Raw genomic sequence first — 230,212 nt, 5'->3', positions numbered from 1 at the left:
GCAGCTCCGTCTTCCGTAACTCGTACTCTAAGAGAAGAGCAATCGATTTAATGCATGGATACATGAAAGGAGCCGATATGTGCTGAAATGCTGTCAAAACTAAGTAGCCTATACTTTGATTATCAGCCGTATGGATCGGTACGCACATGGTCACCCAATTGTGCATCGTATCCAAATAGTGATCTTCACCGCTGATCCACACCGGTCGCCCAAGATCAATCGCCGCCGATACGGCATTCGTCCCTGCACTAGAGAGCGATAAGGAAGATCCAATACCAATATTATTTAGATTTGCAGCTTGCAGAATCGATCGTTCATCCCCGTTAATTGTTAAAATGACCCCATGATTATCCGTAACCATCAACAAATTAGGAAAATAGAAGGTGTTCGTCTTCAGGTGCGCTTGCCGAAGGATGACATCCATGAGTACTTGGTTTTTAGCTAGCAGTCGTTCCATCATCTTGCCTTGCACACGAAACCTCACGCGCGTCGAATCTCTTTGAACGCCATTAAGAAATGATTTCTCGTGTAACTTGGCAATCTCCGCTTGTGAGATGCCGATTCTCTCTGTGAATTCATGCATTTGCGTCTCTTCAGCTAATCCTGTCATCAATCCCACTCCCTTTCCCTATGTAGCTTTGAAATGAATTGGCATTTATGCTCTGAGTCAAATAGAAAACGATGTCGCATGCGGTTGTTTCGATCATCACCTTTACAAAATTATGGTTATTTCGCGCATGTGACACTAACTATAAGGCTCAAATCAAATGCTTGAAATAGTGCAAAGGTAGTAATTCTAAGAAGATAGTATACTTGTACTACAAAAAGACAGCGTTTGCATGAAAATCACCGTGACTAAGGATTTCTGGCACGTGCCATTCGTAGGATAAAACGTGATCACATGTCCCAACTTAGGAACGATCTAAGAAAATCGTCTCATATGTTTACGTTTCGGTTACAATAATGAAAGCTAATCTCACATGATTATTCACTATTAATTCCAATTAAAGATTCCATTAGGAAAAGAGGACAGGTAAAATGGAAAAAACTACATCGCATGGTCGCTTTGGTGACAGGCGCTAGTCGGTAGAGCTGTCGTCGCTCTAACCTTAGATTCACAAGTAAGCCAAAAAGCCGGACAACTACTCGAGGTTGGTACGCTTGCAGCGGAATATGGCTTCACTGACATTGATGGCAGACGAATACCGCCATTTCGAGATTAACTTGTTCGTGAATCGACTCTTTCAACTCATACCGCTAGAGTAGGAACAAATCCAAATCCCCGTCCGCAGACTGATTCCCACTTAAAAAGTGTTGCAATTCCCCCTAACATTTTGAAACTCAGAGGCATATTATATAAAAAAATCTTATCCTTTCCCAAATTAATTTTGATAAAGAGATAAGAATGCCTTGGAGGCGGAAGCCGATGACGCTCATCAAAGCAATTGAACAGACGTTCTGTAAGTTGCAAAGCCCAACACTAGATCAATTGAAAGAGGCTCTTCAATCGATAGAGCGAAACCTGGTCTTCGTCCCTGATTTTAAAACCGAGCCTAAACAGCTGCCATATGGTAGAAATGTCGTGTATAACACACCCGATCTGGAAGTTATCGTCATTCACATCCCAGCTTCCTGTGCGACAGCTATCCATAACCACGGCTTGTCCATTGGCGCAGCATGCTTAATCACAGGAGCCTTAGTGAATTCAACCTTCAACTTAGATGCTAATGGATATCCAGTTGCTCAGAAAGACGACTTTATTCAAGCTGGCGAATATTTCACGGCACCTGTAGAGCAAATTCACCAACTTAGCAATCCCTTTCATGAGCCAGCCATTTCCATCCATGTATATACACCGCCGCTACGTGAAGTTAGACGCTATTTACCTTACAGTGAAGTCTTAGACTATGTTATCTAGAGAAAAACCCCTTGTAGGCTTGCGTCTTTCGACGTGCTTACAAGGGGTTTGCTATTTGCTATTTAAACTATACATCTCCAATTAGAATAGAAGAGAATTCTCGATAAAGGCTTTCAATTCGGAAATCGGCATACGTGTTTGTTCCATCGTATCACGATCACGTACCGTCACTTGACCATCCGTCTCGGATTCGAAATCGTATGTGATACAGAACGGCGTACCGATCTCATCATGACGACGGTAACGTTTACCAATCGAACCTGTATCATCGTAATCCACCATGAAATGCTTCGCAAGATCTGCGAATACAGCTTGCGCACCTTCGCTCAATTTCTTGGAAAGCGGGAAAATCGCTGCTTTCATTGGTGCTAATGCTGGGTGGAAATGAAGCACTGTACGGCTGTCGTCACCTTCGAGCTTTTGCTCTTCGAACGCATCAATCAGAAGCGCCAGAGTTACACGGTCAGCTCCAAGTGAAGGCTCGATACAATAAGGAACATAGCGCTCATTCGTTTCTTGATCGATGTAGTTGAAATCTTCGCCAGAATGCGTCATATGCTGCTTCAAATCGTAATCCGTACGATCCGCGATGCCCCAAAGCTCGCCCCAACCAAACGGGAATTTGTACTCGATATCTGTTGTCGCATTGCTATAATGGGACAACTCATCTTCATTATGATCACGAAGGCGAAGGTTATCCGCTTTGGCACCAAGGGAAAGCAACCAATTGTGGCAGAAGCTTCTCCAGTACTCGAACCATTTCAAATCTTCACCTGGCTTGCAGAAGAACTCAAGTTCCATTTGTTCGAATTCCCGTGTACGGAACGTAAAGTTACCTGGCGTGATTTCGTTACGGAAGCTTTTTCCGATTTGACCGATACCAAATGGCAGCTTTTTACGCATCGTGCGTTGCGCGTTTTTGAAGTTAACGAAGATTCCTTGCGCTGTTTCAGGACGTAGGTAAACAACGTTTGAGCTTGCTTCTGTTACGCCTTGGAACGTTTTGAACATCAAGTTAAACTGACGAATATCTGTGAAATCTTTGCTTCCGCAATCTGGACACACAATGTTGTGCTCCACGATCAGCTTCATCATATCATCAAATGTCATACCATCAACGATGATTTCGATATCTTTCTCAGCCAGCTTGTTTTCGATCAATTTATCCGCACGGTGACGAGCTTTACAGCTTTTGCAATCGATCATTGGATCGTTGAAGTTCCCGACGTGACCGGATGCCACCCATGCTTGCGGGTTCATCAAGATTGCCGCGTCTAACCCTACGTTATATGGGGATTCTTGAATAAATTTTTTCCACCATGCACGTTTAATGTTGTTCTTCAATTCAACACCAAGCGGGCCGTAATCCCACGTATTTGCCAAACCGCCATAAATTTCAGAACCTGGGAAAACAAATCCTCTGTGCTTCGCTAATGCGACAACTTGCTCCATTGTTACACTCATTGTTCAATCGCTCCTTAAGCTTCTAGTTAGTGGGACTTCGCCCGATGACGACCGTTTGGACATGAGCAGACATCAAAAAAGCTCAACATCCAAAGGCATCAAATAATGCCTAGGGACGAGAGCTTGAGCACCCGCGGTTCCACCCTAGTTGATACATCTGAAAAAGCATGCATCCCCTTTATCGTATTGGCTCCGGATAGCCGTTTCCTTGAGCTTCATGCTGGGCTTACACCATTCCCCAACTCGCTGAATATGAAGTAATTCAAGTACTATTCATCCTTCACAGCCACAATTGATCATTCAATTGGTTTTAGTTTACAGAATATCGTTACAAAAATCAACTTCCCTAATACAAATGGGGCCGACGATCTTCAAAAACGGGTATTTTACCACGTACACGGACAACTTCTTCTAAATCAATCGTCGTTCGTAGAATCGCTTCGCTCTCATCACCTTCGACCACGATCTCGCCCCAAGGGTCGATGACCATCGAATGACCGAAGAAATCCGTCGTACCGCTCGTCCCTACACGATTACAGGAGACCACATACATTTGGTTCTCAATGGCACGTGCCGTAAGCAGTGTACGCCAATGATGCAAGCGTGGATGCGGCCATTCCGCAGGTACGAATAGAATTCGCGCGCCCTCCAGCGCCAATTTGCGGGAAAGCTCGGGGAAACGGATATCGTAGCAGATCATCGCACCAGCAGGTACGCCTTCGAGTTCAAACAACCCAAGTTGATCCCCGCTGTGCAGGAATTTCTCTTCATCCATAAGGCGGAACAAATGGATTTTGGAATACTCCGCAATCTCGCGACCTTCGCGATCCCACGCATAAATCGTGTTGAGCACACGATCTTCTTTTTTATCAGCTATCGAGCCGCCAATAATATTCACGCTATGTGTACGAGCAAAGCTGCTCAAAAACGCCTTCGTTCTCTCCCCATTCACATCAGCAAGTTGATGAATTTCATTTAGGGCATAGCCCGTATTCCACATTTCAGGAAAAATAAGCACATCTGGCTTCTGAGCCGCATTCACTGCTTCGAGGAGCAGTTTCTCTAAGTGTGCAAAATTCGCATCGGGATCACCAATGGTAATATCCATTTGAATGAGAGCAAGATTAAGTAGTTGTGATTGAGACATTCTGAAGACTCCTTCCGGCTAAAAGAAAATGCTTTTATGTGTACATATTAGTCGAAATGATCGCCTAACTCAACAAGAACTCTCACTAAATCGTAGGTTTGAAGAGTTTGGACTGACCTCTAGCAATACTGAGCGTTTGCCATTCCTGAGACGACCAATGCTTACAGAGCAATACTATTTGTCCGACATGGTACCCGTAATGGGATACTTGACGTTGAATGGCTTGCAGCACAGTGTGTCTCTCACCACGAATACGCACATGCGACAGCACATCCGCAGATGTCAAGGATTGAAGCGTTGTCAATAGCACTTGCCAGCCTTCTTCCCAAAGGGCGATCAAATCTTCACGGGAAATGCTGTCCCCCGCAAATTCGCCATCGCGATCTCGCGTCTCTTTTTCCCCATCTGAGGTTAAAAAGTCAGTCCAACGGGACAACATATTCCCATGCATGTGCTTGATAAGTACCTCTAGCGAATTCGACTCTTCATCTATAGTCTGATAAAAAGAAGAATCCTCTGTTTGGGCAAAAGCTTTGTCTGCCAACTTCTTCATACTCTGAAAAGCCCGAATCGATTCCTGCAGAAAAACGTCAGCCACTTGGGTGTTATCCGTCATCCTCAATCATCTCCTTAGTCCTTGGTTGCCTTCATTGTATGTCATGACCAAAATGAAGTACAATCGAATATCTTCATCGACTATGAAAAAAAGTTTAATCATGTTACATTTAGGGTATATATTAAAATCCCGACCTCCGGAGTGTGAATTAAACCGTGACAAACGTATCTTCAACATCCTCTCGTTTTACCATACAACCTGCTGAACGAATGAAAGGTCTACCAACCCAGTTCTTCGCTACGCTCGTTAGTAAAGCTAATGCACAAATCGCCGCTGGGCACGACGTCATTAATTTGGGACAAGGAAATCCAGACCGCCCAACGCCTCCACATATTGTGACATCCATTCAAGAAGCTTCGGCGAATCCGTTGTATCACAAATATCCGCCTTTCAGCGGTTTCCCATTCTTGAAGCAGGCTATCGCACAGCGTTATAAGGAAGATCATCATGTTGATCTGGATCCTGATACGGAAGTCGCGATCCTTTTCGGCGGTAAAACTGGCTTAATCGAGATTGCCCAATGCCTATTGAATCCAGGCGATGTCTGCCTTGTTCCAGACCCTGGCTATCCGGATTATTGGTCTGGTGTTGCTCTAGCAGGAGCTGAGATGGCATTCATGCCGCTTCGCGAAGAAAATAATTTCTTGCCTGACTATTCGCGACTGAAACAATCTGACCTCGACCGCGCGAAGTTGATGTTCATCAATTACCCGAACAACCCGACAGGTGCGACGGCTCCCGCTTCTTTCTATGAAGAAACCGTTGCATTCGCTGAACGGAATGGTGTCGTTGTTGCGAGTGATTTCGCTTATGGCGCAATCGGTTTTGATGGTCAGAAGCCAATCTCCTTCTTACAAACACCAGGTGCGAAAGAAGTAGGTATCGAGTTCTATACGCTTTCCAAAACCTACAACATGGCCGGCTGGCGTGTAGGCTTTGCCCTTGGTAACAAAGAAGTCATTCGCCTTATCAACTTGATGCAGGATCACTATTACTGCTCATTGTTCGGCGGTATTCAAGTAGCGGCTGCCACAGCATTGACAGCTTCCCAAGACTGTGTGACAGAGCTTCGCGATGTATACGAAAGCCGTCGCAATGCGCTGTATACGGCACTTGCAGGCATTGGCTGGAACGCAAAGCCATCGCAAGGTTCATTCTTCTCGTGGCTCCCTGTACCGAAAGGTCACTCGTCACAAAGCCTTGCCGATTTACTTTTGGAAGAAGCCAAAGTCGTGGTTGCACCAGGTGTTGGCTTCGGAACGCATGGTGAAGGCTACGTCCGACTAGGCCTCTTATCTTCGGAGGAACGATTGGCTGAGGCTGTGCAACGGATTGGGAAGTTGAATCTGTTTTAGTTAATACCATATGAGACCTAGCCTTTTGCTCCTTTACAAAGTCTCGCGTACCATGCTATTCTAGATAGAATTAAAATTCCAAACAGCAACGTTATGATGGGAATAGTACGAATCGTGCCGCACGTAACCAGGGAGTAAGCTCCATTGACTGAGAGAGCTTGCCGTGAACCGAATCCGAACCCGCCCCTGAACCGTCAACGATGAGTTGAACAGTGCCCTACTGTTATGCAGGGATCTAGAGTTGAGTGCATGTCGCCATCGGTATGTGCTAATCTAAGGTGGTACCGCGGAAGCAACAGACTTTCGTCCTTATGTTATAAGGACGGGAGTCTTTTTTGTTTATACATAGCAAACCAAAGGATGGGATTAGTTATGACTCAGCGAATCGTCGTCAAAATCGGCAGCTCCTCGTTAACTTCAGATACGGGCGGCCTCAATCCGGATAAAATACGTTTTTTCGCGTCGGAGCTGGCGCAGTTGCAGCGGGACGGCAACCAAGTGCTGCTCGTGACCTCAGGCGCAGTAGCCGCAGGCTTCACGTCCCTTGGCTACCGCACACGGCCCAAGGTGCTGCACGAAAAGCAGGCCGCAGCAGCCGTCGGCCAAGCGCTCTTAATGCAGGCGTACCATGAAGCCTTTGCATCCCACGGCGTGAGCGTGGCGCAAATTCTGCTGACCCGGTACGACTTCTCGAACCGCAAGCGCGTGCAGAACGCGATGATGACAATTGACGAGCTGCTGCAGCGCGGCGTCGTCCCGATTATTAACGAGAATGACACCGTCTCGGTCGATGAACTGAAATTTGGCGACAATGACACGTTGTCGGCACTCGTAGGCAATTTGGTCAAGGCGAACAAATTGATCATCATTACAGATATGGACGGCCTGTACACGGACGATCCCCGCAAAAACGCGAACGCTCAGCGGATCGATCGCGTAGACGCCATCAGCGATGAGCTGTTCAGCTTCGCTGGAGGCTCTGGGAGCGCGGTCGGCACCGGCGGCATGCGCTCCAAGGTCGAGGCCGCCCGCATCGCGATGCGGGGGGGCGTGCCGGTCTTTATCGGGCGCGTGTTGGAGCCCGATGATCTGAACCTTGCCGTGAACGGCACCGGCAAGGGAACGTACTTTGACACGGCGCTGAACAATCTGCCGGTCAAGAAGCAGTGGGTCGGCTTCCACTCGCTGCCCCAAGGGCAAATCATCGTTGATCAAGGGGCCAAGGCGGCCCTGATCAACGGCGGCAAGAGCCTGCTTCCCGCTGGCATCACAGCAGCGGTTGGTGACTTCCACCCCGGCGACGTCGTCGAGGTGATATGCAGTGAAGGCACGCTGCTTGGCCGCGGCGTCGTCAATTATGCGGCTTGGCAAGTGCAAGCCGCGGCAGGCCTTTCGACCGATGAAGTCCAGAAACGTGTCGAAGTGTCACGCATCGAAGTCATCCACCGTGATGAATGGGTGCCTTTGACTTAAACTTAGAAAGCGAGGATCTCCCAACGATGAGACAACAACGATTACTCAATCCTACCTTACGAGATGTACCGGGAGATGCAGAAGCTGCTAGTCACAGACTCATGCTGCGTGCTGGATTAATTCGTCAGCTCTCCAGCGGTATTTATTCCTACTTACCCATGGGTCTTAAAGCCCTCCAACATATCCAATCGATTGTACGGGAAGAAATGGATCGAGCAGGCGCGCAAGAAATGCTCATGCCCGCTCTCCATCCTGCCGAATTATGGAAAGCCTCTGGCCGCTGGGATGTCTATGGTCCCGAATTGATGAGACTGGAAGACCGAAATGGCCGTGAATTCGCGCTTGGCGCCACACATGAGGAAGTTATTACGACGTTAGTCAAAGATGAAATTCATTCTTATAAGAAACTACCTGTGACGTTATATCAAATTCAAACGAAATATCGCGATGAGCGCAGACCACGTTTCGGCCTGTTACGCGGACGAGAGTTTCTAATGAAGGATGCCTACTCCTTCGATCGCTCGGCGAGCGGTCTCGATGCCAGCTATCAAGCGATGTTCGATGCGTATGTCAACATTTTCACACGCTGCGGTTTGCAATTCCGTGCCGTTGAAGCTGATTCAGGCGCGATTGGCGGAACGGATACGCACGAATTCATGGCTTTGGCGGAGGTTGGCGAGGATACAATTGTTCATTGTCCCTCCTGTCAGTATGCGGCCAACTTGGAGAAAGCGGCTGGAAATATCTCTAATGTCTCGGCATCATCATCTAGCGATATTCCTAGCTCACTTCCAACGAGAGTTCATACGCCAAGCATCACAAGTATTAAGCAATTGAGTCAATTCCTGAGCATTGAACCACAACAAATCATCAAATCCATCGCGGTTCAAGCGGACGGCTCGCCAGTGATTGTACTTGTACGAGGCGATCTCGAAATCAATGAAATCAAGCTTAAGCACGTTCTTGGTGTTCAAGAAATCACGATGCTTTCGGAAGCTGAAATCTCTGCGCTAGGTTCGATAGCCGGATTTATTGGACCGATTGGTCTTACAACCGTCAAACTGATCGCAGACACGTCAATTCAAGGCTTGACGAACGCTGTCGTTGGCGCCAACGAAGCCGATTACCATCTTCAGCACGTAGACGTTCAACGTGATTTAGGTGAACTAACCTACGCAGATGTACGCAATGTCGGTCATGGCGAAAGCTGTATCCACTGCGGCCATGAGCTCGCTTTTGCCAAAGGTATCGAAGTCGGGCACGTTTTTAAGCTCGGCACCAAATATAGTGAATCGCTTGGTGCTACCTTCAGCGACGAAAACGGGCTTTCCGCGCCTATGATTATGGGCTGCTATGGTATCGGCGTATCGCGCGTCTTGGCGGCTGTCATTGAGCAGCATCAGGATGAGAAGGGAATTATTTGGCCAAACGCAATCGCCCCCTATTCGATTCATCTTTTAACCGTTCAAGTTGCTGATGAAGCCCAAATAGCCTTATCTGAAGAGATTTATCAAACCTTAACTCGTGCTGGTTACTCCGTCCTCTGGGATGATCGGGAGGAACGCCCTGGCGTGAAATTTAATGATGCCGATTTACTTGGCTTCCCATTGCGACTGACCGTTGGTAAGAAAACAAGCGAACGCATCGTCGAATGTAAAGAACGGCGTAACGGCACTGTCTTTAAACTTAGCGTGGATCAATTATTATCGCATTGCCAAACCTTTTTCAACTAGGAGGTCTTCCCATGAGTGAAGTTATTCAAAAATCCAAACTTGCCAAGCATGCAGCCCAATTGATGGGTAATCTTACAACGGAACAGAAAAATGCCGCTCTGCTTCTTATGGCAGATGCTTTAATTACAGAGCAGCATGCGATTATAGAAGCGAATGCCAAGGATTTGCAGCGTGGCAGAGAATTGGGTACCAGCGCGTCACTGCTCGACCGATTAGCTTTGAATGAATCACGTATTGCAGCTATGGCCGAAGGCTTACGCCAAATTGCTGAGCTTCCAGATCCAATTGGGGATATGCTCGAGTCTTTTGACCGTCCTAATGGTTTGCGGATTCGCAAAATCCGTGTGCCACTAGGTGTCATCGGCATTATTTATGAGGCAAGACCGAATGTTACGGTCGATGCCGCAGGCTTATGTCTCAAAACCGGTAACGCTGTTGTGCTGCGTGGTGGTTCTTCAGCCCTATTTTCCAATGAGAAAATTGTTGAGGTTCTACATACAGCACTAGAGCGTTCGGCCCTCCCGGCAGATGCCCTGCAGTTAATCCTTAGTGCTGATCGCAGCTCTGTAGATGAAATGCTCAAGCTGAACGGACTTATTGATGTGCTGATCCCACGTGGCGGACACTCACTTATTCAAAATGTTGTCAATAACGCCTCTGTCCCAGTCATTGAAACAGGCGCAGGGGTATGTCATACTTTTATAGATCAAAGCGCACAGCTCGATATGGCTGTTCGCATCGGGATTAATGCCAAAGCGCAACGCCCATCTGTCTGTAATAGTATGGAAACCTTACTCGTACATGAAGCAATCGCCGAAAAACATTTGGCTGCTATTGCAGAAGCGTTCCAAGGTGCACATGTAGAGCTGCGAGGCGACGAACGTTCCCGAGAACTCGTTCCAAGCATGCTGGTTGCTGAACAAGCGGATTGGGGTACGGAATATGGGGATTATATTTTATCTATTAAAGTCGTCAAAGATTTAGATGAAGCGCTAGCTCACATTCGTGACTATGGCACCATGCATTCTGAATGTATCGTTACAGAAAATGCTTCCAATGCCGAGAAATTCCTACAGGAAGTAGATGCTGCAGCGGTGTACCATAACGCGTCGACGCGCTTTACTGATGGCTTTGAGTTTGGATTCGGAGCGGAGATCGGCATCTCCACCCAGAAGCTTCACGCGCGTGGCCCTATGGGTCTACCTGCTCTAACTTCGACGAAATACCGCATCTACGGAAGCGGACAAATACGCGAATAGCTCATCTATTTTAAGGAGGAATGCCCGATGTCCACACTTTTATCTCAAGCGAAAATTGCCTTTGTAGGCGCCGGTTCTATGGCGGAAGCCATCGTTCGCGGATTAATTCAGACAGAAGTCGCTAATCCACAGCATATATATATGATGAATCGCTCCAATCAAGACAGACTGGCCTTTCTTCGTTCGGAATATGGGTTGCAAGCCACTTCTGATCCGGCAACGAAAGATACGTATATTCGAGAAGCAGATGTTGTCGTTCTCTGTATGAAGCCAAAGGATGTGGAGTCATCTTTCGCAGAACTTCAGCCCCTTCTTCATGAGGGTCAATTGCTCATTTCCGTGATTGCCGGCTTGTCCATCGCCAAAGCTGAAATGCTGCTCCAATCCAACATGCCAATTGTTCGCACAATGCCTAATACTTCCTCGACCATCGGATTAGGTGCAACAGGAATGAGCTTCTCATCAAAGGTTAATGATACATTCAAGCAGTTTGCTATCCAAATGTTTGAAGCTGTTGGAACGGTTACAATCGTAGAAGAAGATAAGTTAGAAGTACTAACAGGCGTTTCCGGAAGTGGACCTGCTTATGTCTACTATTTCATGGAAGCGATAATTAAAGCGGGTATCGAAGGCGGGCTATCCGAAGAAGATGCAAAGCAGCTAACGCTTCAAACCTTTCTTGGCGCAGCTCATATGGTGCAGCATACGAAAGAAGATCCTGCGGAGCTACGCCGCAAGGTTACATCACCTAATGGTGCAACACAAGCTTCAATCGAGGCCTTGGATCGCTTCCAATTCAGCGAAGCCATTGCACAAGCTGTTTATCACTCCGCTGCACGAGCGAAGGAAATGGGCGAACAAATTGCCTCATCTAGTCCCGTAGGTAAATCTGTCTAAATCGTTTAATTCGTTATTTTGATTCTAGTTAAAGCAGGTGAATGTTCGTCATGAGTATGAGTTCCTATTGTTTAGCCACCTATCGGAGTTTCGATGAGAAAGCCGATTTCCATAAAAAAGCAACAAGCATCGCGGTCGGTCTGACCGTTGGCAGCTGGACGGAATTGCCTGAGGCACAGAAAGCTTCTATGGAGAAGCATCTAGGCAAAGTCGTTTCCGTTGAGGTACACGAATCCGCTCCAGGTGAGCCCGCTTCTGGCCGCTATGCGGATATCACGATCGCTTATCCTGAAGTCAACTACAGCCGGGATATTCCCGCTCTTTTAGTTACGGTATTCGGCAAATTATCGATGGATGGCAAAATTAAGCTAATCGACCTTGCCTTCTCATCCGATTTCCTCGCTGGCTTCCCTGGCCCGAAATTTGGGATGCAAGGTGTTCGAGACCTGTTAGGCGTGCATGACCGTCCGCTGCTCATGAGTATCTTCAAGTCCGTTGTCGGGTATGAGCTGCCAGCGCTTCGCGAGCAGTTCTACTTGCAAGCCGCTGGTGGTGTCGATCTCATCAAAGACGACGAGATTTTATTCGAGAATCCGTTGACGCCGATGGAGAAGCGTATCGCGATTTGTCTCGAAGCAGCCGAGCAAGCTACTCGTGAGACGGGTCAAAAGCTGCTCTATGCGGTCAACTTAACGGGACCTACGTCGAAGTTAGCATCACAGGCGAAGAAAGCCATCGCGGCTGGCGCAAATGCATTACTGTTCAATGTGCTGGCATACGGCTTTGATGTGCTGCACGAATTAAGCGCGGATCCGGACATTAACATTCCAATCATGGCTCATCCTGCGTTGGCTGGTGCCACATATCCATCGCCGCATTACGGCATCTCACCATCTGTCCTACTGGGCAAGCTTATGCGACTTGCTGGTGCCGACTTGGTGCTATTCCCTTCTCCATACGGCTCCGTTGTGATGCCGAAGGAAGAGAATTTGGCCATTAAGCATGTGCTTTTAACGCAGGATTTACGTAAAGATTACACCTATCAGGCGCCGTCTGATGTAGAATTGAAATTAGCTCCAAGCTTCCCTGTCCCGTCCGCAGGTATTCATCCTGGTATCGTTCCGCTTATCCTGCGTGATTTTGGACAAGATGTCATTGTTAACGCTGGCGGCGGTATTCATGGTCACCCGATGGGAACGATTGCTGGCGGACAAGCCTTCCGTCAAGCGATTGACGCGACTTTACAAGGAAAACTACTTCGCGATTACGCCCAAACACATCCAGAGCTTCAGTCAGCTATTGACACATGGGGGATTAAAGAATGAGTAAGGAACGTATTGTTTTTTGTGACTTTGACGGTACAATCACCGTTAACGATAACATTGTAGCGATTATGAAGCATTTCAATCCCGAAGGTTGGGAAGGCATCGTCGAGCAAATTGTGACACAACAAATCTCGATTCGTGAAGGGGTTGGAGCGATGTTCGCCCTGCTGCCAACGTCACGTAAGGCTGAAATTGTGGAATATGCCATCAACAATGCTGTCATTCGTGATGGGTTTACTGAGTTTGTTTCCTATTGCAAGGAGCAAGGGGTCACACTTTTGATTACGAGCGGTGGCATTGATTTCTTTATTTATCCGCTTCTTTCTGCTTTCCCAATTCCAGAGGATCATATTTATTGCAATGCTAGCTCGTTTGATGGGGAAACCATTGAAATCCTATGGCCAAACAAGTGTGATGCCCATTGTAAAACGGATTGCGGCATGTGCAAAACAAGCATCATTCGCTCATACGATCCTCAGCGATATGAGCGAATTATTATCGGAGACAGCATTACGGACTTTGAAGGAGCCAAGCTGGTTGATACGATTTTTGCTAGATCACATCTTATTGACCGTTGTGAACAACTCGGCTATGTGTATCACCCTTTCGAAACGTTCTTCGATATCATTAAGCAATTGGAGGCTGAACCGGTTCTATGAGTATTTTACTAGAAGAAAAACAACGTGCATTCGCTGATTTACGTGATATCAAAGCTAATCTTGCGGCGCGAGGTTGGTTCCCAGCAACAAGCGGCAACCTTTCTGTCCGTGTTGGCGGTTTTGAGCCAAGCGCGTTCACCTTCGCTATCACGTCTAGCGGTCGAGATAAATCCGTCCAAACTCCCGAAGATTTCCTACTCGTGAATGAAAAAGGCTTACCAACAGAAGCTACGAGCTTGAAGCCTTCCGCGGAAACTTTGATCCATAGTGAAATTTACCGTTTAACAGGCGCAGGTGCCATTTTCCACGTGCATACGATCTTCAATAACTTAGTTTCGGAGTTGTACGGGGAGCGTGGAAGCATTCCAGTTGATGGCGTTGAGCTGATCAAAGCCTTCAACATTTGGGACGAGGAAGCTCAAATTGAGATTCCGATCCTGCCGAACTATGCGGCAATTCCACGCATTGCTGAGCTTGTAGAAGGCGCGATTGTGCCCCGTATTCCGGGCATCGTTCTGCGTAAGCACGGGATCTACGCTTGGGGCGCCAATGCGTTTGAGGCGAAGCGTCATCTAGAGGCGTTCGAATTCTTATTCGAATATGTGTACCGTTCGCATTTACTTCAGAAGTAACTCTGATTCTCCTCCAGAACTATTTCTTCGTGCAATTCTATGCTGCAGCTGACCGCTGAGCACTTATCCATAATCTTAAGATATTCATAATTTCCTATATAACAAAAAAACGTCCAATCTCCCTCCCTTTTGGAGTGAAGAATGGGACGTTTTTTCTTATTATCTCGTCTGTCGGAAGCGCTGCGAGTATTCCTTGGCTTGATCTACCGTCGAAACGCGGTTGCGACTCCAATCCAGCAAAATCCGATCAATATAGCGGAAATGCACTTTCCCCGCAAAAACCGCTTCTTTTAAAGCTGTCATGATGAGCTCTTCCTTGTACATATCCTTGTCTAACCAATTGCTGATTGTTTCCAGCTCCATTGGTGTCAACGGTCTAGCGAATTCATTTTCAATCGTTGTATAAATGTTTTTCACACGATCATCTGCAGGCGCCTGCGTTTGAGCCGCCTCGGCTAATTCTTTGAGCTGCTGCTCCGCGACGCTTTTCGCTAATTTCTTATAGAGCGGCGTCAGATTGTACTGCTCGCTTCGAAATCCTGTTGTTTCGTGCGTTTCCTCATCGATCGCGATAAACTGCTCTCGAATCAGCTTCTGCACACTTGCGATGACCACATCAGGTGAAGCTGACATCCGATCCTGGATTTCATCCAGTGTCGGGAAGTTATTCCTCTCTTTTTCAACAAAAGAAATGAAATGGATGAGCGTCATGACGTCAACTTCACTCAAGAGCAGCGCGCGGTAATGCTTGAGCAAAAGACTCGGCACCGCGACACTCCCCTCCATAAAGCTATTCATCAGGATGGCTTCAATCTTCATCTGTGTATTCGTTTGAGTACTCATGCGTCGATCCCCTTTCTCCCCATGGACAATGCCACTACTTAAGGGTATAGACGGTATAACAGACGTGGGAACGGAATCGTTTCACGTACATGATCCAAGCCACAAATCCAAGCAACTGTACGCTCTAAGCCTAACCCGAAGCCGGAATGCGGCACAGTGCCGTATTTACGAAGGTCTAAGTACCATTGGTACGCCTCTTGGGAAAGCTCGTGCTCCTTGAACCGCTGCTCCATCAATTCGGGATCATCGATACGTTGACTTCCCCCAATAATTTCGCCATAGCCCTCTGGCGCGATCATATCGGCACAAAGCACAACTTCCGGACGGTTTGGATCTGGCTTCATGTAGAAGGCCTTAATTTCAGTAGGCCAGTGCGTGATGAATACCGGTGTTTCATATTGAGCAGCAATCGCCGTCTCATGCGGTGCTCCGAAATCCTCGCCCCATGCGAATTCATGCCCGTTCTTTTGCAAATAGTCAACAGCCTCATCATACGTAATACGCGGGAAGCTGCCTTTGATTTTCTCCAGCTTCGATGTATCTCGTTCCAATGTCTCCAGCTCTGCCTGACAGTTCTGAAGCACCGTTTGCACGATATGCGATACGAACTGCTCTTGCACCTCAAGGTTTTCCGTGTGATCCACGAATGCCATTTCCGGCTCGATCATCCAGAACTCGATCAGATGTCGACGTGTCTTCGATTTCTCTGCACGGAAGGTTGGTCCGAAGGAATATACGCGGCCTAACGCCATTGCTGCTGCTTCCATGTAAAGCTGTCCACTTTGTGTTAGGAATGCATCTTCATCGAAATATTTGGTGTGGAACAAATTGGTGGTGCCTTCACAGGAGGATGGCGTCAAGATCGGCGGGTCCACCAAATGAAAGCCGCGGTCATTAAAAAATCCTTGAACGGCTTTAATAATTTCAGCGCGAATGACGAGAACCGCACGCTGACGCGGGCTCCGAATCCATAGATGACGATTGTCCATCAGGAAATCGACACCATGCTCCTTCGGTGTAATTGGATAATCTTCAGTAACTTGAATGATTTCAACACCGGTTACGTCTAACTCGAACCCGCCTTTACTGCGCGTGTCTTCTTTGACTTTTCCTGTTATGTACAGTGAGCTTTCTTGGGTTAGCTTGGAAGCTGCTTCCCATACTTCTTCACTCACTTCGCTTTTAACCACAACACCTTGTATATATCCCGAACCGTCTCGAAGCTGCAAAAATTGAATTTTACCACTCGAACGCTTCTTGTTAAGCCAACAGCCAATGGTGACTGACTCGCCGACATGATGTTTAACTTCACCTATTGCGCTTTTCATATATATCCTTCCTCCCTGAAACTGTAGATCACTTCTATTGTACACTACTTGACTATTTCCACGAAAGATTCGATAGAACTCAATCGGCCAGCGATTGAACGAGACCATACGTATCCTGAGCGATGACCCATTCCTCATTCGTTGGAATCACAAGCGCCTCAACCCTTGAGCCTGGCTTTGTAATCCGTTTCTCCGTTCCTCTTCCCTGCAAATTCGCTTCCCCATCAAAATCCACACCAAGAAAGCTCAACCCTTCGCAGACCGCTTGGCGCATATGCGCTGAATTCTCGCCTACGCCTGCTGTAAACACAATCGCATCGACGCCGTTCATCGCTGCAGCATAAGCCCCGATGTATTTGCGTATCCGATACACATACATCTCAAAAGCCAAGATCGCGTTCTTATCGCCCGCTCCCATCGCCTCCACGATCTCCCGCATATCGCTCGAGATGCCAGAGATCGCCTGCAGACCGCTATGCTTATTCAGCATGGAGTTCACCTCACCGATCGTCAAATCCTCCTTGCCCATCACATAGGGCACGATGGCCGGATCCAGATCGCCGCTGCGCGTGCCCATCATCAGCCCTTCGAGCGGGGTCATTCCCATGCTCGTGTCAACCGACTGACCGCCCCATACAGCGGCGCAGGAAGCTCCGTTACCAATGTGACAGGTAACGAGCTTCAGCTGCTCTAGCGGGCGTCCTAGGAAGGCAGCGGCACGCTCGCTCACATACTTGTGCGACGTTCCGTGGAAACCGTAGCGGCGCACCTTGTGCTTCCGGTAGAGAGCCATGGGCACCGGATACAGGTAGGCCTTCGCCGGCATCGACTGATGGAAGGCGGTGTCGAAGACGACAGCCTGAGGTACGCCAGGCATGTTGGCCTCCACCGCGGAGATGCCGAGCATATGCGCGGGGTTGTGCAGCGGCGCCAAATCGAAGAGGCGCCGGATCTCTTTCTTCACCTCGTCTGTGACGAGGACGGAGCTCTTGAAGGATTCACCGCCGTGCACGACACGGTGGCCGACGGCGTCGATCTGCGAGATGGCGGTCAGCACGCCATGCTCAGGATGTACAAGCACATCTAGCACCTTGCGGATAGCCGTGGTGTGCTCAAGGATTTCATCCACCTTATGATAATCTGGTTTGTCTGTTGGTTCATGCATTAGGATGGCTGAATCCATCCCAATCCGTTCCACTCTTCCTTTAGCTAGCACAGTCGCGTGTTCCATATTGTAAAGCTGATACTTCACCGACGAACTGCCTGCATTTATCACAAGAATATTTATAGTCGGTCACCATCCTTATCGTAGCGGAAGAAGCCTTCACCAGTCTTCGCCCCAAGATGCCCCGCACGAACCATTTGTTTCAACAGGTATGACGGACGATATTTAATATCTCCGTATTCACGAAACATACCTTCCAATGCCGCTAATACAGCATCGAGTCCAAAACGGTCGCACATTTCCAACGGACCATGCTTAAAGTCATAGCCGATCCGCATCGCTTGATCAATATCTTCTGCGGAAGCAACGCCTTCAGATAAAGTGTGAAGAGCCTCATTGATCAGTGTACAAATCAATCGCGTCGTAATATAACCAGGCGATTCATTTACTTTAATGCTTTTTTTCAGGAGCAAATCATCAACAAACTGACGGGTATGGTTATACGTCTCATCGGACGTTTTCATGGCGCGAACAATTTCAACAAGATTCACCTTCGCAACCGGATGTAGAAAATGTAAGCCTATCACACGCTCTGGATGTGTTGTAATCGCAGCAATCTCCGTAACGCTAAGTGTGGACGTATTGGTTGCTAGAATGATATGAGGTGTACATATTTGATTGAGTTGAAAGAAGACATGCTTTTTCGCATTCAAATCTTCGGAAATTGTTTCAATGACAAGCTCACAGGAAGCCATATCCTGAATGGAGTCTGCTCGCTTGATTTTCGAAAGGATGGATTTCTTCTCCGCTTCCGTCAAAGCCCATCGCTCAATTTGCTTATCTAAACTAACCGTGATTTGCTCGATCGCACGGTCTAACTTTTCAATTGTTTTTTCAGCAAGGATCACGTCAAGTCCCCGGGCTGCAAGCATTTCCGAGATACCCTGACCCATTGTTCCTCCGCCGATTACACCAATTGTTCTGAATATCATAGCTTGTTTCTCCTTCTTCCATACAGCTTCCCAATCGAATCAAAAAAGGTTTCCCCATAAGTATATGTATGCTTGTGTACAGTGTAAAGACAAGAACCGTTGACCTAATTGGCCAACGGTCATTATTATGCACTTTGTGTCACAGAAGCGTCAAATAAGGTACGGAATGTATCTCCTGAAAGGACTTCTTCCTTCATCAGAATAGCAAACGCATGGTTAAAAACACTGCGTTGCTCCTCTAACATCGCTTTTGTCTTCAGCATTAAACTATCTAAAATCATTGCGTTTTCTTTCATCAACTGATCTTTTGTGACCATCTCACGATCAATGATACCTAAGCTGGTAAGACCAGAGTCCATCATATTGCGTACCATGGATAGTGATTGTTCAAAATCGTTACGAGAGCCCGTACTGCGACCTCCGTAGATCATTTCTTCTGCTGCCGCACCGCCCAGAGCAATCATAATCTGCTCCTCGATATAATCCTTCGTGTATAAGTAATGATCCTGAGGCGGGTTATGACGCACATACCCTAAGGCTTTCCCGCGCGGGCTCACTGTAACTTGGGATACGGAGCCAGGACGAACAAGCTCTGCAATAATAGCATGGCCCAATTCGTGGTAGGCCACACGTTCTTTCTCGTCATTGGCTGTCTCTTTATCTGTTCGTTCACCCATCATAACCTTATCGATCGCGGAGGCCAAATGAGGCTGCTCAATCGCTAGCTTATCTTCACGTAAGGCATAAATCGCCGCCTCGTTAAGCACACCTTCAAGCTGAGCACCTGAGAAGCCAAAGGTTTGCTCAGCCGTCATATCTAACGAAACACCTTTAGCGAGCGGTTTGTTCTTAGCATGAATATGAAGAATGGCTAATCGCCCCTTCTTGTCTGGCAGATCGACCTCGATATGACGATCAAATCGACCTGGGCGCAATAATGCGCTATCCAACATTTCCTTACGGTTCGTTGCGGCAATAATAAGAATGCGCGGCGCATCATTCGTATGAATGCCATCCATTTCGGTTAACAGTTGATTCAACGTTTGGTCATACTCACGCTGTTGTCCGCCTTCCCTTTTACCGCCGATCACATCAATCTCATCAATAAAAATAATCGCGTTATCCTTGCCCTCTTTAACAGCACGAGCTCTAGCTTCTTTAAACAAATCGCGGACACGACTTGCTCCGACACCTACGTACATCTCAACAAACTCACTACCTGATGCAGCCATATAAACAGAGTTCGTATAATGCGCGGATGCTTTCGCCATCAAGGTTTTCCCTGTCCCAGGAGGACCTGTTAGTAACAATCCTTTTAGCGGACGAATGCCTAGCTTTTTAATTTCCTCATGTTTAATCAAAAAATCGAGAGCTTCCATCAATTCTTTCTTCGCACGATCTTGCCCGCCAATTTCATCAAAAGTCAAAAAGGACGGCGTCCGATTCTTGCTCTTTCGATCGCCACCACCTGCCGCGGCACCAATGCCACCGCGACTTTTCATCATATAGAATAGCGATACTCCGAGTGCACTTACGAATAAAATTGGAATCACGTTCACACCTTGAAAAGCTAAAAAGACGAGAAGAACAGGAATAAATCCGATACCAATTTCTTTATATATTTTACTCATTCGGCCACACTCCGATCTGGGAGATTCTAGGCAGCATGATAAATTTCGTCGCATCACCATCTGTTAGGCGAATGTACACGTTATGCTCATCCATTTCACTATCGACTTTCATGTTGGGTACACCATCTGCGTATTTTTGTAACGTTGTTGGAATATCGGCATAATGCTTCGTTTCCATAGCCTGTGCCACCTCAAATAACGCTTTGGACCACCACTGATCTAGCTGTGCAGATGAATTATTTTTCACTGATATATTCACAGTACGCTTGCCAATAATGGAAGCACCGTCTTCTTTAATCTGTTCAACGACATTTCGTAAATTAGCATCTGGTTTTAAAGTCAATTCAATATCTACTTGGTTCGAAGACAACTTCATCGTTGAGCTGGTAACACCAGTAACCGCACTAATTTTATTGGATAATGGATTTTCCATCGCAAAGCTTGTATAAGCGAACCAGCCTCCAAAAAGTACTCCGGCCGAAATAATCACGCTCAAGATAACAGGTAAAAGGCGCAGCTTCATCTTCATGGATTGGCGTCCACCTTTCTGTATAGATATATTTTTATGCCTCAAAAGCTATACGATGAGTATATCACTTGTCATATACATCTTACCTTATGTAATCAGTGGAAACACCGTGTAATACTTCCTCAAACAAAAAAGCTCAACCTTCTTAATGAAGGCTGAGCCGATACGTATCGAGATAAGAACCATCTTTGAAGGTATAATAATCATAGAAATAACGAGTACCTCTAGCATCATTCGTCTTGTAAAATACTTCCCACACATAGTCATTGCCAAGCTTGCCAGGCATAACACGTTCAATTTGACTGCCAGGCGCCTTTTTCAAAACGGCCTCTTTGGCTTGCGCTTCCGTGAAAGCTTCCTCCGTCATTTCCGTATGAACCACTTTCTCTGAAACCCAAGCAATTAACTTTTGTCCTAACTTATTTTCCCCATATACAATCTGAAATGCCTCATCGCCATAGAAAAAATCTACCTTCGTGGCCTTCGTCATCATACTGCCCTCATAGGCTTTCTCGACAGCTACTCGCTTCTCATCCCAGTGTTCATTCTGTACATTGAGGTAGAATCGGCTAAGCACAACACCTAGCGTTGCTACAATAAAAACGCCAAGTGTAATTGTTCGCTTTGCATTCATGAACGCCGCGCACCTCCCCAAAACACCTTACTTAGCCAAAGCATTAGCCTTTCAGTTTATCAAAGCATTGTTCGAATTCACGTTTAATTTTTTCTTCATCTAGTGTTAGACATTCACCTTTACGTACGATCCAATTGCCATCTACGCAGACATCAACGACATCCTTCGCACAAGCGGAGTAAACGATGTGAGAGACGAAATCCGTCTTCGGCAAGAAATGGGGTTGATCGATATCTAGTGCAATGAAGTCTGCTTTCATACCCGGCTCCAGTAACCCGACATCCTCTAACCAGATGGATTCTGCTCCCATTCGCGTACCAAGCAATAAAGCTTCTTTCGCAGGAACAGCTAGCGGATCGCCTGTTACTCCTTTATGAATAAGGGCAGCCAGTCTCATTTCCTCAAACATGTCTAAATTATTGTTGGATGCCGCACCGTCTGTACCTAAGGAAACTTTGACTCCAGCACGTAATAATTCTGGTAAACGCGCAACACCGCTGGCAAGCTTCAGATTACTACCTGGGTTATGTGACACACGTACATCATATTTTTTGAGAATTGAAATTTCTTCATCATTCAAATGAACACCATGCGCGACAAGCGTCGGACGGGTAAACACGCCTAGCTTCTCTAAATGAGCCACAGGTCTAGTTCCATACTGCTCGACATTTCCTTCAACTTCACGTCTAGTTTCTGACATATGTGTATGAATCGGAAGATTAAGATCATGCGCAGCTTGTACAATGCGTTCGATATAATCAGGAGGACATGTATATGGGGCATGGGGTGACATCATCGTTGTAATCCGTCCACTTGCTTTACCATGCCAATTCTTTGCGAATTCAGTTGCTTCTCTAAGCTTAGCTGTTTGTACATCCGGAGGACAAAGCCCAATCACGCCGCGGGTCAAGACGCCGCGCAAACCGGAATCCTCAACAGCCAATGCAACTTCATTCATATGGTCATACATATCAACGAAAGTTGTTGTGCCGCCTTTGACCATTTCAAGAATCGACAAACGTGTTCCCCATTTCACGTCCTGCGAGGTGAATTTCGCTTCCATTGGCCACATTTTCTCTTCTAACCAAATTTGCAGAGCCAAGTCATCACCATACCCACGTAGGAGGGACATTGCGGCATGACCGTGCGTATTCACAAGCCCGGGCATATACAACTTATTGGTGCCGTCGATCACTTCATCATAGTTTTCTAAGGGCTCTGGGATTTCTTCCCCAATATATGTAATCTGACTGCCCTCGATAACCATGCAGCCCTTAATGGATGATTTAGCTTCCTTAATTGAAATAAAAAGACCGTTCGAAATTAATGTTTTTTTCATACTAAAAAACCCTCTCTATGCTCATTCTATAAACAGTTACTGCTCCATAAACTTTACATCTTGTAGCTTGTAAAATCAAGGAAGCTAAACACTATTGAAAAGATGTAAAGAAAATGTAAAATGTCACGGAATTTTCGTTGCTTTAGCCCTAATGAGTATGATATTTTAAACATTGTGAGTTTTTTCTACAATTTGGTCATAGTCGGTTAACAAATTCGTTCAAAAACTTGTACATATAGTAAAAATTAGGAGGATTCTATGACAACGTTATTCACCAAAAAGAACGAAGTCGATTTCTTGCAACTTCTTATTCGTGCTGCAGAGAACGCTTTGCAAACAGCTCAACTGTTTCGCACGGCCATGATGGGTGACAAACCCCCAATTGAATATGTCAAAGCGATTCATGATCTGGAGCATGCAGGCGACTCCATTACACATGACATCTTCAGAGGTTTGAATAAAGTATTTATCACTCCGATTGATCGGGAAGATATTATGGTTCTGGCTTCCAAGGTGGATGATGTCACTGACGGAATTGAAGCAACGATTGCTCGTTTCGACTATTTGAGCGTTTCCCACACGGACTCCTATATGAAAGAATTCTCTGCTGTAATTGTAGATTCCTGTCAGCATATGCTTGATGCCTTCAAGCTGTTAGCTAAGAAAAAATATATGCAAATCCCGGAACACACCGTTGCTATAAACGCATTAGAAAATGATGGTGATCGCTTGATGCGTGAAGGAATTCGTCAAATTTTCATTACGCGTAAAGATATCTACGAAGATTTTAAACTTAAAGAGATCTATGAGCGCCTTGAAGAAACGACAGATGCTTGCGAAGATGTTGCCAATATTCTAGACAGTGTAGTACTTCGTTACTCCTAAGACACAAAATGTCTCTGTGTACGAAGAAAGTTTTCCAACTGGAAAACGCTAGGAGGAATTCATGTTAATTTATTTGATCGTTATCGTTGTATTAGCCCTGCTATTCGACTTCATCAACGGATTTCACGATACAGCCAATGCGATTGCGACTTCGATTTCTACACGTGCATTAAGCCCGCGAGTCGCAATTATCATGGCGGCTACACTTAATTTTGTGGGAGCTATGGTATCCTCTAAGGTTGCCAAGACCGTGGGAGGCAGTATTGCAAATCCAGCCAAGATCGAAAATGGTGTAGAGGTTGTCATCGCAGCACTTCTTGCGGCTATCATTTGGAACCTGCTGACATGGTATCTATCCATTCCCTCCTCTTCCTCACATACACTGCTTGGTTCATTGGCAGGTGCAGTTATCGCGGGATCTGGCTTGGGAGCCGTGAATTGGAATGGTTTTACACAAATCATCATTATCCTGATCTTATCGCCTATTGTTGCATTCGTTCTAGGCTATCTGATAATGACTTTGATCAAATATATTGTTATTTGGTCAGGAAATACATCACGATCTAAGCTTAATCGGATGTTTCGCTCGCTTCAAATTTTATCTGCTGCCCTGCTTTCCTACTCCCATGGTGGTAACGATGCCCAAAAAGCGATGGGAATCATCGTCTTCGGTCTTGTGGCTGCGGGTGTACAAGATGATTTGAATGTACCAATCTGGGTTAAAATTGCTGCAGCACTCGCTATGGGACTTGGAACCTCCATCGGTGGATGGCGAATCATCAAAACAGTTTCAGGCAAAATCGTAAAAATTGAGCCGATAAATGGTTTCGCTGCTGATTTAACGTCATCCATCGTTATTCAATTCTCAACGTTCGTCGGTAAACCATTATCCACAACACATGTTATTTCCTCTGCGATTATTGGAACAGGAAGCGTTATGCGTTTCCATGAAGTCCAGTGGGGCACAGTGGGACGCATGCTTGTCACCTGGATAATTACGATACCGATTAGCATTGCACTTGCGTTCTCGATCTACTTTGTACTATTCAGACTTATTTTCTAAAAACAAAGGCACGACCCGCTGAAGCTGCGCGGGTCGTGCCTTTTTCTTACTAATCCAGATAATAAGCTAAGCTCTGAAGCTCTGTCGTAAAATCAGCATAATGCACACGTACCTCTGCGGGAACCTTAATAATGACTGGCGCAAAATTTAAAATGGCTTCTATTCCGCAAGCTACGAATTCATTTGCAACATTTTGAGCTTCCGTCGCGGGCACAGTGATGATACCAATCCGTACGCCCAGCTCGGACAATACGGACTTCATTTTATCCATAGGAAGCACAACTAAGTTATTAATAACTTCTCCTGTTTTGGACGGCATTGCATCGAAAAGAGCCACAATTTTCATATCATTTCGTAAGTACGTATTATAATTGCATAGGGCTCTTCCTAAATTCCCCGCACCAACGAGCGCAACTTGGATATGGCGATCTAATTTAAGAATCTGTCGAATCTTCTCAATCAAATAATTGATATCATAGCCGATTCCTTTTTTACCAAACTCTCCGAAATAAGCTAAATCCTTGCGAATCTGAGCAGGATTCAGATCCAACTTCTGACCTAAATCCTGAGAAGAAACGGTGGATACATTATTCATTTGCAACTCGTTTAAATAACGTAAATAAATCGGTAATCTACGGACAACAGCTTCCGAAATTTTTTGTGTTTTCACGAATCTAGGCTCCCCCCATCCATTGCTCAATCCTCGGTAACATTTGTTCGCACGTCATGTGCTCGATCTTAGGACCAGGCAACGAATAGAGGAAGTGCTTCCCGTAATAGGTTTCAATAACACGCGTATCATAGATGATCACGATGCCTTTATCAGACGCTCTCCGAACAAGTCTGCCGAAGCCTTGCTTAAACCGAATAACCGCCTGTGGTACGGAGAATTTCATAAATGGATTCTCATTACGCTTCTTGATATTCTCGCATTTGGCTTCCACAAGAGGATGATTTGGCGGCTGGAATGGTAGCCGTATGATCGCGAGACAGCTTAGCGCATCACCTGGAATATCTACTCCCTCCCAGAACGAACTGGTGCCCAGTAGGACGCACATCTTGTTATCTTGGAACATTCGGGTCAGCTTACTGCGATTGCCGCTGTCAACGCCCTGTCCAAGCACTGTGATTCCATGAGGACTCAGTCTCTCCTTCATACCTGCATGAACAAGCTTCAGCATCCGATTCGATGTGCAGAGGACTAGCATTCGGCCCTTCGTTACCTGCGCTACATCACTAAGCGATGCGATGAGTGCTTCAATAAAAACGGGATCACCCGCTCCTTTAATCGTTGGGAAATCTCGCGGAATCACAACCAACGCCTGCTCACGATAATTAAAGGGAGATGGTAATTGAACAGTTTTCAGCTTCCCAGACTCTTCATCTTCCGGAATTGCTAATCCTAATTGCTCTGCCGAATATTGGAACGATTTATTCACAGACAGTGTTGCTGAGGTCAGGATGATACTATCTTTCGTTTCAAAGAAGTGCTGCTGCAGCAACCCGCTTACATCCGTTGGTACCGAATTAAGCTGGACTGACTTGGCCTTCGCATATGTGCCGGCTTCGATCCAGTACACATAGCCCTCATCTGCCATTTTCATAAAGAAATGCAAGGCATCTCGATGCGCATACAGCTCTTTCACTGTGCCGTTCAGATCGGTGACTAACCCTTGAACCCCGAGTCCATCCTGCTGTTCCTTTAGCTCATTCAGCAATTTATCCAATGTTCGCAGGAGCTCATTCGCATTCAGATAAATGTTATCCTCCATGATCAGCAACTCTCGCCAATTTGAAGGTAAAGTTTCTGACTTCAAGCGCAGCACATATTGCGAAGTTTCCGACTGGGACGGATCACTTCCGGAAGAAACTAACTCGTACATGGCTTCGCTTAAACGTTCCCAGTCCTCTTTGATTGAAATAATTTTCGGGTATAAACCATCAATTGTTTGACTCCAACCCGCTACACGCTCTTGCGCTTCATCCGATTTCTGTAATCGGAAACGAAGCATTGGAAGCTGGCCGCTGCGATTATCCTTGTACAACCATAATAAGGAATGATAAAAAGCCGAAGCGTGAAGTTCAATTCCAAGATGTTTACTCGCCACTTCTTCAAAGTGATGTGCCTCGTCAATCACAAGGTGCTTGTAAGCAGGTAGAAGGCGGTTCTCCGCTTTCATATCCGTAAAAAGGAGGGAATGGTTCGTGATGATCACATCGGCCGTGTTGGCATCATTACGCGCGCGGTGATAGAAGCACTTCTTATACCACGGGCACATGCGATTTAAGCATGAATCTGTATCACTCGCAACGGTATACCAGAATTGGGCCCCTTTGTTACCAAAGTGTAATTCTTCTTCGTCCCCATGCTCCGTTTCACTCAGCCAGACAACCATTTGCGCCGCGGTAATCGGGTCTTCTCTGCCATTCTCGTAATCCCGCGTTGTCAGCTTCGTCTCGAATTTACGCAAGCACAGGTAGTGACTTCTCCCCTTGAGGACTGCCGCTTTGAAAGGCACAGGAAAGATTTCTTTTAATAAAGGAATATCTCGCTCACGAAGCTGCTCCTGCAAATTAATCGTATGCGTGGAAACGACCACTTTCTTCTCATACTTCAGGCCATAATAAATCGATGGGATCAAGTATCCTAGTGATTTCCCTGTACCCGTTCCTGCTTCGATCATCAAATGCTGATCGGACTCAAGGGACTTTTCCACTTCCAGAATCATTTGATCCTGAGATTCCCGATCCTCGTACACCTCAAAACGCTGCTGCAGAGCGGACTTCAATCCCTGCTGAAACGCTTGAAAAGATGATCCGAGCGCCCCAGTCACTTCGAATTCTGAGCGCAGCTCCTCATCCTCGCCCCAATCCGCCACATTCAAGGTAAATTGGCGGAAGTAACGATTCGTATCCATATCAACACTTGTCACTGACTCTTTATATACACAAATCTCGTCGAGGAACCACCCTAGGTCTGTGTTAACGTTTTCGAAAATGTTGTTCAGTCTTTGCACCGTTAAGAGAGGAAGACCCAATAAGCGATCCAAGCAATGGATCCAAATCAAGGCCGTGACTTCTGCATCACTGTCTGCTTGGTGTGGTCTCTCATGGTCAATGCCGAACAATGCGGCTACCATGCTCAGCTGGAGACTGGATATGGACGGAAATAAGATCCGCAGCATATCCATCGTGTCTAATACGCGTCCTGAGAATGGCGGATATCCCGTTCTCGTAAGGCCCCGTTGTAGAAAAGACAAGTCAAAAGCAGCTTGATGCGCGACGAGCACACAGTCAAACAACAGCGGGAACATGTCTGACATCACCTGATCAAGTGACGGCGCATCAGCAACCATCTCATTCGTGATTCCCGTTAAGGTTATAATCGAAGAAGGTATACTTATCCCTGGGTTCACCAGAGAAGTATACCTGTCTGTTATTTCAAATTGATCTATAATGACGAGTCCAACCTGTATAATTTCGTCCCCAGGCTGACTTCCTGTCGTTTCAAAATCCAAGACTGCAAATTTCATAATGTCTATCTTCAATCCCTTCGTCCTGCACTTCTCCTAGCATACCAAATCTGATTAGGAAAAGGGAATACCTTGTTTTGCCGTTCCGGGTCAGGATTCATCAAGATTGATGAGTGGCTCCATACAAGTAGGGTCGGTATGATACGCTTTTTGAAAATATTCGAAAGCCTTCTCCAGGTTCTGATTTTGCACTTGAATACAGCCCATTGCGTTATAGGAGATAGCTTTCATCTTCGTATTCTCCGTCAATGGGAGGAGGAATTTGAAATGTTGATAGGCATCGCCAAACTCCCCTTTCCGCAAATGACCCATCGCTAAGTAAACCCGAGCTAACAAGAAATCCGGCTGCCTTTGAATCAGCACCTCAAATTCTTTGATCGCCTGATCATACATGTATAGCTTATAATACCCTTGTCCACGCATGAATTCTTCCGTTTGCTTGCCGGACACATCGAGCTCCATTAGTTCCTCATGTAAAGTTTTGGTACTGAGGACCGGCACCGCCCCATAAAACTTTCCCAGCTTCTCCTCAAAAAGCAGCCAAGCCTCGATGAATTCATCACTCATCGTTTTCAGTACTTGTAGTTGTTCATCGAGCTCCGCTTTTTTCTCTACATCACTGTTCGGATATTCCTTCTGGATTTCTTCTAAAACCTCATTCATTGTGGAAAATAAATGCTTAAACATTTGGCATCCCCACCTTTGCTTCGAAAGCTTACCCTCATTCTTTGTAAACAAAGCCGATTTCATGCATGACATGTTGAGTCTTCGCGCTTACAGAACAGTCGAATGTTCCTCTTCTTTCAAGAGCTGGGCTACTTTATTGTTCGCACCCATAAAGGCAATCGTTGGATGATGTTTTTTGGCTTCTTCGTCACTCATCATGGTATAAGAAACGATGATAATCGTATCACCAGTTTGGACAAGCCTAGCTGCCGCACCGTTCAAACAAACAACACCAGAGCCCCGCGGCCCTGGAATAATGTACGTTTCAAGACGTGCACCATTGTTGTTGTTTAAGATTTGTACTTTCTCATTGGGCAGCATATCGACGAGATCAATCAAATCCTCATCAATGGTGATACTGCCGATATAGTTTAAATTCGCCTCCGTTACTGTGGCGCGGTGAATCTTGGCTTTCATCATTGTGCGAAACATAAGACGTCACTTCCTGACTTGTAGAATAAGATTATCAATTAAACGTGTTTTCCCGAACTTAACAGCCAAGGCAATAATAAGAGAAGATGTAGTATGGCTATGGTCAAAAGGCTCTAAAGTTGGGTAAGTCAATACTTCAACATAATCGATAACAGCTAAGGGCGCCGTTTGAATATGCAAGCTGACAAGACTTTGCAGTTCTTGTGCAGTAAAAGATGTTGCTGACTTGCTTAGGACGAACTCTTTCGCTTTCTCTAACGACTGCGACAGCACTAACGCTTGCTTACGCTCTTCTGCCGAAAGATAAACGTTCCTTGAGCTCATCGCAAGTCCATCTGCTTCTCTTAAGGTAGGACATGGAACGATCTCTACGGCAAGATTTAAATCCTGCACCATCTGCTCAATGACTGCAACCTGCTGGGCATCCTTCAAGCCAAAAAAGGCTTGATCCGGCTGAACAATATGAAACAGCTTGCTCACAACGGTCGCAACGCCATCAAAATGACCAGGTCTGGAAGCCCCACATAGTCTAGTCGTCACTTCTGAAACACTGACTGTTGTCCTATTAGATGATGGGTACATTTCACTAACCGATGGCATGAATACGAGATCCACGCCCGCGGCTTCTGCTACCGCTAAGTCCCGCTCCGTATTGCGCGGATAACGTTCAAAATCCTCACCAGGACCGAACTGCAAAGGATTTACAAAAATACTCAACACTACCAAACCGCTCTGGGATCGTGCTTTTTTGAGCAAGCTAGCGTGACCTTCATGTAAAAAGCCCATCGTAGGCACAAAACCTACGGATTGCTCACTTTTACGACGGTACGCTCCAATCCGCGAACGCAAATCAGCAATTGTATGAACCACTTCCATTGTGTGGATCGCTTCCATGGCAATCACTCCTTATCGCCGTAGAGATATTGAACAACATCGTTGTCCATATGAAATGTATTTTTTTGCGCCGGGAATGTCCGCGCCTTCACTTCTTTTACATACTCGCCAATACCTACACGGATAGTTTCCCCGATATTTGCATAGGCTTTAACAAACTTTCTGGGAGCACTGTCAGAACCATACTGCAACAGATCATGATACACGAGTACTTGCCCATCACAATGTACGCCAGACCCTATACCTATCGTAGGAATCGAAAGCTGCTTCGTGATCCAAGCCGCCAATTCATCGGTTACGAGCTCCAGTACAACCGCAAAAGCGCCAGCCTCTTCAATGGCTTTAGCATCACTTAATAACTTCTTAGCTTGATCCGAACTGCGTCCTTGCACGCGAAAGCCACCCAATTGGTGAACCGACTGCGGCGTTAAACCCAAATGACCAACGACAGGCACGCCTGCATCCGTAATCGCTTTGACAGTAGCTGCGATCTCTGCTCCACCTTCTAATTTAACCGCTTTAGCCCCGCCCTCACGCATCAAACGTCCTACGCCTTGCAAAGTAGCATCCAAGCTGCCGTGGTAGGTTAAGAATGGCATATCAGCGACGACAAATGTATTCGCGGCCCCGCGCACTGCAGCACGTGTGTGATACACCATATCATCCAAAGTTACAGGCAACGTCGAATCATAACCGAGCACAACATTCCCAAGTGAATCTCCAACTAGAATGACATCAATGCCGGCTTCCTCCGACAAACGTGCTGAGGGATAATCGTAGGCCGTCACCATCGTAATCGGTACGCCATCTTGTTTCATTTTTCTCATCTTTGCTGTCGTTAGCGCCTTACGTTGTTCCACAGTAATCCCAGCTTCCTCATATAAAATAAAAAACCTTTTAGCTAAGAGCTAAAAGGAACGCACGCAGAAAGAATCAATGATCCCTCTGTCTCGGTCCTATAAGGCTCAGAGCAGAATCCAACATCTTGTTCAGGGGTTATTCCTTTGTCGTAGGTAGAACCGACAGTGCATGAATGAATTCATGCAACACAACGATTTACAAGATCAACTTACAAGTGCAGTTCCTATAAGGATACCGCCTTATGCTTCTATTATACCAAAACTTGCTTCTGGAGGATACCCTTTATCTCCCATTACTTAAGCTCGATATCCCCAGAGTATATTTTAATCCGCTCACCTGTTGGTGTAATCACCGTCAACGCCCCTGTATCATCTAAAGAATCTGCGATTCCCTCTATCAATCCTGATGGAGATTGTGTACGGATCGGCCGTTTCAACGTCACACTCAAAGCTTCCCAAAGTAAGCGAATCGGGGCAAAGCCCTTCTCCAAGTAGAGGGCATACATGTTCTCAAATTCCATAAGAAATGCTTGTACCAAACCTTCTCGAGATACCTCACCGCCAGACTCAATAGCTAGGGAAGTTGCAATGGAACGGAGCTCCTCCGGATAGTCCTCCACCTGCAAATTCACGCTAATGCCAATCCCAGCAATGACATATTTAAGGCGTTCATCCTCGCCGCTGCTCTCCAGCAAAATGCCGCTTACCTTCTTCCCATGAATCAATAAATCATTCGGCCACTTAATGCCAACATCGACCTGACAAACTTTCTGGATCGATCGGCATAGTGCAACCGCGCACAGCAGCGTAAGTTGTGGCATGAAATAAACCGGAATCCGTGGCATCAGGATGAGACTCATCCATATCCCTTTACCCGCTGGAGAATACCAGTTGCGGCCCATTCGGCCCCTCCCTGCCGTCTGCCTCTCAGCAAGCACGATCGTCCCTTCAGTCGCCCCTGAGGCAATTAGCTTATGCGCAATGGTCTGAGTGGAGTCCACTTCGTCATAAATATGTACCTTTTGGCCAAGCACCTTCGTATTCATGTCTTTCATGAGCTCGCTAACTTGCCATTTCGCTGGCTTGCTAAGCAAACGATAACCCTTGCGCGGGGCAGCCTCGAATTCATAACCCTCCGCTCGCAGTTCCTCGATGTGCTTCCATATCGCCGTGCGGCTCACGTTAAGACGACGACTGATCTCAGCACCCGACACATACGTTTCCGCAGCTTCCTCAAACAATTCTAAAATTCGTTCATTCATACGAATTCACTCACAATCTTTTAATTTGATCTATAGGGCGAACTAAAACTATCAACCCGCGCGAGGTTAAAAGAAAAGCCGCACAGCGCTGCTACTTCGCAGCCTGCGCGGCGTTGATAAGAGCCTCGCGCTCATTCGAGATTTCCCCGAGCGCGGCCCGCTCGAGCAGCTCCTGCAGCAGCCCTCCCATCCATGGGCCCGGCTGCCGGTCCAGTGCCTCTGCCATATCATTGCCGGATATGGCGAGTTCCTTCAGGCTGAAGCAGGGAACCTCCTTCAGCCACGACTCACCGCGCCGCAGCAGCTCCGGCGCAGTGGAAACCAAGAAGCGCGCCAACTCGCCGCGCTTCCCTGTGGCCATCGGCAGCTCGCGCAGCAGCCGCAATAACGCGCGGGCTGCGGCTTCGCCGCGGCGCACCGCGCCAAGCTTCCAGACCCGCTCCAGCGGAGCCGGGTCTGCCGTACTTACCTGCGCGGCGATAGCGTCGCGCAGGGCTAGCACTTCCGCGACCGCTGCGCAATCAGCGCGGGAGAAGGTCAGCTCCTGGAGCGCCGCGCGGACTGTGTCCGCTGGCACCTCCAGGAGCATCAACAGCATGGCCCAGCGGTCATGCTGCTCGTCCAGCGCGCTCACCGCGTCTAGCGCGTCGTCCCAGGCGAGCCAAGCCTCAAAAGGCAGCGGAAGCTGCTTTTTGAGGTAGGCCAGGAGGCCGCTCGCCAGCAGTAGCCGCACAGCCCGCGCAGGGGCTGGGCCTTCAACCATACGCTGCAGCTCGCTGCGCACGCGCTCCATCGCGATGTGGCGCAGCAATGGCGCATTCGCCAGCAGCGCTTGCCAAGTGCTAGCCTCGATCTCGAGACCGTAGGTCGAGGCGAAACGAATACAGCGAAGCATACGCAAGGCATCTTCGCCGAACCGTTCCTCCGCTACGCCAACACAGCGGAGGATTCCCGCGGCCAGATCCTGCTGCCCACCAAAAGGATCCTGCAGCACGCCTGCCCCATCCAAGGCCATAGCATTCATGGTGAAGTCGCGCCGTTTCAAATCCTCGGTCAAATCCGAGATATATTCAACAGAGGCAGGTCGGCGGAAACCCTCATACGCTGCCTCCTTGCGAAAGGTTGTCACCTCATAGGTTCCCTGAGCCATCAGAACGGTCACTGTGCCATGTTGAAGACCCGTTGGCACTGTACGTTGGAAATTCTGAATAACTTGCTCAGGGAGCGCTGAAGTCGCGATGTCAATATCTTTAATGGGCCGACTGAGTACAGCATCTCGCACACAGCCGCCGACCAGATAAGCTTCATACCCAGCCTCTGATAGCTTCGCAAGTACTGCAGAAGCGCCGGCATCATCTATGTTCATATTACTTGCATTCGGCATAATTCTCCTAGCCAGCTCGTATCCTTACTGACAGGACGAGGCTGAAATCCGATGTGATTCAGGGAGTTCTCTCCCTAACACGCGATAGTAAATTTCTTCATATTGAACCGTCGTAATATCGTTACAGAACGTATATCGCGCACGATTCAAACAATTTTGCGCCATTTGCTCGTACAGCACCTGATTTTTCAGCAAATTGATAGCATGCGCGGCCATTTGGTCCGTATCTCCTACTTCGGCCAAAAACCCAGTTTCACCATGAGTAATTAACTCTGGAATCCCACCGGCATTCGATCCAATTGTCGGTACGCCACAAGCCATCGCCTCAAGCGCGACAAGGCCGAAGCTTTCTTTCTCGGAAGGAAGCAGCATGACATCTGCAAGGGAAATCACTTGAGCCACATCATCCTGCTTCCCGCAGAACGTTACTTTATCCGAAAGCCCTAGCTCCTTCACCTTCGAAATCATTTTCGACAGATCCGGACCTTCTCCAACGAATAAGAGTCGCGAAGGAACTTCTTTGCTAACTTTTGCGAAAATATCCACAACATCCTGCACCCGCTTCACTGGTCGGAAATTGGAAATATGAATGAGAATTTTCTCATCCGGTCGCGCGAATTCGCCTCGCAGCTTCGATATATCTCGCGGGTAATACACCCGTTTATCAACAAAGTTATAGGTTAGATCAATATCACGGTCAATCGCCAACAGTTCCCTTGTTTCTTTAATCAGATCCTTGGAAACAGCTGTAACGGCATCACTTTCATTTATAGCATAACGGATGAGATCCGAAATCGATTGATCCTGCCCCAGTACTGTAATATCCGTTCCGTGCAAAGTCGTGACAACCTTCAAGTTCGAACCTACCATTTGTTTCGCAAGTAAAGCGCAGACAGCATGAGGAATCGCATAGTGAACATGCAGCAAATCAAGTTCTTCCATTTTGGCAACCTGAGCTAGTTTACTGGCCAGTGAAAGATCATACGGCGGATAACGGAAGACATAATATTGACTGACTTCGACTTCATGATAATAAATGTTTTTATGAAATTTGCCCAAACGAAACGGCATGCTATGTGTAATAAAATGAACCTCGTGACCTTTTTCAGCAAGCAGCTTCCCAAGCTCTGTCGCAACAACGCCTGAGCCGCCTAGCGTCGGATAACACGTAATACCAATCTTTAATTTGTCTTTCATCTCACACCTCTTTCAGATCAATCAAATCAATCAAAATGTTCTATCACCAAAGGGAGTTTGGAAACGAACCCTTCGGCGTACGTAAATTGACGCTTTTGACCCATGAGTCGATCACGAGCTTCTACACGTTCAACATAACCTTGATTGAGTGGGGTCGCAACCGTGTTCGTACCTGTTACAAATTGTGACCGGTACGCACGCAGGGCTGCCATTTTAATATCGTAAGTATTTGTTACATCTACAATTGCATTCGCTTCATACACATCATTGATAAAATAAAATAATAGTTGCTCAACGTTCACAGCTTCTGTTTCCGGTAAATATTTGCGCAGCTTCGCATTGAAAACCGCCTCCTGAACAAGCGTTGAACACGCAATATGATCAGGATGACGATCTTGCCAATATGGGGCGAATACGATTCTCGGGCGAAACTTCCTGATCTCTTGCGTAATCCGTTCGATGTTCGCTGCTGTGACAAATAACCCTCGATCGGGTAATCCTAGATTCGTGCGAGCTGAAACCCCTAAAATCTTCGCAGCCTCATCTGCTTCTTCAAGTCTGGTTTCAACTGTCCCATTCGAGGACATCTCCGCATACGTCAGCTCACAGAGTCCAACTCGCAGTCCACGCTTTGTATGCTTGGCAATGGTAGCTCCCATCCCAATCTCAGCGTCGTCTGCATGGGCACCAAATATGAGAATATCCAGTTGTTCACTCATCTTACTCTATACCTGGCTTATATTTATGTACGAGTTCTCTCCACGCAAAATCTCCACGATCAAGCGCCCTTACAAGCAACTCTGCTGTTGCAATATTCGTGGCACACGGAATCCCCTGAACGTCACATAAGCGAAGCAATGCTATAATGTCAGGCTCATGTGGTTGAGCCATCAATGGATCACGTAAGAAGATGATAAAATCCATTTCATTTTCTGCCACCATCGCACCAATCTGCTGATCTCCGCCAAGTGGCCCAGACATAAACCGATGAATACTTAATTGCGTATTTTCCATTATTCGCGTACCTGTCGTACCAGTTGCATATAGTTTGTGACCTTCGAAAACATGCTCATAGGCCGTAACGAAATTCACCATTTCATCTTTTTTCCGATCATGGGCAATAAGTGCGATGTTTAACATCTGACTTCCACTCTCCTAGGGGTCTTTAATCTATAAAATGCTCAAATCCATAAATCATTCCGGTATACGTCATAACTTTACGAACGGCAATCGCCACACCTGGCATATATGCGGCGCGGTCATAAGAGTCATGTCGAATTTTAAGCGCTTGGCCTTGCTCTGCCATAATGACTTCTTGTTGTGCAAATACACCTGGGAGACGCACACTATGTATTCTGAATCCATTGTAATACCCGCCGCGGGAACCTTCAATTGTTTCTTCTTCTTTCGGATTACCTTGACGAATTTCCTCACGCACTTCAGAAATGAGTTCAGCGGTTTTGACAGCTGTACCTGAAGGTGCGTCTAGCTTTTGATCCCCGTGGTACTCAATAATTTCTAGATGTGGGAAATATTTTGAAGCTTGGGCAGCAAATCTCATCATCAGAATCGCGCCAATGGAGAAATTCGGTGCAATTAATCCGCCAATATGGTTATCTCGGCATAACATGTCCAATTCAGCAATAGCCTGAGGGGTGAAACCTGTCGTCCCCATCACGGGCCTAATCCCTAGGCGAATCGCAAGATTTGTATGTGAAACCGCCGTTTGCGGCCCTGTAAAATCAACTAATACATCTGGTTTGGATTCTGTCAGCACCTGCTCGATATCGTTACCCATCAGGATACCGCATTCTTCCATACCAACCATTTTTCCCAGATCAATTGGGCCGGAGGTACGGCTAACCCCTGCAACTAATTCCATGTCGGATTCTCGCAGAACGGTTTTCACGACCTCCCGCCCCATTCTTCCACTTGCACCGATAACTGCTACTCGTATTTTTCGCTCCATATTGTGTGGATCTCCTTTATCTTTGTTTCGGGCCCATTTCTGATTTCATCTTGTGTTGATAGATCGTAGCATGCTGCTTAGCAAGTTCGTGATGCGGCTCTAAACGAATAGCCTCCATGACAGTTTGATAAGCTCTCGTATAGTCTTTTCTCAATGCGAAGGCTTCCCCTAAAATAAGATACGCTTCAATCGCGAGCGGATCAAGGACAATCGCTTCTTTAAGTAGAAAAATAGCGCGTTCCGCATGCGTCGATGGATTCGTAAGCTGTCTTCTAGCTTGTTCAACGAGCTCTCGTGCATTCAACACTTGTAAATGGAAGCGAAATGCTTCATTTGTTGGTTCTAGTTCAATGGCTTTTGACGCATGTTCCACCGCTTTAATGAGTTTATTGCTTCTCGCGAATGTGATCGATAGTTTGTGGTGATAGGCAGCATTGTTTGGTTCTTCAGCAATTGCTTTTTCAAACCATTCAATGGCCTTTTCAAAATCATGCCCAAGTATGGATTCGTATGCTTTCTGTATTTGATTTTCTCCATTCATCTGCCCATCCTCCTTTGCCTTTAGCGGTTTTCCCGATAAGTGGGGATGGTTTAGTTTATGAAGGTCAATTCGTTTCGGTGTTAATTTTAGTCCAACGCCCCGCGTCTCGTGTATTGAATTTGTGCATGATTTTGTCATGCGCTTCCGTCAAATCAATGCCAAGTGAGTTGGCAAAACAGATCGTAATGAACAAAATATCGCCTAACTCCAGCTCGATTGAGTTGTCCGCTTCCGTACTTTTTTTCGGCTTTTCACCGTAAGAATGGTTCACCTCACGCGCCAATTCACCAACTTCTTCCGACATTCTCGCCAGCATGGACAGGGGACTGAAATATCCTTCCTTAAACTGGGAAATATAAGTATCAACCTCTTGTTGCAGGTCTTTGAGTGTGCGTTCTGACATCGGCATCCTTCTTTCCATCTTCTTCACAAAGGTTATCCTCCTTATGTTAAACTAAACGAGAAAAGTTGACAAATTTTTTGTTAGATTTAGAAAGTATCTTAGGCATGGAGGAATAAGCATGATTTTCAAAGAAAGGTTCGCTGATCAATTTCTGAATGTACTGGGTATTGGGATCGGAACCGCGATTTATGCGTTTGGCTTGCATTACTTTGTCATTTCCAATGAACTGATGGAAGGCGGTTTGACGGGTATCTCCTTATTACTCAAATATGTACTCAATGTACCGCCATCCCTCTCCACACTGATCTTTAATATCCCCTTATTTTACTTGGGATGGCGGAATTTCGGTAAAGGTCCCATGCTATATACGATCTTCGGTGTTGTTTGTCTTTCACTTTTTCTATGGGTGATGGAATGGCTGATTCACATGGGTTGGATCATCCCTTTCCACACAACACAAGACTATTTTCTGGCTACTCTTTATGCGGGGATTACACTCGGAACAGGACTTGGGCTTGTATTCCGGTTCGGCGGAACGACCGGGGGTTCTGATATCTTAGCTCGCATTGGACATAAAAAAAGAGGTTGGAGTGTCGGACAAGTCATTCTCATCATTGATGTCGTCGTTATTGGTTCTTCACTTATTTACCTGCCGAAAGAAAAAGTGCTATATTCCCTTGTTGCCGTCTTTGTAACTTCAAGGATAATTGATTACATATCGGAAGGCGCTTATGCCGCGAAAGCTTTTACCATTATCAGTGAACAGCCGAGTGTTTTAGCCGAGTCCATCACCAAAGTCCTAGACCGAGGAGTGACGCTATTCCCCGCTAGAGGTGCCTACTCAGGCAATTCTAAAGAAGTTGTATATTGTGTCGTTTATCGGCATGAAACCAGACGACTGCGGGAGTTAATCCATGCGGTTGATCCACGCGCTTTCATCATTGTTGGAGATGTACATGAGGTCATAGGCGAAGGATTCAAAACGCATTAAGAACTCTCCCATCGATGACAAACCTAAAAAAGTGGGTTAAGCAGCTCTTTGAGCTAACTTAACCCACTTTTTTGTTATCTATTTTCACTTTCCTTTGTTTGCTTAATGGGTACGATATGTTGCCCCGATTGATACATACGCCAACCAACATAAGATAAGACACCTACAATGATGAATCCCATACTGAGCGACCAGATAATCGGCTGATTTGGATCCGTAAAGGGTACGTAGGCAAGAGCATCTTTGTGTTTCATAAAAAGGTCGTCCAGCACCATGTTTAGGTTCACCAATCCAGCTTCTAGCTGCCTAATAGGCATTGGTTTGGTGTTCACATTCGTGCGGATAAAGACTAATAAGGAATCCAGCTTTTCGATGGATGAAGCATCTCGGCTAATAATTAATGAAGGATGAATAATAGCAATATGCTGTGACAACTTTCCAAATTCCTCAATGGCTTCCTGCTGCTTATTTGCCTTTACTTGTTGACTGAGCATTTGACTATCATTTTGCAATACCTTATAGTACTGCAGCCACATCGGCTGGTTCTTGTGTGAGAGTGCATCTGTGGCTAGACGAATTTTGGCAACAGCAAGTTGTCCTTCTGCTGGCGAATAGTTGGCCGCATTATATACTCGCATTGCCCCAGTAACGGTTTCTGTCAAAGCATTCAAGCCCTCAACGGACGTAATTCCTTCAAAAGAAATTTTCGGAATTTGATCTGAAATTTGAATCAACTTGTTTCTCGCTTCAGCTACTTGACCAGACATGGTCATGGTGTACATGTCTTCCGCGATTTGATTCAAAAAGTTGATCCGCTCTAATTGCGCTGGGTCTATTGGCTTATTGGCTTGTCCAACCGTACTTTGGCTTGCACCGCAAGCCGCAAGTAAACTAAGGACAACGCCGAATACAAGCGTTAACGCCAGCCCTCTAGTGGTTCTAGCGAAAAACATGGGACATCCCTCCTTCACCATCATCATATGGAGGTTCGTCCCACTTTAGACCATCAAGAGGCTGCTTTCAACATTCTTTTCTCTCTCAGCAATAGACATGTAACGGCGATCCATATTCCAATGATACTCAAGCAAATCGTAAAGAATTGAATCGTACCCAAATAGGGGTGAAGTTCTTGCTGTAACCTAGGAAAGACGCCTTTTTCATAGTCCATATAGTCATTCCAGAACGTCCAGATCGCTACAAGTACGATGGCAGGCAAGCGGTAAGAATACCAACGAACAAATAACAGCGCTTCCACAGCCATAGCTAAATGAGAAGCAGTCAGCATCCAGCCGTCCCATCCTACGGATGCCCCTTGTGCGGCTCCTGCCCAAATCATCGTAACCGCCCAAACCCCATACTTAAACGATGTTATTAGTGCAAAGGCTTCAATAAAGCCGCGTATTGCTCTGTATAGCTTACTCGCAGGCCTGGAAGTGGAGGAATCCAAGATTAAGTAGCCTATTGATAGTGTGAAAAACAGGCTGGCCGTCGGGCTGTCTGGAACAAAATACACATACCACACTGGACTCTCTGCAATCGTATCGACCATCTGTGCCCAGTACCATTCATAGCCATAAACTGTCCCGAGCAAATTGCTTATAAAAAGCAACCATAGCATCTTCTTACTAAGTAAGAAGTCTCTGCTCCAAAAATAGGAAACGGACATACAGGCTCCTCCTTCTCCTTAAGAATCAAGTTCGAAACATAGAACGTCTTATATTTTCAAAAAAAACCTGATCACTTTCGCGACCAGGTTCTGTTCTTATTGAGTTTTTTGTTTGGATAACCACTCAGCCAATTTATCGATATCGGCATCTGTTAAGCCTTTATCAATATTAGGCTTATACATGGCAGGCATGTTGCCTTTGCCATTTTTGATGATACCCATAATGTCATCCTTCGTATGTGTATCGCCTACACCTAACAAAGCAGGTACACCAGAAGCTGGCATTCCTTTTAACCCCGCGCCATGACAAGCTAAGCAAGTAGCTTTAGCGAAGATCGCAGCACCTGGATCATCTGCAGCAACGATCGCAGCAGCTTTTTTCGTTTCTTTCTTCGCGCCTGTACCAGCTGCAGCACCTTTGTTCGCGTGCATTTCTTCTTCACGCTTAATGTGCTCTGGAATAATATTTTTCTCTTTAAGCTCGACTTGGTAATGTGACCAAGACGTGTACGTTAGGTATGTACAAGCAATCAAAGATAAAATCATTAGGCTTGATGCGATTGGTCTTCTATAGAAGCGACGCTCTTTACCTGTATCCAGGAACGGAGCCAGAAGTAAGCCACCAAAGAGTAAACCTGGTACAACAACCGCTCCAAGAACAACGTAGCTACCCGATGTGTATGGATACTTCAGCAATTGATACATGAACAAGAAGTACCAGTCAGGCATCGGAATAAATGCTGTGTTCTTCGGATCCGCAGGATAACCTAACGGAGCTGGGTCGGACATAACTAGTACTAGCATCCCGACCAAGACAACGACACCAACCATCCACTCTTTCAACAAGAAGTTTGGAATGAAGGCTTCAGATTTACCTGGGTAAGCAGAGTAATCTTTAGGAATGAGTCGTTGTTCTTGCGTTTTCTTTATTACGCGGGAATCCCCTACGTAAACGATTTTTTCATCAGACTTATGACCATGCGCCACGCTATTCGCCCCTCCCTAAATTATAGCGGTCCGGAAATACCTTGTTTGCGAATCATGAAGAAGTGTCCGGCAAGCAAAGCGAGCAGAACGCCAGGCAGGAAGAACACATGAATAGCAAAGAACCGTGTTAGTGTTTGTGCACCAACAATGCTTCCGCCTTGCAGCAATGTTTCGATGTACGGACCAGCGAATGGTACCGATGCTGCAATTTTCATACCTACTTGTGTTGCAAAGTAAGCTTTGTTATCCCATGGAAGCAGGTATCCCGTAAAACCAAGACCTAACATAACGAAGAAAATGAGCATGCCTACTACCCAGTTCATTTCACGTGGAGCTTTATACGATCCTGTGAAGAACACGCGCAGGGTATGTAAGAACATCATTACGATAACTAAACTAGCTCCCCAGTGGTGCATACCTCTGACGATAACACCGAAAGCTACTTTATGTTGTAAGTAATCAACACTTGCATAAGCATTGATAATATCAGGTGTGTAATACATCGTTAGGAACATACCTGACAGAATTTGAATGACTGTGATGAAAAACGTCAATCCGCCAAAACAGTAGACGAATGCGGAAAAATGATGAGCAGGGTTAACGTGTTCTGGTACCTCGTGATCCGCTACATCCCTCCACATAGGCGTAATATCAAGACGTTCGTCAATCCAGTTGTATACGTTTTTAAACATCTGATCGTGACGCCCCCTTATACTCTAGTGTTAGCATGCAGTTGTCCAACATACACGAAACCATTCTCTACTTTTGTTGTGTATTCGTCTAGCGGTTTAGGTGCTACTGCAAGGTTCTTGCCGTCTTGCGTATAATGCGCACCATGACATGGACAGAAATACTGATCTTTGTAAGCAGGGTTATCGTTCCAGTTAACGGTACAACCAAGATGCTTACAAGTTGGATTTAACGCAAAAAGAGCACCTTTGCTGTCTTTGGAAATCCATGCTACTAGCTCAGCATCACTTTCGTACCAGCCATCTACTTGATGGACTTGGAACGTAAACGCTTGTGGAACATTCGTAATTTTACTTTCTTCGACAACTTTAACCCAGTCCGATGCTGCTTTTGGCTGAAGGACTGGATCAATAGCAAACCGAATCATCGGTATGATAATTCCGGCTCCCATGAATCCACCAGCGCCACCAAGGGTATAAGAAAGAAATTGTCGACGAGACATTTCGCGTTTGGTCCCGGGTTTCTTCCCATGCTGTTCTTCCTTGTGATTGTTATGATCACTCATTCTCAGGTCTACCCTCCTACATTGGCTAAAGTCCGAACCCTCTCGAACATCAGCTACCTCTATCACGTGTCGTTCGACATTACACTACATAACTAGGACATTTCTAATAATAGCCTACGACTACTAGGTCGTCAAGAATTCATAACTCCTTTTATTGGATTGAAATCTTCGCTTTCGGACAAATTTTAACGAAATTGTCACAACTTTTTGGAAGCCACATTCATCCATTACTACCCTTATCTTGCACATTTTTTTTCCAATAATACACGACATCACCAAAGTTAATCTCCAGGGTACCAAAGTTGCTGTACTTGTTTGGAAATACCTGATTTAATGAGGTCGGATTGACCTGCCCATTGTTCTTTATCGACAACAATCAACAAATCCGTTTCTCTTGATTTCCAAGCAACAGCTTCCGCATGTAAGGTAATCACGATTATGTAACGAAACCCTGATTTCTTTAATTGATGAGCGATTCCTTCCAATTGTTCACATGGTTCTGCACCCGCTATGTAGTGAAGAGCTGGATAGGTAACAACTCTGCCTTTGTATGGCATCTCAATAACATCCATGACATCTCGCAGATACTCCAATGCCGTGGTCACTTGCATCGGATCCTCGAATCCTGTCAACCCCGTTATAGGCAGTAGACAAGTATCCAAATAGGGTTTCAATTCTGTCCATTCATTTGCAACAATATCATTAAACTTCAAGGTTTCACGCCTCCCTAGCATTTACCAAAACAGCATGGGCTATGTAGCACAAGCTCAACTTGTACTTTAATCCGTCCTCTCTAACCTGTCAATCACGAATGGACGCATCAAAAAGACATGGGAATGAATTCCACATGTCTTCGTTTGATACGATGTAATGCGCAGCTTATGGTTACCCTAGTGATTGTAAAATCCTTAGTTCAGAAGTTAGCGCTAGAAAGGATGTTTGATCTCCCTTAGCCAATGCGCTGTCAATTTCCTTATAAAGACTTTCTTCTCTATATTTGCGTAAGGCATTATCCCAAATCATTTCCGCGAAAAGTGCCAGCAGCGCATCGTTAGATACATTCATTTTTCCCATGAGACCTACCTCCAAATGTTGTCCGCGGTTTGTCAGGAGCTTCTTTTTCGCAAAAATATGTGTCTGCATTTTGGTGTGTGCCAACCCGTTGTTATGCTCCTACTACATCATATTCACTCACTAATTCAACGCTTCATTCAAAAGCCCGATTGAACGGGAATGTGTTAGTACCCAGTTTTTTAAAAGAGCACTACTTTGTCTTCCTCTGCAATACTGATGCCTCGAATGACTTTGGAGCCAAGCTTAGTGACTTGGACGACAGCACCATATGTATGATCTTCCCCGATCCGAATCAACCCCAAGTGCAACATCATTTGAAGGATACGCTGTTCGACAATGGATTCCGAGCTATCATAATAAAACGGTTTTACGAGTTTACTAAACAGCTCTACCAGAGAAGCCATCGTGACCCATTGATCGCAAAGCCGTTCTAACCAGCTTGATAGACTTTGCAAATTGGGGATTGGATTTTTGTAAAGCCTTAACCAAAATGTGTACACATCCGTAATTGACTCCTTCTTCCCCTCCATTAATCGTGCCTTACCTTTTTCGGTAATTCGAAGTGCCAGGTCATGATCACTAATTAATTGGTGGTAATAGCAATAGTCATAAATAAATGAAAATCGATTCGGATATTCTTTAAACATACGTCCGTAGCCGAATCGCCATGTTCCTTTTGGGACCATCGCTTCTTGTACGGATAAAGTACTTAGGAGTTGCCCAAGTTGTCTTTTGTACATAAAGCCTTCTGCTGTTAATGGACTTTCCTGCCCCGCAACTGCCCTTAAGAAATGAAAGATGTCGTCAACTAGAAGTAATTGCTCATCACGATAAACCGTTGGTTCCTCTGTTTTTACCAAAGCTTGCTTGAATTGATTCGCCAGAACATCACTAAATCTCCGCTTTAAATCTGATGGGACATGAAACAAGAATTTGGTTTGCTGTGAATACCCGTTAAATAACCAACCTAATTTCTTGAATTTAAGGATCATATCCCGAGGATTCCATGCTTCTGAGTCTTCCTTCTGAAAGCGTGACTGTTGGACTCTAGCGATGAGCTCCTCCAAACTGAAAGCATTACGAGGATCGGAGAGTAACGAATTGAGGAATCGAATGTTTTCCAAATTAAGACTTTTAATGTGCTTTTCGAATACTTCTTTGCGCATGGCCGTGCTCAGGATCGATTGGATTAATTCATTCTTAGAATGACCATTACACTCACACTCGTAGGTATGTGCAATTCGGCCTAATTCATGGATATCGGCATAACTGAGCATATCCGCTAGGTTCATTTCCATCCTACATCTCCCATCTGGCGGAGCTATTGGCCCCGATGTTTCTAGTAACCATTATGGGATTTTTTTCCGAAAATATTCCATGAACAACAAAAAAAGCATGACTCTGATCGAGTCATGCTTTCTTTTAAATCATCGTTTCCGATGACGTTTGCAAATGAGTTAAGCAATTATATAACTGGAGTTCCCATTGATCAGCTTGTCGCAATAATAGGGTCAATGACGTATTTTGCAGAAACTCCTCTTGATTTAACTTCAGTTCACGAAGCACTTGAACGATAAAGCCACCATGAGAGATTAATAGCACCTTCTTATTCGGATAAGAATTCAAAATCTCAGTCTCTAGCTCTAACCATCGTGCCCATAGCTGGCTATCAGACTCTTGACCCAGATCCTGAAGCTTCCAGTCGGCTCCCCAGCGTTCTTCGCGTTCTGTGACTGTAGTCCCTTCGACCAGCCCGTATTTACGCTCTCTCAAGCGTTTATCTGTGCGTAGAAGCGGAATACCAGATAGATCAGCAATGATGTGCGCGGTTTCACTTGCTCGCTTCAAATCACTGGAGATGATTCCGTCCCAATGTTCTTGCGCTAATCGATACCCCAGCAATCTTGCTTGTTCTCTGCCTTCATCTGTTAAGTCAGTATCTAACTGACCTTGCAGCTTGCCTAGGCGATTCCATTCTGTACTTCCGTGGCGAATGAATCCAATAGTTGTCATTACTTTACCTCCAGCGCTTAAATGCGAAAATGCTCCTTTAGGAGCATTATGTTTTCGTACGTGATAACCAGTTCATGATGATAATAGTTGCTACTAGTCCTAGTAAGGATACGACTAATAAATAATGAGGATACGAGTGAATGGGTCCAACATGAAATCGTAAAGGTTCCATAAAGCTGGGATTCAAACTCGCAACCGCATCACCCAGCTTGTGACCATTCATAGATTCTGTACCGCTTGACTTCAATGCTTGCGGTGCCTCTAAATCATATAGTGAGTTATCCGCGGAAGCCATCGTCGACTGAGGGGAACCATCATAAACAATGGCAAACAAAAAGCTAAATACAAAAAGAGCTAAGCAAAATGCAATTACTGCAGTTAAATTACGTCTTAATTTATAAGAAATCGTGTACATCCGTTCTGAAACTGGAATACGCCAGGATTCATCCTCGTAAATACGACTCATTACTTTCGAAGAAACCACAGGCTCAAAGTCTGTAAACTCTTCGTCTGTCGCTGCTGTCCGAATGAGAATCATGCTTTCTTCCCATATTTGAAATTCCTCTCCACAGGAGTCGCAAGTTTCTAAATGCTTATCAACTGCTGTACGACGCAGGTCATCATCCGGTAAATCCCAGTAGACTCCAAATAATTCCTGGATCTCACTACACTTCATCGCTTGTCATCCCTTCGATTCTTCGAATATTGGTTCACTGAAATAAGGATCCAGGTGCAGCTTGACAGATGCCCTCGCTCTAAATAGGAGAGATTTCACCGAGCTAACGGTTTGGCCTAAAATGTTGGCAATTTCCTGATAATCCATCTGATCATATTCACGTAAAATCAAGGCAGACCTCTGCTTTTCAGGTAAGCTATTGATCGCATCGCGAACCATGGATACCTTCTCATTCCTCAACATCGCCTGCTCTGGCATCGCATCAAAAGAAGCGTGTGGCGTAAGACCACTTTGCTCCAACGACACCTGGACACTTTTATTTTTGCGCAGCTCACTCAATACGGTATTACGGGCAATCGTATATAACCACGTAGAAAAAGATGCCTCGATCTCACGGAAAGAATGCAAACTGCGGTACGCTTTATAGAAAGTTTCGTTACACAAATCTTCTGCAATTGCTTCCATCTGTGTACTCTTGAGCATGTGATAAATAAATGCAAGGATTTTACGCTCGTAACGACGCATAAGCTCGTTATAAAGCTGAACATTTCCATCCTTGATTTCTCTAATCAATTGGGAATCGGTCATTACGTGGCGACCCTCCTCGCGATTCCGGGTACCACTCCAACTGTTCCTACTTGTTTTACTTGCGTTGGAGTGAAAAGTTGCGATTATTTGTAAAAAATTTATGAATACCAAATAGAGCAAAGAATTAGCCTATTACTTATTCTTGATTGGGCACGAGATTCCTGCTAGATTCGACAAATTGTTGGATAAAGTTCATATTTATAGCACTAATATACCATCGACATGCTAAGGCTTTCGTTTTATATGTATTTTAAAATGCAAAATAGACAAAAAAAAACCGCCGAATCGGCGGTTGCACTTATGGTGCGATTATCGGATAGGAGTGGAGAGAAACCATACTGTACTTTTATTATATGTATACGGTTTCATTCTGTCAACACTTTTTTGAAAACGTTTACTAAAGATCACTTCGCACTTGCGAATTGAGATTGCTCTCTCTTCGCTTTCTTAATCAAATTGCTTATGGAATGCGGCCGAACAAAGGGACTTCCACCGTTGATTCGCGGAATTTGCATCGGATCCGTCCATTCAGAAGCCATTCCAGCTTTCGTCGTAAAAGCGTATTGGATTCCTGCTTCTTGTAAATACGAAATTGTCGTATCATCGTAGCTGCCAAATGGGTAAGCATAGGAATCCACATCTTTTGAAGCATTTAACTCCCTAAGCTTAGAAATACAAATACGTGTGTCTTCTACAACCCTAAATTTAAATTCAGCATCCGTTTCTAGCTTTCCATTTTGAATAATTTTGTTGGAAAGCATTGGTTTACCATCTTTCATCGCATGTAGCTCATCCGAGTGGCCTTGGAATTCAATATCGGCATCTTCTTTACGCATATTTCTAATCTCATCCTTGGATAAAGACGCCAACTTTGGCCTCTTGGGATCGTCCAGATCTTTGGTGATGACGAAATTCACTGCAGGGATATGAAGTTTTTGGAGAATAGGATATGCATTGGTATAAAAGCTTTCATAGCCATCATCAAATGTAACGAGCAGTGCATTATCCGGAATGGCCTTACCTTTGCTTTTAAAATCCTTAAATTGATCTAAAGTAATGAACTGAAAGCCTTTACGTTGCAACGATACGAGTTGCCTTTCAAACAACCTAGGAGTGATTGTAACCGAGCTCTGATCATGTTCGTCAATATGATGATAGACAAGAACAGCAACCTCATTGGAGTAATACACATCTTTGGCACTTGCTAAAATGGGAGAAAAATTAAGAAGAACAATCATGACTGTTAACAAGCTGACTATCAGCATTCGGTATTTCAGATCAACCGCCCCATAACAATAAATAGTTTATAATTAAATAATAAGACCCATTATAGCATGAGGCTTTAGACCTGTGAATCCGTTTACAGAAATAAAAAAAGACTCCTTTCGCTTTGGCAGGATACCAAATCACAAGGGAGTCCAAGGCTTATTAAGAGTAAGAATTTAAACATGCACCGCATATTCTTTGCCTAGCAGCTCAGAAGCTCGATCCGCTTCCTCTTGACTACGGAAAGACAATCTAAGAATGCCAGGAACATCTTCACGACTTTCAATAATTTGAATATTGCTCAAGTTGATTCGTTCATTTCCAAGTAACGATGTGATTGAGCCTATGATACCTGGGTGATCTGGAACATCAACATAAATATCAAATAAGGATGTGAGGACACCTTTTCGACGTTCTGGTAATTTGCTGCGAAATTCACCTGCAATACGGAACTGCTCCGCAATACCTTCTCCATCGCTTTGCTCGATCAGGTTAACGAATCGGGAAATCTCCACATTCCAATCCTTCAACAGCTTGAGTAAAACATCACGATTATTAACTAGGATATCCCGCCAAATCGTCGGTTCACTTGAGGCAATCCGAGTAATATCTCGGAAGCCTCCAGCAGCCAAATTTTGATACAACGGATTACTCTCGTTATACCCTCTTACTTGATTAACAAGTGCCACCGCGATGATATGCGGTAAATGGCTGATTGCGCCAACAATATCATCATGCTCACGAGCATCGACTTGAACGATTTGAGCCTTAGTTTGACTAAGCAAACTTGAAAGACGATCAACTTCAGCTTGAGGTGTGCCCTTAGCAGGTGTCAACACATAAAACGCATTCTCATACAAATGTGAGGAAGCCGCCTCCACTCCATGCCGCTCAGAGCCTGCCATCGGATGACCGCCAATAAAAAAGTAGCCTTCCTTCAAGTGTGTTGCTGCGCTTTCTGTGATTGAAGCTTTGGTACTGCCCACATCCGTGATGATGCAGCCTTGTTTCAATGGCAGCTTCATGAGCTTCTGCACATACTCTTCTAGATTACCTACAGGTACACATAGAAAAATATAGTCAGCCCCATCTACAGCTTCGGCCATATCTGTTGTTGCATAATCAACAACATTCCGTTTCAGTAGTTTCTGAACAGAATTCGGATTAGGTGAATGACCAACAACAGTATAGTCAGGTTTTCCTTTGAAGCATAAGGCGAGTGATCCACCAATCAGCCCTACTCCGAATATCGCGATTTTCGTCATGAGATGAATCAACCTTTATCCTCTGAATTAGGCTTGAACAGGAACCTCAGCAAGAACTTCCGTTAAAGCCGCAATGAATTTAGCATTTTGCTCGCTTGAACCAATCGTGACTCGCAGCGATGTCGGGAATCCGAGCATGTGTCCACCACGAACGATAATACCGCGACGCATTAAGCCATTGAACACGTCTCCAGCAGGGCGAGATACGTCCACCATGATGAAGTTACCATGTGCGGGGAATGATTGCAGGCCAAGGGATTCGAACTGATCTTTCAAATACTTCAAACCAGCCGTATTCGCTTCGCGGCAGCTCGCGATGAAATCTTGATCCTTGATCGCTGCAAGGGCAGCGGCTTGTGCGAAACGCGTAGTGTTGAATGGCTCACGCACTTGATTAATGGAACGAATGACATCGGGATGTCCAATTCCGTATCCAATGCGAAGTGAAGCCAGCCCATAGATTTTGGAGAAGGTGCGCAAGGAAATGACATTCTTGTATTGACCAATAAGTTCAATACTATCTGGGAACTCACCCGTTGTGTTGTACTCACAATAGGCTTCATCCAGAACTACAATCGTATGTGGAGGGACTTTGGCTAGAAATGCTTTGATTTCAGCATCCGTATTCATCGTTCCCGTCGGATTGTTCGGATTACAAATCCAAATAATTTTCGTGCGATCGGTAATCGCAGCTGCCATTGCATCCAAATCATGTGTTCCATCTTTCAATGGCACCTCAATGGAGATCGCACCTTCGATTTCACAATTGTGTTTGTACTGAGGGAATGTGTGTGAGGCCATAACAGACTCATCACCAGGCACTAAGAAAGCACGAGCCAGCATAAGAATGACTTCATCTGAGCCTGCGCCAAAAATAAGTTGATTCGTCTCAACACCCAAGGATGCTGCTACAGCTTCCGTTAGTTGTACAGCCCCTCCATCCGGATATAGACTAATATTGGCTATTTCCGCTTCAATGGCCGCCTTGACATGCGGTGAAGAACCAAATGGGTTCTCATTAGAAGCAAGCTTAATGACTTCGGTTAGCCCCAGCTCACGCTTCACTTCCTCAATTGGTTTACCTGGTTGGTACACGGGTAGATGTATAATCGTTTGTTTCGGTTTCATGAAGTCACCTCATCAATTAGTTGTTCGAACGTTTCAATTGACCTACAAAGTTGCGTATTTGCGAAAGACCTTCCGGATGAGCTGCATCTGCTTCGAAATGTGGCAATGCACTTTCAATCGTGCGTACAATCGCACTCCCCACAACAACACCATCACACAGCTTCTCAAAGCGTTCAACCTGCTCACGCGACGAAATGCCGAACCCTACAACAATGGGTACAGATGCAGCATTACGAACGGTAGTAAGGAAGTCCTCAATCCCACCAAAAAATTCAGCACGCTCGCCCGTTACACCTAGAGAAGACACACAATAAACGAAGCCGCGAGCCCCCGAAGCAATACGTTGAACCCGCTCATTCGATGTTGGAGCGACTAGCGGGATCAAATGAACACCATATTTCTCCGCAATCGCTTTAGTCTCACTATCTTCTTCTAACGGAAGATCAGGAATAATAATGCCGCTGATTTCATTCTCCTGCATCACTTTGAAAATACGTTCCAGACCAATTTGCAGTACCGGATTATAATACGTAAAAAGGATGAAAGGCAGCTCGGAACCTCGGCTTCTCGCTTGTCGAGCCACATCAATAACATCAAAGATGGAAATCTTACGTTTTAAGGCGCGCTCGGAGGATCTTTGAATAACAGGACCATCTGCAAGCGGATCCGAATAAGGTACACCAAGCTCGATTAAGTCAGCGCCTGCTCGTTCCATTTCTAGAATAAGCTCTAACGAGGCCTCAATCGATGGGTCACCGATCGTTAGAAAGGGAATCATTGCGGTTTCACCGCGCGCTTTGAGTTCTGCAAAACGACTATCAATACGGTTCATCGCCTATACCCCCTCGCCTAGATAACTAATAATGGATTCCACATCTTTATCGCCGCGTCCGGACAAGCTTACGATAATGATTTGATCCTTCGACATCGTTGGCGCTAATTTCATCGTATGGGCAATCGCATGTGCGCTCTCTAGTGCTGGTATGATGCCTTCCGTGCGGCTAAGCAACTGAAGTGCTTCCAATGCTTCCTGATCCGTAATCGGATAATAGGACGCACGCTCCGAATCTTTGAGGTAAGCATGCTCAGGACCAATTCCCGGATAGTCCAAACCTGCTGAGATGGAGTGAGCTGGCAATACTTGGCCATACTCATCCTGAAGCAAGTAACTGAGAGAACCTTGGAATACGCCTGGCGTTCCCTTGGTCATGGTTGCTGCATGCTCCTCTGTATTCACGCCACGGCCTGCAGCTTCAACACCAATCAATTTGACTGAAGCATCTTGGACGAAAGGATAGAAGATCCCCATCGCATTACTGCCTCCGCCTACGCAAGCGACAACCGCATCTGGTAATCTACCTTCGGTTTCCAAAATTTGCTCTCGGGATTCATCCCCGATCACACGTTGGAAATCACGAACCATCATCGGATAAGGATGTGGGCCTGTTACTGATCCAAGGATATAGTAGGTATCTTGCACGTTACTTACCCAGTAGCGAAGTGTTTCGTTACAGGCATCTTTCAACGTACGAGTTCCTGAAGTAACTGGAATCACTTCGGAGCCTAGCAATTTCATACGGAAAACATTTAATTGTTGACGCTTCGTATCTTCCTCACCCATGAATACCTTGCATTCAAAGCCCATCAACGCCGCTACGGTAGCAGAGGCAACACCATGTTGACCAGCGCCAGTTTCTGCGATAATTTTCTTCTTTCCCATACGTTTTGCAAGCACGGCTTGTCCAATGGTGTTGTTAATTTTGTGTGCACCTGTATGATTTAAATCTTCACGTTTTAAATAAATTTTTGCTCCGCCTAGAAGCTCAGTCAAGCGCTCTGCATAGTACAGCGGCGTAGGTCTCCCTGAATACTGTTTTTGCAGATAACGAACCTCAGCAATAAATTCAGGATCATCTTTATATCGCGCATAAGCTTCTTCAAGCTCATGTAGGGCATTCATCAAAGTCTCAGGCACATAGCGGCCTCCGAACTTGCCAAATCTACCATGCTGATCAGGTACTTGTGTCACTTACGGGTCACCCTTTCCACAAACGCGGTTATTTTCGCAATATCTTTCACACCATCTGTCTCCACGCCGCTCGATACATCAACGCCGTCTGGACCATAGGCACTCACTAATTGATCTACATTATCATGTCGAAGTCCGCCAGCAACTAGCAATTGTACACCAGCGGCACGCGCCCATTCTTGATACACGGGAATACAATCCCAGGCAAAAGTTGTTCCTGAACCGCCCCCATAAATAGGGTCGAAGGTATCTAATAAAACGGCGTCCACAGTTCCGATATATGAATCGAGCTGTGCAGCCACCTCTGCCAATGAGGGGACCCGATCTTCTGTTTTCGAAATGGAAACAGATTTAAATACGCTTACTCCGAAATGTTCACGGACCCACCCACAAAATTCCGGCGTTTCCTGACTATGAAGTTGGACGATATCTAAAGGAGCAACCGCTAAAATCTCGATCAACTGCTCCTTCGTTGGATTGACAAAAACACCGACTGTACGCGGAATTGTCTGTCCATTTGCCTCTTCTGATTTCAAGTATGCAATCAGCTCTGCAGCCTTCTCAGGCGTAACCTGGCGCTTGCTTGGTGCAAAAACAAAGCCGATATGAGCTATCGGCAAATGTACGATTGATTTTAACACTTCAACGCTTTGAAGTCCACAAATTTTTACCGTTGGAATCGTTCCCACAGCCATCAAATTCGCCTCTTTCTTCCCTGTTCCTAAGCCTTTTTGACAAGCTCACCCATCAAATCATGAACGGCTTGCTCAACGACCGGCTGTCGCATGAAATGCTCCCCGATTAACACGGCTTGTGCGCCAACTTGCCCTACATAAGCCATATCTGCAACGGAGGAGATCCCGCTTTCACTTACGACCGTTTTACCCTTAGGCATTAACTTAATCAACTCTTCCGTTGTTCCTAGATCCGTTACAAATGTTTTCAAATTCCGGTTATTCACACCGATCAGTTGGGTATCCAGTTCCAGTGCGCGCTCCAGCTCTTCACGATCATGTACCTCGACTAGTGCATCCAAGCCAAGATCCTTCGCTAGTGCTAGATACGATTTCATTTGGTCAGTAGTTAAAATCGCAGCAATGAGCAGAATAGCATCCGCACCGAGAAGCCTTGCTTCATAAATTTGCTTAGGATCAATCGTGAAATCCTTACGCAATAGTGGAACATTCACCGCTTTACGCACAGCTTGCAGATAGTCATTGCTCCCTTGGAAATACGAAACATCGGTCAAAACCGAGATGCAATCTGCGCCTGCACGCTCATAAGCTTGAGCCAAACTGACCGGTTCAAAATCCTCACGGATTAACCCTTTGGACGGTGATGCTTTCTTCACCTCGGCAATTAGCCCCATTGCGCGGTTTTTCCTAGTCGTCAGCGCTTGCTCAAAGCCTAAGCAAGGCGGAAGCAGCGAGATCAGCTTCTCCGCCTCTGCAATTGAAAAGCTGCTCATAGCTTCGACTTCTACACGCTTAGTAGCAACAATTTTATCAAGAAACATGGCATAATTCTCCTGTGTATTGGATTAAATCGTTCAATTTCTGCTCCGCGCGTCCCGAATCAATAACTTCCGCTGCATATTTAACTCCCTGTTGAAGAGTGCCTACATGACCGGTTACATAGAAACACGCTGCTGCATTCGCAAGCACGATGTCACGGTATGGTCCTTTTTCACCGGCAAAAATATGGCGAATAATTTCAGCGTTTAGTGAAGCATCTCCACCTGCTACATCTTTGATACTATGTGCACGAAGACCTAAATCATCCGGCGTTACGGTATAGGTGCTTATGTTCTCCGATTTCAATTCTGTCACCTTGGTAGGTGCCGAGATACTGAATTCGTCTAAGCCATCCTCGCTAGCCACAACCAGCGCTCGTTTTAGGCCTAGTGCTTGAAGCGATTGTGCTAGCATCTCTGTTTTGTTTCTGTCAAAGACGCCTAGAACTTGACGATCAGCACCCGCAGGATTGGTTAGCGGCCCAAGTAAATTGAAAACCGTTCTAAAACCGAGCTCCTTACGAGGCGCAGCGACATGCTTCATCGATTGATGATAGGCTTGCGCAAACATGAAGCAAATCCCCGTCCGTTCCAGACACTTCGCTGCTTGTTCACCACTCAGTGTAATCTTTACGCCAAGAGCTTCTAAGACATCAGCGCTCCCGCTTTTACTCGACATCGCTCTATTACCGTGTTTGGCCACACGAATACCACCTGCTGATGCGACAATGGCAGCAGAAGTTGAGATGTTAAACGTATCTGCACCATCTCCACCCGTTCCACACGTATCAAGGAGATCGCTCTGGTGTACATTCACCTGCAGCGCTTTACTCCGCATCGTCTCGGCAAAACCGGTAATTTCTTCAAAAGTTTCCCCTTTGATGCGCAGCGCCGTCAATAAACTCCCAATTTGCGCAGGTGAAGCCGCTCCATCCATAATCTCAGACATGACGCTTCTCGCTTCTTCCCGGGACAAATGACTACCGCTGATTACTTTTCCAAGTGCTTGCTGTATCGAACTCAATCCGCTCATGTTCTTTATTCCCCTTCCTTCTAAGAGTTAACAAAATAATCTTTGTTAATATCACTAACAGGTCTAGGCTCAGGACTGAACATGGCTTCTGCCATTCGAATTGATTTCAGCAAAGCCGTCGCTTTGTTCACGGTTTCTTGATATTCGTTCTCTGGAACGGAATCCCATACAATGCCTGCTCCAGCTTGCACATATGCTTTACCTTTTTTGAAAACAATCGTACGAATCGTAATACAGGTATCCAAATTCCCTGAAAACCCAAGATAACCGATCGCTCCTGCGTACGAACCTCGAGATTCGGGTTCAAGTTCTGCAATGATTCCCATTGCTCTGAGCTTCGGCGCTCCAGACACCGTACCTGCAGGCATGCATGAAAGGAAAGCATCGAAGAAATCTTTATCTTTCGCTATTTTACCAGATACATTCGAAACGATATGCATCACGTGCGAATACCGTTCAATATCCATGAAGGTATCGCATTTGACAGTACCAAATTCCGAAACACGTCCGATATCATTACGCCCTAGATCAACCAACATCAAATGCTCGGCACGTTCTTTCTCATCGGCTAGCAATTCTAGCTCTAGTGCGTGATCTTCCTCTGGCGTTTTGCCACGAGGTCTTGTTCCAGCAATAGGCCGCGTTTCAACCTTCTCTTCTTCCACACGCACAAGAAGCTCAGGAGACGTTCCAACGATCACCTCATCATCCATTTTCAACACATACATATATGGAGAAGGATTCATTGTACGAAGCACACGGTACACCTGTAACGGTGAAACTGTTGTTTCCATCTCAAAACGCTGCGAAAGTACGACTTGGAAAATGTCGCCGGCACGAATGTATTCCTTCGCTTTGTTGACGTTGGCGATATATTTTTCTTTCGTAATATTGGAGCGGATCTCGCCTAACTCAGGCTCTGACACGATTGGATTGTGTGTCATCGTATCTGACCCCAAAGGACGTTTGATTTTCTCGATTGTCCCATCAATTTTCTCGCAGGTTGCTTGATAGGCTTTAACGATGTCGGCATCCGTTGCATATGGAGGAACATGGATGTTTGCAATCACTTTAATCTGCTGTTTGAAATGATCAAACACGATAACCTGATCACAGAACATGAATTGAATATCGTTCATTTGTAAATCATCAATCTGATGAGCGGGTAGTTTCTCATAGTATTGCAATAAGTCATATCCGAAGAATCCAACAGCACCGCCTGTAAATCGCGGAAGATCCGCAAGCTGAGGGCTGGAGTAGGAACGAAGATAAGCTTTCAACACTTCGATCGGTTTCTCATCCGTGATTTTTTTCTCGGATTGGGTTTCTACCGTTGTTTTTCCATGCTTCGCCGTAATCATCAAGAAAGGATCGCTGCCGATGAAGGAATAACGGGCCCATTTCACTCCTCCCTCTACGCTTTCTAATAGAAAAGCACGGGGCTCTTGATATAAATGCTGAAAAACACGTATAGGCGTCTCAGTATCTGCTAGTAAATGACGCACGACTGGGATTAGATTATAATCTTTGGACAAACGAATGACTTCTTGCAATTCTGGTGTATACATGGAAACATCCCCTCTCAGCTTGTGAGCTACTCGCAGGCAGCGGCGCTCAAAACTCTATTCGAATACAAAAAAACCTCTACCTAGGGTAGAGGTTGACTTTAGTTTAGTAGACGATCAGGATGAATGTGAAAAAAGAAAATGATGGCAAGGTATGAACAAATAAACGATCCCCTATGGGAACGATCCTATTGATCACACAACAGCTACTTTACTTTTTCTCATCTCAACTGGGCTCTGCTCTACTCGACTAAACTCTGCTCTACTAACCTAAACTCATCTAATTTCACTATACTACCGGGTAGCTTCATTTGTCAATTTAACAATATCAGGTCGAAGCGCTTTCGCTTCTTTTAAGTACACATGGTTAATCTCCGCTTGGGTTTTGGTCGTGTTGACCTGCACCATCAAACGAATACATTTCGGCAAAGCATTTTCAACTGGCACTTCCAAGGAACACATCAAAGGAACAAGCTCCCAGCCAATAAGCGTACGAATGGCTCTTGCTGGAAACGTAGCCGTAATATCTTCGGTTACCGTGATGAATACCGATCCGATATCTTCGGGACGGAAATCATTCGCCTCTACAATTGCTTGAAGAAGCTCACTCGTAGCAGAAAGAATTTCTTCTGCATCATTCTTTTGAACTGTTGTCGCGCCACGAATTCCCCTTAAGTACATCGGTTATTTCTCCCCTTTTAGAAGGTCAACAATCTCTCTGACTTGCTGTTCTGTAACATCCTTGCGGATCTCGACTTTACCAATTTCGGTAGGGATGATATAAACCATCGTACCTTCTTTGAACTTCTTGTCATGCATCATGGCACTCATAATGCGATCCGTATCCAAATGCGACGGTACGCTAACTGGCAGTCCATATTTAAGGAATAAACCTTGGGTCACGGTATGAATGTCCTCACTATAACCAAACTGCTGAGCAAGCTTTGCAGCGCCGACCATGCCAATGGCAATGGCCTCACCATGCAGGAGCTCACCATAGCCAGCTACGGCTTCTAGCGCATGTCCAATCGTGTGCCCCAGGTTTAGAATCGCGCGGAGATCATTCTCGCGCTCATCTTGTGACACTACGATAGCCTTCACCTGACAACCTATGTAAAGCGCATAGCTTAACGCTTCTGGATCTAAAGCTAACAGCTTGTCTGCGTTCTCATCACACCATTGCGTAAAGGCTGCATCCCAGATCAAGCCATGCTTAATCACTTCGGACAGGCCTGCCTTCACTTCGCGATCAGGCAACGTCAATAGCAAGTCGATGTCGAAGAGGACTAGCTCCGGTTGGTGAAACGCCCCGATGATGTTCTTCGCCATCGGGTGATTGACCGCTACCTTGCCGCCGACAGAACTGTCGTGGGCAAGAATGGTCGTCGGGATCTGCACGAAGCGGATCCCTCGCATGAAGCTCGCCGCAGCGAAGCCGGCGAGATCGCCGACCACGCCTCCTCCGAGGGCAACGATCGCAGAATTGCGATCAAGGCCTGCCTGGAGGGCAGCGGTTACGATTCCCTCGAGCTGCGCGAGGGATTTGGAGGTTTCGCCTGCAGGCACGATGCAGGCCGTCGCGGCGAAGCCGCCATCACGGAGCAGCGTCAGGACGCGCTCCAAGTGCAGTGCCGCCACCGACTCATCGGTGACGAGGAGCAGAGGCGACTTGCGGCTGAGCTTCGCACGATCGAACAGTGCCGCGATATTGGTAACAATGCCTTGGCCAATATAAATGGGATAAGACCGTTCTCCAAGCTCTACGGTAAGTTCTCTCATCTTAGTAGTTCTCCACTTGCTTGAGGAAATTCGCTAGGTTTGCACGGATTTCTTCGATGGAGTCTCCGCCGAATTTATCTAAGAAAGCATTTGCCACTTCCCAAGCGATCACGTTCTCCATGATCACGCCTGCTGCTGGCACCGCACAGGTGTCAGAACGCTCAACCTGCGCAGTAAATACTTCCTTAGTATCAATATCAACACTTTGCAGCGGTTTGTACAAGGTCGAGATTGGCTTCATCACACCGCGAACGATGATCTGCTCGCCTGTAGTCATGCCGCCTTCAAATCCACCAGCACGATTCGTTCTACGTCTAAAGCCAGTTTCTTGCGTATATAAGATTTCATCGTGAACATTAGAGCCTCTGCGCTCTGCTGCTTCGAAGCCGATTCCGAATTCAACACCTTTGAACGCTTGAATGGAAAGTACGGCTTGAGCGATTTTGCCATCCAATTTGCGATCCCATTGCACGTGACTACCTAGACCAACCGGCACGCCTTCGATAATAACTTCAACAATACCACCCAAGGTATCTCCATCTTCTTTGGCAGCGTCGATTGCAGCGATCATTTTCGCTTCTGCTTCTTTATCAACTACGCGCACTGGTGATTCTTCTGTAATGCGAATAAGTTCATCGACAGGAAGCTCTTGACGCTCTACTTCGACATCGCCAATACGGATAACTTGTCCTGCTACTTTGATCCCGAACTCAGCAAGCAATTGACGCGCAACCGCACCTGTCGCTACACGCATCGTTGTTTCACGAGCACTTGATCTCTCCAAAATGTTACGCAGATCTTTTTGATTATATTTAAGGCCACCGTTCAAATCAGCATGTCCAGGACGCGGACGATTGACACGACGTTTGCCTTCATTATCTTCTTCAACGGGTTCAATGCCCATAACCGAAGTCCAGTGCTTCCAGTCATTGTTCACGACAACTAGTGCAATTGGAGCACCTGTTGTTTTGCCGTGACGTACACCGCCTGCAATGGTCGCTGTATCTTTCTCAATTTGCATCCGACGACCACGACCGTAGCCTTTTTGACGTCTATGTAATTGATGGTTTAAATCTTCAAAGTTGAGGGTTACATTACTTGGGAACCCTTCAATAATCGCAGTGAGCTGCGGGCCATGCGTTTCACCAGCTGTTAAATATCTCACAATCCGTTACCCCCTAAGAATTTTACGAAGAAAATCGAACTCCGTATATAAACATAATAGTATGGAAAAACCGAGCATACTTGCTTCGTGAGCCACGATAAAAGCAGCACCACCAAGCACTTTAGCGCTTTGACGCGCGATTATCTGTTGTCATTATAGTATAGCTAATCTGGTTTGGCAACAACACAAATGCAAAAACACGCTTCACACGTCAGGGTCAAACCCTTCCGCGTAAGCGTGTCATCATCTAGATAGGAGCTGGCATTACCCGTGCATAGGCTGCTTGTGGACGACCCTCAGAGGCTCACAAAGCTGAGGATCATTCATTAGACCCGTAATTTGTGAGGAATCGACTCCTAAAATTTGAGCACATTCTTGAATGGAGATCATTCCCCTGCGATAAGCGGTAATCACCTTGCGTTTGTCCATGATAGCCCCCTAAGCGTGTATGCATTGTTCAAAGATTGGCGTTAACCTAACTTTGCTTTGCTACATCTTAGTATTGGAAGATATGGAAGTTCTTATACCCCCTTCTTCCGATAAAAGAAAGTATCCGCCGCCTCCAGGTCATATTGACCAGGTGAGAAAATTTGCTCAGTAGAGCCTACGAACAGTAAACCACCTGGCTTTAAGGCTTTGGCGAATTTCTGATAGAGCACGTGTTTCGCTTCTTCCGTGAAATAGATGATTACATTACGACAAACGATAAGATCGTAACCGCTATCAAATGTATCTACAAGCAAGTTCTGCTTTTGAAATTTAATCGTTTTTTTGAGCTCATCAGCAATGTGATACATGACACCATCTTGTTTAAAATACTTTTTCACGTAAGCAGGCGGCACATCACGCACTGAACGATCCAGATACATGCCTTTACGCGCTTTCTCCAAGGCACCATCATCAATATCCGTGGCGTGCAAGTTCGTCTCATGCAACGCTCCTTGATCGGCCAAAATCATCGCTAAGGTATACGGCTCTTCGCCGGTAGAACATGCTGCACTCCAAATTTTCAGCCTGCGATTGCGTTTCAGCATCTCAGGGATAAATTTCTGCTCCACGAGTTCCCAACGGTTCGGATTTCGCCAGAACTCGGAAACATTAATCGTCATTCGATCCAAAAACTCATAAAATAATTCTTTATCTTTCATCATAGCCTCGAAAAAAGCTACAAACGTATTGTAACCCCGCTTCATCCGCAAGGTAGTTAAGCGTCTCTTCATTTGCGCTTCCTTGTATAGCGCAAGATCAATGGACGTATGTTCCTTTATTTTTTTAATAAATAACAAAAAATCTTGATCCTCCATGCTGTCCACCCACCTTGATCATTTTCTACCCTGATACATTCTGTGTGGATTTACCAAATTCCTTCATAAAGCAACAAAAAAAGAACCTGTATCCGTTCAGATACCAGATTCTCCGTTTAACAAGAATTAGATCCAATCTTGTATGTTTTTCGAATACATAAATATTTCGTCAGACCGAAAGAAATTACTAATTTCACGTTCAGCGCTTTCAGGTGAGTCAGAACCATGAATGAGGTTCAGATGCGTATGTACGGCATAGTCACCGCGAATGGTGCCAGGTGCTGCCTCGAGCGAATTGGTTTTCCCAATCATGGTACGGGATAAAGCAATGACTTGATCGCCATGCCATACCATCGCAAAGACAGGGCCTGATGTAATGAAATTCACGAGTCTCTCGAAAAAATCTTTTCCTTTATGCTCTGCATAATGAATCTCCGCTTGCTCGCGAGAAATAACCGTCAGCTTGCTGCCAATCAATTGGAAACCTTTCTGTTCAAACCGTTTAACAATTTCGCCGACAAGCCCCCGTTGTACGCCATCTGGTTTTACCATTAGAAATGTTTTTTCCATTGAACGACTACCCCCCTAAAAGTTTGTGGAACAAACTTACTTCGTAAGCATAATCTCTGAGTTTTCGTTAATACGATCGATTCCCGATAAAATGAGCGATTTCGATGAGATCCTTCTTCGCTTGAATAGCAGGCAGTTTGTCCAATGACGCTATCGCTTTATCGATATAGGCTTGAGAAAGACGATCAGCCTCCTTGATGCCTGCACTGCCGCGTATCATATCTAGGAATCGACTAACATCCGTTTGTCCATCCAGTTTATGTATTCGATCAAGTTCTGTCAATATCATTGGCTTTAAAGCAGGGTCTTGCATGGTAAGCAACACAGGCAATGTGATATTCCCTTGCTTGACATCACTCCCCGGCGGTTTACCAATTTGCTTTTCGGTCCCAATTAAATCCAGAATATCATCTCTAATTTGGAAGGCCATACCTACATTATAGCCAAAATTATACAATTTAGTGCTGACCCAATCAGGGGCATCCGATGCCATCGCGCCTAATTGGCAGGAAATTGCAATTAATAGTGCGGTTTTGCGCCGAATTCGCAGCAAATACTCGCGAATGGTTTGTTCCGAGTGAAAAAAGAAACGAATTTGTTCCATCTCGCCAATGGACATTTCAACAATCGCTTTAGACATGATCTGATGGACAGCAGGTTTAGGTATCTGAGTAATAACACCTAACGCTTTGGCAAAAATATAATCGCCCGTGAACATCGCAATGCGATTATCCCATTTGGATCGAACCGTTAGTTGACCGCGGCGCGTATTCGCATCATCAATAACATCATCATGCACCAGCGATGCCATATGAATAAGTTCCAGAGGAACAGCTACGTTCTTCATCGTTTGAAGCTCATAGCTGCCAAATTCCCCTGAAAGCAGAACAAAAACGGGTCTAATGCGTTTCCCTCCTGCTTTAAGGAGATGTATGGAGGTATCTCTAAGTACGGAATAATCGCTATTCACGCTCTCTTCAAGCTCTTTTTCAATGGCTGCGATATCTTTTCTCTTCCTTGAATAAATGTCCAATAAGTTTTTCATTCGGTCACCCGTGCCACTTTTTTCTCGTCCCATATCTCAATTTGAACTGGTTTCGGCAGGAAACCTAGCTCGTAACAGTACTTATAATACGTAGTAAGCCCTTCCCACTGTTCAGCTGCAAAATCATAACACAAGGTATGAAAATAATGATTCCAAAATTCAGGTGTGCCCCCTACGGTAGCCTGCGCTTCCTGAATCATGTTCTGCGGTTCTTGATGAGCCTTCTCTTTACTTGCTTTAAATGCTTCGTAAATCGAAGAAACGAGTTCTGGATATATACGAATGGTTTCCTTACGAATGGCCCATACGGCAAATGACATCCATTGCCCTGTCCATTTTGCCCACTCTTGCCCGAGATCCGTTATCATATATGTTTGATTCCGCCAGCTTTCTTTGATTGCATCGTCCCCAATGAGAAGAGCAGCATCTGCTCCCTTCATCATTTGGTCTAAGCTGGGTTTCGCATATTCATACGTTGGTTTACCATCATAAAATTTCTCTAGAATGATTTTAAGCAAATTTACGGACGTTGCTGAAGTCGTTGGCAAAATAATCTTCCCATTGACGATTTCACGCAGCGGCTTGTCATGGAAAAGCAAGATCGAATTGACTTCGCCATAAGAGCTAACCGAAAGATCTGGGAAAAGCATATAATCCTCAAAATATTGTCCATATGAAAAAGATGAAATGGGACCCATATCGATCTCGCCTGCTGCCATAGCTTGATTCAGCGATGTGGGTACTTGCTCAATAATATCGACATCAGAACTTTTCATCAGCTCTGGGAAATAATAATAAATCGGCCACACATTTGTATAATTGATCCGACCTATTCGGATTTTAGGGTCTAGGTTGCTCATCGATATCTCCCCATCTACGGTACAAGGAATGTTCAATCTCCATGCTATCCATTACTTTACCTACCAAAAAATCAACCATCTCATCGATTGAGCGCGGACGATTATAGAAGGCTGGCATAGCCGGTATCATTCGCACTCCCATTCTTGTTAGGGTAAGCATATTTTCTAAATGTATGGCATGTAATGGCGTTTCCCTTGGCACCATAATTAGTTTTCTTCCTTCTTTCAGCATGACATCCGCGGTACGCTCTAATAAGTTATCTGAGGAACCATGAGCGATGCCTGATAACGTGCCCATTGAGCATGGAATTACCACCATCCCTTTGGTACGGAAAGAACCGCTTGCGACAGTTGCTCCTATATTCGCAACAGGGTGGTATTCAAAGGAACCTGTCCGTCCCCCAAATTGCTTCTCAAGCATGTCTTGACGTTTGGTGACACTCCAGTCCAGTTCATCTTGCAGGACACGCCAGCCAGCATCCGTAATGATAAGATGCACATCTAAACCAAGATCCAACAACACTTCGCATAATCGCACACCGTATTGAGCTCCACTAGCGCCTGTTATTCCAATGACCCAATTCCCGCTGCTCATGAGTGCTGACTCACAAGTACATCAAGAAGTGTGAAAGAGAACATGACTAAGCTTAATACGCCATTCATCGTGAAGAAAGCCGTGTTTAACTTGGACAAATCTTGAGGAGTAACGAGTCTATGTTCTTTAAACAATAAGATATAAGCGATAATGAGACCAATCAGATACAACCAACTCAAATGCGTAATAAAGAATAGCGAAACTAAACCGATTGCTGTTAATACATGTAGTACCCGCGCAGTAATTAACGACGCTTTAATGCCAAATCGACTTGGAAAGGAGTGTAACCCTTCCTGGCGATCAAAATCGGCATCTTGACAAGCATAAATGAGATCAAAGCCTGCACTCCAGCAAGCTACAGTGAGGAAAAAAATAATAGACGACCATGTGAATTGACCTGTGACGGCAATCCAGCCGCCGAGTGGGGCAAGTCCAAGTGTCAAACCGAGCACGAAATGGCAAGCCCAAGTAAATCTTTTGGTATACGAATAGATCACCAGAAAAAATACGGCAATCGGCAGCAGCTTCATAGACAAGGTGCTTAAATGAGATGTTGCCCAAAAAAGCACAGCAAACGAGATAATGATATAGATAATGACTTGTGGTATTGATATGAGCCCCGCAGGGATTGCTCGATTCACTGTACGTGGATTTCGTTTATCAATCGCTTGATCAATAACACGATTTAAAGCCATCGCTGCGGTTCTTGCCCCTACCATTGCCAGTGTAATCCACCCAATCTGCGCCCAGCTTGGCAAATGACCTTGCAAAACAACAGAGCCGAGAATGGCCCCCATAAAAGCAAATGGCAGTGCGAACACACTATGTTCAAATTTAATCATTTCCAGAAAAATCTTTAGTTTAGTAAACATATGCTAGTTACACTCCTGATTTCGATTTCCCTTTGGTCCCTACATGCAACGCCGCCACGCCACCAAAGAGTGGATAGGCTTGTACCTGATCTAGACCATTTTTAGCGAAAATAGCTGCTAATTGCTTATGATCTGGAAACGTAATTAATGATTCCGGCAACCATTTATATTGTTCATATTTTTTCACAATTAACTTACCGAGAAACGGCATGACATGTCGGAAATATACATAGTAAATGGATTTGAATGGCTGCCACGTTGGTTTCGATAACTCCAAAGACACAACTAGTCCTCCGGGCTTAACGACGCGTTGCATTTCTCGTATGACCTGCTCTAGATCGGGAACATTACGTAGGGCAAACCCGATTGTGGCAAAGTCAAAAGAATTGTCGTCAAACGGAAGACTCATCGCATTTCCTTGAATAAGCTGGATCTGCTGATCTAATTGCAATTGATTAATTTTCACTGCACCAAAATCTAGCATATTCTGACTAAAATCCAGTCCCACCATTTTGCCAGTCCCACTAGCTTGAGCTAAGCTAATCGTCCAGTCGCAGGTACCGCAGCACAAGTCAATCGCCGTATCCCCTGGTTGTACATTCATCTTCTTCATTGCAAATTTACGCCATGTTTTGTGCCTATTAAAGCTAATGATATTATTCATTAAGTCATATTTGGGAGCAATGCTTTCGAACACGCCATGTACGAATTCTTCCTTGCTTTTCCCTTTTTTGTTCTCACTATTTGTTTTACTTAAACTCATCGCCACGGTCCCCTTAAATTTCTTCCAACACTTTGGGCTGCACGCCAGCAATCCGTAAAAAGTGCTCTCCCATGTGAAAGAGTTCACTTTGTAGCTTATCGGATTCAAGCCTCTTTACACTGTCCTGCAATTGCTTCGTTTGCGCATTGAGCAACTGATATAGTTGAGAAGAGATGTTATATTTATGTAAAAGCGTACGAACTTTCGTCGTATCGGCTTCTTCACCTTGTAACTGCTTCCGCTCATCTCTTGTCCCATGCTGGTTAATATGCCAATATCCCCAACTGCCTCTGAACTGAGCGATTGACTCCATGCTGAAGATTTCATCGAATAGGAGTTCACATCTCACAAAGCCTCTCAGAATATCAGGCCACACCTGTTTGTAGGTTTCTGACATGGCATCAGAGAAAGACAAAAACAGCTGAGATTTAATTTCCACCGTGTGGTGAATGTAATCTTCTGCCGTCAGTTTCAGTTGTTTCATTTTCATATAGCTGCTCATCTTCAAACGATTCACTTCACAAATGGCATTCGATAGCTGCTTGATCATATCAATTTGTCCAGTTTGGGCAAGGAGATGATAAAATCTGGCACTAAAATAGTCCCCTGCAAGCACTTTAAGCTGTCGTGATCTTGATGCCTTTTTCTCTTTGAGGTCATTCGACGCTGTCACAAGATCATGGGTATCAAGTCCTAACTGCACAAGCGCAGTTGCTAACGTAAACAATTCACTTAATGAACTCCCTTTATTATCTCCATTCAAGAATGCAAACAACAGACGAGTGCGCAACTCGGGAAAATCAGGCAAGTCTGTGTGAATTTGGATCATATCATACTCAGTGTACTGCTTAGCGATCTCAGGGATCCGATAAGAATTCATGCAAAAGCCTCCGTAACCGTATGCCACATCTCTATTTATGAACTTCAATGTCTCAATCCAAATTATTATAGCATAACCCGTTAATAGAAGCACAATTAATTATAGTGGATATTTTTGCTGCCATTTGGAGGTGTAAGTGATGCGAAATCGGTTCTGCAACTCCTGTTCCAACTGAATCAAGCTAAGGTCAGATGGTTTCTTCTCCATATCTTTGCCAAACTCACGCTGGGCAACCATCGCGAGGACGAGCTGGGTTGAGGTAGTTTCTGCCCCACCCGAATAATCAATGATACGTATCCAAACTTGGTCGACGTTTTTTGTTTTAACTAGCATTGTCTGCGCAATTGTATACAAATCGCGATACACTGCTATCGTTTCCGCGTTTTTGGGCAAACTTAAATCGAGTGATAGGCGCGATGAGCTTAATTCCACTTTTCGTATTCGCAGCTGCAGTGGAATTTGTACGAGAAGATCTGCTAAGTTATTTTCCGTAAGTTGTCCACCGTGATTATTGGACCACGTATAGTCAGAACCGATCCCCGAGGAAAGATCCATTTTCGGCAGCATAGATAGACTGATGGCTACAACGACCGAAACTCCTAGCGTGATTACAATGCGCATTGACCATTTCACATTCAACACCTCCTAAGCATATGCAGGAGCCAAATAACCCAAAGGTTATCCAATGTAACAAGTCCTATACACCATTGTACAAATAAAAAAAGCAGGCTATGCCTGCTTTCGTCAATTATCTATTCTTCTTCTGTATCGATTGTGCCAAACTTGGTCATAATCAAAGCCTTGCCTCTGACCTTAACCGCGGACGTATGCTCCGTGAACTGTGCAATCATCACTTCACCTTTGTCCAGTTTCTCTGTATGATGAAATCGTGTATCTTGCCCACGTGTTAAACCAATCACATGAACGCCATTATCTTTCGCTTTAATCACGAAATACTCATTACCGTTCGAGCTCGATTGATTAGACTGATTCGTTTTATTCGATTGTTCCATATCCATCCTCCGTTCTTCCCAATCCTCATCCCATAATCTAATGATGCCAAAAAAAGTAACCGGAAGTCAACATATGCTAGATGGAAAATTCACCAGAAGCTGATTTAGAGCGTTTCCGATAAAATTGTTTGAATTTCGCTGGCAAGGCATGTGTAGAGCCTAAGCGGATGATGAGATCCGTTAGTTTTACTGTACCATAAGCAAATAGCATACCCGCGAAAACATCAATCAGCCAATGAATTTGCAAATATAAGGTTGAGAAAATAATCGCAGAACAGTACGTGACCATCATATATTTGAAGATTTGATCCTTTTCTCTCAAAGCGAGAAGCAGCATCGCAAATGAAATGGAGGTGTGCATACTAGGAAAGCAATTCATAACCGCCACTAGTAAGGAATTCTCATCCGCAAAGACACGATGCAATAAATCAGGTTGTTTATTTACATACCAAACTTCATGAAGCAGGATGATATTATAAAAAGGCAGGATCAGCGGGAATTGCAGCATATGACCAGATAGCGCATAGGATAACATTTTTTTGATACTGCGCGTCCAGAAACTTCGAACAATACAAATCCAAAGTGATAGTACAAAGCCATAATTGTAAACCCACACCATCACTCTATCCAGAAATGGGGTCGCGATCCATCTCGCCCATCCTCCCGTGTTTAGCGGTATGGCGTTCATATAGCTATCCCAATGCCACGGATGTCGATTGTTTTCAAACATCCAGTTCGCAATTTTCCACCAAATTCCGTTCCCCGTCCCATAAAAATAATAAAAAATACCCAAAAGCGGAATACCTATCAAAAAAAAGCGCTTCCAATCCACATCTATCTGATCCTTGCGAACCCCTAATAAACAGATAAGCAGCAGAATCCAACATTCTTTACTCCAGTTCCCTACCGTACCAATTCGCCAGATTAAGTAGATCGATGCGATAATTCCGAACATTGTCCAATCCTGTGACTTCACAAGCTCTTTCAGTTTCAACTTATTCAAATCTGTTCCCCCTACGCCTTCCAAAAAAAAAAGTTCTGTCTAATCTGGAAAATTAAATACTTCAATTTCTTCAATAGAAAAAGACATCGAGCACCGATGTCTTCTTCGTAATCGGAGTAACACGATTCGAACGTGCGACCTCACCCACCCCAAGGGTGCGCGCTACCAGGCTGCGCCATACCCCGTCATTCCCCGTTTACAGCCAAAAAAATTACGCATACACTTTTGTAATTATATTAGGAGAATTTCAAATTGTAAAGCCATTTTCAGGCAAAACAAATAAAGCCGTTACCCGCAATTAGCGGCCACGGCTTTATAATTATGTAACGTTCAATCCTATGTATAAATACAAATTATTGAATGCCATCTTTAAGTGCTTTACCAGGTTTGAAAGCTGGGATTTTGCTTGCTGGGATATCAATTTCTCCACCAGTCTGTGGATTGCGTCCTTTACGAGCAGAACGTTCACGAACTTCGAAGTTACCAAATCCAACCAATTGCACTTTATCTCCACCTTGCAATGCTTCAGAAATTGCATCAAAAACAGCATCTACTGCTTTCGTTGCATCTTTCTTGGAAAGCTCAGAGGTTTCCGCAACTTTGTTGATCAGTTCAGATTTATTCATGCCATTCACCTCCCCCCAAGATTTCTCACTTCCGTTACTTCCTGTTTTCACCGTTTTCCCAGAAATTATACATAAACAGCTGAAAAATCGTTGATTTTCTAAGCAAAATGAACTTTGAAAGCAGACGAATAAATTCATAGTAATACACTCGGGGAGCAATTTCAAGTATCTATTTCCATTTTATGTGGGACTTTCTGCTATAAATCGACAAAAACCACTCTTTGGAGTGGTTTTTGTCCTCATATTATTACAAAATGATGGCGATTAAGCCGCCTGAGCCTTCATTAATAATCCGACCAAGCGTTTCTTGGAGTTTGTATCTTGCATTATCAGGCATTTGAGCCAGCTTGCCTTGAATGCCTTCTCGAACAATCGAGTGCAGCGATCTGCCGAAAATATCTGACTCCCAAATCTTCAGTGGATTATCTTCGAAATCCTGCATTAAATAGCGGACAAGCTCTTCGCTTTGCTTCTCAGTGCCAATGATCGGCGAGAATTCCGATTCGACATCTACACGGATCATATGGATGGAAGGCGCTGTAGCCCTTAAGCGAACACCGAATCTGGAGCCTTGACGGATTAACTCTGGCTCATCTAACGCCATCTCCGCTAACGTTGGAGGCGCTATACCGTAGCCCGTTGTTTTGACCATCTCAAGCGCTTCAGCGAATTGATCATATTCCCGCTTCGCATGCGTGAAATCCTGCATGAGTTGGAGGAGATGATCCTTCCCACGAATTTCTACGCCCACGACCTCGACGAGAATCCGGTCATAGAGCTCATCAGGTGCAAACAGATCAATTTCCGCCACACCCTGCCCCATATTCAACCCTGCTAATGCAGCCTTGTCAATAAACTCATATTCAGCAAATTGACTGACAACACGATCAACATCACGTAAGCGCCTGATATCCTGTACTGTATCGCGAACGGATGCTTCAAACTGTGTACGCAGCCAATGATTCTCATCCAGAACCATAACCCAGCTAGGCAAGTTCACATTCACTTCATGAACAGGGAACTCATACAGGACTTCACGAAGCACGGAGACCATTTCTTCTTCCCCTGCACTAGCTACACTCATTGTTACAACAGGTACATCATAGCGGCTTTGCAGCTCGCTACGCAGCTCGAGTGCTGGCTCACTGTTCGGTTTCTGAGAGTTAATGATTACAATGAACGGTTTCCCGACTTCTTTGAGTTCATTTATGACTCTTTCTTCTGCTAACACATAGGAAGACCGCGGGATATCCGAAATCGTGCCATCCGTTGTAACAACGACACCCAATGTGGAATGCTCCTGAATGACTTTCCGAGTTCCGATTTCAGCCGCTTCTTGGAAAGGAATCGGCTCATCAAACCATGGAGTATTGATCATCCGAGGTCCGTTCTCGTCTTCATAGCCTTTGGCGCCATCGACTGCGTATCCTACACAATCAACAAGGCGAACGTTCACGTTCAGCCCTTCGGCCACAGAAATTTGAACCGCCGTATTCGGTACGAATTTCGGCTCCGTTGTCATAATCGTGCGGCCAGCAGCGCTCTGCGGGAGTTCATCGGTAGCCCGGATCCTATCCGCTTCGCTTTGAATGTTCGGAAGCACTACAGATTCCACAAAACGCTTAATAAAGGTTGATTTCCCTGTCCGGACTGCGCCGACAACCCCCAGGTAAATGTCCCCTCCCGTTCGTTCTGCAATGTCCTTAAAGATATCCACTTTCTCCAAGAGAATCCCTCCTACAGTTTGGTCGTCAACTGACGCTAGTGACGGTAACAATTGACTACTCGTACATTCATTTGGACTAGTAAAAATATATGTACTTTCGATAGAAATATGATAGATGCGTTCCAACTTTTTTTCGCTCATATTTTATGAAGCACATACGGCTTTCGAAAGAATATATGATGAGTCGGTTCCGCTTATTCTATAAAGACAAAAAAACCTCTTACACGTATGTAAGAGGTTTGCTTTATGGCTAATTTTGAGGCAAGGGTTGATTATCTTTCCACGTATATGAAACGCTGCGAATCGGCACGAAATAGGATTTATCTACGAGAATCTGCCTTAAATCTTGATCTGGCTTTAACGAGTTTCCTAAAGCGTTGTTCTGAATAAACGTGTTGATATCCATGGCATAATCAATGGCTACTTCTCCCGTTTGCTTATTCAGTATATACGTGATCGCATTTTTTCGATTATAGACAGATTTGATATCGGGTTCTTTCATCCCTAGCAGCTTGAAATCAACATAAGCAAAAGCTTCATTCTGCGAAATCCCCTGTGGCATGTTCCCTCCATGCTTCGCAATGTAATCATTCACTTTCTTCTGAACATCTTCCACACTTTGATAGGCGGATAAGTCCATCAGTTTCACGACTGGCTTCGTTTCTGCATCCACAAGTACATAGATGAACACCCCGCCGCTCTCGAAAGCATTTGCAGGCACAGCGCTAAGCAGATTCGTTTTTTTCAGTTTAGGAAAATCGATCACATACTTCTCATAGAGAGGCGTTGTCATTTCGCTATTTTTGATGGGGAGCACGCCTGTTTTCTCGTGAAAGGTATCTACAGCCTGTTGAACGACTGTAATAAATTCAGCAGGATTGATTTGATTCTCTTTCCTTAGTTCTTGCGGGTAGGCACAGCCTGTAAGCAAAATAACCAAGATGAGCGCCAGAAGCATGCTTCTACCTTGGGTTCGTCTTCGTTTTATTTTCACAATCCAATCATCCTATCCTGTCTAAAATGAAAAATCGTCGTCTTCCTCTTGTCTAGCAAGTTGAGCACGAATAGCTGCCTTTAAGGGATCTTCGGGAATCGATACCAGCACAGCACCAGTTACACGCGCTTGACAAGCTAATCGAATTCCCTCATCCGCTTGGGATCCTAGCTTTAAACGTTCATTAATAGTCATAGGCGCGAGACCACTTTGATCGTTGACCTTTACTTTGCACATTAAACAGGCTGCCTTCGCACCACAACGTGTCCGGATATGGACCTTGGCTCTGTTTCCTGCATCCAATAAAGTGGTGCCAGGTCTTACTTTAATTTTTTTATCATCTGGCAAAAAATGCACGTCAAAAACACTCATTATCGTCACCTTCTTATTGGGCTTTTTATCTGATTATCGGCTCCAATCTAGCAATTCCTTCATTTTCGCATGAAATTCATGACCCCAATAATTTCGGTTCATCAAATCTGTCAACGCGGGCATATGTCTGTCAGGCTGAGCTTGCATCTTACTGAGAATCGGTTCATAGCGATCCGGGCGATTTCGAAGGACATTAAAGAGGAACTCATGTGCCAGCGGCATCAGAGGAATCTCATGATCTTCAATCGTTGCAGGAGAATGGTAGTTTTCCCACAGGTATTCAACCTCCACTTGATACAACGATGAAAGAGCCTTAACTTTAAAATCGCCTACAACTTCAACCGCTTGACCGTCAATTCGATAATGACTCAGCATGGAAGCATAGATCGGCGTCTCACTTAATTCAGGCGTATCAATCGCGAAAGGCTGTAACAACGTATGTACCGTTTGGACATCCTTATGATCTATATAAATATCCAAATCTCTTGGACTTCTACCTATATCAACATTGTGCATCAGAAGTCCACAGCTTCCACCAATCAGCCATCGAACATTATGAGCTTGCTGCTGTAACCGTGTATGAATAATCGAAATCGACGGGAGTAGAGGCTCCAACAGTTTCATCATGCCCACACCTTTCCCACCGAAAATTTAGAAATAAGGCTTATGCGTAACGGAAATCGTTCCAACTTGTTTTACCGCACACTGACAAGCTAAACGATACCCTTGCTCGAGTTCTTCAGGCTCCAGACGATCTTCTTCAGCCTCTGACGGCTCGGATAACAAGGCTCGCCCTTCAGCCACGTAACAACGGCATCTTGCACAAGTCCCTCTAGTACAAGAAAATCCCCAATCAACATCCGCCTTCAATGCATGATCCAGAAGGGTTAATCCCGTTTCCGGTGTAAGTTGTACTTGTGTTTTGCGTGTTTTCATTTCTAACATGATGATTTCCCCTCCGGTCTGTTAAAACAAAGAAGATAACATAAATAGTAAAATTGGAATAAACATTAAAAAGGCAATAAAAGATAACACGCCTCGCCATAAACCGGTCGTTCTTGTTCGTGCATATGAGATTAAAAATGATGCAACAACCATTAGTCCCATAGCTACAAATGAGGCCCACATTTTGTCTAAAGGTGACATTTGATAAACTCCTTATGTAAAATCATTGAAATGAAACACATGTAAGTATAGCACAGAATGTGAAAAAAGCATAAAGGGGAAGAGCTCCCCTTCATGCTTCTTATTTCTTCCCCATCATCATGCTCATTAACTGCTGCATGTTGTTCGTGTCAAGTTTGCTACTTTTTACGGCTTGAACGATATCATTAATAGTTTCTTCCGATACCTTGATGTTAACTAAACCAGAAACTTGTTTAATGAGAGCTCTTAATTGCACTTCGCTCTGCATCGTAGAAGGTTTCACACCACTTGCAATTTTTTCGATATCTTTAGATGTAACAGATTTACCCGTCTTCTTCTTGACCACACTCAATACGTCCTTCGACATATCTTTATTCGCCAATTGTGCCGCCTCCTATACCCTAATCTGATGAGAAATGCTGATAGGGTATAATATGAATGCGGAGAAGATCTGGTGTAGGCTATCTCCATACTTTTGTTATCAGGTCAGTGGCAATTCTTCCATTTCGTGTGTTCGGACACGTCCCATTAGATCCCGCGCTGCAAGCTGCGGTGATTTTCCTTCGAATAATACATTATGTAATTCATTTGTAATCGGCATGGTGACGTCGAATCGACGTGCCAAGTCATATGCTGCTTTCGTCGTTTTCACGCCTTCTACAACCATGCCCATCTCTTTAAGTACTTCGTCTAATGGAATACCCTTGGCCAATTTATTACCTGCTCGCCAATTACGACTATGTTTACTTGTACATGTGGCAATTAAATCACCAATTCCGGCTAGCCCAGCAAAGGTTAGCGGGTTTGCCCCCATTGCCGTACCTAGACGTGTAATTTCCGCTAGACCGCGCGTAACCAGCGCTGCTTTGGCATTATCACCAAAATCCAGCCCATCCGTAAGTCCAGCGCCAAGCCCAATGATATTCTTCAGCGCTCCGCCAACCTCAACGCCTGTGACATCTGGATTCGTATACACACGGAAATAATTAGTTATGAGTAAATCCTGCGCAGCCTCCGCAGCTTTCAAGTCCTGTGCAGCTACAACGACCGTAGTAGGCATTTTACGAATGACTTCTTCCGCGTGACTTGGGCCTGATAAGACGACAAATCGCTTTGCATCATGCTCTGGCAGCTCGTCAGCAAGCACTTCGGTCATTCGCTTCAGCGTCCCCGTTTCAAAACCTTTGGTCGCATGGATAACAAGCGCATCCTTCTTCAAAAAAGGGCGTATACGTGAAGCAACGTCACGCATGCCTGAAGATGGAACCACCATGATGATCGCATCAGCTTCTTGCACCGCATCCTGCAAAGAATTAGTTGCGACGATCGAAGAAGAAAGCAATTCATCCCCCAGAAAGCGACTATTCGTATGCTTTTCGTTAATTTCCAATACCTGTTCTTCATTCCGGGACCATAGAAGTACATCTTTCCCATTATCCGCCAATACCGAGGCGAGTGCCGTCCCCCAACTTCCAGCTACAAGGACCGATACTTTTTGTGTCACGGTTTCCCCTCCTATGCATAGATGTGTTTAGAGCACTTTCGTTAGGCTCTTTTCTGGCCTAGCTTGTTTTCTTTCCCTTGAATAAGCTTCACAATGTTCGTTCGGTGACGTAAAAAGGCAAATGCACATAGCAAGATACTTATCCACAAAATAGGTAAAGGCCGGTCCAACCCCCAAATAAGAAAAGGTAAGAGTACTGTAAGAATAAGGGAGCCGAGCGAAACGAATCGTGTGATGGCTATGATGACGATTGCTGTTAAGCCAGCGATTAACGTGGGAAGAAAGCAAAGTGTGGCCATAACGCCAATGGTCGTTGCAATTCCTTTTCCACCCCGGAAGCCAAAATATACAGGCCAATTATGCCCTACAATGGCGGCTAAGCCACACAAAACACGGATCCATATATCATCAGATCCTGGTGCAGCCCAAACCCCCAGTAAGACTGCTGCGACACCTTTCAAGGCATCCAGCAGCAGGACGAGGATTGCGGGCCCCTTCCCCAGGACGCGGAGCGTATTCGTTGCCCCAGCGTTCCCACTGCCGTGCTTGCGGATATCAATTCCCTTAAACCATTTTCCGAATAAATAACTAAAGCTTATGGATCCTAGTAAATAGCCCACTACAATTGTTATTATCGAAAGCAATGTGCAACATCTCCTATTCTTTGTCCGAAGTTTTTCTACGGCTCAAGATGCGAATGGGCGTTCCTTCAAAACCAAAGGCAGCACGGATTTTGTTATCCAAATAACGTTCATACGAGAAATGCATGAGCTCAGGCTCATTGACGAAAAGTACAAAAACTGGAGGCTTAACGGCCACCTGCGTGACATAGTTAATTCGCAGACGTTTACCTTTATCTGTTGGCGGCGGATTATATGCAACAGCATCCGAGACAACGTCGTTAAGAAGATGTGTTTGAACACGCAGTGCATGATTTTCTGCCACTTGAACGATGACAGGCAGCAATTTATGAAGGCGCTGCGTCGTTTTGGCAGATACAAACACAATCGGCGCATAGCTCAAGAACAAGAAATGATCTCGGATTGTGGTCGTGAAATGCTGCATCGTTTTATCATCTTTCTCCACGATATCCCATTTATTTACGACAATCACAATGGCTTTCCCTGCTTCATGTGCATAACCTGCGATGTGTTTATCTTGATCAATAATGCCTTCTTGACCGTCAATTACGACGAGAACGACGTCTGCACGTTCAATGGCCTTCATAGCACGCATGACACTATACTTCTCTGTGTTCTCGTAGACTTTGCCACGTTTACGCATTCCCGCGGTATCGATAATAACGAACTTCTGTCCATCTCGTTCAAAAGGTGTATCGATCGCATCCCGGGTTGTTCCAGCAACGTCACTCACGATAACTCGCTCTTCGCCAAGAATCGCGTTCGTCATGGAGGATTTCCCTACGTTCGGACGGCCAATCAGCGCGAATTTCACAACCTCATCGCCATACTCATCATCTGTTTTATCCGGAAACAAATTACAAACAACTTCAAGTAGATCACCAATTCCAATCCCGTGCGAACCGGAAATCCCAACTGGATCACCAAAACCAAGGGAATAGAACTCATAAATGTCATCTTGCCGCGCTAAATTGTCCACTTTGTTTACAGCCAAAACCACCGGTTTCTTGGAACGGAACAATAACTGCGCTACTTCTTCATCCGACGGTGTAACACCCGCCTTCGCATCAACCATGAACACGATGACATCCGCTTCTTCGATCGCAAGTTCAGCTTGTACACGAACAGATTTGAGGATCGCGTCTTCACCATCAATTTCAATACCGCCGGTATCAATTACGCTGAAAGACGTATTCAGCCATTCACCTACACCATATAAACGATCCCGTGTGACACCTGGTTTATCTTCTACAATCGCCATGCGATCGCCTACGATTCGATTAAAAATGGTGGACTTGCCGACATTCGGTCGGCCTACAATTGCAAGTACGGGTCTAGCCAATTTACATCACTCCTTCGAATTCCATGATCAGACATGGAAAATTACGCAACTTACATCATAACAAAAAAGACACGCCTTGGCTAATCTCTTTTGAGACTTCACCAATTTAAGCGCTCTTCTAGGGGAAATTCAGGAATGTTTAACCAGAATCATTGTGCCATTTTTCAAATCATGTGCATTCGCATCTAATATTTTCTCCAATGAGAATGCAGTTCTCTGCAATTCATTTTCGCCATCAACCACAAAGATTGGGGCACCGCCGGCAATACGATCTTTCGACAATGTCACGATAGCAAGAATTTGCGACATTAGGGCATTACCCCTCCTTCTTTTTATTCACACCAGCTTCAGAAGGCATACGTACCGCACTTTCGAGGACAGGCACACGATGAAGCGCTGTGAAAGTTTTCTCTTTTTCATTTTCCTGCAAAAGAAGGAGCAGTCCAATCGTACCCGAATCCATGTCCAATTTAGCCATAGGGCGCAAGGAAGGCTCTCCCTCATCTCGGTACACACCAAATAAAGTAGACATATCATACATGATCGCTTGTCGCTGACCTACATGGGAAATCGTTACTCGTGCATTGCGATTTTTAGGTTTAATCAGAAAACCTTGACCGTACTTCATTATTTTTTCACGTGTATCAACAAGCCCAACATTCATGATATAAATAGAGCCAACGGAGACATCTGGTCCGTCCATACGAATTTCCACCGGTTCAATATCAGCGATATCACCTAATTGATTGCCCGATTTGAAAAAGTTTGCTAGCCAAATTGATATTGTACCCGCAGCTATTCCCCAGTACCAAGCGAATAAGATGCTAAATAAGGAGGCCACAAATGCCGTCATAATGACCAAATAATTACGACCCTCGAAAACCATCGCAATCCCTTCAATATAAGCAGCGCCTCGGGGTACTAATTCTAATTCATCTACTTTGGTTAAGCTCTGTCTCTCCATATTGCGCACATCTCTAAATTGCTGAGCGGCTAGCGAAAGAAACGTAACCGCTGTATAGTTTTTCTCCAAGAGCGCAGGAACGGCTACAGCCCCAAGCCCGGCTGCGATAACGCCAAGCGAGATATGAATGATTTTACCATGCGGATATGTCGGATATTGCCGATAATCTGTTCGCAGCATATTAATCCGCGACAATATACCAAAAATTACACCAACGACAATCCCAATCGTATACCTATGCGAATGAAACCAATCCATAGCCATAGCTTTCATCTGCCCCCCTTACGGTCTAACCAACTTCTCAGGATTGTACGACACCCACTATACGCAGCTTGTATCATGATCGTTACTGTTCTCGCAGTGAAGACGGACAGCCACCATTGATCTTGAAAAGAGGCCATGCCGAGTTGATGAAATCCATCCACCTCATGAATACCAGCTTGATACATATCACCGAGCAGGTATCCGATCGAAAGCGCTGCAATTTGCTCCCATGCATTACGCTGTAGAACTACCGCTACGATAGCAAGCAACAAAGCCGTCTGCCATTCAGAGTTTCGAATAATCAGAATAGGGTCCATCTCGAGAAGTTGCTGAAATAAAAAGTGGAGCGAGCCAATTAAAAGACCGATGGAAAGCAGATGAAGCTTATGTATAAAGCCCTTTGTAACATAAAGAATACAAAATGAAAGCGTAAGTACAACCACATAGACAAGCTGGATATGCACGTTTTGTATGGTTACGGAAATTCTCGTTCCGACAAGCCATGAGACAAAAAAAAGAAGCATGCCCTTATGCGATATACTTCTGACGTACAGTTCCTTCCAACCGCTAGCGAGTAAGATTAACGTGATGCAAAGGAGAATAAGCGACAAATAACCGGCATTCATAATCAAACCACCCTAGCCTGCGTAGCCTTCGATAACTTCCTCACATCATCGGTCGGTTAGCGGATCTTCAGGCCCCCCTCCATATAATCATAAGGGAGATCTGCCTGATCCTTAGTATGGCAATATTTTGATTATTTACTCCAAGTGCTTCTCGCTGCGTATGAAGTTATGTCAATGTCTCTTGCACGGCACCATTCTGCGGTATCCCCAACGATGACCAGTGGGCATTGTGTTAAGCCTTGAATGGAATTGGCGCCTAGTGCGGTCATGATTAAAATGAGTCCTTGATGAAGCTCTTCCGCATAAGCGTGTAGGGCTTCTACGCCGTCCGTACGCAATACTTTGAGAAACGCTCCCGCCATACCGACCGCAGAAGCTCCTAAGGTTAACGCTTTAGCAGCCTCCAAAGCGTTGGTAATACCACCTGACGCGATGACAGAACCCCATGGATACACTGAAAGCGCCTCTAACAAAGTGATGCTCGTAGGCGTACCCCAATCGTTCAGCCAATCAAGTGAAGCCGAACGCCTTGCATTCTCAATCGCTGCGAAATTCGTGCCTCCTGAGCCTCCTACATCAATGACTTGAACGCCAATATCCTGCAATTGCTTAGCGTTATCACGTAAAATGCCAAAGCCGACCTCTTTTACGATCACAGGTACAGGCACATGACGAACAATACTTTCAATGCGTCCTAGCATTCCTATGAAACTGCGATCGCCTTCCGGCATGATGAGCTCTTGCATCACATTCAAATGAATTTGAAGCGCATTCGCTTCGATCATATCTATCGCGCGAAGCGCTTGATCTGTTGTTGCCTCGCTCCCCAAATTAGCGAATATGATGCCATTTGGATTTTCGTGTCGTACGATTTGGTAGCTTGATGCCACTTCGCTATTTTTAATAGCAGACATCTGGGAGCCAACAGCCATTGGCAAGCCTTTCTCCCTGGCGAGAATGGCCAATTCGCGATTAATGCTCGCTGTCTCATGAGCGCCGCCGGTCATTGCATTAATTAAAATCGGCGAACTCATAATGAGATCGCCGATTGTTGTGGTTAAAGCAATATGATCCGTCGATGTCTCAGGAAGACAGTTATGCACAAGCTTGACGTCCCCCAGCCCTTGCTGACGGGTTTGACCAAGCTCCAGCGCGTAATGGACATGCTCCATCTTGCGTGAGATGCGCATTCCTATACCCTCCTAGAAGTTGGATCTATTCTTATTTTTTGAATTTAGCTAGTTTATCTCCAAAACGCTCACCAAGTGTCATGGACAAACCTTGGTTGCTAAGGGAAACATTTTCGTTGCCAGCAATTTCTTTTTGATGACTTGCACTGTTCCCACGGTCACGATCGCCACGTGGTTGTCTTTCTCTATCTGGTTTACCAGCCGCAGGAGCCGCTGCACCTGCAGGCGCTTCAGGAGCATCTTCTGTATCTTTAATGCTCAAGCTAACGCGTTTCTCAGCCAAGTTGATTTCCAAGATTTTCACTTGTACTTCTTGACCTTCTTTCAATACTTCATGCGGAGTACCGATGTGACGGTGTGCGATTTGTGAAATATGCACAAGGCCTTCAACACCAGGAGCCACTTCAACGAACGCACCGAAAGCTGCAAGACGCTTAACTGTTCCAGTTACGATATCACCAGCTTTGAAATCACGCTCAACATTTGACCAAGGGCCATCTTGTGTAGCTTTGATACTCAAGCTGATTTTGTCATTAGACGGATCCAATTTAAGGATTTGCACCTTAACTTTGTCTCCTTCTTTAACTACATCAGAAGCTTGTTCTACATGGTGCCAAGCAAGCTCGGAAATGTGAACGAGCCCGTCAATACCACCGATATCAATGAATGCACCGAATTGTGTCAAGCGTTGAACTGTACCATCCAGTACTTGACCAACTTGAAGTCCTCCGATGATATTCTTTTTGTTTGCTTCGAACTCTTCATCCAAAACATCTTTTTGAGAAAGGATAACTTTGTTTTTCTCGCGATCGATTTCTTTCACACGAAGACGCAATGTACGACCTTTATACGCGGAGAAATCTTCAACGAATTGACGCTCAACCATGGATGCAGGTACGAAACCACGAACACCGATATCCACTACAAGTCCGCCTTTAACAACTTCAGCTACTGCAGCTTCGATAATTTCTTTGCTTTCCAGTTGACCTTGAAGTGTTTCCCAAGCTTTCTCATTGTCCACGACACGTTTAGACAATACCAACGTTTCTTTCGCATCGTTAATGGAAACGATCTTTAATTCAACTTCTTGACCAAGTTCAACCGCTTGCGCAGCATCATTCAAGCTTACGGATGAAAGCTCACGAACCGGGATGACACCATCGTATTTGTAACCGATATCCACGAAAGCTTGATCAGCGTCTACTTTAACGATTTTGCCTTTAACTGTAGCGCCTTTCTTCAGCACAGCAACATTATTAAGCGCATGCTCTGCTTCTGCTTGTGAAACGGCTGTTTCTTGAGCTTCCTGTGATTGATCTTCAACTTTTACTTCATCTGACATGAGATTAGCCTCCTCTATTTACAACCAACAAAAATAATTTATAAGTCACAAAGCAGCAGACAAGCTCCTGCTCTGTTTCAAACACAACAATAAGTTCAAATCGCTTTAAGGTTAGTATAATTCCAAGCTTTCGATTCCATACATTTCTTAATTAGGCTTTGCTAGTTACCGTATGTAGTCGGCGAATTTCTTTCATGATCGCTTCCGTCGCTTGTTCAAGATCTTCTGAGCTAGCGCCTGCATATGCACTCATATCAAGTGGAGCCCCATAAACAATCGTCATACGGCGGAAAAGTGAATACGTGCCCACAATGGCTACTGGAACAACTGCTGCACCGGATTTCAATGCAAGACTGGCTGCGCCTTTCTTGCCCATCCCCCCCGCATTACTTCTAGATCCTTCTGGGAAAACACCAAGCATATTGCCGTCACGAAGCAGCTGTACAGCGAGTCGAATCGACTCTCTGCTTACACCTCCGCGTTTAACTGGAAATGCCCCTACTTTGGAAATGATAGAACCTAGCACCGGGATGTCAAACAGCTCCGCTTTTGCCATAAAATGAACTTTCCTCCGCAGAGGAGTTCCTAAGAATGGGGGATCCAAGAAACTAGTATGATTACCACACAGAACAACAGCTCCCTGTGTTGGAACATTCTCCATTCCTATAGCACGCATACGGAAAAATACGGTGAAAATAAATCGAAATAAGGCTCTTCCGATGCGATATAGCATCTTTATTTGCCACCTCCGACTTTGTCCTTGCAAAGTCCAAGGATTTCGTCCACAACTTCTTCAATCGTCATTGACGTACTGTCCATTAACACGGCATCATGTGCCCTGCGAAGCGGCGAAATTTCCCTCTGCTCATCGAACTGGTCACGACGCGCAATATCCTGCTCTAATTCGGAAAGAGTCAGTGTATTCGTACCACTGTTTTGTAACTCTTTGAATCGGCGCTCAGCACGTTCCTTCACACTCGCAGTTAAGAACACCTTGATTTCCGCATCTGGCATGACATGTGTTCCAATGTCACGGCCGTCCATAACTACGCCTTTGGAAACGGTCATTTGCTTCTGCAAAGCAACTAACAGATGACGCACAGCACCATAGCTGGCAATTTGCGATACATGTGTCGTAACGTCCGCTGAACGAATCGCTTTTGTCACATCAACACCATCTACGATTACCTGTTGTCCTTCGTCTCCAGGAATGAGCTCAATCTGCATACGATTGGAGAGCGCAGCCACTTCTGTTTCTTGCTCAGGTAGCAGCCCTTCTTGCTGTACTTTCCACGTTACTGCTCGATACATGGCTCCTGTATCCACGTAAATAAAACCAAGTGCACCAGCTACTAGCCGTGCAATGGTGCTTTTACCGGCTCCAGCAGGACCATCTATGGCAATATTGAACTTATCCAAGCTACTGTTCCTCCTAACAATACTTCACAGTACCTTACGTACAAAAAAGCAGGCACTTGCCCGCTAATTAATTGAAATTATACCACACTACATGGTCATATGCAAAACTTGGGTTCCGTTGCACCTTGATTTCATGCGCTTATGAGCGTTCTTTTAGTGAACGTTCTGGCATGATATATGGCTGTCCTTCTAAAGGTTCCGCACGGGTGAAATGCTTACGGATATACGCATTTTGAAGCAAAGCTTGTACACAAACGAGCATAATAATCACGACTAACACAGCTCTTATGATAACTTTCTCAACTTTAGCAGAGAATCGAATAAATAACTGCTCATATGACTCGCTCTCTTGATCCTTCGACATGAGATCACACTCCTGCATGCATACAATATGCATAGCAGTATACCCTTAGCGTCGCTCTCTCAATCCTTAGCGTTTACGGAAATCCATTTGTCTCTCAAAGCAAAAACGAATCAATTTCTGTCTCTCTCTGTCTGCAATTTCTGCAAACCTGATCATAACAAGTTGCTTGCCGGTTTCTGTTGATTTCACGCGTACAACTTCACCAGTGAATGGAATATGTTCAATTGTGCCATTCTTGAAAGGCGCAAGCACCCAGCAGGAAATGATGGCATTTAGACCAATTGGGATATGACCATCGCAGATAAATGATATGCCGCCACCGCCAACATCGTCAGTTAGACCAATAAATTGAATCTGGTCATTCACTTTAACGGCGATTTCTAACTCTGCCAACACGCGCAGGAAATTTCTTCGCTGAACTTGTGTAATCGCACTGAGTTCAGGTAATCGCAGTTCAACTAAGCGAATAACATCCTCTTTAAAAGCAACAACCTCCGTTGTGAAATAGTGTTTCACACCGCCTTGACCTAAGAAATGAGCGCTAATTTCATCTCCCTGGTACAGCTTTTTCAGACGTCCCGTCTTCTCATTAAGCGGAACTTCGATGATGATCGCGTTCTCCGTCACATCAGCAATTCTCGACTTATATTCGATTTTGGACTCTTCTTCATCAATACTATTCATTTGCATATGTAAAATCTGGTTGACCTTAGGAAGCAATTTCCCGCACCTCCGCGAAGTAATATGTATTAATTATACCATGTCATCACCAATTAGATAGAAAAAAAAGAAGCAGGATCATATCCCGCTTCTAACCTACTAAGATTTCCCTTTTGCAGCTTCAACTTGTTCCTGACGGATGGTTTCAATTTTTTCTTCCATACCAACATCCGCATTCACATAGATCCGATAGATGTTGTTATTTAAGGTACCAATAAATTCATGGCATAGCACTTCTTCATCCAGATCATTCTTGATGATCGCTAGCGATTCACCAGTTACTTTCATCTTAGAATTCAGCTGCTTACGCGCTTGTTCCACACTAATTTTCGGTTGACCAATGACACGTTGCTTCTGAGAATAAATATAGTTAGTGGCCTGAAGGCCTGTCACTTCAAGCGTATCTAACGCAACTTTGACTGTAACTTGTTCAGGATAAATGGTGACATTCTTCTCTTTTTTGGCGAATTGAATCGTCGCCACGTTCTGATATTGGTCATAACTGATCGCACTCAAATCTTTGTATTCATGCTGATCTAGAAATTCATTCGCGATATCACGCGCTTGACGAAGATTAAATTTGGACGATGGCACATCACGCGACTTCATAAAATAGATCAAGTGACCGCCCTTTTTGGTAAAGTCCATTTGTGTATCATTTTTGGAGGCATCGCTGCTCGACACAACAACACTATAACTTTGAAACTCGGGAGCACTTCCGCCATTTTCGACAACTTTAATCCCATCTGAATCTTTAATACCAAGAAATTCTACGGCTTTCTTTTTAATTTGATCGGCCGTCATATCATTGCCTGTAAGCATTTTGACATCATTTTTGGAGAACACATTTAAGCTGCCTGTCCCCCAATTCAATTCATCATATCCGCCAACTTTCTTATCGACAATCGTAAAGCCATCGATAATGGCATTGTCGTGCATTTCATTCTCAGAAGCCAGTGCAGACTCGACATCCATCCACCTTAAATTATTCGCAATTACTTTATCTTGTACGCCGCGAATTTCTTTCGTAATGTCGGCAGAATGTGTGTAAAGTGTATTCAATGTATTCATTTCGGCCTCAGTCAGAGGCTGTTTCGTCATGTCTCGAACCGACATTCTGTAGGAGAAATTAGCCATATTCGCCAAGAAATCCTCTGTTTTATTGAATGGCAGCAGCATCAAGGGCAATTGCGTAATGTCGCTTTGCGCTTGACTTGTTAGACGCCAAACATTCACCAAGCCTTTTCGATAAGACGGCTCTGAGGTTTCATTTACAGCCAGTGTATTCCCGAGCTCCGTATGTAACTTATCCATGTGAAAGGACAGATCATGAAACGCGCGTTGGTATTGATTCTCTGCTTTAATTAGAATCGTGTTTTTCTCCTGATGCTCCAAATACCCCCACACAGAAGCTCCGATTAATGCTAGCAAAAGAAATGGAAACATGACGATGCTTAATCTTTTATACACAGAACTGCTCCTTTCATACCCAATCTTGCGCTTAGTTTTTACGTGAGGAGACAGGTTTATACAGGATTGACAACAAAACAAAAAGAGGCCCATTCGAAAGAATGGCCTCTTGCTAACTTTCAGTCTCTATTTCAAAATCATGCTCATTGCTACATATACATTGACGAAAACCTGTTTCAATTTTGTCTTTTTCCTTTTTGCCTCTCAGCACAAACTTCTCACCGCATAATCGACATCGGATCTTCACTTTCACACGCATCGTTGCTGACATCTATACCCTCCCGGTCGTCCCCATACTTGACTATGAGTTCGCCTTTTATACTGTCAGTATGACCCAATTCAACCCATTTTAATCTTTTCATCAACGGTCACAACGCGTAAAGGAGAGTGTGCATTGGCACGATCAACGCGCCAGATAGAACGAATCCACAAGAAAGTCATAAGTGGAATCATGATCCAAATCCAGCCGGTTTTGAAAATAAGCAAAATATAATCAAATGCGCCGTGCCAACCAATAGGAAGTAGCAGCGATATCCATAAGTACCTCATTTGCTTGTGGGGAACGAATTTGGCCTTCCCCATGTAATAGCCCATCATGACACCAAACAACGCGTGTCCCGAAACTGGCAAGAGCGCCCGAAGCATTAATGCTGAGAACGAAGATGCGTGAAGAAAGGCATAGATAATATTCTCTAGAGTAGCAAAACCTAGACTTACAGCCACCGCATAAACAATCCCATCATAGGGTTCATCGAAAGCTTCGTGCCTGAAAATCAAATGATATAACAATAGCCATTTCAGAAATTCTTCGATTCCTCCAGATAGAAAAAAGGAAGACATAATTGTGCCGTTTCCAAACTCCTGTATAAACGCATTCTGGAGAACCATCGTCGGATACACAAGGAGAACGCCGAAAAGAAACATCCGTATCACTAAGTGAATAGGTTCCGTTTCGTAACGATCCTTCAGATAAAAGTAAGCGAGCAATGAGAGACCTGGGGCTACGGCTGCCAGTAATATAGGCACGATATGCATGTTCCAGCTCCCCTCTTTTTTTGAAATACATACCTTTATTATAGTCGTTCTCTCATGACATATCTACGTCTAACGTCAGATGCCCCTTATGCGTATTATGGAAAACAAAACAAGCATCCTCAAAAACGGTTGTTTTTGGAGATGCTTGTTTCATTCTAGTGCAGAGGGCGCGAGTCATTGTTTATTTGAAATGGCGGCAGAGCACCTTCACGGCATCATCTGCAATGATCGTCTTCCCGTATTCTTCAAGCACAGCTTGAGTTATGGAAGAGGCTTCACCGAATTCAGACAAAACAGCGATTAACGCCTGATACTTGGTTTCTTCTAGTTCAACAGGTTCTAGCTGTAAAATATATTTCCCTTTATACGAATAAAGGGTACCGCCTTCCATAAGAAGGGGATTAATTACTTTGGACACACGCAGCAGATCTTCAAAATCACGGAAAGCATAGGAGATTAAATCGCTTTGTTCAAGCGTAACTTCCATTTCGTACACTTCTTCAGCTTCGTGATCGTCATATGCATCAGAATTCGCATACAAATCAAGCTTACCTCTGGTCACAATTACAACCATACCTTGCGCTGGGAGTGCGAATACCTCAACAGCAAGCGGGCCGGACGGGTCAAATCCGAGCTCTGAATATGCTTGATCCATCATTTCGCTAAACAACTCGTGTACTTTCGGAATTTCTCTCCACATGTCGTCTTTTTGAATTCCACGTTCAGTTAAGTCATCGAATGTTAGGAAAATCCGTATCTTATCCTGACTTAAGCGTTCTATTTTCATGATAGGATCCTCCTTTGAGCTCTCCAATCGGAAAGCTTGCATCGAAAGCATGGTCACCTTATTTCAATCAGAATATGTTAGAAAAATGAAAAGGTGAACCCTTGATAAATAAATGGACATGCATCCATCTATTGTTTTCACCTATCATGTTAACACTAAATCTGATCAATTGCACGCGATAGTTATGTATAAAAAGAAAAAGCACAGCCGGCCCCGTGGGTATGCCAGACTGCGCTAAGAGCTTATTATTATTGAATTGTTGCGGTGTTTATTTTATTATCCTGCAAAATTTCATTCACCGTTGCCTTCAAATGCGGGTCTTCTTTCACAATTTTCTCCACTTGATTTAGACCGTTTGTGCTCGTGGACGAGAAATTCCGGGCCATTGAATCTCCAAAAGACTTAGTGACGAAGCTGTCTTTGGCCTTATCAACAACCTTCCCCATCGACTCACTCGATGAGCTAAACGCCGAGAAAAGCATGGATTTACTTTTACGATTGAGATAAATAACAGCAGCCGCTCCTGCAATACCACCGAGCATAAATGTACCTAATTTCATTGGATCTCCCTCCATGATAAGTAGTAATGAATCCTTCCTAGGTTGTGCGAGTTTAGAAGTGGACATACGCGGCATCAGAAGGAAAACATAGGAGAATGGACATCTACGAAATGTAATGGTAAATGTGTTACTATAAGTGTTGACCACAACGCAAGGATCTGAGGAGAAGACGAACCATGAAAACAAAAGCAAGCACATTATTAGTGACAGTCATGCTTTTATTGGCTGCCTGCAGTGCAAATCAAACCGAAACAAGTCCTGCTGCTACAACTAGTTCTGCCCCAGTAACGCAAGCGACAGCAAGTCCAAGTCCATCACCAACGCCCACCGCGGCTCCGACGCCTTCACCCTCTCCAACGCCGACGGTACCTGTTCAAGAAACCGTACAGAAGAACTATCATATGAACAAAAACTATGACATCGTTCCGAATGACCCAAATGGCAATAAAAAAGTCATCCTCTTAACCTTTGATGATGGGCCGAAAGAACAAGCAATGAATCAATCTCTCATTGATATTTTGAACAAACATAAGGCCAAAGCGATCTTCTTTATGAATGGCTATCGCATTAAGCAGAAGCCTGAGCTCGTAAAGCTCGTGCACGACAGCGGGAACATCATTGGTAATCACGCTTGGGATCATGACAATCTAAAAGACATGCCGGGTGAGAAGATCGATAAACAAGTGGATGATGTCCAACAAATCGTGAAAGATATAACGGGGCAGGCCCCGCAGTTTTTCCGCCCTCCATATGGCTCGGGCAATGATTATTTGAAAGCAAAAGTTAAAAACAACAAAATGCTTTACATGACATGGTCAAATGGTTCCTTAGATTGGGAAATGACGAATAAAAATAACGATTCCAATAAAGTGATTGAGAACGTTATGCAGCAGCTCCATAGTGGCAGCAATATTCTTATGCATGAACTTCCATGGACTGTGAACGCTCTTGATACGTTGCTTACCAAATTGGAAGAAAAAGGATATTCCTTTGTAGATCCCAATGCAATCGAACTTGAAATGAGATGAAAAAATAAGAGCCTTACGGATACCACGTTATTTCGTGGATGCGTATGGCTCATTTTTTTATCACAGCGAAGAGTACTTAATTCCCCAAACAGTTAAACTCACGACCAACGCAATAAACAACCAAAGTAACGTTATATAAAAAAGATTCGTCCATTTACCCTGTTCAGATGGATGAACGGCTCTGCGCGGCGGTAAATAGGTATCATCTTCCTGCTTCTCCTCCGCTAACGGGTTCGACCGCGAAGTTAATCTTTCTCCTACACTCATGAACCTAGATCTTCCTCCTTACTAAACCGAAGTATGCATCCCATCACCATATCAATCATAAAGTGAGCCATTATCGGTGTCCATAGGCTTCCCGTACGAAGGTAAATCCAACCTAAGCCATAGCTAATACAGAAAACCATCCCTGTCATGAGCCAATGTTGCAGATAGCGAACATGAATCGCAGCAAACAAAATACTAGTCCAATAAGGCCCCCATGCATGCTGAATCGCTCCACGGAATAGGACCTCCTCACAGACTGAAACAATAAAAGAAATAAGTGCAATATGCCAAAGGGCCCTATTTCCAAAAATCTTTTGGTTAATACCGCCATCATCCGACACTTCTTTGGGTACCCAACGTGAGATAAGTAGGTCTACACCAAGAACAACAAGGGCAAATATACAGCCCCAAATGAGGATTCGCCAACCGCCTTGAAACGAGAACATAGAAAGAATCTTTGAATTGCTCTGAAAAAACAAGATGATAATTCCGATAATAAGCGTAAGCAGTTGTGTAATGTAAAGGTTCAGCAATAACGTCCTATCATTTAGTTCATTAATGTCGACTTTCCCAATACGAAGGTTTTTAAAATCGAATTTTTTCAAAGGAGTAACCTCATTTCCTCATATTATTCCTTTTTAAAGATGTATGACCTATACTAAAACAAATAAAAGAGACAACAAGGAGCTTGAATTATGGAGAAGCGTCTTACCCGCACAGATTATTTATTTGCCCTCATGTTTATCTTTATGTTGGTCTGTATCCTCGGAGCATTTTTCTATGGCTTGCGATTAGGACAAACGAAATCAGATTTAAAATACAATAAAAGTTTACACGCTGAACAAGCAACTTCCCCTGAAATAGGAGCCTATGACCAACAAGTGCTAGTGTCATATTACCATACCATCTTTTTACCCTTTAGGGAATTTCAGAATAAATGGTTTGAATTATTGAGTCAAATTGAGATGGACAACTCGGCTGTGGATGCTTCCGCTGTTCTTAAAGAACTAAGCAAGATCGCGTCTGAGAAATATACAACTCTTCAAAGTAAAAACATGCCAGCTTCTTCTCCGCTTTTGGTGCAATCACACCAAGGCTATCTCAAAAGCTTAAAGCTTTTCGCAGATGCTTTGAGTAATTACCAATCCAAAGCCAATGCGCAAAGCCATGCACAACTACTTGAGGCCATTCAGAAGGATGCGTATTTCGTAGAAGCCAAAACACAAGCCTTAATCGCTCAGAAGAACTATTTCGATTCTATACTTGTTTGGAATGGGACGATGGATCCTGACATCGAATATTTCGATCCGAACAACAATGCTACTCTGGATCAATGGCGATCCATGAATTTCAACGTGAAGAATGTGTATATCACAGCTAAATTGCTGAAAAACAAAGCATTCTCGCCTTTTTATCCGCAGGATTTAACCATAAGAATTGATGAGTTCATTGCTTCTGGACAAGCAAAGAAACTTAACGTGAACGATGTGAATCAAACGATGGAATTATTGCTAAGCACGAATGCCGTACGCACGGGCGACTTTGTCAAAGGTAAATCCAAATGGTACGCCAATGATATGTTACCTCAGTTACCTTTTTTCTCGGATGTCAATTAAAAAAAGCTGAGGATTCGGTTTGACAACCAAGTCCTCAGCTTTTTCTACTAATCGTACTGAACGCCGCGGAACATCGCGATCGCCGCCATGCCGCCGTCTACATTAATCACTCGTTCGAAACCATTCTCTTTCAAGAACTCAGCAACGCGTAGACTGCGCACGCCATGTGCACAAACCAGATAAATATCTTCATTTTCGGGAAGTTCACCCATGCGATGCGGGATCTGACCCATCGGAATCAATTTCGCTTCCTCCATGTGATAGTAATCCCATTCATGAGGTTCTCTAACATCGATTATGACGCTATTTCCCAGTGTTTTCTGATTGACACCTTGAAGAAAAATTTGCGGATAAATGCGATCGATTTCCATTTTCGTACACGCTCCTACTTCCTTGAGTTGAGATCTTACATTCACTGTACCATACCCGAAAAAGGGGCTCAAATACAAGCAAAATGTCATTGCTTTCTGAACATTCTTGCATTAAAATAAACGAAAAGCTTCTGAAACATTTTAACTTGAAGCAATTATGACTTTCATGCGAAAATGATTCGACATGTATTGACACGATTTCGAACGCATGGTAATCTATTAAAAATTCTATATCACAGTACAGCGTTGACGGAGCCAAGCAAGTAAAGTAGCTTTCAGAGAACCGATGGTAGGTGAGAATCGGTAGCGAACATTTTGCGGAGCACTCCAGAGTTATTGCATTGAAAAGTAAGTAGATGCAATCGGGTTAGGAACACGTTACAGTTCCAGGTCGCAAGACCAATTGAGGCTACCCATGCGAATGGGCAGCGAACTAGGGTGGTACCACGAAAGCAATCTCTCGTCCCTTTGGCTACAGGCTAACTGTCTGTGTCCGAGGGCTGGGAGTTTTTTTATGTTCAAATCTAAGGAGGAACCGAATTATGTACAAAGTTCTAGTATCCGATCCAATTAGTGACATGGGAATTCAAATGCTTTATGATGCAGCCGACGTTGAAGTGGTTAAGCAATCTGGTCTATCCGAGGACGAACTCATCGCCATTATTGGTGAGTACGATGCCCTTCTAGTTCGTAGTCAAACCAAAGTAACAGAGAAAATCATGAATGCCGGCACAAAGCTTAAAGTGATTGGCCGCGCTGGTGTTGGTGTCGACAACATTGATTTGGAAGCAGCAACAAAACGCGGTATTATCGTGATCAACGCTCCTGATGGGAATACAATCGCAACTTGCGAGCTTACCTTTGCTATGATGATGGCAACGGCTCGTATGATTCCACAAGCGTACAAGAAAACAGTTGGCGGCGAATGGGATCGTAAATTCATTGGCGTCGAGTTGCGTAACAAAACACTCGGTATTCTCGGTATGGGACGTATCGGAAGTGAAGTTGCTAAACGCGCGAAAGTATTCGGGATGGACGTTATCGGGTATGACCCGTTCCTAACGGAAGAGCGTGCTGAGAAAATGGGAGTTAAGCTTGGTACTGTTAACGAAATCGCAGCACAAGCGGACTTCATTACCGTTCATACACCACTTACGCCTGAAACACGTCACCTGATCTCCAGAACGCAATTCGAATTAATGAAACCAGGCATTCGCATCATTAACTGTGCTCGCGGCGGTATTATCGACGAACTAGCACTTGTTGAAGCGATTGACCAAGGCATCGTTGCAGGAGCTGCTTTCGACGTATTCGAAGTAGAGCCACCAGCGAAAGATCACCCATTCTTAACAAATCCGAAAGTAATTGTAACACCTCATCTTGGTGCATCAACCATTGAAGCACAAGAAAACGTGGCTATCGATGTATCCGAGGAAGTTCTTCATATTCTTCGTAACGAGCCGTTCAAGAACGCAGTTAACATGCCACCTGTACCTGCTGATGTACTAAACAAACTACAACCTTACTTCGGTCTTGGTGAAAAAATCGGTTCTGTGCTAGGTCAGATTGCCCAAGGCGCTGTATCTGAAATCGTAGTTAACTATGCAGGTGACTTAATGGATGTGGATACAAGTCCTTTGACGCGTTATATCGTAAAAGGAATTTTCCAAAATCAATTAGAATCCATCAATATTATCAATGCGATGCATCTTGCTAAATCACGCGGGGTAAACATCGTGGTACAGAAATCGAACGCATCCAATAGCTTTACAAACCTTGTAACAGTTACAGTTAAAACGAAACAAGAGGAAAAAACTCTTGCTGGTACATTGCTTGCTGGCTTTGGCGAACGAATCGTTCGTATTGATCAATATCCAGTTGACTTCGCTGCTGAAGGTAATTTGTTGTTAATCTCTCACAACGACAAACCAGGTATTATCGGACGCGTTGGTACGCTTCTAGGTAGCAATCAAGTCAATATCGCAACTATGCAGGTTGGTCGTAAAGTGATTGGCGGTTCAGCAATCATGGTACTGACGATTGATAAAACAGCTCCAGCAGAAGTTTTGGCTGAGCTTACAAAACAAGACGAAATCGTGAATGTTCGTGCGCTTACGCTGTAATAAGCACAAATTGTTTCACGAACAACAAGATTTTGTCTGAATATTCTACAAAATAAAGGCGTTTGCCGAGTGACAACTCAGCAAACGCCTCTTCTTTATGTCGAAATTGGCACAATTTTCAGCTTATTTGTGCTCACGGGGCAAGCAAATGGTAAATGTGCTTCCCTGCCCCCATGTACTTTGTACAGTTACACTGCCATGGTGTGAATCGATAATGTTTTTGACAATTGCGAGGCCGAGTCCAGTCCCTCCCGAGGATCCACGTGTACGCGCTTTGTCTGCTTTGTAGAAGCGTTCAAAGATGAACGGCAGATCCTCGGCAGGGATCCCCTGCCCCTCGTCGGCGATCTCAATGCGGATTGCTGGCCGATCCTTATAGAGGCTCGGCTCCGCCTTCAAGGCGATACGCGCCCCTGCGGACGTATGCCTGAACGCATTGTCGAGCAGGTTCGTCAGCACCTGCTCCAAGCGATCCTCATCCGCACGTTGCAGGATGAGAGGCTCTTCCGGCAGCACCACGCTTAGCGAGATGCCGCGCTCTTTGGCCAGCACCGCGAACTTGCGGTGCATGCGCTTCACCAGGGAGTCGATTTCGACCTCCCTGAAGACAAGCTCGAGATGGCCGGCTTCCATTCGCGCCAGATCGAGCAGGTCACGAACGAGGCGCCCCATCCGGAGCGACTCGTCGTGGATAACCTGCACCAGTTCCACGCGTTCTTCCGGCGTGGAGGGAATATCGTCCAGCAGGGCTTCACTGTAGCCCTGCAGCATCGAGATCGGCGTACGCAACTCGTGTGAGACGTTTGCCACGAAATCTTTGCGCAGCTTATCAAGACGTTCCTCCTCCGTGACATCACGGAGAACAGCCACAGCGCCGCGCACATGATCTCGGGAGTAGAGAGGCGTCATCGCCACCGACCATACGCCATTCTGTACATGAAGCTTTGTAGCTGCTTCTGCTGACTCATCGACAACCGCTTCAAAGAGAGGAATCAACGGCACGGGAATGGGACTGGCGGAGGACGGGTTGCTAAAGCTCATGAGTCCCCAATCCCCCAGAGAGGTATCCGGTTGAGGGAACCGTCTAGGCTCCCCCTCATCTTCCGACCACTCAATCGTCCCCCACTCTTGAATGATCTTCTCTCCTTGCGGGTTGGTCAGCATAACTGATCCACTCACATCTAAGGTAATAACGGCATCCGTCATACTGCCAAGGATGCTAGACAAATGTTCTTTCTCCTGGCTAAGAGCATGAATGCTTTCCTGCATCTTCTCACCCATATGATTAAACGTTTTCGCCAGCTCACCAATTTCATCCTTGGACAGAATCGGAACTCGCGTGCCATATTCCCCTAGTGTGATGAAATCAGCCGCTTTTTTCAGTTGCTGCAGAGGTCTTGTAATTTTCGAGAACAAGAAGAAGGCGAAGAACGTTGTCATGAGAAATCCAACGATCGAAACATAAACAAACAATCTTAACATATAGGATTGTGTGGCTTCTAAAGACTGCAATGACTGGTAGAGCAAGGTGGCACCAACGATTCCACCCTCCAAATTGGATAGAGGAACCGCCACCACAATATATTCAGTCCCCGATTTAAATCGGCCTGTGCCTGGTTTATTCACTATCTTATCGATCGTTTGTCCTTCAAAGACTGGTTTAAGCTCCTCAGGCTTGTAAAAATCCGATACATGGAAGTTTACTAAATCACTGCCTTGCGTTGTGGGAATCACCATTTCTTTCAAATCCGTAGAAATGACGAGCATACGAGAATCCTGAAAACTAAGCAGTTCATTACTTAACCTATAAAACTGCTCATTGTACATATGTTGCGAAGCTTCTTCGGAAAATTTGGCAGCCATCGTCTTCATGTTTTTCGTTTGATCTGTTGCCTGTGCGAAATAAGTATCCATATATTTGACAAGAAAAAAGCCTAGTATGAGCAAGACAACCCCAACTAGGCCAATAATCGTTAACCAAAGTTTACCTACGACACTTCTGAAAATAAACACTTATTTAGGCACCTCTAGCTTGTAGCCTACACCCCATACAGTCGTAATCATTGCTGCAGCATCCGGGGATACTTTGTTTAATTTTTCACGGAGTCTCTTCACATGCGTATCAACGGTACGTAAATCACCGAAAAATTCGTAGTTCCAAACATCCTTCAGAAGCTCCTCACGCGAAAAAACCTTATCGGGAGAAACCGCCAAGTAATGAAGCAACTCATATTCCTTCGGCGTTAGAGCGACTTCCTGACCGCCAGCCGTTACACGATGTGCGTCATGCTCAATAATCAAGTTCGGGAATACAATGTTATTGCTGGAGCTTGCATCCTTGGACAAGTAAGCTGTCGCCGAAGAGCGACGAAGAATAGCTTTTACCCGGTAGATCACTTCACGAGGCGAGAACGGTTTGACGACATAGTCGTCCGCTCCCACTTCAAATCCACTAACACGGTTCGTCTCTTCACCTTTCGCAGTCAGCATAATGACCGGCGTGGATTTCACTTGACGCAGGCGAGCACATACTTCGATGCCATCGATGCCAGGCAGCATAACATCAAGCAAGATCAGATCAAAGTCCGTTTCTGTTGCCATCCGCAAGGCAGATTCGCCATCTTCTGCTTCTTCAATGAGATAGCCTTCTTTCTCCAAATACATGCGGAGCAATCGGCGAATACGTTCTTCATCATCTACAACGAGTATACTAGGCTTCAATTCCATTGAGCGTCACATCCCTCTCATAATGTAAGTACTTGTATTAAACACCTGCATAAGAATGCAGTCCTGCAATCACTAAGTTCACACCTACTAATGTAAACATAACTACGATAAAACCAATAACCGTTAACCAAGCGGATTTCTTACCTTGCCAGCCTTTGGAAAGACGAAGATGGAGGAATACCGCGTAGAACAACCAAGTGATCAGAGCCCATACTTCCTTCGGATCCCATCCCCAGAAACGTCCCCAAGCCTCTTGTGCCCAGATCATCGCGAATATGAGTGCTCCTAGTGTAAAGATCGGATAGCCTATCGCAATCGCGCGATAACTGATTTCATCCAGGTCTTCAGGATCCATTCCCTTCACAATCGGACCAATCGCTGCTCCTAATGGTTTACGAGCCACCAGACGTGCTAGCACATAAAGGATAAGACCACCAAGAATAGACCAAATCACTGTGTTTAATTTGCGACCTGCGCTTGCCCCTTCCATCCAAGATGGAGCAGTGAATAACGGTTCAGTCATACCTAGGAACGACTTCATGTCTACCACTTTCGTATCATACGGTTGAACAATCGGAGGCAATACATAGGTTTCCGTTGTATGATTCGTTTCCTGTACACCCTGAGCATTCGTGACAATCAGATCTTTGGAGAATACAGCTTTGTACCCTGATCCATTAAATGTAAAAATCGACGCGATAAATGCGACAAGCATTAAGATGAAGAAGAGGGTAAGCTCAACACCTTTTTGCTCTTTTTTATCGTTCTTCGTCGTCCCTTTATAGTCAACTGCACGAAGGAGATACATCAAGCCACCGGCAAAACCTACGGCGAAGAAGGCTTCCCCTGTTGCTGCGGTTGTAACGTGAATTTTAAGCCAATAGCTCTGCAAGGCAGGAATCAATGGCTGTACTTCACTTGGGAACACAGAGGCATAAGCGATAATGATAAAACCGATCGGTAAAGCAAAGACTCCTAATACAGGTGTACGATAAATGAGATACACGATCAAGAAGGCGCACATGATCATCATCCCTAAGAAGGTCATGAATTCATACATATTGGACGTTGGGATATGATCCCCCTCTGCCCATCTAGTAAAGAAGAACGTCACATGACACGCAAAGCCGATGACGGATGTTAGAAAAGCAACAAATCCCCACTGCTTCGTGTGATCTTCCGGCTTCCGGTTGCTCCACTTTTTACCGGTAATCGAAAGGACGAACAGAAAGAATGCGAGCAGATAGATGAAAAATGCGATAAGTAAAAAGGTACTGCTGACAGAGTTTACATTCACCCCTGGTTTCCTCCATTTGCTAATGTTTTCGGTGAAACTTCAAAACCATTCTTATTCAATGCTGCTGCAACTTCATTTCGTAAGCCAAACCAGTTCTTGTTCGTGTGACCACCGAGTGTAAGCTTGCCATCATCAATTCGAATCCAAATGCGGCGGTGCTGCCAGTAGAAGCCCATGATGACCCCGATCATAAAGATAGCGGCTCCTACCCAGATATACGGCATAGCCTTATCAACGCGAATGTTCAAGTAAGTTGTATAATTTGCAAACTGAACACCTTCCATGGAACCAACTGCGATTTTCAACTTCTGGCTAATCGCACCGTTAATGGTATCTTGCGAGAAGGTTTCTTTATCAATTTGCCGAGGGAAATACAGATAGGGTTCACCTTTTTCGGCAAGGCCTGGTCCTGTGATACTAAAGATAAAGGCAGGTGCTTTCGGCTCATTCGACTTGGAAATCGGTTGACCATTCTCGAGTCCGAACTCCGGGAAAAACCCTTTCAATGTAAGCTTATAAGGCCCAACTTGATAGGAATCCTTGGGATTATTCATCGGTAAATCGAAGCTGCCATAACTCTCACCTGTTGTCGGATTACTAAGCGTTGGCTTCACAGAGATCAGCAGCGGTGTCGCTTTGTAATCAAACTGATAGGCTTGAAGCCCTTTATAATCCATCGGATGATTCACTGTGATATTGGATTTATCGACTTCTTCCAAGACGGGTGCACCCGAATTCACATCACAGTTCGCCGTACAATGATATAAGACGGCTTGCGTTTCATACGTCTTAGGAACAACCTGCCCTTTCGCTTTGATGCTTGCAGGAAGATCCTGCTCATCATAAAGCGTAAGTGTAAACTTCTCATTTTTGATGTAATACGAGGTATATGGGATTGGCTTCGTTTCGCCTTCCAGGATGCCCATGTATTGATCCATATGCCAGCCAGGAATACTCCGCATTAGCACACCAATTAGGAAAATGATGAGTCCAATATGATTGATATAGGGACCCCAGCGGCTAAAACGATATTTCTCAGCTAGAAGTGCAGATCCATCGGTATGTACGCGGTAATATTTTTTGCGCAAAAGTGCGCCTAACTTGTTCGTCCACTCAACCTCATCCGTATCAGCAGGCAAGTCAGCTACGAGTGTAACATTTTGCCTAACTAGAAAATTGATGTGCTTGCGAATTTGCTGCTTTGACAATGCCCGGTACAATGGGAGTACACGATCCAGACTGCAAATCACGAGTGAAGTCCCAATCATGAATAATAACGTAATAAACCACCACGAGCTGAAAGTATGGGAGAAGCCGAGATAGTGATAAATGCTTCCTAGTTTGCCATAATTTTCGGTGTAATATTGGGAAGGATCCATGTCCAGAAACGTATTTTCTTGTGGAAAAATCGTACCTACCGCCGAAGCCAGCGTTGTAATGAAAATGATCCATACTGCTATTTTGACCGAGGAGAAGAAATTCCAGACTTTATCGAGCAGGGATGGATTCGATTTCTGAGAGCGGCGAGCCATGCCATCATAGCGCATTTCCAGAATGTCTCTGCCATCGACATCGATCAGTGGATTGCCACACGATTCGCACAGCGTAGTGCCTGTGGGGTTCTGATGCCCGCAATCGCATTTGGTATTGTAGAACATGATGACCTCCTAAAAACGTTGAGCATGCATATGAATTACGATTTACTAACCAAACTAGACAACGTCTCATCAATAAAAGACTCTTCCATCTGGCCTATTTTTTTCACAGCAATCTTGCCATCTGCCCCTACGAAAAAGGTAGTTGGATAATCCATGACACCATACAATTTACGTACAACCTCATTGGCATCCAGCAGCACTGGCATGTTTAAGTTGTACTGTTCCATGAAGCTCTGAACCGTAACTTTGTTCTTGTCCACGTTGACCTCTAAGAAAACAACACCTTGACTCTTATACTTGTCATACATCTTCTGAAGATCAGGCATTTCTTCTTTACATGGTGGACAAAACGTGCCCCAGAAATTCACCAGCACGATTTTACCCTTATAGTCGGAGAGCTCGTGCGTTTGACCATCTAACCCAATCAAGGAAAAGTTTGTAGCTTTATCTCCCTGCTGTGGGTACTTCTTGCTGGCTGAAGCAGACAAATTAGTAATAATCGTAAACACACCAATAATGAGCACGATTGCAAAGATCCCAATCTGTACCCACTTCTTATTTCGACCCACTGATAATCACCTTCGCTTTTTCGACAATGTTAGTTTTTGCATATCGAATTATACCCTTATTATAACGAAAAGAAGGCCAATTCTTATTGGCCTTTTTGAACGTTATGTGTCCTTAGAGCTTCGTTCCTAAGCTCTTCAACCTCTTTGGGTGTCAAGTGGCGATACTTCGCTCTTGGCAGGCCTGTTAAGAAGATGGGACCAAATTTAATCCGCTTTAATTTGATAACCGGAAACGAAATCGCCTCAAACATCCGTCTGACTTGGCGGTTTCTTCCTTCATAAATCGTGATCTGAATGATCGACTCATTCTTCTCCATATTCACATCGGCATACTCGACCTCTGCAGGCGCAGTCATGCCGTCTTCTAACTGTATGCCCATTTTGAGCTTATCTAATAACGTGCCGTGCGGCACCCCTTTTACCGTCGCTTGATACGTCTTCGGTACGTGGTGCTTCGGATGGGTGAGCAAATGTGCAAATTCACCATCATTCGTTAGAATAAGCAGGCCTTCTGTATCATAATCCAAACGACCGACAGGATAAACACGTTCTCTAATCCCTGGCAAGAAGTCTGTGACAACTTTACGTCCTTCTGGATCAGTTGCACTTGTAATTACACCTTTGGGCTTATTTAAAATGACATAGATCTTCTTCTGTTGACCTATTGCACGTCCATCGACCCTAATTTCATCTTCAGCTGTATTCACTTTCACACCCAGCGTCGTGACGACTTCACCGTTCACTTGCACGCGTCCCGCTGTAATGATTTCTTCACATTTCCGGCGGGATGCGATCCCAGCTTCGGCTAATACCTTTTGCAGTCTTTCCATTATCCGCTTTCACCTCAAGTTAATGATAACGGACTTAACCGCAAATCTCAAGCGGCAACCCACAATAACTGACAGAAGGTGACAGAATGATGGCATACACGATTTATGAAAATACCAAATAACAAATAAAAAGGGAAGCAATGAAGCCAACTGCATCTGAAATCAAGCCAACTTTGAGGGCGTAACCTGCTTTCCGAATGCCGATCGCGCCAAAATAGACCGTAATCACATATAAAGTCGTATCCGTGCTCCCTTGTACCGTTGACGCGATGCGTCCAATCATGGAATCAGGGCCAAATTGTTCAATCAAATCCGTTGTAAAAGCTAAAGAGCCCGCTCCGGTAATTGGCCTCAAGATAGCTAACGGCAGCACCTCTGTTGGCACACCGATGCTTTCGAAAAAAGGCCGCATCCAGCCAATCAACATGTCCATCGCGCCGGATGCACGAAACACCGAGATGGCAACCATCATGCCAACAAGGTGGGGTATAATTTTGATCGCCGTATCGAACCCATCCTTGGCTCCCTCTACAAACGACTCATAGACAGGAACCTTGCGATAGGCTGCGTAAAGGGGGATGAAAACAATCATGATCGGGATTGCCCATGCCGATATGAGCGAAACGAGTGCGTACATGCAGGATCATCCTTTCAGCGGAGGGATAGGTGAGCGCGATCTGCGATACCATCGATCCACGAAAATGGCCGCTGTTGTTGAGATAATGGTCGCAATGAGTGTTGTGCCTACGATTTCTGCTGGGTTCATCGAATTGAAATTCATCCGAATGGCGATAAGCGTTGTCGGAATCAACGTAATACTTGATGTGTTGAGCGCAAGAAGCGTACACATCGCCGCACTCGCCTCATCCTTATTCGGATTCAGCTTCTGAAGCTCCTGCATCGCTTTAATGCCCATCGGCGTGGCTGCATTTCCTAAGCCAAGGATGTTTGCACTCATGTTCGACATGATATAGCCAAGTGCTGGGTGATTCTTAGGAATGCTTGGAAAAAGGAAGCGTACTGCGGGCTGAAGAAGTTTGGCCAGCTTGATTAAAATACCCGCATCTTCCGCTATACGCATCATCCCCATCCAGAATACCAACACACTAATTAATCCAAAACACACTGTAACGCCATTCTTTGCACCGTCAAAAGCCGCTTGCGTTACGGATTCTACATCTCCATTGATGGCCGCGACGATGAAACCAACGACAATAAAAAACAGCCATATCCAATTCACCATAGGTTAACACTCCTTACCCCTTTTGCTCGAATCGCGTTCCCCACTTAATCCGCCCATATGGATCCCGATATGTTGAAAAGACCCTGTACAAGCATCCTGCAGATGTAACCATACCGTGTCACCATCGTTTCCTGATAAGGCTTGCTGGACTGAAAAGAAAACGTCGCTTTCTCAGGTACTTGCAGCAGCGGATTGGTCTTATCATAAATCGGAATAGTCTGAACGAGCTTATTTTTCAAAGAAATCTGTAGCGATCCACGCTCAGCTAACCTATATTCAGTCGACATCGGATCTACCAAGGTCACTTGTTTTGTTAAGCTAGCATACTCCCCTTCTGCTAATGGATAATTGAAAGTTCTGCTGGCTACCCATGGCGTACCTTCGATTGCATCTCCCTTTTTCACAAGGGTTTGCAACGGGAAATTCTTAAAGCCGTACTGGAGCAGTCTCGCGTGGTCCGCCCAGTCATCCCCATCATTCAAAGTAACTACAACAAGCTGCTGTCCGTCACGCGTTGCAGAAGACACTAAACAGCGCTTAGCCAGCTTGGTGTAGCCTGTTTTCACACCATCAGCACCTTCAAACATGGAGAGCATTTTGTTTTTATTCAGCCAGGAGTAGTCCCAAGGCTCATTCGGATTGGGAACTTTCTTCAGCTTCGTAGATACGATATCTGCAAATACACTATTTTTCATCGCATAAGCCGTCAGCTTGGCCATATCATTAGGACTAGAACGATGACCCTCACCCTCGTCTAGTCCGGAAGGATTCGTGAAATGAGAATGATCCATGCCCAGACTCATTGCTTTCTCATTCATCAGGTAGACAAAGCCCTCTACGCTGCCTCCAATATGCTCAGCGATTGCAGTCGCGGCGTCATTGCCCGAGCGCATCATGAGTCCGTAGAGCATGTCATGGAGTCGCATTTCTTCTCCCAGCTTTAAGTAAATCGAAGAACCTTCTTTCCCGAAAGCATTTTTACTAACTTTGACCATGCTATTCAGGTCCCCTTGCTCAATCGCAATAATGGCCGTCATAATTTTGGTCAAACTGGCTATACGCATAGGCGTGTCCCCTTTTTCGCTATAAAGGACACGCCCTGACTCCACATCAATAAGGGAAGCTCCAACCGCATTGGTATGAATGGCTGGCGGCGCGGCTTGTACATTGGTCCATGGTGCAACAAGCAAACCAAGTATGGCACAGCAAATGAAAATGAACATGACTTTAGTTTTCATCGGTTTCGATTTCCCCCTACACCTACGAACTTGTACACGTTTGGCACACTTTCAACTGACAAAACTTTGTACAAGTATATGCAGGTGGACGGGGGATATGTCCGAGAATTGGTTGCATATTCTAGAATAAGAGAATGCAGGCATGACACAAAAAATAGCCTGTTGAATGAATCAACAGGCTAAACAAGATAACAGGCGTCTCCGCCTTTTGTATCGAATTTGATTTTTTCTTAGTAAGCCGTCCAGCCCGCATCAGCCGTAACAACAGTACCGTTAACAAAGCTTGAGTCATCTGAAGCCAAAAATAGAGCAACCTTTGCAATTTCTTCTGGCTCACCGTTACGTGGGTTTAACCCCATCCCAGTCATCGCTCTTTCCATACCAAATGGATTTGGTGCAGTAAGCGTTGTTCCAATGTTCGTACTCACGCCGCCAGGGGCGATTGCATTACAGCGGATACCGAGATTGGCATATTGAAAACCGACATTCTTCGTAAAACCAACTACCGCATGTTTAGATGCAGTATAAGCTGCACCCGCTCTGGACCCTTGTAATCCTCCTGCCGAAGCAATGTTTACGATCACACCGCTTTTTCTCTCTGTAAAGATCGGAAGAACTTTACGTGTTGTTCGCATTACACCTGTTGTATTAATCGCAAAAATCCGCTCCCAAAGCTCGTCCGTCAAGTCTCCAGCAGGAACAAAGTTGTCCATAATGCCAGCGTTATTAATCAAAATGTCCACAGTGCCGTATTCCTTAACAGCCGTATCTATTAATTGCCCAACATCCTCTTCTTTCGCTACGTTAGCTGCAATGGCGATTGCTGTTCCGCCGTTAGATTCAATCCCCATGACAACTGTTTGAGCCGTCTCTACGCGAAGATCAGAAACGACAACTTTAGCTCCCTCTGCTGCAAACAACTCCGCGATTGCTTTTCCCATGCCTGATGCTGCACCTGTAACGATCGCAACTTTTCCAGAAAGTTTCATGTGTAATTCCTCCAAATGTTAGATATTTTGAGTACGAATTAATCACTGAATGTGCATATAGAACTTCTTTCACTTGGAGTATAATAGAGTATCAAGAGTGAAACAATCAATAAAAAATGAGCATTTGTTAGCTAACGAACAAAATTATTGTTTTTGTTCAATAAAGCCAAGAAGGAATGAATCGACATGTCTGAAAATAGTAAAAAACCGGATCGTCGTATCCTTAGAAGTAAAATCGCTTTAAGAGAAGCTCTACTCTCTTTAATGTCGCATAAGACCTTTGCTTCTATTTCCATAACCGAAATCGTAGAAATTGCGAACTATAATCGGGGAACATTTTATGCCAACTATGAAAGTAAAGAGGACTTACTGGACGAAATTATTACAAATTTAACTGGGCAATTTCTCCAATCCTTTCGTGCACCTTATGAAAAAGTTGAAGTGTTTCGCATTAATGAGCTGCCTGCCAAATCTGTCATGATCTTTGAACATTTTTTCCAAAACGCTTCCATTTATACCGTGTTAATGAAAAGTGATGTGTTACCTAAATTGAAAGAAAAAATGTTTACTGGCCTAAAAAAAATAACCCAAGAAGAATTAATCTATTCAGAAAAAGACAACGATATGGATCAAGAGCTTCTTAGCATCTACTCGATTAGCTCTTTACTAGGTCTCATTTTCCACTGGGTTGAAAGTGAATTTAATTATTCACCCTCTTATATGCAAGATCAGCTTATTAAAATCATTAACTGGCGGCCTACGGTCGCTAAAACGATTTTGAAAAGCTCACCCGATTAAAAGGTTTGCATAGAAAAAGCTGTCCTCAAAGGACAGCTCATAATGACCAGTTGCTACACGATAAAATTCTGATTCTCGATATTGGTGACATTGTTCCCTGCGGTCGTCGCCACTGGAGGCTTCGATGACATGCCTCTGATCATACTTTGGATCCTATCGACAACTTGCGGTGCAGAATCGATCAGACGCTCCAAGATATGCGTTTGGTTGTCCAGCGGCACGACTTTGACCCCATTTTTGCCAACGACAAGGAATGCAATTGGCGTAATGGACACCCCACCGCCGCTACCGCCACCAAAAGGTAGCGCAACTTTGGCATTGAGCGCATCGCCTCGGTTCATAGAACCGCCTTCGATTTCGATTTCGGAGTCTGTCACAAACTCACTACCGCCTGCAGCGAAGCCAAAACCGACTTTCGAAATCGGCATGATCACACTGCCATCTGGCGTTTCGACCGGGTCACCGACGATCGTGTTTACGTCGACCATTTCTTTTATATTTTCCATGGCGACTTTCATGAGGCCTTGAATCGGGTGTTCGGACATCTTCTTATTCCTCCTTAACGGTTTTCGCCATACGATCTGGCATCGAAATCTCAAGCAACAAAAGAACAATTATTGGTTCATTTCTAGAGTGCCCTTAGAGGCATGGGGTTATGTACAACTCACGAAGCAGGTTTAAATCTGGCTCTTGCCTTCAGTACAAATTGGATCCAACTGCGAATTCCTCCTTTGACTTTCGCTGCACGGTACAGTAAACGCACGCCAGAAACAACTGCAAACCATACGCGTATGCGCCCAGCGAAGCGGAATTCTGTTGCAAATTGTTTCTGATTATATTGTGGAATCACATCAATGCGCGGCTTCGCAGTTAGCTTCACATACCGGATCGAGAATCCGAGTAAAGACGACTTGATTCCCCAAATTGCCCCGGTCGTAATGGCCGTCTCAGGAGCATCGCCAAGTCCAACCCGCGTAATCCATTTGAGCTCCGTACATTCTACTTTAGCTAATGTTTGTTTCATCCAGCCATATAAATTCAGTGTATGCACGAGAACATCCTTCGATTGTTTATAAAAGGTGATGACTTTATCTTTCGTAATATGATCTTTCGTCTCATCTTTCAACTTGGCGTTATGTTGGGTTACCGTTTCTGACTTAATTAATATCCCCTGCGTAAACCCTTTAAACTGAATGATAGGGATGACATAACGGTATCGTACCAGTCCAAACAAACCCCGCATCTCCACTGAAAGCGTATCGTTATCCTTCACTCGAGAGAAATTAAATTCCCCGCGTAAATAGCTGCATAGCACGACGATAACAGCGATGATGACAATTACAATGGCCAATCCAACCCACAGCACCACTTACGCCTCCTTAACCAAAATAAACGACTATACCGTCCTTCTTGGACGGATACGTTTATCCAGAAATATAGCCGACTAAAAACTCCACCTGCAAGAATAAGTCTTCTCGCAGGTGGAGTTAGTATGACCTCTAAAAGGAAATGAAATGCATGTTTGGATAAGCTTTATGCTGTCACGATCTACTCCGATTGATCATCACTTAAATCACTTACATCTTCAAGCGTCAGTTGTTTCTGGTCTCCGCCTAAGCGATCGAAGAGCATCCGAGTTTCTTCTTCCAAGTCGAAGTTACCCTGAAAGCTTGCAGAGTCAGGCAACTCCTGAATCGAACTGAGACCGAAATATTCTAAGAACTGCTTGGAAGTTCCGTACAAAATCGGTCTCCCCACCGCATCCGCACGTCCAACCTCCGTAATCAAGTCTTTACCAGTTAATGTTGCCAGTGCGCGGTCAGACTTCACGCCGCGGATCTCTTCGATCTCGACTCGCGTGATAGGCTGCTTATAAGCAACAATCGATAGCGTCTCTAGGGCTGCTTGGGACAACGAAGATCGTGAAGGCGTATAGGCGAGTCGCTCAAAATAAGGTGCATGCTCGGCTAAAGTTGTGAGCTGATAGGCTCCAGCTACCTCAACGATTTGGACACCGCGTCCTTTACGTTTGAAATCCGTGCGCATATCTTTAAGCAAATCTTTAATCACATAGGAATCAATCTCCATCACTTCAGCAAGTTGCTTGAGATCTAGACCTTCGTCGCCAGAGGCAAAGAGAAGTCCTTCAATAATTGATTTCATCTGTTGGAAGTTGAGTGTCAAGGTCAGTCCCCTCCTCTTTGGCTTGAATGACGATATCATCGAACAGCTGATTCTGGTAGCACATAATTTTCTTCATTTTCATCAACTCAAGGATTGCTAGAAAGGTGACAACAATCTCTTCACGCGTCATCTCATAATCAAACAGCTTGGAGAATAACAGCTTACCGCCTTTTATTTTAAGCAAATCAACAACCTCACGAATTCGATCTTTCACCGAGATCTCATCACGTCGAATTCGCGCAACAACGTTACGATTGGCTAATTTACGCAGCGTTCGTTGAAAAGCAAAAAGCAAATCAGCGACATCGAGACCTTCCACAGGGTTCTCTTGTGTTTCAGGCAAATAAGGTGTTAAATCCTCCGGTTCCCGTGTATAAACGAGACTGCGCTCTACCTCTTTATCACGAAGCATATCGGCAATGGATTTGTATTTCCGGTATTCGATCAGCTTCGCAACAAGCTCGGCGCGTGGGTCTAACGAATCATCCATATCATCAAAATATTCGTCAAATTCAATGACAGGCGGCTTAGGTAGGAGCATTTTGCTTTTGATGGAGAGCAGTGTGGCTGCCATGACCAGAAACTCGCTCGTTATATCCAACTCCAACTCCTGCATAGCTTGTACATACCCAAGGTATTGATCTGTAATTTCTTTGATCGGAATATTGTAAATGTCGAGTTCATTTTTATCAATCAGATGGAGCAATAGATCAAGGGGACCTTCAAATGCTTCTAACTTATACGTAACCTTCATGTCGTTCTTCCCCTTGTCATAGTGAATAAAGATGCATGATTAGCTGTACGGCGTATGGATAAATGTGACTGAGAACCCATTGACCAATGGGGGTGACCATTAAAACGATTACAAGAATAAGTGCTTTGATTTCGTGCCTTGCCAACCATCGCTGTTTCGGAGGAGAGACAAGACCTTTCCAAATAAACCAACCATCTAATGGATAGAGCGGCAATAAATGAATGAGGCCGATCATTAAGTTAACGATGACACAATACTGCAAATAAACGCGCCATTGTTCCACGACAATCGATTCGGTTGCAGCACCGAGCAGGGTGGGTAAGAAGAAGTATAACCACCAAAAAAACAGAACAAGCACGAAATTCGTGAAAGGTCCCGCAAGATATACAAGCGTATGTGATAGTCTTTTATACTTGGGAAAACGGTCAGGATCGACCGGCATTTTCTTCGACCAGCCGTAAGGCCCGAAGACGATCATCGCCAACCCCAAGACATCTAAATGTGCCAAGGGGTTCAGCGACAAACGTCTGCCGTCACGAGCCGTTCGGTCTCCAAGCAGCCAAGCAACCCCAGCATGCGCTGTATCATGCAGGGTCATGGCGATTAGAAACGCGAACAGCCGTGGCAGCAGTGTTTCCAAATGATAATAAGACAGCATTAGGAAGTGAATTGCTTCGTCAAATTCGCCATTTCAATCGCAGTTACGGCAGCTTCCCAGCCTTTATTGCCTGCTTTCGTTCCCGCGCGTTCTACTGCTTGCTCAATGGAATCTGTTGTTAGCACACCGAAGATGGTAGGTACGCCTGTTTTCAAGTTAATCGCCGATACACCTTTTGCCACTTCGCTGCACACAAAGTCAAAATGAGGCGTTGATCCACGTATCACCGCACCAAGCGTAATAACAGCGTCATACTTGCCGCTTTCCGCCATCTTTTGAGCAATTAGGGGAAGTTCGAATGCACCTGGAACCCAAGCGATGTCGATTTCATTTTCATCCACACCGTGACGTTTAAGCGCGTCTTGTGCGCCTCCAAGCAATTTGGAAGTAATAAACTCATTGAAACGTCCTACGACGATCCCGTATTTTAAATTTTGCGAAATTAAATGTCCTTCATAAATCGTTGCCATGGTAAGAAACTCCCTTTCTGTTGAAAGCGTATTGGATTGAATGCTATTACAATTAAATGCCTTTGCCTACGTCTTTAAAACTCAGCATGTGGCCTAGCTTCAGTTGTTTGGTTTGCAAATAATTCAGGTTATCTTTTTTACTCTCCATTTGAATCGGAACACGCTCATCCACTTCAAGACCATAGCCTTCTAAGCCTTTAATTTTGCGCGGATTATTCGTCAAAAGACGGAGCTTTGTGATGCCAAGATCTTTCAGAATTTGAGCACCAATGCCATAATCACGAAGATCCGGAGCAAATCCAAGCTTAATATTCGCTTCTACCGTATCTAATCCCTCCTCTTGAAGGACATAAGCCTTCAATTTATTGATTAAACCGATGCCGCGACCTTCCTGTCGCATATATAATAATACACCATTGCCTTCTTCATCAATCTGTTTTAGTGCCGCCTCAAGCTGCGGACCGCAATCGCAACGATGAGAATGGAAGACGTCTCCCGTCAAACACTCGGAATGCACACGTACCAAAGTTGGTTTGGAAGGATCAATTATCCCCTTTACCAAAGCTACATGTTCTTTGTCATCCAGCTGATTCGTATAAGCAATCGCTTTGAATGTACCGAAATCCGTTGGTAGATCCACTTCGACTTCTCGCTTGACCAATTTCTCTTGTTGATTCCGATATTGGATTAAGTCCTGAATCGTGATAATGCAAAGATCATGCTTCGCGGCAATTTCCATCAGATCAGGAACTCGAGCCATGGTGCCATCTTCTTTGATAACTTCACAAATGACACCTGCCGGATACGAATCACAAAGAATCGCTAGATCGATTGTTGCTTCTGTATGACCCGCTCTGCGGAGAACACCGCCTTTTTTGGCGATCAAAGGGAAAATGTGACCAGGTCTACGGAAATCTTGCGGTTTCGTCATTGGATCAATTAAGCCTTGGATCGTTCTGGAACGCTCATGGGCAGAAATCCCCGTACTTGTATCGGTATGATCGACAGAAACCGTGAAGGCTGTGCCATGATAATCTGTATTGCGCGCCACCATCGGAGGCAATTCAAGCTCTTTGGCTCTGTCTTCGGTGATTGGTGCACAGACGAGACCGCGGCCTTCTTTGATCATGAAGTTGATTACTTCAGGTGTTGTTTTATCGGCTAGGGCGATAAAATCGCCTTCGTTTTCTCTATCCTCATCGTCTACGGCAATAATTACTTTACCTAATTTCAGATCCGTGAGGGCCTCTTCAATCGTATTAAATCGAATGGTTTGTGTCATATACACCTCTCCTAACTACTCCAAAATAAACGGCTACACTGTCCTTCTGGGACAGGAGCGTTTAGCAAGAAATTTAGCCAACTTATCATGTGAAACATATATATTCTATATTTTACATAAAGCCGTTATCTGCTAAAAAGCTTGCAGTCAGCGTGCTTTTCTTAGGTTCCCTGCTATGGGAAGTCTCTGAAGGACCGAATTTGAGCAGTCGCTCCATATATTTACCAAGAACGTCGCATTCGATATTGACCGTGTCTCCAGCTTTCTTGTCATGGAGAATGGTTTGCGCAAGGGTATGCGGGATAATCGAAACGGAGACATCCTGATCTGTGACATCTACAACAGTTAAACTAATGCCGTCAATCGTGATCGAACCACCAGCTATGATGTAGCGGAAAATATGCGGATTCTCCGGCGCAAACCGGTAAACAATAGCATTCTCTTCCGATATGCGGGAAAGGATCGTCGCCGTTGCATCCACATGACCTTGCACGATGTGCCCGCCAAATCGACCATTTGCTGCCATTGCCCGCTCCAAATTCACGCGTGTGCCGGATTGCAACTTACGAAGATTGGTCTTTCGATACGTCTCAGGCATCACGTCAACAGAAAACGAATCACTATCATAAGAAATAACCGTGAGGCAAACGCCATTTACAGCTATACTATCCCCCAGATGGACATCTTCAAGAATTTTTTTGGCGCCAATGGTTAGTACCATGGCTTGCCCTCCACTATGAATGCGGCGCATGTGGCCGATTTCTTCAACAATGCCGGTAAACATGCCACTCCTCCATTCTCTAGCTTTTATACATCGGATAGCCGGTCATACAGACGTCCGGCCCGAATTGCTCGACACGCAATCGGTCGAGTGTAATGGCGTCATCCATCTTCGCGAAGCCGTCGAAGTGGATGTTCACAGGTGCTGCTGAACCTCCGCCGATAATTTTCGGCGCAAACATCAGCACCAGCTTATCAATCAGGCGCCGCTCCAGCATGGCGCCGTTCAAGCGGCCTCCACCCTCGAGGAGGATGGAGCCGATCTCGCGCTCGCCCAGCTGCTGCATGGCGAGCGTCAGGTCCACCTGCGGGCCGTCCCCGCAGGTGAGGACCGTGATGCCGCGCGCTTCCAGCGCGGCAAGCCGCTCCGCGGGCGCCTGTGCGCTCGCGAGCAGGATCGTCGGCTGACGATCCTGCTCCGTGAGCACGCGGGCGCCGAGCGGGACTCGCAGCTGCGAGTCCGCGATGATGCGTACCGGCTGCACAGCCGGTACGTCACCGCGCGTGCTCAGCTGCGGGTCGTCGGCGATGACGGTGTCCACGCCGACAAGGATCCCCTGATGCCGATGGCGCAGGGTATGAACAAAATCACGCGACGCTGGGGATGTAATCCACTTGCTGTCGCCGGTTTTGGAAGCGATGCGACCGTCCAGCGTGCTCGCGGTCTTCATCGTCACGAACGGCATGCGTGTGACGATAAACTTGTTGAAAGCCTCGTTCAGCTGCGCAGATTGTTCGCCTAGTAAGCCTTCAACGACTTCCAAGCCATGAGCGCGCAGCTTCGCAATACCTGTGCCAGCCACTAAAGGATTCGGATCCTTGGTAGCGACTACGACACGTGTAACTCCTGCCTCAATGAGTCGATCGCTGCAGGGCGGTGTTTTACCGTAATGACTACAGGGCTCCAAGGTCACATAAGCCGTACTCCCCTTGGCTTCCTCTCCAGCCATTTGCAGCGCCAGAACCTCCGCGTGACCATGACCACGCTTCAGATGTGCGCCCATACCGACAATTCGGCCCTCTTTGACGAGAACACAACCTACGACAGGATTAATGCCTGTTTGTCCGAGCGCGCTTTCTGCCATCTGAAGCGCAAGTCGCATATAGGCTTCGTCGTTCAACACCTGCATGGATAATCACTGCCTTCCTAGTCCAGTCCTTGAATCTAATGCAAAAAAGCCCCTTCCGATTTCGGATGGGGGCCAGAGATTGTTTAGATAACACGAATAAGCTTCAGCTAATACACCTGCCGCATTTTTAATCAAATCAAACAATACCGACGTGGTTGCCTACGAAGGCAGACCTGCCGAATTTTTGGTTAATGTGAAAAAATGAACAAGCATGCTAGCGAATTGGCATTCGCATTTTCCTTCTCCCATCCAGACTATACTGTCGGTCCCGGAGTTACACCAGGTCAACCGTAGCGAAGCTGTTGTCAGGTACCGCTAGCTTCACAACGGGTCACGGACTGATCGCAACCATGTACACGTACATGCTTACGAATCACCGCCGGTGTGGAATTTCACCACGCCCCGAAGGTTTTGCATACTAGTAAAGAGAGTAGTAACTAAACCTTAGTTACTAATTTCTTTATTAAACAAAAATTTATCACTCACGCATGAAAATTGCAAGGCCTTTTTTCAATTTTTCTGATAAAACTTGTCGGAATTATTGGTTTTTAGCATTTTTACAGAGTGTACTGAAAAATTTCAACAACAAAAACTGCCCAGACATTCACATCTGAGCAGAGTTGTTCCTTTAAACAGAAATTATACTTCTACAACTTCTACTTTTTCCATCTTGTCTTTGCCTTTGAACGCATCAACAAGCTCCATACCTTTAGTTACTTTACCGAAAACCGTATGTCCACCATCCAAATGCGGTTGTGGTTGGTAAGCGATGTAGAATTGGCTTCCACCTGTGTTACGACCCGCATGTGCCATCGCTAAGGAGCCGCGCTCATGTTTGTTCGGGTTGATTTCACAGTTGATTTGGTAGCCAGGGCCACCAGTTCCTGTTCCTGTTGGGCAACCACCTTGTGCTACGAATCCTGGAATTACGCGGTGAAAAACAAGTCCGTTGTAGAAACCGGAGTTTGCTAGTTTTTCAAAGTTAGCGACAGTGTTCGGTGCATCTTTCTCAAAAAGATCGATAAGCACCTCTCCGCCACCTGCTAGTTGAATTTTTGCTTGTTTTGCCATATGTGGTTCACTCCTTTAGGAAATAATATCTTATTCTACTATGAATAACTCCATTACACAAACAACAGGAGGATCCCTAAGCGAATAGGGGCCTCCTGCTTATACGTAAAGGCATTATACCGTCTTGCTAACTTGTTTCATTCTCGCTGGAATGACGTCATTGCCAACGATTTGATCAAAGGTTTCACGATTTACGACAAGGTCACTTTGACCATCTTGGACGAAAACAACACCAGGTCTGCGAATACGGTTGTAATTACTCGCCATCGAGTAATTGTAAGCCCCTGTACTCGAAACGGCCAGAATATCACCTGCTGCTACTTTCGGCAGGTTCACATCCCAGATCAGCATATCGCCGCTTTCACAGCATTTCCCGGCAATAGACACAATCTCAGCCGGTTGTTCCGTCGCTCGATTAGCAAGCCCCGCTTCATATACGGCTTCGTACAACGCAGGACGCGGATTGTCCGTCATTCCGCCATCTACCGCGACATACTTACGCACGCCTGGAATATCTTTGGTTGTCCCTACAGTGTAAAGCGTAGTCCCAGCATCGCCGACGATGCTGCGACCGGGTTCAACCCAGATCTCTGGAAGCGGATAGCCATTACTTCCAAAATTCGTTTTGATCGCATCCGTGATAGCTTTCACGTAAACAGTGACTGGAAGCGGTGTATCTTCACTTACATATCGAATCCCGAAACCGCCGCCAAGGTTGATTACCTTGAACGTGACATCCAATTCTGTCCTTACTTGAATTGCGAATTCAGCCATTTTCTCAGCCGCTATGCGGAAGCCTTCGACTTCGAAAATTTGTGAGCCAATATGAGAATGAATACCTAACAGTTCTACATTCGAAAGCTGTGAAGACTCTTGAATGGCACGGAATGCCGAACCATTCCCCAAATCGAAGCCGAATTTCGAATCCGTTTGTCCTGTTGAAATATATTCATGCGTATGCGCCTCAACACCTGGCGTAATCCGCAATAAAATTTTCACTTTTTGACGTTTCTCTGCTGCAATCGCATTTAACATCTGCAACTCGATAAAGTTATCCACAACGAAGCAGCCAATTTTGGCGTCAATCGCCATTTCTATTTCAGAAATCGTTTTGTTATTGCCGTGGAAGTGAATACGTTCAGCCGGAAAGCCCGCTTGAAGCGCTGTATACAGCTCGCCATCGGAGACAACATCTAGAGACATGCCTTCTTCTTCTACAATTCGGCACATCGCCATCACGCAAAATGCTTTGCTTGCATACGCCACTTGAAACTTCAGACCTGAGGCTTCGAAAGCTTCAACGAACTCACGACAACGCTGACGTACAAGCGCCTCATCAAACACATAGAGAGGTGTGCCATATTCGGCAACTAACTTTGTTGTATCAACACCGCCAATTTCGAGGTGGCCTTGGTCATTTATTCTACTGGTACCATGTAAGTACATAGCTATATTTCCCCTCTCTACTCCAACCTTCCCTTTGCCAAATTCCGCTAAAGAGGTCGCACACATACTAATAAAAGTACCATAGTGCACGCGTATTTGACAATACATGCGCCTAGAACAAACAAAAAAGGGCAGGAAGAATCCAGCCCATTTTCACACTATGATTTAGGTTGACGTGTACCATCAATCGGCTTCGTAATACTAAGCCTTGTTTTGCTAGCTAACAAAGGTCGGCGAAGAAGGATAGAGAAGAAGCTCTTGGCATTAAAAGGGATGAACGGCCACATATAAGGAGCATCATATGATTTCTTCGCAGTTAGAAGAATCAGCCATAATGTTGAGCCTATCACAAATCCAGGTACGCCAAAAATGGATACTGTGATTAGTAAGGCTAGTCTAACAATTCGATTCGCCAAACCTAGTTCATAGCTCGGCGTAGCGAACATCCCAATCGAAGCAAGGGCTAGGTAGAGAATAACTTCATTGATGAAGAGCCCTGTTTTTACGGCAATGTCTCCAACCATAATGGCAGCCACCAAGCCCATTGCAGTTGCAAGTGGTGTTGGGGTATGCACCGCTGCCATTCGCATCAGATCAATCCCAATATCTGCAATCAGGAACTGGAGGAGGAGCGGTAATGTGCCTTCTTTCTGTGGTCCTAGAAATTCTAATCCTGCCGGCTTTAGCGAAGGCTCCATCACCATCAGATACCAGAGTGGCAGCAAGAAGATCGACATGATAATGCCAGCAAAGCGCACCCACCTTAAATAGGTACCAATAAACGGTGTATTTCGATATTCCTCCGCGTGCTGCACATGATGGAAAAAGGTCGTGGGCAAGATCATGACACTCGGAGAGGTATCTACAAAAACGCAAACGTGCCCTTCCAATAAATGAGCGGAGACAACATCCGGCCGCTCCGAGTATCGGACCATGGGATACGGATTCCAGCCCTTATTTACGATCATTTCCTCCAATTGTTTCTCACCAAGCGGCAAACCATCAATTTCTACTTTTTTCGTGCGGTCTTTGATTTCTTGGACGAGAGCGGCATCCGCAATATCGTTGATATAGGCAATACAGACATCCGTCTTCGTTCGCTTCCCAATTTGCATGATTTCAAGTTTGAGCCGTTCATCACGAATTCGGCGTCTGACGAGAGTAACATTCATTAAAAGCGTTTCTACAAAACCATCGCGCGAACCTCTAACGACACGTTCCAAATCTGGTTCAGCAATAGATCGGATAGGGAAACTCTTCGCATCAACGGAGATGGCCGTTGTTTCTCCTTCGATAAAGAAGGCCGTCCCGCCCATTAATACTTGTCCCACGATTTCAGACATTTTCTTATAGTGTTTCACTTGGATGTGAGGGATGAGTTTATCAATGAACGCTTCCAAGGTGTGATGCGCCACATCTTCTTTATCTGCATATGAAAGCCGAGTGATAATATCTGTCAACACAGTGTCTTTCGCAAACCCGTTGCAGTAAAAGATGGCTACGCGTTTAGAGCCGAATACCATTTCTCTAAGAACCAGATCAAAGCTTCGATGCAGGCCGACCCGTTCTTCCAGTACTCTCTGTACTTCTCGAAGACTTTTCGGAATATCTTCTTGAATCTTCAGTGCCTTCTCCTGCGGCGTCATATTTGTAATCGGATTGTATGCCGATAGATTACCTTCCTCATCGACAGCTAGCTTTTCATCTTGATTGCCTTGCTTCTCATCTTCCTGCGATTCTTGTGCCTTCCCCTCTTCGCTGTGTTGACCCTTTCTAACAATAAATTTCACTGGTGCGCCTCCTTCATCCACCCGCTAATAAAATAACCATTCAAACAAAGAGCCAAAAACCTTCCCGAATATCATGGCCATTAATAATCCAATCCGATAGGAATCCATCCCCACCCGTTTAGCCAATATCGGCAGCACATTTACAATTTCAGTCAGTGCCGCGGCAAGCAAGCCTACAAAACAGCCAGCAAACAAGCCAATAAGCGCTGCTCCCATTGGAAATAAATGCATATGCAGATCACTGAAATCTACCCAAGTAAACATAAGCGAACCCAGTACTACGGCCGCTTCATAGGCATGAATTTTGGAAAATGATCGTGTGATTTGCGCTAATCTAGGAATGATATCCAGAACAACCAAAAAGGCTACCATGCCGCTGCCAACCGCAATCCCTCCAGCTAATCCAATAAATGCAGCTAGGAGTCCCTCTCCAAGCAGCGTAATCACTTCGCGTCGCCTTCTTCATGGATTTTCGAATATTCTTCGGTAATCACGTAATGATTAATATTTTCTTGATACATAAACATCTCAACTTCAAGTGGACTCGGCTCTTCATTGAATTTCTTTTTGAACAAGTGATTAAAGAAAAGCACCATCCCAGCTCCGATCCCAATGGAATAAGGAATTTGCAAAATGAGCGGATGATCCACCTTTTTCCCCGTCATTAATTCATAAATTCTCTGATGTACAGCCAGCATGGAGACGTCAGCATGGAAATTCATTATAGCTAGCCCTGAGCCGATGAATAAAAGCAACCAAACAATGCCGATAAGTAATGGATTTACTTTCTTATTATCGGTGTATATTTCCAGAAGCACATGCGGTTCTCCGAAATGTTCAACCTGCAGCTCTGGAAACAATTTCTTCACTTTACGAATGATCAATAACATATCAATGAGCACACGATTACCATCCTCTTGTTGGGGCTGGTGAATAACCAATTCGTTCAGGGCTTGTTCATATTCGGGTTCTACAAATAGTTGTGCAATATGATGCAGTCTCACGATGTGCCCTTTACGCACACGAGCTTTGCGGCGAAGTCGAATGTACAAATACTTGCTAAGTACCTGGACCATGGTTCACTCCTCTCAGAGCTTGGGCGATGTCAATTTTGCATGTAATCATCCATGTATAGGAATAGTATGCAAAATCTTTCCTTGCCATAAACAATACGAGCATTGGTAAATTCTCCATGCATAAAGTCTGTTTTGACAAGGCATGTTAAATAAGGAATACGAATCACTTATTCCATATAAAGAAGGTGATAACATGGCAAAATTCGCGTTAACACTGGTGATCATCGGTGCGCTGAATTGGCTTCTAGTTGGGCTTTTCGAATGGGATTTAGTTTCTGCTTTGCTCGGGGGAGATTCTCACCGTGAATCTTCAGGTTTAAGTCGTATCGTCTATTCCGTTGTAGGCTTATGCGGGATCTACTGCGTGAGATTTTATTCCGTCGACCGATACTCGACTAGGTAACGTTCGGTAAGGAATGGCACGATCATGTGTATGATGAGTCAAGCCGCATTTAATCCATAAGCCCCTTTCGGGAAATTCGCGGCTCCATGTGTATACATGCAAACAAACCGTCCTCCTTTAGGGAGCACGGCTTGTTCACGTTAAGCTGTTATTGGGCAATCTGATCTTTAATAGATTGCAGTATTTTCTTCTCCAACCGTGACACCTGGACTTGGGATATGCCAAGTCTGCTCGCGACCTCAGACTGTGTCTGATCACGGAAGTATCGAAGATACACAATGAGTCGTTCACGCTCGGAGAGCGTCCCTATGGCCTCATTCAAGGCCAGCTTCTCGAACCATTTCTCACCGGATTCATCCGAAATTTGGTCCATTAGTGTAATCGGATCTCCATCGTTCTCGAACACCGTCTCATGAATCGACGAAAGTGGTTTATTCGCTTCTTGCGCGAAGACAACCTCCTCCGGTGTAATCAATAGCTCCTCGGCAACCTCTTTAATCGTAGGGAGCCTGCCCAAACGCTTCGACAGTTCGTCCTTCGTCTTGCGAATTTTGTTCGCCAGCTCCTTCAAAGAGCGGCTCACTTTCAATGTCCCATCATCCCGCAGGAACCGTTGGATTTCTCCGATAATCATCGGCACCGCATAGGTTGAGAACTTCACATCATACGAGAGATCGAATTTGTCAACGGACTTAAGCAGTCCGATGCATCCGATCTGGAACAAGTCTTCGGCTTCGTATCCTCGGTTCAAAAAGCGCTGAACCACTGACCAGACCAAACGGATATTGCAGCTGACAAGTGTTTCTCTGGCGAGTCCATCTCCGGATTGGCTGAGGGCGATTAACCGTTTGACTTCCGAATCGTCTAAATAACTATGAGAAGCATGCTTCAGATCGACATCCATAGATCCTACCCCTAATTGTATAAAGCTTTTTTAGATTCAATTCGCTTCAACATGTTTATTTTGGTTCCGATTCCGACGGCCGTCACAACTTCCACTTCGTCCATGAAATTTTCCATAATTGTAAAGCCCATACCTGAGCGCTCTAGCTCGGGTTTAGACGTATACAGCGGCTCCTTTGCTTGCTCTAAATCAGCAATTCCTTCGCCCTTATCCTCAATCGTTAAACGAATCGTGTCATCATCAATTTCAGCTGAAATGGTAATGACACCATCCGTTTTATTGTTATAGCCATGTATAATCGAATTGGTAACGGCTTCTGAAACAACTGTCTTGATATCCGTCAACTCATCTAAGGTTGGATCCAATTGTGAAACAAATGCAGCCACAGCTACACGAGCAAAAGCTTCATTCTCCGAACGACTGGCAAATTGCAGCGACATAAAGTTACGTTCACTCATAAAGCAACCTCCAGACTGGACATTGCATTACGTTCGTTATCCTGAATCGATACGATCTTGAACATACCCGAAAGCTCGAACAAACGATAAACAGCCGGTGACACGTCACAGACGACCATCTTGCCGCCTTTACTCGTAATTTGCTTATAACGACCGAGAATGACGCCAAGCCCCGAGCTATCCATGAAGGAGAGGTCCTTCAAACTAAGAATCAAGTGTTGCGTCTGCTCCTTCGCAATCGCTTCCTCCATCCTCGCCTTCACACTATCCGCTGCATGATGGTCCAGTTCGCCTTTCAATCTAACAATCAGCGCTCTTCTGCCTTGCTCAAACTCAATTTGCAGGCCCAATATGTTCACTCCCTTCAGGTCATGAACACTAGTTTCTACAACTCATCTGGTATTTCCTGCCACCCGACAAAACTAGAAGAAAACCGCTAAAAGTAGGCAAAATAATCGGCTCCACCGTTCTTTTACGACGGTGCGATTGTCTAGAAATATATCTAATTTATCGAGTGAAACATATAACTCCCAATATTTTGAAATCCGTGTTTATTCGCAAATTCTCGCCATTAGTCCGTGTGAAACAAATTGGACGTTGTCCGCTTAAATAGCTTCCACCAGGAGGCTTTATCAACGGCTAGAGGAGACTCTAAAGGGTACTCTGCTAGGACATTATCCCCATTATAGACCATGATTTTTCCTATCGGCTGACCTAAGCTAACAGGAGCTCTTAAGTTGGGATCGAGTTGCAGTTCATGTCGGATATTTGCTGTGTCTGTCCCTTTTTTCATTAAAATACTATAATTTTGCTTCGCAACTAATGGCACTGTCGATACTTGGCCTTTATTTATCGTAAAATTACCCAAGCTATCCCCTGTTTTGAACAATGGATAATTCGTGTATTGAGCAAAAGCGTAATCAAACAGCTTCGTCACTTCAGCGTTACGCGTTTTGGTATTCGGTTCCCCTAGAACGACGGCCACGACACGTAAATTGTCCCGTTTGGCAGTTGCCGATAAACAGAACTTAGCATCACTTGTATAGCCGGTTTTCAATCCATCTGCTCCGCTATAGAAACGAACCAGCTTATTCGTATTCACCAACCAAAATGGCTTAGGTGAGTCTTTGCGTAAATAATCCTGGTAGGCACCTGTAAAATTCGTTATACCTTCGTGCTTCAGCAGCTCTCGTGACATAATAGCGATATCATTTGCTGTTGTATAGTGATTGGCTACAGGCAGACCATTACAGTTGGAGAAATGAGTGTTTTTCATCCCTAGCTGCCCTGCGCGTTCATTCATCATAGCAACAAAATTTTCTTCCGAGCCTGCAATTTTCTCGGCCATAGCCACAGAGGCATCATTACCAGAAGCCATCGCGATTCCCTTCAGCATTTCTTGGACCGTCATTTGCTCACCAGGCTCAAGGAAAATTTGCGATCCTCCCATTGAGGCAGCATACTCACTGACGCTGACTTTTTCATCCATTTTGATCGTGCCCTTGTCGATCGCTTCCATGATGAGCAGCATCGTCATGATTTTCGTAATACTCGCTGGCGGAAGCTTCGCATCCTTATTCTTCTCCGCAATCAATGTGCCTGTATCGGCATCCATTAGAACTGCAGATTGCGCATTCGGTGTTAGATCCACAGGTTGTAACTTGGTTTCCGCCGCATAAATCGCTGGCAGGAACAGCTTCACACTAAGTTGTAAACAAATAAAACTGATTAGCCCTTTTTTTCGCATAGCAATTGTACCCCTCCTGAGATGTATAAAGTGAAAGTTTGGCATTTTGCAGCATGAATGACTGCTAATCAGTGTTGACGAATTCCCTGTAAATTATTCCATCCGGGTGAAAATAAGCTTAAACGAAAAAGAACACCTCCCCTTGGGAAAGTGCTCTCTCAAATCATTTATCCTCTATACAATAACGTCATAGATTAATTGCTTCGGTGCTGGCTGCTCCGCTGTGATCTTGTACGCATCTAGAATCATCGCTTCTACCCCAGAAACATCTACGCGATTCGCATGGATAGTGCAAATGGATTCTCCCACTTGTATCGCATCACCGATTTTCTTATTTAACGTCAGTCCGACCGCATAATCGATCCTATCTTCCTTCTTCGCTCGTCCTGCTCCAAGCACCATAGCTGCAATACCGATGTTTTCAGCTTGAATCTCATTAATGAAACCTGCTTGTGTTGCTTTCACCTCGACATGATAGGCAGCTGTTGGCAGCAACTCTGGTTGGTCAACAACACGCGCGTCACCGCCTTGGCTGGCTATAAAGCGTTTCAACGTATCCAAAGCCTTCCCACTCATTATGATGTCACGAACAGCTTCCTGTGCCTCCTCAAAGGTGTTAAACACCTTGCCCAGCAATGACATATACGCCGCGACTGAAATGGCAACTTCCGTTAGATCACTGTCCCCTGTCCCCCGCAGCACGTCAATCGATTCTCGAATTTCATTCGCATTCCCGATTTCGCGGCCAAGAGGCTGATCCATATCGGTAATCATCGCAATTGTTTTCCGATTCAATCGCGTTCCGATATCCACCATCGTACGAGCGAGAACCCTAGCATCCTCAACTGTTTTCATGAATGCACCTGAGCCGATTTTCACGTCTAATACAATCGCTTCTGCACCTGAGGCAATTTTCTTACTCATGATAGAGCTAGCAATCAAGGGGATGGAATCCACTGTTGCTGTTACATCGCGTAAGGCATAGATTTTCTTATCGGCAGGGGCCAAGTTACCGCTTTGTCCCACAATCGCTATTTTATTCGTGTTCACGGCTTCAATAAAGGCTTCCTTCGATAATTCAATTTGAAAGCCTGGAATGGACTCCAGCTTATCCAAGGTGCCGCCTGTATGCCCCAAGCCTCTTCCCGACATTTTGGCGACAGGAATACCAAGAGACGCCACCACAGGTCCTACGATCAAACTTACTTTATCGCCTACGCCGCCTGTTGAATGTTTATCCACTTTAACACCATCAATCTCGGATAAATCAATCATTTCACCAGATCCTGCCATCGCTAATGTAAGGAACGAAGTTTCTTCATCCGTCATCCCGTTTAGGAACGTTGCCATTAAGAAGGCAGACATTTGATAATCAGGCACATTTCCAGCGGTATATTCATTGATAATAAACGTAATTTCTTGTTCAGTTAACGCATCACCGACACGTTTCTTATGAATTAAATCAACCATCCTCATGAGAATACCTCCTTTAAATTGCATTTTACATCACAAATGGGAAAATGGAAAAAAGGGAGCTTTATAAGCCCCCTCTTTATCTTACCCTATCATTATTCAACTACTAACTTGGCTTTCATTTTAGCATGTCCTTCGCCGCAAGGAAGAACACAATCAATTTCATATGTACCCGGCTTGTCAAAGGTTACTTCTTTCGAAGGGTTATCTTTATCAAGTTTAACACCAAGCCCAACGATTTCAATCGCATGGACGCCTTCTTTTAATGACAAGGAGACTTTGGTTGGTTGTCCACTTTTCACTTTGTAATCCGTTGAATCAAACTGCCAGTTAGATGCAGTTACTTTTAACTGTGGCAGCTTACTCGCGGCAGCCGCTGCTGCTTGTGCATCTTGGCGATCAGAAATATCTTGAAAGAGGACTCCCAGCCCCAATGCGCCCGCAAGTATAAATAGTACAAAGAAAATCCACTTTTGCATGCATATCCCCCTCATCGTGTGTTCACTTCATCTATTCTACCTAACATCAGAGAATAATCCCATATCTAGTACGTGGCAAAACTTTGACTATTTCGTGACAGAATTGTGAACTGAACTCCATCTTACTATTGCCCATTCACCTGCAAATTACACCCGATTCCATCGATCTCCAATTTGGAAGCCTCGTGACGATCCTTGCTGTTTCGTTTCAAGCTGCATAGCGATACGACCTGCTCCGCTCTCATTAAGCTGTCTAATATCACGGCTTAAACGAGTGCTACAAGAAACACATAACTTATGTTCACGAATCGGCTCCGCACAGAACGCACATGGATAGTTCAAATTGGGATAATCGGATAGTTGAAGCTTTCCTTCTTTCATCCAAACTTGCAATTGGAGATTCGATACACCTGTCGCTTCACAAACCTGTTCGTTCGATGAACGATAGTTTCTACGAAGAAAATCAAGGCTATTCTTCAATTGATCATTTATGCTTGTACTACACTCCATGCATTGATTGCGTAAATTTCTTTGGAATACTTTCCCGCATCGCGGGCAATTAGCCACCATGAGCCCAGGGACTGACATGCTCCAACACATCCTTGTATGGAATAGGTCATCTCTCTTAGAAGATTACCTTCGAATATAGTTCTAATTAACTACATTCTACCATGTGTCCCTCATGAAGGATAGGTCTTTAGACACTTAACATCATTAAAATTCAAGTTAATTTATCCCAGTTGAACCTCGCGAACAAATGCTTTGACCAAAGCAATAAATTTAGGCTTAGTCCGATTCGCTACAGCCACAACTTGCTCATGGGTCAATGGCTCCAGCTCTTCGCCAATGGCCATATCGGTAATACATGAAATGCCGAGCACCTTAAGCCCCGCATGGCGCGCTGCAATAACTTCACCCACCGTAGACATGCCAATAGCATCTCCACCAATACGTGCAAGCATGGTAAGCTCTGCTGGTGTGCAGTAAGTAGGTCCTGTGATACCAGCGTACACGCCTTCCTGCAGCTTGAGGGGAACGCCGTCCTCTCCAACCACCGTAGACGCTAACTCACGAGCAAGCGTGCGATAGTCACGGTTATAAGCTTCTGACATATCCGGGAAACGAACACCGAGTTCTGCATGGTTCGGCCCAATCAACGGGTTATCTCCCGTCATATTGAGGTGATCACTAATCAACATCAGATCGCCAGCCTGGAAGGAGCGATTCATCCCTCCCGCTGCGTTCGTCATCACGACCGCCTCAACGCCAATTGCCTTCATCACATAGACAGGGAAAACGACTTTTTTCATATCGTAGCCTTCATAGTAGTGAAAACGACCCTGCATGACGATAACTTGTTTACCTTCCAATGTACCTACAACAAAGCGGCCTTCATGACCTTCAACTGTGGATACGGGAAAGTGAGGAACCTCGCTATAATCGATCGCAATGGGCTGTTCAACCTGATTCGCCATATCGCCAAGTCCTGAACCTAAGACAAGTCCAATAGAAGGAGATACCCCGCCCAAGCGGGATTGGATGAAGCTTGCAGCCTCATTGATTTTTTGTATGTAAGACAATGTCATGTTGATCTCCTTTTCTGCTTAGAGCGCTTCGATAATTCCTAGTACAAGTTTCAAAAACTTAGGTTTAACCTTCTCTGTCGTTTCCATAACTTCGGCATGCGATAACGGTTGATCAAGAATACCCGACGCCATATTGGAGATACAAGAGAAGCCCAGCACCTCAATGCCTGCATGACGAGCGACGATGACCTCAGGAACAGTTGACATCCCTACCGAGTCTCCACCCAACGTGCGGAACATACGAATTTCAGCTGGCGTTTCATAGTTAGGCCCAAGTAGACCCACGTATACACCTTCTTGCAGTTTAAAATCTTGCGTAGCCGCTACATCGTGCGCCAATTTACGCAGACGTTTACTATAAGCTTCAGACATATCTGGGAATCGAACGCCTAGAGCAGAATCATTCGGTCCAATTAACGGATTACGGAACGTCATATTCAAATGGTCGCTGATGACCATAAGATCGCCAACCTGGAAGGACTCGTTAATTCCGCCTGCAGCATTGGTTACAATTAAGGTTTCAACGCCAAGTTCTTTCATAACACGCACGGGGAAAGAAACAGTTTCAGCCCCATAGCCTTCATAAGCATGGAAACGCCCTTTCATCATCAGGACTTGCTTGCCTTGAATGGATCCAACTACCAACTCTCCAGCATGACCTTCAACGGTAGATACCGGAAAATGAGGGATACGGGAATAGTCAATTACGATAGGCTGTTCGATCAAATCCGCTAGTACCCCAAGCCCTGAACCGAGAATAAGACCTATTTGCGGTGTAACATTTGTTTCTTTCTTAATAAAAGCTGCTGCTTCTTGAATTTCTTGCATCATCAATGTTCCTGACATGGTTCCATGCCTCCTCTATTATAAAATGAATTATTTCAACAGGTGCAGAAAGCTCTCACCATTCTTGGTTGGTTCTACACCGAAGTTCTCAGCGATTGTTGCGCCCAAATCGGCAAAGGTTCCCCGTATTCCCAAGGAAACTGGCGATTGGAAGCTTGGGCTATACAGCAATACAGGTACGTACTCGCGCGTATGATCTGTCCCTGCATGTACAGGGTCATTCCCATGATCCGCCGTTAAAATAAGCAGATCCTTCGGTCCAAGTCCCGCTTTCAGCTGTGGCACATACGCATCAAATTCCTCCAGTGCTCGCCCATAGCCTTCCGGGTCACGTCGATGTCCATACAAGGAATCGAAATCAACTAGATTTGTAAAAGCAAGCCCTTTGAACGATGTTCCAAGCACATCTATCGTCTTCTGAATGCCGTCCAAATTACTTTTCGTCGAAGTTGCTTGCGTAACCCCTTCACCGTCAAAGATATCATTAATTTTGCCAATTGCAATGACATCCCATCCTGCATCCCTCAGCTGATTCATCACAGTTGGCTCAGGTGGTTTGACCGCATAGTCATGTCGATTCGGCGTTCGTTTGAAAGCACCTGGTGTACCCAGATAAGGTCTTGCAATCACACGTCCCACCGCGAATTCATCCTGCATGGTTAATCTTCTAGCAATTTCACAAGCACGGTAAAGCTCATCTAACGGGATGATGTCTTCATGTGCGGCCAATTGAAATACGCTATCGGCAGACGTATAGACAATCCATGCGCCTGTCTTCATCTGTTCTTCGCCTAGCTCATCTAATATCTCCGTACCTGAAGCCGGTTTATTTCCGATGACCTTACGCCCTGTCTCTTCCTCGAATTGAGAAATCAACGCTTCGGGGAAACCATCAGGGAACACTTTAAATGGGGTAGAAATACGAAGTCCCATTAGCTCCCAATGCCCCGTCATCGTATCTTTTCCAACAGAAACTTCTGCCATTTTGCCATGGTAACCTTCCGGTGACGTCACAGGCGGAATTCCTTGAATGTCCGCAATGTTTCCTAAGCCCATTTGCTGCAAATGGGGCAAAGCGAAGCCGCTCACCTTTTCTGCAATGTGACCCAGTGTATGTGCACCAAGGTCGCCAAACTGTTCAGCATCCGGTAATTCTCCGATGCCTACGCTATCCAATACGATTAAACTAATTCGTTCAAAGCGCACCGATGTCCCTCCAAATCAATCCCTAATGTTAATGATATCCACCCTTCATTATCCCACTTTCACCCCATGAATGCAAAACAGCAGCAATTCCTGAAGGAATTGCCGCTGTCTTCTCACAAATGAGCCCTAGGGTGTGCTCGATTATACACATCTTTCATTTTAACCTTCGTAACTTGCACATATAGCTGCGTTGAGGAAATATCGGAATGCCCTAGCATTTCTTGGACTGATCGCAAATCGGCACCGTTTTCAATAAGATGAGCAGCGAACGAGTGCCTCAGCGTATGTGGGGTAATCTCATTCGTAATTTCTGTCTCAGACGCGTATCGTTTCATGATTTTCCAGAAGCCCTGCCTCGTCATACGAGTACCCAGATGACTAATGAAAAGAGCATCTTCATCCATCGATCTTTTCAACAGTTTCATTCGATACTTCTGAATATATGACTCCATAATCCTTATCGCAATCCCACTAAGGGGAATCATTCTTTCCTTCTCCGCTTTGCCGATACAACGAATGAAGCCCATCTCTAAATTGACATCTGTCACATTTAAAGACACAAGCTCTGACACTCGGATGCCTGTTGCATAGAGCAATTCAAGCATGGCCTTATCGCGCGCGCCATTCACCTGTTCAGACTGAGGTGCCTCAAGAAGCTTCTCAACCTCAAGAATACTCAGTACTTTAGGCACTCTTTTCTCCAGTTTAGGAACTTCCACGAAAACAGACGGATCCGAATCTAGGAGTCGTTCTTTCACCATATATTGATAAAAGGAGCGTAATGAAACGCGAATTCGCGAAAGGGTTGCTGAGGCTCGTCCAAGCGCTTTTAACTGAGATAGATAACCTGCAAGATGCGTTTTCCCTGAGTCTCGCCAGCTGGTAATGCCTTGCAACTCGAGATAGGCAACAAATTGAAGGAGATCCCTTTCGTAGGATTCGAGTGTATTCCGTGAAAGTCCTCGTTCAGTCGTCAGATATCGGATGAAGGATTGTAGCTCACTCGTCATTATGTCAGTCTCTCCCTCGTTTACCTGCTATTACTTCCGACATATAGCATTCCACGATGGGGGCAGATTCTCCTCTATTTTTCGCTTTATTCGCCATACCAGTAAAACAATCGCAAACGCTCGCTCATTGAATTCGAATCAAAGGAGACATGCTCTCCTTGTCCAAAAACCTTGACGGATTTACCCGTCGGCGCTTTGTACTTGTTCACAGGTTGAATCCAACCGGATACAGCCATCATGACTTGATATAAAATAACAGTCAGAGCCACAAAAATTAAAATATATTGCAAGCGAACAATTAATTTTCGATACGAAAAAATCATAGCCCGTCCTCATTTCTATCCCGTTCTTAGGAACAGAATATGAGGCTCGGCCCACGATTATGACAGGTTACTCAATTTGGTATAAGGCATCCCAAGGGCTTCAGCGACAGCTGGGTGGGTGACATTGCCTTTGTACGTATTCACACCAAGTTGCAGCGTGTAGTTCTCTGCTAAGGCCTGTGTAAAGCCTTTATTGGCAAGCTCCAGTGCATACGGTAAAGTAACATTTGTTAAGGCAAGCGTTGAGGTTCGAGGTACGGCTCCTGGCATATTGGCAACTGCATAATGCAGCACACCAAATTTCTCATAGGTTGGATCACTATGCGTCGTTACGCGATCGATCGTTTCGATGGATCCACCTTGATCGACCGCGACGTCAACAATAACGGCTCCTGGCTTCATACTTTGGACCATCGCAGCCGTCACTAACCGAGGAGCTCTCGCCCCTGGTATGAGCACCGCGCCAATGAGCAAGTCTGCCTTCTGGACTGCGCTCGCAATATTATACGGGTTGGACATCAAGGTACGAAGATGTCCTCCGAAAATGTCATCCAACGCGCGCATCCGATCCGCACTCCGCTCGATGATCACGACATTTGCACCAAGACCAAGTGCCATTTTAGCCGCATTCGTGCCTACAATACCGCCGCCAAGAATGATAACATCCGCCGGTGGCACACCGGGAACCCCGCCTAGCAGAATGCCGCGCCCACCATAAAATTTCTCCAAATAATGCGCACCAATTTGCACAGACATTCGCCCAGCTACTTCACTCATTGGAGTCAATAATGGCAATGAACCATTCGGCAGCTGGATCGTCTCATATGCAATGCCTGTCACTTTTTTCTCTAACAAATGATTAGCCAAATCACCTGCTGCAGCTAAATGTAAATAAGTAAACAGAATCTGCCCTTCTTTGAAATAGCCATACTCTGCTGGCAAAGGCTCTTTCACCTTCATAATCATATCGCTCTGTGCCCATACATCCTCTGCACGCGGGATTATTGTGGCACCTTCTTGCTTATAATCCTCATCGGAAAAACCACTGCCAATGCCCGCTCCCGCTTCTACAAGCACGCGATGGCCAGACATTTGCAGCATCCCTGCACCACCTGGGGTTAAAGCGACCCGATTTTCATTGTTTTTAATTTCTTTAGGAACACCAACGACTAGGCATGGTTTCGACACATTCGCCACCTTCTTCCTTTGGTCCATTCGTCTATAATGTACCCAGACTCCCTTGCCAATTATGTGAAGGAAATTAATCATCTTCCTACTTGCTATCATATGTGAAAAACAGAAAAATGCCTGTATACACTTCGTGTGCATACAGGCATTTTCATCATATACACAGCGTCCTTACGGATACTGTTAGTGGGATTTGTCCAATGAGTCCGGTTTCCCTCGTTCGGTACAGCGATAACATATACCTTGAAAATCAAGTCGATGATCGAGTACTTGGAAATGAAATTCAGTCTCTAACCGTTCTTCGAAAGGTCCGAGCCAATCTTCCATGATTTCATCTACGGCTCCGCATTGCACGCAGATTAAGTGATGGTGATGATGACGTGAATTGTCGTCACGCAAATCGTAACGGGCAACACCGTCGCCAAAATTCATTTTCTCTAAGACATGCAGCTCGCTCAGAAGCTCTAAAGTTCGGTAAACAGTAGCTAGTCCGATCTCTGGCGCTTTATCTTTTACAAGCATAAACACATCTTCTGCACTGAGATGATCTTGTTCATTCTCCAATAAGACGCGAACTGTCGCTTCTCGTTGAGGCGTAAGCTTGTACCCTTGGGATTGCAATTGTTGTTTAATTTTCTCGATCCTTGCTTCCATATGCCTCCCCCTCAGAAAGGTGGGCATCCTAGCCCATTTTTAGCCACTCTTTTCATTATAGGGGGAGCGAACTTACAAAGTCAAACAGAATCATCATTCATTTCGTTACCCATAAACGCCCACCAGCATTGGGGTTACCCATTTCATCATGTATTGGGAGAAGTAACCTTCTAATAACGCCGCCGCGAGTAGAAAGCCGCCCATGGCTAAAGTGATCGTTGTATATCTCATGAAAGGTTGGTAAATGTTACCACCACGACTCATGATTCTGTGTTTGATCATATAAATCGAGAATGACATCGCGGCCACGCTGCAGAATAAGATCGCGGGAATCACGATTAAATTTTGCGGAACAACAGCCACAAGAGCAAATAGCATACCTTTCCATGACATCTGACCGACAAGGTAACCGACTGTAAAGCCAATCAGTACTCCTTTTAGAAAATCCAGCACCAAGATCAGCGGCAAGCCAATAATCGACAAACCAAATAGCCATATCAATAAGATCCACTTCATATGCATGCCAAAAGCTTGCGTGAACGATTGCTGACTATTCATTTCCACGCCATCGTTAATTTCATGAAAAAAACTGCCTAAATGACGAGTCATTTCCGTCCGTTGTTCCAAGGAAAGGGCATTAACCATGACAGCTCCGAAAACAACGCCAATAACAAAGAGCACAGAGACGAATATAAATAACGGCAAATTATCCTTCATATATTGTTTCATCGTTAAGTTCCTATTCACACTCGCCGCTCCCTTCTTTGTATACCACCTCTACAAAGACAAGCTTATGAACGAAACTTGCAAACTATGAATGATTTTTCACTTTGCCGTACTTTCCTCCGCCTCCAACCTCAAGTTGCAGCGTCCCTTCTCGTGCCTTCACAATGTAGGTTGCAATTTCTTCGCCAATGACCGAGACCAGTTCTTCGTAAGTTGCACGATGCAACACATTCATCTCCGTTCCAAACTGGCTAAGTAGCTGCTCTAGCTTCTTCGGCCCTAAACCAGGGATATACTCTAATGGGATCTGAAAATGGTAAGGAGGACGATGAGCCGGTTGATAGGACTGCTCACGATCCGCGATAGCCATGATTCGATCCATCACACCGCGAACAATTTTGGGACTGCCGCAATTCACGCAGCGCTCTACAGCGGTATCCCCATCATCTAGAACAGCCTCACAAACACTGCAATAGGTACGATGGTACTTGCCTAATCGTGAATTCAGGCCATAGTTGGCTGTGACACAACGTCCTTCATGGCGCTGAAGCGCTTTGACCATCTCCTCGAAGGTCGGAGCAGCAAGCCGCATTTGGTTGTATTCACGCCCTATTTTCGCTAAAGAATGTGCGTCTGAATTCGTCACGTAGGTGAAGTCATCCAGCTCCGATATGTATCCAGCCATCTCTGAATCGGCACTTAAACCGAGTTCAACCGCAGGGATTTTGTTCACATCGAGCAAATCGTTCATACTGCTAGCAGCACTGCCGTAAACGCTTTTGTGCGGTGTGAAAATATGCGCAGGGATGAGGATCCCTCCCCTACCCAGCACCTCTTCCTGAAGCGTACGTGCTGGCACATAGATACGCTGAGAGCTTAGCTCCACATTCTTCATATGTTTACTCATCCATGATGTAAACTCCTGCATAACCTGTAGCGTAGGCATATAAGCGAGTAAGTGGGCAGGCCCCATCCCAGGGTCTCTCACTTCAATTTCGCTGCCTAGAATGATGGATGTATCCCCATAACGAATTCCGCCGCCTTCTAGTTCCTCCATGTCTCCCTGATCCAAATACATCATAATCTCCTCTTGGACGGAGGGAGAATGGGTATCGATGATGGAGATCATCTCCATCCCTTTGCGGTTCGCAGCTTCATGCGCAATATTTAAGAATGTGAGGTTGTTGGCGGCGCTGATTTTGACCGCTTGGCCTTTCTCCGTTCGACCAATATGAATATGAAAATCAGCATAATAATCTTTCAGCATTTAAATTTTCCCTGTTAATTGGTATAGCTGCCAGGCATAAACGGCCATGATCGTCTTGGCATCACTGATGCGCCCTTCACGCATATACTGCTGCGCTTGCTCCAACGTAATTGTTTCTATATCTAGGAATTCGTCCTCATCCGGATTCGCGGTCCCCTTCACCAGATCCTCCGCGATATACATGTGGATAATCTCATCAGCGAATCCCGGTGATGTATAAAAGGAACTAACCAAACGGATGTTATCCGTCCGATAGCCAGTCTCTTCTTCAAGCTCGCGTAAAGCCGCTTTCAAAGGCTCCTCACCGCTGTCGAGCTTACCCGCAGGGATTTCTACCTGACTCTTCTCCAGCGGCTTACGGTACTGCTCAACGACGATCATCTTGTCACCTAAGAGCGGGATAACCGCAACAGCACCAGGATGCTTGACGATCTCGCGTGAAGCTGTTCCTCCATTCGGTAACGTAACCTGATCCACTTGCAGAGAGATGATTTTCCCCTTGAATATCATTTCACTGCTTATCGTCACTTCTTCAAATTTCTTATGGTCTGTCATCTAAGCACCTCTCCTCGTTAAGTTGGTCTAACTTGTCCACTTCTTGCATATCGTTCATTATATCAAATATTTTCCTGAAAAGAGGGACTCCGATATGAAGAGCTACGTGAGCGATAAGCAAATCCGACTTGTGGGCAAAGCCTGGGAGATCAAACATCAGCTTCTGCAAATGCTTCTGCAAGCCGGTCCTTCGGCCAATGTAGCTGATTATCTAGCTGGCTTGTATACATCTCAGACGTCTAAATCGCAGGAAACTCCACTTAGGTCTGATGTGATCCCTTTTCCAATAGCACATACATAGGCGTTCTGACAGTATCATCAGCACAAATGCACCCTATTAAAGCGAAAACCGATTAGCCGCGCCAGGAGGCGGACGAATCGGTTTTTTATTGTTCTACGGCTTAACCCTTCGCAGCTTCCTTAACAAGGGCCACCACGAGCTCAGCTGTTTTGACAAGATCACTAATCGCGATACGCTCTTTGACCGTATGTATCTCTAAATAACCAACGGCCAAATTCACTGTAGGGATGCCCATACCGTTGAAAATATTCGCGTCACTTCCACCACCGGAGTGGAAGGTATTCGCTGTTAGACCTATCGTGCTCATCGCACGAGATGTCAATTGAACGATCGGTGCCGAATCATCGTGCATGTACGATGCGTACACGATGTCCGCATGAAACTCACATGTAGTACCAGCTTCGGCTGCTGCAGATTCACAGGCATTTTTCATCGCCTCAATCTGCGCTTCTAGCTTGTGCTGAACAATACTGCGCGCTTCAGCTTCCATCTTCACTTTATCGCATACGACGTTTAGCGGTCCTACGCCAGAAAAGCTTCCAATATTTGCGGTTGTTTCATTATCGATTCTACCCAATGACATACGCGAAACGGCTTTGCTTGCCACTTGGATGGCAGAGATGCCATCTTCCGGATTCACACCAGCATGCGCTGATTTGCCATGGAAAATGATTTCAATTTCCGCACGTCCAGGTGCTGCTGTTGCAATAGCGCCAAGGTTACCGTTCGAATCTAACGCGAAACCATATTCCGCTTCCATGCTGCTGCGCTCCATCGCGCGTGCCCCTTTTAAGCCACTTTCTTCGCCAGCTGTAATGACGAATTGAATGCGACCATGCGGGATGTTTTGCTCTTTCAAAACTTGAATCCCTTCAAGCATCGCAGCGATTCCTGCTTTATCATCGCTACCTAGGATCGTTGTCCCATCGGATCGAATATACCCATCTGCGCCGATTTGCGGCTTGATGCCATTACCAGGAGCAACTGTGTCCATATGAGATGTGAAGAATATAGTTGGGATCGCGGGGTTACTGTCCGTCGCTTCAAGCGTACAAATCAAGTTCCCTGCCCCATGGCCGCTTTTGGCCATCGACTGATCTTCTACAACCTTTAAACCAAGCCCACTGAATTTTTGTTTGAGAACGACGCAGATGTCTTGCTCGAATCGAGTCTCACTATCCACCTTCACAAGGGATATGAACTCTTGAACCAAACGATCTTGTTGAATCATGTACTTTCCTCCGATACACACTTTGAGTTACAATAAAATAATACAAGCTGTTGAAAAAGGAGTGAATCCTGTGCTACAGAACAAGAAAATTTTCAAAGTTGTTATTTACATTATGCTCATCGTTATGTTGTTATCCAGCCTATTATTTACAGCCGGATTATTTTTCAGTTCGTAAGAGTCTTTAGTAAATTTTAGTATCCGCGTTGTAGCTTTCTAAATTTTCTTTCACTCTTTGTAGAAACCTTCCACAGATCACACCATCAAGAATCCGGTGATCGAGCGATAAGCAAAGGTTGACCATAGAGCGCACCGCTATCATATCTTGAATAACGACAGGCTTCTTCACGATCGATTCGAACGTCACAATCGCCGCTTGCGGGTAGTTAATGATTGGGTACGAGAGAATCGAACCGAAGGAGCCTGTATTATTAACAGTAAACGTACCACCAACCATATCATTCAGTGATAATTTCCCCGCACGTGTCTTCTTCGTTAACTCATCAATTTCCCTTGCTAAACCAGCGATATTTTTTTGATCGGCTTTTTTGATAACCGGTGTCATCACAGAATCTTCCGTACCTACAGACAAGGAAATGTTAATATCGCGTTTCACGATAATTTTATCTACAGCCCAAACGGAGTTAATGATCGGATAGTCTTTGATCGCGTTGACAACAGCCTTCAACATAAATGCCAGGTAAGTTAGGTTAATGCCCTCGCGGCGCATGAACTCGTCCTTCACTTTGTTACGCAGAACAACTAGATTCGTCACATCGACTTCAATCATGGTCCAAGCATGCGGAATTTCCGTGACGCTTTGGCGCATCTTCGTGGCAATCGAATTACGCATTGGCGTTACATCAATGAAATGCTCATTACGTGCGTCGAGGTTGTGACCTTCTGCTTCGATCAGCGGTGTTTGTGGGCTCGCTGACAAATGGATACCAGAGCTGCGAACAGGTTGGCTTGCAGGTTCTTCAGCAACGACTGGTGCTGCTACAGATGCAGCAGGTGCCGCCGCTTGAACGGCTGCAGGAGCTGCATTTGCGCCGCCAGAAGCGATGAAGGTCTCCACATCCTTGCGGGTGATTCGCCCACCAAGGCCGGTCCCTGCAACGCGTGACAAATCCACACGGTTATCTTGGGCAAGTTTGTGGACCGCTGGTGAGAAGCGGCCACGCATGCTTTGATCCGTGTCATCGGAGACAGCCGACGCGGTTGGTGCACCTGCTGGCGTCGCCGCAGTGTTACCTGAATAGCCAGTTGGCTCTTCAATGACACAAATCGCTTCGCCAACTGCAGCTGTTTCACCGTCGCCGACAATAATTTTGATTAGCTTACCCTCAATGGGGCTAGGCATTTCTGTATTTACTTTCTCTGTGAATAGCTCACAAAGAACTTCATATTGTTCAATATAATCGCCTGGCTTTTTCAGCCATTTGCCGATTGTAGCCGATACGAGACTTTCCGCCAAATGCGGAACAGTCACCTCGGTGAGGCGGCCGGTTTGGTTCATACAAGTACCTCCTAATTTCGGAAAAGATCAACGGATGACACAATAAACGGCTACATTGTCCAACTTGGACGTATGCGTTTATCCTGAAATATAGCCGAATTATCACGTAAAACTATAAGTTCTCATATTTGAACAGATATTTAGAACAAAGCAAGCTGACGCATAGCATCCTTCAGCTTATCTGCATTCAGTAGGAAAAACTTCTCCATCGGTGGATTGCTGCCTACAGCAGGTACGTCAGGTCCGCATAGTCTTGCGATCGGCGCATCCAGCTCAAACAGCATCTCTTCCGCGATGATCGCTGATACTTCCGCACCGACGCCGCCTGTCTTGTTATCCTCATGCGTAATGAGTACTTTGCCTGTTTTTCTGGCAGCTTCTAGAATGGCATCGCGATCCAGCGGCTGTAAGGTACGCAAATCAAGGACGTGCGCTGAAATACCTTCCTTCGCCAATTCCTCTGCGGCTTGAAGCACATAATTCACAACCATGCCATAGGCGATAACCGTAATATCCGTACCTTGACGTTTCACATCCGCTTTCCCAATTGGCACGATATAGTCTTCTTCCGGAACTTCGGCGGATAGGGCTAGGTAACACTTCTTATGTTCAAAATAAAGCACGGGATCCCCGTCACGTATTGCGGCCTTTAACAATCCCTTGGCATCATAAGGATTCGATGGTGCTACGATTTTCAGACCTGGCGTGCCAAAGAACACCGATTCTGGACATTGTGAATGGTACAACGCACCAGCGCCAGTTGCGCCGTACGGCGCACGAATGACAATCGGGCAGTTCCAGTCATTATTCGAACGATATCGAATTTTTGCTGCTTCGCTTAGGATTTGATTCGTTGCTGGAAAAATGAAGTCAGCAAATTGAATTTCAGCAATCGGCTTCATGCCATACATCGCCGCGCCGATGGCAACACCCACGATCGCTGATTCAGCCAAAGGCGTGTCCAACACGCGATCTTCGCCAAATATGTCGCGAAGCCCTTTGGTCGTGTTGAGAACGCCGCCTTTCCCTACGTCCTCACCAAGCACGAATACGTTCTCGTCCTGCTGCATTTCCTCCTGCATCGCAGAACGGATAGCTTCCAAATACGTAATAACTGCCATCGTTATTTGCCATCTCCTTCCGCATAAACATGAAGAAGCGTATCTTCCGGCTTCGGATAAGGGGCAAGATCAGCATACTTCGTTGCTTCATTGATTTCTTGCTTTTGGCTTTCTTGCAGCGCTATATCTTGTTCTTCGCTCCAGAGTTCACAAGCGATTAGGTATTCTTTGAATTTAAAAATACCATCTTTCTGACGGTTCTCTTCAACTTCTTCTTTCGTCCGATAGAGCATGTCATCATCGGAAGTGGAATGCGGCATGAGTCGATAGGACATCATCTCGATCAATGTCGGACCTTCACCTCGAACAGCTCTTTCTCTCGCTTCTTTGGTGACACGATACATTTCCAAGACATCACTGCCATCGACTTGAACACCTGGGAACCCGTATCCAATCGCACGGTCAGCAATCTTACCTGCCACTTGCTTGTGAAGGGGAACAGAAATCGCGTATTGATTATTTTCACAGACGAAAATAACAGGCAGCTTATGTACACCTGCAAAATTACAGCCTTCATGGAAATCCCCTTGATTACTGGAGCCTTCCCCAAAGGAGACAAACGTTACGAAATCTTGTTTCTTCATCTTCGCGGCTAGCGCAAAGCCTGTTGCATGCGGAACTTGCGTAGTAACCGGGGAAGATCCCGTTACGATATGATTTTTACGGTCACCGAAATGACCCGCCATTTGTCTGCCGCCACTATTAACATCTTCTGCTTTACAGAAAACCGCAAGCATGAGATCTCTAACCGTCATGCCAACGGAAAGAACGAAAGCATAATCACGATAATAGGGTAAAAAATAATCCTTCTGTGCTTGCATAGCGAAAGCCATACCAACTTGCCCCGCATATTGACCCATCCCAGAAACGTGGAACGGAATTTTACCTGCACGTTGAAGCATGAATGCTCGCTCATCATATTTGGCAGTAAGACTCATAACCGTATACATACGTATAGCTTCATCATCAGATAATCCTAAACTTCTGTGCTTATATAGCTGACCAATGGACATGGAGTTTGCCTCCTTAGTGAGATGTATTGACGACTAAAACTTAATACCTGGTCCTAGTACTTGACTCTATAAGCATATTATAAACGTAAACGTTTATGATTACAATTTTTATCCGCTAATTGCTATCCCATCAACGGCTAGCATAGCCTCACCCAATGCTTCAGAAAGTGTTGGATGTGGATGGATCGTTTGTCCAACTTCCCATGGTGACGCATTAAGCACTTGAGCCAGAGCAGCCTCCGTGATACTGTTCGTAACTTGAGGACCAATCATATGAACCCCTAGAATATCATTCGTATCCTTATCTGCAATGACCTTCACGAAGCCGTCAGAATCCCCATAAACTAAAGCTTTCCCTATTCCTTTGAAACTAAATTTACCAACTTTCACTTGGTGACCTTGATCAATCGCCTGCTGCTGGGTCCAACCAACACTGGCAATCTCAGGTCTCGTATAAGTACATCTGGATACAAGGTGCGTTTGAAGCTCATCTGGTTGATGACCAGCAATGTGTTCGGCTGCTACAATTCCTTCATGACCTGCCATATGCGCCAGCATCAACCCACCTATGACATCACCAACTGCATAGATATGCGACTCCGTCGTTTGCATGAAGCGATTAACGCGAATTACGCCTTTATCAATTTTGATATCTGTATTCTCCAATCCCATTGCTTCAATATTCGCCACGCGGCCAACCGAAACAAGAACCCGCTCCGCGGATAGCTCCTGCAGCTCACCCTGCTTGTCCACTTGTAAAGTAACCATGCCATCTGACACTTTAACAGATTCCGGCAGCAGCTTCGCTCCTGTTTCCAGCTTAATCCCGCGTTTTTTGAATAGACGCTCTAGTTCTTTCGAAACATCTTGGTCTTCTAGGCTGACTAAACGTTTATCCACTTCAACTATCGTGACCTCTACGCCAAAATCACTCAACATCGATGCCCATTCTACGCCAATTACGCCACCGCCGACGATAATAATGGATTTAGGCAATGTTTCCATCCGCAGGGCATCTTCACTTGTGATGATTGACGTGCCATCGATTTCTAAGCCTGGTAAGCTGCGCGGTCTTGAGCCCGTTGCTATAATTAAATTGCTCGAAAGGAGCGTTTCAATATCACCGTCCTCTTTCTCAACAGATACAGCACCACTGCGCGGCGAGAAAATCGAAGGCCCGATAATTCGTCCATTCCCATGGTGTATCGTAATTTTATTTTTTTTCATCAGAAACTGAAGACCTTGATGTAATTGATCAACAATGCGTTGTTTACGACTGAGAACCGCATCAAAATTCAACGTAACCGATTCTGCCGAAATACCGTAATCCTCACTATGTTTCATAGCTGAATAAACTTCTGCACTGCGCAGTAAGGCTTTACTTGGAATACAGCCTTGATGTAAGCAGGTACCGCCCATCTTATCTCTTTCGACGATAGCCACCGTCTTACCTAATTGTGCAGCTCTGATCGCTGCGGTATAGCCACCGATTCCTCCGCCTAATACCACGACATCATATCTATGTTCACTCATGAATATTTCCTCCCTATAAAACAATTACTTGTTATATGTATACGTTCGTCTCTATTATATTACCCTTTTTTGGGATCGAAGTCATAGTCTTATTTGTGAATTAGACACGCTAGAAGATTCAGAGTATGATGTAGAATAAACGGCTACACCGTCCTTTAAGGACGACTGCGTTTATCCAGAAATATAGCCGTATTATTATGTGAAACATATAAAATCTTATATTTTTAGAAAAAACATGTTTCATGTCAGGTAAGGAGTCGCTATGAAAGCACCATTTTATCGTTTTATCGCTATTCTACTACTCGTTATTCCAGGTATTACCGCTACCTATGGTTTTCTCGCGATGAAAGATGCCTTTTTCGCTCAATTCGATACGGATTCCAATAGCGGTATGTTGTGGGGGAAATTCTTCTTAGGCTTGATTCTTTTTCTGGTCGGCGTTGCTTTTATTGGCGGATGGACCTTCTTCAGAGATCGTAAGCGGAACTATCTAGCTCCTAGATTCAAACCTAAACGCAACAAATAGACCGGACCTTGTGTCCGGCCTTTTTGTTGATGCCATCATTGTGCGTTAACAAGCTTCCACACAACATGTGCCGCACGTTTCAAGATCCAGTGAAGCTGGAACAGGCTGAGTCCAATAAATACACATGAAAGTAGGATAGTTGAAGCCGCTTCTCTAAGGCATTGATGAGGCTGATGATACAAGGCTTGCAAGCTTTTGATATCCACAAGTCGTGCACCGACCTTCATCCGCACAAGAAGCGCGCTTCCCATATCCTCACGCCCTTTTGCAAGAAAATCACTGATATGCGATTGTACGCCGACAGTAATGAGCCATTCGCCGCCTTTTTCATAGGCTAACAATAGTGCTGCATCTTCACTGTTACCCAAGCAAGGCAAAATATGTGAATAGGTACTTAACGATGTCAGTTCTTCAGACCTAAGTTGATCCTTGGGATAGGTATGGATAATTATTTCTGCTCCGCACTCCCAGACTCGATTCGAAATTTGATTGGAATCCGCTACAACGATATCCGGTCTATAGTCACTCGCCAATAGGGCATCCGCTCCCTCGCCAACTCCTAATAAAATCGGCTTAAAAGCAGTAATAAACCCTTTCGCTGTTTGCAAATCCTTCTTATACCCTGTACCTGTCGAAACCACCAAGATGTGTCTGCCTTCTAATTGCGTACGGAGTTCTAAGTAAGGTAAAGGCTCTCTGACAGCCTGCTTTTCTCGCATGGCATATGCGAATGTGTGTTCAATGAATGGCTCCCATCGTTCCGCTACCTGTTCATTTGCAGCCTGTTGGGCAAATAGCCAGTCCTCACGTGTAAAGGCTCTGCAAGGTACAGACTGCCCAGACACTTGGATGTAATCTGAATAAATAATCAATTCTACATCGGGTATGAGGAGTTCGACATGAACGGCATCCAATTCATAAATTTGGATTTGTTGTTGTAAAAGCAAGAGAGGACCTTGCGTTGGGTAAATACTACTCATCGTTTTTCCACAGTGAATGATTGCCTTTACTCTTCGATCTATAAGCTCCTGTGCCATTTCTTCATCCATATCGCTTTGCATGAGCACAACAATACGACTTAGCGGGAGTTGTTTAAACGTCTCATATGCACCTGTTATTAGTGCGATTTTTCCTTTGCAGAGCGGGTTAGGCTTCGCGGCAAATAAAGATAAGGAAGACCAATTCATGGTTAGACACCTGACTTTCCTAACGTCTCCTGGCCTACCTAATTTACCCGATCCCACAAAATTCTATGTATATTTTAAGCTGTGAATGGCAAGCATTGGGTTATATTCTTAAAGAAAGGAGTGGAATCATCCATGGAGCTAAACATGAGCGCAGATGAAGTGTTAGGCCAAATTGTGCAGCTTCACAGCACAGGGGAATCACTAGCCAAAAAAAATGTGAAGAAGCTGCACCCTGATCTTATGAAAAACGCCCTGTATTACTATCCAAGTTGGGAACATGCTTTACAGAAGACTGGAGTGGGCACCATTGTTCACTAATCATACATAGGTTGTACACTGATGCTCCGTAGGGTCGATCCCCTTCGGAGCCGTTTTATTACTATCTTCAGTTAACTAGTCGATAACTTCCCATTCAACCTGCACCATCCGATCAACCCACGTTCGGATTTTCACTTCAATCGCTTGTTCAATTTCGTCGTCCGTCATTTCACCCAGCTTATGCTCTGCAATTTCGAGCACATCCGTCTTCTTCATTTCGCCATCTATTGCTAATTGGATTTGTATGCGCAATGCGTTCACCCTTTTTTAATTAATAAAATCTTTCCATTGCCTCTTCCTCATCACCTGATAGAATAGAAGTATAAACTTATATTGAAAAGAGGGAATCAACATGTCACGATCTCAAGCTCAAAAGATGCGTCAACGTTGTTTACGTGAAGGGAAACTAGATCCCGTCATGAATCGATTACATTGGCACGGCACGAATCCAGTAACCAAGACAACACCTACACGAATAGAACTACAGACCAAAAAACACAATAAACACAAATCAAGGAATTTGAACCATGTACATGGCGATGATTCCTTTTCTCATTCTTGCCCCTCTCGAATGGTGATCCCCTGCTGGTCTGCATAATGAATCATTTCTTCCTTTTCCGATGGACGGAAATTGTACTTGCAATCGAACCCATTGAAAAACAACTGCCAACTTGCAACAACCCCTCTGTCATCTACCTCTAACTCTGCTACATATAAAGAATCAGGCTCATCTTCGAACTGAAGACCGATGTGTAAATACGTCTTCCCCTCGGTTATTTCCTGTTCACAATAGTCCATGATCATGTCTAGATGACCTCCTATTGAATAAAATCTTTTTTATTTATATAATATACTAATGCAACCGAGCTAACAAAGAGAAAAGCATGCTAATTTATGAATTTGCGATGTAGTATGTGATGCTGAGCAAACTCTTAGGAGGAAATACATATGGCCTACGATCCGCAGGTAGTTGATGCAACAATAGTGAGTGATAATAAAAAGAATGGTCTTTTCGAAGTTGTTGTTTCCTTGAAAGACCGAAACAAATGTCGTCTCTTCTTCGAAAGAGATGCAGAAACAGGAATTGGCCGCGTAACGGATTTGAATCGTTTGATGAAAGAACCTTGCCCAATTTGCCGCAAAGATTATCTTTGCAATTGCCTTGATCGCTACAAATACTCCATTGCTGATCAAGCATTAACGTTCATCAAGTAATTGGAATAAAAATGACGAAACCCCTTAGCCAACTAGGCTGAGGGGTTTCATTGTTATACAGACGGCCACCGCGCATGGGGTAACCAACTATTTTTATTCATAGATAGCTCGATAAAGCCCTTCTAGTAAGCTTTGATAATTCCGCGGATCATACGTAATTTCTGTAAAGGAGACATGAATGACCTTATTGCTTGTTCTGACGATAAAGAAACTATCTCCTGTATGTGCTGGATCAATATACGTATAGCACTCCAGCTGACTGCTGCCTGTTTGCTCTCGTAGAAATGCAGTCGCTTCCTCACTCACATTCGCGAACTTTGGCATCCGCCTACCTCCTAACTTCATTCACCTATAGGCAACGTGCTTAAACCAAGTCTATAGAGCGCATCAGGTATTCCTACCTAGGATGTCTTTTTCTTCTTGAGTGCAACATATCCGCCCAATAACGCTACTGGTACAATGGCAATAAATCCGGTCAACTCATACCATAATGGAATGACATCCTGCGTTAGCATCGAATCAAATCCAATCCCCGCTCCAATGACCCCAATGATCGCTGCATTGAAAAGTTCGGCCCGCTTTGCAAACTTAGCAGTCAGATAACTGCCTAGAAACGTCCAAAACAAGCCAACTACCAGAAATAAAAGCAGAAGAGCTACGTTGGAATAAATCACACTTACATCCTGATCTCCCGTAGGACGATTTGCAAAATACAAACTGCCAATTAAACCAGATGATAATAAGGTTCCGATATTATCAACGGCGACTCCCAGCACAACGGCTAGAAAATGAAATTTACGCACACTTTTTTGTTCTGACATAGACTCTTCTTCTCTCCTGATCACTTCTGTCTCTTAACCTCATTCATAATACCATGTGAATACCCTTGTAGCCAGTTTAGTGCGAACTAACCCTGTGCCCACCAATTCGAGTTCGGGTAGTTCAGAACGTCAGATCCCTTCAAGATAACGGTTTGACCAATTGGCGGCGTCACCAACTTCACCCCTTTTGCTTGAGCAGCCTTCGCGGCGCGAGCAACGGGATCATTCCAATCATGGATGGCCAACGTGAACGCTCCCCAATGAATAGGCATCATTACCTTTCCTTTTACGTCAAGATGCGCTTGCACCGTTTCTTCTGGCATCAAATGAATATCTGCCCATCGCTCGTCATATTGGCCGCATTCCATCAACGTGAGATCGAAAGGTCCATATTTGTCACCAATTATCTTAAAATGAGGCGTATAACCACTGTCACCGCTGAAAAAGACGCTGGACTGCTTTCCTTTTATGACCCAAGAACACCATAAGGTAGCTCCGCGATCATTCACGCTGCGCCCCGAGAAATGGTTGGCAGGCGTACATGCCAGCTCCAATCCTTCAAACGCAAGCTCATCCCACCAATCATGTTCCTCAATCTGGGAGGTTGGAACTCCCCATCGGATTAAATGGGCGCCAACACCAAGAGGGACGATGAATCTATTCACTTTGTGCTTAATTTTCATAATCGAACCGTAGTCCAAATGATCATAATGATCGTGGGATAAAATAACGGCATCTATCCTCGGAAGCTGCTCAAGCTCAAAAGGCAGTCCGCCGCTGTATCTGTTTTTTCCTAACCATGGGAAGGGAGACGGCGTTCTTCCAAACATCGGATCAAGCAGCAGAGCTTTCCCATCGATCGTAAGCAAGCTTGCAGAGTGCCCAAACCATGTGACACTTGTGTCTGCATTCACTTGAAATTGGGGTGTTTCCATCGGTATTGGGGATGCCGGACGTCGCTTAGGACTTCCCTTGATCATATCTCGTAAGATCCCTAACGTCGTGGAGAAACTCATATTCATCATCGTTGGGACTGGATTTTCAAATTTTCCTAATGCATATTGTTGCGACTTCGTGTAATTTCTCGCATTCTCCTTCGAAGGCTTTTGCCCAAATACGGGGTACACCCTCATGAATATGAGAAATACAATAATCAAAACCACAATTATTTCTATCGTTACTACCATCTTCTGGCCTCCATGCCTCATGTATAAATTCAATTACTATCGGTCAACTCACTGTAAAATGAATAGACTACGTTGTAATAACGTAAGAACCTCTCCATTGGTTCCAAGTTTTCAAGAAGCTCCTTACAACTCATAAAATTATTTAAGCGGACAGGGACAATAGCACAATCAGTCGATTTGCCCAAACATTCCACGAAAATAGTCATAAGCTATCTCGAAACACAAACCAAATATCCATTGGAGGTTGATTCGAATGAGTTGTGGAATTGGCGTAGGTACTTCTTCAGCAGCTATCTTGGTACTTTTCATCTTATTGGTTATTATCACTAGCGCTTTTGTTTGGTAATTTAAAACAAATACGGAGGGACTACCTAGACCGTCTAGGTAGTTTTTCTGCTTTCTAGGCAGCTCATACAAGCTGTTTAAAATAGAGAAAGAACGCTCATCGCTGAGCGTTCTCGTTTTAATAATTTTATAAAGCTTCTAACCGTCTCAAGAAACCTTATGCTCGATGCGCAATTTGTCAGCAACCATCGCGATGAATTCGCTATTTGTCGGCTTTGACTTAGAGATGTTAATCGTGTATCCGAAGATGAAGGAGATGCTGTCGATATTGCCACGTGTCCAAGCGACTTCAATCGCATGGCGAATTGCGCGTTCAACACGGCTTGGTGTTGTTTTGTACTTTTCAGCGATGGCAGGGTAGAGCGTTTTGGTGATCGCACCTAGAATTTCGATATTGTTGTAGACCATCGTAATGGCCTCGCGCAAATATTGATATCCCTTAATATGTGCAGGAACACCGATTTCATGAATGATGCTAGTAATATTAGCATCCAAATTTTTACCCTTTGGCATGTGAACAACATTCGCACGCGGCGTTGATGTAGTAGTAGTAGTCGTTGACGCATTGCCAGCAAGCTGACGAATGCGATTCGTAAGGGTTTCCATATCAAATGGTTTCAATATGTAGTAGGAAGCACCCAATTGCACCGCTTTTTGCGTAATATTCTCTTGACCAAAGGCCGTAAGCATAATGATCTTCGGCTGTGAAGGAAGATTCATTTCACGCATTTTCTCTAGAACACCCAGCCCATCAAGGTGAGGCATAATAATATCTAAAATGAGAACATCGGGCAGCTCACGTTGCTGTTCCAGAAAACGAAGGACCTCGTTACCATTGTACGCAACGCCCATAATTTCCATATCCTCTTGCTCACCAATGAACTCTGATAATAAATGGGTAAATTCGCGATTATCGTCTGCAAGCAACACCTGAATTTTTTGCAACTGAATATCCTCCTTTAGCTACTGAAACAAGTTGGTATTTTCTCTCTTAAGTAAAGCTATTCGACAGCTCTATTTAAAATCCTTCTGTCGAATATTATTTTTCTTTCCATTTGTTTAACTTTCTTATATAATATAATATTTATCTTCTGTTTCCAACATTTTTCGACATTAAGTCACGAAAGTCGCTAAGCCCCTGTAGAAAGAGGTTAAAATGAAATAAAGAACCAAAGGCAGCTAACTCGCCTTTAGTTCTTTGTAAGTGTCTCCTGAAGTTGGACGAAGGATAATGCCGGAGTCTTGCAGCATCCATTCAATGAAGCAGCCATATCCGCTTGTTGGATCATTCACGAATACATGCGTAACAGCACCGATCAATTTACCATTTTGGATAATAGGACTGCCGCTCATCCCCTGAACAATCCCACCCGTTTTATCTAACAACCGCGGATCCGTAATTTTGATAACCATACCTTTCGTACCAGGCACGTCTTGTTTGGATACATGAACGACCTCAATATCGAATTTCTCTACCTTCTGTCCTTCGAGTACCGTATAGATTTGGGCCGGACCTTCCTTCACTTCTTCTGCGAAGGCAACAGGGATAGCCTCTTTTTCTAAACTATGGTCGGGAGCTCCATACATTTTACCGAAGATGCCAAAAGCTGTGTTTCGTTCAATATTGCCAATCACTTTACTGTCTTTGTACAAGGTAGCGTGTTTCTCTCCTGGATCTCCACCACGACTCTTGGAAATGGAAGTCACATTCGAATATACAATGTCGCCATCGCCTACAATAATGGGAGTCTGTGTGTCCATATCCGTTATGACATGTCCAAGAGCTCCGTAGACGCCCTGATCCGGTGCGTAGAAGGTTAATGTCCCCACACCTGCCGCGGAGTCGCGAATGTATAGTCCTAAGCGGTATGACTTATCTACGACGTCATACACGGGTTGCAACTTGATCATGATCTCTTGATTATTTCGTAAAATTTGCAAAACGAGTGGATTCTTGCTCTCGCCAGATTTGGCTACTAACTCTGCGACCTTGCTAACATCTTTAGAATCCTTGCCATTAATTTTGGTAATTAAGTCTCCAACTTGAATTTTAGCTTCTTCCCCAGGTGAAACTTTTTGCTCTGAGGCAACAGTCACCAAATGATGACCTACCACCAAAATACCGGCAGACTTAATTTTCACACCGATTGTCTGGCCCCCTGGGATTACTTTTAAATCAGGTACGACATTCACTTTGACAGTCTTGATTGGAATGGCTCCGAATAATTTGAGCTTCATTTCCGTTTGTCCGGAATGATCGGATTGCAGAGAAATAGGTTCATTCAAATTAACTTGAAATGAGTGCTCGGCGTTGCCATTTACCTTTACAATATCCGTATCCTTGACCGTAACCTGGGCACTGACCGGCATTGTCAACTGAAGCTGCTTCCCTTGTCCGCTAAATAAGCGAAGTTCTTGTGGAAAGGAGGCAAAGCTCTGAAAAGGCGGGGACACACTGACCAAGCAAACGAAGAAGACGAGCAAGAGTCCGAACAATCTTTTTCTTTTGTTGGATTGCACTATCAACACGCTCCTTCATAATTCCTTGAGCCCTGACGAAGAACTCGTCAATTGCGTACCTATAAGTTAACCCCAGTCCCCTTCTTTTATAACTGTAAATGATGACTATCTATACTTTCATACCCTTGCTTTCTTGTTTTTTGCCATGGTAAGCATTTCTCCCGCATGATGAAGGGTTGTTTCTGTTACTTCTACACCGCCAAGCATCCTTGCGAGCTCCTCAATTCGGCCAGCATCTGGCATATCCTGAACACGTGTGAAAGTACGTTCTTGATCCACTTCTTTCCGAATAAAGAAATGAACATCAGCAAAACTGGCAACCTGCGGTAAATGGGTAATCGAGAACACTTGGCAGCTCTGAGACAGAACGGACATTTTCTCAGCAATAGCTTGCGCCGCGCGTCCGCTAACCCCCGTATCCACCTCATCAAAAACAAGCACAGGAATTTGATCGATGCGTGCAAAAATGGCTTTCATCGCGAGCATAATACGTGAGAGCTCACCGCCTGACGCAATTTTGCTAAGTCCACGCAGGGGTTCGCCTGGGTTAGGAGCCATCAGAAACTCAACTTGGTCAATCCCTTGTCTGTTAAAACGAACCTTATTCCCATCAACCTCTACGCCGCGATCATCGATGATGTGTGCAATCTGAACACGGAACTGTGTCCGTTCCATTTGCAGGTCACGCAATTCATGTTCAATTTGAGCAGAAAGATCGCTCGCAATCCCTTTGCGCAGGTTAGACAGATCCAACGCATGAATGCCAACTTGTTTCTCAGCGAGAACAAGCTTTTCTTCTAATTTACGAATAATTTCATCTTTATTTTCAATCGTATCGACTTCATTCTTGATCTTCTCTAAGTAGCTAAGAATCTCTTTAATATTCTCCCCATATTTCCGACGAAGAGACGTGATCGTATCTAATCGTTGTTCAATAAAATCTAAGCGGGACGAATTGAACTCGATGCCATCGCGATAATCCCTGATCTGGTAAGCGGCATCCTCCAACTGATAGAACGCGGATTGAGCTTGCTCAAGCAATGGACTCAAGTTCATTGGATCCAGCTGAACAATGTCCTGTAGGCGTGACACTGCTTTACCTGCCGCATCTAATCCTCGATTGGTTGCATAAAGAAAATCATAAGCTTCAGATGAGCTCTGATACAGTTTCTCAGCATTAGCCAGTTTACGCTTCTCCTCAGCTAGCGTCTCATCTTCGCCGATTTTGAGTTTAGCAGCAGATATTTCGTCGATTTGGAAACGATACAAATCTAACATTTGCAACGCCTGCTTACTCGTTTCCTGCAGATCGTTAAGCTCCTTTTGAAGCTTCATATACTGATCGTAGCTAGCTTGATACGTTGACTTTGCAGACTCAATCTCAGCATCTCCGAATAAATCAAGCGAGTGAATGTGCTCGTCCACATGAAGCAAAGATTGATGCTCATGTTGTCCATGAATATTAACGAGCCATTCCCCGGTTTTGCGCAGCATCGTCATATTCACAAGCTGTCCATTAATTCGACTCGAGCTTTTGCCTGTTGCCGTAATTTCTCTACGAATGATGAGATGCTCAGAAGCATCCGCCTCAATCCCAAGCTCTGTAAGCGTATGCCAAACCGGATGCGAAGCAGGTAAATCAAACATAGCTTCAATCTCCGCTTTATCTGCACCATAACGAACCAATTCAGCTGAACCTCTACCGCCTACAATGAGTGTTAACGCATCTATGATGATCGATTTCCCGGCGCCCGTTTCCCCCGTCAAAACGTGAAAACCTGCCTTAAACCGAATATGAACATGTTCAATAACAGCTAAATTACGAATTGAAAGCTCTGTAAGCATGAACGCCTCCTGAAATTAAGATAATAAGGACATGACTTCATTAACAAAAGTAACGCTATTCTCTTTCCCGCGGCAGATCACTAGGATCGTATCATCTCCACAGATCGTCCCCATGACACCGTTCCATTCCAAATTATCAATCAACGCACAAATCGTATTCGCCGTACCTGGCAAGCATTTCATCACGACCAAATTATCCGTATAATCGATGCTTACAAAATGGTCACTGAGCGCCCTGCGAAGCCGTTGCATCGGATTAAAACGCTGATCAGCCGGCATGGAATACTTATATCTGCCGTCGTCTAGGGGAACTTTGATTAAATGCAGCTCTTTAATATCTCTGGAAACTGTCGCCTGGGTTACATGGAAACCAGCCGCACGAAGTGCTTCAACTAATTCGTCCTGAGTTTCAATCTCGTGATTCGTTATGATTTCTCTGATTTTTACATGCCTTTGACCCTTCATCCTTACACCTCTATGTGAAATGTGATTTTTTTGATTTTGCTATTAGTCATATCAACGTAAAGGATACCCTGTGCCTCAGGATAAATGAGGGTGTAGGGCAGCAACATGTCTCGAACAGCGCTCCCTGTCATCTCAAGTGGTTTACGATCCTTAGCCACTTTCACAAGATAAACATGATCTTCTTTTTGAACAAAATAATCAATAAATAACCGGCTTTCTAAGTGATCACGCTCGCCTACTGTCATAGTCATAGGAATTTTGGTCTTACCTGCAAGGACATCGAAGCCAGCCGCTTCTAGCAGGTCTACAACATCGTCCTCAGGAATATTCGCATGCCTTGGAATACGACTTCTTCTCCGACTTGAACCCGCCATCCACTTCTGAAATCGCCAAATGACGATACTTACAACACCGATCAGGATTAACAAAATGACTTTAACATCGCCTTGTTCCATGTCCTTCACCTCGCCATAGTATTCGCGAATTCGGTTGGGAAATCCTTTCTCTTAAGTGAAAAAACCCATCTCAGGGCCGCAAAAGGCGTACTCAAAGATGAGTTTATTTACCGTGCAGTTTCTGAGACTCTTTCACCGTCTCCGCAATAATGGTTTTGATGGATGTAGGCGCGGCAAGCGACTCGACCTCATCGTTACTTGTCCAATAAGCAAGGAATTCAATATTCCCTTCGCCACCAGTTATCGGTGAATAGGTTAGTCCCTTCAAGCGAAAGCCAAGTTCCTCGGCAAAAGAAAGTATCGTCGTCAGCACGTCAATATGTACATCCGTATCTCGTACCACGCCTGACTTGCCAACCTTTTCACGGCCTGCTTCGAATTGCGGCTTAATCAGTGCCACAACTTGACCTTGATTATCTAAGATTTCCTTAAGAGGGGGCAAAATAATGCGAAGTGAAATGAACGAGACATCGATACTTGCAAATGTTGGTCTCGGTCCGTTTAAATCCTCCAACTTTGTGTAACGGAAATTGGTCCTCTCCATCACGTGTACTCGTTCATCATTACGAAGCGACCAATCCAGTTGGTTATAGCCAACATCGACAGCGTAAACGGAGGCGGCGCCGTTTTGCAGCGCACAGTCTGTAAACCCTCCTGTGGAAGCCCCAATATCTAGCATAACCGCTCCGGTTAAGTCGATTTCAAATTGCTTTAATGCTTTTTCAAGTTTAAGTCCGCCACGACTCACATAAGGATGAATGGCACCCTTCACTTTGAGCACGGCTTTCCGGCTAATCTTCATACCTGCTTTATCAACAGGTTCTTCATCCGCAAAAACAAGGCCTGCCATAATGGCGGCCTTTGCCTTTTCTCTGCTTTCGAAATACCCTTGCTCTAGTAGCAATAAATCTAACCGTTCTTTATCCGATGACATATATGGTGTGTTACTCCTATTCAAATCGGTTACTAGACCTTGGCCCGCAGGACCTTACGAGGTACTAGCTTCTTCACTTCTGATATAAGGTTATGCACGGTTAAGCCAACCTCTTCCCGCTGTTCTGGCACAGTGCCATGCTCAACGAAGTAATCTTGAATCCCCATCAATTCAACTTGCAAACCAACAATACGTTTCTCCGCATAAAACTCTAATACGGCACTTCCGAAGCCACCTTGGATCGATCCTTCTTCCATGGTGATCACCGGCATCGATTCTTTGGCAAGTTGAAGCAAATAGGCTTCATCCAATGGCTTAATGAAACGTGCATTCACGACACGGAGCTCTATGCCCTCTTGTGCCAGTTGCGCTGCTGCCTCTTCGGCAATCTGAACCATAGGTCCAACCGCGAGAACCGCAGCATAATCGCCTTCACGTACGGTTTCCCACGTACCAAGCGGAATCGCCTTTGGAGCCTCATCAATGTTGGCGCCTGTGCCACTAATTCGCGGATATCGATAAGCAATCGGACCATCGTTATACTCAAGAGCTGTTTGCATCATATCACGCAATTCTTTCTCATCCTTCGGCATCATTAAGACCATGTTAGGAATTGTACGCAAAAATGAGATATCATACACTCCTTGATGTGTTTCGCCATCCGGACCTACAAAGCCAGAACGATCGATCGCAAAGGTAACGTTCAATTTAGGGCGGCAAATGTCATGAACAACTTGATCATACGCACGCTGTAAGAACGTTGAGTAGACTGCAAATACCGGCTTCAGGCCTTCGCTTGCCAAGCCTGCACATAGCGTAGCCGCATGCTGCTCCGCAATACCTACATCGATCATACGATTCGGGAATTGCTTCGCAAATTTCAGCAAACCAGATCCACCTGGCATAGCCGGCGTAACTGCAACCAAACGGGAGTCTTTCTCACCAAGCTCTATTAGGGTATCACCGAATACTTGTGTATACATAGGCGGTCCTGAAGACTTGAGAACTTGACCAGACTCAATCTTATAGGGTCCTAAACCATGCCACGTATGTGAATCATTCTCAGCAGGCTTATAGCCTTTCCCTTTTGTTGTAACGACATGGATAAGCACAGGACCTGCAACCTTCTCAGCCTGTTTCAGCGTTTCCATAAGGACTTGTAAATTATGTCCATCTACAGGCCCAATATAAGTAAAACCAAGTTCTTCAAACCAAACGCCATTCAACACGAAATATTTTAGACTATCCTTCAGCTTTTCCGCTGTTTTGGCCAGCGTTCCGCCGATGGCAGGAATTTTCTTCAGTAAGTGTTCAACTTCTTCTTTGGCTTTCAGATAATGACGATCGGAACGAATTTTGCTTAAATAATTATGAAGAGCCCCTACGTTGGGCGCAATAGACATTTCGTTGTCATTCAGAATGACGGTAATATTCTTCTTTTCGTGACCAATATGATTCATGGCTTCAAGCGCCATGCCGCCTGTTAGCGCGCCATCACCAATGATGGCAACTACTTTATTATGTTCGCCTTTGAGATCACGTGCCATTGCCATACCCATGGCAGCAGACAGTGATGTACTGCTATGTCCAGCTTCCCAAACATCATGCTCGCTCTCTGAGCGTTTGATAAAACCGCAGAGACCCTTATATTTACGCAGGGTATCGAACATGTCTTTGCGTCCTGTCAAAATTTTGTGCACATACGCCTGGTGACCCACATCAAAAATCAGTTTATCATACGGGCTGTGAAACAGGGTGTGTAAGGCAATTGTGAGTTCAACCACGCCTAAGTTCGGGGCCAGATGTCCACCCGTAACGGAAAGCTTCTCAATTAGAAATTGACGGATCTCTCCTGCCAATTCTTCAAGCTCCGTTAAGGATAACCGCTTCAAATCCGCAGGCCGATTGATTTGTTCGAGCAGCACGCTTGTTTCCTCACTTTCAATGTGAAAATACTGAGATTTCACCATTATATCATAGAATTGGGTATTTCGTGTAAATCTCCCTTTCGATTAGGAAGGATCTCCTTAAATTTATGCTTAGTGATCCCTTTTCATCAAGTAATCTGCAATTTGCAACAAGCGTTCTGGTTTCGCGATATTGGATCGAAGTAGAGCTTCTTTCGCTTGGTTTGTCAGCTCTTGCACCTTCTGTTCAGAAGCTTCCATGCCGATAAAATAAGGGAAAGTCACCTTTTGCTGCTTCTCATCGCTCTTCACAGGTTTGCCAAGCTTCGCTTCATCACCGATGATATCCAAAATATCATCTTGAATTTGAAAAGCAAGACCTAATGCATGACCGAATTCACTGAGCGCTTCCAATTGAGCCTCTGTCGCCCCTGCAATATGACCACCCGCACGCAAGGAAAATACAATCAGATCGCTTGTCTTGTGCGTATGGATGTAGGTTAGCTCCTCTAGCTTCGTCAGTCCTTGTTCCCCAAGCATATCAGCAGCCTGCCCACCAACCATCCCACGAGCACCAGCAAGCACGGCAAGCTCTTCCGTAATCGCTAACACGCGTTCAGCAGGAATAGCATGCTTCTTATGCGCTTGTGTAACACTAAAGAATGCATGCGTAAGCAGCGCGTCGCCAGCCAGAATCGCCATCGCCTCGCCATATACTTTATGATTCGTCAGTTTCCCTCTGCGGTAATCATCATTATCCATTGCTGGAAGATCATCATGCACTAAGGAATATGTATGGACTAATTCAATGGCTTGTGCAACTGGCAAAGCTGCCTCAAGAGAACCCCCAAGCGCCTCTGCAGCTGCTAGGACCATAATAGGGCGCAGACGTTTACCTCCAGCCATCAGGGAATAGTCCATGGACTCACGAAGAGACGCAGGAACCTCCCAGGCAGTAGGCAACGATTGACGTAATTCGGCTTCGACCATTTCAGCATGGGAAGCGATATATGTATGAATGTCGGATGTTGTGTTATTCAAACTAATTCCCCTTATCTTCCAAGACAGGCTGGAAAGGCTTTCGTGTGACCCCAGCTTCCCCTTCAACCAGCATCTCAATTTTCTTCTCCACTTGTTCTAGCTTAACACCACATAGATGGGAGAGTCTTACGCCTTCTTGATATAGTTCAATGGCTTTCTCTAACGGTACGTCGCCGCTTTCCAGCTGACTCACGATCCGTTCTAACTGTTCAATTGCGACTTCAAAGCTTACTTCCGTTTCACTTGTTGACATCAATGTTCGCCTCCATCCCCGAAACTTGACATTGTATTCTTCCGTCTTTCAAACGAATCATTAATCGATCGCCAATTTTCACTTGGGCGACCGAACGAACGAGCTGCTTCTCCCCCTCGTCATAAGCAAGGCTGTAGCCCCGCTGCATGACCTTCAGCGGGCTGAGCGCGTCCAAGTGTCGGACGCTGGACTGCCACTCCTGCTTCTTCGAACGCAGGAGGGTCTGCATGGCCGTGAGGATCTGGTGTTTGGATACATCCAACCGCTGCCTCGCCATCACGGCCTGCTCGGTTGGATTGAAGCTGGATAAGCGACGCTCCAGCTTCAATCTCCGCTGCGTGAGCTCCGTTAGGCGCTGACGCATGCGGTAACCGAGCTGCTCCGCGAGCCGGTCGAGCCGCTCCGCAGGCTGCATCAGCAGCTGCCTGCGGGGGTTCGTCAGGAACGGCGAGCGCTTCGCGCGCTCGAGCCGTTCCTGCTTGCGGCGCAGCTGCTGCAGCAGCCCGTAGTGCAGGCGCTGTGCCTGCTGCGATAGCTGCTGCTTCAGCTCGAGGTGGTGCGGCACCGCGAGCTCGGCCGCCGCCGTAGGCGTCGGAGCTCTGAGATCGGCGACGAAGTCGGCGATTGTGAAGTCCGTCTCGTGGCCGACAGCCGAGATGATCGGAATCGCGGAAGCGCAGATAGCCCGCGCTACGATTTCCTCGTTGAAGGCCCACAGCTCTTCCAGTGAGCCGCCGCCGCGGCCCACAATGAGCACGTCGGCTTCACCGAGACGGTTCATCGCTTCGATCGCCTTTACGATCGAAGGTGCCGCCTGTGTACCCTGTACGAGAACAGGGTACAGTAAAATCGGGATCGACGGGAAGCGCCGTTGCAGCGTGATGATGACATCACGAATGGCGGCCCCCGTCGGGGACGTGATCACGCCAATGGCGCGTGGAAACCGAGGAATCGGTTTCTTGCGCTCCGGCGCGAACAGCCCTTCGCCTTCGAGCTTCTTCTTCAGTTGCTCGAACGCCAAATACAAGCTGCCGATGCCATCCGGTTGCATCGCCGTCACATAAAATTGATAAGCGCCGTCACGCTCATAAACAGAAATATTCCCGCGAGCAATGACTTTCGTGCCCTCTTTCGGGATAAATCCTAGCTTCTGGTTATGCGAAGCAAACATGATGCTTTTCAGCCGACCATCGGCATCCTTTAAAGTAAAATACATATGGCCACTAGAGTGATGCGTGAAGTTCGAGATCTCGCCTCGCACCCACACATCCTGGAGACGTGAATCTCCTTCCAGCAATAGCTTAATATAACGGTTTAAATCTTTAACCGATAAAATCTTAGTCTCGTTTCTCGCCATAGGGGGGACTATACGCTCACATTCGCTTTAGCTGCACGGCTAGCCGCATCAACTGTATTGCGAAGCAGCATCGTTATCGTCATCGGACCTACACAACCTGGAACAGGTGTAATGGCACTTGCAATCTCTTTCACAGCTTCAAAATCAACATCGCCCGTTAATTTGCCGTCTGCAGGACGATTCATCCCCACATCAATAACAACGGCTCCCGGTTTTACGTGATTGGCTTTGATCAAATGAGCTTTACCAACCGCTACAACGAGAATATCTGCTTGTTTCGTGATCTCTTCCATGTTTGGCGTGCGAGAGTGAACGACAGAAACCGTCGCATGTTCACGCAATAACAGCATAGCCATCGGTTTACCGACGATATTGCTTCTGCCAACAACAACCGCATGCTTACCTGCGATTTCAACGCCTGTCCGCTTGAGAATTTCAATAACACCATGCGGCGTACAAGGTTTCATGCCGTCTTTACCAATCATCAGGTTCCCGACATTGATCGGATGGAAGCAATCCACATCCTTCGCTGGATCAATTTCATCCACAACCGCTTCTTCATTAATATGCTTGGGCAGCGGTGATTGAACAAGAATCCCATTGATTCGACTATTGTTGTTAAATCCATGAATGAGTGCGATTAATTCTTCTTGTGTCGTCTGTTCGGGCAAGCGGTGTACTTCGGAATAGATGCCTACATCATCGCAAGCCTTCGCTTTGTTTCTTACATATACTTGCGAAGCTGCATCTTCACCCACAATAACAACGACAAGTCCTGGTTGGTTTCCCTGTGCTGTAAGATGAGCTGCGTCAGATCTGATTTCCTCACGAATGGAGCTCACGAGTTCTTTCCCATTAATTACTTGTGCTGACATGTTATTTCCCCCTTAGCCTGTTAAGCCCTACTTATATGAAAGTTAATTGCACTGTGATCATTGTGTACGTAACACTTTTTCTTTCAACTCGTCAATTTCTTTGATCATCTTCCCAAGTACACCGTTAACGAATTTCCCTGATTCCTCTGTGCCGTAATGCTTGGCCACATCAATGGCTTCATTGACAACAACTTTCGGTGGCACATCATCGCGATACAGCATCTCATAGGCTCCTAAGCGCAGCACTTCCCGATCGATACGAGAGAGCCTGTCCATGGCCCAGCCTTTTAGATACTCCTCCAACAATTCGTCGATGCTTACCTTGTTGTTGTAAGTCCCCTCAACAAGCTCAATAATGTAGACCGGATCTATCTTATCCCCGGAGAAATCCAACTGCGATTCGTTATCATGTTCAGCTTCATGAATCGCGATTTGAACAGCCTCCTGAGGCGTAGCCTCATTCATCTGGATTTGGTATAAGCTTTGTATAGCAATTTCACGTGCAATTCTGCGTTTCATTCTGTTCCTCCTAAGCGTTTCGCTCCAGCAAAACGACCTTCTCCTAAAAACTCTTTCTCTTAGTATACGTCAAATTGGAAGCAATCCAAACAAAAAAATCCATGGTTGAACCAGGGATTTTAGCGAAACATTCTCCATTTTTGTGTGAGATAGCGCCAAATGTCTTCTAGCATGACGAAACTTTCCTTACGATCCAGCTTATTGCCTACATATAAACCTACAAGTACGATAAATCCAAAGATCAACATATCCCAGAAACCAAAAAACAAATAAATAAAACCGAAGAATATACCCGCTGTCACTCCGATTACTTTGCCCCTATGGAATTTCCATAGTTCATTCCACATATGTGGATTCACCTCTATTCGACCCGGCTTTTAAACGTTGGGGCAGATTGCACGATGTTCGCTACGAATACGGTTACGGAAGCTACAGGAATACCGGTAATTTCTTCTATGTAACTTTTCACTGTACCTTGCATATCTTCAGTCAGTTCCGGAATCGAACTTTCCCCATCTACAATGGTTCTAATTGTAATTTCCAGCCCAGCTTGATTCACTCTAACTCGCGCACGTAGATCCTTTGAACCTTTCGTGCGACCCGCTGCTTTCAACGAGAGATTCTCAACCGTCTCAATGGAGATACGGATATCGCCAAATTCGGTACGTTGATCAATCGATGGTGCCTGGGAACGTCCACGACGGAGTGTTACGATCAAGAAACGTACGGAAATCAGAAGCATGATCAAACTAATGATAATGCCCGGATAAGCGTAGCTCTTCTCGAAATAAAAATGACTAAGCGTTTGACTTGCTTGATCGAGTGGGATCCAGCTTGAAGCTGTGAACAATACAACGATCGATGCGACGAAAATAATCAGGCTATAGAAAAGCAGCAAGAGCCTGTCCACAATTTTACCCACTACGCTTGTCCCCTTCCTAAGTTAGAGGAAACCCCCTGCAACCTGTAGGGGGTTTCAATTGATCCATATGGCTCAGCTATACCGCCTATTTCACACGATGGGCAGCCGCTGGTTCTTCGTCAATCGCTTTATCCGCCTGCTTAAAGTGAACATCATGAATATGAACGTTAACTTCAACGACATTTAGCCCAGTCATTGATTCGATAGCCTGTTTCACGTTGTTCTGGATGTCGCTTGCAACTTCAGGAATACGATTTCCATATTCAATAATGATGGAGACGTCAATGGCAGCTTCACGTTGTCCGACCTCTACCTTTACGCCTTTGGACAAATTCTTGCGTCCAAGTAATTCAGCAATGCCGCCAGCTAATCCGCCACTCATCCCCGCTACACCTTGCACTTCCACCGTTGCCAAACCGGCAATGATTTCGATAACCTCGGGGGCAATCTGGATGCTGCCCATGTCTGTCTTGACGTAATCCGGAGCGATTGTGCTCATTGTGGCACCTCCTAAAAAGTTTGTGGAGCAAACTGACTTCGTAAGCTTAAGCTAAAAAGTTTTGCGCCAGCAAAACTGACGCTGAAATAAATGGGATAAGCCATCTTAATTTATTAGTATAGCATTTCGCCAAAATTATGACAAATGTTTGTCTATGATTCGGGATCGTTCACATCATGCTCTTCCAAGAACTTAATATCATGGTCGCCTTTGATAAATTTCTTATGTTCAAGAAGCTTCAAATGGAAAGGAATTGTTGTGTTTACACCGTCTACCGCGAACTCGTTGAGAGCTCTTTTCATGCGGTTAATCGCTTCGTCACGTGTACTTCCCCAAACAATGAGCTTCGCGATCATGGAATCATAATGCGGTGGGATCGAGTATCCTGGATAAACAGCACTGTCAACACGCACACCGAATCCACCTGGCGGCAAATAAAATTTCACTTGCCCTGGGGACGGCATAAAGTTCCGACTTGGATCTTCGGCATTCACGCGGCACTCAATAGCCCAACCATTAATACGAACATCCTCTTGTCTGAATGACAGCGGATTTCCTTCAGCTACACGAATCATTTCTTGGATAATATCGATGCCAGTAATCATTTCTGTTACAGGGTGCTCAACTTGGATTCGTGTGTTCATTTCCATAAAGTAAAAATTACCGTCTGGACCTAATAGGAATTCAAGTGTTCCTGCTCCGGAATATTTCACTGCTTTCGCTGCACGTACAGCTGCTTGGCCCATCGCTTTCCGCGTTTCCTCTGTTAGAATCGGACATGGCGCTTCTTCAACAAGCTTCTGTCTTCGACGCTGCACAGAGCAATCACGTTCGCCTAAGTGAACCACATTGCCATGCTTATCAGCAAGAATTTGAATCTCAACATGCTTCATGCCTGTCAAATACTTTTCCAAGTAAATGCCGGCATTTCCGAATGCATTCTGCGCTTCTTGCTGCGCGGCCGTGATCTGCTGAACAAGTGTTTCCTCGTTCTCAGCAATACGGATACCTTTACCGCCGCCGCCTGCTGTTGCTTTAATAATAATTGGGTAACCGATATCGCGTGCAATTACCACGGCATCATCGATATCATCTACCAAGCCATCGGAACCTGGAATAATCGGAACTCTTGCTTCTTTCATCGTTTGCTTGGCAACCGCTTTATCACCCATTCGGGAGATTGCATCCGGTGATGGACCGATGAACGTGATATTGCAGCTCTCGCAAATTTCGGCGAAGTCTGCATTTTCCGCAAGGAAGCCATATCCTGGATGAATGGCATCGCATTCCGTTAACGTGGCAACGCTCATCAAGTTGGTGAAGTTCAAATAGCTATCTTTGGACGCTGTTGGCCCAATACAATAAGCTTCATCCGATAGACGTACATGCAACGCATCCCGATCTGCTTCCGAGTATACGGCAACCGTGTAGATACCAAGTTCACGGCATGCTCGGATAATACGAACTGCAATTTCTCCGCGGTTCGCAATTAGTATTTTTTGAAATTTCATGATTTGCCCTCCTAAGAGCTCTTCGTTAGAAAAGCTTGCGTTGTCAGCATAAGCTTACAACCGCAATTACTCCGGTCTAACCAAAAATAAAGGTTGTCCGTACTCTACTAGCTGTCCGTTCTCAACGAGAATTTCAACGATCTCGCCTTTTACTTCAGCTTCTATTTCGTTCATTAATTTCATGGCTTCAACAATACAAACTACGCTCTTATCCGTTACTTTAGCGCCAACACTAACGAAAGGTGCTGAACCAGGGGAAGCGGATTGATAGAACGTTCCTACCATCGGAGATACGATCTTATGTAAAGATGAATCCTCTTGCTTGGCTTGTCCGTTAGCATGCACTGGTGCTTCAAGTGCAGCAGGAGCTGTATTCGCATAGTTAGGTTGAGCAATTGGTGCATATGTGTGTTGAACAGGGGCGGATACATAGACAGGTTCCGCTTTATTCGGCTTACGAATAGAAAGGCGTGCACCTTCATTTTCAATTTCAAGCTCTTGTAAAGAGGATTGATCGACGAGTTTAATTAACTCTTTGATTTCACTCAATTTAAACATTCAAGTCACTCCTTTAGACGTTGGTGAACCCTAAAAAATGCGTTTTCATAGCCGCAACGTATGTATTATACCCATAAACGCACGAAATGGAAAGAGTCCAGTTTATCCGGACCCTTTCCACCACCATTTTGAGAAGCCCAAAATTCTCTCTAATCCCTATGGACGTACATACTGGATCTTGATATTTTCTGGAGCTGCACCAAGCTCTTTCACGACCATATCAACGATCGAAACACCTTGGCTTTTTTCTAATTTATCGGCTTGAACCGTCACTTTCCACTTACTTCCATCTTGATTAATGACGGCTTGTGGGAAATCTTGAATGAGTAAATCTTGCAGATTTTCGATTTTATCTTGGAGATCCGTCAACGCGTTCAAATCATTCGTTGCTTTCGCAATGGCCTCAGGTGTTTTCTTGTTATCCAAAATAATTGTCATGAGATCCGTGGAAGCTTTGCTAAAAAAGTTATTTTGCTTCACTTGTTCATTCGTAAAATAATCACTTGCAGAAGTCGTTTTGGCTTGCTCTTCCACTTGTTTCAAGACTTGATCATCTGTTTTGGAAGTTGTTGTTTTGGACGTATCTTTTGTCGTAGTTTTGGAGCTATCTTGTGTTGTTGTCGCTTTAGCGTCTGTTTTTGTAGAAGTTTGCGGCGTTGTCGCTTTCGTGTCGGTTTTTGCTCCAGTTCCAGATGTCGCCTTCACATCTGTTTTTGCACCAGTTACGGGATCAACTTGGCTCATATCAATTTTCACTTCTTGCGATTTGCTGACAGTATCTGTGGTTGCTAGATCTAGCTTATTGACATCCTCGGTGAACAGATAATAAGCGGAGAGCACCACCATCAAGCTAAGCATTGAAACGAGCCAAATTGTTTGTCTTTTTGCATTCATTGTTTATTCCTCCTTAGAATTGTTGGATGATTTCCTGATTTTATTCTCCTGTCTTGCGCGGTAAAATCGAAATTTTACTTGCTTGAACGTCCATTCCTCGCTCAACGGCTTCCATAATCATTTTCTTCACCGTGAGATTTTCAGCGCCTTTCGCAACAACGATGACGCCCCTAATTTTGGGTTTAATGTATTTGAGCACAAGCGGTTTCTGGTCACCTGATACTTGATAAATAACGACTTCACCGCTCCGCGTTACCTGGGATATGTTGCGTGTTGCTCCACCATTGTCGCGTTCTGTCGTCATTGTCTGATTGTCGTTATAATTTTTGTCAACGGTCATTTCCTCCGTAGATTCAATGGTAACGAGCACTTCCACCTCGCCGACACCAACAATTTTTTGCAGGATGCTTTTCAACTGGTCACCATAAGCTTGTTCATAATCATGAAAGCTTGAGTTTTCCTTAGATGAGCTTCCTACAAATGTTTCTTTACTCACGGGTGTTGGAGACGCTCTGCCTGTGTTGATGGGATCCAGATCTTTAACATTTATAAATGCGTTTATGATCATTAGCGCAGCTCCTAAGAGTCCAACCATGATGACCCAAAGCAACGTGTTTTTACGTTTTGGTCCACCTGGTCCGCCGCCGAACTTGTGCTCCATCCATTGCAGCAATGTTCCCATCGATTCACCTCGCCATCCGTCCTTTGCTTTGCGCTACTCCGATCTCGATCTTGGCAGGATCCACTAGCCAATTCCGTGAAATCCCTTGCTTGAGTCGATCTTTTTCTTGCTCACTCGGCATCGCCATATTGATTGACTGCGTATCGCCTTGTGTAGTTGTCATTCGATCTTGCGAAGTCGAGGCAGACCCGATTTTGATGGGATCTACGGGTTTGACTGGCTCCATCGCAGCGATACTTTTAGTTGACATCGCCGGTTGTTTCTGCGCTTCTATATCATCAAGGGTTACCCTCACATTCGAAATGCTGGGTTTCCCGTTATTGTCTACCTGCACTTGAACTTGTACGTCTTTAATTGTCCATTCTGTTTGTTTCTGCAGATCTTCTTTGATCAGGCCAGCCAACTGCGTTTGAACTAATTGTTGTGTTTTCTTCTGTTCCGCATCTTGAATCTTATTAGCGTCTTTCGTGATGGCTTCTAAGGACTTCATTTGTGACTGTTTACCACCCCCACTTGCAAGCATGGTCTTCTCATTCTGCTCTTTCTCCGCTTGTGCGAGCAGCCGATCCATATTCCAATCCTTCTGGAACAGCTGAAGTACTGGGGTAAGCAGCGTCAGTAGAATAAAGAGACTCAAAACCGTCTTCACATACCGCTGCATTGTATTGCTTGGGAGAAGAAGATCAACAAACGTCGCAAGCATAATGACCATAATGACGGTTTTCAGCCATCCTGCTAACCATTCCATCGCTGGGCTCCTTTCACCTCATCATGACGGAGACATTACTAATCGTAATCATGATGGTCAGGGCAAGAAAAAACATTAAGCTTACAGCTGCTAGGGCAGCGAATACATAAATCAAGCTTTTGCCGATCGTCTGCAGACAGGCAATGATCGGACTATCTCCCAGTGGCTGCATCAGCGCCGCTGAAAGGTTATAGATGAAAGCTAGCGTTAAAATTTTGATCGCTGGAAACGCACAAAGCATAACGAGAATGACGACACCAACAAGTCCTATGGCATTTTTAACAAGTAATGATGCCCCAATCACGGTTTCCGTCGCGTCCGAGAACAATCGCCCTACGACCGGCACGAAATTCCCCGTAATGTACTTAGCTGTTCGAATCGCAACGCCATCTCTTACGGCGCCCGCTGTACCTTGAATGGAGATAACACCGAGGAATACGGTAACGAATACCCCGAGCATACTTAGACTCACGGTGCGCAATAGATTAGCCAGCTGCGTAACCTTAAACTTATCGCTGAGTGAGCTAACAATGTGCAGCACTGCGGAGAAAAATAAGAGCGGGAATACAAACACATAAATGGCTGTACCAACGGAGTGAATCATGAATACGATCAGTGGATGAAGGATCGCAACCGATGTGACATTTCCCATTGATGCCAGTAACGTTAGTAATAATGGCATGATGGCTATCATGAACTGAATCATGGATGAAATGGCAGTCTTCGCATAACCGATCGCAACGCTGAAGCTATTGATCGCAATGATGATGAGCACCATATAGGTGATCGTGTATCCGAGCTTACTAACGGTGTTTCGTTCAAACGAGCTCTGCAGCGTCTCTAAAATCATGCTGAAGACGGTCAGTACGACGATCGAAGCTAGCAGCTTACCGTTGATGATGATTTCATGAAAAACGTAGCTCAGAAGCCCTTTGAAAATGCTCTTCATACTAATACCTTTGGTTCCTAGGAGAAGCTCCATGAAGGTTGGCGGCTTGCTTTCTGGGAAATATCCCCCATAATCCTTCATCAGCTTATCCCAATATTGCTCGACCGGTTCTGTATTCAAGCGGTCCGCCTGCTCTTTGATCATGACATCTGTTGGCGATTCTGCCATTAACGATCCTGACAATCCGAGCCATAAGCCCATGGTCAGGATGAACAATAAGATCCACCGGTTGTTCAGCTTCTGGTGCGAATAAAGTAGGTGCATGCGTGTCACTCCTTAGGTGAATCTTCTAAGCAGGGAGCAGTTTAACCACAGTTTCAATAATGACCGTAATAATCGGAATGGCCATAACCATTATGAGCACCTTTCCCGATAGCTCAATTTTGGAGGCAATGGAATCTTGGCCCGCATCACGGACAATCTGTGCGCCAAACTCGGCGATGTAAGCCACGCCTATGATTTTCAGAATCGTTTTGAGGAAAACGATATTCACATTGGACTTAACAGCCAAATCCTCGAGTACGCTGATAACCGAAGAAATTTTGCCTATTAAAAATAAGAAAATCACGATACCCGTAAAAGCGGCTAATAAGAAGGCGAACATGGGCTTTTGTTCCTTGATAATGAGCGTCAATATCGTGACGATGAGTCCTAATCCTACGATTTGGATGATTTCCATCAGGCTACCTCATTGGAATAGGAAAATAGTTTTAATTTCTTTAAACAAGTTATCCAGCATACTGACGACCATAAAAAGCACGACCACGAAGCCTATGACCGTGACCCAGTGTGCCATATCCTCTTTTCCCATCTGCTTCAGCACCGAATGGATCATGGCGATAATGATTCCGATGCCGGCGATTTGGAAAATGGCATTCACATCTACATTCATTCCTGGCACCTCACTCCGCCCTTAAAATAAACGGCTACGCCGTCCTTTGAGGACGAGTGCGTTTATCCAAAAATATAAACAAATTATCATGTGAAACAGATACGCTTATATTTCAAGGAACTTGTCATGCACGGGTAAATGATCCCCACTAAAACATTAAAATCACGACTAACGCGCCGATTAGGACACCTAGGCTTTTCCACATTTTCTCGTAGCGCTGCTGTTCATCTCTGGCATCCGTCTCTTCCGATTGAAGCTGACTCATCGCAAGTCGCAGGTGCTTGATTTGATCACTTCGATCCGAAAGTCCTAGAACCGGTCCTAATTGAAGAATAACCTCTTGCTCAGCTTGCCGCATGGAGGTTCTTGTCCAGATCTCCTTGACCGTCGCTTGCCATAGATCTTTGGTCGACTCACCGTTACTCCCCAGCAATCGTTCTGACATCAACCGAAATAACGAAGACAGCGGCTCAGCTACCTGCTTGCTCAGCGATGCAAATGCCTCGGGAAGCGGCGTGAGTGCATAAGCAATTTCCGTCTCCATCCGGCCAAGCGCATTGATGAGTCCGCGAATTTGCTTAGGTCGTCTAACATAATGAGCAGCCTGTAGGAAGCCAAACATGGAAGCTGCGCCGAAAATCAGAACTCCTCCAACAAATTTCAGCATCTTCATCGTCCTTTGCGTTCGTCATAGACCTCAATGGGCTTGCCATGCCCATCTAATATTCGAAATGAGGCAGGCGCCCCGTTTCTCCGCTGGAGGATGACATATTTCATGAACACCCCTTCCTCCATCAACTGCCTGAGTACAGGCCGCCTTAGGACATCTTCATAGTTCGCTCCATGAGCCGTAGCCAGAACACGAATTCCGGTATGTACAGCCTCATGAATGGCGTCAGCATCTTCAGTACGACCGATCTCATCAACGATGATAACCTCAGGGGATAGGGAACGGATCATCATCATCATGCCTTCCGCCTTAGGACATCCATCCAGCACATCCGTGCGCGGCCCTAAGTCAAATCGCGGAACCCCTTTGACACAAGAAGCCAGCTCCGATCGTTCATCGACAATGCCTACCTTCTTTCCAGATAAGGAGCTGTTTCTAGCCCCCCACTCGCCTCGGCTAATGAGTCTAGCCAGATCGCGAATCAATGTGGTCTTCCCTTGCTGCGGCGGGGAAATGATGAGTGTGTGATGAATATTCCCCATACGCTGATCGACGAGATAAGGTAAAATCTCCTGACCCACACCTTGAATTTCGCGCGCGATTCGAATATTGAAAGAACTCACATCGCGAATTTGTTTCACATGGCCCTGGTCGAGGATGGTACGCCCAGCTAGTCCTACTCGATGACCACCAGAAACCGTGATATACCCTCTTCGCAGCTCTTCTTCAAAGGTGTACAACGAATGATTCGTGAGCATCTCGAGAAGTGTTAGACAATCTTGTCTAGTCGGTTTGTAAGCCAAAGCTTCCTGCGTGATCATTTGCCCCCGCTCACTAATGAAGGCATAACGGTCGGCCCAGCTAATTTCAAGGGGACGCGACTCTCTCACCCTGATTTCTTCCACACTAGCTTGTACGTTTGGTGGAAGCTCATTAAGCATGAATCGGATGTTCTGTGGCAACAGATGTGTAATACTCGCAAGCATCGGGAGACAGCCCTCCAAGTTGTCCAGTCTTCTATATTCATTTCTATGCTTACTAGAAAGAAATATGACCGATTACTTTTTAATAATCCCAATAAACAGACAACTTACCCCTGCAATGATCCACAGCATCTTCCCATATGATAGTTTTTCGGCTATGCCTACTAGACCAATCGTTGTCGTAGTTAATAGTACTAGAGGTCCTACTAGAGCTAGAGCTGAGTTTACCAACAGCGCTTTTTCAATCGTCGCCAGCCGCAGCATCAGAATCGCCGCAATAATTTCGATACTCCCAGACATCATTCGTAAGGAAGCCATCGTTAGTACAATCTTGTTCATGTGTAACTACACCTCCTAAATGTTTTGAGTAGCCCATGCAAGCGAAGCGGAGAATTGCAGCGTCAAAACTCGCTATCTGCAGCATACGCTTTTCCCTACCTTATGCGAGCTCGTCTCATTTTAGGCATGCTGGGCACCTCCATTTGTACTCATGCATATGCTGTACACATAATTGATCCTTCGAAGGACAGTGAGGAGAATTACCGATGGAAGTGACCTCTCAATTAAAATGGAACCCCGTTCTAGCCGACCCTACAGGACAAAGGCAAATGAAACCGAGAACGTTGGGGAAAACGATGGTGATGGATAAAGGACTCGGCATGCTTGCCTTCCAGGATTTACTCCACACCTCCAGCGCACATGTGGATATGATCAAACTTGGCTTCGGCACATCGCCGCTCTATCCGCAAGCCGTGCTGCGAAGTAAAATAAACCTGGCTAAAGAGAATAACATCCTCATTTACCCAGGAGGTACATTTCTGGAAGTGGCTGTATGTCAGAATGCGGTGGATTCTTTTTTTGACATGATACTTGCACTCGGCTTTAATGGCGTTGAAATATCTGATGGTACCATTCAAATGGATCGTAGACAGCGAAATGAGCTGATTGCCCGAGGTTTACATGAAGGGTTAGACGTTGTAACGGAATATGGAAAAAAAGGATGGGGCTCCTCCATTGAGTTAGCTGAATTAATTGAGACTGTCTTAATCGATACGGAATTAGGTGCCTCACTTGTCACGATTGAAGCGCGAGAATCTGGCATGGGTGTGGGCATCTTCGATGGGAATGGGAAATGTAAAGATGAGGAATTGCACAGCGTGCTTGCTTCCATCTCGGGAGATCAACTTCTATGGGAGGCTCCTTTGAAGACGCAGCAGGTGCATTTGATTAGCTCCCTTGGTCCCGATATTCATTTGGGCAATATCTCACCAGATGAAGTAATTGCTTTAGAAGCTTTGAGGAGAGGACTTCGTTCTGACACGTTGTCCTTAGGTGCCAGAAAGGATTAGAACATGCATATCGAGGTGATCGCCAACATCGGCGAAGCAAGAAGTGACGAGTTTCTCCATAAAACCGTCATTGTCGTTGATGTTTTACGTGCAACCAGCACTATCATCACCGCATTGATGAATGGCAGTAGGGGTATAGTCCCTGTTGATACGGTAATGAAAGCAAAGGAATTGGCTCGAGATGGCGATTTGCTTGGGGGCGAACGCTATTGCAAAAAAATTCCGGGTTTTGATTTTGGCAATTCCCCCCTTGAGTACACACGTGAAGCCGTTCAAGATAAACGCGTCATTTTGACGACCACGAATGGTACTAGAGGGATTCAAAAGGCGATAAAAGCTGATCGGGTTCTAGCAGGGGGGCTTATTAATGGCAGAGCCTCTGCAGCAGCTGTTATCGAGCTTAAACGGGACACTGTGATCGTGTGTGCTGGAACTCAGGATGTATTCTCCTTAGAGGACGGCCTCTGTGCGGGTCTTATTTTAGACGAAATTGCATCTCAGCTTGGCGAGAGTCTTATGCTTACGAATGACTTCGGCTTAGCGATGCGTGGCTGCTATCTGGAAAGCAAGGATCGGTTATTCGAGACTATTCTCGCTTCCAGCAACGGTAAAAAAATGAAAAAGTCCGGCTTCCTTGCGGACGTCGCACTTTGTGCGAAAGCCAATATGACCGATTGCGTTCCCGTTCTGGAACATGATCAGATGGTCCCCTTCCAACGATAACGTCAGCCCTTCGTTCTAAATACAAGCCCCTTTCATAAACTAAAATGACAACGCTGAGGACGAGGGGTTTTGTGAAATGAATGGTGATTTGCTCTTAGTTATTCTTATCATAATTGGACTCATAGGCCGTTCGCCAATCATTACTACTGCGGCTTGTCTTTTACTTGCCATTAAATTAATAGGTCTTGATCGCTTTTTCCCTACCATGGAACGAAGAGGGCTTGAGCTTGGCTTGCTATTCCTTACAATTGGGGTTTTGATTCCCTTTGCCAGCGACCGCATTTCCATGAAAGACATTCTATCCGTTTTTACGACATGGCCTGGAATCATCGCACTTCTTGGCGGAGCGATTGCCACTTATATGAATGGAAAAGGGTTGGAGTTACTAAAAGTAGACCCACAATTAATTGTGGGTCTTGTCCTTGGTTCTATATTTGGCATTTTATTTATGCGCGGCATCCCGGTAGGACCGTTAATGGCTGCCGGCATTACTGCCTTTTTATTGAAGCTTGCTTATTTCATTTCGGACAAACTCCACTAAGCAACCCTACTATCTGCGATCTTCAGGTCCACCAACGAATGCTTGCTCCGCTGTATCCAAGCCATACGCTGTGTGAAGTGCACGGATCACATCGGTTAGTTTCGTATTGTCGATGACACAAGACATTTTGATCTCGGATGTACTTACCAAGGAGATCGTTATGCCAAGATCCGAAATCACTTTGAACATCGTTGCAGCAACGCCTGGAGAGCTGACCATTCCTGCCCCAACAATTGATACTTTAACAAGATCTACTTCGGAAGTCACTTCACGGAAAGCAACGTCGGAACGAATTTGTTCAAGTACTTGGAGTGCTTTCTCACGATCAGCTAGGTTTGTTGTGAAAGAGAAATCAGCCGACCCGTTGATTACACCGCTTTGCACGATAATGTCAACATCGATTTGCACTTCAGCCAATGCAAGGAATACCTTTGCTAGTTGACCTGGTTTCTCGGGAACACCCAGAATACTAATTCTTGCCACATTTTTGTCATAAGCGATACCACGAACGACGATTCCTTGCTCCATCACTGCTTCCTCCTTCACGTTGGTGCCTTCATTGTAATTAAAGCTTGAACGTACCACGAGGGTCACGTTGTAGTTTTTCGCATACTCAACTGCTCTCGGATGGAGTACCGCTGCCCCAAGATTAGCAAGTTCCAGCATCTCATCATAAGAAATCTCAGCAAGCTTTCTTGCTACTTTAACGATACGAGGATCTGTGGAGTAGATACCATCGACATCCGTATAAATTTCACAAAGATCCGCTTTAATTGCTGCAGCTAACGCGACTGCTGTTGTATCTGAGCCGCCGCGGCCCAATGTTGTAATCTCGCCTGCTTCCGTCATACCTTGGAAACCAGCTACGATAACGACATTACCTTGTTCAATCGCATTTAGAACACGATGCGGCTGAATATCGGTAATTCTTGCTTTAGCATGTACAGGCTCCGTATAAATGCCACTTTGCCACCCGGTGTACGAAACCGCTTGTTCACCAAGATTATGTATGGCCATAGATAAAAGAGCTACGGAAACTTGTTCGCCCGTTGTCAATAACATATCCATTTCACGAGCCGGAGGGGCTCCATCGTAAATTTGCTTAGACAAGTCAATCAAATCATCCGTTGTATCTCCCATCGCCGAAACGACAACAACACAGCTGTGACCAGCTTGTTTTCGCTCCACGATTCTTTTTGCAACTCGTTTCATTCGCTCCGCATCACCGACAGAGCTACCGCCAAATTTCATCACTATAAGAGACAAAGCTGACCCACTCCTAACGCATACTAGTGCATAACAATTCAATATTATAGCATATAAATGGTTGACTGTGCTAAGAAATGAAAAAAAGCCTTTCGGACTCCAATGGAGTTTGAAAGGCTTCTCTAATTAGTTGCTCGCGCGTGAAAGGTATTTTCCATCATCTGTATCAACGGAAAGAATATCACCTTCGTTGATGAAAAGTGGCACCATCACATTAAGACCTGTTTCCACTTTCGCATTTTTCAAGGCGCCTTGAGCTGTGTTTCCTTTAACACTCGCATCGGTTTCGATAACTTTCAAGTCAACGCTCTTCGGAAGGTTAATCCCTAGAATTTCACCTTGATAGCTCATGATCTTGATGTTCATGTTTTCTTTCAGGAAGTTCAATTCCCATTTCAATTGTTCGTGGGAAAGAGAAATCTGATCATACGTCTCCGTATCCATGAATGTATACTCGTCTCCAGCTGCGTACAAGTATTGCATTTCACGGTTTTCGATATGGGCACGCCCAACGTTTTCACCTGCACGGAACGTACGCTCAACCGTATTGCCGTTACGTAGGTTTTTCAGCTTGGAGCGCACGAATGCAGCGCCTTTACCTGGTTTTACGTGTTGGAAATCTAGAACTGTAAAAATATCGTGCTCAACTTCAATCGTCAGACCTGTTTTAAAATCGTTTACTGATATCACTTGTGAATCCCTCCGCTAGTCAATGATAAGAAAATCTTTAGTAGAATGTGTAAGTATTTTAATGCCGGTCTCAGTAATTACAACGTCATCCTCAATTCGAACTCCACCGAAATCAGGGAGATAAATACCAGGCTCAACGGTAACAACCATACCAGGAGTTAAAATCATATCTTCGGTTTTCGACACGCGCGGAGATTCGTGAACCTCCATCCCCAACCCATGTCCGGTCCCGTGACCGAAATAATCACCATAGCCGTGCTTCACGATCACATCGCGCGCGAAAGCATCGCCTTCTCTGCCTGTAATACCCGGTTTGAGGTTCGCCAAACAATGCAATTGTGCTTCCAAGACAATATCATAAATTTCTTTATGCTTGTCTGTCGGCTTTCCTAGCATAACCGTTCTTGTGATGTCAGAGCAATAACCTTTATAATACGCTCCAAAATCCAATTTGACAAATTCGTTTAATTGTAAAACTCGATCACTCGCCTTGCCGTGCGGCAAAGCTGAACGCTCACCCGATGCCACGATGGTCTCGAAAGACGTCGAGGTACCGCCATTCTTGCGAATAAACACTTCAATTTCAAGCGCAATGTCTTTCTCTTTTACACCTGGCTTGATGAAATTAAGGATATGTGAAAACGTTTGGTCGGCCAAATCGGCCGCCTCCTGCATCACTTGAAGCTCAGCTTCGTCCTTCACCATACGAATCAATTCAACTAGGCGTGAGGTTGGTACAAACTCAATGCCTGGAAGGCCCTGTTGGAAGCTTAAAAAATCACCATAAGCAACGTCGCTTTGTTCGAATCCAAGCTTCGTCACACCCTGCTCCTGCAAGAGTTCTCTTACTGTTTCGATCGCCTTAGCTTTATGTTCAACCACTTCAAACAGTTTGGCTTGCTGCGGCGCTTGCGTCATGTAACGGAAATCAGTTAATAAAATGGCACGGTCAAGCGTAATAAGTACATAGCCAGAAGAGCCAGTGAATCCAGATACATATGTACGGTTATATGCGTTCGTGATGAGTACTGCCGGTAAATCCTGCTGTTGCATAGCCTCGCGAAGACGTTGAATACGTTTCTCCTGCATCCAAATCACCATTCCTTCTTAAAGTTTTGCTTTAGCAAAACTATCTTCGTAAGCATATGCTTACAGATGGGGTAGTAAAGCTCGTAAACCAAGCGCATAGCCATCAGCACCAAATCCACAAATTTGTCCAATCACCACGGGTGCGATGACCGAATGATGACGAAATTCCTCACGTTTATGAATATTCGAAATATGAACCTCTACCGTTGGCAATTGAACCGTTGACAGCGCATCACGAATCGCATAGCTGTAATGGGTGAAGGCGCCAGGATTAATCAGAATACCGTCCTTCGTGCCAAAGGCTTCGTGGATTTTATCAATAATCTCGCCCTCATGGTTAGATTGGAAGCTCTCCAGCTGGATCGAAAGCTCCGTTCCTAGCTCATGCAACCCCTCGATAATCGTGGAGAGTGTTACGGTTCCATAAACCCCAGGTTCACGTACGCCGAGCATATTCAAATTCGGACCATTCAAAACTAGAACCCTTTTCAATTGGACATCCTCCCGAAACAATCGACATTGGCAACTAGCCTATCGCACCTAATTAACCTTTGATATTTTACCATAAGTTTCATGTCTTGGGTATAGCATTTGGTGTTCTAGCGCTTGTATATTCAATTGCAATCGAATACCCAATAAACATCCCCCATACAAGAAATAAACAAAAATCACTAATGATTGTATTAAGCTCTAATTCTGTAATCCAATACACCATTCCCGTAATCGGCCCTACGAAAAGGTAAATAATAGCCCACCATACGGCACCGTAAGTGATCCCCCAAAAGGGACTGCGCAGTTTCCACATGGTACCCATGTAGATCATGGCTGCGAAAATCGAGAATAAAGCAAATGCCATCCACCCGATGAACAGTCCTAGCCAGGTGTTGAAAAAATCATGTTTGAAAAAAGGTTCGACAAGAAAGCCAATTCCTATGGTCGTAAACTTGAAGTAATTCTCGACTATTTTGAGGGCACCCCATATCAGCCCAGCATAAAAACCGATATATAGCACAAAAACCCAGCGATTTGTCTGTTTTTTCTCCGCAGCATGCGCACTCGTCATCTGATATCTTCCTTTCTCTTCCGTTACAGCTTGTCTTTTCATTGGCAATCATAGTATGTTCTGTCGCAATCGGTAGCATTCAACACCTGAATCCGTTACAATAAGAAAGTGAGAAAACCTTTATCGAGGCAATTCAAGAAGAGCGACCGCGTTTAGAGGTAGGTTTTATCGCCAAATAGAAAGACGTTTTCGGGAACCGAAAACTTATACTTTCTATTGTGGTAAATAACTGAATTCGAGAAAGATGAGAAGGTGAATCTTGTGGCAGAACAAAACAGTATATACGGAGGACAAGCCGTCATCGAGGGCGTCATGTTCGCAGGAAGAAATGTGCATGTAACTGCTGTGCGCAAAAAAGACGGTTCCCTTGATTTTTTGGAAGTACCGAAGAAAGTGATTCCTTGGGTTCAAGCGCTTAAGAAAATTCCTTTTGTTCGTGGAATTGTAGGTATTATCGAGTCCAGTGCCAAAGGTGCACAGCATCTGAATTTCTCGGCTGAATCGTTCGCTGAGCAAGAAGGTGACGACAACACAAATAAAAAAGAAGAGAAAACAGGTCTATTCTCCAACATTTCAATGGTGCTAGGTGTTGCGGTCGTTGGTGTCCTTTCATTTTTATTTGGTAAATTTATTTTCACCTTAGTTCCAGCTATTATTGAACAGTTTTTGTTTCAAAATGTATTTAGCAATCAAATTCTTCATAATCTTATAGAAGGTGTTATCAAAATCATTTTGCTTGTGGGGTATATCTACTTCATCTCACTTACACCTATGATTCGCAGATTGTTTCAATATCATGGCGCAGAGCATAAAGTCATTAGTGCCTATGAAGCAGGCGTAGAATTAACGGTGAGCAATGTGCAAAAATTCAACACACTTCATTATCGTTGCGGAAGCAGCTTTATCGTTTTCACTGTTTTAATCGGTGTTGTGATCTACTCGTTCCTTCACTATGACGGGTATGTCGAGCGTATTGTTCAACGTTTAATTTTACTGCCATTGGTGATTGGTGTTTCCTATGAAGTATTACGTTTTACGAACTCGCTTCGTGAAGTTCCTGTTCTTCGTTATTTAGGCTATCCAGGACTTTGGCTTCAACTCCTTACAACCAAAGAACCTGAAGACAAACAAGTTGAGGTGTCCATTGCATCTTTTAACCGCATGCTAGAAGCGGAAAAACGAATTATGGAGGGACGGGCATGAGAAGAAAGTTTTCTCCGATTGAAATTGCCATAGGCGTTTTGATTGCAATAGGCTTAATCGCTAGCTTACGAGCTTTATTCATTCCTATTCTTGTGCTTGGAGCGATTTTTGTCCTGTATAAATTTCCACCTTCCCGTTGGAAGAAGCCTACAATTTCACGTGGTTCTGCAAAAGGTAAAACGAAAAACGCCAAATTTCGTGTTATCAACGGAACGAAAGATACGGATAAGGATGATTTCCCAAAGTATCACTAAGTCAAGATTTATGCGGCGGCCGCATCACATATTTCTCATAGTTTTCCTCATAGGTGCTGGCTGACCAGCTTTTGAAGTACGCCTTAGCTGCCAGGAAGCCCGACTCGTACAGTGACATACTTAACTCCTTGGATATCGTAAACTGCGTATTCCCAACACCTAGCGTAGGGATTTTAACGGTCCGGAAGCGATTCTTTTGCTCGATGTAGCGTTCATCATGCGCACTGAGCATCGTGCTGAAGAGCGCTTCAAGCATCGTAATGGGTCCTCGTATTGTGTGTGTTGGCGTATCGCTTTTCCCAACGAGTTGGAAGCCAATGACCGGTATGAGCTTGGTGTCGCGAGGCATTTCATTGTCAAACACCCAAAGCGGGAAGTTGCTTAGCAAGCCACCATCGACGATATAATTAAACTGCTCTGTGAAAGGCTTAGCCTTCGCAGAGCTTTTTATATTGCGGCGAATGCGGACGGGATCGAAGAAATAAGGAATACTCGTGCTCATCCTCACAGCTTTGGCAATAGAAAATCTGCCCGGCTCAATGCCGTATTGGGCAATATCATTGGGCAGAACTAATAACTTGCCCTGTGTAATATCTGAAGCAATAATACGGAGTTGATTGGGCTTAAGATCTCCGAAAGTGCGTATGCCGCGAGCCGCTAGCTGTTGATTAACCCAGTGCTCCAATGCTTCGCCGGAGTAGAGCCCTTTTTTGAGCAGTAAGCGTGCCGCGGGACCGATAAACTTCGTATTGAAAATAGGAGAGCGTTGCATAAACGATTTAAATGGCGCCCTGAGAATCAATTCTCGCATTTCTTCCCCCGTATATCCCGCTGCCAATAAAGCCGCCACAATCGAGCCAGAGCTTGTACCTGCAACTGCATGAAAGGTATACCCTTGTTCGATGGCTGCACTAACGCCTCCTGCCAAAGCAATTCCTTTGACACCTCCGCCTTCAAATACACCATTGATTTTCATATGCGGCACCCCTTCCATAGCTCCATTTCATAGGGCTTCTTAGGTATGTATGCGGGGGCAGTTTGTTTCTATTCCCAAAAAAAAGACAGAGCACCGTATCCGGTCTCTGTCCTAGCTTTCTGCTTCTAATTCTTTTCTCACATTCATAAGTTCTTCTGCTCTACTCGGGTCTCTTCGAAAATATTCCAATAAGGTTTCAATGCAAGTAATGGAATCCCAGCTCAAGTGGTGCTCAATACCTTCGACATCCTTATATATATTGTCCTCATGGACACCTATTGTCGTTAGAAAATTTTCCAGAAGCTCATGCCGATCCATCAAACGCTTGCCCATCTTCTTCCCTTTTGGCGTAAGGATCAGGCCGCGATATTTTTCATAGATTAAATAATTATCTTTATCTAATTTTTGAATCATTTTAGTCACGGAAGAGGGGTGCACTTCAAGCCCTTCAGCAATGTCGGAAACACGAGCGTAACCTTTCTCATCGATAAGCTTGTATATTCTCTCCAAATAATCTTCCATACTTGGCGTAGCCATTGCTATATTTCCCCCTGCTGTGCTTATTTCTTACCCATACTGCTTTCCTATCATAATCCATCAACCCAGATGCGGTCAAATCTCCCATGATTCTTCAGGTCTTGTCTTTGGCACTCTAAAATAATAGATTGTTATTCAGATTCGATGAGGATTCGGATTGCCAAGTGAACCCTAGTCGTAGGTATCCGGGAAACGTTAAAATTCGAAACGTCCAAACCATCTGCCGAGTATGCGATCCTGATCGCGTAGGCTACCCGTTTTCGATTTAGCGTAAATGCGGATTATGTAATCAAAAACTTCGAACCTGGCACTTCTCGGTACAACGAAAGAATTGAAGAGGCAGGTAAAGTAGCCAAGGCAGGGTATCCGCTCGGCTTTATTATTGCACCTATTATTTGGCATGAAGGTTGGGAAGAAGGCTATGCCACATTACTTGTAAAGCTTCAAAACACGCTTCCTCCGGAAGCCACGCACGATCTTACGTTTGAGATGATTCAGCATCGTTTACGAAAACTGCGAAAAATATGATCGTGAAACGTTATTCCAAAACGAAGCAAGAAATGAATGAAGAAAAACGTGAATATTTTACCTGACTCCTAAAATTTCAAGAAATCTGGTGTAATGGAGTTCAACCAAAGGGTGATTTGCGTCATTTTACCCGTATAGAGGAGAATGGCGATCACAATCATCAAACCCCCGCCGATTTTCATGATGGTGTTGGAATAACGCAAGATCCATTTGGTTGAGCCGATAAAAAAGGAAAGTACAAAGAATGGAATCGCAAAACCTAAGGAATACGCGGTTGTTAACTGAAACCATGTACCGGGTTCAGTTGCCGCTAACGCCAAAATGGCTGACAAAATCGGTCCGACACAAGGCGACCAGCCCGCTGCAAAGCCCATGCCAACAAACACAGAGCCCACATAGCCTGCAGGACGAAATTTAATCGATAATTTGCGTTCTTTCATTAGCCATTGCGGTTGAAATATCCCGAGTAGAAAAAGTCCCATTACAAATATTAATAATGCCGCAATTTGTCTAAGCAAGTCACGGTAGTCAATAAAGAAGCTTCCAACGAAACCTGCCGTTAACCCTAATGCATAAAAAATGATGGAAAAGCCAACGATGAAGCTTAAAGTGTGGAGCATCGTTTGACGCCGTACTTGGGCAGTTGTTCTCCCTGACTTCAATTCACTGACTGAAATACCTGTTATATACGATAAGAACGATGGATATAACGGCAAACAGCACGGCGAAATAAAGGAAGCAATTCCCGCCCAGAGAGCGATCCATAAATTAACAGAATCCATGATTTATATCCTCAATCCTCTTTTTAAAATAATCCCTATCAAGATCGCGATGAGGCTTAGTACAACCGTACCTCCTGGTGCTAGATCCCAGATCCCTGCTACTACAAGACCTACGACTACAGCAATTTCTGAGAATAAAATCGCTAAAAAGACGGAATGTTTAAAACTACGAGCAATTAACAAACTGCAGGCGACCGGAATCGTTAATAACGAGGATACCAGTAATGCCCCTACAATTTTAATAGCAACTGAAATGACAAGTGCAGTCAGCATCGTAATCATCATATTATAAAATTTTAGAGGAAGTCCACTTACACTCGCTGCATCCTCGTCAAAAAACATTAAGAAAAATTCTTTGAAATGAAATACAATAACACCGATAACTAACACGCATACAATTAAAACCACCCATAAATCCGTGGAATCCAATGTATAGATGCTCCCAAACAGATAACTCATGACGTTCATGTTAAAGCCTTTGCCTAGTGTAAAAAGAAGTGTCGCCAGTGCCACACCGCCTGACATGATGATGGCAATCGAAAGCTCTGCGTAGGTTTTATACGCTTTACGCAATCGTTCTATGGCAAATGAGGCGAGTAAGGCAAACACGAGTCCTACACCTAACGGGTATACATTAATCAAGAACCCTAACGCCACACCGGCAATCGAAACGTGTGCAAGCGTGTCCCCGATCATGGATAACCGTCTGAGAACGAGAAAAACGCCCATCAATGGCGCTGTAATCCCGATCAACAAACCACCTATTAAAGCACGCTGAAAAAAGTACTCTGTAAATATGTCCAAAATGCCCGCTCCTTACTGAACTCCGATCATCTCTCGAATCTGGCCGAGTGAATGTGCTAAATTCGTCTCTCGGCAATCCTCGGGATCATGGGTATGCTTCACATAAAACTTAATTCCGCCGCTTATTTGCTTTGGCTCTGTTCCAAGATACGACTGAATCATGTCCATATCATGGGAAACCATGATGAAGGTCATATGATGATGCTGATGCATATGCTTGATCATTCGAAAGAAACCAATTTGCGTTTCGGCATCAATTCCTACTGTAGGCTCATCTAAGATGAGCAGCTCCGGGTTGTTAACAATGGCACGCGCTAGGAAAGCTCGCTGCTGCTGACCACCAGAAAGTTGACCGATACGTCGATCAGCTAAATCCTCGATGCGCATCGCTAGCATCGCATCTTCTGCTTTTTGCAACTCAGCTTTGGACAGTCTACGATAGACGTTCTTTTTGTTATACATGCCAGAAAGCACGATCTCCCTAACTGTTGCCGGGAATAAAGGATTGAAGGCATTTTTTTGTGGGACATAGCCTATACGTTCCCAATCCTTGAATTGGTTCAATGGCCGATCAAATAATCGGATCTCCCCACTTGTTGGCTTCAACAAGCCGACTAACATCTTAAGTAACGTAGTTTTACCTGCACCGTTGGAACCAATCACGCCAACAAAATCGCGTTCAAGCACATTAAACTGAAGATCGTTAATGACTGTTTTATTTTCATATGAAAATGAAATATGATCGATCGAAACGATATTCTGATGGCATACCATTTTTTCGCTATTCTCCATCTGCATTCTCCTGACTAACCAATAATCGTCCTATTCCCTTTATTGTAACGCGAGGACTAGGTTTTTTAAATTTTTGTTCATGATCGAAATATAATCTTCACCAGCATCTAGTTCTTCTTTTGAAAGTCCCTCAAGTGGATTGAGCACTAAGGTGTCTACTTTCGCATCTTTGGCTAACGTCTTCGCTAATTTATCCGAAACAAGCTCCTCGAAGAAAATATACTTCAACTGATGATCTCGAATAAAGGAATTAATTTGCTTTAGATCTTGTGCTGTAGGCTCTGCGTCAGGCGATAAGCCCATGATGGACATTTGAGTCAAGCCATAGTCTCTACATAGATATGCAAAAGCATGATGAGATACAGCAATTTCTTTTTTGGATGTTTGAGCAAGTTCTTTTTTATATCTAGCATCTAACTCCATTAATTTAGCAGCATACTTCTGATAGTTTTGCTCGTACGCTTCCTTATGAGTCGGATCCGCGTCAATTAAACCTATTTTAATATTATTAGCCATTTTAAGGGCATTTAACGGGCTTAACCACGCATGCGGATCAAATTCTTCTTTATTCTCATCGGTTGTGATCAAATTAGCCCCTTGACTAGCTTCAACGACACGAAGAGTTGATTTACTTGATAGACTTCCAAGAAAATCTTTGACCCAACCTTCAAATCCTGCACCTTGATACACAAAAACTTCTGATCCAGACATATTCTTGATATCTCTGCTTTTTGGAGACCAATCATGCGGCTCAACACCTGCAGGAACAAGATTAATCACATTCACATAATCGCCGCCAATTTGCTTCGTGAAATCATATAAGGGATAAAAGCTAGTTACGACATTGACTTTTCCATCTACTAATCCCTCTTTTGAGCTTCCACAGCCCGCGATACAAAATACAGCAAGCATCATTAAACCTATGTACATAAATCGTTTAGCATATTTCGTCATTTCTTGAACACCCACTCTAAATCGTAATTTTTTTTATTAACGTTTTGATTATACGAGGTGGATTTATTGAAGTCAATAATATCTTGGGAGGAAAGTCAAAAAAGCCAGCTGTATCGTTCACAGCATGGCCATTTCTATTATACTCCGTTATTTCTCCGAATCATCCGACTTTTTTTCTCCCCCTGTTCCTCCAGAGTCTTGAGAATCTCCAGAGCCCTTTGAGTCCCCAGAACCTTCGGAATCATCCCCTCCTCCACCTTTAGCATCTTTAGCTTTCTGTTTATCCTCGCTGCTGCCCTTAGTAGGTTTGTCTGATTCTTCTTTTAACTTTTTATAACGCTCTTCCGACTCTTTAATAAGTTTAGCATCTTGCTCTTTTTGGTATTTAATTACCTCATTGTACATCTGATATTGTTTTTTCAGTTCTTGATCGATCACACTTTCTTTACTTTTAGATTCAGCTTCCTTTTTAGCCTCTTCCTTCTTCTTTTGTCCACCGAATAAAGAACAAGCTGTCAAAGTGATGATCAATATCGCTATGGCTATCCCTTTTCCTATACGCCCAATAAGCATCTCAATCACTCCGTGGTTAGTTTCCTATAGCTTGCCCTTTGTCCGCAAAAATACCCCCAAAGTCAAAGACCCTGTCCCTGAAAGTTCAGGGATAGGGTCTCTGGATTGGGGGTATTATTTCACTATCGCACCGTTCGGCATCGAATCAGGTACGGTTGCAAGCGTAAGCTGATCGCCGTGTGAAGCGGCGAGAATCATACCCTGAGACAGCTCGCCGCGCAGCTTGGCAGGCTTCAAATTCGTGACGCAAATGACCTTGCGTCCTACGAGATCATCGGGTGTGTAGAATTTCGCGATGCCCGAAACGACTTGGCGCTGCTCGTAGCCGAGATCAAGCTGCAGCTTGAGAAGCTTGTCGGCGCCTTTCACAGGCTCCGCCGAAATCACTTGTGCGACGCGCAGCTCCACCTTGGCGAAATCGTCGATACCGATTTCATCTTTTGGCTCCGGCGCAGGTACGGACTCAACAGCAGCGGTCGTTGGTGCTGCTGTTGTTTCAGCGGCGCTAGCGGATGCACCACCGCCCATAGCCTCGACGATGAAAGCGACCTCTGCCGCAACGTCGAGTCTTGGGAACATTGGCTCTCCCTTTTGCACCTTGGTGCCTGTAGGGAGATGTCCGAAAGACTGCACGCTCTCCCAGGCAGTCAACCGAGGTAAATCTTCAGCAGCTAATCCTAGCTGTGCCCAGATCAGTTCAGGTGTCTTCGTCAAGAACGGACGAAGAAGAACAGACGAAATGCGCTGGGATTCAGCCAACACATACATGACCGAGCCTAGCGTATCACGCTTGGCTTCATCCTTCACCATCGACCACGGCTGCGTTTCGTCGATATATTTATTCGTGCGGCTAATTAGCTGCCACACAGCTGAAAGTGCGATGGAAAACTCCATTTTCTCCATAGCTTCCTCATACTTCGCTACGGTTGAACGAACCGTTTCCAAGAGACTTTCATCAAATTCTGTAGCTCCAGCTATATAAGCTGAAATTCTACCCGCAAAATATTTATCAATCATCACGATCGTACGGTTCAAAAGGTTACCCAAATCATTGGCTAGATCATGATTCACACGCTCTACGAAACTCTCAGGTGTAAATGTACCATCTGCACCAAATGGCACTTCACGCATGAGGTAATAGCGAAGCGCATCCAAACCATAACGATCAATCAACGTGACCGGATCTACCACATTGCCTTTGGACTTAGACATTTTGCCATCCTTCATGAGCAACCATCCGTGTGCAAACACTTTTTTCGGTAATGGCAAATCAAGTGCCATAAGCATAATTGGCCAATAAATCGTATGGAAACGTACAATTTCCTTACTCATTAAGTGTACATCAGCTGGCCAATATGTCTTGAAAATCGTCTCATCATCAGAACCGTAACCTAGTGCCGTAATATAGTTGGAAAGTGCATCAATCCAAACATAAATAACATGCTTCGGATCGCCTGGAACTCGGATTCCCCAATCAAAAGTCGTTCGCGAAACAGCCAAATCCTCTAAACCAGGCTTAATGAAGTTATTCAACATTTCATTCTTACGAGATTCAGGTTGGATGAACTCAGGGTTCTCTTCATAATATTGAACAAGACGATCCGCATACTTACTCATCCGGAAGAAATACGTTTGTTCTTTCATTTTCTCTACAGGGCGGCCGCAATCAGGACATTTTCCATCGACTAGCTTACTCTCTAGGAAAAAGGATTCATCCGGAATGCAATACCATCCTTCATACTCACCAAGGTAAATATCCCCTTGATCCAGCAAACGTTGAAATATCTTAGCAACCGCATTCTTATGACGATCTTCCGTTGTCCGAATAAAATCATCATAAGAAATGTCCAGCTTCGCCCATAGTTCCTTAATGCCAGAGACAATATTGTCTACAAATGCTTGTGGAGTCGTTCCTTTTTCTTGCGCTTTACGTTCGATCTTCTGCCCATGTTCATCAGTTCCAGTTAAGTATCTAACATCATAGCCCCGAAGTCGTTTGTAACGTGCCATCGCATCCCCTGCAACAGTCGAATACGCATGACCAATATGCAGCTTATCACTCGGATAATAAATCGGCGTAGTGATGTAAAAAGTTTTTGATTGTTCGGACATCATTCGTTCCTCCATTAGCGGATAGTTGAAAACACAAAAAACCCTCATCCATCTTGGGACGAGAGTTGAACTCACGCGGTACCACCCAGCTTCCCCCGCCTTTCACAAGCTCGGGGCTTAGTAAGTCTATGACGACTTGCCCATTAACGCTGGGACACGAGGCCAGCTTACCCTCAACATGATTGTGTGCTACTGCAACACAAGCTTATGCTGAGAAGCTCGAAGGCCTTTTCTCCGGGACCATATTCCAAACATTCTCCTATACCGGCTTTCACCTGACCCGGCTCTCTGTTCATAGGCATCCGATTGTACTTATCCGTTCATCGAAATCAACAATATTTAGCATCTTTAAGCACAATATATCGAAAAAAATAGCCGCATGTCAAGCACACAGATTCTTATAACTTAATTAATCTTCCTTGCAGGCACATGGTCCACACCACCAGGGTGAAATGGATGACACTTGCATATTCGTTTCACAGATAACCAAGACCCTTTCATGGGTCCATGAACCTCTATTGCTTCTAACGCATATTGCGAACAAGTTGGATAAAATCGACATGTTGGAGGCTTCAGTGGCGAAATAAACTTCCGATAAAAATGGATGGGGGCTTGAACAACCCTTTTCATCAGCAATCTCCTAGTTCATAGTAAAGTGTTAACCTTACTATTCATCTTGCCTGAAAATAGGAATCGCGTCAAATGTATAGGTTCTTCATGCCTCACATTTGAAAACATTTCAAGAAACTAGAGTATAAATGAATAGAAACTAATTTTTTCATGGATGAGCGAAATAGGTTTGACCTTCACTTCTATACACTGACTTATTGAATCCGTGACCGACTCCTGCTCGGCAATTTTGGTAGAAGATTTCTTAGAATTACACGAATCTAGACGGGATGTCTTCGCTTTTTGAAAGCTTTGCGCTCTATTCTCTTCTTTTTTGAATGCAAAACAAATTTTCTGTAGTAACAGCTTAGCACTTCTATAATTAATATGTAAAAGTTCGGATAGCCCGTACGCCGTAACATCCTTTCCACGCTCAAACAAAGCCTGGATTGATAAAGCAATACCATGGGCGTCGACTTGTAGATAGCTCAGAATTCAGATCTTGATGAAGTGTTGCTGTCTTTGTATTTACGTTTGAGTTTTCTCTCTTTAAGGATTTGCGAGGTTAATCCAGAAAAAGCAACTTGTAGATACTTCAGAATGCTGGATCTTGTGAGTAATACTGTTGATCACTTGTTGGTGACAATATGCAGGTTTGGGTTATAATGTTGAAGGTGGAATAATCGAAGATTTTGCGCGTGTTTTACTTTTATTTTGGACTGAAGGAGTTTATTCAAAATGATTATTGAGATATTTCAAGATTTAGTGTGTCCGTGGTGCCGTATCGGTAAGAAGAATTTGATGGATGCACTAGAAAGTTTTACTGCTGAACCCGTTGAGATTCACTATCGTGCTTATCAGCTTGATCCATCAACACCTGTCGAGGGGCAGCATTTTGAAACCCTTATGCGTAATAAATTCAGAGCGGATGAGAGTAAGTTACAAGCCATGCTCCAACAAGTAACGCAGGCTGGACAAGCATCAGGTTTACATTTTGATTTTGCTCAAGTGGAGAAAATGCCAAATACGTTAAAAGCGCATCAACTTCTTGCGATTGCACCTGAAGACATCAAAAAACAGCTTGTTGATGAATTGTTTAAGGGGTATTTTGAGGATGGAAAAGATATTGGACGACTGGATATTTTACTTGAATCAGCAGCACAGCTGGGTATGGATCCGCAGCAAACACTCACGAGACTGAACGCCAAAGAAGGTTTGGAGCAGGTTGAGGATGATCTTGCCTTTGCCAGTCAGGCTGGCGTTACGGGGGTACCCTTTTTCGTTATTAACCGTAAATATGCCTTAACAGGTGCTCAACCAGCGGCTACTTTTCTACAAGCTCTTGAGCAAATTAGTGCAGAGGGTTCGAACGAAGCTTGAACTCATTTAATTTCATGCCAGCATCTCCAACACGGAGACTCGGGTTTTTATAAGCTGATAAATAGGAGTTTTATGAATGACTACTTTACTTAAGGCACTCAAGCAGCTGCCTACTCGCGCAATGATTGTGATTCTTCCTTTTGTTTTGATGTGTTTTGTTGAATACTTGGAAAGAGGTTCTTACAAGGAGTTTCATCATTGGTTCACGACTTATCCGTTAGCCATGGTGCTTGCTTATTTCGTTGTTGGAACATTGTATTTGTTTCTTATTGCTTTGACTGGTCGTACTCGGCTTTCGTTCTGGCTCCTCTGTGCCATTTTGTTACCTTTGGGCGTGATTAGCGGCAGTAAGTTAAAGGCGATTGGTTCGCCTTATTATCCTTGGGATCTTTATTTTAATAATCAACTCATGGAATATAAGAAGTTTTTGCACGGCTACTTGAATGCTAATCTCATTGGTTATCCTGCACTTTTTCTAATTGTTGTGGCATGTCTATTTCATCTTATTTTGCGTAAGCGTACAATTCGGTTCAATTGGATCGAACGCAGTGTATATGGTGTAATCGCAATCGTTATGGTGACCAGTTTGTATATGGATAAACCTATTTCATTTACAAATGTATATGGGATGTACACGGTTCCTTGGGATCAAACAATTACATATGATGAGAATGGCTATTTGTACGCTTCCGTGCAGATGCTTAACTTTCTGAATGTTGCGAAGCCAGATGGTTATAGTAAAAAAGCAATCACAGCCCTACTTGACCAGATCCCTGATAAACCAGCTGCGAGTGATAAAAAACCGAATATTATCGTTATGTTGGGTGAGTCATTTTTTGATCTAACGACAATGAAAAACGTTACATTCAGTCGCGATCCTATTCCGCATTTGCATGAGTTACAGAAAAAATTCACAAGCGGTAAGATGTTATCTCCGCAATTCGGCGGAAGTACAGCCAATGTTGAATTTGAGGTTTTGTCCGGGAACTCGATGCGTTTTTTTGGGAAATCACCTGATAAAATCATCCCTTATATTGAGTATATGAATCACGGTGTAGACTCTTTAGCGAGCATTACAACTAGGCAAGGTTACACGGCAACCGCGATAAATCCCTTCTTTAGCTATTTCTTCGACAGCAGAAAGGTATATAAGCATTTCGGTTTTTCGAGATTTATTGCGAGCGAATATTTCCCTAATGATTTCTCAGGACCGAACTATGCTGATCATGCTGTTGTGAACAAAATTATAGAGGAAACCGAAAAAAGCCCTGGTCCTGATTTTGTTTTTGCCAATACGATGGAAAATCATCATCCTTATCCTCCAGGAAAGTTTAGCAAGAATACGATTCAGGTTACTGGTGATATATCGGCAGAATCCAAAAGTATTCTAGAAACCTACGCTCAAGGTATTACAGCAACAGATCAAGCTCTGCAATCACTCGTTGATTATTACTCGAAAAAGTCAGAGCCGACGATTATCCTATTTTTCGGTGACCACTTTCCATTTTTCGAAGAAAATTACAAAGTATATCGCGATGCCAAATATGTACTGCCTGATGACCCTGATCTGTATACGAAAACACATTACACACCTTATGTGATCTGGAATAACTTTTTACCTGCCGACCAAGAGCAATTGAATCTGAACTCAAGTCCCTCTTTCTTAGGTCCCCTGTTATTGCATATGGCTGGTGTGAAGGGAAGTTACTATACGGATTATTTATATGATTTATCAAAGAAAATACCTGTAATTCCACCTCAAGACATGTGGTCGACTTATAACATTAAGGAGAGCGATCTCGCTGGTTATGAGAAGATGCAGTATGATAATTTATTTGGTGGCCGTTATGGCTATGAGGCTAAAGGTTATAAAGATACGATCGTTCAACCTTCGTATACACTCGGGTACGGTGATCCTGTGATTTCGAAGGTCACGTTGGCTGACAATAAAATTCTGGTAACGGGCTCCCCCTTCTTCTCCTCCTGTAATGTGTATATTGATGGGAAGGAAGTCAAATCTAATTTCGATGGAAAAGATACGCTGTATGTCGATGTTGCATCAAATCCAGCTCTAGAAACAGGTAAAACGCATCAAGTTGAAGTACGAGTGTATGATGATAAAAAGATGAAAATTGGTCAATCCAACCTTTATCCGTTGCCATCGTCATGACAAAAGCCCCCTATGAATAGGATGAAGCATATCCTACTCTTAGGGGGCTTTTGTGTGGTGATGACTATTCCACCAGCACATGTTCATTTCTTTACAACGATTACTTCAGAAGTTTTAGGACACCATCATCTTTTGCGACTGTACACTTTCAATGTGAACGGGACTTCTTATGATCAGCATGTCCATCAATATCAAGGCATTTCTGCGATTAAATATGGCCACTATCATGCTTATTATGGAATTACTGGACCCCCAATTGCATTAGCAAATGGTGCACATACACATGTACTAGAAGGCATTGTGGATCTCAATCTATATAACACGGGAAGAAGAGGCGCACTTGCTAAATCAGCAGAGAAGGAAGGAATTATTGTAGAGCTACATCAGCATGCTTATCAAGGCTATTCAACGATAGGTTTTGGATACGAACCTTGGTAACTTATAGGCTTTCAATATGAATCGCCCAACGAAAGGCGAAGGTCGCTCCAGGCGCTAAGCCTTGGGCTCCCGACATTTCGGATGAGAATGATTCATTGAACACGTTCATGATACTTGTGTAAGGCTCAAGCGAGACGGCCTGTGACCATGGTGCTGTGAAGAGCACATGAATCGGAAACTTATCCCCCATATCATAGATAAGCTTCGTACCCCGAGCTTCGTATGCTAGCTCGCAGACTTGCGGTCCTGGCGTGATGCTGAGCATTTGAGAGCCCCCAGGATACCCTGGCAGTGATGAGACATGCGCGCCCTTCTGTAAGGCTGCTGTGAGCGCTGTCGGCACAGGCTCACCTGCCGCATACCCACCCGGTGTTAGCGGCCATTCTGCCGCCGCGGGAATGGTTACTCGCACGCGGTCCGCTTCGCCCTCCGCGAACGCGAAGTACGGGTGAAATCCAAGCGACAGCGGCATGGTATCGCCGCCGCGGTTGGCGATTTCACCGCTGAGCGACAGCGTACCGTCCTTCAGACGGTACGTGAAGCGGAAGCATGCGGCGTGTGGGAAATACGCCAGCATGTCCGGCGTCTCCGCGATGTCGAACTCCGCGGAGACATACGCCCCGCCAGCCGCGTCCGCGCCGCTGGCGACAACCTTCCACGGCCGCTCGCGCAGCTGGCCGTGGGCGTGATCCGGCTCCCGATTCGCCGGGAGCCGGTATTCGCGGCCGCCGAAGGTGAAGGCCGCATCTTTGACACGCCCCGGCGGGAACAGAATGGGCACGCCGTAGCGGGAAGAATTGACGCGAAGCTCCGACAAGTCGGCTGGCTTCGCGATGTAGCTGTGGTTCCGCACATCGAAGCGGAACAAGTGCAGTCCGACGGCCGGAATAATTTCGGCCACGGCTTCTGCTTGATGGTCGACGAGTCTTAGCGTCGACTCCCCTTCCCATTCACTAGGTATAAGCTCATATTGACTCAATGATAAATCCCCCTTATGGATTGTTGTGACTGGTATGTGCATGCCTTGTTCGATTAAATCTAATTCGGGTTTGATAATAGTTATAAATCATAATGATACCAAGTACAAGAATACTACTTGTTACTAAGCTTCCTTCCGCTCCAAAGGCTCCACCCGAAACAACCATAGACCCCTTCGTTTCTGTCGTAATTAGTGACGACATTGGAATACCTGAAACGTCAAAACCAAAAACACAACCTTGCATGAAATTCCATGCCAAGTGCAACCCAATAGGCATCCATAGACTACCCGTGTACTCTCGGCACATGCCCATCAGAAGCCCGGCTAAAAGGATATTAATAAAGGGAAACGGAGTACTCCACATGCCTGGATTAAAACTATGCAGTAAAGCGAATACAAATGTGGAAACCACAACAGCTATTTTGGCACCAAATCGATGTTTCACAATGCCCTGCAAATAACCGCGTGCAAACAATTCCTCATTAATCGCTACCCCAATAAAGAGTAAAAAGCTTACACCAATTTCATACCCCTTCGACAGACTCCACTCCATATTAACAATGTGGATGCCTCCGAGCAGCCAGATTCCTGCACTACTAAGTGTAATCAATGTGACTCCCCAAGCAAAGCCTTCTCTTAATCTATTGCCAAACTGCCTCAAATGAAGGCCCAGTTCCCATCCTTTTTTCCGCTCAAAAATATAAAAGGCAAGATAAACACCACTGATGAATCCTACTATTTGTGCCCATAATGACGCTTTAATAAAAAATGCATTACCAGTGACAGCCTCCATGCTTACAATCAGTTCGGGCTGTAGCCGCACCGCAATGACAGCAGCAGCTATGGATAAGATGACAGTAATGACGATAATAAAAACGAGAGCTAACAGCACTTTTCCCACGATTTGGAGAATAGAAAACATCTTTCTCTTCTTCACTTCGATACATCTTCACTCCTTTCTTGATCAATCTATTCGAGAAGCTCCCCCTAAATCCTCCCAAATTATTAGAAAGGAAACTCTTGTGCAAACGATTACGCCATGCCACAATAAGACTATAAAAAATGGCTCGATCGATGGAGGAACACATGCTTTTTGTCCTTTTTGCACTTTGGTTCATCGCCTCAGGTCTTCTAATTGTCGACCCCACTTCGCGTACGATGCGTTGGATGAGCGCAGTCGCTTTTACTGGTGGCTCAGGTGCCTTAGCTGCAGTTATATCGGCGGATGTAATCCCATATTTCCAACAAACCGCGCCTAATCCTGCGCTGAGCTCCCTATCCTATCGAGTCATGAGCACAAGCTCATTGCTTTCTTATTATGGTTTACCATACTCATTTGCGATGCTCTCAATCGCTTATCATTCCACTTGGTTTAAACCACTCATTCGCACATGGCTGCCTCTTTTATTGTTAATACCGCCTTCAGCCTGTCTGATCTTATTACCGGGGTACACCGAAGACATGCCCATCGACTTTCGAATTGTGGTGACTTGGGCTTTTCCATACATTTTCCTTGGTGCGGTTCTGATAGTGCTCAAAAAAGAGCATCTCCCAGCCATGAAACGAACTCATTTATTCACCTGTCTTGCACTCCTACCGGCAATTCTTTGTGTTGGCGTTCTGAATTATGTGATGCCGAGCTTTGGATTCTATCGTTTGTGGATCTATCATGTGTGGATTTTGGCCTTTGTGGTTCCTTTTTTTGTATTTACGTTTTTCAAATATGGCTTTCTCGGTATCCGACTGCTGATTGAGCGCCGCAAGCTGGATTCCACGCTTCGCGCGATTACATCCGGTACAGCCATCCTTAACCATGCTATCAAAAATGATGTAGGTAAAATGCGGCTATTTTTGGAAAAAATGAAGCAGCACGCCATCGACACACAGCAAACGGAGCTCGTCAAGGACATTCATGTCGTGATGAACGCATCCACTCACATTCGCGATATGATTAGTCGCGTTCACGAACAAACGCAAGAACTTCCACTTCGTGTAGCAGAGGTGGACGTAAGTCAACTGATTCAAGATGTCATTCAGCCATTAGAGGCTTCACTAGGCACGGTTCAAGTTCATCTGGAGCTGCCAGATCACCTCGTGCTTAGCCTTGATCAGATCCAGGTCGGAGAAACGTTAACGAACATCTTGATGAATGCAATCGAAGCCATGAGTAGCGATGGGGAACTAACTATTAAGGCTTTTTCCAGCAAAAAAAATATCGTTCTTGAAATCAAGGATACAGGGACTGGGATGGAAAAATCTGTCCTCAAGCAAGCCGTTGAACCTTTCTACACGACCAAAAGCAGCAATCGGAATAACTTTGGCCTCGGTCTTGCTTACTGTTACAGTGTTATGAAAAAACACGGAGGAAACTTGGAAATCAGCAGTGAACCCGGTAAAGGCACAAGTGTCTATTTAACATTTCCGGGACGATAAAGAAACAGATGCGAGAGGAAGTTTATGTATGGAAACGATTCGCATTCTCATTGTAGAAGACGATCTGGATTGGCTTCGCGGTCTTACTGATTATCTGAATCGTCAGGGAGATATGACTGTCGTAGAGAGCCGCTCTACATCAGAGGAAGCTCGAATGTTATTTATGGCTGCGCCTGCAGCTGATGTCGTTCTCATGGATATTATGCTGCAAAATGAACCTGCTGGCATAGCATTAGCGGAGCAAGCCTTCTTATCCTGGGGCGCGAAAGTCATTATGCTTACCTCCATGGAAGAGAAAGATTTCATTTTCCGTTCCTTCCAGGCAGGTGCAATTGACTATCAAATTAAGTCGCGTTTCGAGGAACTTCCAGCTATTATTCGGGCGGCACATGCACGCCAAGCCACTATTAATGCAGCGGTTGCAGAACAGATGCGCGAGGAATTCCGCAGGTTAAAGCGATTGGAACAGCAATTTAAGATCAAAGAGGTGCGCGATCTTATTACCCCAACAGAGCTTCAAGTTCTGGATTTGATTGATCAAGGGCACACGCAGACGGAGATTGCGAATCGGTTCTTCATTTCCTTACGAACAGTGAAAATTCATGTGGGTCATATTTTGAAAAAGCTAGGAAGTCCGAGCAGCAAGGATGCCGCTCAGCAACTAAGAAATTTAGGTTTTTTTGAACGAGGTTCTTCTCAAAAGGAGAACGAAGAGGAAAACGAGAAGAAGAAATCCAACTAGTGGATATCTCGCTTCTTGAATCTTCCGCCTTTGACATCGTGGATATTGCCAACCGCAAGGAATGCTTTAGGGTCCAGCCCATCCACGATGGACTTCAACTTGGCTTCTTCCAGCCGCGTAATCACACAGAAGATGACTTTCTTGTTATCCCCGGAAAAGCCGCCTTCTCCTTCTAGATAAGTAACACCGCGTCCTAATCGATCCAGGATCGCTTCTCCAATTTCTCTGAAGCTGTCGCTAATTATCCACACGGACTTCGACTCATCGAAGCCTTCGATGGTAACATCAATCATTTTATAAGCAATAAAATAGGCAATCAACGAGTACATGGCACGATCCCAAGTGTAGACAAATCCTGCACTACCAAGGATGAATAAGTTGAAAAACATCACGATCTCGCCGACGGAAAAAGGAATTTTCTTCGAAACGAGAATCGCGATGATTTCTGTTCCGTCCAAAGATCCTCCGAAACGAATGACCATCCCCACGCCAATGCCAAGGATAATCCCGCCAAATACCGCGGCTAACAGCGGATCGTTCGTTAGCTGCTTCACAGGATGCAGCAAGGCCGTGCCTGCCGACATCACCAAAATAGCGAAGAGCGTAGATAAAGCGAAAGTTTTACCAATTAATTTATACCCGATGAATAAGAAAGGAATATTTAATAATGTCAAGAACAATCCAATTGGCCCTTGTGTCAAATACGATAAAATAATCGAAATCCCAGTAATACCTCCATCAATAATTCGGTTAGGCACTAAGAAAATTTCTAACCCTACAGACATTAACACGGCCCCAATGAATAAGAACAATCCACGACGAAAAAACGCACTTTTTGTCATTTTTCGATGTTGAAGCTGCATGGCTGCTTCTCTCTTTAGTTGCATTTGTTCTTTTTCCATACTCGAGTCCCCTCCTATCTTGTCTTCTCTTTATAAGTATTCTTGATATAACCTCCATTTTCCTCCATTCTATCTTTTTTTCATTGAGATCCCATCGAATAATGTCGAAATGCATGGTATAATATCAAGTGTTCCAAGGACTTTTAACTTATGTAAACAGGAGAATCTATGAAACAACACATTGAGCGTTTGTTATTGTTAATTCGGCGAAGACTGCCTCTCTTACTTCTTGCCGTTATTCCCGTTCTAATCATGGAAATTTTAAGCCGCGGGAACTATATTGAAATGATGACATGGAGCTTTAAGCATGTTCTAGCGTTACTTTTCAATGAATGGATCGTTGTAAGCCTTCTGCTTTTATTTATCGCTATCATCGGTCGTACTAGAATTGCTTATTGGATTATTTCGGGGTTTCTTATTATCCTGGCCCTAATCAGCGGCGTGAAGCTCAAAATATTAGGCGTTCCCTTAACGCCATGGGATCTCGTGGTTGCTGGCGAGGCGTCGGATATGGTGAAATATATTTCCAATATTTTGACTTTCAATGTATTATCCGTCATTCTCCTGTTTCTTGTCGGCAGTTATTTCATTCTCTACCGTACAACCATGTTTATTAAAAAAGTGGCCTTAAAAGAACGAGGAATTCTAGCTGGAATCGCTTTAGTTATGTTTTTCGCCGTTTACACAGACCTGCCATTACCCGTTCAAAAGTGGTTCGGGATCAAAGCTGTTGTTTGGAACCAAGTTCAGAATACCAAAACAAACGGTTATGCGCTTGCAACAGTTTTGAATACGAAAGCCATGTTTTCTGATAGTCGTGAAGGCTATGATGATAAAGCAGTTGAGGCGATTGTGAATGCTTCACCCAAACCCCCGATTAAAGCTGGTGATTCAACAAAGCCAATTAAACCGAACGTCATTGTCATTTTAAGCGAAGCTTTCTGGGATCCAACTATTATCCCTGGGGCTAAGTTCAGTCAAGATCCGATTCCATTCTTCCATAAACTACAGAAGTCTGGAACGAGCGGAACGATGCTTTCTCCACAATACGGCGGCGGAACGGCAAATGTTGAGTTCGAAGTACTAACGGGTAACTCGATGCGTTTCTTACCACAAGGCTCAATTGCCTATAATCAATATATTTCAAATGAAGTCGATTCCTTAGCGAGCATTTATGCCCGTCAGGGTTATACGTCAACAGCCATTAGTCCTTTTTATAATTGGTATTTCAACAGTAATAAAATCTATCAAGACTTCGGCTTCTCCAAATATATTCCGATTGAATACTTTAAACCGACTTATTCTGGTCCCTATATCGCGGATAGCGAAGTAGCAGCTAACATTATTCATACGACGGAGCAAAGTGCAGGATCTGATTTCGTCTTTGCGAACACGATGGAAAATCACTTCCATTTCTATCCAGGTAAGTTCCCAAAAAATACTTTTGACGTAACAGGCAATTTCTCCCCTTCTTCGATTGGGATGCTCGAAACACTTGCGCAAGGTATCAACGGCTCGGATCGCATGTTAAAGGAATTAGTAGAGTATTACGAGAAAAAAGGCGAGCCTACAATCATTGCTTTCTGGGGAGACCATCTGCCAGCGCTCGGAGATGATTATGCGACGTATATGGATACGAAGTATATTAGCGGCAAGGACGATCCTGATTTCTTGAAAAAAATGTACAGCGTGCCACTGGTAGTGTGGAACAATTTCGACACAGAGCGCAAAGACAATTTGAATATTAGTCCCGCTTTTCTAGGACCTTACCTAATTGAATTATCGAAACAAGAAGGCAATTATTATACAAACTTCTTAAGTGCATTGGCCAAAAAGTATCCTGTCATCCCGCCAAAGGATCATTTTGCGGAGATGAACATTCATGAAGAGGATCTGAAAGATTACGAAATGTTGCAATATGATATTCTTTTCGGAGATCGACACGCATACAAAAACTACACAACACCGATTATTGATCCTAAATATATGCTCGGTTTTGGTCCGATTACTCTTGATAAAGTCGAAGCAGATTCGCAAGATATTTCAGGTCGTACTAATCTAACACTAACTGTCCAAGGTAACAATCTTCCACCTCTTGGTTATGTTACGCTAAACGGGAAAGCTCTCCCTACGACGTGGAAGGATGAGCATACGGTTACAGCCTTAGTGGAAGGGCCTTTGCTCAAAACCGGTCTTTGGGACATCCAAGTAAACGTGAAGGACTCCAAAGAAACGATTTTAGGCAAATCTAACTCAGTATCCATTGATATTGGGGGACGTTAAAAGCTTTCCTATAGCCCCTTATTCTTCTGATTGAGGATAAGGGGTTTTCATTTGTCCGGTTAACACGCAGTAAAAAAAGCTCACCCCGTATGGGATGAGCTTTTCGTTGTAATCTAGCTTATTTTGATTACAGATTAATGATTTTCCCTGTAGCTTCGGATTCGAACGCTGCAAGAATAACTTTCAATGCGCGGTAGCCCTCTTCGCCTGAAATGCGAGGCGCTTGATTAGTAAGAATACAAGTAATGAACTCGTCAATAACGCCGCTGTGTGTTTGTTTTTCATTCGTTGCTACTTGACCCACTTTATAACGCTCTACTGTGCCGTCACGAAGTTCAACGATCACTTGATCGTTTGGATCTGTATCGATTTTGATAACGCCATTCTCACACCATAGAACGGTGGAGTTGTCTCCGCCTCTGTAGTACGTCCAGCTCGCTACAAGTGATCCTGTAGTTCCGCTTTTCATACGAAGCAAGCAAGTCGCGTTATCATCAACATCTGTGCCTTCCTTGTGAAGCGTACCTACGAAAGCTGCTACTTGAGCAACTTCGTCAGCAAGCAACCAACGGATCAGGTCGGATTTGTGTACGCCTAGATCGCCCATTGCGCCCATAATAGCTTCTTCTTTGCGGAAGAACCAGCTCTCACGACCATCAACGCTCCAGCCCTCTGGACCTGGATGACCGAAAGCTGTGCGGAAAGTAAGCACTTTCCCAAGTTTACCGGATTCTAAGATTTCTTTCGCTTTCACATGTGGAGGCATTAGACGTTGGTTGTGGCCAACCATCAAAAACACGCCATTTTTCTTCGCAGCTTCAATCATGGCCTCGGATTCAGCAGCTGTTGTCGCCATTGGCTTCTCAACAAGTACATGCGCACCTGCATTTGCCGCGGCGATGGAGATTTCAGCATGCAGATAGTTTGGTGTACAGACGCTAACTGCATCAACTTTCTCTGCTTTCAACATATCAACGTAGTTGCTATATGCTTTACCGCCATGAAGCTGTGCGTAGTGCTCTGCTCTTTCGATGATCGGATCTACGAAAGCCACAAGTTCCACATTTGAACTTGATGCGTATTCCGGGATATGTCTATGCTTGGATATGGAACCACAGCCAATGACGGCTACTTTAATTTTACTCATGTGATAAATGCTCCTTCGATTATAAATTAATGAATTAGTTATGAACGTTCAAGTAATGCTCTTTTACCCAGTTAAAGCTGTTTTCGATGCTTGTTAAAGGAGCCTTTTGGCAGTTGTCTTGTTCCACAACAAGCCACTCTACGCCCGCTTGCTCAGCAGCAACAATCACTTTATCTAAAGGAACATCGCCTAAGCCTAGTTCCAAAGTAACTAGTTTACCTTCAGCGTCTTTTGTAAAGTCTTTAAAATGTACTAATGGCAGACGACCTGCATATTTGGCAATGTAAGCAAGTGGGTCTTGACCAGCAAATTGAACCCAACAAACGTCCATTTCAACTTTAATCGCATCATTATTCGCATACATCGCGTCGAAAACAAACTCGCCATCCACTTTATAATGGAATTCGAAGTCGTGGTTGTGGTACAGGAACTGCAAGCCTTGCTTTTGCGTCTCAACGGCAAGTGCTTGGCATTCTGAAATAAGTGCTTTCCATTGTTCAACCGACTCACGCTCTTCCGCACCAACATAAGGGCAAATTGCGTATTTAGCGCCGATTGTTTTCAAGTAATCAATTACGCCTTGGAAATTATCACGGAATTGTTGTAAGCTAACGTGGCTTCCGAAAGCTTTCAATCCAAGTTCATCTAAAAGCTGTTTAAGCTGGTCGGCAGGCATGTTATAATAGCCAGCAAACTCAACACCTTCATATCCTAACTTCGCAACATGACGAAGTGTACCTTCCATATCACGAGCCATATCATCTCTCAGCGTGTACAATTGAAGACCAATTCCTAAACGTCCCATTTGTTCTCCTCTTTTCTCATTATGAAATCGATAATAATAACCATGGCACTAGTATAATCGAGATTAGCCTATTATGACCATTCACGATATAATTAAAACATCTCTTATTTGGCTACGAAAGGCGAAACGACATGAAAGCTGAACTATTAACTTGTGGGTATTCTTTTCACATGGATCCGTTTTATTCGAGTACCAAATCTGGACTCCAATCTTATCTTTTTCGATTGCAAACTGAAGGAAACTGCGAAGCTCTCGTCGACGGACGTATGATCGCAATTGAAGCCGGTCACTTACTTCTTTTTAAGCCAGGAGATCCGTATGAACTGCGTATTGAGAAGGATTTCACCCATACAGACGGTAAAATCGCCAGCGGTGACTATTACTTGTTCTGTAAAGGCAACTGGATTGATGAATGGTGGAAGCGCAGCAACAAACCGACCTGTATGCGGATTGATCTCGACCCTCGATTAATCTCACTTTGGCGGCAATTAAGTCTGGAAAAACGCAGAATGGAAGAAGAGAATCCTGAGCTGAGCGGGTATTTGCTCCAAGCCTTATGCCTATATCTCGAACGTGCGGCTACAGAAACTGTCTCCTTGCAGGGCCGTCCTTTCACAGGTACACGGATGAAACGATTTATTGAAGCACATGCTACAGCTGCATTCAAAATCGAAGATGTCGCAGACCATGTAGGACTTAGTATCTCCCGCGCTGTTCATTTGTTCAAAGAATATTTTGGTAAAACGATGATTCAATACGCGACGGAAGTGCGCTTATCTAGCGCCGTGGAGCGTATGCATGATAGTTCAATGTCTTTGGAGCAAATTGCCCTAAGCTGCGGCTTTGGTTCATACCCTTACTTTCATCGCGCTTTTAAGCAGCGTTTCGGGACGTCACCCAAGGCATATCGACAAAACATGCAACCTACCTAGCAAAACCAGTCCAATTAAATTCACATAATATTCAATAATCCAGCTAATCGAATGAAACATTTTCATTCCCTGAATCGTATTATCTATATACGAAACTACATAGCAATCTCTTATTTGTCTTAAAATTGTAAAACTATTTTAAGGTTCTATTAATAATAATCCGATATGCTAGTACTATATCCAATTCTTAGGATGGTGGAACTCATGAAAATGTTTATTACGATTCACAACAAACCCGTACCCGTATACTCCGATGAGAAAAATAAAAAGAAATTCAACTTACTGAAGTCAGCACTTGAGGCCAAGGTTACCAAAGGAAGAGCAACGCTCAAGAAATGCTTAGACTCCATCATTAGCATCGAGATTGTCGGTTGCGAAGCGATTCTTCATTCCTTGAATGAACGAGATTCGCTAGCTCTATCACTCTATTAAAAAAAGCCTGAAATCCCATTCTGGATTTCAGGCTTTTTTATTGTTTATAAGTACTTCTGCTCCACCACGTTCAGGTGATGCTGAGCATGCCCAGCGATCACAAACGCGAGTGCGCGAGCAGAAATGGCGAATGTATTCGCAGTTCCGACACGAGTCCAGGCTGTATCTGAAATTGTAGGTAAAAGTGCCAGTGTTGCCTGACGTACTGCTTTGAAATCTTGGATCAAATCCGTCAAGGCCACTTCATCAAAGGAGGTATTCGCGATGAAAATATCCTGATTAAAGCCAGGTAGATCCGTTGTATCCCCGCGTGCAATGCGCAACAGTCTATAGCTCATAATCCGCTCGGTATCCGTGATATGAGCCAACACTTCCTTCAAGCTCCACTTTCCAGATGCATAGCGGGAAAGGGCCTGCTCCTCATTTAAGGTTGAGAATACTGTTACAAGCGACTCCTCTTGGCTGTTTAAAATGGAAACATAATCACCTTCGGGTACCAGACTGATATACCCTGTATAGTAGGATGAAAATTCGTCATGACTTGGTCGTTGAAGCATCTTTGATTCGTCTCCCTTCCCTGATTCAAAATGGTTTAATCATTCTATCATACCGCAAATGGATACAAAAATGAATCTACCTACCTTGTCTCCAAACTCTTGACTATCTGACTTGCAGCAATTTTCTGTGATATCTACAATCATTTACCAGAATATCCGTCTAAGAAAATGCCCACACTCTCCTCGAAAGGAAAGTGTGGGCATTTTGGTAATGCAACTACTGCTGCTTAGACTCCAGCAGCCAGATTTTGCTCTGGAAGTCGCCATGGAGACCAGCGACTGGAACACCGGCGTATAACAAATGATCGCCGGGGAATGTGCCTTCTGAACCTTCGATGTGATAATCGAAGTCAGGGTTAAGTCCTTTAAGTCGCAGCGTTTTCAGCGGCGCATTGGGTTCAGCAAGCACGCGGACGAAGACGACCATGGCTTGTGTCTTGTCCTCGGAGACGATCATCCAAGCGGATTCGTTCCCTTCGAACGGGCTCAACAGGCGATACATATCGCCGAATTGGACTAGCGGCCGAATTTGTTTATATTCGGCAACCTGCGCTCTGACGATTTCTTTCTCTTCATCGGTGAACTTCGTCAGATCAAGCTCGTAGCCGAAGTTACCAGACATTGCGACATGACCACGGGTTTCCAAAGAAGTCATGCGATGAACTTGATGATTCGGCACGGCGGAAACATGGGCGCCCATGGAGCTAACCGGGTACACCAAACTGGTGCCATATTGGATTTTCAAGCGGCAGACGGCATCGGTATTATCGCTTGTCCAGGTTTGCGGCATGTAATGCAGCATACCTGGGTCGAAACGACCACCTCCGCCGGAGCAGCTTTCAAATAGGATATGCGGATACTCGGTCGTAATGGCTTCCAGTACACGATATAAACCTAGGATATAGCGATGCGCTGTTTCTCTTTGACGTTCAGGTGGTAAAGAAGATGAACCAATTTCGGTCATATTCCGATTCATATCCCACTTTACGTATGTTATCGGCGCGCTGCTTAATATGTTACGCAACATAGCCATAACGCCTTCACAGACATCTTCACGTGAAAAATCTAGGATTAACTGTCCTCGGGCTTCCGTACGTCGACGATCTGGCACATGCAGACACCAATCCGGGTGCTTCCGATACAAGTCACTATCCGGAGAAACCATTTCAGGCTCGAACCATAGTCCAAAACCAAGACCCAATTTGTTCACTCGCAGGGCCAGATCTTCAATCCCACCTGGCAGCTTCGCTTTATCTACAACCCAGTCTCCTAGGGAAGTCGTGTCGTCATTTCTTTTGCCAAACCAACCATCATCCAGAACGAATAGTTCAATACCAAGCTCTTTCCCTGCACGAGCAATGCTTTCAATTTTATCAGCATTAAAATCGAAATACGTCGCTTCCCAGTTGTTAACGAGCACAGGACGAACCTGATCCCTAAACTCACCACGACACAGGCGTGTGCGATATAGACGATGGTAAGCTCTGGACATGTCGCCAAGACCGCTGCTTGAATATACCATTACAGCCTCTGGCGTTTGGAACTGCTGCCCAGGCTCCAGCAACCAGCTGAAATCAAACGGATTAATCCCGATCGACACACGCGCCGTTGCAAATGGATCTACTTCCGCATAAGCTGCGAAATTCCCGCTGTACACGAGGTTAAATCCGTACACATCCCCGTAATCTTCATTGGCATCCTTGGCAAGCAAAGCAATGAATGGGTTATGCTGATGACTGCTTGCACCGCGGCGACTTTCTACCGTCAATTTACCTGGCGCTAATGCTCTTCTCTCGATATGACGCTCCCGCGCCCAGCTGCCTGAGAGCTGTAAGAGATCCCAATCCGCATGGGAATAATCCACACTCATGCTTAAGGCACGAAGGAGCTTGAGATCAGCCTTACCTTCGTTGATGAAGCGTACGGAACGGGTTATTGCCGCATGATTCGCGAAAATGGTGTAGGAAAGAATAGCTCGTAAGCCAGCAACCCTGTCCACAAGTTCAATTTCCAAGGTTTCAGCTTCGTTCTCCTCTTCCACATAGGTAGATGGCAGGCCCTCCAACGCAGGCTTTCCTTGCACAATACGATACTTGTCATAGACGAGCTCCGTGATCGTAGAGCCGTTTGGAAGCGCCACTTGATAAGCAGGCTCACGGTAATCGCTTGTCCCATAAGCAGGGTATTCCTGCGGAAGCGTATCAAAAGAGATCGATCTATTCTCTTTAACAGGATTCGGGCAAAATGAAGCACGTTCCGTATATTGAATAATTGTACCGAGTTGACCTTCTCGTATAGGTCGTCCCCAATAAACGTGGGCAGGGTACGCAGAATTAAGCAGTTGGATCACATAGCTCATATGCTTATTTTGTAAATGGAAGATACCTTGTATTGGTTCAAAAGTAATTGTCATTATGAATCCCTCCTAATGTTTATTATCGTATCCCGAAGAGAACAAAACTATGGAGAATCTACACCTACATATGGAGAAATGTCGTTTTTCACAAAAAAAATAGAGCCTTGACCTTAAAGGTCCTGGCTCTATTCTCTTCATGCGGCAAATTTAGCCGTATTTGTACGTCATGCCATGTCCGCCCTTCGGGTACACCCAATCAATGTTGTAGGATGGACAAGCTATCCGACACGTACCGCACTCAATACAATTTTCGAACGCGACAGTCGTAATTTTAAGCTTCTTTTCCCATTCATATACATCCGAAGGACAGAAATAATTGCAGTCTTTCGTCACACAATTCAAGCAGGTCTGTTTATCTTTGATCACGAGGTGGGACTTATCATCGCATTTGTAACGAATGGTAAACAATTTATCTGAAATATCACTTTGGCTCATCCGTTCATCGCCCTCCATCCCTTATAGCCAAGCTTCATCAGGTTAACCGTACCGCCTGCGGCGTTTTTGATGAGCTTCATGGCCATTTTTTGCTTCTCAGCTTTCGTAATACCATCCACGAGGAACATGTTGTAGGCCGCTTCATTCACGGCACGTGGCAGTCGATCGAACAATAGTTCAGGATCCTGTTCTTTCAAAAATTGGTGCATGCCTTTGTATTTCTGCAAATCCTTGTGTACGAAAGAGGCCCGAATTTTGTTATCGTAGATATGCATCGTCGGAGCTGAGAAATCCCCGCGGGCTTTCGCTTCGATAATCGCTTCTCCGGCTAATCGGCCCGAGGTCATCGCCAAATTCGTCCCCTCCCGGTGGACAAAGTTGATCAATTGGGCTGCATCGCCGCAGACGCACCAGCCATCTCCCGATAAGGTAGGAATCGAGTGAAAACCGCCCTCAGGAATCAGGTGTCCAGAATATTCTTTGGTTTCCCCGCCTTGAATCAATTTACGAATCATCGGATGCTGCTTAACGGCATCGAGGACCGCATAAGGCTTCACCTTTTTATCCCGCAAATGATTCACCATGACCCCGACACCTAACGAAATCGTTTCTTTGTTCGTGTACAGAAAGCCCATACCCGCCATACCCAGCGAGGTTTCACCCATAAATTCAATAGTCACCCCTTCGTCACCCTCAAGTCCGAAGCGATCCTCGATTTTCTCGCGTGGTAGCGCAATGACCTCTTTTACCGCCAAAGATACCTCATCCGGCATCCATTCTTTATGAATCCCCATCGCTTTGCCGAGCAAGGAGTTAACGCCATCTGCAATGACGACAACGTCCGCATACAAATCACCGTCATCTCGGTCGGTTCGTACGCCTACGACTTTATTGCCTTCACGAATCACATCCAGTGCAACTGTTTCGTAAATTGGAATGGCGCCTGCCGCTACGGCTTTCTCGGCGAACCACTGATCAAATTTGACACGAAGTCCAGTAAAGCAATTAAAGGGCTCCTTATAGGCTTCGTTGCGATGACCGAATGTAACCATGGACTCCTTGCCCATCATCCAGATCCGTTGTTCAACAATGTAGCGCTCCATCGGGAAGTTCTTCTCAGTCCAAAACTCGGGGACAAGTTCCTCAATTTGCTTTCGATAGAGGACGCCTCCGAAAATGTTTTTGGCGCCAGGAAACTCGCCTCTTTCGAGCAGAACGACAGATAATCCAGCTCGTGCCATGGTTAGGGCAGCTGCTGCACCAGCCGGGCCTCCGCCAACGACGATTGCGTCGAATTTTTCGTTCATTTCGCTTCACTCCTCTCTCGTGCTTCGATTATCTCTTCCTTGGATGGCTGTGTGGAAATGGATGGGTTAGCCTGAGGAGGGTGAATGCCGAATAACGTACGACGCTTTCTGAATTCCGCTGTGATGGCGGGTACAATTTTGAAAAGGTCCCCCACAAGACCATAGTGGGCAAATTGGAAAATCGGCGCTTTCTCATCCTTGTTGATCGCGACGACAACATCGGCATGGCTCATGCCGACCGTATGCTGTACGGCGCCGGAGATGCCGATGGCGAAATAGAGCTTCGGTCGCACCGTGGCGCCCGTTTGCCCCACTTGATGCTCGTGGGTGATCCAGCCCGCATCAACAGCAGCGCGGGACGCGCCAACGACACCGCCGAGCGCATCCGCAAGCTCGGCAAGCAGCTTGAAGGCATCAGGCCCGCCTAAGCCGCGGCCCCCTGCTACGATAATCTCGCAGTCCTCGAGATTCAGCTTGCCTGTCTCGCGCAGGAAGTCCAGCACCTGCGCCTCGATCTCTTCTTCGCGCATCGTTGCCTCGATACGGATGATCTCGCCTTGGCGCGCTGCATCCTTCGGCAGTGCTTGAAACACGCCGGCGCGCGCTGTCGCCATCTGCGGCCGGTATTGCTTACAGAGGATGGTAGCCATCATCTTCTCGGAAAAAGCCGGCCGGCTGGCCAGCAGCAACCGCGACGGCGGCGGCTCCACGTCGAGCTGCGTCGTGTCGGCCGTCAGCCCCGTCGGCAGGTGCGTCGCGATCGCGCCTGCCAGGTCGCGGCCCGTCGCTGTCGCGCCGAACAGCACGATCTCAGGCTTCGCATCCTCGATTAGCTTCAAGCAGACCCGGCTATAGGGCCGGGTCCTGTAATCGCGAAGCTCCGGGGCTTCGCAGAGGTATACCCGATCCGCGCCGTAGTGCACGGCTTCATCAGCGAGATGTGCGACATTCTCGCCGATGACGAGCGCCATGAGCGGCGCCTCCAGCTTCGCTGCTAGCTTTTTACCTTCGCCTAGCAGCTGCCATGACACCTTTTTCGCGATGCCCTCGCGCTGCTCAACAACGATCAAAACCCCTCGATACGCCGACCAATCCGGCATCGACGGATCTGTCTGTTCAGTTGACTGTTCCTTTGCCATCGTGTCACTCTCCGTTCCTATCTATTAAGCCCAATCCAACACGGTCTGCATGTCCTTCGTCAGTAGTTGATCCGCGAGCTGAGCAGCCCCTGCTTCTGCGCTATCAAAAGTAATCATTTTCGTCTGCACTGCTTTAATTTCGGGCACCCATGTTTTGGCTACAATTGTTGGCGAGCCTTTGAGTCCAATCTTAGCCCGCTCCAGATCTGGAAAATCAGCCGTTGTCCATACAGTAGGCTTATATCTGGCAGCTCGAATCATGCCTGGCAGCGAAGCCCGTCTCACTTTATTCAGTTCTTTCAGCGCGGTGATTAGTACTGGCATGCTTGTCTCAACCACTTCAATACCATCCTCCAACAGCCTGTGAACACGTACTTTACGATTTTCTTCATCGACCTCAACTACTTGGTTGACATAGGTAAGTTGTTCCAAATCCAATCGGCAGGCTACTCCAGGACCAACTTGTCCTGTATCGCCATCTAACGTTTGTTTTCCACAAAAAACGATATCCACCGGCCCCCACGTTTCCGCTATTTTGCGAATGGTTCGGGCAACAACATACGAGGTTGCCAGCGTATCCGCTCCAGCAAAACCACGATCCGTCACCAACACGGCATCATCTGCGCCTAGTGAGATACATTCTTTGAGCCCTTTTTCCGCAGGTGGCGGCCCCATGGTGACAACTGTAATGCGCGCCCCTTGCTCATCCTTAATACGCAGCGCTTCTTCCAAGCCATGCATATCATAGAAATTCACAATGCTGGGGACACCTTGGCGAATGAGCGTATTATTCTTGGGATCGATGCGAATTTCTCTAGAATCGGGAACTTGTTTAATACAAACAACAATATGCAGCATCTCTGCACCCTCCTATTTCTGCGGGGAACTGGCTTGCATTTTTTGACAACCGGCGTGTGAGAGCCTGTCATCATTGTGAATTTTGTCACGTAAATGTCGATGCGGAATCGCTTTCAGAGCTTATTAGGACCATTCGAACAAGCTTAAAGATAAGAATCTAACACAGTATATGCGCGAACGAGAGGAACTTGACTATACCATGAAAAAATTGATGCGCTATCACTCCCAACGTAGACATTAGTGCAGCTATGCGTCCTTCTCATAGCTGCACCCCTTCTTATTCAAAAAAAGATTGCCAGACAGGCTCCAAAAGCCCATCCGGCAATCTCTTTTTTATCTCTTATCTCTTTCTCTTTTCATATCTTCAAAATTCTCTCTACCTACACATTCACCTTCGTATACCGATTCGCCGGAACCGGTATCCCTAAATTCCCACGAAGCGTATCCGCTTCGTACTCCGTCCTATACAGCCCGCGCTCTTGCAAAATCGGAACGACGAGGTCAACGAAATCGTCTAACCCTTTCGGTAATGCAGCTGCGATAATAAAGCCATCTGCGGCATTTTCTTCAAACCACGCTTGCACGCGATCAGCGACATATTCAGGTGTACCTGTGAACTCATTGCGTGGTGTTGCCACATTCAAAGCAACTTGGCGCAGCGTCAGGTTCTTCTCTTTCGCTGTTTGCTTGATTTTATCGGTGCCGCTGCGGAAGCTATTACTGCCGAATTCCCCTAATTCAGGGAATGGCTCATCTAGCGGATACTGTGAGAAATCGTGATGCTCGAAGAAGCGACCTAGGTAATCAAGCGCTTTGTCAATCGTCACCAAGTTCGCGACTTCTTGATATTTGCGCTCGGCTTCTTCTTCAGTAAGACCGATAATCGGTGCAATGCCCGGCAAAATAACAACTTCATCCGGATTACGTCCTTCGGAAGCAGCTCGCTTTTTAATATCGGCATAGTACGCTTTCGCTTCTTCAATCGACTCATGCCCTGCAAAGATCGCATCGGCCACTTTCGCTGCAAACGCACGGCCATCCTCAGAAGCACCCGCTTGGAAAATAACCGGCTGACCTTGCCTTGAACGAGCAATATTCAGCGGACCCTGCACGGAGAAATATTCGCCCTTATGATTCAAGGTATGCAGCTTACTTGGGTCAAAAAACACGCCGCTCTCTTTATCACGCACGAACGCATCATCTTCCCAGGAATCCCATAGTCCTCGTGTCACTTCTAAATATTCGTTCGCGATGCGATAGCGCTCTGGGTGAGAAGGATGCTCCGCTTTGCTGTAGTTTTTGGCTGAACCTTCTAGTGGTGAGGTTACCACGTTCCATCCAGAACGCCCATCACTGATTAAATCAATGGAGGCAAATTGCCTAGCGACGGTGAAAGGTTCACTGTAGGAAGTTGATAACGTTCCCACTAGACCAATATGTGAAGTGACCGATGCCAGCGCAGATAGAATGGTAATCGGCTCAAAACGATTGAGGAAATGCGGGATCGATTTTTCTGTAATATACAAGCCATCAGCGATAAATAAAAGATCGAATTTACCGGATTCGGCTTTCTGCGCTTGCTGTTTATAAAAGCCAAAATTCACACTTGCATCCGTAATCGCCTCCGGGTGTCTCCAGCCCGAAACATTACCGCCAACACCATGAATGATAGCACCTAATTTTATTTGTTTTTGTTTAGCCATGGTTTTCTCCGTCCTTTCACAATAAAGCTGCGGTGTGTATGTTCAGTCGATAGCTTTTCACGAGAATATCACCTTTTTGAATATCCTTGTCATAGGCGCGTTCAAAGCCCAAACGTTCATAGAGCTTCACAGCCGATTCCATCATATCCGAGGTGTGCAAATGGAGTGTGGCTGCACCTAGCTCGGCAGCGCGTTTCACATTTTCTTTAATCAGTTCTGTAGCGATTCCCTTTCCTCTAGCACTCGGCGATACAGCTAGTAAACGAAGGATGGGGGACTCAATCTCAAGCTCTGGAGCTCCATAAGCGGCTTCGGAAGATTGGAATAGGAGCGAACTTCCAACAACTTCATCGTCAATCAGAGCAATAATACGTGCTATAGGCTTACCACTATCAACCGAAGCGACAATATTTTCCTTATATTGATCCCAGCCTTCCGGAGGCAGCACAGCGCGATATTGGCCATATGCGTCTTCCAACACTCTTCGAATCGCCTCGCGGTCACCATCATTCGCTTCTCGAATGTGAACCTCTTTTGCATCCGCCATACGTAATTCCTCCCTATACGCGCGCTTCTAATGCGTTCTTGATCCGTGCTATTTGTGCCAAATGTACCTGCACATGTGCGATAAAGGAATGAACAACATCCTTTAATGTGAGTGTTTGTCCTTTGAAATTAACGCCTGTTTTGTCCCAATCATCGGGGGATAACCGTCCAAACAAGGCATGGTTATACACTAATAACGATTGAAATAGATCTAAAATATCCGAAGCTAAACCTTCATTAGCTTTGGCGCTGCTGACCCATGGATCCTGATCGAAAGCTGGCAATTGTGCCGATGCACCAGAAATAATAGCGCGAATTCGGAACGAAACGACGATGTTATGGTCGGCCAAATGAGACAGAACCTCAATTACGCTCCATTTATCCGGTGCAGATTTCCAAGTCAATTGACCTTCGCTCAGTCCTTGAATGGCTTCTTGCAGTTGTTGGTGTGTATGCAAATAGGATGATAAATTCGGGATCGTTGAACTCATGTTTATACCTCCAGTGGTATGTCAGATGATAGTTCCTGCAAGGCTTTTTTGGCTAAAATGGCAAAATATCGCGCACTAATCGGTAAGGCTCGTTCATCAAGATCAAATGCAGGATGATGCCACTCTTGTGAACCTGATGTACCCATGAAGACGAAAACACCTGGAATTTCTTTTTGATAAAATGCAAAATCTTCTCCAGCCGGTGACGGCACAGGTGTAATGACCTCAAGACCAGCCAGTTCAGCAGCATCCGATGCTAAGCGTGCTAATTCCTTATCATTGAACACGGATGGCGGCCCTTTAATCCAACGAACAGCTGCTTGCGTCCCATAAGCGGCGGCTACACCGTGCACAACCTGCTCAAACCTTTTGATAATCAGCGATCTGACACTTTCTTCAAAAGTGCGTAATGTGCCATCTAGAATGGCTTTATCCGGAATCACATTCCAAGCTGTGCCACTGTGGATCCGAGTCACACTAATGACAGCGCTCTGAAGCGAGCTAATGTTACGGCTCACGATGGATTGAAGCGCGGTCACGATGTGCGCTCCTGTAACAATCGGGTCAATCCCCGCTTCCGGAACAGCCGCATGTGTGCCTAGTCCTTCAACCTCGATCACAAATCCGTCCGCCGCCGCCATTAAAGGTCCTGATTTAATCCCGATCGTACCGACAGGGAGATCCGGTTTGTTGTGCATCCCATAGATCGCTCGCACCCCACGCAATGCTCCGCTGTTGATGACCTGTTCCGCGCCTTGCGCCTTCTCCTCAGCGGGCTGAAAAATGAATCGAACCGTTCCCTTCAGTTCACTCTCCTGTTGCTTGAGTAGGATCGCTGTCCCAAGTACAGCGGCCGTGTGGAAATCATGTCCGCAAGCGTGCATTTTTCCTGCTACCTGTGAAGCAAAAGGAAGTCCTGTTTCTTCATGAATCGGAAGGGCATCAATATCCGCCCGAATCGCCACAATCGGCCCTGCTTGCACGCCACCTACCTCAGCAATAAGGCCGGTTTTGAGATGGAAATCCGCAATGCGAATACCAGCTTCCGTCAGCCAAGCACGAATCGCAGCTGTTGTTCCATACTCCTCATGGGATAATTCAGGATTCTGATGTAGATGACGCCGGATCTCAACCAGCTTCTGAGCAAAATCCGGTGTCGTCTGATGGAAAGTTGAACCGCTCATCCTTATTCCTCCTTGCACTTATACCAATAATTCCGCGAAAGCTTCGCTCAGTAGCTCGAAGGAACGGATTCGTTTGCTAAAATCCTTCACGGATGTCGTTACGATAAATTCATCGACACCATATTTCTGCTGAATCTCGAGCAGCTTTTGACGAACCTGCTCTTTCGTACCTTTGGTAATCTCTGCTTGTTTCTCCTCAACGGTAAACTTCGCTTGTGTTTGGCGACCGTATTCCTCCGCTTGTTCCAGCGTGCCCACGGTTAAGGTCTTGCCATTTTCTAAATGAATCTTCACATTTTTATATTCACCTGCAAGCTCACTAGCTTCTTCTTCCGTATCTGCAACGATAAGGGAGAGCGCTAGAAGCAGCTTCGGTTGTGTGCCTTTTTCATGATTAAAGTGCTTGTGGTAAGCCTCAAAAGCAGATTCAGCAATCGCATGATCGCCATTAATGAATTGTGCGAAAACGTACGGTAATCCGGCTTCAGCCGCCGATTGTGCGCTCGCTGCACTTGCTCCGAGGATATAAATATCCACGGGTACGGTAGGGATTGGCGAGACGCGTAAACCCTTCAAGGGATGCTCGTCATGCAGCTGATTTTTCACAAATTGCTGAAGATCATCCAATTTATCAGACAAGGAAGCCGCTTCTGTAATCCCCTGCTGCAGTGCTTTGGTTGAGCGAGGGAGTCCGCCCGGTGCGCGCCCTATACCGAGATCTACCCTGCCTGGCGCAAGGGAAGCCAGCACGTTGAAATTCTCAGCCACCTTGTAGGGGCTATAGTGCTGCAGCATGATGCCACCGGAGCCAATGCGAATACGCTCTGTTTTGGCAAGCAGATGTGAAATCAATACTTCAGGCGATGATCCTGCTACCTGCTCAGAATCATGATGCTCAGATACCCAGAAACGGTGATAATCCAATGCTTCTGCCTTCTGTACGAGTTCAATCGTATGCTGGAAAGCGTCGTAAGCCGTCTCCCCTGGAAAAACCACACTTTGATCCAATATACTCAATTTAATTCCCATGATCGTACACTCCATTTCCGTTTCTGACTTCACGCTATATGTTGTAGCTCCACTCAGGCGTAATTCGCTTTAGAAATTGTCTTGTGCGTTCTTCTTTGGCATTGCCGAAAATGTCTCTGGGCTTGCCTTCTTCGACGATTACACCTTCATCCATAAAGACCACATGATTGGCCACTTCACGGGCAAAGCCCATTTCATGTGTGACGATAATCATCGTTATGCCTTCCTTCGCAATCTTCTGAATGACATCTAGCACCTCACCGACAAGCTCAGGATCAAGTGCAGATGTTGGTTCATCGAACAAAATAACTTCCGGATTCAAAGCCAGCGCACGCGCAATACCTACGCGTTGCTGTTGTCCGCCGGATAACTGGCTTGGATAAGCGTCTAGTTTAGCCCCCAACCCGACTTTCTCCAGTACTTTCACGCTGATGTCTCTAGCTTTCTCTTTCGGCAGCTTCTGGACAATAACGAGCCCTTCCATGACGTTTTCGAGCACCGTTTTATGCTTGAATAAATTGTAATGTTGGAACACCATGGCTGTTTTTTGTCGAAGCGCGTGAATCTCCCCTTTGCTTGGACGCTTGCAATTCACAGTGAAATCCCCTATGCTCACTTCGCCGAGATTTGGCTTCTCCAAATAATTCAAGCAGCGCAGCAGGGTTGTTTTCCCCGAACCGCTAGGGCCAAGAATACAGACGACTTCCCCCTTTTGCACCGTCAGGTTGATTCCTTTCAGTACTTCGTTCTTGCCAAACGATTTGGTGATATTCGTCAACTGAATCATGATACGCCACCTCGGTTATACAGATTGATTCGTTTCTCTAGGAAGCCTGTGGCTCGTTCGATAAGGAAGGTGATCCCCCAGAACAGAAGCGCTGCCGCGATATATGCTTCGAAAAATTTCCAATTTGTTGTTGCGACAATTTGCGCCTTTGCGTTTATTTCGACAACGGATACAGTGAAAGCTAGCGTTGAGCCGTGCAGCATGCCAATCAAGGTATTGGATAAGTTCGGTAAACTGACCGCAAACGCTTGAGGCAAAATAATGCGGCGAAGTGCCTGTGGAGTGGTCATTCCAATGGAATAGGCGGCTTCTAGTTGCCCGCGATTAATCGCTACAATACCCGATCTCACGACCTCGGAGAGGTAAGCCCCTGCCGTGATCGAGAAGGACAGGAAGGCGAACCCTATCATTGGAATTGATACGGAACGGAAGCTCCAACCCATAGCAACGGAAATCCCATCGATAATCATTGGTAATCCGAAGTAGATGAGGAGCAGATGCATAAGCATCGGTGTACCACGAACAAATGTCACATATGCCGTTGCGATGTAATGAATATAAGGCACGCGGTATAGTCGGATTAAAGCTGCACTTGCACCGATGATAAATCCAAAAAAGACAGAAACTACAGTAATGATGAGCGTGGTAGGTAGTGCAGACAGCAATTGTACAAAGGCAGTCCATATGAATCCAGGATCGATACTCATGCTTGGAAGCCCCCTTTATCCGGTTGCGAGGACCAGACACCTTTGAACCACCGGCGAGAGAAAGGTTGACGCTCTTCGGTCACTAGCGGTTGCTCATGCTGGAGCAATCGTTTCTCCATATACATAAACAGCTTCTCTAATCCAAAACAGATAACGAAATAAATGATCGATAAGGAAATATACGTTTCCATAAAATGCTGTGTGGCCGCTCCGAGCGTCTGTGCCTTCCCCATCAATTCCATCGCTCCGAGCGAGAACGCCAGTGACGTATCCTTTAAGTTCGCGATGAGTAGGTTCGTAAAATTAGGAAGTGAAATAGCCAGTGCTTGCGGCATAATAATACGCGTAAAGGCTTGGTAGCCTGTCATGCCGACGGAATAGGCAGCCTCCACTTGGCCTTTGTCAACAGCCTTGACTGCTGCTCGAATCACCTCGGAGATATAAGCGCCAGAATGCAGAGCAAAGGTTAGAATGACGAAGGTTAATACCGGCGCTTTCGAGACATCTACATGAATCGACTTCAGCATTTCGGGAAGTCCGTAGTAGATCAGAAACAGCTGGATCAGAATCGGCGTACCTCGAAAAAAGGAAACATAGATTTGCGACAACCGTTGCACAAAAGGTATTTGATAGAGCCGGGGAAGCGCAATGAGAAATCCAAAGACGACCCCGAGCACCATCGAACAAGCAACAATGAATAAAGAGATATGGATGTAGTTCAGTAATTTAGGCAGGAAATCGAATACATAGGTGATATCGAATTGGGTTGCCATGATGGCGATCTCACCTTTCTTAAAGTCATAGAATGCTTAGTTATTTCGTATCTTCTTTTTTCGTGAAGTCTCCACCCAACCACTGCGTACTCAGCTTCGATAGTGTGCCATCCGCTTTTACAGCCTTCAGTGCCACGTCAATTTTGTCCGCAAGCTCTTGCCCGTCTTTATCATTTTTGCGGAATAAGAAACGCACTTCGGCTTCTTCAATGATCGGTCCGACCGCTTTTAATTTGCTTTGGGGATCAACTAGCGGAAGCAAGAAATCAGCGCCTAGCGATCCATCCGCACGACCTGTTGTAAGCTGCGTGACCAAATCATTCGCCGCTCCACTTTGATAGACAATTTTGATTGCATTATCATTAGCCTTGTTGTAATTCTCTAGCAAAGTCGCTTCTGCACTAGTTGCCGTTGTTAATGCTTTCTTGCCTTTCAAATCATCAATCGATTTCACGGTTGTGTTATCTTTGGCTACAATGACTTTCGTTTTCCAGTACGCATAAGGCTCATTATTGAACAGATATTTCTGCTCTCTCTCTTTGTTCTTCTCAATTTCATGAGCAACGAAGTCAATTTTATTCGTTTCCAAGCTAAGCAGCAGGTTAGCGAACTCCATCGTTTTAAACTCGAATTCATATTCGGGTAACCGTTTATCAAGCTCTCTCACTAATTCAATATCATAACCAGTCAATTTACCGTCTTTATCAAGAAAGGCAACATTAGGGAATTGAGTGCCTGTTCCTACGATAATTTTCTTTACTTTGACAGGTGCTGTCGTTGCTGCCGCACTTGCAACTGGCGCTTTCGTGCCCTCAGCAGCTGCTGCTTTAGGGGATGCATTCGTTGTCTCGCTTTTGGAGCCGCAACCTGCAACTACCAAAGCTAAAGTTAATGTTGTTACCGTAAGTGTTGTGAATTGTTTCATCGTGAACCCCTCCGAATTATCCATATTTTTTAATTCATATAATTCCTACTTGTTTTGTATGAATTATAGCTATGCCTTTAATTTATCATCAAGTTCTTGAACTGGATAATAGAGTTTTTCTATATGCATATCGAGAAGTCAAATACAATCCCGAATCGATTGCGCGATCCCTTTACACAAATCTAATGCTGCATTGAAAAATAGCGCGTTCTCCCCATTCAATGCAATCATGTTCGTTTGCAACGAAATACCTGCTATTTCTGGAAACTGAATGGGAAACAGCTTCCCCTCCTTAACTTCCTGTTCGACACATAGACTTGGAAGAAAAGCAATCCCAACGCGCCCTAGCACTAATTTTTTCGCCGTCTCTAGCGTATCCGTCTGAAATTCGATGTTGGGAGGCTGGCTCATACTCGCAAATAACCGGTGTATTCGCATCCAATCGAGTGAGCCGCACTCGAAAAAAACAAGGGGATATTCACCAATATTATCAATGGATATCGCATCATTTCCTATAAACGGATGGCCTTCATACACATAGAGACGAATAGGATCCTCATAAGCTTTCGCCGAGAGCAGATTCGGGTGACTAATATTTCGAACAAAACCTAAATCAAGTTCCCGATTCAGCACTTTGGTAATAATTTCCTCGGATCCAGCCGTTGTCAGCTTATAGTTCACATCTGGGTATTTGATCTTCATCTTCGGAATGATCGTTGGAATAATATAGTTGGATACAGACACTGTACATCCCACACGCAGTTCGTTTGGCAGTGTACGTTTCTGCTTCAATTGAATTTTACTTTTTTGAAAAGTTTGTAGTAGCTGTTGAGCATATGGCAGAAACTTTTTCCCATCATCTGTCAAAGAAATCTGCTTTCCAATTCGTTCGAAAAGCCGACAGTCCAGCTCACGTTCAAGTGATTGTATACGTGCTGTGACCGATGGTTGGGATAGAAAAAGTACTTCCGCCGCTTTGTTAAAGCTGCCGTAATGAATCACATAAACGAAAGCTTCGATATTCTCGATGTTCAATCTGACTCCCCCAATCAGTAAAGCAAAATTTTAAACTTATTATTCCGATTAAGTAACTCGGTTTTATGTTGGTATAACTATAGAGCAACACCCATAAAGTGTCAATACATAAAAAAAGCTGCCTTCCCAAATTTATTTGGGGGCAGCTTTGCTACTTGTATCTCCTCTTTTTAACTATAGGCTGCTATCGCCCCATTAATCCTCTCTCTCACATCCAGCATCCACTCGGTGCTTTGAGGATAGACAGAGAAGGTAATCGGTTCTCCCAAGCCTTCTTCTATTAATGCAACCGTACGCTCCTTGCCAATAAATGTCTCCAGCAGTTCCAATGCACGTAAATCCTGCAGCGCTTCATAGAATACTTCCAAACGAATGGACTCAATGGGCCCCGTTTCACCAGGATAAACCAGAAAGCTGTCTCCTGAAGGAAAGGCATGCAAGGCATCTGTCACCTTAAACGGATCCAACTGTTTAATGGCATATTGGGAGTAATAGAAGTTATATCCCCAATGTAGAAATCCCTGAATGCCGAACTTATACAACTGCAGCCCAATGATTCGGTTGCGAGCGGAAGGCATATTAAAAAAACGATTCGACACTTCTTTGTATTGTGCACAACAATAATACGTCCATAAATCAGGAACACCAGCATCTAAGAAAGGACCGATATGATCGTTTGACGGAATCGGATTCTGAACAATGCCCTGCTCATAGAACGAGATCTCCGTCAAAGCATCGATAATCGGATATTCTGGAGGAAGCAGCTTCTGAACCAGATCACTCGCTTTTTTATACGATTCCAAATGAGCCTGTACAGGCTCATCGGACACATGGAAATAGCTGCAAGAAGCGATGCCAAGTCTTTGGATGACGCGATCCAGATCAGGAAGGAGCTGTCCTAGAAAATGGGCATAGGCTTCTCCGGAGGCGTCCGTCTCCCAACCGAAGATACGCTGTTCTACACCATTTAGGGTAGCGACAATTTTCGGTGTATGCTTGGCTCCCCACTGGGTAAATAAATGACAGAATTCAAAGTATTCGACTCCCTTGCTCTGGCAGAGTGCGATCCAGCGCTCCAGCTTTGAATAGTCAAATTGATACGTCGTATTCTCGTTGATACGATCCTCAGCGACTTCGACACCAATCAGCTGCACCGTCGGTCGCTCACCCCCAATTACAGTATCCAACGGTGGTGTAAAAATCGGGGTCAGAATCATATTGATACCATGCTTGACGGCTGTATCGATAAATTCCCCAATGAGCCTCCAGTTCTCCTCGCTAAATACAGCTACCTTGTAATGTGTAGCCAAACAGTCCGCGTGAAACCATTCCGTATGGATCAGCTTCTGCTTCGGAAGCGTTGCGGCGATTACGTTAAGCTTTAGCTCTTCCTCACCTAACTTCTCACCTTCTGCAGATAAGAAACCAACATGCACGGTATACATGCCAGCAGCAATAGACGAATCCAGTTCAACTTGGATCCAGATAGAACGCCATTGTCCAGGGAGCGCTGTTACGGTCATATCTTCAAGCGGATACAGCGGATCGGGATACAATCCCGGAGTTGTACGCAGCACATTGTCATCATGGTCTGCATAACAAGGCATTTCCGAAGGAACAAGGCCAACAGCTCGGATTGTAAAAGGAAGACCAAGGGTTGAATAGACACCAATCCCTATGTTTTTCAGTAGTTCATTCGACGTATAGGCAACCTGAAAAGCGAAAATCTCTCCTCTAAGAGCTGTCGCGTGCGTATAGATAGCATCACGTGGAGCTTCATCTGCAAAAACCTTGGATAATGAGCTCAAGTTCACGGTTTGAAAAGTGATCTTTTTCTCCATTCGATCCCACTCCCTTCAACTTCTGCTAGTTCGCATGATCAAACTTACCAATTTAGAGCCTGAAAAGTACCCGTGCGTGCAGATTCCTGCGCTTTCATACACATCAGAGCACTCATCAAACCATCATCAAGTGTAGAAATGGAACTCGCTGTTCCCTTCATGATTGCCGCAAAATTGCGGGCCAGCTTCTCATCACCACCGAAATGATTACTTCCTGCTTCAAACTCATAGGTTTCTACACGAGCCGTATGATGCATATACACCTTGACTTGACCGGTATAGAAATCAAATTCTACCGTCCCCTTATATCCCATAAATCGCGCACCACGCGCAGCAGCACCTCTGCGAATAAAGAAGTTTTGTGAGTACGACATATGCATACCGCTTTCATATCGGAACAGCGCACTTCCTGAATCTTCATTTCCCGTATCTTTCGCATAACAGCAATATTGCCATGTAGGATCAAGCTCTTCTGTAGCCGCAATGGTACTCTCCAAGCAGGTGCGATTATCTTCACAATCCACACATGTGAGTCCAGCGGATTTATTGCCTTTGAATACTTGCTTGGAGCTCATCGCACACACACTGACCGGCTTCTGCCCTAGCACAGCTTGGATATAGTCAAAATCATGCGTCGCTTTTTGCAGGAAAAGCCCTCCGGTTTCTTCCTCATTACGGTACCAACTTTGGAAATACACACGCCCATACGGCACATTATTAATGGCTTGCACATGTTCAACTGTGCCTATGTTGCCTGATTTGACGATCTCCTTAACCAGCTCCACGATGGAGGTTGTTCTTAATGGGAACGAGACCACGACAGGTGATGTCGATGCTTCGTAACCTTGTATTAAGCTCAATAGATCTTCGTAGGTTGTAGCTACTGGCTTTTCTATATAGAGGGGAAGATTATGGTGTAACACCTTCAACCCCATCGTCGTATGAAGATTACAACGCGTACCGATCATAGCTCCGTTTAATTGTTCGGATTCCAACATTTGTTCAGCCGTATCATAATACCTGACATGATGCCAACCTTGCTCCCCAAGCTGAGCTTTAATCATGTCTTTACGTACGTCTACTATCGCCGCAATTTGGCAGTCCGCATCTGCCTTCAGTACTTCCTTAATAACATCACCAATTCTCTTGCCATATCCAATTACACCTATCTTCATGCTAACTCCCCCTCAAACTTTACGATACCTTGATTATAAAAGATGACCTCCGCCTTTTCTTTGTCCTGAAAGCCGATTTTTTTGTTATTTCTGCTGTGATATGATAGACCTATATGCTTTGCAATGAAAGATCAGGAGTGACACCCATGGCAAGTATCGAAACGAACCCCACCGAGTATCAGCGGACCCATTTGAAGATGAGTCTTGTTATCAATAAAGTCATAACGATGCACTACTTCGAGTTTGGGAAGGATTATTCGTTCAATGGGGAGAAGCATGACTTCTGGGAATTTCTCTATGTTGATCGCGGCGAGGTCGAAGTTCATGCGGATGAAAATCGCTACCTGCTTAAGCAAGGGTCTATTATTTTTCATAAACCCAATGAATTTCATAGCTTCTATGCAACCAAAGGCAAAGCTCCGAATTTAATCGTCATGACGTTCGACTGTCATTCGAAAGCGATGCATTTTTTTGAGCAGAAGGTACTTTTTTTAGAGGATGAGGAACGTAATTTGCTCGCTCAAATCGTGAGAGAAGGCCAGCAAGCCTTTCAATTTCCATTCGGTCATCCCCTCGTACGTCGACAAGATGCACCAGTTGGTAGTGAGCAAATGATACAGAGCTATTTGGAAATCCTCTTGTTACGTTTACTACGGAAAACAGCTCCAACAGAGGCTGACACTTCCCTTTCAACATTAGCCAAGGAGAAGTCTGTCCACGATCTAACAAGCAAAGTGATGAGCTATATGTCGGATCATATCGATGCCCATCTTACTTTGAACGAGATCAGCCAAGTATTCTGTGTAGGTAAAACGCAGCTCAAGGAGCTTTTCAAAAAACATACGAACTATACCATCATGGAATATTTCGCCAAGTTAAAAATCGATCAGGCCAAAATCCTGATTCGTGAGGAAACGTACAATTTCACCGAGATTTCCAGACAACTGGGATTCAGTTCCGTCCACTATTTCTCCAAAGCCTTTAAGAAGGCAACCTTAAATGAGTCCCTCCGAGTATGCAAGAACCGTTAAATCACGCATGTGAGCCATCATCTTCCCATAAAAGAAAAATCCCGGATGCTGCATGGTTGCAGACACTCGGGATTTTTCTTTTTCTCATTCTTCTTCGTCTTCCTCGACTTCATATGTGCATAGGAATCGCTCTACACCGGGATATTTCTCGCCAAGGCTGCGAATTACGAACCCGACATTTCGATAAAATTGCACCGCATCTTCATCCGTTTCTGCCGTGATGCGCGCAGGCTGCATGTCTTCAATAATTTCAAGCAGCATCCCCCGACCGAAGCCTACGCCTCTGCTCTCTGGCTCAACCGCTAGATGATTCAGCGTCATCTCCTGCTTCTCATTCAGCATAAAGCCGATGATTCCGACAAGTGTCCCCTCCGACTCATAGGCGAACACCCATGTATTTTCATCTTTTTCATATAGGCTGAGGGCAGCCTGTAAGCTATCATCGTCAGGGAATACACTATAGCTCAACAATTGCAGAATTTCACCTTCATGCAGGCGAGACTTCACATTCAGTAACACGTTCATTCACTTCTTTCTGTAGTCGTATATCTACCCATAATCTACTAACTTGGTCATGCTGTCAACTTAAGCTGGTGCTCTATACGAGCCCATTCTATTTGTACTTAAGAAGTCAATTGGTGTTCATGTTTGATCGTCCTTATCGCAAAAGGCACTATGAAAGCTGCCGCGCTAGCAATGAGCCCATAAACGAACATCCCATGAATGCCCGTGTAGAACACGTCTGATTTTGTTACAATCGAGCCCATTACTGTTACGCTGACCGCTGTTCCAATATTCCGTGCGAATAGCTGCAGGGAGGTTGAAATCTCCTTCTGATGAGCCTCTACTAGCTGTTGAGCACCGATCGTTGATACCGTAAACAGAAGTCCAAACGAAAGACCCAACATGGTAAGAGAGCTGAAAATGTACCAAAACGAGGTGCCTTCACGTATGTAAAAGAGCAACGCCGCGGTTACGACAAGTAAAGCGTTTCCCGTTAGCAGCAGCGGTTTATAACCGAATCGCAGCACCCACTTCCCGCTAGGGACGGCAACAGCCATCCACCCGATTGATGTGCTAGCAGCGCAATGCCGCTGACGAATAGCGAGTACCCTTGATTTTGCAAGAAGAGAGGGATGAAACTGGACGTCCCAAAGAGTGCGGCACAGCTAAGAAAGGAACCCCCTATCATTAACGCCACGGGTCGGTTTCTCATCAAATTCAAAGGAACAATTGGGGCAGGATGCCTTTTTTCATAAACGAAGAAAGCGGCGAGCAGCAGAACGCCAACAGCCCCGTAAATGTATGTATAGGAATGGACGACGGTTGTAAGAAGTAAAGATGAAATCCCGCTTGCAAATAAGAGCGCACCCCAATAGTCGATCACTGCTTTCTTCGGTTGGTACACTTCTTTATACGGTAGTAAAGCTAGTAGCGCGATGAGACATATCGGAACATTCACGAAGAAAATCCACCGCCAGCTTAAATACGTCACGAAAAAGGTACCTAAGGTTGGTGCTAAGATCGCTGATAACCCCCACATCCCTGTGAATAAGGCTTGCACCTTCCCCCGCTGTTCCACCGGGTAAATATCTCCGGCAATAATGGATGGAAATGGCATCATGACTCCTGCACCAATCCCTTGAATAGCCCGAAAAATAATTAACTGCACCATACTATCCGATAATCCGCACAGGACGGAACCCCCAAGAAACAAAAGGATGCCCGCGGCATATATTCTTTTACGCCCAAATAAATCTGATAATCGTCCTGCTAAAGGGGCAAGTACGGTAGATAGCACCATATAAGAGGTAAATGCCCAGGCAAATAGGCTATTTCCACCAATGTCATTCACAATAATCGGCATCGTCGTATTGGCAATTGTCGTATCCATTGACACGACTAACATGGCCAGTACGATACTGACCATAACGGTAGTACGATTACGCATAGATGTTCCTCCTTAAGCTAACTAAGCTGACTTTGACACGTCTATCCATTGTAACTGATTCCATAATTGAAGGATAGCGAACAGTCTACGCACGAGATGCACACAAGCCTTGAAAATTTCTCTTTACAAATATCTAATCCGGGACTAAAATTAATCCAATATGTTTAGTGGGTAATTGAAATGAGGACATGACAACATGACTTTGAGTATTATTCTAATGGGTGTTATTGTTGGATTTTTGGTCGGAATGACAGGTGTCGGGGGCGCTTCCTTGCTAACTCCGATTTTGATCTTAATTGGTATTCATCCTTCCATTGCTGTAGGGACAGACCTTCTGTACAATTCGATTACGAAGCTTTTTGGTACGATCCAGCATTGGCGGCAGAAAACAATTGACTTTAAGCTGGTTAAAATGCTGGCTCTCGGCAGTATTCCAGGTGTGATCGTTGCCGTCGTGTTCCTGAAAGCATTTGACTCTTTCTTTGACAATCAAGAAGTAATCATCAAGCACGCGCTAGGTTATGTGTTGATTCTTGTAGCCTTTGCGACCATGTTCAAGGTTTTCTTCGGACACAAACTCAAAGAAAATCGTTGGCAGCTGAAATCCTTAAACGAAAAACGCGGATTGACGATTACGATTGGTGCAGTGCTTGGCTTCATTGTTGGATTAACGTCTATTGGCTCCGGCTCCTTGTATGCCATTGCCATGCTCTACTTTTTCCGAATGATTCCCGCACAGCTCGTTGGTACGGATATCGCGCATGCCTTTCTACTCGCCTCGACGGCTGGTATCCTGCATGCCAGTATGGGGAATGTAAATTTTACACTCGTCGTTAATCTTCTTATTGGTTCGATTCCCGGGGTACTCATTGGAAGCATGCTTGCAACGAAAGCTCCTACCACTGTGCTTCGTACGATTATTGCCACCTTAGTTTTAATTAGCGGCCTTAAATTAATTTAAATTGAAACAGAGCCCTAGGCTCTGTTTTTTTGTGTCTATGGGGACTCACTTGTCGGATTATGCGGTTACCCAGGAAATAATGAAGTTTAATCCCCATCTGCGAAGCCCATTTTTCAATAGAAATAGGCCCATGCCTGAACCGTGATACTTGTCTCTCTCATACGTTGTGAAGAACAACATGTGATCATAAAGGAGCGCTACTGTACATGCAGCGACTTATGTGTAAAGGGAAGATTCATCGTGCGACCGTGACGGAAGCCGATTTGGATTATGTAGGCAGCATTACCATTGATGGTTTACTGATGCGCAAAGCGAATATTTATCCCTATGAAATGGTTCAAGTAACCAGTCTGCGTAACGCAACACGTTGGAAAACATATGCGATTCCCGCTCCAGAAGGTTGTGGCAAAATTGGCTTAAACGGCCCGCCCGCCCATCTCTTCTCCCCTGGCGACCTCGTGATTATTCTCAGTATGGGACTTATGAGCGAAGAGGAAATTCATATACTTAAGCCGCAGGTTGTTTTCGTAGACGAACATAACCAGCTCCTTCAGGTGGAGGAACATGATTTAGTCATTCAAAGGCAAGAAGAGAAAGCGTATGAGTAATCTATCAACGAGCAAATGGACCAAATATAAACTGCTGCGCAAGTCAAAGAAGCTTCAAGCTTTTCTGCCTGAAACAAGCTGGTTGAGCGTCAGCAGCTTCTGGCGTATGCTCGCTAAGTATAGTCAAATCATCCTTAAACCGACAGGCAGTTATGGCGGAAACGGCGTCATCCGTGTGAAAACCATCGATAGCTCCACCTACGAATTTCAAGATGGAGCCAAAAAACGTACGTATAGAGAACCAGCGGAAGTCAATGCTTTTATCAAAAAGAAAGCCAGTAAAAACTACATCGTCCAACAGCGTATCAACCTTGCCACTAAGAATGGCCGTCCCTTTGATCTTCGAGTGATGGTTCAGCGTCACCCGAATGCGAATTGGCAAGTAACTGGGATGTTAGCGAAAGTGGCCGGGAAAGGCTTTATTGTCACGAATATTCGCAGGAGCGGAGGCAAGGTTGTCACCGTAGAGAACGCTCTCGGGCACTCTGGACTTCGAAACCTTCAGCGTTCTAAACTGGTAACTGAGCTGCATGCGGTTGCACTGCGAACGGCTGCGCAGTTAGGTCCTTCTTACCGTTGGGTGAGAACCATGGGTATTGACATGGCTTTTGATAAACAAGGTCATGTTTGGATTATTGAAGTGAATTTCGCCCCAATGCTGGAGTTATTCTTGAAATTGCCAAATAAAGCTGCCTTTCGCAAAATCAAATCATTTCATGCGCGCAGGAAAAGCCAATGATATTTCGTTCCAGAGGCGCTGAGGAGGCCCAGAAATGAAACAATGGGAGCTAATTTGCTCACGATGTTCTGCAAGGCTGCCCTTCCGCTATCAAGACATGAAATGCGAATGCGGTGGCACGTTATTGGTAGACTATGATCTAGAGCACGTTGCACGAACATTAACGAAAGAGTCTTTACAGCTGCGATACCCCTCGATGTGGAGATATCGGGAGCTGCTTCCTGTACGCGATCCAGCAAATATGATCTCATTAGGTGAAGGCTGGACGCCTCTGCTTCACATGCCCGGCTGGGAGAACAAACTCCCCCTCAAACGTCTGTGGATCAAAAGAGAAGATCAGAACCCAACGGGCAGCTTTAAATCACGAGGATTTTCTGTTGCGGTCTCCTTATTGAAGGAAGCTGGAGCTACAAAAGCCGCTGTTCCTTCCAATGGAAATGCGGCAGGTGCTTTAGCTGCGTATGCAGGAAGAGCGGGCATTCAAGCTTTCGTCTTTATCCCTATGGATTGTCCCTCACTCATTGTAGATGAGTGCCCATTGTACGGTGCAACGACTGTTCTTGTCGATGGTTTTATTCATGATGCTGCCGCGATCATTGAGTCGGGCCGAATAGAGCAGGGATGGGTGAATGTTGGCACACTGAAGGAGCCCGGACGGGTTGAAGGCAAAAAAACGATGGGACTTGAGCTCGCCGAGCAGCTGGGATGGACGTTCCCCGATGTGATCATCTATCCTACGGGAGGCGGCTCCGGTATTATTGGCATGTGGAAAGCATTCCTGGAGCTGAAGGCGCTAGGCTTCATCGACTGCGATATGCCAAGATTTGTGTGTGTGCAAGAGGAAGGCTGCCAGCCTATTGTGGACGGTGTAAAGAAAGCGCCCACGTTGACGTCAACGGCTAAAAGTCTGCCTCCCGCAGCCAAAGTCATCCCCAACCCGACTGGCATGCGTGTGCCCAATCCACCGGATTTGGCACTGCTTCTGTCGATTGTTGAGCAAAGCGGCGGAACCGCAATCGCTGTTTCCAAAGAGCAAATTGCGGAAGCCACGCTAAGCTTAGGTTCGGAAGGGATTTCTTCTTCCCCTGAGGGTGCGGCGACCTGGGCAGCCATGCTTGCTCTTTGCGATAACAGGTGGCTACGTCCCAGCGACTCTGTGGTACTATTCAACACTTCACATGCGATGAAATATGCAAAGCTTGGAGCAAGTGCAGCCATTCCCATCATTAAAACCTATGACGAGTTTATGGTCTATAGGAACCTATGAACTGAGACTACTATTTCGGCAAGGTCAGCTCCTTTTCTCACCGAAAAACAAATCGAGCCTCCATAAGGGGAGGCTCGATTTGTTCAATTCCTTATTGACCTAAATTGTTTTCCTCATACAAACGGTACATCGCTTGAATCAGCGGTTCTGCTGGATCACGGTTTAATAAATATAACGTCATTAAATATTGCAACGGCAGTGCACAGGTATTGTTCCCCTCTTCGACAGCTACAAAACCAGCTTCAAGCACCGGTCCGTGTTCTTCATGAAGCTCTAGGTCCACGTAAATCTTCTGATCCGGGAACTCTTCACGAACAGTAGCCGCACAATAAGGAACAATATGCTTGTCCAATAGTTCTTTGGCTTCATCTTCGGATTGAGGCGGATTCGGCAGAAGGTGACTTTCGTCGCTTCTCAACAAATCAACAAAGAAAGAGGACAACCATAGACCTGCATTTGGATTCGTTTGGAAATTTCTCATAATTTCATTTAAGAAAAATCCGCATGCTGTGGACTTCTCATCTTTTGTAAGTGTAAAAGCAAACATCGGACCATACGTCGGATTGTTACCAATTTGACCATCGACTTCATACTCAGGAAATTGTTCCTTCACAACTTCTTGGATATGTTGGAACCATGTAATAATGACTTGGGCTTGATCACGTTCTGGATCATGTTCGTTCTCTATGGGTGCTTGTGTTTCGATATCTTTGTCTGTCATTGTCGATATAGCCTCCTGAATCATTCTTAATGGCACGAATATTCCTATTGTAACGCATTTACGCAAGATCAGAAAGTATATGTTGCAATTTACATGGTAAAATGCAATTTTAAGACGCAACTAGCTTCATCATCAATATGCCTACCATGGCAATTGCTAATCCAGATTGTTCCATCTTGGAGAATTTGTCCTTCAAAATAAACCGCGTATACAGTAAAACGATCAATACATTGAGGGCAACGACGGCCGAAACAAGCCCTGTTATCCCATGAGCAAATCCATGAATGATGAACATCATACCTAATACATTGGTAATACCAACAATCATGCCAAAGAGGAAGGTTTTGTGTTCGGTCCACGTGCTCCCCGCCGCTTGCTGTGCTGATCCTTGTTTCTTATCTTTCCACCACCAAATAGCGAAGCAAAGGGTACCTGTTGCGAACATAAAGAACAACGTCGGGAATAACGATGCATGAACGAGTGTTGTCCATTTACTGGACAAGTCGTTGCCCGCAAATAGGAGGAGTGCGATGGCACCCCAACCTGCTCCTTGCAAGTTTTTCAACGTAATATCATTGGAATATCTAACAAATAAAATACCGATAACAATGACAACAAAGGCAAACAGCTGAAGCAAGTTCAGCCGTTCACCCCAGAGGACATAAGCAAATAGAACAACAACCACAGAGGGCAGCCCCGTCAAAATCGCAACTAACGAAGCTTTACCCACTGCAAAACCTTTGAACATACTAGCATTGGCGCCAAAGGAAAATAACCCCATTTGAATCCCGATTAGCGCAGATACTGCCCACTCCGACTGCCAAATAAGGGCACATGCTAAACTAATAACTGCCCCCATAGCAAATGTGCCGCAAAGCAATACATTTCGATTCAGCGATTGCTGACTAGACCAATGATACAAAATTCCTCGCAGCCCAAAGCAAAGTGCTGCGAGGACGGAATATAGGAGCCACATGATGTTTGTTACCTCATTCTTTCTCTAAAGATGCTTGGTGTTATTTATCTGTTAAGCGAACTAATATCGCATCGCCGCCAGCAGATACTTTTACTTCGGCAAATTTCGCATTTTGTTCGTAAACCCTACCCGTACCTTCCGAGACAAAGAAATTCTCTATGCCATACTCGACCCCTTCATAGCCAACTCTTTCACCATTCAAGCGGACTTCATCTGGTGCAAGCTGCTCCCCTGATTGATATTCCCGGCGAAACTCATAACCTTCTTTTGCAGCATTTGGTCCAAGAACTACGGCTATTTTCCCCTTGGAAGTCCGTTCTTCCAGGTTATTTTGATAGATCGGAGGCTCCGAAATCACATAGCGCAAGCGAACGTAATCACCTTGAATCAGGGAACGAGGGTCCAGCGGCTGCAGCTGCAGCTTGATCAGCTTACCATGACTGAGCAGATACTCGCTTTTGCCAATTTGCAAAGACATGGCCGCTACTTGCAATAAAACTAATAAGGCGATGATCCAACGATTAGCTCCATACCCCGGACGAGTTAACGAGGCATCGTCGGGTTCAAGTCCCTGCCTTTTTTCAATCCACACCGTGACTCCTAGAATAAGAACTCCGATAATGGCGAAGCTAATTGATTTATGGAGAAGCTTCCAAGCCAAATCGTAATATTTGTACACGAGGAAGGCGATCCAAAAGCCCATCGACCAAGCGAATACCCATCGCACGTGAAGCTGCCTGCTGACCAAGATAGCCGCTAGTACGAGTAGAAAGAACAGCACATTTGTTACGTAGTACCATCCTGACTCCGTCATAAAGGTTAAAGCAAACAGTGCCAGTAGGAACGATGGGAAGGATCCGTAAAGAATTGGCTCGCGGAACGACGCTTGACGGATCAACTGTCCACCTGCGAATAGTAGGAACAGCAAGCCGGATAAGATACTAAGCACCGCGACACCGCTGTTGATCCAATCGAACAAGACAAATGCCAAGATAATGACAGATGCTAAGAAGAATAGGATCCTTGTAACCAATCCAGTCAGATACATAAACGCAACTAATGTTAAAGCTAGGAAGATGAGCAGCATCGTCGATTGCTCTGTACCAACTGCTGCACCCGTGCCCAGCATAAGTCCACTAATCAGGATGGTAAATCGAGCTAAGACATTGAACTTCTTTGCAGCTAACATCGCAATGACGGATAGGAAGCCATACCCAATGAATATATTCTGAGGGTTGTCAAATCCAAGGACGATTGTAACTAGACCGATAAGTGTAACGCTGCCTAACAGTGAACCAATGATAATCACGGAAATCGTCAGTACTCGAACGATCCATTTAGTGAAATCTCCGTCTATATTGGCGGATTGTGAAGAGTCGTCGCCTTCACTCTCTTCTACTTTCTCAGCGGCAGGTCGCCAAGCACGTACATAGTTCATGAACATGACATTCGCACCAATAAACACAATGACGAACAACAAGCTCAGGATAAAAAATAACTCATTATGATATTCAATAATTAACTCGATGTATTTGACGGTAATAGCCGCTGATACCCAAAGTCCTGAGAACAACAGATACATTTTATTTTGTATCTTATGCGCATACATAACCGCTAAAGTAAGCACGGCTATGAGAGGCAGGTTCATCCAAATCCCATAATGTTCATAGGTTTGGGAAAATGAAACGATGATGAAAATACAGATCGTTGCTTGAAAAGTCACCCATTTTAGAAATGGCGATTGTAATCGTCCCTTCTCAAACAAGATGAATAAGGTGCCGTTCACAATAGCTAAACCTAACCAGATGGCGATGGTAGCTCCTTCCGCTTCGGAGTAGCTCCCCCATTTCGGAAAGAAGAACATTCCGTACGCGAGATGGCCAAGAATATAACTTAAGACATAATAGGGCTGCCACCTGGTTAAGATCGCATACAGGATGGCAGGCAGAAACCACACGAGAAACAAGCTGTAGCTGTCTGCATGAGAATTGTAGGTCTGGCCAATTAGGCCGACCCCAACACCGAAGGAAATACAACTGGCAAACAGGCTTAATTTACTTAAAAACTCTCTTCCGACATGGCGAGAAAGCCAAACAGATAGACCGTAAAACCCCAAAATGAGCACAAATATTGGAATAAATTTCTCTAATCGGTTTAACTTCTCCCAGTTGGAAGCGAAGAAGTAACCGATAGCAGTTAAAAGAGCACTAGCCCCCAAAACATACCCAAGTTGGATCATGATTTTGTTGGATTTCATGCTGTTTTCCCTCCTCTCGACTTACTTCTAATTGTACAGGAGATCGCTGATTTGAGAAGTACTATCTATTCCTAGTACCTGATCATTAGCCTATGGAGGAAATTCGACCTCCATCTACGTTGCCTTGCGCATGACTACCTTGGGAATGGTGATACAATTGCTCATAAAAACCCTGGAGGGCAAGCAGTTCCGCATGTGTACCCGCTTCTACAATCTCCCCTTGACTCATCACGATAATACGGTCGGCATGCATAATCGTTGAGATCCGATGAGCAATGACAATCGTTGTTCTTCCTTCCGCTACAATGTTCAATGCATGCTGAATTAATTGTTCGGTTTGTGAATCCAAATTGGCTGTCGCTTCATCTAGAATGAGTACTTTGGGTTGAAATACGATGATGCGAGCAAAGGAAATCAATTGCCGTTCACCGGCCGATAGACCGCTCCCTCTTTCTGAAATGCGTGTGTCATACCCATCCTTCATACGTGTGATCAGCGTATCTGCACCGACCAATCTGCACGCATCAATAACAGCCTCACGACAAATCGCAGGATCGAACATCCGTACATTTTCAAAAATACTGCCCGCATATAAATAAGGCTCCTGTTGCACCAAGCCAATTGTCCGATGAAGATCCGTCTGTGAGATGTCTCGAATATCGATGCCATCAATCCGGATACTGCCTCCCTGCACATCATAGAAGCGACAGAGTAAGCTGATTAGAGAGCTTTTGCCTGCACCGGTCGTTCCTACGATACCAATCATTTCTCCAGGCGCGATATGTAACTCCAGATCCTCAATCACGGGAGCGTCTTTCTGATAGCCAAAGTGTACATGATTAAAATGAATATCCCCTTTGACGTCAACTAGCTGAATGAGCTCGGAAGCCGCTTTATCTTTCACCTCAGGCTGCGCTGAGAAAATGTTCCAAATTCGACTCATGGAAACTTGTGTGGATTGAAGCGTATTCCATTGCTGCGTGATATTATTGATCGGTTGAAAAAACTGCCTAATATACGTAATGAAGGCATACAAAACACCGAATTCGATCGCTTTGTCGAAGACGGCACTTCCGCCAATCCAAGTGATAAAGGCCACCGATAAATTGCCTAAAATGTCAAAAGAGCGGTTAAATAACACGTTCGTTCTGATTTCTCTCAGGTTCGCCCGGAAATAGCCCGTGTTCTTTTCTGCGAAACGACTCATCTGCTCCTTCTCTTGATGAAACGCTTGGATCAAGTGCATACCTGATAAGTTTTCAGCCGTAAAGGCCACCATTTGAGATAGCTGCGTACGCGCGAGTTGGTATGTTTTGCGCATATACCGGCGAAAGCTCACCGCGATCAGGACAATGATCGGAATGACAATCATACTATACAGTGTCAGCGTTGGATCCAAATGATACATGAGCACGATGATGAAGATCAACGTCATGCTATCACGTACTAGGCTTAGAAGCACCTGTGTGAAAAACTGGTTTAATGTTTCCGTATCGCTGGAGACATGAGTAATGAGACTGCCGCTTGGCGTTTTATCATAATAGGACATCGACTGTTTGAAAATATGTTGAAATAAATCCTTGCGTATTTTGGCCACGATGCTCTGTCCAGCGAATTGGAGCAGGTTATTTTGTAAATAGCTGAAAAACATGCTGGAGATTGATAATACCCCATATAGCAAGCAGATGACGATCAGCGCATGGAAGTCGTTCTTACCGATCATGAGATTATCGTCAATCGCAATTTTGACCAAATATGGCTGAAACAAATCTGCCGCAATGCCCAGCAATGCACAGATAACGACGGCTAGGAATGTCAGCCTATGCGGCTTGGCGTAAGCAACTAATGAACGAAAGGGCGCTTGCGATTTCTGGCGATCTATCGGAAGTTTATTCGGTTTGAACATCTTCGTTGCCTCCTTCCTGTATCGCATATAATTCCGCATATAAACCTTCCTGCGCGAGTAGTTGTTCGTGTGTGCCGCGTTGAACGATCCTTCCTTCATGCAGCACGATGATTTCATCCGTATGCTTGAGCGCTGAGATCCGGTGTGCAATCCAGATCGTTGTCTTATTCGATCGTTCTTTGCGAATCGCATCAATAATGTGTTTCTCCGTCACCGAATCAACGGCACTCACACTGTCATCTAGAATCATCAGCGGAGAATCCTTGATAATCCCCCTCGCCAAGCTTGTTCGTTGGCGCTGCCCCCCAGATAAGGTGATGCCCCGTTCACCGAGTTTCGTCTCGAATTTTTCAGGGAAGGAGACGATACTGGAAAGAATTTGCGCCTTATTGGCAGCACGTTCCACTTGGTCTATGGAGGATTCCCTTTTGAAGAACGCAATATTATCGCGAATGGACGTACTGAACAAAAAACCCTCCTGTGGCACATAAGCAATTTGATTCCGCAAGCTTTCGAGCGTCACATCCCGGATATCACTATCCCCAATGTAAACAGTCCCTTCAGGCGGATCATAGATACGCAGCATGATTTTCATCAGGGTTGACTTCCCACTGCCTGTTTTGCCAATAATGCCAATCGATTTGCCAGGCTCAATCGTTAGCGAAATATCATGAAGGACTTCATCCTCATCATCCGGATAGGAGAAGGACAGATGTTCAATACGAATTTCTTCCTGATCGAGGTGCGTGGGCTGGGCAAGTTCATTCTGCTTGATCTCCGACTCCTTCATGAGCAGCTCATTAACTCGTTCTAAGGAAGCACGGGACCGTTGTAACGCATTAATCACACGTCCAATTTGCTGCAAGGGATTTACCATCATTCGAATATACAGCGTCAACTCAACGAAATGACCGATCGTAATCCGTCCATGAATCGTCAAATAGCCCCCAAAAGCAATCGCGATGATCAGCGATAACGCCCCCAGAAACGGTATTAAAGCTTCAAATAACGAGGATAGTCTCACTAACCGGAGTTGATTGTCACGAATCCGATCGACCGTTTCACTAAATCTACCAATCATAATCGGTTCTACGGCGAATTTCTTCGCTACGCGAATCCCTCCGAATTGTTCTTCAGCGGACTCGGTCATCGTACCTAAAGCTTCTTGAACTTGTATAGATCTTTTCTTAATGACAGGCTGAAACTTAACGGAAAGCACGGGAATCAGTAATAAGGGCACGATGCAGATAACAATGACATATAACGGAATGGAGCTAAACAGCATCGTAACTACTACAGCCAATATCA

252 protein-coding genes, 1 tRNA gene, 3 pseudogenes, 1 riboswitch and 1 other annotated feature (2 of these 258 only partly in view) are annotated in these 230,212 nt (G+C 45.1%); of the genes and pseudogenes, 44 read left to right on the top strand and 212 right to left on the bottom strand.

Going from position 1 to position 230,212, the window contains the following annotated elements:
• On the bottom strand, positions 1–610 hold the 5' portion of the coding sequence (locus AC58P7_RS04655) for a helix-turn-helix transcriptional regulator (RefSeq protein WP_497340312.1). Its footprint begins 236 nt before the window's first position; only the first 610 of its 846 coding nucleotides appear in the window; the start codon lies at positions 608–610; its stop codon lies off the left edge, out of view.
• 816 nt (positions 611–1,426) lie between these two features.
• Between AC58P7_RS04655 and AC58P7_RS04650 the strand changes: the two genes are divergently transcribed.
• Positions 1,427–1,918 carry a cysteine dioxygenase gene (locus tag AC58P7_RS04650; protein ID WP_497340310.1) on the top strand — a complete coding sequence of 164 codons (492 nt, stop codon included), beginning with the start codon at positions 1,427–1,429 and terminating at the stop codon, positions 1,916–1,918.
• Positions 1,919–1,999: 81 nt separating this feature from the next.
• Here AC58P7_RS04650 and AC58P7_RS04645 read toward each other — a convergent pair whose 3' ends face one another.
• The 3 genes from AC58P7_RS04645 to AC58P7_RS04635 form a co-directional block, all read right to left on the bottom strand.
• Entirely contained in the window at positions 2,000–3,382 is a 1,383-nt protein-coding gene (locus AC58P7_RS04645; protein WP_497340308.1) for a glycine--tRNA ligase, read from the bottom strand.
• Positions 3,383–3,728: 346 nt separating this feature from the next.
• Positions 3,729–4,529 (bottom strand): carbon-nitrogen family hydrolase, encoded by an 801-nt coding sequence (locus AC58P7_RS04640; RefSeq protein ID WP_497340306.1) that lies wholly within the window; start codon positions 4,527–4,529, stop codon positions 3,729–3,731.
• 85 nt (positions 4,530–4,614) lie between these two features.
• Positions 4,615–5,145: a DUF1572 family protein gene (locus AC58P7_RS04635; protein ID WP_497340304.1), complete on the bottom strand. Its 531-nt coding sequence runs from the start codon at positions 5,143–5,145 to the stop codon at positions 4,615–4,617.
• Between the two features lie 155 nt (positions 5,146–5,300).
• On the opposite strand from AC58P7_RS04635, the gene AC58P7_RS04630 reads away from it, so the two are divergent.
• From AC58P7_RS04630 to mtnB, 8 genes are all read left to right on the top strand, one after another.
• On the top strand, positions 5,301–6,500 hold the full coding sequence (locus AC58P7_RS04630) for a pyridoxal phosphate-dependent aminotransferase (RefSeq protein ID WP_497340302.1): 1,200 nt from the start codon (positions 5,301–5,303) through the stop codon (positions 6,498–6,500).
• 372 nt (positions 6,501–6,872) lie between these two features.
• Positions 6,873–7,973 (top strand): glutamate 5-kinase, encoded by a 1,101-nt coding sequence (proB, locus tag AC58P7_RS04625; RefSeq protein WP_497340300.1) that lies wholly within the window; start codon positions 6,873–6,875, stop codon positions 7,971–7,973.
• Between the two features lie 26 nt (positions 7,974–7,999).
• Entirely contained in the window at positions 8,000–9,706 is a 1,707-nt protein-coding gene (locus tag AC58P7_RS04620) for a proline--tRNA ligase (RefSeq protein ID WP_497340298.1), read from the top strand.
• An 11-nt stretch (positions 9,707–9,717) separates the two neighbouring features.
• The gene (locus AC58P7_RS04615; RefSeq protein ID WP_497340296.1) at positions 9,718–10,965 is read left to right on the top strand and encodes a glutamate-5-semialdehyde dehydrogenase; all 1,248 of its coding nucleotides are present in this window, start codon (positions 9,718–9,720) and stop codon (positions 10,963–10,965) included.
• Between the two features lie 27 nt (positions 10,966–10,992).
• Positions 10,993–11,862: a pyrroline-5-carboxylate reductase gene (gene proC, locus AC58P7_RS04610; protein ID WP_497340294.1), complete on the top strand. Its 870-nt coding sequence runs from the start codon at positions 10,993–10,995 to the stop codon at positions 11,860–11,862.
• Positions 11,863–11,918: 56 nt separating this feature from the next.
• Entirely contained in the window at positions 11,919–13,187 is a 1,269-nt protein-coding gene (locus AC58P7_RS04605) for a 2,3-diketo-5-methylthiopentyl-1-phosphate enolase (protein ID WP_497340901.1), read from the top strand.
• Positions 13,184–13,846, top strand: coding sequence for a 2-hydroxy-3-keto-5-methylthiopentenyl-1-phosphate phosphatase (locus AC58P7_RS04600; RefSeq protein ID WP_497340292.1), 663 nt, complete (start codon positions 13,184–13,186; stop codon positions 13,844–13,846). The genes AC58P7_RS04605 and AC58P7_RS04600 overlap by 4 nt, the downstream gene beginning before the upstream one ends.
• Positions 13,843–14,478 (top strand): methylthioribulose 1-phosphate dehydratase, encoded by a 636-nt coding sequence (gene mtnB / locus AC58P7_RS04595; protein WP_497340290.1) that lies wholly within the window; start codon positions 13,843–13,845, stop codon positions 14,476–14,478. Before AC58P7_RS04600 ends, mtnB begins: the two co-directional genes overlap by 4 nt.
• 159 nt (positions 14,479–14,637) lie before the next feature.
• On the opposite strand, the gene AC58P7_RS04590 is transcribed toward mtnB, so the two are convergent.
• The 8 genes from AC58P7_RS04590 to AC58P7_RS04555 all read right to left on the bottom strand — a co-directional run bounded on the left by AC58P7_RS04590 (position 14,638) and on the right by AC58P7_RS04555 (position 22,939).
• Positions 14,638–15,321 (bottom strand): DnaD domain-containing protein, encoded by a 684-nt coding sequence (locus tag AC58P7_RS04590; protein ID WP_497340288.1) that lies wholly within the window; start codon positions 15,319–15,321, stop codon positions 14,638–14,640.
• A 38-nt stretch (positions 15,322–15,359) separates the two neighbouring features.
• Positions 15,360–16,649, bottom strand: a complete 1,290-nt coding sequence (gene asnS, locus AC58P7_RS04585) for an asparagine--tRNA ligase (protein WP_497340286.1) — start codon at positions 16,647–16,649, stop codon at positions 15,360–15,362.
• A 79-nt stretch (positions 16,650–16,728) separates the two neighbouring features.
• Positions 16,729–17,937, bottom strand: a complete 1,209-nt coding sequence (locus AC58P7_RS04580) for an acetate kinase (RefSeq protein ID WP_497340899.1) — start codon at positions 17,935–17,937, stop codon at positions 16,729–16,731.
• A complete protein-coding gene (locus tag AC58P7_RS04575) occupies positions 17,934–18,806 on the bottom strand; it encodes a 3-hydroxyacyl-CoA dehydrogenase family protein (protein WP_497340284.1) in 873 nt (290 codons plus the stop codon). The genes AC58P7_RS04580 and AC58P7_RS04575 overlap by 4 nt, the downstream gene beginning before the upstream one ends.
• A gap of 125 nt (positions 18,807–18,931) precedes the next feature.
• Entirely contained in the window at positions 18,932–20,437 is a 1,506-nt protein-coding gene (locus AC58P7_RS04570; RefSeq protein WP_497340282.1) for an AAA family ATPase, read from the bottom strand.
• On the bottom strand, positions 20,430–20,966 hold the full coding sequence (locus AC58P7_RS04565) for a hypothetical protein (RefSeq protein WP_497340280.1): 537 nt from the start codon (positions 20,964–20,966) through the stop codon (positions 20,430–20,432). Before AC58P7_RS04565 ends, AC58P7_RS04570 begins: the two co-directional genes overlap by 8 nt.
• Positions 20,967–21,111: 145 nt before the next feature.
• Complete coding sequence (locus AC58P7_RS04560; RefSeq protein WP_497340278.1) at positions 21,112–21,600, bottom strand: cell wall elongation regulator TseB-like domain-containing protein; 489 nt, start codon at positions 21,598–21,600, stop codon at positions 21,112–21,114.
• A 43-nt stretch (positions 21,601–21,643) separates the two neighbouring features.
• On the bottom strand, positions 21,644–22,939 hold the full coding sequence (locus AC58P7_RS04555) for an amidohydrolase (RefSeq protein WP_497340276.1): 1,296 nt from the start codon (positions 22,937–22,939) through the stop codon (positions 21,644–21,646).
• 258 nt (positions 22,940–23,197) lie between these two features.
• Between AC58P7_RS04555 and AC58P7_RS04550 the strand changes: the two genes are divergently transcribed.
• Together AC58P7_RS04550 and AC58P7_RS04545 are read left to right on the top strand one after the other, a co-directional pair.
• The gene (locus AC58P7_RS04550) at positions 23,198–23,824 is read left to right on the top strand and encodes a DUF47 domain-containing protein (RefSeq protein ID WP_497340274.1); all 627 of its coding nucleotides are present in this window, start codon (positions 23,198–23,200) and stop codon (positions 23,822–23,824) included.
• A gap of 61 nt (positions 23,825–23,885) precedes the next feature.
• A complete protein-coding gene (locus tag AC58P7_RS04545) occupies positions 23,886–24,887 on the top strand; it encodes an inorganic phosphate transporter (RefSeq protein ID WP_497340272.1) in 1,002 nt (333 codons plus the stop codon).
• A 49-nt stretch (positions 24,888–24,936) separates the two neighbouring features.
• Here the strand turns inward: AC58P7_RS04545 and AC58P7_RS04540 are convergent, their stop codons facing one another.
• From AC58P7_RS04540 to AC58P7_RS04475, 14 genes are all read right to left on the bottom strand, one after another.
• Entirely contained in the window at positions 24,937–25,557 is a 621-nt protein-coding gene (locus AC58P7_RS04540) for a redox-sensing transcriptional repressor Rex (protein ID WP_497340270.1), read from the bottom strand.
• Positions 25,558–25,561: 4 nt separating this feature from the next.
• A complete protein-coding gene (dinG, locus tag AC58P7_RS04535; protein WP_497340268.1) occupies positions 25,562–28,420 on the bottom strand; it encodes an ATP-dependent DNA helicase DinG in 2,859 nt (952 codons plus the stop codon).
• 90 nt (positions 28,421–28,510) lie between these two features.
• On the bottom strand, positions 28,511–29,107 hold the full coding sequence (locus tag AC58P7_RS04530) for a tetratricopeptide repeat protein (RefSeq protein WP_497340267.1): 597 nt from the start codon (positions 29,105–29,107) through the stop codon (positions 28,511–28,513).
• An 87-nt stretch (positions 29,108–29,194) separates the two neighbouring features.
• The gene (gene panD, locus AC58P7_RS04525; protein ID WP_497340265.1) at positions 29,195–29,578 is read right to left on the bottom strand and encodes an aspartate 1-decarboxylase; all 384 of its coding nucleotides are present in this window, start codon (positions 29,576–29,578) and stop codon (positions 29,195–29,197) included.
• 6 nt (positions 29,579–29,584) lie between these two features.
• The gene (panC, locus tag AC58P7_RS04520; protein WP_497340897.1) at positions 29,585–30,454 is read right to left on the bottom strand and encodes a pantoate--beta-alanine ligase; all 870 of its coding nucleotides are present in this window, start codon (positions 30,452–30,454) and stop codon (positions 29,585–29,587) included.
• 23 nt (positions 30,455–30,477) lie between these two features.
• Entirely contained in the window at positions 30,478–31,332 is an 855-nt protein-coding gene (panB, locus tag AC58P7_RS04515; RefSeq protein ID WP_497340263.1) for a 3-methyl-2-oxobutanoate hydroxymethyltransferase, read from the bottom strand.
• Positions 31,333–31,625: 293 nt separating this feature from the next.
• A complete protein-coding gene (locus AC58P7_RS04510; RefSeq protein ID WP_497340895.1) occupies positions 31,626–32,600 on the bottom strand; it encodes a biotin--[acetyl-CoA-carboxylase] ligase in 975 nt (324 codons plus the stop codon).
• A gap of 85 nt (positions 32,601–32,685) precedes the next feature.
• A complete protein-coding gene (locus AC58P7_RS04505) occupies positions 32,686–33,960 on the bottom strand; it encodes a CCA tRNA nucleotidyltransferase (RefSeq protein ID WP_497340261.1) in 1,275 nt (424 codons plus the stop codon).
• Between the two features lie 42 nt (positions 33,961–34,002).
• The gene (gene bshA, locus AC58P7_RS04500; protein ID WP_497340259.1) at positions 34,003–35,175 is read right to left on the bottom strand and encodes an N-acetyl-alpha-D-glucosaminyl L-malate synthase BshA; all 1,173 of its coding nucleotides are present in this window, start codon (positions 35,173–35,175) and stop codon (positions 34,003–34,005) included.
• Positions 35,176–35,201: 26 nt separating this feature from the next.
• Positions 35,202–35,894, bottom strand: coding sequence for a bacillithiol biosynthesis deacetylase BshB1 (bshB1, locus tag AC58P7_RS04495; protein WP_497340257.1), 693 nt, complete (start codon positions 35,892–35,894; stop codon positions 35,202–35,204).
• A gap of 1 nt (position 35,895) precedes the next feature.
• On the bottom strand, positions 35,896–36,315 hold the full coding sequence (locus AC58P7_RS04490) for a methylglyoxal synthase (protein WP_497340255.1): 420 nt from the start codon (positions 36,313–36,315) through the stop codon (positions 35,896–35,898).
• A gap of 25 nt (positions 36,316–36,340) precedes the next feature.
• Complete coding sequence (gene dapB, locus AC58P7_RS04485; RefSeq protein ID WP_497340253.1) at positions 36,341–37,144, bottom strand: 4-hydroxy-tetrahydrodipicolinate reductase; 804 nt, start codon at positions 37,142–37,144, stop codon at positions 36,341–36,343.
• Between the two features lie 16 nt (positions 37,145–37,160).
• Positions 37,161–37,685: a tetratricopeptide repeat protein gene (locus AC58P7_RS04480; RefSeq protein ID WP_497340251.1), complete on the bottom strand. Its 525-nt coding sequence runs from the start codon at positions 37,683–37,685 to the stop codon at positions 37,161–37,163.
• A 64-nt stretch (positions 37,686–37,749) separates the two neighbouring features.
• Positions 37,750–38,088, bottom strand: a complete 339-nt coding sequence (locus tag AC58P7_RS04475) for a nucleotide pyrophosphohydrolase (RefSeq protein ID WP_056616948.1) — start codon at positions 38,086–38,088, stop codon at positions 37,750–37,752.
• A 118-nt stretch (positions 38,089–38,206) separates the two neighbouring features.
• On the opposite strand from AC58P7_RS04475, the gene AC58P7_RS04470 reads away from it, so the two are divergent.
• Entirely contained in the window at positions 38,207–39,079 is an 873-nt protein-coding gene (locus AC58P7_RS04470) for a YitT family protein (RefSeq protein ID WP_497340249.1), read from the top strand.
• Between the two features lie 74 nt (positions 39,080–39,153).
• Here AC58P7_RS04470 and AC58P7_RS04465 read toward each other — a convergent pair whose 3' ends face one another.
• The 61 genes from AC58P7_RS04465 to AC58P7_RS04165 form a co-directional block, all read right to left on the bottom strand.
• A complete protein-coding gene (locus AC58P7_RS04465; RefSeq protein ID WP_497340247.1) occupies positions 39,154–40,032 on the bottom strand; it encodes a sporulation protein YpjB in 879 nt (292 codons plus the stop codon).
• A 53-nt stretch (positions 40,033–40,085) separates the two neighbouring features.
• Entirely contained in the window at positions 40,086–40,745 is a 660-nt protein-coding gene (locus AC58P7_RS04460) for a DUF1405 domain-containing protein (RefSeq protein WP_497340245.1), read from the bottom strand.
• Positions 40,746–40,841: 96 nt separating this feature from the next.
• On the bottom strand, positions 40,842–41,732 hold the full coding sequence (locus tag AC58P7_RS04455; RefSeq protein WP_497340243.1) for a c-type cytochrome: 891 nt from the start codon (positions 41,730–41,732) through the stop codon (positions 40,842–40,844).
• Positions 41,733–41,752: 20 nt separating this feature from the next.
• A complete protein-coding gene (qcrB, locus tag AC58P7_RS04450; protein ID WP_028554311.1) occupies positions 41,753–42,424 on the bottom strand; it encodes a menaquinol-cytochrome c reductase cytochrome b subunit in 672 nt (223 codons plus the stop codon).
• 17 nt (positions 42,425–42,441) lie between these two features.
• Entirely contained in the window at positions 42,442–42,987 is a 546-nt protein-coding gene (locus tag AC58P7_RS04445) for a Rieske (2Fe-2S) protein (RefSeq protein WP_497340241.1), read from the bottom strand.
• A gap of 281 nt (positions 42,988–43,268) precedes the next feature.
• Entirely contained in the window at positions 43,269–43,700 is a 432-nt protein-coding gene (locus tag AC58P7_RS04440) for a DUF2487 family protein (protein WP_497340239.1), read from the bottom strand.
• A 172-nt stretch (positions 43,701–43,872) separates the two neighbouring features.
• Positions 43,873–44,061, bottom strand: a complete 189-nt coding sequence (locus AC58P7_RS04435) for an IDEAL domain-containing protein (RefSeq protein ID WP_497340237.1) — start codon at positions 44,059–44,061, stop codon at positions 43,873–43,875.
• Positions 44,062–44,240: 179 nt separating this feature from the next.
• Entirely contained in the window at positions 44,241–45,353 is a 1,113-nt protein-coding gene (locus AC58P7_RS04430) for a hypothetical protein (RefSeq protein WP_497340893.1), read from the bottom strand.
• 130 nt (positions 45,354–45,483) lie between these two features.
• On the bottom strand, positions 45,484–46,074 hold the full coding sequence (locus AC58P7_RS04425; protein WP_497340235.1) for a histidine phosphatase family protein: 591 nt from the start codon (positions 46,072–46,074) through the stop codon (positions 45,484–45,486).
• A 46-nt stretch (positions 46,075–46,120) separates the two neighbouring features.
• Positions 46,121–46,750: an anti-sigma factor family protein gene (locus AC58P7_RS04420; protein WP_497340233.1), complete on the bottom strand. Its 630-nt coding sequence runs from the start codon at positions 46,748–46,750 to the stop codon at positions 46,121–46,123.
• 6 nt (positions 46,751–46,756) lie between these two features.
• Positions 46,757–47,338, bottom strand: a complete 582-nt coding sequence (locus tag AC58P7_RS04415; RefSeq protein ID WP_310223509.1) for an RNA polymerase sigma factor — start codon at positions 47,336–47,338, stop codon at positions 46,757–46,759.
• Positions 47,339–47,742: 404 nt separating this feature from the next.
• Complete coding sequence (locus AC58P7_RS04410) at positions 47,743–48,603, bottom strand: polysaccharide deacetylase family protein (RefSeq protein WP_497340231.1); 861 nt, start codon at positions 48,601–48,603, stop codon at positions 47,743–47,745.
• Positions 48,604–48,780: 177 nt separating this feature from the next.
• The gene (locus AC58P7_RS04405; protein WP_497340229.1) at positions 48,781–49,869 is read right to left on the bottom strand and encodes a prephenate dehydrogenase; all 1,089 of its coding nucleotides are present in this window, start codon (positions 49,867–49,869) and stop codon (positions 48,781–48,783) included.
• Between the two features lie 27 nt (positions 49,870–49,896).
• The gene (gene hisC / locus AC58P7_RS04400) at positions 49,897–50,997 is read right to left on the bottom strand and encodes a histidinol-phosphate transaminase (RefSeq protein WP_497340227.1); all 1,101 of its coding nucleotides are present in this window, start codon (positions 50,995–50,997) and stop codon (positions 49,897–49,899) included.
• Between the two features lie 16 nt (positions 50,998–51,013).
• A complete protein-coding gene (gene trpA, locus AC58P7_RS04395; RefSeq protein ID WP_497340225.1) occupies positions 51,014–51,829 on the bottom strand; it encodes a tryptophan synthase subunit alpha in 816 nt (271 codons plus the stop codon).
• Positions 51,830–51,832: 3 nt separating this feature from the next.
• Complete coding sequence (trpB, locus tag AC58P7_RS04390; RefSeq protein WP_497340223.1) at positions 51,833–53,026, bottom strand: tryptophan synthase subunit beta; 1,194 nt, start codon at positions 53,024–53,026, stop codon at positions 51,833–51,835.
• Positions 53,023–53,721: a phosphoribosylanthranilate isomerase gene (locus AC58P7_RS04385; RefSeq protein ID WP_497340221.1), complete on the bottom strand. Its 699-nt coding sequence runs from the start codon at positions 53,719–53,721 to the stop codon at positions 53,023–53,025. The genes trpB and AC58P7_RS04385 overlap by 4 nt, the downstream gene beginning before the upstream one ends.
• Positions 53,722–53,747: 26 nt before the next feature.
• Positions 53,748–54,542, bottom strand: coding sequence for an indole-3-glycerol phosphate synthase TrpC (gene trpC, locus AC58P7_RS04380; RefSeq protein WP_497340219.1), 795 nt, complete (start codon positions 54,540–54,542; stop codon positions 53,748–53,750).
• The gene (gene trpD, locus AC58P7_RS04375; protein WP_497340217.1) at positions 54,532–55,572 is read right to left on the bottom strand and encodes an anthranilate phosphoribosyltransferase; all 1,041 of its coding nucleotides are present in this window, start codon (positions 55,570–55,572) and stop codon (positions 54,532–54,534) included. The genes trpC and trpD overlap by 11 nt, the downstream gene beginning before the upstream one ends.
• A gap of 20 nt (positions 55,573–55,592) precedes the next feature.
• On the bottom strand, positions 55,593–57,140 hold the full coding sequence (gene trpE / locus AC58P7_RS04370; RefSeq protein WP_497340215.1) for an anthranilate synthase component I: 1,548 nt from the start codon (positions 57,138–57,140) through the stop codon (positions 55,593–55,595).
• 291 nt (positions 57,141–57,431) lie between these two features.
• Positions 57,432–57,818, bottom strand: a complete 387-nt coding sequence (gene aroH / locus AC58P7_RS04365) for a chorismate mutase (protein ID WP_497340213.1) — start codon at positions 57,816–57,818, stop codon at positions 57,432–57,434.
• 3 nt (positions 57,819–57,821) lie between these two features.
• Positions 57,822–58,916, bottom strand: a complete 1,095-nt coding sequence (aroB, locus tag AC58P7_RS04360) for a 3-dehydroquinate synthase (RefSeq protein ID WP_497340211.1) — start codon at positions 58,914–58,916, stop codon at positions 57,822–57,824.
• 1 nt (position 58,917) lies between these two features.
• The gene (aroC, locus tag AC58P7_RS04355; RefSeq protein WP_497340209.1) at positions 58,918–60,081 is read right to left on the bottom strand and encodes a chorismate synthase; all 1,164 of its coding nucleotides are present in this window, start codon (positions 60,079–60,081) and stop codon (positions 58,918–58,920) included.
• A 264-nt stretch (positions 60,082–60,345) separates the two neighbouring features.
• Complete coding sequence (locus AC58P7_RS04350) at positions 60,346–60,510, bottom strand: hypothetical protein (protein WP_497340207.1); 165 nt, start codon at positions 60,508–60,510, stop codon at positions 60,346–60,348.
• Between the two features lie 92 nt (positions 60,511–60,602).
• A complete protein-coding gene (locus AC58P7_RS04345; RefSeq protein ID WP_497340205.1) occupies positions 60,603–61,385 on the bottom strand; it encodes a CheR family methyltransferase in 783 nt (260 codons plus the stop codon).
• Between the two features lie 126 nt (positions 61,386–61,511).
• Positions 61,512–61,955, bottom strand: coding sequence for a nucleoside-diphosphate kinase (gene ndk / locus AC58P7_RS04340; RefSeq protein ID WP_497340203.1), 444 nt, complete (start codon positions 61,953–61,955; stop codon positions 61,512–61,514).
• A 67-nt stretch (positions 61,956–62,022) separates the two neighbouring features.
• Positions 62,023–63,000, bottom strand: coding sequence for a polyprenyl synthetase family protein (locus AC58P7_RS04335; protein WP_497340201.1), 978 nt, complete (start codon positions 62,998–63,000; stop codon positions 62,023–62,025).
• Positions 62,997–63,860 (bottom strand): menaquinone biosynthetic enzyme MqnA/MqnD family protein, encoded by an 864-nt coding sequence (locus tag AC58P7_RS04330; RefSeq protein WP_497340199.1) that lies wholly within the window; start codon positions 63,858–63,860, stop codon positions 62,997–62,999. Before AC58P7_RS04330 ends, AC58P7_RS04335 begins: the two co-directional genes overlap by 4 nt.
• Entirely contained in the window at positions 63,841–64,455 is a 615-nt protein-coding gene (locus AC58P7_RS04325; RefSeq protein ID WP_497340197.1) for a UbiX family flavin prenyltransferase, read from the bottom strand. The genes AC58P7_RS04330 and AC58P7_RS04325 overlap by 20 nt, the downstream gene beginning before the upstream one ends.
• The gene (locus AC58P7_RS04320; protein ID WP_497340195.1) at positions 64,452–65,327 is read right to left on the bottom strand and encodes a UbiA-like polyprenyltransferase; all 876 of its coding nucleotides are present in this window, start codon (positions 65,325–65,327) and stop codon (positions 64,452–64,454) included. The genes AC58P7_RS04325 and AC58P7_RS04320 overlap by 4 nt, the downstream gene beginning before the upstream one ends.
• 7 nt (positions 65,328–65,334) lie before the next feature.
• Positions 65,335–66,090, bottom strand: a complete 756-nt coding sequence (locus AC58P7_RS04315; RefSeq protein WP_497340193.1) for a demethylmenaquinone methyltransferase — start codon at positions 66,088–66,090, stop codon at positions 65,335–65,337.
• 13 nt (positions 66,091–66,103) lie between these two features.
• A complete protein-coding gene (locus AC58P7_RS04310) occupies positions 66,104–66,970 on the bottom strand; it encodes a heptaprenyl diphosphate synthase component 1 (RefSeq protein ID WP_497340191.1) in 867 nt (288 codons plus the stop codon).
• A 99-nt stretch (positions 66,971–67,069) separates the two neighbouring features.
• A complete protein-coding gene (locus AC58P7_RS04305; protein WP_497340189.1) occupies positions 67,070–67,603 on the bottom strand; it encodes a hypothetical protein in 534 nt (177 codons plus the stop codon).
• Between the two features lie 119 nt (positions 67,604–67,722).
• Positions 67,723–67,983 (bottom strand): trp RNA-binding attenuation protein MtrB, encoded by a 261-nt coding sequence (mtrB, locus tag AC58P7_RS04300; RefSeq protein ID WP_497340187.1) that lies wholly within the window; start codon positions 67,981–67,983, stop codon positions 67,723–67,725.
• 76 nt (positions 67,984–68,059) lie between these two features.
• Positions 68,060–68,986: a phosphatase PAP2 family protein gene (locus AC58P7_RS04295; RefSeq protein WP_497340185.1), complete on the bottom strand. Its 927-nt coding sequence runs from the start codon at positions 68,984–68,986 to the stop codon at positions 68,060–68,062.
• A 111-nt stretch (positions 68,987–69,097) separates the two neighbouring features.
• Positions 69,098–69,171, bottom strand: a tRNA-Pro gene (locus AC58P7_RS04290).
• 168 nt (positions 69,172–69,339) lie between these two features.
• A complete protein-coding gene (locus AC58P7_RS04285) occupies positions 69,340–69,612 on the bottom strand; it encodes an HU family DNA-binding protein (protein ID WP_056614405.1) in 273 nt (90 codons plus the stop codon).
• Positions 69,613–69,859: 247 nt separating this feature from the next.
• Positions 69,860–71,338, bottom strand: a complete 1,479-nt coding sequence (gene spoIVA, locus AC58P7_RS04280) for a stage IV sporulation protein A (protein ID WP_056614411.1) — start codon at positions 71,336–71,338, stop codon at positions 69,860–69,862.
• A gap of 250 nt (positions 71,339–71,588) precedes the next feature.
• On the bottom strand, positions 71,589–72,332 hold the full coding sequence (locus AC58P7_RS04275; RefSeq protein WP_497340183.1) for a YphF family lipoprotein: 744 nt from the start codon (positions 72,330–72,332) through the stop codon (positions 71,589–71,591).
• Between the two features lie 21 nt (positions 72,333–72,353).
• Positions 72,354–72,704: a 2Fe-2S iron-sulfur cluster-binding protein gene (locus AC58P7_RS04270; RefSeq protein ID WP_497340181.1), complete on the bottom strand. Its 351-nt coding sequence runs from the start codon at positions 72,702–72,704 to the stop codon at positions 72,354–72,356.
• A 33-nt stretch (positions 72,705–72,737) separates the two neighbouring features.
• Entirely contained in the window at positions 72,738–73,328 is a 591-nt protein-coding gene (locus AC58P7_RS04265; protein WP_497340179.1) for a nucleotidyltransferase domain-containing protein, read from the bottom strand.
• Positions 73,329–73,355: 27 nt separating this feature from the next.
• Positions 73,356–73,649: a 2Fe-2S iron-sulfur cluster-binding protein gene (locus AC58P7_RS04260; RefSeq protein WP_497340177.1), complete on the bottom strand. Its 294-nt coding sequence runs from the start codon at positions 73,647–73,649 to the stop codon at positions 73,356–73,358.
• A 21-nt stretch (positions 73,650–73,670) separates the two neighbouring features.
• The gene (locus AC58P7_RS04255) at positions 73,671–73,832 is read right to left on the bottom strand and encodes a DUF2768 family protein (RefSeq protein ID WP_497340891.1); all 162 of its coding nucleotides are present in this window, start codon (positions 73,830–73,832) and stop codon (positions 73,671–73,673) included.
• Between the two features lie 118 nt (positions 73,833–73,950).
• Complete coding sequence (locus AC58P7_RS04250; protein WP_497340175.1) at positions 73,951–74,232, bottom strand: stage VI sporulation protein F; 282 nt, start codon at positions 74,230–74,232, stop codon at positions 73,951–73,953.
• Between the two features lie 99 nt (positions 74,233–74,331).
• The gene (locus AC58P7_RS04245; RefSeq protein WP_497340173.1) at positions 74,332–75,354 is read right to left on the bottom strand and encodes an NAD(P)H-dependent glycerol-3-phosphate dehydrogenase; all 1,023 of its coding nucleotides are present in this window, start codon (positions 75,352–75,354) and stop codon (positions 74,332–74,334) included.
• Positions 75,355–75,395: 41 nt separating this feature from the next.
• Positions 75,396–75,998, bottom strand: a complete 603-nt coding sequence (gene plsY / locus AC58P7_RS04240) for a glycerol-3-phosphate 1-O-acyltransferase PlsY (protein ID WP_497340171.1) — start codon at positions 75,996–75,998, stop codon at positions 75,396–75,398.
• A 13-nt stretch (positions 75,999–76,011) separates the two neighbouring features.
• Positions 76,012–77,337, bottom strand: a complete 1,326-nt coding sequence (der, locus tag AC58P7_RS04235) for a ribosome biogenesis GTPase Der (protein ID WP_497340169.1) — start codon at positions 77,335–77,337, stop codon at positions 76,012–76,014.
• A 129-nt stretch (positions 77,338–77,466) separates the two neighbouring features.
• Positions 77,467–77,646, bottom strand: coding sequence for a capping complex subunit for YIEGIA (locus tag AC58P7_RS04230; RefSeq protein ID WP_497340168.1), 180 nt, complete (start codon positions 77,644–77,646; stop codon positions 77,467–77,469).
• Positions 77,647–77,653: 7 nt separating this feature from the next.
• Positions 77,654–78,574: a YIEGIA family protein gene (locus AC58P7_RS04225; protein ID WP_497340166.1), complete on the bottom strand. Its 921-nt coding sequence runs from the start codon at positions 78,572–78,574 to the stop codon at positions 77,654–77,656.
• Positions 78,571–79,191 carry a YphA family membrane protein gene (locus tag AC58P7_RS04220; protein WP_497340164.1) on the bottom strand — a complete coding sequence of 207 codons (621 nt, stop codon included), beginning with the start codon at positions 79,189–79,191 and terminating at the stop codon, positions 78,571–78,573. Before AC58P7_RS04220 ends, AC58P7_RS04225 begins: the two co-directional genes overlap by 4 nt.
• A 131-nt stretch (positions 79,192–79,322) precedes the next feature.
• The gene (gene fni / locus AC58P7_RS04215; protein WP_497340162.1) at positions 79,323–80,381 is read right to left on the bottom strand and encodes a type 2 isopentenyl-diphosphate Delta-isomerase; all 1,059 of its coding nucleotides are present in this window, start codon (positions 80,379–80,381) and stop codon (positions 79,323–79,325) included.
• A gap of 31 nt (positions 80,382–80,412) precedes the next feature.
• The gene (gene rpsA / locus AC58P7_RS04210) at positions 80,413–81,723 is read right to left on the bottom strand and encodes a 30S ribosomal protein S1 (RefSeq protein ID WP_497340160.1); all 1,311 of its coding nucleotides are present in this window, start codon (positions 81,721–81,723) and stop codon (positions 80,413–80,415) included.
• Positions 81,724–81,874: 151 nt separating this feature from the next.
• On the bottom strand, positions 81,875–82,456 hold the full coding sequence (locus tag AC58P7_RS04205) for a lysophospholipid acyltransferase family protein (protein ID WP_497340158.1): 582 nt from the start codon (positions 82,454–82,456) through the stop codon (positions 81,875–81,877).
• Positions 82,457–82,458: 2 nt separating this feature from the next.
• Positions 82,459–83,142, bottom strand: a complete 684-nt coding sequence (cmk, locus tag AC58P7_RS04200; protein ID WP_497340156.1) for a (d)CMP kinase — start codon at positions 83,140–83,142, stop codon at positions 82,459–82,461.
• A 139-nt stretch (positions 83,143–83,281) separates the two neighbouring features.
• Positions 83,282–83,506 (bottom strand): hypothetical protein, encoded by a 225-nt coding sequence (locus tag AC58P7_RS04195; RefSeq protein WP_497340154.1) that lies wholly within the window; start codon positions 83,504–83,506, stop codon positions 83,282–83,284.
• Between the two features lie 66 nt (positions 83,507–83,572).
• Positions 83,573–84,226 carry a flagellar brake protein gene (locus AC58P7_RS04190; protein ID WP_497340152.1) on the bottom strand — a complete coding sequence of 218 codons (654 nt, stop codon included), beginning with the start codon at positions 84,224–84,226 and terminating at the stop codon, positions 83,573–83,575.
• 99 nt (positions 84,227–84,325) lie between these two features.
• Positions 84,326–85,696, bottom strand: coding sequence for a germination protein YpeB (gene ypeB / locus AC58P7_RS04185; protein WP_497340150.1), 1,371 nt, complete (start codon positions 85,694–85,696; stop codon positions 84,326–84,328).
• Positions 85,697–85,808: 112 nt separating this feature from the next.
• Positions 85,809–85,967 carry a hypothetical protein gene (locus tag AC58P7_RS04180; protein ID WP_497340929.1) on the bottom strand — a complete coding sequence of 53 codons (159 nt, stop codon included), beginning with the start codon at positions 85,965–85,967 and terminating at the stop codon, positions 85,809–85,811.
• Positions 85,968–86,035: 68 nt separating this feature from the next.
• Entirely contained in the window at positions 86,036–86,731 is a 696-nt protein-coding gene (gene prsW, locus AC58P7_RS04175) for a glutamic-type intramembrane protease PrsW (RefSeq protein ID WP_497340148.1), read from the bottom strand.
• 181 nt (positions 86,732–86,912) lie between these two features.
• The gene (locus tag AC58P7_RS04170) at positions 86,913–87,518 is read right to left on the bottom strand and encodes a genetic competence negative regulator (RefSeq protein ID WP_497340146.1); all 606 of its coding nucleotides are present in this window, start codon (positions 87,516–87,518) and stop codon (positions 86,913–86,915) included.
• 248 nt (positions 87,519–87,766) lie between these two features.
• The gene (locus AC58P7_RS04165; RefSeq protein WP_497340144.1) at positions 87,767–88,078 is read right to left on the bottom strand and encodes a hypothetical protein; all 312 of its coding nucleotides are present in this window, start codon (positions 88,076–88,078) and stop codon (positions 87,767–87,769) included.
• 176 nt (positions 88,079–88,254) lie between these two features.
• Here AC58P7_RS04165 and AC58P7_RS04160 point away from each other — a divergent pair, with 176 nt between their 5' ends.
• On the top strand, positions 88,255–89,106 hold the full coding sequence (locus tag AC58P7_RS04160; protein ID WP_497340142.1) for a polysaccharide deacetylase family protein: 852 nt from the start codon (positions 88,255–88,257) through the stop codon (positions 89,104–89,106).
• Between the two features lie 60 nt (positions 89,107–89,166).
• Here the strand turns inward: AC58P7_RS04160 and AC58P7_RS04155 are convergent, their stop codons facing one another.
• Entirely contained in the window at positions 89,167–89,373 is a 207-nt protein-coding gene (locus AC58P7_RS04155) for a hypothetical protein (RefSeq protein ID WP_497340141.1), read from the bottom strand.
• Positions 89,370–89,978 (bottom strand): CPBP family intramembrane glutamic endopeptidase, encoded by a 609-nt coding sequence (locus tag AC58P7_RS04150; protein ID WP_497340140.1) that lies wholly within the window; start codon positions 89,976–89,978, stop codon positions 89,370–89,372. Before AC58P7_RS04150 ends, AC58P7_RS04155 begins: the two co-directional genes overlap by 4 nt.
• A 90-nt stretch (positions 89,979–90,068) precedes the next feature.
• Between AC58P7_RS04150 and AC58P7_RS04145 the strand changes: the two genes are divergently transcribed.
• Positions 90,069–90,989, top strand: a complete 921-nt coding sequence (locus tag AC58P7_RS04145) for a hypothetical protein (RefSeq protein ID WP_497340139.1) — start codon at positions 90,069–90,071, stop codon at positions 90,987–90,989.
• A gap of 47 nt (positions 90,990–91,036) precedes the next feature.
• On the opposite strand, the gene AC58P7_RS04140 is transcribed toward AC58P7_RS04145, so the two are convergent.
• Positions 91,037–91,360, bottom strand: coding sequence for a rhodanese-like domain-containing protein (locus tag AC58P7_RS04140; RefSeq protein WP_497340138.1), 324 nt, complete (start codon positions 91,358–91,360; stop codon positions 91,037–91,039).
• 237 nt (positions 91,361–91,597) lie between these two features.
• Positions 91,598–91,831 (top strand) — a binding site (T-box leader).
• A gap of 71 nt (positions 91,832–91,902) precedes the next feature.
• Here AC58P7_RS04140 and serA point away from each other — a divergent pair.
• Entirely contained in the window at positions 91,903–93,483 is a 1,581-nt protein-coding gene (serA, locus tag AC58P7_RS04135; protein ID WP_497340137.1) for a phosphoglycerate dehydrogenase, read from the top strand.
• Positions 93,484–93,606: 123 nt separating this feature from the next.
• Here the strand turns inward: serA and AC58P7_RS04130 are convergent, their stop codons facing one another.
• The 10 genes from AC58P7_RS04130 to AC58P7_RS04085 form a co-directional block, all read right to left on the bottom strand.
• Complete coding sequence (locus AC58P7_RS04130) at positions 93,607–95,496, bottom strand: ATP-binding protein (RefSeq protein WP_497340136.1); 1,890 nt, start codon at positions 95,494–95,496, stop codon at positions 93,607–93,609.
• On the bottom strand, positions 95,497–96,210 hold the full coding sequence (locus tag AC58P7_RS04125) for a response regulator transcription factor (protein ID WP_057312096.1): 714 nt from the start codon (positions 96,208–96,210) through the stop codon (positions 95,497–95,499).
• 37 nt (positions 96,211–96,247) lie between these two features.
• Positions 96,248–97,507, bottom strand: a complete 1,260-nt coding sequence (gene ccsA / locus AC58P7_RS04120; RefSeq protein WP_497340135.1) for a cytochrome c biogenesis protein CcsA — start codon at positions 97,505–97,507, stop codon at positions 96,248–96,250.
• The gene (resB, locus tag AC58P7_RS04115) at positions 97,504–99,165 is read right to left on the bottom strand and encodes a cytochrome c biogenesis protein ResB (protein ID WP_497340134.1); all 1,662 of its coding nucleotides are present in this window, start codon (positions 99,163–99,165) and stop codon (positions 97,504–97,506) included. The genes ccsA and resB overlap by 4 nt, the downstream gene beginning before the upstream one ends.
• A gap of 35 nt (positions 99,166–99,200) precedes the next feature.
• Complete coding sequence (locus AC58P7_RS04110; protein ID WP_497340133.1) at positions 99,201–99,734, bottom strand: redoxin domain-containing protein; 534 nt, start codon at positions 99,732–99,734, stop codon at positions 99,201–99,203.
• 83 nt (positions 99,735–99,817) lie between these two features.
• Positions 99,818–100,564, bottom strand: coding sequence for a pseudouridine synthase (locus AC58P7_RS04105; protein ID WP_477595123.1), 747 nt, complete (start codon positions 100,562–100,564; stop codon positions 99,818–99,820).
• A 103-nt stretch (positions 100,565–100,667) separates the two neighbouring features.
• Positions 100,668–101,201 (bottom strand): spore maturation protein, encoded by a 534-nt coding sequence (locus tag AC58P7_RS04100; protein ID WP_497240315.1) that lies wholly within the window; start codon positions 101,199–101,201, stop codon positions 100,668–100,670.
• Positions 101,202–101,207: 6 nt separating this feature from the next.
• Positions 101,208–101,807: a nucleoside recognition domain-containing protein gene (locus AC58P7_RS04095; RefSeq protein ID WP_497340132.1), complete on the bottom strand. Its 600-nt coding sequence runs from the start codon at positions 101,805–101,807 to the stop codon at positions 101,208–101,210.
• 44 nt (positions 101,808–101,851) lie between these two features.
• Positions 101,852–103,030: a D-alanyl-D-alanine carboxypeptidase family protein gene (locus tag AC58P7_RS04090; protein ID WP_497340889.1), complete on the bottom strand. Its 1,179-nt coding sequence runs from the start codon at positions 103,028–103,030 to the stop codon at positions 101,852–101,854.
• 245 nt (positions 103,031–103,275) lie between these two features.
• Positions 103,276–104,034, bottom strand: coding sequence for an SDR family oxidoreductase (locus tag AC58P7_RS04085; protein ID WP_497340131.1), 759 nt, complete (start codon positions 104,032–104,034; stop codon positions 103,276–103,278).
• A 186-nt stretch (positions 104,035–104,220) separates the two neighbouring features.
• Between AC58P7_RS04085 and AC58P7_RS04080 the strand changes: the two genes are divergently transcribed.
• The gene (locus tag AC58P7_RS04080) at positions 104,221–104,832 is read left to right on the top strand and encodes a TetR/AcrR family transcriptional regulator (protein WP_497340130.1); all 612 of its coding nucleotides are present in this window, start codon (positions 104,221–104,223) and stop codon (positions 104,830–104,832) included.
• A gap of 53 nt (positions 104,833–104,885) precedes the next feature.
• Here AC58P7_RS04080 and ytfJ read toward each other — a convergent pair whose 3' ends face one another.
• The 14 genes from ytfJ to AC58P7_RS04010 all read right to left on the bottom strand — a co-directional run bounded on the left by ytfJ (position 104,886) and on the right by AC58P7_RS04010 (position 117,473).
• Entirely contained in the window at positions 104,886–105,377 is a 492-nt protein-coding gene (gene ytfJ, locus AC58P7_RS04075; RefSeq protein ID WP_497340129.1) for a GerW family sporulation protein, read from the bottom strand.
• Positions 105,378–105,496: 119 nt separating this feature from the next.
• Complete coding sequence (locus tag AC58P7_RS04070; protein WP_497340128.1) at positions 105,497–106,198, bottom strand: DUF2953 domain-containing protein; 702 nt, start codon at positions 106,196–106,198, stop codon at positions 105,497–105,499.
• A 182-nt stretch (positions 106,199–106,380) separates the two neighbouring features.
• A complete protein-coding gene (scpB, locus tag AC58P7_RS04065) occupies positions 106,381–106,995 on the bottom strand; it encodes an SMC-Scp complex subunit ScpB (RefSeq protein WP_497340127.1) in 615 nt (204 codons plus the stop codon).
• The gene (locus tag AC58P7_RS04060) at positions 106,979–107,770 is read right to left on the bottom strand and encodes a segregation and condensation protein A (RefSeq protein ID WP_497340126.1); all 792 of its coding nucleotides are present in this window, start codon (positions 107,768–107,770) and stop codon (positions 106,979–106,981) included. The genes scpB and AC58P7_RS04060 overlap by 17 nt, the downstream gene beginning before the upstream one ends.
• A gap of 16 nt (positions 107,771–107,786) precedes the next feature.
• On the bottom strand, positions 107,787–108,428 hold the full coding sequence (locus tag AC58P7_RS04055) for a site-2 protease family protein (protein ID WP_497340125.1): 642 nt from the start codon (positions 108,426–108,428) through the stop codon (positions 107,787–107,789).
• On the bottom strand, positions 108,428–108,898 hold the full coding sequence (gene ribH / locus AC58P7_RS04050) for a 6,7-dimethyl-8-ribityllumazine synthase (RefSeq protein WP_497340124.1): 471 nt from the start codon (positions 108,896–108,898) through the stop codon (positions 108,428–108,430). The genes AC58P7_RS04055 and ribH overlap by 1 nt, the downstream gene beginning before the upstream one ends.
• A gap of 52 nt (positions 108,899–108,950) precedes the next feature.
• On the bottom strand, positions 108,951–110,180 hold the full coding sequence (locus tag AC58P7_RS04045) for a bifunctional 3,4-dihydroxy-2-butanone-4-phosphate synthase/GTP cyclohydrolase II (protein WP_497340123.1): 1,230 nt from the start codon (positions 110,178–110,180) through the stop codon (positions 108,951–108,953).
• A gap of 112 nt (positions 110,181–110,292) precedes the next feature.
• On the bottom strand, positions 110,293–110,964 hold the full coding sequence (gene ribE / locus AC58P7_RS04040) for a riboflavin synthase (protein ID WP_497340122.1): 672 nt from the start codon (positions 110,962–110,964) through the stop codon (positions 110,293–110,295).
• Between the two features lie 16 nt (positions 110,965–110,980).
• Positions 110,981–112,090, bottom strand: coding sequence for a bifunctional diaminohydroxyphosphoribosylaminopyrimidine deaminase/5-amino-6-(5-phosphoribosylamino)uracil reductase RibD (ribD, locus tag AC58P7_RS04035; RefSeq protein WP_497340121.1), 1,110 nt, complete (start codon positions 112,088–112,090; stop codon positions 110,981–110,983).
• Between the two features lie 233 nt (positions 112,091–112,323).
• Positions 112,324–112,504: riboswitch (FMN riboswitch) on the bottom strand.
• A 225-nt stretch (positions 112,505–112,729) separates the two neighbouring features.
• Positions 112,730–113,161 (bottom strand): peptidylprolyl isomerase, encoded by a 432-nt coding sequence (locus AC58P7_RS04030; protein ID WP_497340120.1) that lies wholly within the window; start codon positions 113,159–113,161, stop codon positions 112,730–112,732.
• Positions 113,162–113,275: 114 nt separating this feature from the next.
• A complete protein-coding gene (gene lysA, locus AC58P7_RS04025; RefSeq protein WP_497340119.1) occupies positions 113,276–114,607 on the bottom strand; it encodes a diaminopimelate decarboxylase in 1,332 nt (443 codons plus the stop codon).
• 158 nt (positions 114,608–114,765) lie between these two features.
• On the bottom strand, positions 114,766–116,397 hold the full coding sequence (locus AC58P7_RS04020) for a spore germination protein (protein WP_497340118.1): 1,632 nt from the start codon (positions 116,395–116,397) through the stop codon (positions 114,766–114,768).
• A gap of 24 nt (positions 116,398–116,421) precedes the next feature.
• A complete protein-coding gene (locus tag AC58P7_RS04015; RefSeq protein WP_497340887.1) occupies positions 116,422–116,835 on the bottom strand; it encodes a stage V sporulation protein AB in 414 nt (137 codons plus the stop codon).
• Positions 116,836–116,840: 5 nt separating this feature from the next.
• Entirely contained in the window at positions 116,841–117,473 is a 633-nt protein-coding gene (locus AC58P7_RS04010; protein ID WP_497340117.1) for a stage V sporulation protein AA, read from the bottom strand.
• A gap of 193 nt (positions 117,474–117,666) precedes the next feature.
• Between AC58P7_RS04010 and AC58P7_RS04005 the strand changes: the two genes are divergently transcribed.
• Positions 117,667–117,876, top strand: a complete 210-nt coding sequence (locus AC58P7_RS04005; protein ID WP_497340116.1) for a DUF378 domain-containing protein — start codon at positions 117,667–117,669, stop codon at positions 117,874–117,876.
• A gap of 148 nt (positions 117,877–118,024) precedes the next feature.
• On the opposite strand, the gene sigF is transcribed toward AC58P7_RS04005, so the two are convergent.
• From sigF to AC58P7_RS03920, 17 genes are all read right to left on the bottom strand, one after another.
• Positions 118,025–118,780, bottom strand: coding sequence for an RNA polymerase sporulation sigma factor SigF (gene sigF / locus AC58P7_RS04000; RefSeq protein ID WP_497340115.1), 756 nt, complete (start codon positions 118,778–118,780; stop codon positions 118,025–118,027).
• Positions 118,781–118,791: 11 nt separating this feature from the next.
• A complete protein-coding gene (gene spoIIAB, locus AC58P7_RS03995) occupies positions 118,792–119,238 on the bottom strand; it encodes an anti-sigma F factor (RefSeq protein WP_497340114.1) in 447 nt (148 codons plus the stop codon).
• A complete protein-coding gene (gene spoIIAA / locus AC58P7_RS03990) occupies positions 119,235–119,588 on the bottom strand; it encodes an anti-sigma F factor antagonist (RefSeq protein ID WP_497340885.1) in 354 nt (117 codons plus the stop codon). Before spoIIAA ends, spoIIAB begins: the two co-directional genes overlap by 4 nt.
• 221 nt (positions 119,589–119,809) lie before the next feature.
• Positions 119,810–120,985, bottom strand: a complete 1,176-nt coding sequence (locus tag AC58P7_RS03985) for a D-alanyl-D-alanine carboxypeptidase family protein (protein ID WP_497340113.1) — start codon at positions 120,983–120,985, stop codon at positions 119,810–119,812.
• Positions 120,986–121,159: 174 nt separating this feature from the next.
• Positions 121,160–122,461, bottom strand: coding sequence for a pyrimidine-nucleoside phosphorylase (locus tag AC58P7_RS03980; protein WP_497340112.1), 1,302 nt, complete (start codon positions 122,459–122,461; stop codon positions 121,160–121,162).
• Positions 122,462–122,553: 92 nt separating this feature from the next.
• Positions 122,554–122,937 (bottom strand): cupredoxin domain-containing protein, encoded by a 384-nt coding sequence (locus AC58P7_RS03975; protein ID WP_497340111.1) that lies wholly within the window; start codon positions 122,935–122,937, stop codon positions 122,554–122,556.
• A gap of 147 nt (positions 122,938–123,084) precedes the next feature.
• Positions 123,085–123,447, bottom strand: coding sequence for a flagellar protein (locus AC58P7_RS03970; RefSeq protein WP_497340110.1), 363 nt, complete (start codon positions 123,445–123,447; stop codon positions 123,085–123,087).
• Positions 123,448–123,668: 221 nt separating this feature from the next.
• Positions 123,669–124,523: a purine-nucleoside phosphorylase gene (locus AC58P7_RS03965; protein WP_497340109.1), complete on the bottom strand. Its 855-nt coding sequence runs from the start codon at positions 124,521–124,523 to the stop codon at positions 123,669–123,671.
• Positions 124,524–124,541: 18 nt separating this feature from the next.
• Positions 124,542–125,369, bottom strand: a complete 828-nt coding sequence (locus tag AC58P7_RS03960) for a purine-nucleoside phosphorylase (RefSeq protein WP_497340108.1) — start codon at positions 125,367–125,369, stop codon at positions 124,542–124,544.
• 30 nt (positions 125,370–125,399) lie between these two features.
• Positions 125,400–126,575 (bottom strand): phosphopentomutase, encoded by a 1,176-nt coding sequence (deoB, locus tag AC58P7_RS03955; protein ID WP_497340107.1) that lies wholly within the window; start codon positions 126,573–126,575, stop codon positions 125,400–125,402.
• A gap of 113 nt (positions 126,576–126,688) precedes the next feature.
• Positions 126,689–127,585: a site-specific tyrosine recombinase XerD gene (gene xerD / locus AC58P7_RS03950; RefSeq protein WP_497340106.1), complete on the bottom strand. Its 897-nt coding sequence runs from the start codon at positions 127,583–127,585 to the stop codon at positions 126,689–126,691.
• An 86-nt stretch (positions 127,586–127,671) separates the two neighbouring features.
• A complete protein-coding gene (locus AC58P7_RS03945; protein WP_497340105.1) occupies positions 127,672–127,908 on the bottom strand; it encodes a DUF4227 family protein in 237 nt (78 codons plus the stop codon).
• A gap of 57 nt (positions 127,909–127,965) precedes the next feature.
• A complete protein-coding gene (ald, locus tag AC58P7_RS03940) occupies positions 127,966–129,123 on the bottom strand; it encodes an alanine dehydrogenase (RefSeq protein WP_497340104.1) in 1,158 nt (385 codons plus the stop codon).
• Positions 129,124–129,279: 156 nt separating this feature from the next.
• Positions 129,280–129,750 (bottom strand): ferric iron uptake transcriptional regulator, encoded by a 471-nt coding sequence (gene fur / locus AC58P7_RS03935; protein WP_497340103.1) that lies wholly within the window; start codon positions 129,748–129,750, stop codon positions 129,280–129,282.
• A 105-nt stretch (positions 129,751–129,855) separates the two neighbouring features.
• Entirely contained in the window at positions 129,856–130,479 is a 624-nt protein-coding gene (spoIIM, locus tag AC58P7_RS03930) for a stage II sporulation protein M (protein ID WP_497340102.1), read from the bottom strand.
• Positions 130,480–130,561: 82 nt separating this feature from the next.
• On the bottom strand, positions 130,562–131,743 hold the full coding sequence (locus tag AC58P7_RS03925; protein ID WP_497340101.1) for an endonuclease Q family protein: 1,182 nt from the start codon (positions 131,741–131,743) through the stop codon (positions 130,562–130,564).
• Positions 131,744–132,298 (bottom strand): NUDIX hydrolase, encoded by a 555-nt coding sequence (locus tag AC58P7_RS03920; protein WP_497340100.1) that lies wholly within the window; start codon positions 132,296–132,298, stop codon positions 131,744–131,746.
• 94 nt (positions 132,299–132,392) lie between these two features.
• Between AC58P7_RS03920 and mciZ the strand changes: the two genes are divergently transcribed.
• Positions 132,393–132,599: a Z-ring formation inhibitor MciZ gene (gene mciZ, locus AC58P7_RS03915; RefSeq protein ID WP_497340099.1), complete on the top strand. Its 207-nt coding sequence runs from the start codon at positions 132,393–132,395 to the stop codon at positions 132,597–132,599.
• 100 nt (positions 132,600–132,699) lie between these two features.
• On the opposite strand, the gene AC58P7_RS03910 is transcribed toward mciZ, so the two are convergent.
• On the bottom strand, positions 132,700–133,830 hold the full coding sequence (locus AC58P7_RS03910; RefSeq protein WP_497340098.1) for a M20/M25/M40 family metallo-hydrolase: 1,131 nt from the start codon (positions 133,828–133,830) through the stop codon (positions 132,700–132,702).
• On the opposite strand from AC58P7_RS03910, the gene prli42 reads away from it, so the two are divergent.
• Positions 133,829–134,005 carry a stressosome-associated protein Prli42 gene (gene prli42 / locus AC58P7_RS03905; RefSeq protein ID WP_497340097.1) on the top strand — a complete coding sequence of 59 codons (177 nt, stop codon included), beginning with the start codon at positions 133,829–133,831 and terminating at the stop codon, positions 134,003–134,005. The two genes, AC58P7_RS03910 and prli42, sit on opposite strands and share 2 nt — an antisense overlap.
• Positions 134,006–134,011: 6 nt before the next feature.
• Here the strand turns inward: prli42 and AC58P7_RS03900 are convergent, their stop codons facing one another.
• The 4 genes from AC58P7_RS03900 to lpdA form a co-directional block, all read right to left on the bottom strand.
• Positions 134,012–135,346: a dihydrolipoamide acetyltransferase family protein gene (locus AC58P7_RS03900; protein WP_497340096.1), complete on the bottom strand. Its 1,335-nt coding sequence runs from the start codon at positions 135,344–135,346 to the stop codon at positions 134,012–134,014.
• 140 nt (positions 135,347–135,486) lie between these two features.
• A complete protein-coding gene (locus AC58P7_RS03895) occupies positions 135,487–136,467 on the bottom strand; it encodes an alpha-ketoacid dehydrogenase subunit beta (protein WP_497340095.1) in 981 nt (326 codons plus the stop codon).
• 2 nt (positions 136,468–136,469) lie between these two features.
• Positions 136,470–137,480, bottom strand: coding sequence for a thiamine pyrophosphate-dependent dehydrogenase E1 component subunit alpha (locus tag AC58P7_RS03890; RefSeq protein WP_497340094.1), 1,011 nt, complete (start codon positions 137,478–137,480; stop codon positions 136,470–136,472).
• 108 nt (positions 137,481–137,588) lie between these two features.
• Entirely contained in the window at positions 137,589–139,013 is a 1,425-nt protein-coding gene (gene lpdA, locus AC58P7_RS03885) for a dihydrolipoyl dehydrogenase (RefSeq protein ID WP_497340093.1), read from the bottom strand.
• A 262-nt stretch (positions 139,014–139,275) separates the two neighbouring features.
• Here lpdA and AC58P7_RS03880 point away from each other — a divergent pair, with 262 nt between their 5' ends.
• Entirely contained in the window at positions 139,276–139,539 is a 264-nt protein-coding gene (locus AC58P7_RS03880; RefSeq protein WP_497340092.1) for a DUF2627 domain-containing protein, read from the top strand.
• A gap of 35 nt (positions 139,540–139,574) precedes the next feature.
• Here AC58P7_RS03880 and steA read toward each other — a convergent pair whose 3' ends face one another.
• A complete protein-coding gene (gene steA / locus AC58P7_RS03875; RefSeq protein WP_497340091.1) occupies positions 139,575–140,726 on the bottom strand; it encodes a putative cytokinetic ring protein SteA in 1,152 nt (383 codons plus the stop codon).
• Positions 140,727–140,858: 132 nt separating this feature from the next.
• Here steA and AC58P7_RS03870 point away from each other — a divergent pair, with 132 nt between their 5' ends.
• Complete coding sequence (locus AC58P7_RS03870) at positions 140,859–141,044, top strand: hypothetical protein (protein ID WP_145655418.1); 186 nt, start codon at positions 140,859–140,861, stop codon at positions 141,042–141,044.
• 75 nt (positions 141,045–141,119) lie between these two features.
• Here the strand turns inward: AC58P7_RS03870 and AC58P7_RS03865 are convergent, their stop codons facing one another.
• The gene (locus AC58P7_RS03865; protein ID WP_497340090.1) at positions 141,120–141,305 is read right to left on the bottom strand and encodes a hypothetical protein; all 186 of its coding nucleotides are present in this window, start codon (positions 141,303–141,305) and stop codon (positions 141,120–141,122) included.
• Between the two features lie 91 nt (positions 141,306–141,396).
• On the opposite strand from AC58P7_RS03865, the gene brfA reads away from it, so the two are divergent.
• Positions 141,397–141,642, top strand: coding sequence for a ribosome rescue factor BrfA (gene brfA, locus AC58P7_RS03860; RefSeq protein ID WP_497340089.1), 246 nt, complete (start codon positions 141,397–141,399; stop codon positions 141,640–141,642).
• On the opposite strand, the gene AC58P7_RS03855 is transcribed toward brfA, so the two are convergent.
• Entirely contained in the window at positions 141,597–141,848 is a 252-nt protein-coding gene (locus tag AC58P7_RS03855; RefSeq protein WP_497340088.1) for a hypothetical protein, read from the bottom strand. The genes brfA and AC58P7_RS03855 overlap by 46 nt on opposite strands.
• 144 nt (positions 141,849–141,992) lie before the next feature.
• On the opposite strand from AC58P7_RS03855, the gene AC58P7_RS03850 reads away from it, so the two are divergent.
• On the top strand, positions 141,993–142,259 hold the full coding sequence (locus AC58P7_RS03850) for a hypothetical protein (RefSeq protein WP_068661976.1): 267 nt from the start codon (positions 141,993–141,995) through the stop codon (positions 142,257–142,259).
• A 93-nt stretch (positions 142,260–142,352) separates the two neighbouring features.
• Here AC58P7_RS03850 and AC58P7_RS03845 read toward each other — a convergent pair whose 3' ends face one another.
• From AC58P7_RS03845 to AC58P7_RS03835, 3 genes are all read right to left on the bottom strand, one after another.
• A complete protein-coding gene (locus AC58P7_RS03845) occupies positions 142,353–142,583 on the bottom strand; it encodes a hypothetical protein (protein WP_497340087.1) in 231 nt (76 codons plus the stop codon).
• A 77-nt stretch (positions 142,584–142,660) separates the two neighbouring features.
• Positions 142,661–143,080: a hypothetical protein gene (locus AC58P7_RS03840; protein WP_497340086.1), complete on the bottom strand. Its 420-nt coding sequence runs from the start codon at positions 143,078–143,080 to the stop codon at positions 142,661–142,663.
• An 86-nt stretch (positions 143,081–143,166) separates the two neighbouring features.
• Positions 143,167–144,267 (bottom strand): MBL fold metallo-hydrolase, encoded by a 1,101-nt coding sequence (locus AC58P7_RS03835; RefSeq protein ID WP_497340085.1) that lies wholly within the window; start codon positions 144,265–144,267, stop codon positions 143,167–143,169.
• 253 nt (positions 144,268–144,520) lie between these two features.
• Here AC58P7_RS03835 and AC58P7_RS03830 point away from each other — a divergent pair, with 253 nt between their 5' ends.
• The gene (locus AC58P7_RS03830; protein WP_497340084.1) at positions 144,521–144,613 is read left to right on the top strand and encodes a YjcZ family sporulation protein; all 93 of its coding nucleotides are present in this window, start codon (positions 144,521–144,523) and stop codon (positions 144,611–144,613) included.
• Positions 144,614–144,759: 146 nt separating this feature from the next.
• Here AC58P7_RS03830 and spo0A read toward each other — a convergent pair whose 3' ends face one another.
• The 26 genes from spo0A to AC58P7_RS03700 all read right to left on the bottom strand — a co-directional run bounded on the left by spo0A (position 144,760) and on the right by AC58P7_RS03700 (position 166,430).
• Positions 144,760–145,557: a sporulation transcription factor Spo0A gene (gene spo0A, locus AC58P7_RS03825; protein ID WP_497340083.1), complete on the bottom strand. Its 798-nt coding sequence runs from the start codon at positions 145,555–145,557 to the stop codon at positions 144,760–144,762.
• 234 nt (positions 145,558–145,791) lie between these two features.
• Complete coding sequence (spoIVB, locus tag AC58P7_RS03820; protein ID WP_497340082.1) at positions 145,792–147,132, bottom strand: SpoIVB peptidase; 1,341 nt, start codon at positions 147,130–147,132, stop codon at positions 145,792–145,794.
• Positions 147,133–147,249: 117 nt separating this feature from the next.
• Positions 147,250–148,977: a DNA repair protein RecN gene (gene recN, locus AC58P7_RS03815; protein WP_497340081.1), complete on the bottom strand. Its 1,728-nt coding sequence runs from the start codon at positions 148,975–148,977 to the stop codon at positions 147,250–147,252.
• Between the two features lie 15 nt (positions 148,978–148,992).
• On the bottom strand, positions 148,993–149,442 hold the full coding sequence (gene ahrC, locus AC58P7_RS03810; protein ID WP_056614653.1) for a transcriptional regulator AhrC/ArgR: 450 nt from the start codon (positions 149,440–149,442) through the stop codon (positions 148,993–148,995).
• Between the two features lie 2 nt (positions 149,443–149,444).
• The gene (locus tag AC58P7_RS03805; RefSeq protein ID WP_497340883.1) at positions 149,445–149,897 is read right to left on the bottom strand and encodes a hypothetical protein; all 453 of its coding nucleotides are present in this window, start codon (positions 149,895–149,897) and stop codon (positions 149,445–149,447) included.
• A gap of 103 nt (positions 149,898–150,000) precedes the next feature.
• Positions 150,001–150,831, bottom strand: coding sequence for a TlyA family RNA methyltransferase (locus tag AC58P7_RS03800; RefSeq protein WP_497340080.1), 831 nt, complete (start codon positions 150,829–150,831; stop codon positions 150,001–150,003).
• A gap of 32 nt (positions 150,832–150,863) precedes the next feature.
• Positions 150,864–152,801: a 1-deoxy-D-xylulose-5-phosphate synthase gene (gene dxs / locus AC58P7_RS03795; protein ID WP_497340079.1), complete on the bottom strand. Its 1,938-nt coding sequence runs from the start codon at positions 152,799–152,801 to the stop codon at positions 150,864–150,866.
• 69 nt (positions 152,802–152,870) lie between these two features.
• Positions 152,871–153,728 carry a polyprenyl synthetase family protein gene (locus tag AC58P7_RS03790; protein WP_497340881.1) on the bottom strand — a complete coding sequence of 286 codons (858 nt, stop codon included), beginning with the start codon at positions 153,726–153,728 and terminating at the stop codon, positions 152,871–152,873.
• A 52-nt stretch (positions 153,729–153,780) separates the two neighbouring features.
• Positions 153,781–154,032 (bottom strand): exodeoxyribonuclease VII small subunit, encoded by a 252-nt coding sequence (gene xseB, locus AC58P7_RS03785; RefSeq protein ID WP_477590870.1) that lies wholly within the window; start codon positions 154,030–154,032, stop codon positions 153,781–153,783.
• Positions 154,019–155,389, bottom strand: a complete 1,371-nt coding sequence (gene xseA / locus AC58P7_RS03780; RefSeq protein ID WP_497340078.1) for an exodeoxyribonuclease VII large subunit — start codon at positions 155,387–155,389, stop codon at positions 154,019–154,021. Before xseA ends, xseB begins: the two co-directional genes overlap by 14 nt.
• Before the next feature lie 8 nt (positions 155,390–155,397).
• Entirely contained in the window at positions 155,398–156,264 is an 867-nt protein-coding gene (folD, locus tag AC58P7_RS03775) for a bifunctional methylenetetrahydrofolate dehydrogenase/methenyltetrahydrofolate cyclohydrolase FolD (RefSeq protein WP_497340077.1), read from the bottom strand.
• A gap of 57 nt (positions 156,265–156,321) precedes the next feature.
• Complete coding sequence (gene nusB / locus AC58P7_RS03770; RefSeq protein ID WP_497340076.1) at positions 156,322–156,783, bottom strand: transcription antitermination factor NusB; 462 nt, start codon at positions 156,781–156,783, stop codon at positions 156,322–156,324.
• Between the two features lie 119 nt (positions 156,784–156,902).
• The gene (locus AC58P7_RS03765) at positions 156,903–157,130 is read right to left on the bottom strand and encodes a DUF2273 domain-containing protein (RefSeq protein WP_497340075.1); all 228 of its coding nucleotides are present in this window, start codon (positions 157,128–157,130) and stop codon (positions 156,903–156,905) included.
• Positions 157,131–157,144: 14 nt separating this feature from the next.
• Positions 157,145–157,705 (bottom strand): alkaline shock response membrane anchor protein AmaP, encoded by a 561-nt coding sequence (amaP, locus tag AC58P7_RS03760; protein ID WP_497340074.1) that lies wholly within the window; start codon positions 157,703–157,705, stop codon positions 157,145–157,147.
• An 85-nt stretch (positions 157,706–157,790) separates the two neighbouring features.
• Positions 157,791–158,204 carry an Asp23/Gls24 family envelope stress response protein gene (locus AC58P7_RS03755; protein ID WP_497340073.1) on the bottom strand — a complete coding sequence of 138 codons (414 nt, stop codon included), beginning with the start codon at positions 158,202–158,204 and terminating at the stop codon, positions 157,791–157,793.
• 152 nt (positions 158,205–158,356) lie between these two features.
• Positions 158,357–159,715, bottom strand: a complete 1,359-nt coding sequence (gene accC / locus AC58P7_RS03750; RefSeq protein WP_497340072.1) for an acetyl-CoA carboxylase biotin carboxylase subunit — start codon at positions 159,713–159,715, stop codon at positions 158,357–158,359.
• 66 nt (positions 159,716–159,781) lie between these two features.
• Positions 159,782–160,273 (bottom strand): acetyl-CoA carboxylase biotin carboxyl carrier protein, encoded by a 492-nt coding sequence (gene accB, locus AC58P7_RS03745; protein ID WP_497340071.1) that lies wholly within the window; start codon positions 160,271–160,273, stop codon positions 159,782–159,784.
• Between the two features lie 156 nt (positions 160,274–160,429).
• A complete protein-coding gene (locus AC58P7_RS03740) occupies positions 160,430–161,167 on the bottom strand; it encodes a SpoIIIAH-like family protein (protein ID WP_497340070.1) in 738 nt (245 codons plus the stop codon).
• Between the two features lie 40 nt (positions 161,168–161,207).
• Entirely contained in the window at positions 161,208–161,849 is a 642-nt protein-coding gene (spoIIIAG, locus tag AC58P7_RS03735) for a stage III sporulation protein AG (RefSeq protein WP_497340069.1), read from the bottom strand.
• A 4-nt stretch (positions 161,850–161,853) separates the two neighbouring features.
• Positions 161,854–162,597 carry a stage III sporulation protein AF gene (gene spoIIIAF, locus AC58P7_RS03730; RefSeq protein ID WP_497340068.1) on the bottom strand — a complete coding sequence of 248 codons (744 nt, stop codon included), beginning with the start codon at positions 162,595–162,597 and terminating at the stop codon, positions 161,854–161,856.
• A gap of 13 nt (positions 162,598–162,610) precedes the next feature.
• Positions 162,611–163,810: a stage III sporulation protein AE gene (gene spoIIIAE / locus AC58P7_RS03725; protein ID WP_497340067.1), complete on the bottom strand. Its 1,200-nt coding sequence runs from the start codon at positions 163,808–163,810 to the stop codon at positions 162,611–162,613.
• Positions 163,811–163,835: 25 nt separating this feature from the next.
• On the bottom strand, positions 163,836–164,225 hold the full coding sequence (spoIIIAD, locus tag AC58P7_RS03720) for a stage III sporulation protein AD (RefSeq protein ID WP_497340066.1): 390 nt from the start codon (positions 164,223–164,225) through the stop codon (positions 163,836–163,838).
• Between the two features lie 9 nt (positions 164,226–164,234).
• Positions 164,235–164,438 (bottom strand): stage III sporulation protein AC, encoded by a 204-nt coding sequence (gene spoIIIAC, locus AC58P7_RS03715; RefSeq protein WP_056614718.1) that lies wholly within the window; start codon positions 164,436–164,438, stop codon positions 164,235–164,237.
• A gap of 148 nt (positions 164,439–164,586) precedes the next feature.
• Positions 164,587–165,105, bottom strand: a complete 519-nt coding sequence (spoIIIAB, locus tag AC58P7_RS03710; protein WP_497340065.1) for a stage III sporulation protein SpoIIIAB — start codon at positions 165,103–165,105, stop codon at positions 164,587–164,589.
• A 2-nt stretch (positions 165,106–165,107) separates the two neighbouring features.
• Positions 165,108–166,094: a stage III sporulation protein AA gene (spoIIIAA, locus tag AC58P7_RS03705; RefSeq protein WP_497340064.1), complete on the bottom strand. Its 987-nt coding sequence runs from the start codon at positions 166,092–166,094 to the stop codon at positions 165,108–165,110.
• Positions 166,095–166,166: 72 nt separating this feature from the next.
• Positions 166,167–166,430, bottom strand: a complete 264-nt coding sequence (locus AC58P7_RS03700; RefSeq protein WP_497282297.1) for a YqhV family protein — start codon at positions 166,428–166,430, stop codon at positions 166,167–166,169.
• 206 nt (positions 166,431–166,636) lie between these two features.
• Between AC58P7_RS03700 and comA the strand changes: the two genes are divergently transcribed.
• The 3 genes from comA (at position 166,637) to AC58P7_RS03685 (ending at position 168,704) form a co-directional block, all read left to right on the top strand.
• Entirely contained in the window at positions 166,637–167,440 is an 804-nt protein-coding gene (gene comA / locus AC58P7_RS03695) for a phosphosulfolactate synthase (RefSeq protein ID WP_497340063.1), read from the top strand.
• Positions 167,441–167,443: 3 nt separating this feature from the next.
• Positions 167,444–168,163, top strand: coding sequence for a 2-phosphosulfolactate phosphatase (locus AC58P7_RS03690; protein ID WP_497340062.1), 720 nt, complete (start codon positions 167,444–167,446; stop codon positions 168,161–168,163).
• A 76-nt stretch (positions 168,164–168,239) separates the two neighbouring features.
• Positions 168,240–168,704: a DUF441 domain-containing protein gene (locus AC58P7_RS03685; protein ID WP_497340061.1), complete on the top strand. Its 465-nt coding sequence runs from the start codon at positions 168,240–168,242 to the stop codon at positions 168,702–168,704.
• A 9-nt stretch (positions 168,705–168,713) separates the two neighbouring features.
• Here AC58P7_RS03685 and AC58P7_RS03680 read toward each other — a convergent pair whose 3' ends face one another.
• The 5 genes from AC58P7_RS03680 to AC58P7_RS03660 form a co-directional block, all read right to left on the bottom strand.
• Positions 168,714–169,970: an aspartate kinase gene (locus AC58P7_RS03680; protein ID WP_497340060.1), complete on the bottom strand. Its 1,257-nt coding sequence runs from the start codon at positions 169,968–169,970 to the stop codon at positions 168,714–168,716.
• Positions 169,971–170,096: 126 nt separating this feature from the next.
• Complete coding sequence (gene efp, locus AC58P7_RS03675; RefSeq protein WP_497340059.1) at positions 170,097–170,660, bottom strand: elongation factor P; 564 nt, start codon at positions 170,658–170,660, stop codon at positions 170,097–170,099.
• Between the two features lie 15 nt (positions 170,661–170,675).
• Entirely contained in the window at positions 170,676–171,749 is a 1,074-nt protein-coding gene (locus tag AC58P7_RS03670; RefSeq protein WP_497340058.1) for a M24 family metallopeptidase, read from the bottom strand.
• Between the two features lie 60 nt (positions 171,750–171,809).
• Entirely contained in the window at positions 171,810–172,241 is a 432-nt protein-coding gene (gene aroQ / locus AC58P7_RS03665; RefSeq protein WP_497340057.1) for a type II 3-dehydroquinate dehydratase, read from the bottom strand.
• 79 nt (positions 172,242–172,320) lie between these two features.
• The gene (locus tag AC58P7_RS03660) at positions 172,321–172,854 is read right to left on the bottom strand and encodes a YqhR family membrane protein (protein ID WP_497340056.1); all 534 of its coding nucleotides are present in this window, start codon (positions 172,852–172,854) and stop codon (positions 172,321–172,323) included.
• 270 nt (positions 172,855–173,124) lie between these two features.
• Between AC58P7_RS03660 and AC58P7_RS03655 the strand changes: the two genes are divergently transcribed.
• Positions 173,125–174,015, top strand: a complete 891-nt coding sequence (locus tag AC58P7_RS03655) for a DUF1385 domain-containing protein (protein ID WP_497340879.1) — start codon at positions 173,125–173,127, stop codon at positions 174,013–174,015.
• Positions 174,012–174,269, top strand: a complete 258-nt coding sequence (locus AC58P7_RS03650) for a hypothetical protein (protein WP_497340055.1) — start codon at positions 174,012–174,014, stop codon at positions 174,267–174,269. Before AC58P7_RS03655 ends, AC58P7_RS03650 begins: the two co-directional genes overlap by 4 nt.
• A 1-nt stretch (position 174,270) precedes the next feature.
• Here AC58P7_RS03650 and AC58P7_RS03645 read toward each other — a convergent pair whose 3' ends face one another.
• A complete protein-coding gene (locus AC58P7_RS03645; RefSeq protein ID WP_497340054.1) occupies positions 174,271–175,245 on the bottom strand; it encodes a patatin-like phospholipase family protein in 975 nt (324 codons plus the stop codon).
• Between the two features lie 111 nt (positions 175,246–175,356).
• A complete protein-coding gene (mntR, locus tag AC58P7_RS03640) occupies positions 175,357–175,782 on the bottom strand; it encodes a transcriptional regulator MntR (protein ID WP_497340053.1) in 426 nt (141 codons plus the stop codon).
• A 180-nt stretch (positions 175,783–175,962) separates the two neighbouring features.
• Between mntR and AC58P7_RS03635 the strand changes: the two are divergent.
• Together AC58P7_RS03635 and AC58P7_RS03630 are read left to right on the top strand one after the other, a co-directional pair.
• Positions 175,963–176,031 (top strand): annotated as a pseudogene (locus tag AC58P7_RS03635) (spore photoproduct lyase family protein); the annotation flags it as partial.
• A 3-nt stretch (positions 176,032–176,034) separates the two neighbouring features.
• Positions 176,035–176,366 (top strand): annotated as a pseudogene (locus AC58P7_RS03630) (spore photoproduct lyase family protein); the annotation flags it as partial.
• 12 nt (positions 176,367–176,378) lie between these two features.
• On the opposite strand, the gene AC58P7_RS03625 reads toward AC58P7_RS03630, so the two are convergent.
• The 7 genes from AC58P7_RS03625 to yidD form a co-directional block, all read right to left on the bottom strand.
• A complete protein-coding gene (locus AC58P7_RS03625) occupies positions 176,379–177,092 on the bottom strand; it encodes a cytochrome c biogenesis CcdA family protein (protein WP_497340052.1) in 714 nt (237 codons plus the stop codon).
• Positions 177,093–177,095: 3 nt separating this feature from the next.
• The gene (locus AC58P7_RS03620; protein WP_497340051.1) at positions 177,096–177,896 is read right to left on the bottom strand and encodes a metal ABC transporter permease; all 801 of its coding nucleotides are present in this window, start codon (positions 177,894–177,896) and stop codon (positions 177,096–177,098) included.
• 12 nt (positions 177,897–177,908) lie between these two features.
• Positions 177,909–178,688 carry a metal ABC transporter ATP-binding protein gene (locus AC58P7_RS03615; protein WP_497340050.1) on the bottom strand — a complete coding sequence of 260 codons (780 nt, stop codon included), beginning with the start codon at positions 178,686–178,688 and terminating at the stop codon, positions 177,909–177,911.
• A 39-nt stretch (positions 178,689–178,727) separates the two neighbouring features.
• The gene (locus tag AC58P7_RS03610; RefSeq protein ID WP_497340049.1) at positions 178,728–179,642 is read right to left on the bottom strand and encodes a metal ABC transporter substrate-binding protein; all 915 of its coding nucleotides are present in this window, start codon (positions 179,640–179,642) and stop codon (positions 178,728–178,730) included.
• 147 nt (positions 179,643–179,789) lie between these two features.
• Positions 179,790–180,215 carry a hypothetical protein gene (locus AC58P7_RS03605; RefSeq protein ID WP_497340048.1) on the bottom strand — a complete coding sequence of 142 codons (426 nt, stop codon included), beginning with the start codon at positions 180,213–180,215 and terminating at the stop codon, positions 179,790–179,792.
• 114 nt (positions 180,216–180,329) lie between these two features.
• A complete protein-coding gene (metG, locus tag AC58P7_RS03600) occupies positions 180,330–182,327 on the bottom strand; it encodes a methionine--tRNA ligase (protein ID WP_497340047.1) in 1,998 nt (665 codons plus the stop codon).
• 405 nt (positions 182,328–182,732) lie between these two features.
• On the bottom strand, positions 182,733–182,957 hold the full coding sequence (gene yidD / locus AC58P7_RS03595) for a membrane protein insertion efficiency factor YidD (protein ID WP_497340046.1): 225 nt from the start codon (positions 182,955–182,957) through the stop codon (positions 182,733–182,735).
• A 717-nt stretch (positions 182,958–183,674) separates the two neighbouring features.
• Between yidD and AC58P7_RS03590 the strand changes: the two genes are divergently transcribed.
• From AC58P7_RS03590 to AC58P7_RS03580, 3 genes are all read left to right on the top strand, one after another.
• Positions 183,675–184,316, top strand: coding sequence for a DsbA family oxidoreductase (locus tag AC58P7_RS03590; protein WP_497340045.1), 642 nt, complete (start codon positions 183,675–183,677; stop codon positions 184,314–184,316).
• Between the two features lie 76 nt (positions 184,317–184,392).
• Positions 184,393–186,486 (top strand): LTA synthase family protein, encoded by a 2,094-nt coding sequence (locus tag AC58P7_RS03585; protein ID WP_497340044.1) that lies wholly within the window; start codon positions 184,393–184,395, stop codon positions 186,484–186,486.
• Between the two features lie 60 nt (positions 186,487–186,546).
• Entirely contained in the window at positions 186,547–186,924 is a 378-nt protein-coding gene (locus tag AC58P7_RS03580) for a YmaF family protein (RefSeq protein ID WP_497340877.1), read from the top strand.
• 1 nt (position 186,925) lies between these two features.
• Here AC58P7_RS03580 and AC58P7_RS03575 read toward each other — a convergent pair whose 3' ends face one another.
• Both AC58P7_RS03575 and AC58P7_RS03570 read right to left on the bottom strand, forming a co-directional pair.
• The gene (locus AC58P7_RS03575) at positions 186,926–187,945 is read right to left on the bottom strand and encodes an aldose 1-epimerase (RefSeq protein ID WP_497340043.1); all 1,020 of its coding nucleotides are present in this window, start codon (positions 187,943–187,945) and stop codon (positions 186,926–186,928) included.
• Positions 187,917–188,825, bottom strand: a complete 909-nt coding sequence (locus tag AC58P7_RS03570; RefSeq protein ID WP_497340042.1) for a CPBP family intramembrane glutamic endopeptidase — start codon at positions 188,823–188,825, stop codon at positions 187,917–187,919. Before AC58P7_RS03570 ends, AC58P7_RS03575 begins: the two co-directional genes overlap by 29 nt.
• A gap of 164 nt (positions 188,826–188,989) precedes the next feature.
• Between AC58P7_RS03570 and AC58P7_RS03565 the strand changes: the two genes are divergently transcribed.
• Complete coding sequence (locus AC58P7_RS03565) at positions 188,990–190,336, top strand: sensor histidine kinase (protein ID WP_497340041.1); 1,347 nt, start codon at positions 188,990–188,992, stop codon at positions 190,334–190,336.
• Positions 190,337–190,364: 28 nt separating this feature from the next.
• The gene (locus AC58P7_RS03560) at positions 190,365–191,078 is read left to right on the top strand and encodes a response regulator transcription factor (protein WP_497340040.1); all 714 of its coding nucleotides are present in this window, start codon (positions 190,365–190,367) and stop codon (positions 191,076–191,078) included.
• Here AC58P7_RS03560 and AC58P7_RS03555 read toward each other — a convergent pair.
• Positions 191,075–191,941, bottom strand: coding sequence for a YitT family protein (locus AC58P7_RS03555; RefSeq protein ID WP_497340875.1), 867 nt, complete (start codon positions 191,939–191,941; stop codon positions 191,075–191,077). The two genes, AC58P7_RS03560 and AC58P7_RS03555, sit on opposite strands and share 4 nt — an antisense overlap.
• 207 nt (positions 191,942–192,148) lie before the next feature.
• Here AC58P7_RS03555 and AC58P7_RS03550 point away from each other — a divergent pair, with 207 nt between their 5' ends.
• Positions 192,149–194,263: an LTA synthase family protein gene (locus tag AC58P7_RS03550; RefSeq protein WP_497340039.1), complete on the top strand. Its 2,115-nt coding sequence runs from the start codon at positions 192,149–192,151 to the stop codon at positions 194,261–194,263.
• 127 nt (positions 194,264–194,390) lie between these two features.
• On the opposite strand, the gene AC58P7_RS03545 is transcribed toward AC58P7_RS03550, so the two are convergent.
• Positions 194,391–195,410 (bottom strand): Gfo/Idh/MocA family protein, encoded by a 1,020-nt coding sequence (locus AC58P7_RS03545; RefSeq protein ID WP_497340038.1) that lies wholly within the window; start codon positions 195,408–195,410, stop codon positions 194,391–194,393.
• 34 nt (positions 195,411–195,444) lie between these two features.
• On the bottom strand, positions 195,445–196,215 hold the full coding sequence (locus AC58P7_RS03540) for a sugar phosphate isomerase/epimerase family protein (protein WP_497340037.1): 771 nt from the start codon (positions 196,213–196,215) through the stop codon (positions 195,445–195,447).
• Between the two features lie 266 nt (positions 196,216–196,481).
• Between AC58P7_RS03540 and AC58P7_RS03535 the strand changes: the two genes are divergently transcribed.
• Both AC58P7_RS03535 and AC58P7_RS03530 read left to right on the top strand, forming a co-directional pair.
• Positions 196,482–197,147, top strand: coding sequence for a helix-turn-helix domain-containing protein (locus AC58P7_RS03535; RefSeq protein WP_497340036.1), 666 nt, complete (start codon positions 196,482–196,484; stop codon positions 197,145–197,147).
• Positions 197,148–197,351: 204 nt separating this feature from the next.
• Positions 197,352–197,579: a hypothetical protein gene (locus AC58P7_RS03530; RefSeq protein WP_028554145.1), complete on the top strand. Its 228-nt coding sequence runs from the start codon at positions 197,352–197,354 to the stop codon at positions 197,577–197,579.
• A gap of 44 nt (positions 197,580–197,623) precedes the next feature.
• Here the strand turns inward: AC58P7_RS03530 and AC58P7_RS03525 are convergent, their stop codons facing one another.
• The 18 genes from AC58P7_RS03525 to AC58P7_RS03440 form a co-directional block, all read right to left on the bottom strand.
• Entirely contained in the window at positions 197,624–198,136 is a 513-nt protein-coding gene (locus AC58P7_RS03525; protein WP_497340035.1) for a DinB family protein, read from the bottom strand.
• A gap of 217 nt (positions 198,137–198,353) precedes the next feature.
• Complete coding sequence (locus AC58P7_RS03520; RefSeq protein ID WP_497340034.1) at positions 198,354–200,549, bottom strand: alpha-galactosidase; 2,196 nt, start codon at positions 200,547–200,549, stop codon at positions 198,354–198,356.
• A 150-nt stretch (positions 200,550–200,699) separates the two neighbouring features.
• Positions 200,700–200,987, bottom strand: coding sequence for a ferredoxin family protein (locus tag AC58P7_RS03515; protein WP_028554142.1), 288 nt, complete (start codon positions 200,985–200,987; stop codon positions 200,700–200,702).
• Positions 200,984–202,294 carry an FAD-dependent oxidoreductase gene (locus AC58P7_RS03510; RefSeq protein WP_497340033.1) on the bottom strand — a complete coding sequence of 437 codons (1,311 nt, stop codon included), beginning with the start codon at positions 202,292–202,294 and terminating at the stop codon, positions 200,984–200,986. Before AC58P7_RS03510 ends, AC58P7_RS03515 begins: the two co-directional genes overlap by 4 nt.
• Complete coding sequence (locus AC58P7_RS03505; protein ID WP_497340032.1) at positions 202,291–203,433, bottom strand: electron transfer flavoprotein subunit alpha/FixB family protein; 1,143 nt, start codon at positions 203,431–203,433, stop codon at positions 202,291–202,293. Before AC58P7_RS03505 ends, AC58P7_RS03510 begins: the two co-directional genes overlap by 4 nt.
• Positions 203,434–203,457: 24 nt before the next feature.
• The gene (locus AC58P7_RS03500; RefSeq protein ID WP_497340031.1) at positions 203,458–204,291 is read right to left on the bottom strand and encodes an electron transfer flavoprotein subunit beta/FixA family protein; all 834 of its coding nucleotides are present in this window, start codon (positions 204,289–204,291) and stop codon (positions 203,458–203,460) included.
• A 380-nt stretch (positions 204,292–204,671) separates the two neighbouring features.
• On the bottom strand, positions 204,672–205,994 hold the full coding sequence (locus tag AC58P7_RS03495; RefSeq protein WP_497340030.1) for an LLM class flavin-dependent oxidoreductase: 1,323 nt from the start codon (positions 205,992–205,994) through the stop codon (positions 204,672–204,674).
• A 16-nt stretch (positions 205,995–206,010) separates the two neighbouring features.
• Positions 206,011–206,541, bottom strand: coding sequence for a GNAT family N-acetyltransferase (locus AC58P7_RS03490; RefSeq protein ID WP_497340029.1), 531 nt, complete (start codon positions 206,539–206,541; stop codon positions 206,011–206,013).
• 13 nt (positions 206,542–206,554) lie between these two features.
• Positions 206,555–207,031 (bottom strand): DinB family protein, encoded by a 477-nt coding sequence (locus AC58P7_RS03485; RefSeq protein WP_497340028.1) that lies wholly within the window; start codon positions 207,029–207,031, stop codon positions 206,555–206,557.
• A 2-nt stretch (positions 207,032–207,033) separates the two neighbouring features.
• The gene (locus AC58P7_RS03480; RefSeq protein ID WP_497340027.1) at positions 207,034–208,215 is read right to left on the bottom strand and encodes a M20 peptidase aminoacylase family protein; all 1,182 of its coding nucleotides are present in this window, start codon (positions 208,213–208,215) and stop codon (positions 207,034–207,036) included.
• 18 nt (positions 208,216–208,233) lie between these two features.
• The gene (locus tag AC58P7_RS03475) at positions 208,234–209,244 is read right to left on the bottom strand and encodes an LLM class flavin-dependent oxidoreductase (RefSeq protein WP_497340026.1); all 1,011 of its coding nucleotides are present in this window, start codon (positions 209,242–209,244) and stop codon (positions 208,234–208,236) included.
• Positions 209,245–209,278: 34 nt separating this feature from the next.
• Positions 209,279–210,031 (bottom strand): amino acid ABC transporter ATP-binding protein, encoded by a 753-nt coding sequence (locus AC58P7_RS03470; RefSeq protein ID WP_497340025.1) that lies wholly within the window; start codon positions 210,029–210,031, stop codon positions 209,279–209,281.
• A complete protein-coding gene (locus tag AC58P7_RS03465; RefSeq protein ID WP_497340024.1) occupies positions 210,028–210,738 on the bottom strand; it encodes an amino acid ABC transporter permease in 711 nt (236 codons plus the stop codon). Before AC58P7_RS03465 ends, AC58P7_RS03470 begins: the two co-directional genes overlap by 4 nt.
• The gene (locus AC58P7_RS03460) at positions 210,735–211,511 is read right to left on the bottom strand and encodes an amino acid ABC transporter permease (protein WP_497340023.1); all 777 of its coding nucleotides are present in this window, start codon (positions 211,509–211,511) and stop codon (positions 210,735–210,737) included. The genes AC58P7_RS03465 and AC58P7_RS03460 overlap by 4 nt, the downstream gene beginning before the upstream one ends.
• 40 nt (positions 211,512–211,551) lie before the next feature.
• A complete protein-coding gene (locus tag AC58P7_RS03455; RefSeq protein ID WP_497340022.1) occupies positions 211,552–212,436 on the bottom strand; it encodes a transporter substrate-binding domain-containing protein in 885 nt (294 codons plus the stop codon).
• A gap of 138 nt (positions 212,437–212,574) precedes the next feature.
• On the bottom strand, positions 212,575–213,471 hold the full coding sequence (locus AC58P7_RS03450; protein ID WP_497340021.1) for a LysR substrate-binding domain-containing protein: 897 nt from the start codon (positions 213,469–213,471) through the stop codon (positions 212,575–212,577).
• 170 nt (positions 213,472–213,641) lie between these two features.
• Entirely contained in the window at positions 213,642–215,312 is a 1,671-nt protein-coding gene (locus AC58P7_RS03445; RefSeq protein WP_497340020.1) for a DUF4091 domain-containing protein, read from the bottom strand.
• Between the two features lie 44 nt (positions 215,313–215,356).
• Positions 215,357–216,487, bottom strand: a complete 1,131-nt coding sequence (locus AC58P7_RS03440; protein WP_497340019.1) for a Gfo/Idh/MocA family protein — start codon at positions 216,485–216,487, stop codon at positions 215,357–215,359.
• 146 nt (positions 216,488–216,633) lie between these two features.
• On the opposite strand from AC58P7_RS03440, the gene AC58P7_RS03435 reads away from it, so the two are divergent.
• Positions 216,634–217,518: an AraC family transcriptional regulator gene (locus AC58P7_RS03435; RefSeq protein WP_497340018.1), complete on the top strand. Its 885-nt coding sequence runs from the start codon at positions 216,634–216,636 to the stop codon at positions 217,516–217,518.
• Between the two features lie 84 nt (positions 217,519–217,602).
• Here the strand turns inward: AC58P7_RS03435 and AC58P7_RS03430 are convergent, their stop codons facing one another.
• Both AC58P7_RS03430 and AC58P7_RS03425 read right to left on the bottom strand, forming a co-directional pair.
• Entirely contained in the window at positions 217,603–218,043 is a 441-nt protein-coding gene (locus tag AC58P7_RS03430) for a GNAT family N-acetyltransferase (protein ID WP_497340017.1), read from the bottom strand.
• Between the two features lie 98 nt (positions 218,044–218,141).
• A pseudogene (locus AC58P7_RS03425) lies at positions 218,142–219,469 on the bottom strand (MFS transporter).
• A 196-nt stretch (positions 219,470–219,665) separates the two neighbouring features.
• On the opposite strand from AC58P7_RS03425, the gene AC58P7_RS03420 reads away from it, so the two are divergent.
• The 4 genes from AC58P7_RS03420 to AC58P7_RS03405 all read left to right on the top strand — a co-directional run bounded on the left by AC58P7_RS03420 (position 219,666) and on the right by AC58P7_RS03405 (position 223,044).
• A complete protein-coding gene (locus tag AC58P7_RS03420) occupies positions 219,666–220,430 on the top strand; it encodes a sulfite exporter TauE/SafE family protein (protein ID WP_497340016.1) in 765 nt (254 codons plus the stop codon).
• 206 nt (positions 220,431–220,636) lie between these two features.
• Positions 220,637–221,038, top strand: coding sequence for an aspartate 1-decarboxylase (gene panD, locus AC58P7_RS03415; protein ID WP_497340015.1), 402 nt, complete (start codon positions 220,637–220,639; stop codon positions 221,036–221,038).
• A complete protein-coding gene (locus AC58P7_RS03410; RefSeq protein WP_497340014.1) occupies positions 221,031–221,777 on the top strand; it encodes a YheC/YheD family protein in 747 nt (248 codons plus the stop codon). Before panD (AC58P7_RS03415) ends, AC58P7_RS03410 begins: the two co-directional genes overlap by 8 nt.
• Positions 221,778–221,811: 34 nt before the next feature.
• The gene (locus AC58P7_RS03405) at positions 221,812–223,044 is read left to right on the top strand and encodes a threonine synthase (RefSeq protein WP_497340013.1); all 1,233 of its coding nucleotides are present in this window, start codon (positions 221,812–221,814) and stop codon (positions 223,042–223,044) included.
• 91 nt (positions 223,045–223,135) lie between these two features.
• Here the strand turns inward: AC58P7_RS03405 and AC58P7_RS03400 are convergent, their stop codons facing one another.
• From AC58P7_RS03400 to AC58P7_RS03380, 5 genes are all read right to left on the bottom strand, one after another.
• Entirely contained in the window at positions 223,136–223,765 is a 630-nt protein-coding gene (locus tag AC58P7_RS03400) for a hypothetical protein (RefSeq protein WP_497340012.1), read from the bottom strand.
• 109 nt (positions 223,766–223,874) lie between these two features.
• Complete coding sequence (locus tag AC58P7_RS03395) at positions 223,875–224,741, bottom strand: EamA family transporter (RefSeq protein WP_497340011.1); 867 nt, start codon at positions 224,739–224,741, stop codon at positions 223,875–223,877.
• A 40-nt stretch (positions 224,742–224,781) separates the two neighbouring features.
• A complete protein-coding gene (locus tag AC58P7_RS03390; protein ID WP_497340010.1) occupies positions 224,782–226,998 on the bottom strand; it encodes a GDYXXLXY domain-containing protein in 2,217 nt (738 codons plus the stop codon).
• Positions 226,999–227,083: 85 nt separating this feature from the next.
• A complete protein-coding gene (locus AC58P7_RS03385) occupies positions 227,084–228,904 on the bottom strand; it encodes an ABC transporter ATP-binding protein (protein WP_497340009.1) in 1,821 nt (606 codons plus the stop codon).
• A protein-coding gene (locus AC58P7_RS03380; protein WP_497340008.1) for an ABC transporter ATP-binding protein crosses the window boundary here: on the bottom strand, positions 228,888–230,212 show its 3' portion. It continues 466 nt past the right edge of the window; only the last 1,325 of its 1,791 coding nucleotides appear in the window; its start codon lies beyond the right edge, outside the window — the gene reads right to left on this strand; it ends in the stop codon at positions 228,888–228,890. Before AC58P7_RS03380 ends, AC58P7_RS03385 begins: the two co-directional genes overlap by 17 nt.

The sequence above is a fragment of the Paenibacillus sp. J22FR5 genome (genome assembly GCF_059691975.1).
The sequence above is the reverse complement of the archived record's forward strand: the minus strand, read 5'-3'. Positions and strand labels throughout refer to the sequence as shown.

Excerpts from the sequence above, each read along its gene's own strand:
- AC58P7_RS04650 (WP_497340310.1), top strand. The coding sequence starts at position 1,427 with ATGACGCTCATCAAAGCAATTGAACAGACGTTCTGTAAGTTGCAAAGC.
- AC58P7_RS04645 (WP_497340308.1), bottom strand. The coding sequence starts at position 3,382 with ATGAGTGTAACAATGGAGCAAGTTGTCGCATTAGCGAAGCACAGAGGA.
- AC58P7_RS04640 (WP_497340306.1), bottom strand. The coding sequence starts at position 4,529 with ATGTCTCAATCACAACTACTTAATCTTGCTCTCATTCAAATGGATATT.
- AC58P7_RS04635 (WP_497340304.1), bottom strand. The coding sequence starts at position 5,145 with ATGACGGATAACACCCAAGTGGCTGACGTTTTTCTGCAGGAATCGATT.
- proB (WP_497340300.1), top strand. The coding sequence starts at position 6,873 with ATGACTCAGCGAATCGTCGTCAAAATCGGCAGCTCCTCGTTAACTTCA.
- AC58P7_RS04620 (WP_497340298.1), top strand. The coding sequence starts at position 8,000 with ATGAGACAACAACGATTACTCAATCCTACCTTACGAGATGTACCGGGA.
- AC58P7_RS04615 (WP_497340296.1), top strand. The coding sequence starts at position 9,718 with ATGAGTGAAGTTATTCAAAAATCCAAACTTGCCAAGCATGCAGCCCAA.
- proC (WP_497340294.1), top strand. The coding sequence starts at position 10,993 with ATGTCCACACTTTTATCTCAAGCGAAAATTGCCTTTGTAGGCGCCGGT.
- AC58P7_RS04605 (WP_497340901.1), top strand. The coding sequence starts at position 11,919 with ATGAGTTCCTATTGTTTAGCCACCTATCGGAGTTTCGATGAGAAAGCC.
- AC58P7_RS04600 (WP_497340292.1), top strand. The coding sequence starts at position 13,184 with ATGAGTAAGGAACGTATTGTTTTTTGTGACTTTGACGGTACAATCACC.
- mtnB (WP_497340290.1), top strand. The coding sequence starts at position 13,843 with ATGAGTATTTTACTAGAAGAAAAACAACGTGCATTCGCTGATTTACGT.
- AC58P7_RS04590 (WP_497340288.1), bottom strand. The coding sequence starts at position 15,321 with ATGAGTACTCAAACGAATACACAGATGAAGATTGAAGCCATCCTGATG.
- asnS (WP_497340286.1), bottom strand. The coding sequence starts at position 16,649 with ATGAAAAGCGCAATAGGTGAAGTTAAACATCATGTCGGCGAGTCAGTC.
- AC58P7_RS04575 (WP_497340284.1), bottom strand. The coding sequence starts at position 18,806 with ATGATATTCAGAACAATTGGTGTAATCGGCGGAGGAACAATGGGTCAG.
- AC58P7_RS04570 (WP_497340282.1), bottom strand. The coding sequence starts at position 20,437 with ATGAGTAAAATATATAAAGAAATTGGTATCGGATTTATTCCTGTTCTT.
- AC58P7_RS04565 (WP_497340280.1), bottom strand. The coding sequence starts at position 20,966 with ATGAAGATGAAGCTGCGCCTTTTACCTGTTATCTTGAGCGTGATTATT.
- AC58P7_RS04560 (WP_497340278.1), bottom strand. The coding sequence starts at position 21,600 with ATGAATGCAAAGCGAACAATTACACTTGGCGTTTTTATTGTAGCAACG.
- AC58P7_RS04555 (WP_497340276.1), bottom strand. The coding sequence starts at position 22,939 with ATGAAAAAAACATTAATTTCGAACGGTCTTTTTATTTCAATTAAGGAA.
- AC58P7_RS04550 (WP_497340274.1), top strand. The coding sequence starts at position 23,198 with ATGACAACGTTATTCACCAAAAAGAACGAAGTCGATTTCTTGCAACTT.
- AC58P7_RS04545 (WP_497340272.1), top strand. The coding sequence starts at position 23,886 with ATGTTAATTTATTTGATCGTTATCGTTGTATTAGCCCTGCTATTCGAC.
- dinG (WP_497340268.1), bottom strand. The coding sequence starts at position 28,420 with ATGAAATTTGCAGTCTTGGATTTTGAAACGACAGGAAGTCAGCCTGGG.
- AC58P7_RS04530 (WP_497340267.1), bottom strand. The coding sequence starts at position 29,107 with ATGTTTAAGCATTTATTTTCCACAATGAATGAGGTTTTAGAAGAAATC.
- panD (WP_497340265.1), bottom strand. The coding sequence starts at position 29,578 with ATGTTTCGCACAATGATGAAAGCCAAGATTCACCGCGCCACAGTAACG.
- panC (WP_497340897.1), bottom strand. The coding sequence starts at position 30,454 with ATGGAAGTGGTTCATACAATTGCTGATTTGCGTTCGCGGATTGGAGCG.
- AC58P7_RS04505 (WP_497340261.1), bottom strand. The coding sequence starts at position 33,960 with ATGAACATAGATGATGCCGGCGCTTCTGCAGTACTTGCGAAGCTATCA.
- bshA (WP_497340259.1), bottom strand. The coding sequence starts at position 35,175 with ATGAAAGACAAATTAAAGATTGGTATTACGTGTTATCCGACGCTAGGC.
- bshB1 (WP_497340257.1), bottom strand. The coding sequence starts at position 35,894 with ATGAGTGAACAACTGGATATTCTCATATTTGGTGCCCATGCAGACGAC.
- AC58P7_RS04490 (WP_497340255.1), bottom strand. The coding sequence starts at position 36,315 with ATGTTAAACATCGCACTTATTGCCCATGATCGGAAAAAAGATGAAATG.
- dapB (WP_497340253.1), bottom strand. The coding sequence starts at position 37,144 with ATGGAGCGAAAAATACGAGTAGCAGTTATCGGTGCAAGTGGAAGAATG.
- AC58P7_RS04480 (WP_497340251.1), bottom strand. The coding sequence starts at position 37,685 with ATGAATGGAGAAAATCAAATACAGAAAGCATACGAATCCATACTTGGG.
- AC58P7_RS04475 (WP_056616948.1), bottom strand. The coding sequence starts at position 38,088 with ATGTCAGAACGCACACTCAAAGACCTGCAACAAGAGGTTGATACTTAT.
- AC58P7_RS04470 (WP_497340249.1), top strand. The coding sequence starts at position 38,207 with ATGATTTTCAAAGAAAGGTTCGCTGATCAATTTCTGAATGTACTGGGT.
- AC58P7_RS04465 (WP_497340247.1), bottom strand. The coding sequence starts at position 40,032 with ATGTTTTTCGCTAGAACCACTAGAGGGCTGGCGTTAACGCTTGTATTC.
- AC58P7_RS04460 (WP_497340245.1), bottom strand. The coding sequence starts at position 40,745 with ATGTCCGTTTCCTATTTTTGGAGCAGAGACTTCTTACTTAGTAAGAAG.
- qcrB (WP_028554311.1), bottom strand. The coding sequence starts at position 42,424 with ATGTTTAAAAACGTATACAACTGGATTGACGAACGTCTTGATATTACG.
- AC58P7_RS04445 (WP_497340241.1), bottom strand. The coding sequence starts at position 42,987 with ATGAGTGATCATAACAATCACAAGGAAGAACAGCATGGGAAGAAACCC.
- AC58P7_RS04435 (WP_497340237.1), bottom strand. The coding sequence starts at position 44,061 with ATGGGAAAAATGAATGTATCTAACGATGCGCTGCTGGCACTTTTCGCG.
- AC58P7_RS04430 (WP_497340893.1), bottom strand. The coding sequence starts at position 45,353 with ATGAACCTAGCGGATATGCTCAGTTATGCCGATATCCATGAATTAGGC.
- AC58P7_RS04425 (WP_497340235.1), bottom strand. The coding sequence starts at position 46,074 with ATGACAACTATTGGATTCATTCGCCACGGAAGTACAGAATGGAATCGC.
- AC58P7_RS04420 (WP_497340233.1), bottom strand. The coding sequence starts at position 46,750 with ATGAAGTGTAGTGAGATCCAGGAATTATTTGGAGTCTACTGGGATTTA.
- AC58P7_RS04415 (WP_310223509.1), bottom strand. The coding sequence starts at position 47,338 with ATGACCGATTCCCAATTGATTAGAGAAATCAAGGATGGAAATGTTCAG.
- AC58P7_RS04410 (WP_497340231.1), bottom strand. The coding sequence starts at position 48,603 with ATGCTGATAGTCAGCTTGTTAACAGTCATGATTGTTCTTCTTAATTTT.
- AC58P7_RS04405 (WP_497340229.1), bottom strand. The coding sequence starts at position 49,869 with ATGACGAAAATCGCGATATTCGGAGTAGGGCTGATTGGTGGATCACTC.
- hisC (WP_497340227.1), bottom strand. The coding sequence starts at position 50,997 with ATGAAACCGAAACAAACGATTATACATCTACCCGTGTACCAACCAGGT.
- trpA (WP_497340225.1), bottom strand. The coding sequence starts at position 51,829 with ATGAACCGTATTGATAGTCGTTTTGCAGAACTCAAAGCGCGCGGTGAA.
- AC58P7_RS04385 (WP_497340221.1), bottom strand. The coding sequence starts at position 53,721 with ATGGCTGTGGGAACGATTCCAACGGTAAAAATTTGTGGACTTCAAAGC.
- trpC (WP_497340219.1), bottom strand. The coding sequence starts at position 54,542 with ATGTTTCTTGATAAAATTGTTGCTACTAAGCGTGTAGAAGTCGAAGCT.
- trpD (WP_497340217.1), bottom strand. The coding sequence starts at position 55,572 with ATGAGCGGATTGAGTTCGATACAGCAAGCACTTGGAAAAGTAATCAGC.
- trpE (WP_497340215.1), bottom strand. The coding sequence starts at position 57,140 with ATGTATACACCAGAATTGCAAGAAGTCATTCGTTTGTCCAAAGATTAT.
- aroH (WP_497340213.1), bottom strand. The coding sequence starts at position 57,818 with ATGTACTTAAGGGGAATTCGTGGCGCGACAACAGTTCAAAAGAATGAT.
- aroB (WP_497340211.1), bottom strand. The coding sequence starts at position 58,916 with ATGAGAGAACTTACCGTAGAGCTTGGAGAACGGTCTTATCCCATTTAT.
- AC58P7_RS04350 (WP_497340207.1), bottom strand. The coding sequence starts at position 60,510 with ATGGACAAACGCAAGGTGATTACCGCTTATCGCAGGGGAATGATCTCC.
- AC58P7_RS04345 (WP_497340205.1), bottom strand. The coding sequence starts at position 61,385 with ATGGAGGATCAAGATTTTTTGTTATTTATTAAAAAAATAAAGGAACAT.
- ndk (WP_497340203.1), bottom strand. The coding sequence starts at position 61,955 with ATGGAAAAAACATTTCTAATGGTAAAACCAGATGGCGTACAACGGGGG.
- AC58P7_RS04335 (WP_497340201.1), bottom strand. The coding sequence starts at position 63,000 with ATGAAAAACTTATTGGACATTTATTCAAGGAAGAGAAAAGATATCGCA.
- AC58P7_RS04330 (WP_497340199.1), bottom strand. The coding sequence starts at position 63,860 with ATGAGCAACCTAGACCCTAAAATCCGAATAGGTCGGATCAATTATACA.
- AC58P7_RS04325 (WP_497340197.1), bottom strand. The coding sequence starts at position 64,455 with ATGAGCAGCGGGAATTGGGTCATTGGAATAACAGGCGCTAGTGGAGCT.
- AC58P7_RS04320 (WP_497340195.1), bottom strand. The coding sequence starts at position 65,327 with ATGTTTACTAAACTAAAGATTTTTCTGGAAATGATTAAATTTGAACAT.
- AC58P7_RS04315 (WP_497340193.1), bottom strand. The coding sequence starts at position 66,090 with ATGAGTTTAAGTAAAACAAATAGTGAGAACAAAAAAGGGAAAAGCAAG.
- AC58P7_RS04310 (WP_497340191.1), bottom strand. The coding sequence starts at position 66,970 with ATGAATTCTTATCGGATCCCTGAGATCGCTAAGCAGTACACTGAGTAT.
- mtrB (WP_497340187.1), bottom strand. The coding sequence starts at position 67,983 with ATGGAACAATCGAATAAAACGAATCAGTCTAATCAATCGAGCTCGAAC.
- AC58P7_RS04285 (WP_056614405.1), bottom strand. The coding sequence starts at position 69,612 with ATGAATAAATCTGAACTGATCAACAAAGTTGCGGAAACCTCTGAGCTT.
- AC58P7_RS04270 (WP_497340181.1), bottom strand. The coding sequence starts at position 72,704 with ATGAGTGTTTTTGACGTGCATTTTTTGCCAGATGATAAAAAAATTAAA.
- AC58P7_RS04265 (WP_497340179.1), bottom strand. The coding sequence starts at position 73,328 with ATGAAACTGTTGGAGCCTCTACTCCCGTCGATTTCGATTATTCATACA.
- AC58P7_RS04260 (WP_497340177.1), bottom strand. The coding sequence starts at position 73,649 with ATGTTAGAAATGAAAACACGCAAAACACAAGTACAACTTACACCGGAA.
- AC58P7_RS04255 (WP_497340891.1), bottom strand. The coding sequence starts at position 73,832 with ATGTGGGCCTCATTTGTAGCTATGGGACTAATGGTTGTTGCATCATTT.
- AC58P7_RS04230 (WP_497340168.1), bottom strand. The coding sequence starts at position 77,646 with ATGTCGCAAATTCTTGCTATCGTGACATTGTCGAAAGATCGTATTGCC.
- AC58P7_RS04225 (WP_497340166.1), bottom strand. The coding sequence starts at position 78,574 with ATGAAAGCTATGGCTATGGATTGGTTTCATTCGCATAGGTATACGATT.
- AC58P7_RS04220 (WP_497340164.1), bottom strand. The coding sequence starts at position 79,191 with ATGAATGCCGGTTATTTGTCGCTTATTCTCCTTTGCATCACGTTAATC.
- fni (WP_497340162.1), bottom strand. The coding sequence starts at position 80,381 with ATGCGCATCTCACGCAAGATGGAGCATGTCCATTACGCGCTGGAGCTT.
- rpsA (WP_497340160.1), bottom strand. The coding sequence starts at position 81,723 with ATGTCAGATGAAGTAAAAGTTGAAGATCAATCACAGGAAGCTCAAGAA.
- AC58P7_RS04205 (WP_497340158.1), bottom strand. The coding sequence starts at position 82,456 with ATGCTATATCGCATCGGAAGAGCCTTATTTCGATTTATTTTCACCGTA.
- AC58P7_RS04195 (WP_497340154.1), bottom strand. The coding sequence starts at position 83,506 with ATGTCGAAGGATCAAGAGAGCGAGTCATATGAGCAGTTATTTATTCGA.
- AC58P7_RS04180 (WP_497340929.1), bottom strand. The coding sequence starts at position 85,967 with ATGTCAGCAACGATGCGTGTGAAAGTGAAGATCCGATGTCGATTATGC.
- prsW (WP_497340148.1), bottom strand. The coding sequence starts at position 86,731 with ATGCATATCGTGCCTATATTACTGGCAGCCGTAGCCCCAGGTCTCTCA.
- AC58P7_RS04170 (WP_497340146.1), bottom strand. The coding sequence starts at position 87,518 with ATGAAAATAGAACGCTTAAGTCAGGATAAGATACGGATTTTCCTAACA.
- AC58P7_RS04165 (WP_497340144.1), bottom strand. The coding sequence starts at position 88,078 with ATGAAATTAGGTACATTTATGCTCGGTGGTATTGCAGGAGCGGCTGCT.
- AC58P7_RS04160 (WP_497340142.1), top strand. The coding sequence starts at position 88,255 with ATGAAAACAAAAGCAAGCACATTATTAGTGACAGTCATGCTTTTATTG.
- AC58P7_RS04155 (WP_497340141.1), bottom strand. The coding sequence starts at position 89,373 with ATGAGTGTAGGAGAAAGATTAACTTCGCGGTCGAACCCGTTAGCGGAG.
- AC58P7_RS04145 (WP_497340139.1), top strand. The coding sequence starts at position 90,069 with ATGGAGAAGCGTCTTACCCGCACAGATTATTTATTTGCCCTCATGTTT.
- AC58P7_RS04140 (WP_497340138.1), bottom strand. The coding sequence starts at position 91,360 with ATGGAAATCGATCGCATTTATCCGCAAATTTTTCTTCAAGGTGTCAAT.
- serA (WP_497340137.1), top strand. The coding sequence starts at position 91,903 with ATGTACAAAGTTCTAGTATCCGATCCAATTAGTGACATGGGAATTCAA.
- AC58P7_RS04125 (WP_057312096.1), bottom strand. The coding sequence starts at position 96,210 with ATGGAATTGAAGCCTAGTATACTCGTTGTAGATGATGAAGAACGTATT.
- resB (WP_497340134.1), bottom strand. The coding sequence starts at position 99,165 with ATGTTCTACAATACCAAATGCGATTGCGGGCATCAGAACCCCACAGGC.
- AC58P7_RS04105 (WP_477595123.1), bottom strand. The coding sequence starts at position 100,564 with ATGGAAAGACTGCAAAAGGTATTAGCCGAAGCTGGGATCGCATCCCGC.
- AC58P7_RS04100 (WP_497240315.1), bottom strand. The coding sequence starts at position 101,201 with ATGTACGCACTCGTTTCGCTCATATCGGCATGGGCAATCCCGATCATG.
- AC58P7_RS04095 (WP_497340132.1), bottom strand. The coding sequence starts at position 101,807 with ATGGTGAATTGGATATGGCTGTTTTTTATTGTCGTTGGTTTCATCGTC.
- AC58P7_RS04090 (WP_497340889.1), bottom strand. The coding sequence starts at position 103,030 with ATGTTCATTTTCATTTGCTGTGCCATACTTGGTTTGCTTGTTGCACCA.
- AC58P7_RS04085 (WP_497340131.1), bottom strand. The coding sequence starts at position 104,034 with ATGAAACTTTCTGGAAAAGTTGCGATCGTTACAGGTGCAGCATCAGGC.
- AC58P7_RS04080 (WP_497340130.1), top strand. The coding sequence starts at position 104,221 with ATGTCTGAAAATAGTAAAAAACCGGATCGTCGTATCCTTAGAAGTAAA.
- ytfJ (WP_497340129.1), bottom strand. The coding sequence starts at position 105,377 with ATGTCCGAACACCCGATTCAAGGCCTCATGAAAGTCGCCATGGAAAAT.
- scpB (WP_497340127.1), bottom strand. The coding sequence starts at position 106,995 with ATGAAATCAATTATTGAAGGACTTCTCTTTGCCTCTGGCGACGAAGGT.
- AC58P7_RS04060 (WP_497340126.1), bottom strand. The coding sequence starts at position 107,770 with ATGAAGGTTACGTATAAGTTAGAAGCATTTGAAGGTCCCCTTGATCTA.
- AC58P7_RS04055 (WP_497340125.1), bottom strand. The coding sequence starts at position 108,428 with ATGCTGTCTTATTATCATTTGGAAACACTGCTGCCACGGCTGTTCGCG.
- ribH (WP_497340124.1), bottom strand. The coding sequence starts at position 108,898 with ATGGCAACGATTTATGAAGGACATTTAATTTCGCAAAATTTAAAATAC.
- AC58P7_RS04045 (WP_497340123.1), bottom strand. The coding sequence starts at position 110,180 with ATGACACAAACCATTCGATTTAATACGATTGAAGAGGCCCTCACGGAT.
- ribE (WP_497340122.1), bottom strand. The coding sequence starts at position 110,964 with ATGTTTACCGGCATTGTTGAAGAAATCGGCCACATGCGCCGCATTCAT.
- ribD (WP_497340121.1), bottom strand. The coding sequence starts at position 112,090 with ATGCAGGTGTTGAACGACGAAGCCTATATGCGACTTGCGCTTCAGATG.
- AC58P7_RS04030 (WP_497340120.1), bottom strand. The coding sequence starts at position 113,161 with ATGGCAAAACAAGCAAAAATTCAACTAGCAGGTGGCGGAGAGGTGCTT.
- lysA (WP_497340119.1), bottom strand. The coding sequence starts at position 114,607 with ATGTACTTACATGGTACCAGTAGAATAAATGACCAAGGCCACCTCGAA.
- AC58P7_RS04010 (WP_497340117.1), bottom strand. The coding sequence starts at position 117,473 with ATGGTCCAGGTACTTAGCAAGTATTTGTACATTCGACTTCGCCGCAAA.
- AC58P7_RS04005 (WP_497340116.1), top strand. The coding sequence starts at position 117,667 with ATGGCAAAATTCGCGTTAACACTGGTGATCATCGGTGCGCTGAATTGG.
- sigF (WP_497340115.1), bottom strand. The coding sequence starts at position 118,780 with ATGGATGTCGATCTGAAGCATGCTTCTCATAGTTATTTAGACGATTCG.
- spoIIAB (WP_497340114.1), bottom strand. The coding sequence starts at position 119,238 with ATGAGTGAACGTAACTTTATGTCGCTGCAATTTGCCAGTCGTTCGGAG.
- AC58P7_RS03985 (WP_497340113.1), bottom strand. The coding sequence starts at position 120,985 with ATGCGAAAAAAAGGGCTAATCAGTTTTATTTGTTTACAACTTAGTGTG.
- AC58P7_RS03980 (WP_497340112.1), bottom strand. The coding sequence starts at position 122,461 with ATGAGGATGGTTGATTTAATTCATAAGAAACGTGTCGGTGATGCGTTA.
- AC58P7_RS03975 (WP_497340111.1), bottom strand. The coding sequence starts at position 122,937 with ATGCAAAAGTGGATTTTCTTTGTACTATTTATACTTGCGGGCGCATTG.
- AC58P7_RS03970 (WP_497340110.1), bottom strand. The coding sequence starts at position 123,447 with ATGGAGTGTAGTACAAGCATAAATGATCAATTGAAGAATAGCCTTGAT.
- AC58P7_RS03965 (WP_497340109.1), bottom strand. The coding sequence starts at position 124,523 with ATGACATTGTCTTACATACAAAAAATCAATGAGGCTGCAAGCTTCATC.
- AC58P7_RS03960 (WP_497340108.1), bottom strand. The coding sequence starts at position 125,369 with ATGTCAGGAACATTGATGATGCAAGAAATTCAAGAAGCAGCAGCTTTT.
- xerD (WP_497340106.1), bottom strand. The coding sequence starts at position 127,585 with ATGACGAGTGAGCTACAATCCTTCATCCGATATCTGACGACTGAACGA.
- AC58P7_RS03945 (WP_497340105.1), bottom strand. The coding sequence starts at position 127,908 with ATGATTTTTTCGTATCGAAAATTAATTGTTCGCTTGCAATATATTTTA.
- ald (WP_497340104.1), bottom strand. The coding sequence starts at position 129,123 with ATGGACCAAAGGAAGAAGGTGGCGAATGTGTCGAAACCATGCCTAGTC.
- fur (WP_497340103.1), bottom strand. The coding sequence starts at position 129,750 with ATGGAAGCAAGGATCGAGAAAATTAAACAACAATTGCAATCCCAAGGG.
- spoIIM (WP_497340102.1), bottom strand. The coding sequence starts at position 130,479 with ATGAAACAATATATGAAGGATAATTTGCCGTTATTTATATTCGTCTCT.
- AC58P7_RS03925 (WP_497340101.1), bottom strand. The coding sequence starts at position 131,743 with ATGCTGAAAGATTATTATGCTGATTTTCATATTCATATTGGTCGAACG.
- AC58P7_RS03920 (WP_497340100.1), bottom strand. The coding sequence starts at position 132,298 with ATGACAGACCATAAGAAATTTGAAGAAGTGACGATAAGCAGTGAAATG.
- mciZ (WP_497340099.1), top strand. The coding sequence starts at position 132,393 with ATGAAGAGCTACGTGAGCGATAAGCAAATCCGACTTGTGGGCAAAGCC.
- prli42 (WP_497340097.1), top strand. The coding sequence starts at position 133,829 with ATGTACTTTCCTCCGATACACACTTTGAGTTACAATAAAATAATACAA.
- AC58P7_RS03910 (WP_497340098.1), bottom strand. The coding sequence starts at position 133,830 with ATGATTCAACAAGATCGTTTGGTTCAAGAGTTCATATCCCTTGTGAAG.
- AC58P7_RS03900 (WP_497340096.1), bottom strand. The coding sequence starts at position 135,346 with ATGAACCAAACCGGCCGCCTCACCGAGGTGACTGTTCCGCATTTGGCG.
- AC58P7_RS03895 (WP_497340095.1), bottom strand. The coding sequence starts at position 136,467 with ATGGCAGTTATTACGTATTTGGAAGCTATCCGTTCTGCGATGCAGGAG.
- AC58P7_RS03890 (WP_497340094.1), bottom strand. The coding sequence starts at position 137,480 with ATGTCCATTGGTCAGCTATATAAGCACAGAAGTTTAGGATTATCTGAT.
- lpdA (WP_497340093.1), bottom strand. The coding sequence starts at position 139,013 with ATGAGTGAACATAGATATGATGTCGTGGTATTAGGCGGAGGAATCGGT.
- AC58P7_RS03880 (WP_497340092.1), top strand. The coding sequence starts at position 139,276 with ATGAAAGCACCATTTTATCGTTTTATCGCTATTCTACTACTCGTTATT.
- steA (WP_497340091.1), bottom strand. The coding sequence starts at position 140,726 with ATGAATTGGTCTTCCTTATCTTTATTTGCCGCGAAGCCTAACCCGCTC.
- AC58P7_RS03870 (WP_145655418.1), top strand. The coding sequence starts at position 140,859 with ATGGAGCTAAACATGAGCGCAGATGAAGTGTTAGGCCAAATTGTGCAG.
- brfA (WP_497340089.1), top strand. The coding sequence starts at position 141,397 with ATGTCACGATCTCAAGCTCAAAAGATGCGTCAACGTTGTTTACGTGAA.
- AC58P7_RS03855 (WP_497340088.1), bottom strand. The coding sequence starts at position 141,848 with ATGATCATGGACTATTGTGAACAGGAAATAACCGAGGGGAAGACGTAT.
- AC58P7_RS03850 (WP_068661976.1), top strand. The coding sequence starts at position 141,993 with ATGGCCTACGATCCGCAGGTAGTTGATGCAACAATAGTGAGTGATAAT.
- AC58P7_RS03845 (WP_497340087.1), bottom strand. The coding sequence starts at position 142,583 with ATGCCAAAGTTCGCGAATGTGAGTGAGGAAGCGACTGCATTTCTACGA.
- AC58P7_RS03840 (WP_497340086.1), bottom strand. The coding sequence starts at position 143,080 with ATGTCAGAACAAAAAAGTGTGCGTAAATTTCATTTTCTAGCCGTTGTG.
- AC58P7_RS03835 (WP_497340085.1), bottom strand. The coding sequence starts at position 144,267 with ATGGTAGTAACGATAGAAATAATTGTGGTTTTGATTATTGTATTTCTC.
- AC58P7_RS03830 (WP_497340084.1), top strand. The coding sequence starts at position 144,521 with ATGAGTTGTGGAATTGGCGTAGGTACTTCTTCAGCAGCTATCTTGGTA.
- recN (WP_497340081.1), bottom strand. The coding sequence starts at position 148,977 with ATGCTTACAGAGCTTTCAATTCGTAATTTAGCTGTTATTGAACATGTT.
- ahrC (WP_056614653.1), bottom strand. The coding sequence starts at position 149,442 with ATGAAGGGTCAAAGGCATGTAAAAATCAGAGAAATCATAACGAATCAC.
- AC58P7_RS03805 (WP_497340883.1), bottom strand. The coding sequence starts at position 149,897 with ATGGAACAAGGCGATGTTAAAGTCATTTTGTTAATCCTGATCGGTGTT.
- AC58P7_RS03800 (WP_497340080.1), bottom strand. The coding sequence starts at position 150,831 with ATGTCATCGGATAAAGAACGGTTAGATTTATTGCTACTAGAGCAAGGG.
- dxs (WP_497340079.1), bottom strand. The coding sequence starts at position 152,801 with ATGGTGAAATCTCAGTATTTTCACATTGAAAGTGAGGAAACAAGCGTG.
- AC58P7_RS03790 (WP_497340881.1), bottom strand. The coding sequence starts at position 153,728 with ATGGTCGAAGCCGAATTACGTCAATCGTTGCCTACTGCCTGGGAGGTT.
- xseB (WP_477590870.1), bottom strand. The coding sequence starts at position 154,032 with ATGTCAACAAGTGAAACGGAAGTAAGCTTTGAAGTCGCAATTGAACAG.
- xseA (WP_497340078.1), bottom strand. The coding sequence starts at position 155,389 with ATGGCGAGAAACGAGACTAAGATTTTATCGGTTAAAGATTTAAACCGT.
- folD (WP_497340077.1), bottom strand. The coding sequence starts at position 156,264 with ATGTCAGCACAAGTAATTAATGGGAAAGAACTCGTGAGCTCCATTCGT.
- nusB (WP_497340076.1), bottom strand. The coding sequence starts at position 156,783 with ATGAAACGCAGAATTGCACGTGAAATTGCTATACAAAGCTTATACCAA.
- AC58P7_RS03765 (WP_497340075.1), bottom strand. The coding sequence starts at position 157,130 with ATGTGGAATGAACTATGGAAATTCCATAGGGGCAAAGTAATCGGAGTG.
- AC58P7_RS03755 (WP_497340073.1), bottom strand. The coding sequence starts at position 158,204 with ATGAGCACAATCGCTCCGGATTACGTCAAGACAGACATGGGCAGCATC.
- accC (WP_497340072.1), bottom strand. The coding sequence starts at position 159,715 with ATGAAATTTCAAAAAATACTAATTGCGAACCGCGGAGAAATTGCAGTT.
- accB (WP_497340071.1), bottom strand. The coding sequence starts at position 160,273 with ATGTTTAAATTGAGTGAAATCAAAGAGTTAATTAAACTCGTCGATCAA.
- AC58P7_RS03740 (WP_497340070.1), bottom strand. The coding sequence starts at position 161,167 with ATGAATGCAAAAAGACAAACAATTTGGCTCGTTTCAATGCTTAGCTTG.
- spoIIIAG (WP_497340069.1), bottom strand. The coding sequence starts at position 161,849 with ATGGGAACATTGCTGCAATGGATGGAGCACAAGTTCGGCGGCGGACCA.
- spoIIIAF (WP_497340068.1), bottom strand. The coding sequence starts at position 162,597 with ATGGAATGGTTAGCAGGATGGCTGAAAACCGTCATTATGGTCATTATG.
- spoIIIAE (WP_497340067.1), bottom strand. The coding sequence starts at position 163,810 with ATGCACCTACTTTATTCGCACCAGAAGCTGAACAACCGGTGGATCTTA.
- spoIIIAD (WP_497340066.1), bottom strand. The coding sequence starts at position 164,225 with ATGGAAATCATCCAAATCGTAGGATTAGGACTCATCGTCACGATATTG.
- spoIIIAC (WP_056614718.1), bottom strand. The coding sequence starts at position 164,438 with ATGAATGTAGATGTGAATGCCATTTTCCAAATCGCCGGCATCGGAATC.
- spoIIIAB (WP_497340065.1), bottom strand. The coding sequence starts at position 165,105 with ATGCTGAAATTTGTTGGAGGAGTTCTGATTTTCGGCGCAGCTTCCATG.
- spoIIIAA (WP_497340064.1), bottom strand. The coding sequence starts at position 166,094 with ATGCTTGCGAGTATTACACATCTGTTGCCACAGAACATCCGATTCATG.
- AC58P7_RS03700 (WP_497282297.1), bottom strand. The coding sequence starts at position 166,430 with ATGAACAAGATTGTACTAACGATGGCTTCCTTACGAATGATGTCTGGG.
- comA (WP_497340063.1), top strand. The coding sequence starts at position 166,637 with ATGGAAGTGACCTCTCAATTAAAATGGAACCCCGTTCTAGCCGACCCT.
- AC58P7_RS03690 (WP_497340062.1), top strand. The coding sequence starts at position 167,444 with ATGCATATCGAGGTGATCGCCAACATCGGCGAAGCAAGAAGTGACGAG.
- AC58P7_RS03685 (WP_497340061.1), top strand. The coding sequence starts at position 168,240 with ATGAATGGTGATTTGCTCTTAGTTATTCTTATCATAATTGGACTCATA.
- AC58P7_RS03670 (WP_497340058.1), bottom strand. The coding sequence starts at position 171,749 with ATGCAGGAGAAACGTATTCAACGTCTTCGCGAGGCTATGCAACAGCAG.
- AC58P7_RS03660 (WP_497340056.1), bottom strand. The coding sequence starts at position 172,854 with ATGAAAAGACAAGCTGTAACGGAAGAGAAAGGAAGATATCAGATGACG.
- AC58P7_RS03655 (WP_497340879.1), top strand. The coding sequence starts at position 173,125 with ATGTTCGCAGGAAGAAATGTGCATGTAACTGCTGTGCGCAAAAAAGAC.
- AC58P7_RS03650 (WP_497340055.1), top strand. The coding sequence starts at position 174,012 with ATGAGAAGAAAGTTTTCTCCGATTGAAATTGCCATAGGCGTTTTGATT.
- AC58P7_RS03645 (WP_497340054.1), bottom strand. The coding sequence starts at position 175,245 with ATGAAAATCAATGGTGTATTTGAAGGCGGAGGTGTCAAAGGAATTGCT.
- mntR (WP_497340053.1), bottom strand. The coding sequence starts at position 175,782 with ATGGCTACGCCAAGTATGGAAGATTATTTGGAGAGAATATACAAGCTT.
- AC58P7_RS03625 (WP_497340052.1), bottom strand. The coding sequence starts at position 177,092 with ATGGATTCTGTTAATTTATGGATCGCTCTCTGGGCGGGAATTGCTTCC.
- AC58P7_RS03615 (WP_497340050.1), bottom strand. The coding sequence starts at position 178,688 with ATGGAGAATAGCGAAAAAATGGTATGCCATCAGAATATCGTTTCGATC.
- AC58P7_RS03610 (WP_497340049.1), bottom strand. The coding sequence starts at position 179,642 with ATGACGAAATATGCTAAACGATTTATGTACATAGGTTTAATGATGCTT.
- AC58P7_RS03605 (WP_497340048.1), bottom strand. The coding sequence starts at position 180,215 with ATGCTTATTGGGCGTATAGGAAAAGGGATAGCCATAGCGATATTGATC.
- metG (WP_497340047.1), bottom strand. The coding sequence starts at position 182,327 with ATGTCCGAACAATCAAAAACTTTTTACATCACTACGCCGATTTATTAT.
- yidD (WP_497340046.1), bottom strand. The coding sequence starts at position 182,957 with ATGAAAAGGGTTGTTCAAGCCCCCATCCATTTTTATCGGAAGTTTATT.
- AC58P7_RS03590 (WP_497340045.1), top strand. The coding sequence starts at position 183,675 with ATGATTATTGAGATATTTCAAGATTTAGTGTGTCCGTGGTGCCGTATC.
- AC58P7_RS03585 (WP_497340044.1), top strand. The coding sequence starts at position 184,393 with ATGACTACTTTACTTAAGGCACTCAAGCAGCTGCCTACTCGCGCAATG.
- AC58P7_RS03580 (WP_497340877.1), top strand. The coding sequence starts at position 186,547 with ATGACTATTCCACCAGCACATGTTCATTTCTTTACAACGATTACTTCA.
- AC58P7_RS03575 (WP_497340043.1), bottom strand. The coding sequence starts at position 187,945 with ATGCACATACCAGTCACAACAATCCATAAGGGGGATTTATCATTGAGT.
- AC58P7_RS03570 (WP_497340042.1), bottom strand. The coding sequence starts at position 188,825 with ATGTTTTCTATTCTCCAAATCGTGGGAAAAGTGCTGTTAGCTCTCGTT.
- AC58P7_RS03565 (WP_497340041.1), top strand. The coding sequence starts at position 188,990 with ATGCTTTTTGTCCTTTTTGCACTTTGGTTCATCGCCTCAGGTCTTCTA.
- AC58P7_RS03560 (WP_497340040.1), top strand. The coding sequence starts at position 190,365 with ATGGAAACGATTCGCATTCTCATTGTAGAAGACGATCTGGATTGGCTT.
- AC58P7_RS03555 (WP_497340875.1), bottom strand. The coding sequence starts at position 191,941 with ATGCAGCTTCAACATCGAAAAATGACAAAAAGTGCGTTTTTTCGTCGT.
- AC58P7_RS03550 (WP_497340039.1), top strand. The coding sequence starts at position 192,149 with ATGAAACAACACATTGAGCGTTTGTTATTGTTAATTCGGCGAAGACTG.
- AC58P7_RS03545 (WP_497340038.1), bottom strand. The coding sequence starts at position 195,410 with ATGAGTAAAATTAAAGTAGCCGTCATTGGCTGTGGTTCCATATCCAAG.
- AC58P7_RS03540 (WP_497340037.1), bottom strand. The coding sequence starts at position 196,215 with ATGGGACGTTTAGGAATTGGTCTTCAATTGTACACGCTGAGAGATGAT.
- AC58P7_RS03535 (WP_497340036.1), top strand. The coding sequence starts at position 196,482 with ATGATCGCAATTGAAGCCGGTCACTTACTTCTTTTTAAGCCAGGAGAT.
- AC58P7_RS03530 (WP_028554145.1), top strand. The coding sequence starts at position 197,352 with ATGAAAATGTTTATTACGATTCACAACAAACCCGTACCCGTATACTCC.
- AC58P7_RS03525 (WP_497340035.1), bottom strand. The coding sequence starts at position 198,136 with ATGCTTCAACGACCAAGTCATGACGAATTTTCATCCTACTATACAGGG.
- AC58P7_RS03520 (WP_497340034.1), bottom strand. The coding sequence starts at position 200,549 with ATGACAATTACTTTTGAACCAATACAAGGTATCTTCCATTTACAAAAT.
- AC58P7_RS03515 (WP_028554142.1), bottom strand. The coding sequence starts at position 200,987 with ATGAGCCAAAGTGATATTTCAGATAAATTGTTTACCATTCGTTACAAA.
- AC58P7_RS03510 (WP_497340033.1), bottom strand. The coding sequence starts at position 202,294 with ATGAACGAAAAATTCGACGCAATCGTCGTTGGCGGAGGCCCGGCTGGT.
- AC58P7_RS03505 (WP_497340032.1), bottom strand. The coding sequence starts at position 203,433 with ATGGCAAAGGAACAGTCAACTGAACAGACAGATCCGTCGATGCCGGAT.
- AC58P7_RS03500 (WP_497340031.1), bottom strand. The coding sequence starts at position 204,291 with ATGCTGCATATTGTTGTTTGTATTAAACAAGTTCCCGATTCTAGAGAA.
- AC58P7_RS03495 (WP_497340030.1), bottom strand. The coding sequence starts at position 205,994 with ATGGCTAAACAAAAACAAATAAAATTAGGTGCTATCATTCATGGTGTT.
- AC58P7_RS03490 (WP_497340029.1), bottom strand. The coding sequence starts at position 206,541 with ATGGCGGATGCAAAAGAGGTTCACATTCGAGAAGCGAATGATGGTGAC.
- AC58P7_RS03485 (WP_497340028.1), bottom strand. The coding sequence starts at position 207,031 with ATGAGTTCAACGATCCCGAATTTATCATCCTATTTGCATACACACCAA.
- AC58P7_RS03480 (WP_497340027.1), bottom strand. The coding sequence starts at position 208,215 with ATGAGCGGTTCAACTTTCCATCAGACGACACCGGATTTTGCTCAGAAG.
- AC58P7_RS03475 (WP_497340026.1), bottom strand. The coding sequence starts at position 209,244 with ATGGGAATTAAATTGAGTATATTGGATCAAAGTGTGGTTTTTCCAGGG.
- AC58P7_RS03470 (WP_497340025.1), bottom strand. The coding sequence starts at position 210,031 with ATGATTCAGTTGACGAATATCACCAAATCGTTTGGCAAGAACGAAGTA.
- AC58P7_RS03465 (WP_497340024.1), bottom strand. The coding sequence starts at position 210,738 with ATGAGTATCGATCCTGGATTCATATGGACTGCCTTTGTACAATTGCTG.
- AC58P7_RS03460 (WP_497340023.1), bottom strand. The coding sequence starts at position 211,511 with ATGGCAACCCAATTCGATATCACCTATGTATTCGATTTCCTGCCTAAA.
- AC58P7_RS03455 (WP_497340022.1), bottom strand. The coding sequence starts at position 212,436 with ATGAAACAATTCACAACACTTACGGTAACAACATTAACTTTAGCTTTG.
- AC58P7_RS03445 (WP_497340020.1), bottom strand. The coding sequence starts at position 215,312 with ATGGAGAAAAAGATCACTTTTCAAACCGTGAACTTGAGCTCATTATCC.
- AC58P7_RS03440 (WP_497340019.1), bottom strand. The coding sequence starts at position 216,487 with ATGAAGATAGGTGTAATTGGATATGGCAAGAGAATTGGTGATGTTATT.
- AC58P7_RS03435 (WP_497340018.1), top strand. The coding sequence starts at position 216,634 with ATGGCAAGTATCGAAACGAACCCCACCGAGTATCAGCGGACCCATTTG.
- AC58P7_RS03430 (WP_497340017.1), bottom strand. The coding sequence starts at position 218,043 with ATGAACGTGTTACTGAATGTGAAGTCTCGCCTGCATGAAGGTGAAATT.
- AC58P7_RS03420 (WP_497340016.1), top strand. The coding sequence starts at position 219,666 with ATGACTTTGAGTATTATTCTAATGGGTGTTATTGTTGGATTTTTGGTC.
- panD (WP_497340015.1), top strand. The coding sequence starts at position 220,637 with ATGCAGCGACTTATGTGTAAAGGGAAGATTCATCGTGCGACCGTGACG.
- AC58P7_RS03410 (WP_497340014.1), top strand. The coding sequence starts at position 221,031 with ATGAGTAATCTATCAACGAGCAAATGGACCAAATATAAACTGCTGCGC.
- AC58P7_RS03405 (WP_497340013.1), top strand. The coding sequence starts at position 221,812 with ATGAAACAATGGGAGCTAATTTGCTCACGATGTTCTGCAAGGCTGCCC.
- AC58P7_RS03400 (WP_497340012.1), bottom strand. The coding sequence starts at position 223,765 with ATGACAGACAAAGATATCGAAACACAAGCACCCATAGAGAACGAACAT.
- AC58P7_RS03395 (WP_497340011.1), bottom strand. The coding sequence starts at position 224,741 with ATGTGGCTCCTATATTCCGTCCTCGCAGCACTTTGCTTTGGGCTGCGA.
- AC58P7_RS03390 (WP_497340010.1), bottom strand. The coding sequence starts at position 226,998 with ATGAAATCCAACAAAATCATGATCCAACTTGGGTATGTTTTGGGGGCT.
- AC58P7_RS03385 (WP_497340009.1), bottom strand. The coding sequence starts at position 228,904 with ATGTTCAAACCGAATAAACTTCCGATAGATCGCCAGAAATCGCAAGCG.